General features: G+C 71.9%; 181 protein-coding genes, 2 pseudogenes and 1 riboswitch (2 of these 184 cut by a window edge). Of the genes and pseudogenes, 88 read left to right on the top strand and 95 right to left on the bottom strand.

The window, feature by feature from the left end; translation table 11 throughout:
- Both F4562_RS27835 and F4562_RS27830 read left to right on the top strand, forming a co-directional pair.
- On the top strand, positions 1–806 hold the 3' portion of the coding sequence (locus tag F4562_RS27835) for a class I SAM-dependent methyltransferase (RefSeq protein WP_184541496.1). Its footprint begins 16 nt before the window's first position; the window shows 806 of its 822 coding nt (coding positions 17–822); its start codon lies beyond the left edge, outside the window; it ends in the stop codon at positions 804–806.
- 333 nt (positions 807–1,139) lie between these two features.
- Positions 1,140–3,434, top strand: coding sequence for a hypothetical protein (locus tag F4562_RS27830; protein ID WP_184541497.1), 2,295 nt, complete (start codon positions 1,140–1,142; stop codon positions 3,432–3,434).
- Positions 3,435–3,497: 63 nt separating this feature from the next.
- Here the strand turns inward: F4562_RS27830 and F4562_RS27825 are convergent, their stop codons facing one another.
- Complete coding sequence (locus tag F4562_RS27825) at positions 3,498–4,373, bottom strand: sulfotransferase family protein (protein ID WP_184541498.1); 876 nt, start codon at positions 4,371–4,373, stop codon at positions 3,498–3,500.
- A gap of 545 nt (positions 4,374–4,918) precedes the next feature.
- On the opposite strand from F4562_RS27825, the gene F4562_RS27820 reads away from it, so the two are divergent.
- The 3 genes from F4562_RS27820 (at position 4,919) to F4562_RS27810 (ending at position 8,806) form a co-directional block, all read left to right on the top strand.
- On the top strand, positions 4,919–5,983 hold the full coding sequence (locus F4562_RS27820; protein WP_184541499.1) for a glycosyltransferase: 1,065 nt from the start codon (positions 4,919–4,921) through the stop codon (positions 5,981–5,983).
- Between the two features lie 185 nt (positions 5,984–6,168).
- Positions 6,169–7,332 carry a glycosyltransferase gene (locus F4562_RS27815; RefSeq protein ID WP_184541500.1) on the top strand — a complete coding sequence of 388 codons (1,164 nt, stop codon included), beginning with the start codon at positions 6,169–6,171 and terminating at the stop codon, positions 7,330–7,332.
- 217 nt (positions 7,333–7,549) lie between these two features.
- Positions 7,550–8,806 (top strand): lipopolysaccharide biosynthesis protein, encoded by a 1,257-nt coding sequence (locus F4562_RS27810; protein WP_184541501.1) that lies wholly within the window; start codon positions 7,550–7,552, stop codon positions 8,804–8,806.
- On the opposite strand, the gene F4562_RS27805 is transcribed toward F4562_RS27810, so the two are convergent.
- Positions 8,778–10,073, bottom strand: coding sequence for a hypothetical protein (locus F4562_RS27805; RefSeq protein ID WP_184541502.1), 1,296 nt, complete (start codon positions 10,071–10,073; stop codon positions 8,778–8,780). The genes F4562_RS27810 and F4562_RS27805 overlap by 29 nt on opposite strands.
- A gap of 415 nt (positions 10,074–10,488) precedes the next feature.
- Here F4562_RS27805 and F4562_RS27800 point away from each other — a divergent pair, with 415 nt between their 5' ends.
- The 5 genes from F4562_RS27800 to F4562_RS27780 are packed head-to-tail and all read left to right on the top strand — an operon-like array spanning position 10,489 to position 16,101.
- Complete coding sequence (locus F4562_RS27800) at positions 10,489–11,670, top strand: glycosyltransferase (RefSeq protein ID WP_184541503.1); 1,182 nt, start codon at positions 10,489–10,491, stop codon at positions 11,668–11,670.
- Complete coding sequence (locus F4562_RS27795; protein ID WP_184541504.1) at positions 11,667–12,632, top strand: NAD-dependent epimerase/dehydratase family protein; 966 nt, start codon at positions 11,667–11,669, stop codon at positions 12,630–12,632. Before F4562_RS27800 ends, F4562_RS27795 begins: the two co-directional genes overlap by 4 nt.
- 58 nt (positions 12,633–12,690) lie before the next feature.
- On the top strand, positions 12,691–13,680 hold the full coding sequence (locus tag F4562_RS27790; protein WP_184541505.1) for an NAD-dependent epimerase/dehydratase family protein: 990 nt from the start codon (positions 12,691–12,693) through the stop codon (positions 13,678–13,680).
- On the top strand, positions 13,677–14,714 hold the full coding sequence (locus F4562_RS27785; RefSeq protein WP_184541506.1) for a glycosyltransferase family 4 protein: 1,038 nt from the start codon (positions 13,677–13,679) through the stop codon (positions 14,712–14,714). The genes F4562_RS27790 and F4562_RS27785 overlap by 4 nt, the downstream gene beginning before the upstream one ends.
- A 4-nt stretch (positions 14,715–14,718) precedes the next feature.
- Complete coding sequence (locus F4562_RS27780; protein WP_184541507.1) at positions 14,719–16,101, top strand: tyrosine-protein kinase domain-containing protein; 1,383 nt, start codon at positions 14,719–14,721, stop codon at positions 16,099–16,101.
- Here F4562_RS27780 and F4562_RS27775 read toward each other — a convergent pair.
- From F4562_RS27775 to F4562_RS27765, 3 genes are all read right to left on the bottom strand, one after another.
- Positions 16,079–16,837 (bottom strand): arsenate reductase/protein-tyrosine-phosphatase family protein, encoded by a 759-nt coding sequence (locus F4562_RS27775; protein ID WP_184541508.1) that lies wholly within the window; start codon positions 16,835–16,837, stop codon positions 16,079–16,081. The two genes, F4562_RS27780 and F4562_RS27775, sit on opposite strands and share 23 nt — an antisense overlap.
- A 139-nt stretch (positions 16,838–16,976) precedes the next feature.
- A complete protein-coding gene (locus F4562_RS27770; protein ID WP_184854797.1) occupies positions 16,977–18,737 on the bottom strand; it encodes a DUF4012 domain-containing protein in 1,761 nt (586 codons plus the stop codon).
- Positions 18,738–18,769: 32 nt separating this feature from the next.
- Positions 18,770–19,780 carry a methyl-accepting chemotaxis protein gene (locus F4562_RS27765; protein ID WP_184541510.1) on the bottom strand — a complete coding sequence of 337 codons (1,011 nt, stop codon included), beginning with the start codon at positions 19,778–19,780 and terminating at the stop codon, positions 18,770–18,772.
- A 383-nt stretch (positions 19,781–20,163) separates the two neighbouring features.
- Between F4562_RS27765 and F4562_RS27760 the strand changes: the two genes are divergently transcribed.
- The gene (locus F4562_RS27760) at positions 20,164–20,916 is read left to right on the top strand and encodes an SDR family NAD(P)-dependent oxidoreductase (protein ID WP_184541511.1); all 753 of its coding nucleotides are present in this window, start codon (positions 20,164–20,166) and stop codon (positions 20,914–20,916) included.
- 331 nt (positions 20,917–21,247) lie between these two features.
- Here the strand turns inward: F4562_RS27760 and F4562_RS27755 are convergent, their stop codons facing one another.
- The gene (locus tag F4562_RS27755) at positions 21,248–22,465 is read right to left on the bottom strand and encodes an ABC transporter ATP-binding protein (RefSeq protein ID WP_184541512.1); all 1,218 of its coding nucleotides are present in this window, start codon (positions 22,463–22,465) and stop codon (positions 21,248–21,250) included.
- 177 nt (positions 22,466–22,642) lie between these two features.
- Here F4562_RS27755 and F4562_RS27750 point away from each other — a divergent pair, with 177 nt between their 5' ends.
- Complete coding sequence (locus F4562_RS27750) at positions 22,643–23,641, top strand: LacI family DNA-binding transcriptional regulator (protein WP_184541513.1); 999 nt, start codon at positions 22,643–22,645, stop codon at positions 23,639–23,641.
- On the opposite strand, the gene F4562_RS27745 is transcribed toward F4562_RS27750, so the two are convergent.
- Positions 23,613–24,098, bottom strand: coding sequence for a glutathione peroxidase (locus F4562_RS27745; protein WP_184541514.1), 486 nt, complete (start codon positions 24,096–24,098; stop codon positions 23,613–23,615). The two genes, F4562_RS27750 and F4562_RS27745, sit on opposite strands and share 29 nt — an antisense overlap.
- A 221-nt stretch (positions 24,099–24,319) precedes the next feature.
- Between F4562_RS27745 and F4562_RS27740 the strand changes: the two genes are divergently transcribed.
- The gene (locus F4562_RS27740; protein ID WP_184541515.1) at positions 24,320–24,712 is read left to right on the top strand and encodes an aggregation-promoting factor C-terminal-like domain-containing protein; all 393 of its coding nucleotides are present in this window, start codon (positions 24,320–24,322) and stop codon (positions 24,710–24,712) included.
- 326 nt (positions 24,713–25,038) lie between these two features.
- Positions 25,039–25,533: an aggregation-promoting factor C-terminal-like domain-containing protein gene (locus F4562_RS27735; RefSeq protein ID WP_184541516.1), complete on the top strand. Its 495-nt coding sequence runs from the start codon at positions 25,039–25,041 to the stop codon at positions 25,531–25,533.
- Positions 25,534–25,678: 145 nt separating this feature from the next.
- Here F4562_RS27735 and F4562_RS27730 read toward each other — a convergent pair whose 3' ends face one another.
- Positions 25,679–26,305, bottom strand: coding sequence for a TetR/AcrR family transcriptional regulator (locus tag F4562_RS27730; protein ID WP_184541517.1), 627 nt, complete (start codon positions 26,303–26,305; stop codon positions 25,679–25,681).
- Between the two features lie 94 nt (positions 26,306–26,399).
- On the opposite strand from F4562_RS27730, the gene F4562_RS27725 reads away from it, so the two are divergent.
- On the top strand, positions 26,400–27,515 hold the full coding sequence (locus F4562_RS27725) for a ferritin-like domain-containing protein (protein ID WP_184541518.1): 1,116 nt from the start codon (positions 26,400–26,402) through the stop codon (positions 27,513–27,515).
- A gap of 128 nt (positions 27,516–27,643) precedes the next feature.
- Here the strand turns inward: F4562_RS27725 and F4562_RS27720 are convergent, their stop codons facing one another.
- Genes F4562_RS27720 through F4562_RS27710 form a run of 3 tightly spaced genes read right to left on the bottom strand, consistent with a single transcriptional unit; the run spans position 27,644 to position 28,762 of the window.
- The gene (locus tag F4562_RS27720) at positions 27,644–27,967 is read right to left on the bottom strand and encodes a DUF202 domain-containing protein (RefSeq protein ID WP_184541519.1); all 324 of its coding nucleotides are present in this window, start codon (positions 27,965–27,967) and stop codon (positions 27,644–27,646) included.
- Positions 27,964–28,305 (bottom strand): YidH family protein, encoded by a 342-nt coding sequence (locus F4562_RS27715; RefSeq protein ID WP_184541520.1) that lies wholly within the window; start codon positions 28,303–28,305, stop codon positions 27,964–27,966. The genes F4562_RS27720 and F4562_RS27715 overlap by 4 nt, the downstream gene beginning before the upstream one ends.
- A gap of 55 nt (positions 28,306–28,360) precedes the next feature.
- The gene (locus F4562_RS27710) at positions 28,361–28,762 is read right to left on the bottom strand and encodes a DUF8711 family protein (protein ID WP_184541521.1); all 402 of its coding nucleotides are present in this window, start codon (positions 28,760–28,762) and stop codon (positions 28,361–28,363) included.
- Between the two features lie 130 nt (positions 28,763–28,892).
- Here F4562_RS27710 and F4562_RS27705 point away from each other — a divergent pair, with 130 nt between their 5' ends.
- Positions 28,893–29,150 carry a ubiquitin carboxyl-terminal hydrolase 14 gene (locus F4562_RS27705; RefSeq protein WP_184541522.1) on the top strand — a complete coding sequence of 86 codons (258 nt, stop codon included), beginning with the start codon at positions 28,893–28,895 and terminating at the stop codon, positions 29,148–29,150.
- A 149-nt stretch (positions 29,151–29,299) separates the two neighbouring features.
- On the opposite strand, the gene F4562_RS27700 is transcribed toward F4562_RS27705, so the two are convergent.
- Positions 29,300–29,761, bottom strand: a complete 462-nt coding sequence (locus F4562_RS27700) for a winged helix-turn-helix transcriptional regulator (RefSeq protein ID WP_184541523.1) — start codon at positions 29,759–29,761, stop codon at positions 29,300–29,302.
- Positions 29,762–29,892: 131 nt separating this feature from the next.
- Here F4562_RS27700 and F4562_RS27695 point away from each other — a divergent pair, with 131 nt between their 5' ends.
- Complete coding sequence (locus F4562_RS27695) at positions 29,893–30,765, top strand: aldo/keto reductase family oxidoreductase (protein WP_184541524.1); 873 nt, start codon at positions 29,893–29,895, stop codon at positions 30,763–30,765.
- A gap of 309 nt (positions 30,766–31,074) precedes the next feature.
- Here F4562_RS27695 and F4562_RS27690 read toward each other — a convergent pair whose 3' ends face one another.
- Complete coding sequence (locus F4562_RS27690) at positions 31,075–32,658, bottom strand: Na+/H+ antiporter (protein ID WP_184541525.1); 1,584 nt, start codon at positions 32,656–32,658, stop codon at positions 31,075–31,077.
- Between the two features lie 200 nt (positions 32,659–32,858).
- Complete coding sequence (locus F4562_RS27685) at positions 32,859–34,268, bottom strand: hypothetical protein (RefSeq protein ID WP_184541526.1); 1,410 nt, start codon at positions 34,266–34,268, stop codon at positions 32,859–32,861.
- Between the two features lie 263 nt (positions 34,269–34,531).
- Between F4562_RS27685 and F4562_RS27680 the strand changes: the two genes are divergently transcribed.
- Positions 34,532–36,640: an ATP-dependent DNA helicase gene (locus tag F4562_RS27680; protein WP_184541527.1), complete on the top strand. Its 2,109-nt coding sequence runs from the start codon at positions 34,532–34,534 to the stop codon at positions 36,638–36,640.
- A 37-nt stretch (positions 36,641–36,677) separates the two neighbouring features.
- On the opposite strand, the gene aroQ is transcribed toward F4562_RS27680, so the two are convergent.
- The 5 genes from aroQ to F4562_RS36005 all read right to left on the bottom strand — a co-directional run bounded on the left by aroQ (position 36,678) and on the right by F4562_RS36005 (position 40,920).
- Positions 36,678–37,115, bottom strand: coding sequence for a type II 3-dehydroquinate dehydratase (gene aroQ, locus F4562_RS27675; RefSeq protein ID WP_184541528.1), 438 nt, complete (start codon positions 37,113–37,115; stop codon positions 36,678–36,680).
- Between the two features lie 79 nt (positions 37,116–37,194).
- Complete coding sequence (gene aroB / locus F4562_RS27670) at positions 37,195–38,271, bottom strand: 3-dehydroquinate synthase (RefSeq protein WP_184541529.1); 1,077 nt, start codon at positions 38,269–38,271, stop codon at positions 37,195–37,197.
- Positions 38,268–38,771 carry a shikimate kinase gene (locus F4562_RS27665; protein WP_184541530.1) on the bottom strand — a complete coding sequence of 168 codons (504 nt, stop codon included), beginning with the start codon at positions 38,769–38,771 and terminating at the stop codon, positions 38,268–38,270. The genes aroB and F4562_RS27665 overlap by 4 nt, the downstream gene beginning before the upstream one ends.
- 29 nt (positions 38,772–38,800) lie before the next feature.
- Positions 38,801–39,979: a chorismate synthase gene (gene aroC, locus F4562_RS27660; protein ID WP_221206932.1), complete on the bottom strand. Its 1,179-nt coding sequence runs from the start codon at positions 39,977–39,979 to the stop codon at positions 38,801–38,803.
- A gap of 71 nt (positions 39,980–40,050) precedes the next feature.
- The gene (locus F4562_RS36005) at positions 40,051–40,920 is read right to left on the bottom strand and encodes a prepilin peptidase (RefSeq protein WP_184541531.1); all 870 of its coding nucleotides are present in this window, start codon (positions 40,918–40,920) and stop codon (positions 40,051–40,053) included.
- Between the two features lie 289 nt (positions 40,921–41,209).
- Here F4562_RS36005 and F4562_RS27650 point away from each other — a divergent pair, with 289 nt between their 5' ends.
- Together F4562_RS27650 and F4562_RS27645 are read left to right on the top strand one after the other, a co-directional pair.
- The gene (locus F4562_RS27650) at positions 41,210–42,202 is read left to right on the top strand and encodes a hypothetical protein (RefSeq protein WP_184541532.1); all 993 of its coding nucleotides are present in this window, start codon (positions 41,210–41,212) and stop codon (positions 42,200–42,202) included.
- Positions 42,181–43,200, top strand: coding sequence for a cation:proton antiporter (locus F4562_RS27645; RefSeq protein WP_184541533.1), 1,020 nt, complete (start codon positions 42,181–42,183; stop codon positions 43,198–43,200). Before F4562_RS27650 ends, F4562_RS27645 begins: the two co-directional genes overlap by 22 nt.
- On the opposite strand, the gene F4562_RS27640 is transcribed toward F4562_RS27645, so the two are convergent.
- From F4562_RS27640 to F4562_RS27630, 3 genes are all read right to left on the bottom strand, one after another.
- On the bottom strand, positions 43,121–43,675 hold the full coding sequence (locus F4562_RS27640; RefSeq protein ID WP_184541534.1) for an SseB family protein: 555 nt from the start codon (positions 43,673–43,675) through the stop codon (positions 43,121–43,123). The two genes, F4562_RS27645 and F4562_RS27640, sit on opposite strands and share 80 nt — an antisense overlap.
- Positions 43,676–43,763: 88 nt before the next feature.
- Entirely contained in the window at positions 43,764–44,855 is a 1,092-nt protein-coding gene (gene bar, locus F4562_RS27635) for a barbiturase (RefSeq protein ID WP_184541535.1), read from the bottom strand.
- Between the two features lie 26 nt (positions 44,856–44,881).
- The gene (locus F4562_RS27630) at positions 44,882–45,790 is read right to left on the bottom strand and encodes a carbamate kinase (protein WP_311733994.1); all 909 of its coding nucleotides are present in this window, start codon (positions 45,788–45,790) and stop codon (positions 44,882–44,884) included.
- A gap of 338 nt (positions 45,791–46,128) precedes the next feature.
- On the opposite strand from F4562_RS27630, the gene F4562_RS27625 reads away from it, so the two are divergent.
- The gene (locus F4562_RS27625; RefSeq protein ID WP_246473580.1) at positions 46,129–47,031 is read left to right on the top strand and encodes a cation diffusion facilitator family transporter; all 903 of its coding nucleotides are present in this window, start codon (positions 46,129–46,131) and stop codon (positions 47,029–47,031) included.
- A 128-nt stretch (positions 47,032–47,159) separates the two neighbouring features.
- Here F4562_RS27625 and F4562_RS27620 read toward each other — a convergent pair whose 3' ends face one another.
- Positions 47,160–47,720, bottom strand: a complete 561-nt coding sequence (locus tag F4562_RS27620; protein ID WP_184541537.1) for a TetR/AcrR family transcriptional regulator — start codon at positions 47,718–47,720, stop codon at positions 47,160–47,162.
- Between the two features lie 81 nt (positions 47,721–47,801).
- On the opposite strand from F4562_RS27620, the gene F4562_RS27615 reads away from it, so the two are divergent.
- Positions 47,802–49,361, top strand: a complete 1,560-nt coding sequence (locus F4562_RS27615) for an MDR family MFS transporter (RefSeq protein WP_184541538.1) — start codon at positions 47,802–47,804, stop codon at positions 49,359–49,361.
- Between the two features lie 15 nt (positions 49,362–49,376).
- Here F4562_RS27615 and F4562_RS27610 read toward each other — a convergent pair whose 3' ends face one another.
- The 6 genes from F4562_RS27610 to F4562_RS35350 all read right to left on the bottom strand — a co-directional run bounded on the left by F4562_RS27610 (position 49,377) and on the right by F4562_RS35350 (position 54,493).
- On the bottom strand, positions 49,377–49,916 hold the full coding sequence (locus F4562_RS27610; RefSeq protein ID WP_184541539.1) for an O-acetyl-ADP-ribose deacetylase: 540 nt from the start codon (positions 49,914–49,916) through the stop codon (positions 49,377–49,379).
- A gap of 191 nt (positions 49,917–50,107) precedes the next feature.
- A complete protein-coding gene (locus F4562_RS27605; protein ID WP_184541540.1) occupies positions 50,108–51,322 on the bottom strand; it encodes an MFS transporter in 1,215 nt (404 codons plus the stop codon).
- 344 nt (positions 51,323–51,666) lie between these two features.
- Positions 51,667–52,104: a hypothetical protein gene (locus F4562_RS27600; protein WP_184541541.1), complete on the bottom strand. Its 438-nt coding sequence runs from the start codon at positions 52,102–52,104 to the stop codon at positions 51,667–51,669.
- Positions 52,101–52,991, bottom strand: a complete 891-nt coding sequence (gene hisG / locus F4562_RS27595) for an ATP phosphoribosyltransferase (RefSeq protein ID WP_184541542.1) — start codon at positions 52,989–52,991, stop codon at positions 52,101–52,103. The genes F4562_RS27600 and hisG overlap by 4 nt, the downstream gene beginning before the upstream one ends.
- Before the next feature lie 46 nt (positions 52,992–53,037).
- On the bottom strand, positions 53,038–53,751 hold the full coding sequence (locus F4562_RS27590) for an SDR family oxidoreductase (RefSeq protein ID WP_184541543.1): 714 nt from the start codon (positions 53,749–53,751) through the stop codon (positions 53,038–53,040).
- Entirely contained in the window at positions 53,738–54,493 is a 756-nt protein-coding gene (locus tag F4562_RS35350; RefSeq protein WP_221522791.1) for a phosphoribosylaminoimidazolesuccinocarboxamide synthase, read from the bottom strand. Before F4562_RS35350 ends, F4562_RS27590 begins: the two co-directional genes overlap by 14 nt.
- 125 nt (positions 54,494–54,618) lie before the next feature.
- Here F4562_RS35350 and F4562_RS27580 point away from each other — a divergent pair, with 125 nt between their 5' ends.
- From F4562_RS27580 to F4562_RS27560, 5 genes are read left to right on the top strand one after another with little or no spacing between them, the layout of a single operon-like run.
- A complete protein-coding gene (locus F4562_RS27580) occupies positions 54,619–55,932 on the top strand; it encodes an aminotransferase class III-fold pyridoxal phosphate-dependent enzyme (RefSeq protein WP_311733995.1) in 1,314 nt (437 codons plus the stop codon).
- A complete protein-coding gene (locus tag F4562_RS27575) occupies positions 55,925–56,989 on the top strand; it encodes a Gfo/Idh/MocA family protein (RefSeq protein WP_184541545.1) in 1,065 nt (354 codons plus the stop codon). Before F4562_RS27580 ends, F4562_RS27575 begins: the two co-directional genes overlap by 8 nt.
- A gap of 18 nt (positions 56,990–57,007) precedes the next feature.
- Positions 57,008–58,786: an ABC transporter ATP-binding protein gene (locus F4562_RS27570; RefSeq protein ID WP_184541546.1), complete on the top strand. Its 1,779-nt coding sequence runs from the start codon at positions 57,008–57,010 to the stop codon at positions 58,784–58,786.
- A 36-nt stretch (positions 58,787–58,822) separates the two neighbouring features.
- Positions 58,823–60,601: an ABC transporter ATP-binding protein gene (locus tag F4562_RS27565; protein WP_221206935.1), complete on the top strand. Its 1,779-nt coding sequence runs from the start codon at positions 58,823–58,825 to the stop codon at positions 60,599–60,601.
- On the top strand, positions 60,598–61,197 hold the full coding sequence (locus F4562_RS27560) for an NUDIX hydrolase (protein ID WP_184541547.1): 600 nt from the start codon (positions 60,598–60,600) through the stop codon (positions 61,195–61,197). The genes F4562_RS27565 and F4562_RS27560 overlap by 4 nt, the downstream gene beginning before the upstream one ends.
- A gap of 14 nt (positions 61,198–61,211) precedes the next feature.
- Here the strand turns inward: F4562_RS27560 and F4562_RS27555 are convergent, their stop codons facing one another.
- The 9 genes from F4562_RS27555 to F4562_RS27515 all read right to left on the bottom strand — a co-directional run bounded on the left by F4562_RS27555 (position 61,212) and on the right by F4562_RS27515 (position 72,360).
- Positions 61,212–62,279, bottom strand: a complete 1,068-nt coding sequence (locus tag F4562_RS27555; RefSeq protein WP_184541548.1) for a nucleoside hydrolase — start codon at positions 62,277–62,279, stop codon at positions 61,212–61,214.
- Positions 62,276–63,277: a PfkB family carbohydrate kinase gene (locus F4562_RS27550; protein ID WP_184541549.1), complete on the bottom strand. Its 1,002-nt coding sequence runs from the start codon at positions 63,275–63,277 to the stop codon at positions 62,276–62,278. Before F4562_RS27550 ends, F4562_RS27555 begins: the two co-directional genes overlap by 4 nt.
- A complete protein-coding gene (locus F4562_RS27545; RefSeq protein ID WP_184541550.1) occupies positions 63,253–64,164 on the bottom strand; it encodes a 6-phosphogluconolactonase in 912 nt (303 codons plus the stop codon). The genes F4562_RS27550 and F4562_RS27545 overlap by 25 nt, the downstream gene beginning before the upstream one ends.
- An 11-nt stretch (positions 64,165–64,175) precedes the next feature.
- Positions 64,176–66,326 (bottom strand): N,N-dimethylformamidase beta subunit family domain-containing protein, encoded by a 2,151-nt coding sequence (locus F4562_RS27540; protein ID WP_184541551.1) that lies wholly within the window; start codon positions 66,324–66,326, stop codon positions 64,176–64,178.
- A gap of 4 nt (positions 66,327–66,330) precedes the next feature.
- Positions 66,331–67,614 carry an ABC transporter permease gene (locus F4562_RS27535; protein WP_184541552.1) on the bottom strand — a complete coding sequence of 428 codons (1,284 nt, stop codon included), beginning with the start codon at positions 67,612–67,614 and terminating at the stop codon, positions 66,331–66,333.
- Complete coding sequence (locus F4562_RS27530) at positions 67,611–68,741, bottom strand: ABC transporter permease (RefSeq protein ID WP_184541553.1); 1,131 nt, start codon at positions 68,739–68,741, stop codon at positions 67,611–67,613. The genes F4562_RS27535 and F4562_RS27530 overlap by 4 nt, the downstream gene beginning before the upstream one ends.
- Positions 68,738–70,285 (bottom strand): ABC transporter ATP-binding protein, encoded by a 1,548-nt coding sequence (locus tag F4562_RS27525; protein WP_184541554.1) that lies wholly within the window; start codon positions 70,283–70,285, stop codon positions 68,738–68,740. The genes F4562_RS27530 and F4562_RS27525 overlap by 4 nt, the downstream gene beginning before the upstream one ends.
- A 51-nt stretch (positions 70,286–70,336) precedes the next feature.
- The gene (locus tag F4562_RS27520; RefSeq protein WP_184541555.1) at positions 70,337–71,386 is read right to left on the bottom strand and encodes a BMP family lipoprotein; all 1,050 of its coding nucleotides are present in this window, start codon (positions 71,384–71,386) and stop codon (positions 70,337–70,339) included.
- A gap of 182 nt (positions 71,387–71,568) precedes the next feature.
- Positions 71,569–72,360, bottom strand: coding sequence for an HAD family hydrolase (locus F4562_RS27515; protein ID WP_184541556.1), 792 nt, complete (start codon positions 72,358–72,360; stop codon positions 71,569–71,571).
- 618 nt (positions 72,361–72,978) lie between these two features.
- Between F4562_RS27515 and priA the strand changes: the two genes are divergently transcribed.
- From priA to F4562_RS27500, 3 genes are all read left to right on the top strand, one after another.
- Positions 72,979–73,746, top strand: coding sequence for a bifunctional 1-(5-phosphoribosyl)-5-((5-phosphoribosylamino)methylideneamino)imidazole-4-carboxamide isomerase/phosphoribosylanthranilate isomerase PriA (priA, locus tag F4562_RS27510; RefSeq protein ID WP_184541557.1), 768 nt, complete (start codon positions 72,979–72,981; stop codon positions 73,744–73,746).
- A 356-nt stretch (positions 73,747–74,102) separates the two neighbouring features.
- Positions 74,103–74,843, top strand: a complete 741-nt coding sequence (locus tag F4562_RS36000; RefSeq protein WP_184541558.1) for a response regulator transcription factor — start codon at positions 74,103–74,105, stop codon at positions 74,841–74,843.
- 195 nt (positions 74,844–75,038) lie between these two features.
- Positions 75,039–75,896, top strand: a complete 858-nt coding sequence (locus tag F4562_RS27500) for an isopenicillin N synthase family oxygenase (RefSeq protein WP_184541559.1) — start codon at positions 75,039–75,041, stop codon at positions 75,894–75,896.
- A gap of 144 nt (positions 75,897–76,040) precedes the next feature.
- On the opposite strand, the gene F4562_RS27495 is transcribed toward F4562_RS27500, so the two are convergent.
- The gene (locus tag F4562_RS27495; RefSeq protein WP_184541560.1) at positions 76,041–77,216 is read right to left on the bottom strand and encodes a pyridoxal phosphate-dependent aminotransferase; all 1,176 of its coding nucleotides are present in this window, start codon (positions 77,214–77,216) and stop codon (positions 76,041–76,043) included.
- Positions 77,217–77,385: 169 nt separating this feature from the next.
- Between F4562_RS27495 and F4562_RS27490 the strand changes: the two genes are divergently transcribed.
- Together F4562_RS27490 and F4562_RS36480 are read left to right on the top strand one after the other, a co-directional pair.
- On the top strand, positions 77,386–80,610 hold the full coding sequence (locus F4562_RS27490; protein WP_184541807.1) for a DEAD/DEAH box helicase: 3,225 nt from the start codon (positions 77,386–77,388) through the stop codon (positions 80,608–80,610).
- A gap of 46 nt (positions 80,611–80,656) precedes the next feature.
- Positions 80,657–81,502 (top strand): SWIM zinc finger family protein, encoded by an 846-nt coding sequence (locus F4562_RS36480; protein WP_184541561.1) that lies wholly within the window; start codon positions 80,657–80,659, stop codon positions 81,500–81,502.
- A gap of 249 nt (positions 81,503–81,751) precedes the next feature.
- Here F4562_RS36480 and ahpD read toward each other — a convergent pair whose 3' ends face one another.
- On the bottom strand, positions 81,752–82,288 hold the full coding sequence (gene ahpD / locus F4562_RS27480; protein ID WP_184541562.1) for an alkylhydroperoxidase, AhpD family: 537 nt from the start codon (positions 82,286–82,288) through the stop codon (positions 81,752–81,754).
- Positions 82,288–82,842 carry a peroxiredoxin gene (locus tag F4562_RS27475; protein WP_184541563.1) on the bottom strand — a complete coding sequence of 185 codons (555 nt, stop codon included), beginning with the start codon at positions 82,840–82,842 and terminating at the stop codon, positions 82,288–82,290. Before F4562_RS27475 ends, ahpD begins: the two co-directional genes overlap by 1 nt.
- 96 nt (positions 82,843–82,938) lie before the next feature.
- On the opposite strand from F4562_RS27475, the gene F4562_RS27470 reads away from it, so the two are divergent.
- From F4562_RS27470 to F4562_RS27450, 5 genes are all read left to right on the top strand, one after another.
- Positions 82,939–83,949: a LysR substrate-binding domain-containing protein gene (locus F4562_RS27470; RefSeq protein ID WP_184541564.1), complete on the top strand. Its 1,011-nt coding sequence runs from the start codon at positions 82,939–82,941 to the stop codon at positions 83,947–83,949.
- A gap of 234 nt (positions 83,950–84,183) precedes the next feature.
- The gene (locus tag F4562_RS35995; protein ID WP_281402958.1) at positions 84,184–85,134 is read left to right on the top strand and encodes a DUF418 domain-containing protein; all 951 of its coding nucleotides are present in this window, start codon (positions 84,184–84,186) and stop codon (positions 85,132–85,134) included.
- A complete protein-coding gene (locus F4562_RS27460; RefSeq protein WP_184541566.1) occupies positions 85,131–85,931 on the top strand; it encodes a carbon-nitrogen hydrolase family protein in 801 nt (266 codons plus the stop codon). The genes F4562_RS35995 and F4562_RS27460 overlap by 4 nt, the downstream gene beginning before the upstream one ends.
- A 10-nt stretch (positions 85,932–85,941) precedes the next feature.
- Positions 85,942–86,403: a hypothetical protein gene (locus F4562_RS27455; RefSeq protein ID WP_311733996.1), complete on the top strand. Its 462-nt coding sequence runs from the start codon at positions 85,942–85,944 to the stop codon at positions 86,401–86,403.
- The gene (locus F4562_RS27450) at positions 86,400–86,831 is read left to right on the top strand and encodes a hypothetical protein (RefSeq protein WP_184541567.1); all 432 of its coding nucleotides are present in this window, start codon (positions 86,400–86,402) and stop codon (positions 86,829–86,831) included. The genes F4562_RS27455 and F4562_RS27450 overlap by 4 nt, the downstream gene beginning before the upstream one ends.
- 98 nt (positions 86,832–86,929) lie before the next feature.
- On the opposite strand, the gene F4562_RS27445 is transcribed toward F4562_RS27450, so the two are convergent.
- Positions 86,930–88,426 (bottom strand): carboxyl transferase domain-containing protein, encoded by a 1,497-nt coding sequence (locus tag F4562_RS27445; RefSeq protein WP_184541568.1) that lies wholly within the window; start codon positions 88,424–88,426, stop codon positions 86,930–86,932.
- 121 nt (positions 88,427–88,547) lie between these two features.
- Entirely contained in the window at positions 88,548–89,723 is a 1,176-nt protein-coding gene (locus F4562_RS27440) for a CaiB/BaiF CoA transferase family protein (protein ID WP_184541569.1), read from the bottom strand.
- A 462-nt stretch (positions 89,724–90,185) separates the two neighbouring features.
- On the opposite strand from F4562_RS27440, the gene F4562_RS27435 reads away from it, so the two are divergent.
- Positions 90,186–91,166, top strand: a complete 981-nt coding sequence (locus F4562_RS27435) for a hypothetical protein (protein WP_184541570.1) — start codon at positions 90,186–90,188, stop codon at positions 91,164–91,166.
- A gap of 28 nt (positions 91,167–91,194) precedes the next feature.
- Here F4562_RS27435 and F4562_RS27430 read toward each other — a convergent pair whose 3' ends face one another.
- The 4 genes from F4562_RS27430 to F4562_RS35985 all read right to left on the bottom strand — a co-directional run bounded on the left by F4562_RS27430 (position 91,195) and on the right by F4562_RS35985 (position 97,586).
- On the bottom strand, positions 91,195–95,247 hold the full coding sequence (locus F4562_RS27430; RefSeq protein WP_184541571.1) for an nSTAND1 domain-containing NTPase: 4,053 nt from the start codon (positions 95,245–95,247) through the stop codon (positions 91,195–91,197).
- 330 nt (positions 95,248–95,577) lie between these two features.
- On the bottom strand, positions 95,578–96,381 hold the full coding sequence (locus F4562_RS27425) for a tetratricopeptide repeat protein (protein ID WP_184541572.1): 804 nt from the start codon (positions 96,379–96,381) through the stop codon (positions 95,578–95,580).
- 439 nt (positions 96,382–96,820) lie between these two features.
- Positions 96,821–96,952, bottom strand: coding sequence for a hypothetical protein (locus F4562_RS35990; protein ID WP_260315951.1), 132 nt, complete (start codon positions 96,950–96,952; stop codon positions 96,821–96,823).
- Positions 96,953–97,193: 241 nt separating this feature from the next.
- On the bottom strand, positions 97,194–97,586 hold the full coding sequence (locus F4562_RS35985) for a peptidase inhibitor family I36 protein (RefSeq protein WP_184541811.1): 393 nt from the start codon (positions 97,584–97,586) through the stop codon (positions 97,194–97,196).
- A 352-nt stretch (positions 97,587–97,938) separates the two neighbouring features.
- On the opposite strand from F4562_RS35985, the gene F4562_RS27415 reads away from it, so the two are divergent.
- Both F4562_RS27415 and F4562_RS27410 read left to right on the top strand, forming a co-directional pair.
- Positions 97,939–98,805 (top strand): SDR family oxidoreductase, encoded by an 867-nt coding sequence (locus F4562_RS27415; protein WP_221206942.1) that lies wholly within the window; start codon positions 97,939–97,941, stop codon positions 98,803–98,805.
- A gap of 97 nt (positions 98,806–98,902) precedes the next feature.
- Positions 98,903–99,406: an NUDIX hydrolase gene (locus tag F4562_RS27410; protein ID WP_184541573.1), complete on the top strand. Its 504-nt coding sequence runs from the start codon at positions 98,903–98,905 to the stop codon at positions 99,404–99,406.
- Positions 99,407–99,566: 160 nt separating this feature from the next.
- Here the strand turns inward: F4562_RS27410 and F4562_RS35325 are convergent, their stop codons facing one another.
- Together F4562_RS35325 and F4562_RS35320 are read right to left on the bottom strand one after the other, a co-directional pair.
- Entirely contained in the window at positions 99,567–100,613 is a 1,047-nt protein-coding gene (locus F4562_RS35325) for a glycoside hydrolase family 5 protein (protein WP_375782471.1), read from the bottom strand.
- Positions 100,587–101,189 (bottom strand): annotated as a pseudogene (locus tag F4562_RS35320) (cellulose binding domain-containing protein); the annotation flags it as partial. The pseudogene F4562_RS35320 and the gene F4562_RS35325, both read right to left, overlap by 27 nt.
- Before the next feature lie 230 nt (positions 101,190–101,419).
- Between F4562_RS35320 and F4562_RS27400 the strand changes: the two are divergent.
- Positions 101,420–102,376 carry a glycerophosphodiester phosphodiesterase gene (locus F4562_RS27400; protein ID WP_246473579.1) on the top strand — a complete coding sequence of 319 codons (957 nt, stop codon included), beginning with the start codon at positions 101,420–101,422 and terminating at the stop codon, positions 102,374–102,376.
- Positions 102,377–102,457: 81 nt separating this feature from the next.
- Here the strand turns inward: F4562_RS27400 and F4562_RS27395 are convergent, their stop codons facing one another.
- From F4562_RS27395 to F4562_RS27385, 3 genes are all read right to left on the bottom strand, one after another.
- Complete coding sequence (locus F4562_RS27395; RefSeq protein ID WP_311733997.1) at positions 102,458–104,458, bottom strand: hydantoinase B/oxoprolinase family protein; 2,001 nt, start codon at positions 104,456–104,458, stop codon at positions 102,458–102,460.
- Positions 104,451–106,730 (bottom strand): hydantoinase/oxoprolinase family protein, encoded by a 2,280-nt coding sequence (locus F4562_RS27390; protein WP_184541575.1) that lies wholly within the window; start codon positions 106,728–106,730, stop codon positions 104,451–104,453. Before F4562_RS27390 ends, F4562_RS27395 begins: the two co-directional genes overlap by 8 nt.
- Positions 106,731–106,989: 259 nt before the next feature.
- Positions 106,990–107,460: a hypothetical protein gene (locus F4562_RS27385; protein ID WP_184541576.1), complete on the bottom strand. Its 471-nt coding sequence runs from the start codon at positions 107,458–107,460 to the stop codon at positions 106,990–106,992.
- Positions 107,461–107,609: 149 nt separating this feature from the next.
- Here F4562_RS27385 and F4562_RS27380 point away from each other — a divergent pair, with 149 nt between their 5' ends.
- Together F4562_RS27380 and F4562_RS27375 are read left to right on the top strand one after the other, a co-directional pair.
- A complete protein-coding gene (locus F4562_RS27380) occupies positions 107,610–108,257 on the top strand; it encodes a thymidine kinase (protein WP_311733998.1) in 648 nt (215 codons plus the stop codon).
- A 113-nt stretch (positions 108,258–108,370) separates the two neighbouring features.
- Positions 108,371–108,706 (top strand): helix-turn-helix domain-containing protein, encoded by a 336-nt coding sequence (locus F4562_RS27375; protein WP_184541577.1) that lies wholly within the window; start codon positions 108,371–108,373, stop codon positions 108,704–108,706.
- Between the two features lie 120 nt (positions 108,707–108,826).
- Here F4562_RS27375 and F4562_RS27370 read toward each other — a convergent pair whose 3' ends face one another.
- The 3 genes and pseudogenes from F4562_RS27370 to F4562_RS27360 form a co-directional block, all read right to left on the bottom strand.
- Complete coding sequence (locus tag F4562_RS27370; RefSeq protein WP_184541578.1) at positions 108,827–109,543, bottom strand: DsbA family oxidoreductase; 717 nt, start codon at positions 109,541–109,543, stop codon at positions 108,827–108,829.
- Positions 109,544–109,722: 179 nt separating this feature from the next.
- A complete protein-coding gene (locus tag F4562_RS27365) occupies positions 109,723–110,313 on the bottom strand; it encodes a GNAT family N-acetyltransferase (protein WP_184541579.1) in 591 nt (196 codons plus the stop codon).
- A gap of 181 nt (positions 110,314–110,494) precedes the next feature.
- Positions 110,495–111,601 (bottom strand): annotated as a pseudogene (locus F4562_RS27360) (NsdA family TPR-like regulatory protein); the annotation flags it as partial.
- Between the two features lie 50 nt (positions 111,602–111,651).
- Between F4562_RS27360 and F4562_RS27355 the strand changes: the two are divergent.
- Positions 111,652–112,197, top strand: a complete 546-nt coding sequence (locus F4562_RS27355) for a helix-turn-helix domain-containing protein (RefSeq protein ID WP_184541581.1) — start codon at positions 111,652–111,654, stop codon at positions 112,195–112,197.
- Positions 112,198–112,441: 244 nt separating this feature from the next.
- Entirely contained in the window at positions 112,442–112,726 is a 285-nt protein-coding gene (locus F4562_RS27350) for a transposase (RefSeq protein ID WP_311733999.1), read from the top strand.
- A gap of 517 nt (positions 112,727–113,243) precedes the next feature.
- Here F4562_RS27350 and F4562_RS27345 read toward each other — a convergent pair.
- The 5 genes from F4562_RS27345 to F4562_RS27325 all read right to left on the bottom strand — a co-directional run bounded on the left by F4562_RS27345 (position 113,244) and on the right by F4562_RS27325 (position 125,282).
- Entirely contained in the window at positions 113,244–113,624 is a 381-nt protein-coding gene (locus tag F4562_RS27345) for a hypothetical protein (protein WP_184541582.1), read from the bottom strand.
- A gap of 124 nt (positions 113,625–113,748) precedes the next feature.
- Positions 113,749–121,029 (bottom strand): LamG-like jellyroll fold domain-containing protein, encoded by a 7,281-nt coding sequence (locus F4562_RS27340; RefSeq protein ID WP_184541583.1) that lies wholly within the window; start codon positions 121,027–121,029, stop codon positions 113,749–113,751.
- Positions 121,030–121,985: 956 nt separating this feature from the next.
- Entirely contained in the window at positions 121,986–122,885 is a 900-nt protein-coding gene (locus F4562_RS27335; RefSeq protein ID WP_184541584.1) for a hypothetical protein, read from the bottom strand.
- 201 nt (positions 122,886–123,086) lie between these two features.
- Positions 123,087–123,881 carry an SRPBCC domain-containing protein gene (locus tag F4562_RS27330; protein ID WP_184541585.1) on the bottom strand — a complete coding sequence of 265 codons (795 nt, stop codon included), beginning with the start codon at positions 123,879–123,881 and terminating at the stop codon, positions 123,087–123,089.
- A 342-nt stretch (positions 123,882–124,223) separates the two neighbouring features.
- On the bottom strand, positions 124,224–125,282 hold the full coding sequence (locus F4562_RS27325; protein WP_184541821.1) for a fatty acid desaturase family protein: 1,059 nt from the start codon (positions 125,280–125,282) through the stop codon (positions 124,224–124,226).
- Between the two features lie 470 nt (positions 125,283–125,752).
- On the opposite strand from F4562_RS27325, the gene F4562_RS27320 reads away from it, so the two are divergent.
- On the top strand, positions 125,753–126,649 hold the full coding sequence (locus F4562_RS27320; RefSeq protein ID WP_184541586.1) for a polysaccharide deacetylase family protein: 897 nt from the start codon (positions 125,753–125,755) through the stop codon (positions 126,647–126,649).
- Between the two features lie 216 nt (positions 126,650–126,865).
- On the opposite strand, the gene F4562_RS27315 is transcribed toward F4562_RS27320, so the two are convergent.
- The gene (locus tag F4562_RS27315; protein ID WP_184541587.1) at positions 126,866–127,375 is read right to left on the bottom strand and encodes a hypothetical protein; all 510 of its coding nucleotides are present in this window, start codon (positions 127,373–127,375) and stop codon (positions 126,866–126,868) included.
- Between the two features lie 593 nt (positions 127,376–127,968).
- On the opposite strand from F4562_RS27315, the gene F4562_RS27310 reads away from it, so the two are divergent.
- The 4 genes from F4562_RS27310 to F4562_RS27295 all read left to right on the top strand — a co-directional run bounded on the left by F4562_RS27310 (position 127,969) and on the right by F4562_RS27295 (position 140,999).
- Positions 127,969–129,483, top strand: coding sequence for a cytochrome ubiquinol oxidase subunit I (locus F4562_RS27310; protein ID WP_184541588.1), 1,515 nt, complete (start codon positions 127,969–127,971; stop codon positions 129,481–129,483).
- Between the two features lie 12 nt (positions 129,484–129,495).
- Positions 129,496–130,437: a cytochrome d ubiquinol oxidase subunit II gene (gene cydB, locus F4562_RS27305; RefSeq protein WP_184541589.1), complete on the top strand. Its 942-nt coding sequence runs from the start codon at positions 129,496–129,498 to the stop codon at positions 130,435–130,437.
- Positions 130,438–130,598: 161 nt separating this feature from the next.
- Positions 130,599–133,961: an ATP-binding protein gene (locus F4562_RS27300; RefSeq protein WP_184541590.1), complete on the top strand. Its 3,363-nt coding sequence runs from the start codon at positions 130,599–130,601 to the stop codon at positions 133,959–133,961.
- A 558-nt stretch (positions 133,962–134,519) separates the two neighbouring features.
- The gene (locus tag F4562_RS27295; protein ID WP_184541591.1) at positions 134,520–140,999 is read left to right on the top strand and encodes a PKD domain-containing protein; all 6,480 of its coding nucleotides are present in this window, start codon (positions 134,520–134,522) and stop codon (positions 140,997–140,999) included.
- A 235-nt stretch (positions 141,000–141,234) separates the two neighbouring features.
- Here F4562_RS27295 and cutA read toward each other — a convergent pair whose 3' ends face one another.
- The 6 genes from cutA to F4562_RS27265 form a co-directional block, all read right to left on the bottom strand.
- Entirely contained in the window at positions 141,235–143,625 is a 2,391-nt protein-coding gene (gene cutA, locus F4562_RS27290; RefSeq protein WP_184541592.1) for an aerobic carbon-monoxide dehydrogenase large subunit, read from the bottom strand.
- A 28-nt stretch (positions 143,626–143,653) separates the two neighbouring features.
- Positions 143,654–144,130: a (2Fe-2S)-binding protein gene (locus tag F4562_RS27285; protein WP_184541593.1), complete on the bottom strand. Its 477-nt coding sequence runs from the start codon at positions 144,128–144,130 to the stop codon at positions 143,654–143,656.
- Positions 144,123–144,992 (bottom strand): FAD binding domain-containing protein, encoded by an 870-nt coding sequence (locus tag F4562_RS27280; RefSeq protein WP_184541594.1) that lies wholly within the window; start codon positions 144,990–144,992, stop codon positions 144,123–144,125. The genes F4562_RS27285 and F4562_RS27280 overlap by 8 nt, the downstream gene beginning before the upstream one ends.
- Positions 144,989–146,371, bottom strand: a complete 1,383-nt coding sequence (locus F4562_RS27275) for a uracil-xanthine permease family protein (protein ID WP_184541595.1) — start codon at positions 146,369–146,371, stop codon at positions 144,989–144,991. The genes F4562_RS27280 and F4562_RS27275 overlap by 4 nt, the downstream gene beginning before the upstream one ends.
- A 197-nt stretch (positions 146,372–146,568) precedes the next feature.
- Positions 146,569–146,784, bottom strand: a complete 216-nt coding sequence (locus F4562_RS27270; RefSeq protein WP_184541596.1) for an RNA-binding S4 domain-containing protein — start codon at positions 146,782–146,784, stop codon at positions 146,569–146,571.
- A 9-nt stretch (positions 146,785–146,793) separates the two neighbouring features.
- Positions 146,794–148,356, bottom strand: a complete 1,563-nt coding sequence (locus F4562_RS27265; RefSeq protein ID WP_184541597.1) for a PucR family transcriptional regulator — start codon at positions 148,354–148,356, stop codon at positions 146,794–146,796.
- A gap of 181 nt (positions 148,357–148,537) precedes the next feature.
- Between F4562_RS27265 and F4562_RS27260 the strand changes: the two genes are divergently transcribed.
- From F4562_RS27260 to F4562_RS27245, 4 genes are all read left to right on the top strand, one after another.
- Positions 148,538–149,431, top strand: coding sequence for an oxamate carbamoyltransferase subunit AllH family protein (locus F4562_RS27260; protein WP_184541598.1), 894 nt, complete (start codon positions 148,538–148,540; stop codon positions 149,429–149,431).
- On the top strand, positions 149,421–150,998 hold the full coding sequence (locus tag F4562_RS27255; RefSeq protein WP_246473578.1) for an AllF/FdrA family protein: 1,578 nt from the start codon (positions 149,421–149,423) through the stop codon (positions 150,996–150,998). The genes F4562_RS27260 and F4562_RS27255 overlap by 11 nt, the downstream gene beginning before the upstream one ends.
- A 70-nt stretch (positions 150,999–151,068) precedes the next feature.
- Complete coding sequence (locus F4562_RS27250) at positions 151,069–152,466, top strand: YlbE family protein (protein ID WP_221206947.1); 1,398 nt, start codon at positions 151,069–151,071, stop codon at positions 152,464–152,466.
- Between the two features lie 231 nt (positions 152,467–152,697).
- Positions 152,698–154,875, top strand: coding sequence for a serine/threonine-protein kinase (locus tag F4562_RS27245; RefSeq protein ID WP_184541599.1), 2,178 nt, complete (start codon positions 152,698–152,700; stop codon positions 154,873–154,875).
- Between the two features lie 66 nt (positions 154,876–154,941).
- Here F4562_RS27245 and F4562_RS27240 read toward each other — a convergent pair whose 3' ends face one another.
- The 3 genes from F4562_RS27240 to F4562_RS27230 form a co-directional block, all read right to left on the bottom strand.
- Positions 154,942–156,537: a bifunctional 3'-5' exonuclease/DNA polymerase gene (locus tag F4562_RS27240; protein ID WP_221206948.1), complete on the bottom strand. Its 1,596-nt coding sequence runs from the start codon at positions 156,535–156,537 to the stop codon at positions 154,942–154,944.
- A gap of 36 nt (positions 156,538–156,573) precedes the next feature.
- On the bottom strand, positions 156,574–158,094 hold the full coding sequence (locus tag F4562_RS27235) for a metallophosphoesterase family protein (RefSeq protein WP_184541601.1): 1,521 nt from the start codon (positions 158,092–158,094) through the stop codon (positions 156,574–156,576).
- A gap of 209 nt (positions 158,095–158,303) precedes the next feature.
- Positions 158,304–159,881, bottom strand: coding sequence for an FAD-binding oxidoreductase (locus tag F4562_RS27230; RefSeq protein ID WP_184541826.1), 1,578 nt, complete (start codon positions 159,879–159,881; stop codon positions 158,304–158,306).
- 46 nt (positions 159,882–159,927) lie between these two features.
- Here F4562_RS27230 and F4562_RS27225 point away from each other — a divergent pair, with 46 nt between their 5' ends.
- From F4562_RS27225 to F4562_RS27210, 4 genes are all read left to right on the top strand, one after another.
- Positions 159,928–160,494, top strand: coding sequence for a TetR/AcrR family transcriptional regulator (locus F4562_RS27225; protein ID WP_184541602.1), 567 nt, complete (start codon positions 159,928–159,930; stop codon positions 160,492–160,494).
- Entirely contained in the window at positions 160,485–161,996 is a 1,512-nt protein-coding gene (locus F4562_RS27220) for a glycerol-3-phosphate dehydrogenase/oxidase (protein WP_184541603.1), read from the top strand. Before F4562_RS27225 ends, F4562_RS27220 begins: the two co-directional genes overlap by 10 nt.
- 306 nt (positions 161,997–162,302) lie before the next feature.
- The gene (locus F4562_RS27215; protein WP_311734000.1) at positions 162,303–163,250 is read left to right on the top strand and encodes a ferredoxin family protein; all 948 of its coding nucleotides are present in this window, start codon (positions 162,303–162,305) and stop codon (positions 163,248–163,250) included.
- A gap of 104 nt (positions 163,251–163,354) precedes the next feature.
- Positions 163,355–163,669, top strand: coding sequence for a WhiB family transcriptional regulator (locus F4562_RS27210; RefSeq protein ID WP_012893126.1), 315 nt, complete (start codon positions 163,355–163,357; stop codon positions 163,667–163,669).
- A 135-nt stretch (positions 163,670–163,804) separates the two neighbouring features.
- On the opposite strand, the gene rsgA is transcribed toward F4562_RS27210, so the two are convergent.
- The 4 genes from rsgA to F4562_RS27190 form a co-directional block, all read right to left on the bottom strand.
- Positions 163,805–164,926, bottom strand: coding sequence for a ribosome small subunit-dependent GTPase A (gene rsgA / locus F4562_RS27205; protein ID WP_184541604.1), 1,122 nt, complete (start codon positions 164,924–164,926; stop codon positions 163,805–163,807).
- A 254-nt stretch (positions 164,927–165,180) separates the two neighbouring features.
- Positions 165,181–166,437, bottom strand: a complete 1,257-nt coding sequence (gene glyA, locus F4562_RS27200; RefSeq protein ID WP_184541605.1) for a serine hydroxymethyltransferase — start codon at positions 166,435–166,437, stop codon at positions 165,181–165,183.
- Between the two features lie 32 nt (positions 166,438–166,469).
- A riboswitch (ZMP/ZTP riboswitch) is annotated at positions 166,470–166,553 on the bottom strand.
- On the bottom strand, positions 166,546–167,580 hold the full coding sequence (locus F4562_RS27195; protein ID WP_246473577.1) for a YihY/virulence factor BrkB family protein: 1,035 nt from the start codon (positions 167,578–167,580) through the stop codon (positions 166,546–166,548). Its footprint overlaps the riboswitch before it by 8 nt.
- Before the next feature lie 77 nt (positions 167,581–167,657).
- Positions 167,658–168,056 (bottom strand): YccF domain-containing protein, encoded by a 399-nt coding sequence (locus F4562_RS27190; protein WP_184541607.1) that lies wholly within the window; start codon positions 168,054–168,056, stop codon positions 167,658–167,660.
- 221 nt (positions 168,057–168,277) lie between these two features.
- On the opposite strand from F4562_RS27190, the gene F4562_RS35980 reads away from it, so the two are divergent.
- The 5 genes from F4562_RS35980 (at position 168,278) to F4562_RS27170 (ending at position 172,377) form a co-directional block, all read left to right on the top strand.
- Positions 168,278–168,403: a hypothetical protein gene (locus tag F4562_RS35980; RefSeq protein WP_260315954.1), complete on the top strand. Its 126-nt coding sequence runs from the start codon at positions 168,278–168,280 to the stop codon at positions 168,401–168,403.
- 506 nt (positions 168,404–168,909) lie between these two features.
- Positions 168,910–170,592 carry a nitrite/sulfite reductase gene (locus F4562_RS27185; RefSeq protein WP_184541608.1) on the top strand — a complete coding sequence of 561 codons (1,683 nt, stop codon included), beginning with the start codon at positions 168,910–168,912 and terminating at the stop codon, positions 170,590–170,592.
- Between the two features lie 58 nt (positions 170,593–170,650).
- Complete coding sequence (locus tag F4562_RS27180; protein ID WP_184541609.1) at positions 170,651–170,794, top strand: Insertion element protein; 144 nt, start codon at positions 170,651–170,653, stop codon at positions 170,792–170,794.
- 90 nt (positions 170,795–170,884) lie between these two features.
- On the top strand, positions 170,885–171,613 hold the full coding sequence (locus F4562_RS27175; protein WP_184541610.1) for a phosphoadenylyl-sulfate reductase: 729 nt from the start codon (positions 170,885–170,887) through the stop codon (positions 171,611–171,613).
- Entirely contained in the window at positions 171,595–172,377 is a 783-nt protein-coding gene (locus F4562_RS27170) for a sirohydrochlorin chelatase (protein WP_184541611.1), read from the top strand. Before F4562_RS27175 ends, F4562_RS27170 begins: the two co-directional genes overlap by 19 nt.
- A gap of 76 nt (positions 172,378–172,453) precedes the next feature.
- Here F4562_RS27170 and F4562_RS27165 read toward each other — a convergent pair whose 3' ends face one another.
- Positions 172,454–173,353 carry a DUF1707 SHOCT-like domain-containing protein gene (locus F4562_RS27165; RefSeq protein ID WP_184541612.1) on the bottom strand — a complete coding sequence of 300 codons (900 nt, stop codon included), beginning with the start codon at positions 173,351–173,353 and terminating at the stop codon, positions 172,454–172,456.
- Positions 173,354–173,520: 167 nt separating this feature from the next.
- On the opposite strand from F4562_RS27165, the gene F4562_RS27160 reads away from it, so the two are divergent.
- The 8 genes from F4562_RS27160 to msrB all read left to right on the top strand — a co-directional run bounded on the left by F4562_RS27160 (position 173,521) and on the right by msrB (position 183,571).
- A complete protein-coding gene (locus F4562_RS27160; RefSeq protein WP_184541613.1) occupies positions 173,521–174,972 on the top strand; it encodes an ankyrin repeat domain-containing protein in 1,452 nt (483 codons plus the stop codon).
- 263 nt (positions 174,973–175,235) lie between these two features.
- Positions 175,236–176,858: an isovaleryl-CoA dehydrogenase gene (locus F4562_RS27155; RefSeq protein ID WP_311734001.1), complete on the top strand. Its 1,623-nt coding sequence runs from the start codon at positions 175,236–175,238 to the stop codon at positions 176,856–176,858.
- 92 nt (positions 176,859–176,950) lie between these two features.
- Positions 176,951–177,379 carry an OsmC family protein gene (locus F4562_RS27150; protein WP_184541615.1) on the top strand — a complete coding sequence of 143 codons (429 nt, stop codon included), beginning with the start codon at positions 176,951–176,953 and terminating at the stop codon, positions 177,377–177,379.
- A 192-nt stretch (positions 177,380–177,571) separates the two neighbouring features.
- Positions 177,572–179,692 carry a glycogen debranching protein GlgX gene (gene glgX / locus F4562_RS27145; RefSeq protein WP_184541616.1) on the top strand — a complete coding sequence of 707 codons (2,121 nt, stop codon included), beginning with the start codon at positions 177,572–177,574 and terminating at the stop codon, positions 179,690–179,692.
- 219 nt (positions 179,693–179,911) lie between these two features.
- Positions 179,912–180,730: a pyrimidine reductase family protein gene (locus tag F4562_RS27140; protein WP_184541618.1), complete on the top strand. Its 819-nt coding sequence runs from the start codon at positions 179,912–179,914 to the stop codon at positions 180,728–180,730.
- A gap of 145 nt (positions 180,731–180,875) precedes the next feature.
- Positions 180,876–181,247: a hypothetical protein gene (locus F4562_RS27135; RefSeq protein WP_184541620.1), complete on the top strand. Its 372-nt coding sequence runs from the start codon at positions 180,876–180,878 to the stop codon at positions 181,245–181,247.
- 80 nt (positions 181,248–181,327) lie between these two features.
- Entirely contained in the window at positions 181,328–182,767 is a 1,440-nt protein-coding gene (locus F4562_RS27130; RefSeq protein ID WP_184541622.1) for an aldehyde dehydrogenase family protein, read from the top strand.
- Between the two features lie 402 nt (positions 182,768–183,169).
- Positions 183,170–183,571 (top strand): peptide-methionine (R)-S-oxide reductase MsrB, encoded by a 402-nt coding sequence (msrB, locus tag F4562_RS27125; protein ID WP_184541624.1) that lies wholly within the window; start codon positions 183,170–183,172, stop codon positions 183,569–183,571.
- A 325-nt stretch (positions 183,572–183,896) separates the two neighbouring features.
- Here the strand turns inward: msrB and F4562_RS27120 are convergent, their stop codons facing one another.
- The 3 genes from F4562_RS27120 to hemG form a co-directional block, all read right to left on the bottom strand.
- A complete protein-coding gene (locus F4562_RS27120) occupies positions 183,897–184,646 on the bottom strand; it encodes a hypothetical protein (protein WP_184541626.1) in 750 nt (249 codons plus the stop codon).
- 175 nt (positions 184,647–184,821) lie between these two features.
- Positions 184,822–185,523, bottom strand: coding sequence for a hydrogen peroxide-dependent heme synthase (gene hemQ, locus F4562_RS27115; protein ID WP_184541628.1), 702 nt, complete (start codon positions 185,521–185,523; stop codon positions 184,822–184,824).
- 2 nt (positions 185,524–185,525) lie between these two features.
- Positions 185,526–186,968: a protoporphyrinogen oxidase gene (gene hemG, locus F4562_RS27110; protein WP_184541630.1), complete on the bottom strand. Its 1,443-nt coding sequence runs from the start codon at positions 186,966–186,968 to the stop codon at positions 185,526–185,528.
- A gap of 163 nt (positions 186,969–187,131) precedes the next feature.
- Here hemG and F4562_RS27105 point away from each other — a divergent pair, with 163 nt between their 5' ends.
- Complete coding sequence (locus F4562_RS27105) at positions 187,132–188,241, top strand: DUF4349 domain-containing protein (RefSeq protein WP_184541632.1); 1,110 nt, start codon at positions 187,132–187,134, stop codon at positions 188,239–188,241.
- Positions 188,242–188,431: 190 nt separating this feature from the next.
- On the opposite strand, the gene hemE is transcribed toward F4562_RS27105, so the two are convergent.
- Positions 188,432–189,469, bottom strand: coding sequence for a uroporphyrinogen decarboxylase (gene hemE, locus F4562_RS27100; protein WP_184541634.1), 1,038 nt, complete (start codon positions 189,467–189,469; stop codon positions 188,432–188,434).
- Positions 189,470–190,189: 720 nt separating this feature from the next.
- Here hemE and F4562_RS27095 point away from each other — a divergent pair.
- From F4562_RS27095 to F4562_RS27075, 5 genes are all read left to right on the top strand, one after another.
- A complete protein-coding gene (locus F4562_RS27095; RefSeq protein WP_184541637.1) occupies positions 190,190–190,786 on the top strand; it encodes a DUF3000 domain-containing protein in 597 nt (198 codons plus the stop codon).
- Positions 190,783–192,009 (top strand): HRDC domain-containing protein, encoded by a 1,227-nt coding sequence (locus F4562_RS27090; RefSeq protein WP_184541639.1) that lies wholly within the window; start codon positions 190,783–190,785, stop codon positions 192,007–192,009. Before F4562_RS27095 ends, F4562_RS27090 begins: the two co-directional genes overlap by 4 nt.
- 436 nt (positions 192,010–192,445) lie before the next feature.
- The gene (locus F4562_RS27085) at positions 192,446–193,267 is read left to right on the top strand and encodes a hypothetical protein (protein ID WP_184541641.1); all 822 of its coding nucleotides are present in this window, start codon (positions 192,446–192,448) and stop codon (positions 193,265–193,267) included.
- 74 nt (positions 193,268–193,341) lie between these two features.
- Positions 193,342–194,031, top strand: coding sequence for an RNA polymerase sigma factor (locus F4562_RS27080; RefSeq protein WP_221206950.1), 690 nt, complete (start codon positions 193,342–193,344; stop codon positions 194,029–194,031).
- Positions 194,015–194,770: a hypothetical protein gene (locus F4562_RS27075; RefSeq protein WP_184541643.1), complete on the top strand. Its 756-nt coding sequence runs from the start codon at positions 194,015–194,017 to the stop codon at positions 194,768–194,770. Before F4562_RS27080 ends, F4562_RS27075 begins: the two co-directional genes overlap by 17 nt.
- Before the next feature lie 75 nt (positions 194,771–194,845).
- Here the strand turns inward: F4562_RS27075 and F4562_RS27070 are convergent, their stop codons facing one another.
- Complete coding sequence (locus F4562_RS27070; RefSeq protein ID WP_184541645.1) at positions 194,846–195,676, bottom strand: CPBP family intramembrane glutamic endopeptidase; 831 nt, start codon at positions 195,674–195,676, stop codon at positions 194,846–194,848.
- Positions 195,677–195,791: 115 nt separating this feature from the next.
- Here F4562_RS27070 and F4562_RS27065 point away from each other — a divergent pair, with 115 nt between their 5' ends.
- Together F4562_RS27065 and F4562_RS27060 are read left to right on the top strand one after the other, a co-directional pair.
- Positions 195,792–197,759 (top strand): sensor histidine kinase, encoded by a 1,968-nt coding sequence (locus F4562_RS27065; RefSeq protein WP_184541647.1) that lies wholly within the window; start codon positions 195,792–195,794, stop codon positions 197,757–197,759.
- Positions 197,756–198,391 carry a response regulator gene (locus F4562_RS27060; protein ID WP_311734002.1) on the top strand — a complete coding sequence of 212 codons (636 nt, stop codon included), beginning with the start codon at positions 197,756–197,758 and terminating at the stop codon, positions 198,389–198,391. The genes F4562_RS27065 and F4562_RS27060 overlap by 4 nt, the downstream gene beginning before the upstream one ends.
- Before the next feature lie 16 nt (positions 198,392–198,407).
- Here the strand turns inward: F4562_RS27060 and F4562_RS27055 are convergent, their stop codons facing one another.
- Entirely contained in the window at positions 198,408–198,899 is a 492-nt protein-coding gene (locus tag F4562_RS27055; protein WP_246473576.1) for an ATP-binding protein, read from the bottom strand.
- A gap of 437 nt (positions 198,900–199,336) precedes the next feature.
- Between F4562_RS27055 and F4562_RS27050 the strand changes: the two genes are divergently transcribed.
- The 3 genes from F4562_RS27050 to F4562_RS27040 are packed head-to-tail and all read left to right on the top strand — an operon-like array spanning position 199,337 to position 202,439.
- Positions 199,337–200,479, top strand: coding sequence for a Gfo/Idh/MocA family protein (locus F4562_RS27050; RefSeq protein ID WP_184541651.1), 1,143 nt, complete (start codon positions 199,337–199,339; stop codon positions 200,477–200,479).
- Entirely contained in the window at positions 200,476–201,609 is a 1,134-nt protein-coding gene (locus F4562_RS27045; RefSeq protein ID WP_184541653.1) for a dihydrodipicolinate synthase family protein, read from the top strand. Before F4562_RS27050 ends, F4562_RS27045 begins: the two co-directional genes overlap by 4 nt.
- Entirely contained in the window at positions 201,606–202,439 is an 834-nt protein-coding gene (locus F4562_RS27040) for a sugar phosphate isomerase/epimerase family protein (RefSeq protein WP_184541655.1), read from the top strand. Before F4562_RS27045 ends, F4562_RS27040 begins: the two co-directional genes overlap by 4 nt.
- 218 nt (positions 202,440–202,657) lie before the next feature.
- On the opposite strand, the gene F4562_RS27035 is transcribed toward F4562_RS27040, so the two are convergent.
- Entirely contained in the window at positions 202,658–203,650 is a 993-nt protein-coding gene (locus F4562_RS27035; protein WP_184541657.1) for a LacI family DNA-binding transcriptional regulator, read from the bottom strand.
- 202 nt (positions 203,651–203,852) lie between these two features.
- On the opposite strand from F4562_RS27035, the gene F4562_RS27030 reads away from it, so the two are divergent.
- Positions 203,853–205,052, top strand: a complete 1,200-nt coding sequence (locus F4562_RS27030; protein WP_184541661.1) for a thiolase family protein — start codon at positions 203,853–203,855, stop codon at positions 205,050–205,052.
- Positions 205,049–207,121 carry a 3-hydroxyacyl-CoA dehydrogenase NAD-binding domain-containing protein gene (locus F4562_RS27025; protein WP_184541663.1) on the top strand — a complete coding sequence of 691 codons (2,073 nt, stop codon included), beginning with the start codon at positions 205,049–205,051 and terminating at the stop codon, positions 207,119–207,121. Before F4562_RS27030 ends, F4562_RS27025 begins: the two co-directional genes overlap by 4 nt.
- A 69-nt stretch (positions 207,122–207,190) precedes the next feature.
- On the opposite strand, the gene F4562_RS27020 is transcribed toward F4562_RS27025, so the two are convergent.
- Both F4562_RS27020 and dxs read right to left on the bottom strand, forming a co-directional pair.
- The gene (locus F4562_RS27020; protein WP_184541665.1) at positions 207,191–208,657 is read right to left on the bottom strand and encodes an amino acid permease; all 1,467 of its coding nucleotides are present in this window, start codon (positions 208,655–208,657) and stop codon (positions 207,191–207,193) included.
- 301 nt (positions 208,658–208,958) lie between these two features.
- Entirely contained in the window at positions 208,959–210,878 is a 1,920-nt protein-coding gene (gene dxs, locus F4562_RS27015; protein WP_184541667.1) for a 1-deoxy-D-xylulose-5-phosphate synthase, read from the bottom strand.
- A gap of 428 nt (positions 210,879–211,306) precedes the next feature.
- Here dxs and F4562_RS27010 point away from each other — a divergent pair, with 428 nt between their 5' ends.
- Both F4562_RS27010 and F4562_RS27005 read left to right on the top strand, forming a co-directional pair.
- Positions 211,307–211,891 (top strand): neutral zinc metallopeptidase, encoded by a 585-nt coding sequence (locus F4562_RS27010; RefSeq protein WP_184541669.1) that lies wholly within the window; start codon positions 211,307–211,309, stop codon positions 211,889–211,891.
- Between the two features lie 151 nt (positions 211,892–212,042).
- Positions 212,043–212,822, top strand: coding sequence for a neutral zinc metallopeptidase (locus tag F4562_RS27005; RefSeq protein ID WP_184541671.1), 780 nt, complete (start codon positions 212,043–212,045; stop codon positions 212,820–212,822).
- Positions 212,823–213,052: 230 nt separating this feature from the next.
- Here F4562_RS27005 and F4562_RS27000 read toward each other — a convergent pair whose 3' ends face one another.
- The 6 genes from F4562_RS27000 to F4562_RS26975 form a co-directional block, all read right to left on the bottom strand.
- Entirely contained in the window at positions 213,053–214,261 is a 1,209-nt protein-coding gene (locus tag F4562_RS27000) for an ROK family transcriptional regulator (RefSeq protein WP_184541673.1), read from the bottom strand.
- Between the two features lie 35 nt (positions 214,262–214,296).
- Positions 214,297–215,547 carry a sugar ABC transporter permease gene (locus F4562_RS26995; protein WP_184541675.1) on the bottom strand — a complete coding sequence of 417 codons (1,251 nt, stop codon included), beginning with the start codon at positions 215,545–215,547 and terminating at the stop codon, positions 214,297–214,299.
- The gene (locus tag F4562_RS26990) at positions 215,544–216,308 is read right to left on the bottom strand and encodes an ATP-binding cassette domain-containing protein (RefSeq protein ID WP_221206954.1); all 765 of its coding nucleotides are present in this window, start codon (positions 216,306–216,308) and stop codon (positions 215,544–215,546) included. The genes F4562_RS26995 and F4562_RS26990 overlap by 4 nt, the downstream gene beginning before the upstream one ends.
- Positions 216,309–216,547: 239 nt before the next feature.
- Complete coding sequence (locus F4562_RS26985) at positions 216,548–217,660, bottom strand: sugar ABC transporter substrate-binding protein (RefSeq protein WP_184541677.1); 1,113 nt, start codon at positions 217,658–217,660, stop codon at positions 216,548–216,550.
- Between the two features lie 515 nt (positions 217,661–218,175).
- Positions 218,176–220,947 (bottom strand): aconitate hydratase AcnA, encoded by a 2,772-nt coding sequence (gene acnA / locus F4562_RS26980; protein ID WP_184541679.1) that lies wholly within the window; start codon positions 220,945–220,947, stop codon positions 218,176–218,178.
- A 181-nt stretch (positions 220,948–221,128) separates the two neighbouring features.
- Positions 221,129–221,866, bottom strand: coding sequence for a metal-dependent hydrolase (locus F4562_RS26975; protein WP_184541681.1), 738 nt, complete (start codon positions 221,864–221,866; stop codon positions 221,129–221,131).
- 938 nt (positions 221,867–222,804) lie between these two features.
- Between F4562_RS26975 and F4562_RS26970 the strand changes: the two genes are divergently transcribed.
- Together F4562_RS26970 and F4562_RS26965 are read left to right on the top strand one after the other, a co-directional pair.
- The gene (locus tag F4562_RS26970) at positions 222,805–223,593 is read left to right on the top strand and encodes a PadR family transcriptional regulator (protein WP_184541683.1); all 789 of its coding nucleotides are present in this window, start codon (positions 222,805–222,807) and stop codon (positions 223,591–223,593) included.
- Between the two features lie 7 nt (positions 223,594–223,600).
- Positions 223,601–224,215, top strand: coding sequence for a DUF1707 SHOCT-like domain-containing protein (locus F4562_RS26965; protein WP_184541685.1), 615 nt, complete (start codon positions 223,601–223,603; stop codon positions 224,213–224,215).
- 151 nt (positions 224,216–224,366) lie between these two features.
- Here the strand turns inward: F4562_RS26965 and mug are convergent, their stop codons facing one another.
- From mug to F4562_RS26940, 5 genes are all read right to left on the bottom strand, one after another.
- Positions 224,367–224,930 (bottom strand): G/U mismatch-specific DNA glycosylase, encoded by a 564-nt coding sequence (gene mug / locus F4562_RS26960; RefSeq protein WP_184541687.1) that lies wholly within the window; start codon positions 224,928–224,930, stop codon positions 224,367–224,369.
- A 9-nt stretch (positions 224,931–224,939) separates the two neighbouring features.
- On the bottom strand, positions 224,940–226,349 hold the full coding sequence (locus tag F4562_RS26955) for a sugar porter family MFS transporter (protein ID WP_184541689.1): 1,410 nt from the start codon (positions 226,347–226,349) through the stop codon (positions 224,940–224,942).
- A gap of 75 nt (positions 226,350–226,424) precedes the next feature.
- The gene (locus tag F4562_RS26950) at positions 226,425–227,591 is read right to left on the bottom strand and encodes a VLRF1 family aeRF1-type release factor (protein WP_184541691.1); all 1,167 of its coding nucleotides are present in this window, start codon (positions 227,589–227,591) and stop codon (positions 226,425–226,427) included.
- 108 nt (positions 227,592–227,699) lie between these two features.
- Positions 227,700–230,300 carry a polynucleotide kinase-phosphatase gene (locus F4562_RS26945; RefSeq protein ID WP_184541693.1) on the bottom strand — a complete coding sequence of 867 codons (2,601 nt, stop codon included), beginning with the start codon at positions 230,298–230,300 and terminating at the stop codon, positions 227,700–227,702.
- On the bottom strand, positions 230,293–230,686 hold the end of the coding sequence (locus tag F4562_RS26940; protein WP_184541695.1) for a 3' terminal RNA ribose 2'-O-methyltransferase Hen1. The gene runs 1,247 nt beyond the window's last position; 394 of the gene's 1,641 nt are visible here — the last part of the coding sequence; its start codon lies off the right edge, out of view; it ends in the stop codon at positions 230,293–230,295. The genes F4562_RS26945 and F4562_RS26940 overlap by 8 nt, the downstream gene beginning before the upstream one ends.

Below are 230,686 nucleotides of genomic sequence, written 5' to 3'. Positions count from 1 at the left end.
CACTGCCGCCCATGAGCGTCTCCGTCGTCGTCCGCAACAGCGTGCGGCCCGGCTACCTGCCGGTCATGGCGCGCAAGGCCCTGCGGCGGCTCCGCGCCGGGTACGGGCGGGAGACGAGGGCGGCCACCGCGTGGGCGGCGAGCCGGGCCGAGGACCTGCACGCGTGGGGGGAGCGCGTCGATGAGGCCCTGTGGCGGGAGAGCGTGGAGTTCGCGCGGTCGCTCGCCGCGTCGGCGCGGCCCCGAGTGGAGGAGCTCCGGGCGTCCGGCGTCGACCTGGGCGGCCCGGCCGGGATCGAGCTGCTGTACCTGCTGACGCGGGTCCTGCGGCCGGCGACCGCGCTGGAGACCGGCGTGGCCGCCGGCTGGTCCACCGCGGCCGTCCTCGCCGCGATACGGACGAACGGGAGCGGCCGCCTGCACTCCAGCGACTTCCCGTTCTTCCGCATCCCCGACCCCGAGCGGTACATCGGCTACGTCGTGCCCGAGGAGCTGAAGGAGCCGTGGACCCTGCGCACCAGGGGTGACCGGCGCAACCTGGAGGAGATCCTGCTCCCGGGGACCGAGGTGGACCTGGTCCACTACGACTCCGACAAGAGCCGCCAGGGCAGGGAGTTCTTCATCCGCAGGACGGCGCCGCACCTGACCTGCGGCCACGTCTTCGTCATGGACGACATCCAGGACGACCTGGTCTTCCGGGAGTACGCGGAGCGGCAGCCGCACTTCCGGGTCTTCGAGTACCAGGGCAAGTACGTCGGTGTCACCGGGCCGGGCCTCCGCCTGGCCGAGGAGGCGGGCGGCGGGTGACCCCGGAGGGTGGACCCCGGAGGGTGCGACCGCCCGGTCCCGCCCGTCATGCGTGTCCTGCCGTGCTCTCCCGTGCTCTCCCGTGCTCTCCCGTGCTCTCCCGTGCCGCCCGCACCCGCTCACCGCCCGGCCCCCGTCATCGGGGCCGGCCGGGCGGTCGCCCCGCGTGCCCGCAACGCCCGTACCACCCGTGACAAGGCCCCGCAAAGGACTGGCAAGAAGATCACCGCCACGGTACGTCAACACCCGTGCGCGGCCCTCCCGGTCGTCAGGCTTGCGGCCATGGCCGAAGCTCCGCCCTCTCCGCATTCCGCGCCGAGCCCCCTCGCATCCGTGCGGGGGGCTCCGCCGGACGGGCTCCCGTCCCGGGAAGCCCCCTCCACCCACCCGGTCCGGGGACGCCTCGTCCGGTGGCTGCCCGCGGCGTCCGTCGCCGCCCTCACCGTGCCGGTGCTGCTCCGTTACGGCGTCTCGCCCAGGGACCTCGCCCTCTTCTGCGCTCACCTCGCCCTGGGGGTCGCACTGCCCGGGGTGCTGCTGGTCAGAGCCCTGTACGGTCGCGCGCGGACACCCGCCGAGGAGATCGCGCTCGGCGTGGTCACCGGCTACGCCCTGGAGGTGTTCGCCTACGTCGCGGCCCGCGCCGCCGGGGCACCGTTGCTCGTCACCGCGTGGCCGGTCGCCACCTACGCCGTGTTCCTGGCGGTCCCGCGGCTGCGCCGGCACTGGCGGAGCCAGACGCACCGCCTGCCCTCGGACCGGGCACCGGCATGGTGGCCGTGGGCGATCGCGCTGGTCGTCGCCTACCTCGTGGTGTGGAGCGCCGTCAACTTCTTCCGGACCCAGGCCCTGACCTGGCCCGCGCTGGGGACGTCGTTCGTCGACGTACCGTTCCACCTGGCGCTGGTGGGCGAGCTGCGCCACCACGTGCCGCCCACCGTGCCGACGGTCGCCGGGGAGCCCCTGGTCTACCACTGGTTCGTCTACGCGCACCTGGCGGCGGTGAGCTGGACGACCGGGGTGGAGCCGCTGGTGCTGCTGCTGCGCCTGGGCGTGCTGCCCATGCTGGCCGCGCTCGCCGTCCTGCTCGCCGCGGCGGGCAGGCGCGTCACGGGCTCGTGGCCGGGAGCACTGATCGGCCTGGTGAGCACGGTCCTGGTCACCGCCCCCAACCTCTTCCTCGGCACGGTGCCGGGGGTGTTCACCTGGAAGACCGTCCAGTCGTGGTCGAGCCCGACGCAGACCTTCGGCGCGATGTTCTTCGCGGCGATCGTCGTGGTCCTCCTCGACCTCCTCGACCGGCGGCGGCGCGGCTGGCACGTCTGGCTGCTGCTGGGGGTCCTCCTGGTGGCGGTCATGGGCGCCAAGGCCACCTATCTGCCGCTGCTCACCGCCGGCCTGGTGGCGGTGGCCGCGGTCCAGGGGTTGTGGTGGCTGCGTCCGCCGAAGGCCGCGCTCGGCGCGCTCGCGATGACCGCGGCGTGCCTGGTCTTCGCCCAGGTCGTGCTCTTCGGCGGTGCCCGGCAGGGGATCGTCGTCGACCCGTTGTCCATCATGCGGGAGAGCTTCACCCACCTGACCGGCGTGACCGGCGAGGTGCCGGCGACGGCGGCGCTCGGCGTCACCCTGCTGTGCCTGCTGTGCGCCGCGATCACCTGGTGCGGCGTCCTCGGGCTGCCCAGCCGCCCGCGGACGCTGCTGCGGCCCGGGGTGCTGCTCGCGCTCGGCATGGGCGTGGCGGGCCTGGGAGCCGCGCTGCTGCTGGGCCACCCCCACCTTTCGCAGGGCTACTTCCTTCAGGCGCCTCATCCCTACCTGGCGATGGCGGCGGCCGGCGGGCTGGTCGCGGTGGTGCGACGGGCCCGGGTGCCGCTGCGCGCGGTGGCGGGCGCGGTGGTCGCCGGGGTGGTGGCCGTCTACCTGATCCGGGTGCTGTGCGGCGTCGCGGTTCCCCTGGAGCCCGGCCGGTCGAGCATCGCGCTGTACCTGCCGTACCTGGCGCTGGCCGCCGTCGTCGCGCTGGCCGTCGTCGCGCTGCGCGCCGCGGGCCAGAACGGGCTGCGGACCTGGGCTCTGGTGGTCTGCCTGGTCACGGCCGCCGGCACGCCGGCCGCCTGGGCCACCCGCGTGCTGCCCGGCACCTACCGGCTGCCCACGGGGCAGGTGCAGGACGCGAACGGGACGCCGCCCGCCGAGGCGGTCCCCGCGGGCGCCCTGGCCGCAGGGCGGTGGCTGCGCGCCAACTCCGGCCCGGACGACCTGGTCGCCACGAACCTGCACTGCCGCCTGGGGTACACCGACCCGTGCGACGGCCGCGAGTTCTGGGTGGCGGCGCTGACCGAGAGGCGCGTGCTCGTCGAGAGCTGGACCTACACGGCGGCGAACATGGACAGCTGGCGGACCGGCCAGGTGGCGGAGAACCTGCCGTTCTGGGATCCCGAACGGCTCCGGGCGAACGACACGGTGTTCCGGGCACCCTCGGCCGAGGCGGTGCGGCGGCTACGGGACGACCACGGGGTGCGCTGGCTGTTCGTGAACGAGCGCCTGGCGGGCACGAGCCCGGACCTGGGTGCCTTCGCGACGCTCGGCTACCGTTCCGGCGACTGCGCCGTCTACCGGTTGCGCTGACCCGCCGGACGCCCATGACGGCCCGGGGCCCGGCCTCCCGGTGGAGACCGGGCCCCGGCGGCGTCAGAGGCCGTAGCCGTACCTGTGCAGGTGACCGATGAGGGAACGGTTCAGCAGCGCGAGCTGGCCGGGGGTGAGGTCCTTGCGGAACGCCTCGGCGCGTCCCTCGGAGAACGTCCGGCGGGCCAGGTCACGCTCGAAGTCGGCGGTCCAGGCGAGCCCGAGGAAGTCCAGGATCACGTCCATGTGCTTGCGCGGGTTGGTCAGCAGGTCCTCGTAGCGCACCTCCAGCCAGTGGTCGTCCGGGACCGCCGCCCGCGCGACCTCGTAGGCGTCCATCATGATCTTCCAGCCGATCCCGGCCAGGTGCGCCAGGCACCGCCCGCCGTCGTCCCATTCCTGCGCGTAGTGGTCGGGCAGCGGGCCGAACCGCCAGCCCGCCGGTCCGAGGTGCCCGCGCCACCAGGGCATCTGGTTCAGCGAGTTGGCCACCGCTCGCCCGTCCCGCACGATGTGCACGAACCTGGCCTCGGGGAAGACCTCGCGCAGGAAGGCCGCGCGCGGCCAGCCGGTGAACTTGTGGGTGAAGTGCCGCTGTTCCCCGGCCGCCCGCCTGTCGAAGAACCTCCTCAGCCGCGCCGCCAGCCACGGGGTGGCGTCCGCGGCGGTCAGGTCCCGGAAGGGGTCGGTGATCACGGGAGAGACCTCGCGGCTGAGCGCCGCGTACGCCTCCGAGGGCCCGAAGCGCGTGCCGTTCCTCGTCGCCAGACCCGGCGGGACCCGGCGGTAGATCGCGCCGGCGTTCCGGCGCACCGGGCCCGGAGTCAGCGGCCAGCGGTTGTCCAGGCCGGAGACGAACCCCACGTGCGGGTGGCGGGCGAGCACCTCGTAGACGAGCGTCGAGCCACAGCGTCCGGTTCCGATGAGAAAGCTGCGCACACAGCCTCCTTACTGAAGATAAGACGAAACACCTGGAGATATACCGACATAGAACTCCAGTTCGAGTGAGTCGAGCCGGGTATCACAGCGTGTTCGGTCAGGATTGGTTGAGATCGACGGTAAGGCCAACGGTGACATTGGTGTTGGAGGCCGGGCACGGGCCGTGTCGCCCCGCCGCGGGTGCCGACCCGGCCCACCGGTAATGCCAGGGGCACGAGTGCACAATGTCTTGTGTCCACGGTCTTGCGGCTCCGGAGCGCCGCCACCGCTGCGGGCTTCCGGCTCGCGATGATGACGCGGATGAACATGAGAATTCTGCTCACGCCGGGAGCATCCGCACGGCCGTCGGCCGCGCGCCGCGGGATGCGCGCAGGTGCCGCCCGTGCCCTGCCGCCGGCCGGCGGGGGACGACGCCTGCGCGGAGGCGCGCCGTGACCACCGCCAGCCCGGGGAACACCGCGAGCCCAGAGAGCACCGGGAACACCGGAAGCACCGGAAGCACCGGAAGCACCGGAAGCACCGGAAGCAGGCTGCACGTCTGTGAAGTGATCAAGACGCTGGACGTCGGAGGCGCGGAGGTCCTGCTCGTCGAGCGGCTACTGGCCGCGCCTCCCGGAGCCAAGCGCTACACGGTCGTGTGCATGCGCTCGTCCACCGACGGGCTCGTGCGACGGCTGCGGCAGGCGGGCATAGCCGTCGTCGACCTCACCGCGTGCCCGCCCGCGCTCCGCCTCCCGTCGCTCGTGCGGGTCGTCAGGCGGCTCCGGCCCGACGTCCTCAACGTCCACTCCCCTCTCCCCGCGTCGTTGCTGCGGCCGGTGTCGCGGTTCTGGAGGCCCCGGCCCGCGCTGGTCTCCACCGTGCACAACGTGCGCTACCGGGTGCCCACGATGCTGCTCGACCGTTCCACCGCGTGGCTGGACGCCCGGACCGTGGCCGTGTCGCCGCAGGTCGCCCGCGCCTTCACCGGCCGGGGCACCCGCGGCCTGGCCACCCGGATCCACGGTGTCGACGTCGCGCGGCAGCGTCTGCTGGCCGCGGAGCCGGAGCGGATCAGGCGAGAATGGAACGTTCCCGACTCGGCCTTCCTCATCGTGCACGTGGCCAACTTCCGCCCGCAGAAGAACCACGCCCTGCTCGTCGAGGCGGCGGCCAGGGTGGTCCGCGACGACCCGCGCGCCGTGTTCCTGCTCGCCGGGTCCGGTCCCCTGCACGACGAGACGGCGCGCCGCGTCGCGGCCCTGCGGTCGGACGCCGTGCGCTTCCTCGGGAGCGTGCCGGACGCGGCACGCCTGATCGCCTCCGCCGACCTCCTGGTGCTCAGCTCCTCCTACGAGGGGTTGCCCGTCGTCGTCATGGAGGCGCTCGCCGCGGGCGTGCCGGTGGTGTCCACCGCCGTCGGCGGGGTGCCGGATCTGGTCGAGGACGGCCGGAACGGCCTGCTGACCACACCCGGCGACGCCGGCGCGCTCGCCGAGGGCATCCTGCGCGCGATGCGGCCCGAGGTCCATGAACGCCTGCGCCGGGGAGCCCGGGACGGGGCGGACCTGGTGGACATCGGCCGGACGGCGGCGTGGTTCGACAGCCTGTACGACGAGATCTGCCCGTAGCCGGTCTCCGGACCCGATGACCGGCCTTCGGACCCGGTGACCGGATCTCCAGAAGCGGTGGCCGGTCTTCGGACGCCGAGCCGACGAGGCGTCGCCTCGCCGGCTCGGTGTCCGGCACACGCCGCACGGCGGGCACCCTCGGTAAGATCACGAAAGCGGAAGGTGGGAACGTGGAAGGTTCCGCCATGGTGACGAGAGACCCCGCCCGGGTCCGGCGCGTCGCCTTTCTCATCGGGCACCTGGGGATGGGCGGCACCCAGCGGCAACTGTCCCTGCTCGCACGGACGCTGCGCGGCAGAGGTGTCGAGGTCCACGTGCTGCTCCTGTCGCGGGGCGGGCCGCACGAGGCGGAACTGCGCGCCGCCGGGGTCGAGGTCCACCTTCTCGACTTCGCCCGTCGGCCGTCGCGCCTGCGGACGGCGGCCGGGAACGCGCGCGCCTTCGCACGCCTCGTCGGCCTTTTGCGGCGCCTGCGGCCCGACGTGCTGCACGCCTTCCTGCGCGAGGGGTACCTGCTCGGTGTGCCCGCCGCCCGGCTGGCCGGGGTTCCGGCCGTGGTGGCGGGGCGGCGCAACCAGAGCCGGCTGGAACGGCGGCGCCGGGTGCTCCTGCCTCTGGACAGGACCGTGACCCTGCTCACCGACCACGTCACCGTCAACGCGGCGGCGCTGGCACGGGACGCCCACGCGACCGACGGCGTGCCGGACCGCAAGCTGAGCGTGATCTACAACGCCCTCCCCGCCTCGGCGTTCGACCCGGCCGAACCGGCGCGGATCGACACCGCACTCCCCGTGGTGGTGTGCGTCGCACGCCTGAGCCCGGAGAAGGGGCACCGCGTCCTCGTCGAGGCCGCCGCCGGCCTCCTCCGGAGGGGGCGGCCGTGCACGTTCGTGCTCGTCGGCGACGGCCCGGAACGCGCCGCTCTGGAGAGGCTGGCGGGCGACTCCGGGGCGGACGTCCGCTTCGCGGGTGCCCGGACCGACGTCGGGGCGTTCCTCGCCCGCGCGGACGTGGTGGTCCTGGCCTCCCTGTCCGAGGGACTGAGCAACGCGGTCATGGAGGCGATGGCCGCGGGCCGGCCCATCGTCGCCACCTCGGTCGGCGGCACCGCGGAACTCCTGGAGGGCCGCGGGGTGCTCGTCCCCGCCTCGGACCCGCACGCCCTGGCCGACGGGATCGCCCGGTTGCTGGACGATCCCGGCCTCGCCGCGGCCCTGGGGGACGCGGCGTCCGCCTGGACGCGGAAGAACCTCGGCCTGGACGTCATGGTCGACGAGCACCTCACCCTGTACGGCCGGCTCGTGGCGGCCCGCCGCTCCCCGCGCGCGGAGGACCGCCGTGCTCGGTAACCGTGACGGCGAGGCCCCGGCGCCCGCGGCATACGCCCCGGTTCCACCTCCGGAGGCCGCGGCGGGCTTCCCCGTTCCTCCCCCTCCGCAACCCGCGGCGGAGCCGGAGCAGGCCCCGGAGCCGGGATCCGCCGCGAGACCGCCGGGACCCGCCGCGGAGCCGGTATCGGCGGACGCACCGGGAGAACGGTCCGCGGCGAGCGTGGTCGCCAGGAGCGTGGCGAGCCGGACGGCCCGGCTGCTGCTCGCGACGGTGACGGGCCTGCTGATCGCGCGCATCCTCCAGCCCGAGGGGCGGGGAACCTACGCGGTCATCGCGACCGCGGCGTCGATGGCCATGGTCCTGGGGCACCTCTCCGTCGAGAGGTCGCAGATCGCGCTGTGGGCGGACCCGGCTCGGCGTCGTGCCCTCGCCTCGAACAGCCTGGTGCTCGGTCTCGTCCTGGGTGCGCTGACCGCGCTGGCCGGGGTCGCGATGACGGTCCTCGGCCTCCTTCCCACCGCCTCCCCGCTGATGGTCCTGGCGCTGCTCGCCGTCCCGTTCGGCGTCGCGGCCATCAACCTCAACGGCATCGCGCTGCTGCGTTCGCAGGCGGACGTCGTCAACCGCGGCGCGCTGGCCGCCGCGGCGACCCAGTGCCTGCCCCTGCTGGTGCTCATCGCGCTCGGCGACCTCACGGTGACGGGCGTCGTGGTGTGCTGGACGGTCTCCATCACCGTCCCGTTCCTTCTCCTGCTGTGGGCGTTGCGTCCGCTGTCTCCGCGCTGCGAGCTCCGGCTCGCGCGCCGGCAGCTGGCCATCGGCGGCCGATACCACGCCGGACGGGTGGCCTTCCACTTCCTGACGACCGTCGACATCCTGCTCCTCGACGTCCTGGACTCCGCGGCGGCGGCCGGGATCTACACGGTCGCCGTCACGGTGCTGGCACTGACCCGCATCCCGGCCGACGCGATCGCGCAGGTCGCGCTCCCCCGCCAGGCCTGCGCCGACACGCGCGACGCGGAGCGGGTCACGGTCCGCACGCTCCGCCTCAACCTCCTCGTCTCCTCGGTCCTCATCGGAACGCTCGCCGCCGCCTCCCCCGTGCTGGTCCCGCTGGTCTACGGGGACTCCTTCACCGGCAGCGTCGTCCCCCTGCTGGTGCTGGCTCCGGGGGCGGTCGCGTTCGCCATGATCCGGCTGGTCGAGCAGCACCTGGTACGGCTTGAGCGGCCGATCGCCATGACCGCGATCGCGGTCGGCGCGCTGGCCGCGAACGTCCTGCTCAACCTGGCGCTGATCCCCCGCTGGGGTGCGGCGGGCGCCTCCCTGGCGTCCACCGTGACCTACATCCCGATGGCCGTCCTGGAGATCGCCTGGTTCGCCCGCTCGGCGGGGATGCCGATGCGGGCGTTCCTGCCGCGCGCCGGGGACGTGCGCCTGGTGGCGGCGCGGCTGGCGACTCTCAAGGCGCGGCGGCGGCCGGGGCGGTGACGGGGGTGCCCGGGGCGGGGGTGCCCGGGGCGGGGGTGCCGGGGGCGGTGACGGCGGGCTGCCCGGCGAACCGGCGGGCGCCGCGCCGCGCGCCGGTCCACCCGACCGCGGCGAGCAGGCTGACGACCAGCACGATCGGAATGCGCTGACGGAAGATCAGGCCGATGTTCGCCATGGTCGTCGCGTAGGCGACCGTGCTCGGCACGATGAACAGCAGTAGGAGCAGCAGCATCCGCCGGTCGTGCCGCCACAGCCGCCGGGCGCCGACCACCGCCCAGTAGAAGAGGAAGTACAGCAGCAGCACCTCGATCTTGCCGAGCTGGAGCGTCGTGCTGCCGGGCGTCCAGGGGAACGGGGAGAGCAGGGTGTAGAGGATCTTGGGCCCGAGCCGGCTCCAGGGGTTGCCGCCGTCGTCGAAGAGCACACCCGACTCCCCCTCGGCGTTGGAGACGCGGACGTTGCTCGCCTGCCCGCGCTCCAGCTCCTCCTGCATGGTCGCGATGGGTCCGCTGCTCAGCGTGTCGTCGAGCTGGACCGCGGCGGCCGTCAGCAGTACGAGGGAGAAGACCACGAGGCGCAGGGACACCGCGCGGTTCGGCTTGATCACCCCGAAGAGCAGCGGCAGCGCGCACATGAACACCATGTAGGGACGCACGTACCACAGTGCCCAGAGCAGCGGGACGAGCGCGAGCACCTTGCGGACGTCGAAGCGCTGCGCGTTCGAGGCGGCCAGCCACAGGCAGATCAGGACGAGGAAGGCGTTGAAACCGTCCTTGAACGTGTCGGAGGTGTGCACGAGCAGCGTGGGGAGGAACGCGGTGAACACCAGCAGCCGCAGGGCCGACCGCTCGTCGGCGCCCACGAGGCGGGCGAACTTGTACAGCACCGTGCACAGCCCGCAGGCGAGGAGCGCGACGACCGCGGCGCAGGCCAGCGGGGCCGGGCCGCCGCACAGGTAGACGACGAGCGCGAAGACGTGGCACGGGCCGGCCGCCGAGTAGAGGGACGGGATCTCCTCCGCGGTGACGAACCCGAACCCCTCGCTCCGCCAGTAGGCCACGATCTCCAGGGCTCTCAGCTCATAGGCGAAATTGTCTCCGCCGTAATCGATGACGCCGCCGCGCAACAGCAGGACGTGCACCACCAGCCGGGCTGCGAACGCGAGGACGAGCACCGGGAGGACCCGCCATGTCAACCGCGTCTCGAAGCTCGCGTGAACAAGCAGAATGAGAATGAGCGCCGATACGGCGACGACGACGTACTCCATGGAATTTCACCTTAGTAGGCTGCGCCACCGCGGAAATCCGCAGCTCTCCAGATGCCTCACGGTGAGACTTTCACACGGCGCGAACATCGACACGATACACGCCACCACCAGGCAGGATGGCAAACGAACCCGGCGTGTCCCCCGAAACGCCCGGTAGCGGCACGCTATTTTTCGGCAATCCGGTGAATAAATACCGCCGAAAGCCGCATCTACCGCAGATAACACCTTCGACTGGGAAATCTCCCCCGCGCCGGCCGGGTGCGCCGCACCGGCCGGAGACGCGGACTCCTCAACTGGATCATGTGAAGGTAGGAATAGGGGAAAACATTCCGCCATCGCCGTAGCGATAGCCGCGAACGGAATGGGCGCGGGCTACCTTCTCCGACGTGACCAGGCCATCACCGAGGAGCCCGTAATGAAACCGGACAGCCGGATACGTGTCATGGAGATCATCGCGCGCATGAACGTCGGCGGTCCCGCCACCCAGGTCCTGGGGCTGCGCGAGGGGCTCAACCCGGAGGAGTTCGACCACCGCCTCTACACCGGCTACGTCGACGACGGCGAGGGCGACCACCTCCGGCTGCACGAGGCGGAGACCCGGGTGCACCGGGTACCGGGGCTCGGCCGGTCGATCAGGCTCGGTGACGACTACCACGCGCTCTTCTGGCTGATCCGCGCCATGCGGGCGTTCCGCCCGCACATCGTGCACACCCGTACCGCCAAGGCGGGCGCCCTGGGCCGGGTCGCCGCCCGCCTGTCCGGCGTCGGCGCGGCGCGCGTGCACGTCTTCCACGGTCACCTCCTGCACGGATACTTCTCCCCCGCCAAACGCGGGCTCTACGTGCGCTCGGAACGGCTCCTGGCCTCCATGTCGGACCGGCTGGTGACCGTGGGCTCCCAGGTCAGGGACGAACTGCTCCAGGCGGGGATCGGCCGCCCCCCGCAGTACGTGGTGATACCGCCCGGGGTCCGGCTCGGGCCGATCCCCACCAGGCAGGAGGCCCGCGCCACGCTGGGACTGCCGCAGGACGCCCCCGTCGTGGCGTACGTGGGCCGCCTCACCCGAGTGAAACGGCCCGACCGGTTCCTCACCGTGGCCGGCTCGGTGATCAGGCAGGTCCCCGGATGCCGGTTCGTCGTGTGCGGACGCGGCGAGCTGGAACAGCAGGTCCAGCGGGACATCGAGGGTGCCCGCGACTCCTTCCACCTGGTCGGCTGGCGCAAGGACGTGGAGACGGTCTACGCCGCCGCCGACATGGTCCTGCTGACCTCCGACAACGAGGGCACCCCCCTCACGCTCATCGAGGCGGGGATGGCGGGCACCCCGGTCGTCGCCACGCGCGTGGGCAGCGTCGCCGAGGTCGTCCGGGACGGGCAGACCGGCCTGCTGGCGGCGCCCGACCCGGGCGAGCTGGCCATGCACGTCATCCGCATGCTGTCCGAACCCGACCTCGCCCGCCGGATGGGCACGCTGGCCCGCGACTGGACGACGCACGCGTTCGGCGTGGAACGTCTCGTCTCCGACACCGAGCACCTCTACCGGTCGCTGCGCGGGACCCCCGGGCGGCACCCCGTCACGAAGGAGAACCCCCGATGAGAGTGCTCGTGACCGGCGGCGCCGGGTTCATCGGCGCGCACACCTGCCGGGCACTGGCCGCCCGGCCCGAGGTCGGGCACATCACCGTGCTGGACGACCTGAGCAGCGGGAGCCTCGCCAACCTCGACGGTGTCGAGGCCGAGGTCGTGACGGGCAGCATCCTGGACCGGGACCTGCTGACGGACCTCGTGGCGGGCGTCACGCACGTGATCCACCTGGCCGCCCGGCCGTCGGTGCCCCGCTCGCTCCTCGACCCGATGGCCTCGCACTCCGTCAACGCCACCGGCTCCCTCAACGTGCTGGAGGCGTGCCGCGCGGGCAGGCCGCACCTGATCCTCGCCTCCTCCTCGTCGGTCTACGGCGACCGGCCGGAACAGCACAAGCATGAGGAGCTGCCGACCCGGCCGCTCAGTCCGTACGGGGCCGGCAAGCTGGCCATGGAGGCCTACGCCCTGGCCTACGCGCACAGCTTCGGGCTGCCGGTGCTGCCGTTCCGCTTCTTCAACGTCTACGGCCCGCTCCAGGCCGCCGGTCACGCGTACGCGGCCGTGATCCCGGCGTTCGTCTCGGCGGCCCTGCGCGGTGAGCCGGTGCCGCTGCACGGCGACGGGCACCAGGCGCGGGACTTCACCTACGTGGAGTCCGTGACCCAGGTCCTCGTCGACGCGGCCGTCCGCCGGGTGACGAGCATGAGCCCGGTGAACCTGGCGTTCGGCACCCGTGTCTCCCTGCGGCACGTGATGGAGGTCCTGTCCGCGGTTCTCGGGCGGCCGGTCGAGTCGGTCACCCTGCCACCGCGGGCGGGCGACATCCACCAGTCGCAGGCCTCCCCCCACCTGCTTCACGAGCTGTTCCCCGGCGTGCGTCCCGTCCCCCTGGAGGAGGGGATCCGCGCGACGGTGACCTGGTTCGAGAAGACGTCGGCCTCCGCCGTCGACGCGGGGCTCGGCGCGCACGCATGAGCCACCGCCCTCCTCCCGGCACCGGATATCTCCACAAGTACGCGACGAGGAGAAAGCCTTGAGCTTGCCATCGACCACCAAATACCTGATCACGGGCGGCAGTGGGTTCATCGGGTCGCACCTGTCCGATGCCCTGCTGGCGCGTGGCGACTCCGTCGTCGTGCTGGACAACCTCTCGACGGGGCGGCTGGAGAACCTGCGTCCCCACCCGAACCTCCGTTTCGTGCACGGTTCGGTCCTCGACGAGCTCATGGTCGACGAACTGGTCCACCAGTGCGACGTGGTCATCCACCTCGCGGCGGCGGTCGGCGTCAAGCTGATCGTCGAGCAGCCGCTGCGGTCGCTGACGACCAACATCCGCGGATCGGAGATCGTCATCGAGGCCGCGCACCGGTACCGCAAGAAGATCCTGATCACCAGCACGAGCGAGATCTACGGCAAGAACTCCTCCGACGCGCTGTGCGAGAACTCCGACCGCATCCTCGGCAGCCCGGCCGTGGTCCGCTGGGCCTACAGCACCTCCAAAGCCGTCGACGAGATCCTCGCCAACGCCTACCACAAGGAGCGCGGCCTGCCGACGATCATCGTGCGGCTGTTCAACACCGTGGGCCCGCGGCAGAGCTCGACCTACGGCATGGTCATCCCGACCCTCGTCCGGCAGGCCCTGTCGGCCATGCCTCTGACGGTGTTCGGCGACGGCACCCAGACCCGCTGCTTCGCGCACGTCGCGGACGTCGTCGACGCGCTGCTGCGGCTGCTGGACAACGAGGCGGCCGTCGGTCACACCTTCAACATCGGCTCCGCCGACGAGGTGAGCATCATGGAGCTGGCCAAGCTCATCATCGAGTTCACCGGGTCCACCTCCGGGATCGACCTCGTCCCCTACTCCGAGGCCTACGAGCAGGGGTTCGAGGACATGACCCGGCGGGTCCCCGACACCACGAAGCTCCGCGCGCTGACCGGCTGGACCCCGCGGCGCACCCTCGACGAGATCCTCACCGAGATCATCGGTGAGGCCACCGGCGACACGGCGGCGTCCATCCGGTGAGCGGGACGATCGCCCTCGCCGCGGGGGCGGCGTGCGCGCTCAGCGCCACAGCGGTCGTGCCGTTGCGGCGCCTGGCGCTGCGCTGGGACCTCACCGACCGTCCCGGGGGGCACAAGGCTCACGCCCGCCCGACCCCGTACCTGGGCGGCATCGCCATCACGGTGGGCACGGTCGTGCCCACCGTGGCCGTGCTCGGCTTCGCCGACCCGCAGCTCACCGCGATCCTCCTGGCCGCCACGGCGATCTCGCTGCTCGGGCTGATCGACGACATCGCACCCCTGCCGGCGGTCACCCGGCTGGTCGTGGAGGCGGTGGTGGCCTGCGGGGTGGTGCTGTCCGGGGTGCACGTGACCGTGACGGCGACCTGGCTGGACGGTCTGCTCACCGTGGTGTGGATCGTCGTGATGACGAACTCCTTCAACCTGCTCGACAACATGGACGGTGCCCTCGGCAGCGTGACCACGGTCAGCGCCGCCCTCCTCGCGGTGACCGCCGCCGTGCAGGACCGCCCGGAGCTGGCGATGCTGCTGTGCGCGCTCGCCTGCGCCGGTCTCGGCTTCCTGCCGCACAACTGGGCGCCGGCGCGCATCTTCATGGGCGACTCCGGGTCCCTGTTCATCGGGTTCACGCTCGCCTGCTCGGCCGTCGTCCTGGTCGTCGGACGCGACCCCGACACGGTGGCCGCCGGGCTGCTGCTGCCCACCTTCGTCGCGACCTTCGACACCTTCACGGTGTTCCTCACCCGCGCGCTGGCCGGGCGTTCCCCCCTGCGGGGAGGCACCGACCACGTGTCGCACCGCCTGCGCAGCATGGGCATGGGCACCCGGCTGGTCGCCACGGCGCTGGGGGCGATCGCCGCCCTCACCTGCGCTCTGTGGCTGGTGACGACGCTGGGCGGGGTGTCGCCCGTCACCGCGGTGGTCGCGGCCGGCGTGGTCGCCGTCGTCCTGGTCAGCCTGCTGCGCGGTGCGCGCGTCCACTCGCCGGCCCGGCCTCCCCATGCTCCTCAGAGAATCCGCGAAAGGCGGCGTTGACCCAGTGGATCTGCTCTACTACGTACGGCTCATGCGGAGGAACTGGCCGTTCCTCCTCCTGTCGCTGGTCCTAGGGGTGGGCACGGCGCTCACGGTCACGGCCAACACTCCGCCGAAGTACATCGCGACGATCTCCATGCTGGTCTCCGGCCACGACCGGGAGGGCAGCCTCTCCACCGCATACCAGGCGGGAATGCTGTCGGCGCAGCGGGTGCACTCGTACGCGAACCTGCTCTCCAGCCGCCGTGTGGTCAGCCAGATCACCCACCCCGGCGACGTGGGTCGCGTCCAGGCGAACATCACCGCCGAGGCGGTGCCCGGCACCGTGCTCCTGCGTGCCACGGTCACCGACCCCGACCCCCGGCGGGCCGCCGACCTGGCCAACGCGCTGGGAGCGCGGTTCGCCGAGCTGATCAACCAGATCGAACGGCCCACCCCCGCCAGCCGCCCCACCGTGAAGGTCACGGTGGTGGACCAGGCATCGGTGCCCGGGGCGCCGATCAGCCCACGGCCCGTGGTCAACCTCCTGATGGGCGTGCTGATCGCGCTGCTGTCGGCCATGGCCGCCATCGTCGTCCGTGACCGCCTGGACACGACCGTCAAGTCGTCCGAGACGCTGCACCACGCCTCCGGCAGCTCCACCCTGGGCATCATCTGCTACGAGCGGGACGCCAAGCGTCACCCGTTGATCCTGCGCAGCCGCGGCCGGTCGTCCCGGGCCGAGGCGTTCCGCTCGCTCCGCACCAACCTGCAGTTCGTCGGCGTCGACCGCAAACCCAGGTCGCTCGTGGTGACCAGTTGCCTGCCGGGCGAGGGCAAGTCTTCGACCTCCGCCAACCTGGCGATCACCCTCGCCCAGGCGGGCCGGCGGGTCATCCTGGTGGACGGCGACCTGCGCCGCCCGAGCATCCCGGGCTACCTGGGCATCGAGGGCGGGACGGGCCTGACGGACGTGCTGATCGACCGGGCCCGGCTGGAGGACGTCATCCAGATCTGGGGCGACCCGGAGGTGGCGGTCCTGCCGAGCGGCCAGATCCCGCCGAACCCGAGCGAACTGCTCGGGTCGGACGGGATGCGTCAGGTGCTCGACCGGCTGAGCTCGGCGTACGACATGGTGATCATCGACGCGCCGCCGCTGCTGCCGGTCACCGACGCCGCGACGCTCGCCGTGATCTGCGACGGCGCTCTGCTGGTGGCCCGGCACGGCAAGACCAGGCGCGAGCACATCGCCCACGCCGCCCAGATGCTGGCCTCGATCAACGCCCGGGTGGTGGGCACCGTGCTGAACTTCGCCCCGAGCCGCGGCGGCAGGTACTACGGATACGGATACGGATACGGCTACGGCTACGAGGCCGAGACCGAGGTCAAGACGCCGGCGGGTGTCTGAGCAACCGGAGCGGAACGGCCAGTGACCGCGTGATCCTCCGTCCCGCCGCCCGGTAGGCCAGCCAGGAGCCCCCGTACGGGTCGGCGATGTCGGGCCTGGCGACCCGGACCAGCCCGCGCAGCGCCCGCGCCTGGCCGACCAGCGCGCGGGCCCGCAGCGCGGGATCCGGGTGGCCGGGAACGCCGGCCGGCGGCACCGCCTCCGCCAGCGCACCGAACTCGGCGATGGTGAAGACCCTCCCCGCGGCGGCGAGATGCAGGTCCACCGCCCGCGCGCGGTGCTCACAGGTGGCCGTCAGCACCAGGTCGGCGGCGGCCACCAGCTCCGGGGTCAGCGGGCGGGAGCCGAACCCGGCCGGATCCCCGCCGAGCCGCGCCAGCACCCGCCGGGCACCCTCGGCCATCTCCAACCCCGGCTCGGCCTGGGTGCCCGCACTGATCACCTGGACCGCCGGGCACGGCCCGAGCGCCGCGCGGGTCATCCGCTCGGCCAGCGGGGAACGGCAGATGTTGCCGGTGCACACGAACAGGATCCGGAACCGCGCGCCGTCACCGGGCTCCACCGCCGGAGCGCGGCCATCAGATTCCGCCGCCGGAACGCCGTCATCCGACTCCACCGCCGGAACGCGGCCATCCGACTCCACCGCCGGAACGCCGTCATCCGACTCCACCGCCGGGAGAGCCCGCCAGCAGCGTGTCCCGCATTCCTCGTGCCCGCTCTCGATCCCCATGGTCATCTCGCCCCTCCAGCGTGGAACCCCCCGGTTCGGCTCGGGGAGGAAACGTGTGACGCTAGACCGCCCACCGCCGGCCGCCGCCCCCGACACGCCGTCCTTTACGCATTGAGGTGCTCGGCCGGCTTCACCGGGGGTGCCGTCAGGGGACGCCTGCGGGACGCACCGGCACGGGGCAGCCGCCCCGGTCCTCGGTGATCCGGGTCCGCTGCGGCCGGACGAGCGGCTGCACCGGCACCAGCGGGGGCTGCGCCGAGGCGGGCTCGACGAGATCGAGTTCCAGCGTCCTCGACTGGCGCGGGGCGAACTCCAGCAGCGCCGAGTAGACCGGGCGGGACCGCTCGGTCTCCCGCATGACCGGCACCGGCTTGCCGTCCAGCCGCGCCTCGGTCAGCGTGGCCCCCATCCCGCCGTACAGCGAGACCCACAGCAGGTTCGACCCGGGGACGTGCGGGCGTTTCGGTGAGTCGAGCCGGCCGGTGACGTAGGAGGGCAGGTCGCCGCGCGGGACGGCGTTGGTGAGCCGGATCCGGACGTTCGTGGTGCGCCGGCCGTCCCGGCAGGGGCCCAGCCGGTAGTCGACGGAGCGCTCCAGGTAGTAGTCGAGCTTGCCGCCGGCGGAGTTGTTGACGACCAGGGCGGCGAAGGGCCCCGGCCGCTGCGGCAGCACGCCGGCGGCGGGGGTGCGCGCCAGGCGCCGCTGCTCGGCCCCGTGACGGCTCCAGACCTGGATCCGCCGCTCCCCCACCATGTGTCCCAGCGCCGGCAGCAGCCTGGCGGGGTCGGTGAACGAGGCGGGCAGCGCCTCGGCGACGGCTCCGGCGACCCGGAGCAGGAACCGCTTGCGCGCCGCGGGGTCGGTGTAGCGGGCGTACGCCTCACGCTCGGTGAGATCGACGACGTTGGCCGGGGTCACCTTCTCCCCGCCGGGGAGCGTGACGGGGCCGATGATCTTCAGCAGGTGGGCCAGGCCCACCGGGTCGGTGGCGAGCGCTCCGTCGAGGCGGCGGCCGTGCTGCCGTTCCCACAGCCGGGTCCAGGTGGCCGCCGCGTACGGGAAGTGCGGGGAGAGGTTGGAGATGGAGAGCATCCTGGTGGCGCTCGCCCCGTAACGCTCGCGGTAGGCGGTGCCGTGGTCGACGACGGGGACGGGACTGTTGGTCAGTCCGTTGTTGACCGAGAGCCGCTCGATGCTGATCCGGCCCCGGTCGGCCTTCAGGATGCCGAAGGCGCCGACCAGGCCCCCGGTGCCCCGCGCCTCGGCGTTGGTCTGGAAGGCCAGGAAGTAGCGGCGCGGGCCGTCGCGGCCGAGCATGGGGGGCAGCAGGGCCGCGGTGTCCGCCGCGTCGCGGACCAGGTCGCGCAGCCGGCCGATCTCGGCCAGCGCGGTGCCCCGCGCCTCGTCCACCTGCCGCACACCGGTGACGGCGGGGGTGGCGGCCAGGCGGGAGTCCGCCCGCCGGAGCCGGGTGGCGGCCTCGTCCAGGGCCGGGGCGGCGGCGTCGAGCGCGGCCAGCTGCCGTCCCATGTCGACCAAGGAGGGCGTGGAGATCGTCATGAGGGGGGTGCCGGCCCGCTGCACGCCGGAGAACGCCTCGGTCAGCTCGGCGGCGGCCCACGCCAGGCCGCGTACGGTGGTGGCCGCGTCCCCCACCACCGGGGTGTGGGCCAGCACCCACCAGTCCGGCCCCTCGGTGAGGCGCCGGGCCTCGGCGGCGTGCCGCCGGGCCTCGGCCAGCACGGGGGAAACGGGACTCAGGTCACCGGCGGCCACCGCGGCGCGCAACTGGACCAGCGCGGCCCTGGTGGCGTCGAGGTGGTCACGCACCCGCAGGCCGAGATGGGCCGACCAGCCCCCGGCCACCACCAGGGCGGCGGGGGCCAGCAGGCCGGCGACGACCACTCGGCGTCGTCTCCTGTTCGTCACTTATCCGATCACTCCGTACCGGCGGACCGGCGGCGCCGCGCGAGGGCCAGCGCACCCGCGGTGCCCGCGAGCAGCAGACCGCCGCCGAGGGTCGCCGCGAACGTCACCGGGGCACCCGTGAACGGCAGTTCCTCGGCCACCGGTCCCGGGCCGGGCCCGCAGTCGAAGCAGTCGTCGAAGCAGTCGTCCTCGCAGTCGTCGAAGTCGTCGAAGTCGACCGGGAAGACATGCTTGTCCTTCTTGCCGTGGTCGTCCCTCCCGTTGCCGTTGCCGTTGCCGTGGTCATCGTCGTCGTCCAGCCGCGCGACCTCCAAGGCGAGTTCCTCGGCCTCCCTGGAGATCGCCTCGGCCTTGGTGGCGATCCGCGCCGCCTCGGTGGCGACCCGCGCCGCCTTGGTGGCGATGCCCACGGCGACCGGGTCGACGCCCTGGGCCAGCGAGATGATCTCCTCGGCCTCGGTGACGATGTCCTCGGCCCTGACGATGATCCGCTCGGCCTCGGCGGTGATCCGCATGGCCTCGTCGGCGATCTCCTCCGCCCTGTCGGCGAGCTTCCTGACCTCGGGGTCGATCGTCCCGGCGGCGGATCGCACCGTGCCGGTGGCCACCCGCGCCGCGTCGGAGGCGGTCCGCGCGGCGGCGCGGCCGGCTCCCCGGGTGGCGGACGCGGTCCGCGCGGCGGCCGGGTCGATCTCCTCGGCGCCGGAGGCGACCCGCGCGCCGATGAGGTCGACCTCGGTGAGGAGCGCGGCCTCGTCGGCGACCTCCTGTGCCTCCTCCAGGATGTTCTCGGCCTCCTCCAGGATGTCCACGGCCTCGTCGTAAACCTCTTCCGCGGCGTCGGCGATCGCCAGAGCCTCGACCAGATAATCCGGCAGCGGCGGATAAAGCGGCGAATTCCCGGCGAGCACCGGTGCCGACAGATGGGTCGCGGCGAGCACCGTTCCGGTGGATCCGAGCGTCAGTCCGCCTCCGGCCGTCACCGCGAGGAGAATAGATATTAAGTGTTTTCTGGCCATTTACGAGCTCCCTGTGGCGATGATTTAGGCCATAGGACAAGACGCTTGGAACACAAGCGACATGTCTCCGGAACCCGTTATATTTGCCATCCGGAAATAACGGTCTGCCCGGCTCGCCCCCCTTGCCGAACGATCATCGGTTGTTTTCCGATCACTGACGCTCCCCCGGACGGCACGCCCGGCTGGAGAGCAGCGGGTCGCGGGCGGCCGGCAGCCCGCCCGGAGAGCGGGACGCGGACGACCGGAAGTCCTCGCGGTGCCGTGGGAACCGGCGACGGAACGCGGCCGCAACTCCTCGGGCCGCCACGGGAACCGGTGACGGAACGACGCGCGGCGCCGGACGCACGTCCGCGGCGGGTCCGCGTTCTCTCTAAACTTCAGGCATGCCAACCGCATTGATCACTGGGGCGACGGCCGGTCTCGGCGCCGCCTTCGCCCGCCGCCTGGCCGCGGACGGGTTCTCCCTGGTCCTGGTCGCCCGCGACGCCGAGCGCCTCGCCTCGGCCGCCGAGGAACTGCGCCTGCGTTACGGGGTGAGCAGCGAGGTGCTCCCGGCCGACCTGGCGACCGACGAGGGGTTGCAGAAGGTCGAGGCACGGCTCCGCGAGGGTGTCGACCTGCTGGTGAACAACGCCGGGTTCGGCCACCCCGGTTCCTTCCTCGACGTCCCGGTGGAGGAGGAGCTGCGGATGCTCAAGCTCCACTGCGAGGCGGTGCTGCGCCTCACCCTGGCCGCACTGCCCGGGATGAAGGCCCGTGACCGAGGCGCGGTGGTCAACGTGGCGTCGGTGGCGGCGTTCCTCGCCGGCGGCACCTACAGCGCCTCCAAGGCGTGGGTGGTCAACTTCAGCGAGTCCGCGGCCTCCGAGCTGACCGGCAGCCGGGTGCGGGTGATGGCCCTGTGCCCCGGGTTCGTGCGGACCGAGTTCCACCGGCGCGCCTCGATAGACACCTCGGGCATCCCCGACTTCCTGTGGCTGTCGGCGGACGACGTGGTCCGTGAGGCCATGCGCGACCTGGCCCGCGGCAGGCGGGTGAGCGTCCCCGACCTGCGCTACAAGGTCATCTCGGCGGTCGCGAGGCTGGTCCCGCCGAACCTGGCCGGGCAGGTCAGCCGGCGCATCGGCCGCCGCTGACCACTCCCGCGCGGGCGGGAGCGGGCCCGCAGGTCCCGGAGAGCCCGCACGGATCCGCGGGGCCCGCAGAGCCCGCACGGGCCCGCGGGCCCCAGGGAATCCACGCGGGCCCACGGGCCCCGGAGAGCCCGCACAGATCCGCGGATCCGCAGGGCCGCGAGGGCACGTGCGAACGGACACGAGGGGGCAAGCGGGCCGTTACCTGCCCGCCGGGGTAGGTGGTACGGGATACGGGAAGGGCCCGCGCCACGGGAGGGGGTCGTGGCGCGGGCCCTTGCCGGTCTTACCGAGGGGGCCAGGGGGCGGGCCCTTCGCGGGCCCGCACGGCCGGTCAGGCCGGGGTGAGCGACTCGTGGCCGATCGCCGCACCCGAGACCGGGTCGAAGAAGTGCAGGTTGTGCGTGTCGACGACCAGCTCGATGTTCTGGCCCGGGCGGACGTGGCTGCGGGAGTTGACGCGGGCGGTCCACAGCGACTTGTCACCGACCAGCGGGAGGGTCGCCTCCTCGTCGTCGCCGGCGTCGGCGGCGGCCACGGTGTCCTGGTGCTGGACCGGCGGGGCGTCGATGAGGAAGAGGACGTTGATCTCCGAGCCCAGCTCCTCCGTCACCTCGGCGCGGACCTGCAGGCGGGACCAGCCGCCGGTGGAGCCGTTGGCCGCCGCGGAGTCCTCGAAGTCGGAGGGGCGGATGCCCAGGATGATCTTCTTGCCGAAGTACTGGTCCAGGCCGCGCTTCTCGGCGAAGGTCGAGTCGGGGACCGGGAGGCGGAAGCCCGCGAAGGACACAGCCGCACCGCCGTCGCGCACCAGCTCGGCGTTGACGAAGTTCATCGACGGGGAGCCCATGAAGCCGGCGACGAAGAGGTTGACCGGCTTGTCGAAGAGGTTCTGCGGGGTGTCGACCTGCTGGAGGAGACCGTCGCGCAGCACGCAGACGCGGTCGCCGAGGGTCATGGCCTCGACCTGGTCGTGGGTGACGTAGACGGTGGTCACACCGAGACGCTCGTGCAGGGTGTTGAGCGAGGCGCGCATGGAGACGCGGAGCTTGGCGTCCAGGTTGGACAGCGGCTCGTCCATGAGGAACGCCTGCGGCTCGCGGACGATGGCGCGGCCCATGGCGACACGCTGGCGCTGACCACCGGAGAGGGCGGCGGGCTTGCGCTTGAGGTACTGCTCCAGGCCGAGCATCTTGGCGGCCTCGTTGACCCGCTTGGAGATCTCCGCCTTGGGCATCTTGCGGAGCTTCAGGCCGAAGGCGAGGTTCTCCTCGACGGTCATGTGCGGGTAGAGCGCGTAGTTCTGGAAGACCATGGCGATGTCACGGTCCTTCGGGGGCAGGTGGTTGACCACCCGGCCGCCGATGGAGATCTCGCCGCCGCTGATGTCCTCCAGGCCGGCGATCATGCGCAGGGCGGTGGACTTACCACAACCGGAGGGACCCACCAGGACCATGAACTCGCCGTCCTTGATCTCAAGGTTCAGGCTGTTCACGGCCTTCACGCCGCCCGCGTAGATCTTGTCGACGTTGCTGAGAACGATGGATGCCATGCACAGTCCTTGTCGCCTCGGGCCAACCCCGCGTTCACCCGAATGTGGATACGTTTTCATGCATCTCACCGGAAGCGGACATGCATGTCAAGAGGTCATCTGATATCCGCTTTTCAGCGGGGGAACGTTACGACTCCGCGCTGGATCAGAAGCGGAACACATGATGGAATCGTTTCCATGAACATGCGTCGTACGACGATCAAGGACGTCGCGGAGGCCGCGGGCGTGGGGGTCGCCACGGTGTCACGGGTTCTGTCCGGCGGCTCGGCGAGCCCCGCGACCAGGGAGCGGGTGCTGACCGTCGCGGCCCAGCTCGACTACCGGCCCAGCGCGCTCGGCCGCAACCTGCGCCAGCGGCGCTCGGGCGGAATCGGGCTGCTGCTGCCCGACATCACCGACTCCTTCTACGGCCGCCTGGCCGACGGCGTGCTCGCCTGCGCGCGTTCGGCGGGCGAGCCGGTGATCCTGGGCACCACCGGCGACGACCCCGAACGCGAGGCCGAGATGATCGGAACCCTCCTGGAGCAGGGGGTCGACCGGGTGGTCGCGGTCCCGTCCGGAGACGGGGAGATCTGGGCCCCGACCCTGCGCACCGGGCTCACCATGGCCTTCGCGCACCGCCTCCCGGCCGGCCGCACGGACGTACCGGCGGTGCTGGCCGACGACCGCGCCGGGGTGCGCACCGCGGTCGACTACCTGACGGGCCTGGGGCACCGCCGCATCGCCTACCTGGGCGGCCCCGGGCAGGGGCAGCGGCTCTCGGTCTTCCGCGAGGCGCTGGGCTCCCTGGTGGACGAGGATCTGATCGTGGTCGCGCGGGGCAGCCGCGACTCCGCCTACGCCGCCGCGGCAGGGCTCTTCCAGCACCGGCCCGACGTCACCGCGGTGCTCGCCGGGGGCAACCTGCTGGGCGAGGCCGCGGTGCTCGCGGCCCGGGAGCTGGACCTGCGCATCCCCAGGGACCTGTCTCTGATCATGTTCGACGACGTGCCCTGGGCCGAGCTGTGCTCCCCGCCGCTGACGGTGATCGCCCAGCCCGCGCGGGACATCGGCTACCGCGCGGCCGAGCTCGTGCTGCGGACCGGCGGCCGACGCCCGCGCGGCGCGCTGCTGCCCACCGAACTGATCGTCAGGGGCAGCTGTGCGGCTAGAGGGACTTCTCGATCGCCTCGGTGACGGCGGGGTCGCCGGGCTCCACACGCGGCCGGAAGCGGGCCAGAACCTCGCCGTCGCGCGCGAGGAGGAACTTCTCGAAGTTCCACTCGACGTCGCCCGCCTTGCCCTCGGCGTCCGGCGTGCGGGTGAGCTCGGCGTAGAGCGGGTGCCGGCCGTCGCCGTTGACCTCGATCTTCTCCAGCAGCGGGAAGTCGACACCGTAGGTGGTGGAGCAGAACTCCTGGATCTCCTCGGCGGTTCCGGGCTCCTGGCCGTAGAACTGGTTGCAGGGGACGCCGACGACGGTGAAGCCCCGCTCGCCGTAGGTGCGCTGGAGCTGGACCAGGCCCTCGTACTGCGGGGTGAGACCACACCTGGAGGCGACGTTCACCACGAGGACCGACTTGTCTCCGGCCAGCTCCGCCAGGGTGGTCGGCGCGCCGGCGAGAGTGCTGATGGCGATATCACGGATTCCCATGCTGCGCACCCTAATCCATTTGTCACATTTGAGAGTTATGACGTCCAGAAGATGAAATGTGACCGACGCCACGGCTGAGACGGCGGCCCCCTCACCAGCACCTTGATCTTTTCCTCACACGTCCCCTGACAAGGTCATTGACAAACCCTGTCGACTGGCCCGCCCGCGAACCACGAGGCATCGTGACGACGTCCCTCAACCCCCAAGGCACAGGGAGTCTCATGTCGACGCTACGCCGCACGGGTGCGCTGGTGATCACTTCGGTCCTCGCCCTCGGCACCACCGCCACGGTCGCGCAGGCGGCCACGGCGGAAGCGGGCAGCAAGGCCGTCGCGAGGTCGATGGTGTCCGCGCACGGCTGGAGCACGAAACAGTTCGGCTGCCTCAGCAGGCTCTGGACCAAGGAGAGCAACTGGAACCACCGCGCGCGCAACCGCAGCTCGGGGGCCTACGGCATCCCGCAGGCGCTGCCCGCAGGCAAGATGGCCAGCGCCGGCCGCGACTGGCGCACCAACCCCCGGACCCAGATCAGATGGGGCCTGGGATACATCAAGGAACGCTACGGCTCGCCCTGCCGGGCGTGGGCACACTCCCGGTCACGGGGCTGGTACTGATCCCAAACTCCATGCCGGGGTGATTTTCCCCCCGGCCCCGCGCATCGGTGAACCCGTCCCGGTCAGCGGCCCCCCGTCGAACCACCCGTGGATCCCGAAGTTCGGGCAAACACCTTTCCTCCGCGTGTCCCGTTCGCCGTTCGGCGCTCCCTCCGCGTACTAGAAAGCGGCGTAGAGAGATCGCCGCGGTGTCTCATGCCGGAAACAGGCCGGCGAGACCGCGCGGGCGTTCCCCGTCCGAGCCACGGACGCCGGATCGTCGAGCACGCGAGGGCGTCTTCGCACCTCGCGCGCCTCCCGCACGCGGCCCGAGGACAGGGATCCACGTGAACAGAAACCGCGTTCTGCGCAACACCGCCGCCACCATGGTCGCAGCGTCCGCGATGGTCGGGTCGTCTGCGGTGAGCCAGGCCGAGGGCCTCGTCGGGCCGTCCACGGAGGGGACGGCGACGACGGTGCACCGCGCGACCTGGGTCACCACGGCCAAGCCCAGGGTGCGGCGGGTCGCGAAGACCGCAAAGGGCAGGAACAAGGCGATCGCGTACCGCCTCGTCTCCCGCCGAGCATGGTCGCAGAACCAGTTCCGCTGCCTGGACAGTCTCTGGACCAGGGAGAGCGACTGGAACCACCGCGCGTACAACCGGCTGTCGGGGGCCTACGGCATCCCGCAGGCGCTGCCCGGCTCGAAGATGCGGGGCAGCGGCGGAGACTGGCGGTACAACCCGGTCACGCAGATCCACTGGGGTCTGCGTTACATCAAGAGCCGTTACGGTTCGCCGTGCGGCGCGTGGGGTCACTTCCAGTCGAGCAACTGGTACTGACCGAGGGAGAGCGTCCAGGGGAAGGGAGCGCTCTCCCGGCGCCCGGGGCCACCGCCCCGGGCGCCACCCCTCCCCCGCCTTCGCCCGCCCGTCCCCACCGGAGACACCGGAGACACCGGGATCCGCCCTGCCCGGCGCGCGGACGTCAGCTCTTGAGCCGGACGGCCATCGCCTGGATGAGCAGTTCCAGGCCGTAGCGGAACTCCGCTTCGTGGTCGCAGTTCCCCAGCATCGGCCTCAGTTCGCTGACCCGCGGGAACAGCAGCGGATCGACGTCGCCGGTGACGGAGTCGCGCACGGGAGCGAACGTCGGGGTCACCCCGACCTCCCGCAGCAGCGAACCCACGATGTAGGCGATGAACATGCGCAGGACCCGCACCGCCTCCTCGCCGTCGAACCCCGCACCGCGCAACGTGTCGAGTGCCCGCTCCACCGGGAGCAGTCCGGCGGTCGACCGGAGCTGGCGGCTGACCACCACCATGGTGCACCGGGGGTAGTGGTGGGCGATCTGGCGGAAGGCGAGCGCCTGCATCCGCACCCGGTCGGTCCAGTCGGCGTCCGGGTCGTCGGCGAACTCGATCTGGGAGAGCACGCTCTCGGCCACCGCGTCCAGCAGGACCGCCTTGCTGGGCACGTGGTTGTACAGCGACATCACTCCCACGCCCAGGGCCGCCGCGATCGCGCGCATGGATACCGCGTCGACGCCCTCCCGCTCGATCAGGTCGATGGCGACGGCGACGATACGGGGACGGGAGAGCGGTGCTGCAGGCATGTCACCCATTCTCCCCTCGCCGGATCCGTTGACGTACGTACACTGTACGTGACACGCTCGCGAGGTACGTACGATGTACGTCTCTGGAGGCCGCATGTCGACTCACGAGCTCTACACCATCCCCGCCGAACTCTCCACCTGGGACGTCGAGGCGGCCGGAGCCGCCCGGTTCACCTGGGAGTACGACGACGGCAGAGACCGGATGCTCGCCCTGTACCAGAAGGGCAAGGACCGGCAGTGGGACTCCGTCAAGCGCATCGACTGGGACCTGGAGGTCGACCCCTACGACGTGCTCGGCACCCCCGACACCGTCATCGCCATCCACGGCAGCCCACTGTGGGAGCGGATGGACGACGAGCAGCGCAAGCAGGTGCGGCTGCACAACGCCGCCTGGCAGTTCTCCCAGTTCCTGCACGGCGAGCAGGGTGCGATGATCTGCTCGGCCCGGATTGTGGAGTCGGTCCCCGAACTCGACGCCAAGTTCTACGCCGCCACCCAGACCATGGACGAGGCCCGGCACGCCGAGACCTACGCCCGTTTCCTCCAGGAGAAGGTGGGCCTGGCCTACCCCATCAACCAGCACCTCAAAGCACTGCTCGACAGCACACTGAGCGACTCCCGCTGGGACATGCCCTACCTCGGCATGCAGGTGCTCATCGAGGGTCTCGCGCTGGCCGCCTTCGGCGTGATGCGCGACATCACCACCAAACCGCTGCCCAAGCAGATCCTCGCCTACGTCATGCAGGACGAGGCCCGGCACGTGGCCTTCGGCCGGATGGCGCTGCGCGACTACTACCGCCAGCTCAGCGAGAGCGAGCTGCGCGAGCGCGAGGACTTCGTCATCGAGGGCTGCTACCTGATGCGCGACCGGCTGCGCGGCCGGGAGACCTGGGAGGCGATCGGCCTGAACCGGGCCGAGGTCGCCCAGGCCATGGAATGCGTCGACCGCTCCGAGTACCTGCGGGTCTTCCGTTCCCTGCTGTTCAGCCGCATCGTCCCCTGCGTCAAGGACATCGGCCTGTGGAGCCCCCGCCTGCAGCAGGCCTACGCGGACATGGGCGTGCTGGAGATGGCCGGGCAGAGCCTGGAGGCGCTGATGCGGCAGGACGAGGAGATCGCCGAGCGGCTCGACGCCGAGCGCTTCGCGCGCGAGGAGGCCGAGCGCCGCGACGAGGTCGCCGAGACGATCGCCTCCGGCACCGGCTCGTAGCCGCCGCGTCCCCGGGCGGCGACCGCCGGACCCCGGCCCGGGGAGCTCCTCAGCGGCTCAGCACGAAGGCGGCTCAACGGCTCGGCACGAGGCTCCCCAGCGGCTCGACGGCTCGGCACGAAGGCTCCTCAGCGGCTCAGCACGAAGGCGGCGGCCCCGGCGACCACGGTGAGGGTGCCGAGCCAGGCGACGAGGGCGTCGGCCCGGTCGTCGAGCGGCCGGCCGCCGTGCAGGGCCTCCTGGGCACGACGGTAGCGGGCGCCCGTGTGGGTCAGCAGGAGCGCGCCGCAGAAGGCCGCGGGGGCGAAGAGCACGGCGGCGATCACGGGCGTCCCGGCGCGCAGGGTGGTGCCCGCGCCGCCCAGGGCGGTCACGGCGAGCAGGGCGGCGGTGCGGACCCAGGCGAGCCGGGTGCGCTCGCTCTGCAGGCCCTCGTCCCACAACCGGGTCATCGCGACAGCAGGATGAGCATCAGGGCGAGCACGGCCACCGCCGCGACGCCGTAGCCGAGCAGGGGCGCGATGGCCGGGGGCGGGAGCGGCGCGGAGCGGCGCAGCGCCTGCTGGACGCGGCGCCAGCGGGGATAGGCCATCGCCGCCGACAACGCCGACAGCGCGACCAGGACGACGGCGAGGAGGGTCCGCATCCAGGGTACGAAGACGTCGGCGGAGACGGCGGCCATGGCGACGCCACCCGCGCTCAGCGCGAGCGACGTACTCAGCCATGTCAGGTAGGTGCGTTCGTTGGCGAGGGTGAACCGGGGGTCCGGTTCCCGGTCGGCGGTCTCCATGGGAATCACGCTATTTCAGCGACATTCCCCATCGAGAACCCGGGATTTCCGCAGATCAGCCGCACGCGTTGGTCAGTTGTTCGACCCACTTCACCGAGTCGGCGGCGACCTTCTGCGCGGCGTCGACGGCGCTGTTGGCATCGTCGACGGTGAAGCCCTCCAGAGTCTTGGAGATGCCCTCGGCGGCGTCGCGGAGCGAGGTGTCGGCGGCCTTGTCCGCCACGTCGCCGAGCTTGGCGGCTCCGTCGTTGAGCGCCTTCTCCATCGCGGCGGGGTCGTTGAGCAGCCCCGAGACCTTCGACACCGTCTCGGTGACGATACCGGCGGCCTGCACGCACTGCTGGGCCTGGTCGATGCCCTGGCTCACCTCCTGGAACTCCGAGCAGCCGGTGGTGATGAGGACAGCGGCCAGCGTCGAGGCGGCGAGGGCGGGGATTCGTCGCGTAAGGGGTCGCATGCTTCGACACTAGCCAACGGAACGGGCCGTGGCGCGTTCGTGGCGAACCGTGATCCAGCGGCGGAGGCGGTCGTCACCCGCGGCGGCTCCCCGGCATACCATCGCAGGAACTCGAACAAGGGGGGAAACCATGAAGATCTGTCAGCACCTGCAGCAGGCCGTCGACATGCCGGCGAACACACCGCAGGGGTGCGAGGAATGCCTGGCGTCGGGCAGCCGTTGGGTCCACCTGCGCAAATGCCTGTCCTGCGGGCACGTCGGCTGCTGCGACTCCTCACCGAACAAGCACGCCACCGCCCACTACAAGGAGGGCGGCCACCCCGTCATCGCCTCGTTCGAGCCGGGTGAGGACTGGCGATGGTGCTACGTGGACAGCGTCATCGGCTGAACCGCTGAGAAAGCGCCGGATCACCGGGCATCGGTCAGGGAGGTGTCGTAGGCGGGGTCGCAGGCGGGGTCGCAGGCGCACATGCCGGTGATCCTTGTGAAGCCGCACTCCGCAAGGATCACCACCCGGGGGCTGCGGAACGAAGCCGATCAACTACCCGGCGCTTTCTCGGCCACGCGGGCGTCGTAGGTCTCGCGGTGGGCGAGTACATCGTCCATATGCACCTCGGCCCAGGCCTTGAGGCCCCGCATCATCTCGTACAGCGACAGGCCGAGATCGGTCAGCTCGTAGAAGACGGTGACGGGCACGGTCGGCACCACGGTGCGGGTCACCAGGCCGTCGCGCTCCAGCGAGCGCAGCGTCTGAGTGAGCATCTTCTGGCTGACGCCGGCCAGCAGGCGGGCCAACTCCGAGTAGCGCATCGCCCGGGGCTCGCCGGCGCAGTCGGTGCCCGGCTGATGCGCGCTGTCACTGCCAAGCGCGGCAAGGATCAGCGTGACCCATTTGTTGGAGATCCGGTCGAGCAGCTTGCGGCTGGGGCATGCCTCCACGAAGGCGTTGTACCCCACCCTGGCCTGTTCCTTCTGCTGGGCCGCCGTCACCGTCACCATCTGCCGCTCCTCTCACCTGCGAGTGCCTTACGCACTGTGAAGTGCCTTCTTCCCATTGGGAAGTTACATCCCGAGGATGGGGTAACGCGCTATCGAGCACCACCCTCTGGCTCAACGCGAAAGGCGAAGTAATGAGCACGTCCCCCGCCTCGCTTCCCGGCGGCACCTGGCCCCTGGGTGACCTGACCGTCACCCGGTTCGGCTATGGAGCCATGCAGCTCGCCGGCCCCTGGGTCATGGGCCCGCCCGCCGATCACGACGGCGCACTCGCCGTCCTGCGCGAGGCCGTCAACCTCGGCATCACCCACATCGACACCGCCGACGCCTACGGGCCGCACATCACCAACCAGCTGATCCGCGAAGCGCTGCACCCGTACTCCGACTCGCTGCACATCGTGACCAAGGTCGGCGCGGTCCGGGACGAGCAGGGAGGCTGGCCCCCGGCCCGCAGGCCCGAAGACCTGCGCCGGGCCGTCCACCGCAATCTGGAGAACCTCGGCCTCGAGACGCTGGACGTGGTCAACCTCCGGCTCGGCGACGCCCAGGGCCCCCAGCCCGGCTCGCTCGCCGAGGCGTTCGAGACGCTCGTCGAACTCCGGCAGCAGGGTCTGATCCGGCACCTCGGCGTGAGCAACGCGACGGCGGAGCAGGTCGCCGAGGCGCGCTCGATCGCCCCGATCGTGTGCGTGCAGAACATGTACAACCTCGCCCACCGCCAGGACGACGACCTGGTGGACGAGCTCGCCGAGCAGGGCATCGCCTACGTGCCGTTCTTCCCGCTCGGTGGCTTCAGCCCGCTGCAGTCGTCGGCGCTCACGGCCGTGGCCTCCCGGCTGGACGCGACGCCGATGTCGGTCGCCCTGGCCTGGCTGCTGCAGAGGTCGCCGAACATCCTGTTGATCCCCGGCACCTCGTCGGTGGCGCACCTTCGCGAGAACGTCGCAGGCGCGGGACTCTCGCTCTCCGACGAGGATCTCACCGAACTGGACGAGATCGGCCGATGACAGCCCGGATGACGCGTTCCGCTTCCGGGTCGGCGGTGCCCGGACCGGACCACAGCGCATTCGACGATCCGGCACGATCCATGGCCGCGACTCACGCTTCCCCGCGGCCGGACTGACGACGATCAGGGCGGAAGTCACATAGCCGACGACCCCTGTTCGGGACAGTGAGAGGCCCTACGCAGCGTAGTGCCCTCTCGGCTCGTTCTCTCCCCCGGGCCTCGGCCGGGTCTCGGCCGGGTCTCCCCCGGGCCTCGGCCGGGTCTCCCCCGGGTCTCGGCCGAGTCTCGGGGCGGGCATCCGGAGCCGGTGTCAGTCGCGCTCCAGGATGGCCTCCTCGAAGTCGAGATCCTGGACGACCCGGCGAAGCACCTCGTCGTCGATGCGCCGCTCGTCGCGGAGCCGGACGAACACCTCGCGCTCGGCCGCGAGCATCTCCCTGCGGAGCCGCCGGTAGACGGTGCTCGGCGTCTCCTCGCCCTCCTGCCCGGTGCCGCCGCCCAGGCGTTCCCACGCGCCGAGGGTGCGCCGCTCCGACTTCGCCCTGAGCTGGTCGACGACCTCCTGGTGGGTCTCCCCCACCCCGGCGGCGACGAGTTCCTCCAGCCGGGCGAGCGCGGCCGAGGCCGCCGCCTGCTGGGCGGCGGCCTCGGCCAGGTTGTCGCCGTAGATCTCCTGCTCGTTGGAGACCCGCAGCCTGCGGATCAGAGCCGGGAACGTCAGCCCCTGCACGAGGAGGGTGCCGATCACCACCGCGAAGGTGAGGAAGAGCAGCGTGTCGCGGCCGGGGAAGCCCTCCGGGATGGCGAACGCCGCGGCGAGCGAGACCACGCCGCGCATGCCCGCCCAGCTCACGATCGCCACGTTCTGCCAGGACGGGGGATGCGGCTCGCGCCTGCGGACCCTGCCGGACAGGATCCGCGGCAGGTAGATGCTGGGCACGACCCAGACGATCCGGGAGGCCACCGCGGCGGCGAAGACGGCCAGCGCCATCCCGCCGAGCCGCCACGGGTCGGCCCCGCCGAGGTTCCGCATGATCGGCCACATCTGCAGGCCGATCAGCACGAAGACGATCGACTCCAGGAAGAAGCCGAAGACCCGCCAGACCGCGTCGGACAGCAACCGGGTGCCGAAGGCCGCCCTGGGCATGAGATGACCGATGGACAGGCCGACGATCACGACGGCCACCACGCCGGAGACGTGCACGCTCTCCGCCGCGAGGTAGACCGCGAACGGGATGAGCAGCATGACGGTGTTCTCGACGAGCGCGTCGCGCAGCATCCGCAGCACCCGGGTGAGGATCCAGGTGAGCGCGACGCCCACCACCACGCCGCCGGCCGCCGACCGGAGGAACTCGACGCCCGCCGCGGACCAGCTCACCCCCTCGCCCAGTGCGGCGGCGACGGCCACCCGGTAGACGGTGAGCGCGGTCGCGTCGTTGAACAGGCTCTCCCCCACCAGGATCGCGACCACCTTGCGGGGCAGGCCGAGCCTGCGGGCCACCGCGACGGCGGCGACCGCGTCGGGCGGCGCCACGATCGCCCCCAGGGCGAACGCGGCGGCCAGCGGCAGGTCGGGCATGAGCAGGTGGGCGACCCCGCCGATGACCAGCGTGGTGAACAGCACCAGGCCGACCGAGAGCAGCGCGACCGGCCTGCTGACGTCCTTCAGCCGCAGGTAGGAGCTTTCGATCGCGGCCGCGTAGAGCAGCGGGGGCAGGAAGACGAGCAGGACCAGCTCGGCGTCGAGCTGGTAGTCGGGGACCACGGGCGACAGCACCAGGCCGGCGAGCACCAGCAGCAGCGGGACCGGCCATCCCCGCTGCCGGGCGACCGCCGCCACCGCGATCGCCATGACCGGCACGAGGAGCATTTGCAGCACCGTCGACTGGTCCATCTCACCCCCCCGTCAGCGGAGGTCAGCCTACGGGACGCCGAGCACCGCCCACGCACCGGCGGCGTGTGGTGCGGCCGTGGTCCCCGACGCACCGGTCGTGGTCCTCGACGCGGCCCGGCTGTGGTCCCCGACGGCCGCCCACGCGGCCGGCGGGGCTGCGGCGGCAACCGGTCGCGGGGCCGTCACCGGTCACGAGGACGTCACCAGTCGCGGCGGTCGTCCCGTTCGTCGCGACGGCGGTCGTCGTAGCGCTGCTCGTCATAGCGCTGCTCGTCGTAACGCTGCTCGGGACGGGGCCGTTCGCCGGTGGAATGCGGCGGCTCCTGGACGTAGGGGCGGTGCATCCGCTGTTCGGGGCCGGGCTGGGCCGGCTGGCCGAACAGTCCCAGCGGGTCGGACGGATCGACCTCCTGCTGGTAGCCGCCCTGTGGGCCGTACAGGTCACGCAGGTCGGCCGGATGACCGGGCGGGTGACCGGCCGGATGGGACGGCGGCTGCGGCGGGACGGCCTGCTGACCGCCGAAGGCGTAGGGACCGGGCTGGGCGGGCGCCGGGTAACCGCCGCCGTAGGGATCCTGCGGGGACGCGTAGGGATCCTGCTGGGGAGAGGCGTAACCGGGCTGGTGCTGCTGGTGTTGCTGTTGCTGCTGGGCGGCGAAGCCGTACGGGTCGGTCGAGGTCGGCGGGGCGGGCTGCCCGTACGGGTCGGGGCGGGGCTGGTGAGCGGGGGGCGGGAACTGCTCGGCGTGCGGTGCGAACGGGTCGACCGGCTGCTGCCGGACGACCGGAGGCGCGAACGGGTCGACCGGCTGCTGTGGCGCGACGCCGTACCGGTCGGCGGGCTCCTGCGGCGGGGCGGTCATCCCGTACCGGTCGCCGGGCTGCTGCGGGGCGGTCATCCCGTACGGGTCGGGCTGCCGGTCACCGTACGGGGCGGGCTGCCGGTCGGGCGGGTAGTGGTCGCCGGGGAGCTGGTAGGCCGGCTCCCCGGAACCGGCGGCCATCGGCTCGACGGGCTGCGACTGCCCGTAGGGCAGCGCGTCGTTCACGATCATGTTCTCCCGCGGCACGGCGTCGCCGGACCCGTAGAGCGGTCCGGTCCGGTCCTGCGGGCGGTCGGGGGACGGAGCGCTCCCCCGCGCGACGAGCACATCGTTCGGGCCGACGACGGGGACCGGGCGGGACTCCTCCGGCGACGGTCCGGGACGGGGAACCGGCTCGGCGTACTGCGCGGAGTCGGGGTACTGCGCCGGCTGGGGAATCTGGGGGGACTCGGGGTACCGGGGGGACTCGGCGTAGTCCTCGGGACGCGGCCTGGCGTACTGACCGGTTCCGGGGTACTCACCGTAGGTCTGGTGCTCGGCGTGGGCGGGCTGCTCGCCCACCTCGTCGTCGTACTGCCCGCCGGCCTCGACGAAGCCCTCGTCGAGGGTGTCCACCAGGCGTCCCACATCACTCATGGGCATACGAAAACTGGCGGTGCACATCTCGCCACGCCACAGGCTCAGCACCAGAGTGCCCTCGTGCCAGGTGACCCGGAGCACCCGCTCCTGGCCGCGCTCGTCAAAGAACACCTCGCCGAATGACGGCAACGGGACAACTTCCGACATGGAGGACATAGTGCTTTAACCAGCCTTTATTCGTCCACTCAACCTCGGGAAACCCTACCGAACCCGTCTCTCCGTCCCCATCTTCCGCCCTGATGACACCAGAAGGGTAGATCTTCTTTGACCTTTCGGGGATTCGCCGACCGGTGGTCGAGCCAGTCTGCCATGACGGGGGAACCCCGGGTTCCGGAATGCGGGTATGCGTCCGCCCGGCGACTCCCCGGAGCAGCCCCGGTTGTCGGGCCGAACGGGTACGGTTGGCTGTCGTGCCGACCGACTCCATCGCCTCATCCCATGACGTCTCCCCCACGGTGGACATCCCACCGGTGGAGGACCTGCTGAGCACCGCCGTCCAGGCGGTGGGCGGGGTCGAGCGCCCCGGGCAGATCACCATGGCGCGAGCCGTGCAACGGGCGATCGACTCGGGCGAGCACCTGGCCGTGCAGGCAGGCACCGGCACCGGCAAGTCGCTGGCCTACCTGATCCCGTCGATCCGGCACGCGATGACCGCCGGGAGCGCCGTGGTCGTCTCCACCGCCACGATCGCGCTCCAGCGCCAGCTCGTCGACCGCGACCTGCCCCGCCTGGCCGGGGCCCTGGCCCCCAAGCTGCCGCACGAGCCCACGTTCGCGATCCTCAAGGGCCGCCGCAACTACCTGTGCCGCTACAAGGCGAGCGCCGGCTGGCCCGACGAGGAGCAGGACCAGCTCTTCGACCCCCGCGAGACCAGCGCGACCGGGCGGATGGTCCAGCGCATCCAGGAGTGGGCCGACGAGACCGAGACGGGCGACCGCGACGAGCTCGTCCCCGGCGTCAACGAGCAGGCGTGGCGGCAGTTCTCGGTGAGCTCCCGGGAGTGCCTGGGAGCCACCCGCTGCCCCAACGGCACCGAGTGCTTCGCCGAGCTGGCCCGCGCCCGCGCCGGCGAGTCGGACGTGGTGGTGACCAACCACGCGCTGCTCGCGATCGACGCGATGGAGGACCTGCCGCTGCTGCCCGAGCACGAGGTGGTGGTCGTCGACGAGGCCCACGAACTGGTCGACCGGGTCACCTCGGTGGTCAGCGGCGAACTGTCGGAGACCATGGTGTCGCTGGCCGTGCGCCGGGTCGGCAAGCTGATCGAACAACACCTCGCCGACCGGCTCCTGGAGGCCGGGGAGGACCTGAAGGCGCTGCTCGCCGCCGCCCCCGCCGGCCGCCTGGACGACCTGCCCCAGGTGCTCGGGCTGACCCTGACGCTGATCCGCGACTCGGCGTGGGCGTGCGTCACCGCCCTCGGCCCGCGCAACGCCGACAAGGACGACCCGGAGGCGGCGGGGCTGCGCAAGGCCGCCTTCACCGCGCTGGACGAGGTCCACGACACCGCGCAGCGCATGCTCGACGCCTTCGGCCACGCCTCGGAGATCGACCGGGCCGAGGTGGTCTGGCTGGAGGCCGGAACCGACCGACGTCCTGCGGTGCTGCGGGTGGCGCCGCTGACCGTGGCAGGCATGCTCCGCGACAAGCTCTTCGGCGACCGCACGGTCATCCTGACCTCGGCCACGCTCGCCCTGGGCGGCGCCTTCGACGGCCTGGCCCGCCAGTGGGGGCTGGGAGCCGCGGGCACGAACGGCACGGACGACGCGAACGTCACGGACACCCCGGGAGAGACCGGAGACGGCGAGGGCCGCGCCGGGAAACCGAAGAAACAGGGTGCCAGGAGCCGGACCGGCTGGACCGGCCTCGACGTCGGCTCCCCCTTCGACCACCCCCGCAGCGGCATCCTCTACATCGCCAAGCACCTGCCGCAGCCTGGCCGCGACGGCCTGCCCGAGGCGTACCTGGAGGAGATCACCGAGCTGATCGAGGCCGCCGGCGGACGCACCCTCGGCCTGTTCTCCTCAATGCGGGCGGCCAGGGCCGCCACCGACGCCCTGCGCGACCGGCTGAGCGTGCCGCTGCTCTGCCAGGGCGACGACTCCACGATGCTGCTGGTCAAGCAGTTCGCCGAGGACGAGCCGACGTGCCTGTTCGGCACCCTGTCGCTGTGGCAGGGCGTCGACGTGCCCGGCCCCTCGCTGCGGCTGGTCATCATCGACCGCATCCCCTTCCCCCGCCCCGACGACCCGCTCAGCTCCGCCCGCCAGCGCCATGTCACCGCCAAGGGCGGCAACGGCTTCATGGCGGTCGCCGCCACCCACGCCGCGCTGCTCCTGGCCCAGGGGGCGGGCCGGTTGCTGCGCAGCCAGCACGACAAGGGCGTGGTGGCGGTGCTCGACCCCAGGCTGGCGACCGCCCGCTACGCGGGGTTCCTGCGCGACTCGCTGCCGCCCTTCTGGCCCACCCACGACCCGGCCAAGGTCCGCAGTGCCCTGCGGCGGCTCGGCGACGGGTAGGCGGGTACGCCCCCGGCGGTGCGGGCTCGCCGGCCGGTCACTCGGCGAGGCTGTCGGCGATGGCCCGCAGCGCCAGCACGTACGACCGCAGGCCGAAGCCGGCGATCGTACCGGTCGCCACGGAGGCGACCACCGAGGTGTGCCGGAACTCCTCCCGGGCGGCCGGGTTGGAGATGTGCACCTCGACGAGAGGCGCGGTGCGCTGGGCGACGGCGTCCCGCAGCGCGTAGGAGTAGTGGGTGAACGCCGCGGGGTTCAGCACCACCGGGATCCTGCCGTCGGCCGCCTCGTGCAGCCAGCCCAGCATCTCGGCCTCGTCGTCGGTCTGCCGGACGTCGACCGAGAGACCGAGCTCCCGGCCGGCGTCCCGGCAGAGCGCGCTCAGGTCGGCGAAGCTCTCCGCGCCGTAGACGTCCGGTTCGCGGGTGCCCAGCCGTGACAGGTTCGGGCCGTTGAGCACGTAGACGGATTTCATCGGGTCGATCACCGCTCCTCGATGGCCGCGCCGGTCGCGCGGCCGACGTTCCCGGTCCGCGGCCCGGCCGGAGCCGGGCTCAACGGGCGATCTCCTGGTAGGCCGCCGCCAGGAGCTCCTCCGGCGGGTCGACCAGCGGGGAGACCCTCGCCAGGTCGTCCAGCAGGACGAAGCGGAGCTTGGCGCCACGGCTCTTCTTGTCCAGGCGCATGTGGTTGCGGAGCTGCGGCCAGACCTCACGCCGGTAGGAGGTCGGCAGCCCGACCGAGGTCAGGATGGACCGGGTCCGCGCCACGAGGTCGGGGCCGATCCGGCCGGCCAGACGGGACAGCTCCGCCGCGTAGACCATGCCGATGGCGACGGCCTCGCCGTGGCGCATCCGATACTCCTCCACGCGCTCGATGGCGTGGGCCAGGGTGTGGCCGTAGTTGAGGATCTCCCGCAGGCCGCCCTCGCGCAGGTCGGCGCCGACGACGTCGGCCTTGATCTGGACCTTCCGCTCGATCAGCTCGCGGGTGTGCCGGCCCTCGGGCCGGGTGGCACCCTCCGGGTCGTCCTCGATGAGCGCGAGGATCCGCGGGTCGGCGATGAAACCACCCTTGATGACCTCGGCGAGACCGCCGACGTAGTCTTCGCGCGGCACCGAGACCAGCGTGGCCAGGTCGCACAGCACCCCCGCCGGGGGGTGGAAGGAACCGACGAGGTTCTTGCCCTCGGGGGTGTTGATGCCGGTCTTGCCGCCCACCGCGGCGTCGACCATGCCGAGCAGGGTGGTCGGCACCTGCACGACCTTGACGCCGCGCAGCCAGGTGGCGGCGGCGAACCCGGCCAGGTCGGTGGTGGCCCCGCCGCCGACGCCCACCACGGCGTCGGAACGGGTGACCCCGGCGCGGCCGAGCGCCGACCAGAGACCGGCGAGCACCTCCACCGTCTTGGCCCGCTCGGCGTCGGGCACCGGCAGCGGCACGACCTCGTACCCGGCCGCCTCGATCGCGCCGCAGACCGGGCGGGCGATCTCCGGCAGGCTCTCCGGGTGGACCACCGCGACGGTGCGGACCCCGGCGCCGAGCAGGCCGGGCAGCTCACCGAGCACGCCGGTGCCGATCACCACGTCGTACGGGCTCTCGCCGCCGACCTTGATCCTGGAGACGGTCACGGCAGCAGACCTCCCATGATCTCGTCGACGACCTCTTCGGGCTTGCGGTCGTCGGTGGCGACGACCTGTCCGGCCAGGCCCTCGTAGAGGGGACGGCGGGCGTCCATCAGCTTCTTGAGCTGACTGCGCGGGTTCAGCACGAGCAGCGGCCGGGCCGAGGCCAGGCCCACCCGCTGGACCGCCTGGGACAGGCCCACCTCCAGGTAGACCACCCGGTGCCCGGCCAGCAGCTCCCGGGTGGCCTCGGCGAGGATCGCGCCGCCGCCGAGGGACAGCACGCCCTCGTGCTCGGCCAGCGCCAGCCGGACGGCCTCGGCCTCCAGCGCGCGGAAGGTCTCCTCGCCGTCCTCGATGAAGATGTCGCTCACGGACTTGCCCGCGGCACGCTCCACGTCGGCGTCGGTGTCGCGGAAGGGGACGCCGAGACGGCCGGCCAGGAGCTGGCCGACGGTCGACTTGCCCGACCCCGGAGGGCCGATCAACACCACTCGGGGGGCCACGCCGCCTCCTCCGCCGGTCTCGGAGCCAGTCACTTGATCACCATCGAGGAGAGGTAGCCGGACAGGTTGCGGGCGACCTCCTCGACGGAGTCGCCGCCGAACTTCTCCACCGCCGCGTCGGCCAGGACGAGCGCGACCATCGCCTCGGCGACGATCGCGGCGGCCGGGACCGCGCACACGTCGGAGCGCTCGTGGTGGGCCTTGGCGGCCTCACCGGTCAGCACGTCGACGGTGGCCAGCGCCCGGGGGACGGTGGAGATCGGCTTCATCGCGGCGCTGACGCGCAGCGGCTCGCCGTTGGTCATGCCGCCCTCGACGCCGCCCGCCCGGTTGGTGATCCGGCGGACGCCGTCGGCGGTGTTCTCGATCTCGTCGTGCGCGCGGGAGCCGGGCCGGCGGGCCGTCTCGAAGCCGTCGCCGACGGCGACGCCCTTGATCGCCTGGATGCCCATCAGGCCGGCGGCGAGGCGGGCGTCGAGGCGGCGGTCCCAGTGGGTGTAGCTGCCCAGGCCCGGCGGCAGGCCGTAGGCGACCACCTCGACGACGCCGCCGAGGGTGTCGCCGTCCTTGTGGGCCTTGTCGATCTCGGCGACCATCGCGGCGCTGCCGGCCGGGTCGGCGCAGCGCACCGGATCGGCGTCGATCGCCTCCAGGTCGCCGGGGCCCGGCAGGACGCCCCGGTCGGCCGTCGCCTCGCCGATCGAGACGACGTGGCTGACGATGTCGACGCCGAGAGCCTGCTTGAGGAAGCTGCGGGCCACCTGGCCGAGCGCGACCCGGGCGGCGGTCTCACGGGCACTGGCCCGGTCGAGCACCGGCCGGGCGTCGTCGAAGCCGTACTTCTGCATGCCCGCCAGGTCCGCGTGGCCGGGGCGGGGGCGTGAGCGCGGCGCGTTGCGCGCCTGCCCCTCCAGCACGGCCGGGTCGACCGGGTCGGCCGCCATGACGGTCTCCCACTTGGGCCACTCGGTGTTGCCCACCCGGATGGCGACGGGGCTGCCGAGCGTGCGGCCGTGGCGTACGCCGCCCACGACGGTGACGACGTCCTGCTCGAACTTCATCCGGGCGCCGCGGCCGTATCCGAGGCGGCGTCTGGCCAGTGCCCTGTCGATGTCGGCCGTGGTCACCTCCACCCCGGCGGGCAGGCCTTCCAGGATCGCGACGAGCTCGGGGCCGTGGGACTCTCCGGCGGTCAACCAGCGCAACATGGTGACAAGTCTTCCACGTGTCGCTCACTGGAATGACCTCGGCTCACTGGGTGAGACGACGGGGGAGGCCGTCAGAGCGCGCCGAGCACGGCGGCCAGGGCGCCCGCGGCCATGGAGGGGCCGAAGGGGATCTCGCTCTTGCGTCCCGCCCGGCGCAGGGCCATCAGGACGGCCCCGTGGAGGGCTCCGGCCAGCAGGCCGAGGAAGGCGCCGGTGACCAGGACGTCCCAGCCCAGCCAGCCGAGCGCGGTGCCCAGGCCGCCGGCGAACTTGACGTCGCCCAGCCCCATGCCCGCCGGGTTGACCAGGAACAGCACCAGGTAGAAACCCGCCAGCGCGACGCCGCCCAGCCCGGCGCCGAGCAGGTCGCCCGGCCGGCCGTCCACCGCGGCCGACACCGCGAGCGGGGCCGCGGTCCCCAGGCAGGCGGCCAGGGTGAGCCGGTCGGGCAACCGGTGCGTGGCGGCGTCGACGAAGGACAGCGCGACCGCGACCACCGCCAGCCACCCGAAGGCGAGCAGTTCGGTGGCCCGGCCCAGCGGCGTGCCGCCCGCCCCCGCGGGGAGGCCGGGCCACGCCGCCCGCAGCGCGAGGGCGGCCAGCACCAGGGCGGTGACCGCCTCCACGGCCCCGGCGGGGGGCCGGCCCCACCGGGGCGGTTCCGGTGAGGGCCCGTCGGCTCCTCCGGCCCCGGCTCCCTCCCCGGTGGTCCCTCCGCCCCCGCTCCCGTCCGCCCTCCCGGCCCTGCCGACGGCTTTTCCGGTCCTCTCGGCTTCCCTGGCGCCGTGGGCTTGCCCGGCGTTCCCGGCCCCGTGGGCTTGCCCGGCGTTCCCGGCGCCACCCGCCGCGGAGTGGCGGGCCACCACGCCGCGTGTCCAGAGGCCGATCGCCGCCCCGGCCACCCCGGCCGCGGCGCACGCCAGGGCCGTCGCGGCGCTCACGGGACGACCGGAAGGCGCAGGAGGCGCGGGTGCCGCACGAGGGGGGCGGGGCGGGGGGCGTACTCGCTCACGGAGCGACCATAACCTTCCGGGGTCCCGCGCACCGGGGATCCCGGCGCTCCCGTCCCCGGCGGGACGCCGGTGGGCCCGGTCGGCGGGGTGCCGGGACGCCGGCCCGGTGGGCCCGTCCCCGGGCGGCCGGTCGGCAGGGGTGACCCGACGGGTGATTGACGGACCTGGAATGATCAAAGAGGCTGAAACCACCCCTATCCCCGGAGGGCCGGAGCGCTTGAACACCGACCGTTTCAGCAAGCTGCCCGCGGTGATCGCATCGTTCGTCCTCCTGCCCGTGCTGCTGGAGATCCTCGCCTGGTACATCGAGGGCGAGGAGTACGACGTCGCCCGCGCGGTCACCGTCATCTCGGTCATCGCGACGCTGGCCCTCGTCGCCACGGTGCTCGGCCGGATCAGGGCCAGGCTGCCGGTGCTGATGGTGGTCGCGCTGACCGTGACCGCCGCGGGCGAGGGCGTGCTGGGGTTCGTCGCGGCGTTCGGCCCGGTGCTCTGGGACGGCGGGGTGCCGGGCGAGGTGCACGGGCTGGTCACCGCGGGGGTCAGCGCCTTCGCCGTCGCCACGGGCGCCTACCTGCTCTTCCAGTACAGCCGGGGTCTCTACCTGCCGCACCTGGACGCCGGGGCGAGCCAGCCGCCCACCGCGACCAAGCGCCGGGTGATCGGCGAGTCGGAGATCCTGATCCGCACCATGCCGGACATCGGCCCCTCGGTGGAGAAGGCGCTCGCCAGCTGCGTCTCCATGGTCGACCAGGACGACCTGCACTTCGTGGCCTACTACGCCGACCAGCGGTGCTGCTTCTACACCGACGTGCTCGACGACGCCGATCTGGCGCACTTCTTCCACGACACCGACCAGGAGAAGCGCCGTGACCTCTACCTCAAGGCGGGCAGCCAGCTCAACTGGCTCACCGGGCGGCTCAACCGGCAGCTGCGGCAGGTCGAGGGCGGTGCCCTCATCCGCACCGTCCTGGACGTGGAACGCGGGGCCCTGTACTTCTACTGGATCGACGAGACCCGTTACCTGATCGGCGTGACGCTCGACCAGCGCAAGGTGGGCGTCGCCGACGACAAGATGGCCCAACTCGTGGACATGATCCGCGGCCATTTCTCCCTTCCGCCGCTCAACCAGCGGGAACGGCCCTCGAAACCCGGGGGTCACCTGCGATCCGTACCCAGAGGTGAACGTTGGCCCGAATCGGGCTCCTGATCGTCGTCGTCGGGCTGGGCTGGCTCGCCGCCGAACTCGGCGAACTGCGGAACCTGGAGGACTCGGGCGCCTACGTGCTGTTCAGCGGCCTGCTGCTGGCGATCGGACTGTACGGCAGCACGCACGGCATCGACCGCGCCGAGGCCAGGGAGCACTCCCGGCTGATCGTGCTCGCGGTCACCGTCGGGGTGCTGCTCAAGGCGGCGTTCATCGCCGGGGTCGTCTACCTCGTCTCGGGCGACCCGCGGTCACTGATCATGGCGGTGGTGGTCGCCCAGATCGACCCGCTCTCGGTCGCCGGCGTGATGCGGGACGACCGGCTCTCCGACCGGGCCAAGACGATCCTCGGCGCGTGGTCGTCCTTCGACGACCCGGTGACGATCGTCCTGGCGGTGTACGCGGCGGCGCTGGCGCGCGACTCGGGGGCGGGCGGTCTGTCGGCCGCCTACCTGGCCGACCTGGGGTTGAACGCGCTGTTCGCGGGGGTGGTCTACCTGGTCTGGCGGCTGGTGCGCAACGCCCCGCCGGTGCTGACCTACCTGGCGGCGGCCGGCGCGGTCGCGTCGGCGGCGTGGAGCTCCCTCATGCTGGGCCTGGCCACCGCCGGACTGTACCTGCGGCTGCCGGACGCGCGCTGGCTGAGCCGCACGGTGAGCGCGGCGTTCGCGTTGTCGGCGTTCCTGATGGGCCTGCTGCTCGTCGGGGGGACGAACCTGGCCATGGGGGTGCTGCTCGGGCTGGCCGCGTTCGCCTCGCAGATGGTCGCCGCGCTGGTGCTCACCCGCGGCCTGCCGGTGATCGACCGGGTCCACCTGGGCCTGGCGCAGCAGAACGGGGTCACGGCGGTGATCCTCGCGCTGGTCTTCGAGCGGGACTTCGGCGGGTTCGTCGCCGTGATCGCCCCGGCGATCCTGACCGTCAACCTCGTCCACGCGATGGCCAACCGAACCGCCGACGCCTGGGGGCCTCGGCGGCCTGTTCCATCCGTGCCACGGTGACGTCGGGGCCGAGCCGGTCGAGGGTGCCGGACTCGACCGCGGCGAGGGCCCGCAGGAAGGCCCCCTCGATCACGAACGGGACCGGACCGGCCACGTCGACCACCACGGCGGCGGCGTTCTCCTGCACCGCCGCCTGACACACCTGCAGGGTGGTGGCCTGGATGGGCCGGGCGTCGGGCCGCCAGAGCCGCAGCGACTCCACCCCGGTGAAGGCGGGCACCGCCTCGCGTCCGTCGGCGCCGACGAGCTTCGGGAGAGCCATCTCGCTCTCCTTCTCCTGCCGCAGCCCGTGCGCGCCGACCTCCGACTCCTTCAGCAGGGCGACCACCGGGACGAGCAGCCTGGCCCCGCTCAGCGCGGCGACCACCTCGCCGGTCTGCGCCGTCCCGGCGGCGAAGGCCGCGAGCGCGGACGACACGGAGGCGGCGACGGAGCCGTCGTCGTCGGGGACCAGGGGCTGCGGAATACTGGGCACGAACCGGGAGCCTACCCGCGGTGAGGGCCGGGGGTCTCCTCGGCCCGGCGGCGGCCCCGCCGGGAGGCGTTCACCGACGTCCCCGCCGTCAGCCCAGGTCGGCGATGGCGGCCACCGGGCCGCCCCCGCTGGGGCCCTGGTGGACCGCGGCGACCGAGACGAACACGGCCGGGTCGCCGGTGACGCTGGCCGCGACGCCGCCGACGGTGGCCTTGATCTGCCGGTGCCAGTGCACGTCGGAGTCGTCCAGCATGATGTTGCGCCGGCCCCGGACCCGGCCCGACGGGTCGGCCTCGCACTTCATGAAGACGTTGACCAGCCGCCCGCCCAGATCGGACGGGTGCGGGCGCTCCGGCAGCTCGATGCCGCTGGAGCGGATGGCCTCCCAGATGCCGTCGGCGTCCAGGGCGTCCTTCATGACCGAGTGGCCGATCCGGTAGCGTCCGCCGACCCCGCGGACGTTGCCGACGACCACGATCTGGGCCCGGTCCAGTTCGACGCCGGAGGAGCACGAGGCCACGGAGGAGTAGAGCGACAGGTCCCGGTGGATCTGGTCGGCGGTGGGCGTCTCGATCTCGCCGAGCGCGACGGCGATGCCGAGCGCGGTGGTGGAGTTGGAGATGTCCATCGACGGGCCGGTGTCCTCGATCACCACGTCCTTGCCGCGCGACTTGGCGTCGTTGATGGTGGCCAGGGTGAGCAGCGGGGTCTTGGTCTGCACGTAGTGGACGTCGGCCGGGTCGTCGATCCCCGCGATCTTCATCGCCTCGCGGACCCCGGCGGCGACCTTCTCCACCATGGCCGGGCGGCCGATGTCCTCGGGGAGGATGACCTCGCTCATCGCGATGCCGACCGTCAGCCGGGGCTCGTCGCTCGGCGGGGCGTCGGCCGTGGTCGCGAAGATCGTGGCGTGCGGGCTGAGCACCCCGTCGGTGCCGCCGGACCACACCAGCGGCACGCTCTCCGGCGAGGGGTGTCCCCTCTCGGCGAGCACCTCGCGGAAGGCCCGGTCGGCCAGGATCCGGGTGTAGTCGTTCACGCCGCCGTTGCCCTCGGTCTTGCCGATCACCGCGAGGACCCGGTGCGCCTCGATCACGCCGTCGTCGATGAGCCGGGCCAGCCCGGAGGCGTCGGTCACGCTCTCGATGGGCACCTTGCGCACTTCAATCGGTTCCGGCATCGCTGCCACCTCTCAGTCGGGTCTCTTCACTTTCGCACCACGGTGCCGGTCTCCCCGGTGAGCGCCGCTCCGATGTCCTCCAGAGAGGTGATCACCGACCGGTCACCGCCCCGTTCGACGAAGCGCAGCGCGGCTTCGACCTTCGGGCCCATGCTGCCCCCGGCGAAGTGGCCGGCGGCGTGCAGCACCCGCAGTTCGGCGGTGGTGACACGGCCCAGGGGACGAGCCGAGGGCGTGCCGAACCCCACCACGGCGTGGGGCACGTCGGTGGCGATGACCAGGACCGTGGTACGCACGGCGCGGGCCAGCGCCGCGGCGGCGAGGTCCTTGTCGATCACCGCTTCGACGCCGGTCAGCCGCCCGGCGGCGTCACGCGCGACCGGCACCCCGCCGCCCCCGGCTGCCACGACGGTGAAGCCGGCGTCGATGAGCGCGGTCACCGCGGGTGCGTCGAGGATCTCCAGCGGCTCCGGGGAGGCGACCACCCGGCGCCAGCCCCGGTCGTAGCGGCGCCAGGTCTGGCCGAGCCGTTCGAAGCGGCGGGCCTCGGCCTCGCCGAAGTAGCGGCCGATCGGCTTGACCGGGTCCGCGAAGGCGGGGTCGGTGGGATCGACGAGCGTGCGGGTGACCACCACGGCGGCCCGGTCGCCGAGCGCGTTGAGGATGAGGGTGCCGATCGTGGCCTGGGTCTGTGCCCCGCACCAGTCAAGCGGCACCGGGGGCACGACGTCCGCGGCGAGCTGGTTCTTCAGCAGCAGGTTGCCGACCTGGGGTCCGTTGCCGTGGGTGAGGGTCACCCGGTGGCCTTCGGCGACGAGCGCGGCGACGTGCCGCATGGCGCCTTCGACCGCGCGCCGCTGCTCGTCCGGCGAGGCGCTCCCGTCGGGCCCGGTCATCGCGTTGCCGCCCAGCGCGATCAGCACTCGTTCCCCCACAGGGCGACGCTAACGGCCCGCGGGTCGGGTCTCATGGGCACTCCCTGCCCAAGGGGCGCCCGCTCTTCGGCAGAACTCACCGATCCCGGCCCCGCTTCCGGCGGGAGGCCCCGCGGGGGCCCGTGTAGGGTCCCACGCCGTGAAGCCCGCCGGACGGGTCCCACACCGGGAGACCCCGCGTGGGCGGGCCTCGCACGGGCAACTCCCGCATGAGCGGGCCTCGCATGGGCAACTCCCGCACGGGCGGGCCTCGCGTGAGCGGGCCGGATCTTGCCCCGCCCTGCTCCCGTGCTTAATATATGAGCAAATGTTCAGATGTCCCTAGAATGGATCTTGCGATGGGTCACGGGCACGGTCACGGGCACGGCCACGGCGCGAACGCCGACCGCCGTCACCTGACGGCGGCGCTCATCCTGCTGGTGGGTTTCATGGCGGCCGAGGTCGTCGTCGGCGTCATCGCCAACTCCATCGCGCTGATCTCCGACGCCGGGCACATGCTGACCGACGCCGCGGCCATCGCCCTGGCACTGGTCGCGATGAGCCTGGCCGCCCGGCCCGCCCGGGGCGCCTACACCTTCGGCTGGAAGCGCGCCGAGATCATCTCGGCGGCGGTCAACGGGCTGACGTTCGTGGGGCTCGTCGTCTACTTCGTCTACGAGGGCGTCCGGCGGCTCGTCGAACCGCCCGAGGTCCAGGGTGTCCTCGTCCTCGTCACGGCCCTGGCCGGGGTCGCGGTGAACGCGGGCGCCGCGTGGCTCATCGCCAGGGCCGACCGGAGCAGCCTCAACGTCGAGGGCGCCTTCCAGCACATCCTCAACGACATGTACGCCTTCATCGCGACCGCGGTCGCGGGAGCGGTCGTCTGGCTCACCGGCTGGAGCCGGGCCGACGCGATCGCCGCCCTGGTCGTCGCGGCGCTGATGGCCAAGGCCGCCTACGACCTGCTGCGCGACTCCGGACGCATCCTGTTCGAGGCGGCGCCCGCCGGGGCGAACCCGGCCGAGGTGAACGCCGCGATCGCCGCCCATCCCGGCGTGACCGGCGTCGAGGACCTGCACGTGTGGACGGTGACCAGCGGCTTCCCCGCACTGTCCGCGCACGTGACCGTCACGCCCGGCGGCGACTGCCACCGGGTCCGCCGCGAGCTCGCCGACCTGCTGCGCGAGCGGTTCCGGATCGAGCACACCACGTTGCAGGTCGACCACGTCCCCGGCACCGCCTGCCGCATCGCCGCCTCCTGAGGCACACCCCGGGTCATTGCGGGGCACACCGCCCCCGAACCTCCGGGGCACACCGAGGCGCACCGCGGGCCACACCTCCGGGACGCCCGAGGCGGGTCCGGCGGGACGCCCGAGGCGGGTCCGGCGGGTCACGCTCTCAAACACGCCTCGAAGACCGTCTCCAGGCGGGCGACCACGACTTCGCGGCCGGGGACCGCCACGCCGTCGGCCCCGTACAGCTGGCGCAGCGTACCGCTGCCGGTGATGAGGGCGGTGGCGACCGCCGCCCGGAAGACGGCGTCCGGACCGGGCAGCCGCGCGGCCAGCGGCTCCAGGATGGCCGAGCTGACCCGGTCGCGGATGATCTCGTGGATCTCCGGGCAGCTCGACGAGCTGATCAGCGCGGCCATCACCGGGCTCGCCCGCTCCGAGCTGAGCCGGTCGGCGACGTACTCGGCCAGGCGGCGGGACAGTTCCTCCGGCGGGCCGTCCAGGATGCCGGGGAAGCGGCCCTGCGCCGCGAGCACCTCGGCGAACAGCTCGCGCTTGCTGCCGAAGTAGCGGTTGATCAGCGCGACGTTGGCGCCGGCCTCCGCGGCGATCAGCCGCATGGTGACCTGGTCGTAGCCCAGTTCGGCGAACAGGTCACGGGCGGCGTCCAGGATGCGCCGCCTGGTGCCCTCCCTGTCGCGCTGCCGTGTCTCGTCCACCTGCGTGATCCTTCCAGATTTGACGAGTAAACAAGCGTCTACTAAATTCATGTGCATCGTACATGCATTGGGGGATGGTTCATGCTGACCGAACAACAGGCCCAGGCCGAGGCCGCACCGCGTTTCACCCACAGACAGGTGCTGGAGATCCTGGCCGGCCTGATGCTCGCCATGCTCACGTCGATGATCTCGACGTCCGTGGTGGGAACCGCGCTGCCGACGATCGTCGGCACGCTCGGCGGTCAGGACCAGCTGGCCTGGGTGGCCAGCGCGACCCTGCTCACGATGACCGCCTCCACGCCGATCTGGGGCAAGCTCTCCGACCTCTACGGCCGCAAGCTCATGTTCCAGGTCTCCCTGGTCCTCTTCGCGGTCGCCTCCGTCGCCGCGGGCTTCGCGCAGGACATGGGCCAGCTCATCGCGGCCAGGGCGGTGCAGGGCATCGGCGCCGGCGGCCTCGCCGCGCTGCCGCAGATCATCCTCGGTGACGTGGTCGAGCCCCGCGAGCGCGGCCGGTACTCCGGCTACATGGGCGCCGTCTTCGGCGTCTCGACCGTGACCGGCCCGCTGCTCGGCGGGTTCATCGTGGACAACATGTCCTGGCGATGGACGTTCTGGATCTGTGTGCCGCTGGCCGTGGTGGCGTTCGCCGTCATCCAGAAGGTGCTGAGGCTGCCGTTCGTCCGCCGCGACGCCAGGGTCGACTGGTGGGGTGCGACCTTCATCACCGGCGGCACCACCGCCCTGATGCTGCTGCTGTCCCTCGGCGGCAAGGAGTTCGACTGGAACTCCCCGTGGACCTACGGCCTGGGGGCGGCCAGCCTGGCGATGCTCGGCCTCTCCGTGCTCGCCGAGCGCCGGGCCGCCGACCCGATCCTGCCCCCGCACCTGTTCCGCAACCGGACCTTCGTGCTCACCAGCCTCGCCTCCCTGCTGGTCGGCGCGGCGATGTTCGGCGCGCTGATGTTCCTGCCGCAGTACCTGCAGATCGTCAAGGGCATGAGCCCCACCGGCTCCGGCCTGATGACCCTGCCCCTGGTGATGGCCCTCCTCGTCTCCTCGATCATGATCGGCCGGTTCGTCAGCAGGACCGGCCGGTGGAAGGTCTTCCCGGTCGCGGGCATGCTGCTGGTCGCCCTCGGGCTCTTCCTGCTCTCCCGGCTGCACGTCGACAGCTCGCTGCTGGTCGTCGCCCTCGACAACGCGGTGCTCGGCGTCGGGCTCGGCGCCTCGATGCAGATCCTGATCCTGGCCGCGCAGAACGCCGTGGGCCGCACGGACCTCGCCTCGGTCACCTCCGGCGTGACGTTCTTCCGCTCCCTGGGCGGCGCGGTGGGCGTGGCGGCCTTCGGCGCGATCCTGTCCAACCGGCTCACCACCGAGCTGGTCTCCCTGGCCAGGGCGGCGAAGCTGCCGCTGACCGGCGGCTCCGTTCCCAGCCTCGGCTCTCCCGAGGCCATCCACCGGCTTCCCGCGCCGGTCCTGGAGATCATCCTTGAGGCGTTCACCCGGGCGATGAGCGCGGTCTTCCTGGTGGGCGTGCCGATCGCCGTGCTCGGCGCGGTGGCCGCCCTGCTGCTCAAGGAGATCCCGCTCCGCTCGGCCCAGGCCGCGGCCGCACCGGCGCCCGTCTCGAAGTAGGACCGCGGAGACGGTTCAGCGGCACTCCCCGCCCGCACCGGCCTCCCCGTGGAGTACCTGCTCGAAGGCGGTGTACGCCTCCTGGCCGAACAGGACGAACCGCACGTCCTCCACCCGGGTGGTGGGGGACGTGCGGACGGTGGTGATCGCGATCCGAGCGGCGTCGCCGATCGGCCAGCCGAAGATCCCCGCCGACACGGCGGGGAAGGCGACGCTGGCGGCGCCGAGCTCGTCGGCGACCCGCAGCGACTCCCGGAAGCACGAGGCCAGCAGCTCCGAGCGGTCCTCGGCGGTGGAGTGGACGGGACCGACCGTGTGGATGACCCAGCGGGCCGGCAGCTCCCCCGCCGTGGTCGCCACCGCCTGGCCGGTCGGCAGCCCGCGCCCGTAACGGGAGGCCCGCAGCTCGCGGCAGGCCGCCAGGATCGCCGGGCCGCCGCGCCGGTGGATCGCCCCGTCGACCCCGCCGCCGCCGAGGAGCGAGGAGTTGGCGGCGTTGACGACCGCGTCCACCTCCTGCAGGGTGATGTCCCCCTGAACCAGGCTGATTCTCATGCGCTTGCGACCTTTCACGACAGGTGGCCCCTTCGCATCGAGTCTGGCCCCTGGCCGACCGCGGCACGGACACCGGGCGGCGACCCGTCGCGTCACATGGCGTGGATGGAGGATCGGGGACGACATCTCCGGTCTCCACCAGGGGGATGGCGGGCCGCACGGCGGCCGGGGCCGTCACATGGCCGGGGCCGTCACATGGCCGGCGGGCGGGGCGTCCGCGCGCCGGCCAGCAGCAACGAGCCGACGGCGGCGAGGATCCCGAGGGCGATGACCGGCACGAGGGCCCGGTAGCCGACCCCGGCCACCAGGCCGAACAGCGGGGGGCCGAGCAGCGATCCGAGGCTGCCCGCCTGGGCGACCAGGCCGTTGCCGACGTCGGCGTGGTCGAGGCGCTCCAGCACCAGGGGGAGCGCGGCGAAGACGAGGGCCCCCAGGAACCCGTTCCCCATGGAGATGACCCCCGCCCCGGCCAGCACGACGGCCGCCGAACCGTCGCCGCCGTACACCAACCAGGCGGCCGGCACGACGAGGAGCCCGAACAGCGCCAGGACGCCGACCGGCGTGCCCCGGCGCAGCAGCACTCCCACGGCCAGGCCCCCGAGTACACCGAGCAGCGAGATCACCGAGGTCATCGCGCCCGCGGCGACGGCCGAACGCCCGTGTTGCTCGATGAGGAGGGTGGGCAGGAGCACGACCACCGGAATGGTCACCAACGCGGCCAGGCAGAAGGACGCGGCGAGCGCCGCCGGGCGTGTCAGCTCCCTCAGCCGGGGGACGGGCCCGGCCACCGCCTGCCGCTCCGCTGCGCGCGGCAGGCTCATCCGGGCGGCCAGCGCCGTCACGAGCGTCAGTCCGGCGATCAGCCCGATCCAGCCGCGCCAGCCCAGAGCGGAGCCGATCGCACCCCCGGCCAGTGTGCTGGCCCCGAGACCCACCGGGACGAACGTGGCCCAGATCGACAAGGCCGTCCCGCGGTCCCGTTCGCGGGCGAGACGGAGGATCAGCGCCGGGCAGGCGATGGTGACCAGGACGTATCCGACGCCTTCGACGAACCGTGCGGCCAGCAGCCAGGTGAAGTCACCCGTCGCCACGCTGGCCGCGCTCGCCGCCGCGATCAGGACCAGGCCGGTGACCAGTGACCTCTCCGCGCCGAAGCGGCGGACCAGGTATCCGGCGGGCAGGCCGGCGGCGGCTCCCACGCCCACGACCGCCGAGATCACCCAGCCCAGCTGTGACAGCGAGAGCCCGAGCTGGGCCGCCACCGCCGGGCCGACCGAGGCGAACTTGCCGAGGCTCATCGCCGCGACGACCCCGCCGAGGTAGACGACGGCGATCGCCCCCCATGGCGAGCGGTGTCCGGCCTCCCCGCTCGGCTGCGATCTGTCCAGCGTTCGCCGGGAGGTCATGGGCTCTCCTTCGCACGGTGTTCACGGTGGACGGCCAGGCGGGTGGCCGGATGCGCGTTTCCGGTCGCGGGGCGGCCGGCTCCCCGGGCGACCGGGGGCTTGCTCGTCCGTTCACTTAATCAGGCGGCGGCGCGCGGTGCCAGGATCTTCCGCGGATTGAATCGATCATCGTCGTACCGGGTTCCGGAGACCCGCTCGCACCGCCGCCGCCCAGGCTCCGGAAGCCCCGCGCGGTCGGCCCGGTTCCGGTGACCTCACGCGGTCGGCCCGGTTCCGGCGGCCCCGCGCGGCCGGCCCGGCTCCGGCTGTCTCATGCGGCCGGCCGGCTCCGGCGGCCTCGTGCCTCAGCCCGGTTCTCCTTCCGGCGCCGGCAGGTGTGCCCGGATGGCCGTGAGCCGCTCGCCGGCGAAGGAGAAGCGCACGATCGCGGGCCGGCGGTGCCGGTGCGCGCGGCGGCCGTCCTGGACGTGGATCCACAGCCACGCCGCGTCCAGGTCCAGGGCGACGGGACCGGAACCGGGTACGGGGTCCGGTGCGGGCCGGGGAGGGGCCGCGTACCGGCGCAGCCGGGTCAGCAGGCCCGAGGGCAGTCCGATGACGTCGACGTCGAGCACCCGGGAACGGTCGTCCAGGTCCACGACCAGCAGGGCGTGGACCACCGCGTGGACGGGTTCGTCAGGAGAGGAGCGGCCCAGGCGCAGTTCGAGCGTGCCCGAGGAAACCCGCCAGCCGGTCCCCGCCGGGGAGACGAGCCGGTCGTCCGCGGAACGGATCAGCATCATGCCGGGGAGGGGTTCGAGGCGAGGATGCCGATGCCCGACTCGGTGACGTCGAGGGCTCCCGCCGACAGCAGGACGTCGACCGTCTGCGGGAGGTCCCTTCTCGGCAGCACTCCCTGAAGGACGACGATGTTCTCGTCCGTCAGGCCCGTCCCGGCCCGCCACGACTGTCCGGGCATGGCGCGGGCCACCTCGGTCAGGTGCTCGGCCGAGGTGCGGACCGTCAGCAGGACGTGGGCGGGGCCGACCCAGGCGGCCTGCAGCAGCCGGGCGACGTTCCGGATCACTCCGCGCTTGCCCTTGTCGGCGTAGGCGGCCGGGTTGGCGACCAGTTGCGCGCCGCAGGTCCGGATCGTCTCGATGATCCGCAGGTTGTTCTGCCGGAGCGAGTGCCCCGTCTCCACGACGTCCACCAGCGCGTCGGCCAACTCCGGGATCTTGGCCTCGGTCGCGCCGTAGGAGACGATCACCTCGGCCCGCCGTCCGGCGGTCTGGAAGAACCGGCGGCCGATGTTCGGATACTCGGTGGCCACACGGACACCGTCGTCGAGGTCGCCCACCCCGGTGGCGAGGTGGTCGGCCGGCACCGCCAGCACCAGCCGCCACGGCTTCTCGGTGTTCCTGGAGTAGTCGAAGGACTCCACCACCTCGACCTTGGCCCCGGTCTCCTCCACCCAGTCGGCGCCGGTCAGCCCCAGGTCGAACGATCCGCTCTCGACCACCAGCGGGATCTCCCGCGGCTTGTAGAACGCCACCCGCGTCATCCCGGCGTAGTCGATCGTGCCCCGGTAGGAGCGCTCCGAGGAGCGTCGTACGTCGAGTCCCGCGGCCGCGAAGAGTTGCAGGGCCCGCCGCTCCAGCGATCCCTTCGGCAGTGCGAGGGAGATCATGATTCCTCCTTGCAGGCGTGGACGAGCAGGTCTCCCCGGTGACCGGCTACACGTGCAGCAACCGGTCGATGCCGGTGACGGGTGGCTCGGCCAGGTCGGCGGGACGTACCTCGATCTCCCCCACGACGAGGTCCCCCGGCAGGGAGTCGACGATGGTGCCCACGCAGCGGGCGATCGACCGGGTGCTCATCTTGTGCGGTGACTCGTCGCCGTCCAGGTTGGCGATGGCGCCCGGTGAGACGAGGCAGGCGCGGACTCCGTTGCGCCGTTCCTCCAGCAGCAGCGTCTCGACCAGCGCCTTCAGCCCGGCCTTGGTGGCGCTGTAGGCGGCGCCGCCCTCGAAGTAGCGGGTTCCGGCGTGGCTGCCCATCGCGACGAAGATGCCGCGGCGCTCCCGCAGCGCCGGCAGGACGGCCTTGACGAGGTGGAAGCCGGCGCTGAGGTTGATCGAGAGCAACCGCTCCCAGTCCGCCTCGCTCAGTTCCGCTATCGGGTCGAGGACCCGGTCGACCGCGTTGGACACGCAGACGTCGAGATGCCCCGCCTCGTCGAGCACCCGGGCGACCGCCGTTCTGATCTGCGCCGGGTCGGCCAGGTCGCACCGGCGTTCGCCGAGCCAGTCGTCCCCCGCCAGGGAGCGGTTCAGGGAGAAGATGCGGTAGCCGCGGTCGCGCAGGTCCTCGGCGATGGCCCTGCCGCTGCCGCGGTTGGTGCCGGTGATCAGGGCGACCCGGTCGTCACTGCCGTCACTGGATGACATCGAGGATGCGGCTCCACTGGTTGACGATCTCATCGCCCGCGACGCCGTCCCGGAACAGGTCTTTGTCCAGGGGGGATCCGTCCTGGTGCCGTAACCGCATGCAGTCTTGGGAGATCTCGGAGATGACGGTCAGCTCGCCGTCGTCGGCCTGCCCGAAGATCAGGCAGAAATCCCACACCTCCACCGGGCTCAACCACTCCCGCAGCACGTCGTTCACGGCGAGAGCGCGTTCGCGCATGGCCTCCACGGGCAGCCCGAGAGCCCTGAGGTAGTCCTCGCCGATCGGCTGGTCCTCCGGATCGCACCGGTAGTCGAATTTCACGACCGGGCGCGGCAGGAGAGCGCCGTCCTCGAACAGGCCGGGATATTTCCGCGTGGTCGATCCGGTGGCCCTGTTCTTCACGATGACTTCGAACGGCGGAGCGGGGCGGTAGTCGGCGAGATAGAAATCCGCGGAGATCCGTTCCCTGAATGCGCAGGGCACACCCGCGGCGGCGAGCCGGGCGGCGGCTTTCTCGTAGAAATCGAGGCGCAGGGGCCCGGTGCGCTCGACGAGCTCGTCGCGTTCGTAGGTGAAACTGCGCAGGCTCGGGATTATCTGCACCAGGCACTGCCCGCCGGGGAGAAGCCACAGACGCTTACTACGACCGACGATGTCCGGATCTGCGGTTTTGGCCCTATCTAGAACCGAAATTCCCTGCCCAGCGGGGTAATCCACATCGCCTCCATAATTGGCGCTCACGCCTCATATCGGCCATCCCCCCGCCAAAGGCCTCACACACCTTCATACGCCACTAACCGACCTGTCAAGATGTTGATGACCGTATGGATGACAGTTGACGATCCCATAACCTCAATGTAGCGTCTGTGAACTTAAGTGGCGGACCACGCAATAGCAGGTCAGCGAGGAGGACACCCTTGTCACACTCGGAGCGGATAGCCCACTCTAAGATCACCAAAAAGTTCAAATCCGCAGGACGTCAGCTTCTATTCTCGCGCGGCAGCAAAGGCGAGGTTTCGGACACGAACGGTGTCACGTACCTCGACTTCGTCATGGGATATGGGCCGGTGATAATCGGCCACTCCGACGACCTATTCAACGAGACACTGTGCGGCTACCTGTCCAACGGCGTGATGATGCCGGGCTACACGGCTTTCCACCAGGAGTACCTGGAACGGCTGCTCGGCGACCGGCCCGGAGAGCGCGGCGCCTTCTTCAAGACCGCCTCCGAGGCCGTCACCGCGGCATTCCGGCTGGCCGCAATGCGCACCGGACGGCTGGGGGTCGTGCGCAGCGGCTACATCGGCTGGCACGACGCGCAGATCGCCAACTCCCTGAAGTGGCACGAGCCGCTGCACTCCCCGCTGCGCGAGAAGCTCCGCTACACCGACGCGATGCGCGGGATCGGCGAGTCCGAGCCGGTGGCCAACTGGGTCGACCTGCGCCTGGAGTCCCTCGCCGAACTGCTGGAGCGGCACCGCGGGCGGCTGGGCTGCTTCGTCTTCGACGCCTACCTCGCCTCGTTCACCACGCCGGAGGTGCTGCGGCAGGCCGTCGCCATGTGCCGCGACGCCGGCCTGCTCACCGTCTTCGACGAGACCAAGACCGGAGGGCGGATCTCACCGCTCGGCTACGACCACGACAACGGCCTCGGCTCCGACCTCGTGGTGATCGGCAAGGCGCTGGCCAACGGGGCGCCGCTGAGCCTCCTGGTGGGTGAGGCGGAGCTGCTCGCCCACGCGGAGCGGGCCCGGCTCAGCGGCACGTTCTCCAAGGAGATGATCGCCGTGTACGCCGCCCTGGCGACCCGGGACATCCTGGAGAAGCCCGCCGGGGACGCGCCGGACGGCTGGACCGAGATCGGCAGGATCGGCACCGAGGTGGCGGCCGTCTTCTCCGCGGCCGCCGAGGACGCCGGGGTCTCCTCCCTGGTCGGCGCCCGGCCGGTGCTCGGCGGCGGAATGTTCGAGCTGGTGTACCACGACGAGGGCCTCCTCGGCGACAAGGAGCGGCGTGAGGCGCTGCTCGCCGCCTTCGCCGCCGCCGGCATCCTCCTGCTCGAAGGACACCCCTCCTTCGTGTGCCTCGCGCACCGCGAGATCGACTGGAGCGCGTTCCGCGACCGGGCCCGCCTGGCCTTCGAACAGTGGACCGCCTCGACGGGAGCAGACCGTGACTGACCTCGTACGGCTCGCCCTGGTCGGCTGCGGCCGCCAGATGCGGCAGAACCTCTTCCCCTTCTTACAGCGCATCCGCGGCCACCAGGTCGTCGCCTGCGTCGACCCGGACCTGTCGCTGGCCCGGGAGATCCAGGCGCTGACGGCCGACGCGGTCTGCGCCGACTCCATCGACGCCCTCGACCTCGGGACGGTGGACGCGGCGGTGCTCGCCGTCCCGCCCGAGCCGTCCTACGAGCTCACCCGGCGCCTGGTGGAACGCGGCATCGACTGCTTCGTGGAGAAGCCCGCCGGGCCGTCCACCGCCGCGCTGGAGGACCTGAACCGGGTGGTGCACGACAGCGGCCGCCACGTCCAGGTCGGATTCAACTTCCGCTACGCGGAGACCCTCCAGCGCCTGCACGAGCTGACCCGGGCCGTCCGCGCCACCCCCTGCTCGGTGACCATCGACTTCTACAGCCGTCACCCCTCGGCCCCCCAGTGGGGCGTGGACACGACCCTGGAGGCGTGGATCCGCCACAACAGCGTGCACGCGCTCGACCTGGCCCGCTGGTTCACGCCCTCCCCGGTCGCCCAGGTCGACGCGCACGTCATCCCCGGCGAGCCCGACCGCTTCCAGGTGAACCTGTTCCTGCGCCACCGCGACGGCTCGCTCTCCACGCTGCGGATGGGCAACCACGTCAAGCGCTTCCTGGTGGGCGTGAGCGTGCAGGGCACCGACGGCAGCCGCTACACCGCCCCCTCGCTCGAACGGGTGACCCTCGACCTGTCCGCCGGCGTGCCGCTCGGTCAGGAACTGCACAGCACGCGCAACCTCGACGACGGCTGGGCACGCAGCGGGTTCGGGCCCGAGCTGACCGCCTTCGTGGAATCCTGCCGCAGGGCACCGGCCGCCCGGCTCACCGGCGACCCCTCCCCCGCGCCGGAGGTGCCGTCCGTCGCCGACGCCCTCGCGGCGTCGGCGCTCTGCGACCGGACGATGGCCCAGCTGTCCGCCACCGGCGGGAACGGCTTCGCGGCCCTGGCGCACCCGATGCCGGCCTCCGCGCAGGCCGGCTAGGTGACACGGGAGACACCGGTGCGATCGGGGAGACTCAAGGCCGGGGGGACACGACCGGAGCCGGACCCCGCCGCGGGCCCGCCGGTCGCGTCCCCCGATGTGCGGGCGTGGATATTCCGGCATCTGCGCCGGCACCGGCCGCTGCTGCTGCTGTTCACCGTCACGGCGGTCGCGGCGAACCTCTGCTCCACCCTCGTCCCCCTCCAGGTCGGCACGGCGTTCGCCGAGGCCACCGGCTCCAGTCCCGACCTCGCGGCGGTCGCGGGGGCGGCGGTCGCGGTGGGCCTGCTGGCGGCCGGCCGGTTCGCCGCCGACCTGCTGTCCAGCGGCTCGATGGAGATCGTCGCCCAGCGGGTCAAACGGGACGCGCGCGACGACCTGTACCGCAGCCTGCTGGCCAAGCGCCTGTCCTTCCACGACCAGCAGCGCATCGGGGACATCCTGGCACGCGCCATCAACGACGCCAGGCTCGTCGACTACATGCTCAGCCCGGGGGTCGCCACCGCGTTCAACGGCGTCCTGGCCCTGCTCGTCCCCATCCTGTTCATCGCCTCCCTGCACACCCAGCTGCTGCTGGCCCCCGGCGTGATGGTCGTCGTGTTCGCGTTCGCGCTCCGCCACCACCTGCGGCGGCTGCACCCGCTGACGATGCGTGCCCGGGAGAGGTTCGCGGACCTCAACGAGCGCTTCTCCACGACCCTCGCCGGCATCTCCACCGTGAAGGCCGCCACCCAGGAGGAGCACGAGCGGCGCGCCTTCACCGCCGCCGCCGCGGCCTACCGGGACGCCTACGTCAGACGCGGGCAGGCACAGGCCGTCTACCTGCCCGCGCTGAGCTTCGCGCTCGCGATGGCGGTCGGCGCCGTCCACTCCCTCCACCTGTACGACCGGGGCGACCTCACCCTCGCCCAGGTGGTGACCTACCTCGGCTGGCTGCTGCTGTTCGCGCAACCGGTCACCATGTCCGAGCAGGCCGTCCCGGTCATCCAGGAGGGTTTCGTCGCCGCGGCCCGGATGCAGCAGATCACCGGGGGCGACCCGGGCGAGCGGGAGGACACCCGGGGCACGTCGGCGCCCGTCGAAGGCGCGATCACCTTCGACCGGGTCTCCTTCCGCTACGACGGCAAGGAGGTCCTGCGGGACGTCTCCTTCCACGTGCCCGCCGGCCGGACCCTCGCCGTCGTCGGCCCCACGGGCAGCGGGAAGAGCACGCTCACCAAGCTCGTCAACCGCATGTACGACGCCACCGGAGGGCGGGTGCTGATCGACGGCCGGGACGTACGCGACTGGGAGCCGGGTGCGCTGCGCCGCCAGATCGGCCACGTGGACCAGGAGACCTTCCTGTTCTCCAAGAGCGTGCTGGACAACATCGCGTTCGGCGCGCCGGACGGGGCCGGGTACGAGGACGTGCTGCGCGCCGCCAAGCAGGCGTGCGCGGACGACTTCGTGCAGGCGATGGAACACGGCTACGACACGGTCCTCAACGAGGGGGGGACGACGCTGTCCGGCGGCCAGCGGCAGCGCCTGGCCATCGCCAGGGCCCTGCTCACCGACCCCCGCATCCTCACGCTGGACGACGCGACGAGCGCGGTCGACGCCCAGACCGAGACGGCCATCGCCGAGGCGATCGACCGGGTGACCGCCGGCCGCACCACGGTGCTGATCTCGCACCGCCCCGGCCGGATCCGGCGCGCCGACATGATCCTGCTGCTGGACGCGGGCCGCGTCGTCGACCTGGGGACGCACGAGGAACTGATCGGACGCTGCGCCTTGTACAGGGAGATCTACAGTGAATGACATCCCGCGGGACACCGCGGCGGATCGGCGGCCGCGGTGAGCGAACTGTTCGCGGGCCTGCACGCCGACGAGTACGACCGCACCTACGGCAACCGCCGGCTGGTGGCCAGGATCCTCCGCTACCTGCGGGAACGACGCGGCGCCATGCTCGGCTCCGCCGCGCTCGTCGTGGGAGCCGCGCTGCTGACCGCCGCGGTGCCGGTCGTCATCTCCCGGGTGATCGACCAGGTGGGGGGCGGAACCGGGCTGGGCCTGCGGCTCAGCCTCTTCGTCGTCGTGGCCGCGGTGCTCGCCTGGGTGATGAACTGGGTGCGCCAGGCCGTCACCGCGCGACTGGTGGGCGACGTGGTGTACCGGTTGCAGTGCGACGCCGCCGACGCGGCCCTCGCCAAGGACGTCGCCTTCTACGACGGGAACTCGGCCGGTCAGGTGATGAGCCGGGTCACCGGCGACACCGAGGGGTTCAGCTCGGTGATGACCCTCACCCTCAACCTGCTCAGCCAGGTCTTCCTGGTGCTGCTGCTCGGCGGGGTGGTGTTCTGGATCGACGTCGACCTCGGCCTGATCATCCTGGCGACGCTGCCGATCCTGCTCGGCGTGGCCCTGGCGTTCCGCAGGGTCGCCAGGACGGCGGCGGCGGGCACCCGGCGGGTGATGGCCAGGGTCAACGCCAACGTGCACGAGTCGATGCTGGGCATCTCGGTCGCCAAGAGCTTCGGCCGGGAGAAGGCCGTGTACCGCGACTTCGACGAGGTCAACCGGTTGTCGTACGCCGTCTACATCAGGCAGGGCCTGATCTACGCGGTGATCCTCCCGGTGCTGACGATGCTGGCCGGCCTGGCCACCGCGGTCGTGCTGTACCAGGGCGGGCGTTTCGCGGTGCTCGGCAGGCTCTCCCCCGGCGAGTGGTACTTCGCCATCCAGGCGTTCGGGATGCTGTGGCAGCCGGTCACCCAGGCGGCGTCGTTCTGGAGCCTCTTCCAGCAGGGGCTCGCCGCCAGTGAGCGGGTGTTCGCGCTGATCGACAGCGAGCACGCCATCGTCCAGCACGGCGACGAGCCCGTGACCCGGCTGGACGGCGAGATCGAGGCGCGCGGCCTGGTCTTCCGCTACGGCACCGGGGCCACCGTGTTCGACGGCCTCGATCTGCGGATCGCCGCACGGGAGACGGTGGCGATCGTCGGGCACACCGGGGGCGGCAAGTCCACGCTGGCCAAGCTGATCGCCCGTGCCTACGAGTTCCAGGGGGGTGAGCTGCTGATCGACGGCCGCGACATTCGTTCGCTCGACCTGCGGGGGTACCGCCGACGCGTCGGGGTCGTCCCGCAGCACCCGTTCCTCTTCGCGGGCACGCTCGCGGAGAACATCGCCTACGGCAGGCCCGGCGCGGGGCACGCGGACGTCGAGCGCGCCATCGAGAGGATCGGGCACCGGGTCTGGTCCCGGAGCATGCCGCTGTCCCTGCACGACCGCCTGACCTCCGGCGGTCAGGGGGTGTCGGTCGGGCAGCGGCAGCTCATCGCCCTCGCCCGGATGTTCCTCCAGGAACCGGACATCGTCCTGCTGGACGAGCCGACGGCCAGCGTCGACCCGCTGACCGAGCGGGGCATCCAGGACGCGCTGTTCCGGCTGTTCGAGGGCCGTACCGTGCTGGTGATCGCCCACCGGCTGTCGACGATCCGGCGGGCCGACCGCGTCCTGGTGCTCCGCGAGGGTGTGATCGCCGAGGACGGTGGCTTCGACGAGTTGCTGCGCCGCGGCGGCGCGTTCGCCGCCCTGTACGCGACCTACTACGCCCACCAGCGGTCGGCATGAGCGGCGGGCCGGTGAGCGCGGGCAGCGGGGGCAGTGGGGACACCGGGGGCACCGGGGGCATCGGGGATGCCGTCGGCTGCGCTCCGCATCCACGGGAGTTCGCGCGGATACAGCGGGAGGCGTCGGCGGCGGGGGCCCGGTGCGTGGTGGGCGCCGTCCTGGTCAACCCGCTCGGCGAGGTGTTCCTGCAACGGCGGGCACCCCACGTGCGGCTCTTCCCCGGGTGCTGGGACATCGTCGGCGGGCACGTCGAGGAGGGGGAGACCCTGTGCGTGGCGCTCGCCCGGGAGATTGCGGAGGAGACGGGATGGCGCCTGGTCCGGGTGGACGGCGTGGTGGACGTCTTCGACTGGGGCGGCGGTGACGGAGGGGACGGCGCGCGCAGACGCGAGATCGACGTGCTCGCCACGGTCACCGGTGACCTAACCCGGCCCCGGATCGAGCGGGACAAGTTCGTCGAGGCGCGCTGGCTGGACGCCGCCGGGCTCCGCCGCCTGGCGGACTCCTCCACCGGTGACACCGGCATGATCGACCTCGCGCTCCGGGGCCTCGCCATGCGCGCTCCCGGCGGCTCCGCGGCGCCTCCCCCTCGCTGACCGCCTCCCCTTCCCTAACCGCCGCGCTCGCCCGCCGGGCCGACGTCCGCCCGCCGGGCCGGGGATGCCTGACGCCCGCCCGGGGTGGGCACCGGGGTGGGCCCCGGGGTGAGCATGGTGAGCAGGTGCCGGTGGAAGCGGCCGGAGTCGACCGTGCGGGCGCATCTGACGGCACGCCCGCCGGAGCGCCGGACGACGCGTCCCTGGCTCTCCCCCCGGGTGATCACGTCGCAGTGCACCGTCTCGAAGGTGCAGATGCCGGGCTCGGCGAGGTAGGAGGTGGTGAGGCTGTCCCAGCAGCAGTAGGGCAGGCTCGTGGTCTCCAGGGTGCCGAACGTCAGCGCGAGGAGCGATCCGGCGAGGTCGCTGACGGGGTGGCCGTAGTGGCGGCCGAAGGCACGGGCGAGGTCGGGGGTCACCGGCACGCGGTCGGTCACGTCCAGGGGGAACATCGTGATGGGGACGGCCGCGTCGAAGACGCGCCTGACGGCGCCGGGGTCCCAGAAGACGTTCCATTCCGCGGTGCCGTCGTGACCCGGTTGGTTGACGTTGCCGGTGACGTCGAGGGCACCGCCCATGAACACCACCTCCTCGATGCGGGACTCGATCCGCGGGTGGTCGTCGAGGCACCGGGCGAGATTGGTCAGCGGACCGGTGGCGAGCACGGTGACCGGGGCCGGGGCCCGCATCAGCCAGGTGGCGAGCTGTTCGTGCGCCGCAGGCCGGTCCGCGCGGGTGGTGTCGTGGTCCTTCTGGTTGAGCACGGGCAGCGCGTCCACCCGCAGGGCGTCGATCCGCCAGGCGAGGGGGAACGGGTTGCGTCCGGGCAGCACGCCCGCGGCCGTCGGCACGTCCCTGCCCACCAGGTCGAGGATCTTGCGGGTGGCCGACAGGGCCGGTTCCAGGAGGCAGTCGGCCGGGGTGACGGCGACTCCCCGCAGGTCGACGTGGTCGTACCGGGTCAGCAGGAGGAGGGACAGCAGGTCGTCCGGCGCGCCGTCGTGGTCGAACACGACCCGGCGGCGGCGCGGAGCGGCGCCGGTCACGTCCCCGTACGCCGGGGTGGGATCTCGCCGTGTCACCCGGGTCTCCCCCGCTCGGACGGACCGCGCAGCGGGGCGATGCCGAGCTCCGAGGCGGACGGGTAGCTGGGAGCGCAGAAGCGGCGCGTGACCGAGACGGCCGCCACCCGGCAGGCGAGCCGGACTCCCTGCGCCAGGCTCGCGCCGCCGCGGAGGGCGGCCGCCAGGGCACCGGTGAAGGCGTCGCCCGCGCCGGTCGTGTCCACGGCGTCCACCCGGGGTGCGCCGACCAGCGTGGTGCCGTGGTCGTCGGTGATCTCGGCGCCGCGTTCCCCACAGGTGACGATCACGGTGCGTCCCCTGGTTCCGAGGCGCAGCAGTTCCACCGGGGAGAGGCCGGCGGTGCTCCCCCGCCCCGGCCCCGCCCGCCCGGTGCGGGCGCCGGTCGCGCCGGTGGTCAGCGCGGACAGCTCGCCCTCGTTGAGCACCAGTACGTCGGCCCGGCCGAGCAGTTCCTCCCCGGTGTCGCCGAGGAACGGTCCGGGCGGGCTGGGGTTGAGCACGACGCGCGCGCCGGGCGGGGCCGCGGCCGCCGCCGCGGACGAGGTCGCCACGGGGATCTCCCCCTGGAGCACGAGCACCGAACCATCCGGCAGGCCGGCGGCCGTGGCGGCCGCCCGGGAGACGGGGAGCAGGTTCGCGGCCCCCGGCCACGTCATGACGATCTGCCGGCCGTGCCTGTCGACGTAGACGAAACTGCGTCCGGTCGGGACGCCGTCGGCCGTGGCGCAGTCGCCGACCTCGACGCCGTCGGCCCGTAGCGCGGCCAGCGCCGCCGGTCCGTCGGCGTCGTCTCCCAGGCAGCCGACGAAGCGGGTGGGGGCTCCCAGCCGGGCGGAGGCGACCGCCACGTTCGCCGCCTTGCCGCCGTGCGCGGTGGCGTAGTCGCAGGCGTCGACGCTTTCACCGGTCGCCGGCAGGTGGTCGCCGAACATGTAGAGATCCAGGGTGTAGGCGCCGACGGCGAGCACGGTCACGAGTCGAGCCCCAGTGCGCACGGTGCGATGCTGTCGGCGTCCACGGTGACGTGCACATTGGGGTGCCGGTGCGCCAGGGTGACCGGAAGCGTGACGTCGGGTTCGGTGGTGAGCAGGAGGACCCGCACGATGTAGCGTTTCCAGGCACCCCCGTCGGTGATGAGGTGCAGCCTGCGGGCGGAGAGGATCTCCGACATCCCCACGGTGACGGCCATCCGCGGGATGGCCTGGGTGTAGCCGCCGGTCACCCGGTGGGAGTGGGCCACGATCGTGTCCTCCAGCAGGGGGACGATCCGCGTGGTGGAGGCGGCGAACTCCTCGACGCCGTAGTGGTGCCAGCGGGTCGTCGGCGGTTCGTTGAAGGCCAGGTGCCCTCGGTAGCCGAAGCCCGCGAAGCAGGTGTCGGCTCCTCCTTCCCGCCGCAGGCGTTCGGCGTAGGCGTCGGGGTCGAACACGTCGGGGTAGACGACGTTCCCGGGGTCGGGCCTCAGGTCCGGGTCGAGCAGCCGGTAGAGGTTGCGGTCGCAGTAGCCGCGGAAGCTGAAGGGGTGGGACGGGTCCACGGGCCGGCCCTGCCAGTCGAGGAACTCGTCCATGTGGAAGGCGAACGCGTCGGCCCAGCTGATCCGCTCCTGGTTGCAGATGCGCGCGAGGATGGGGTACTGCGCCTTGGGGCCGACGGGGAGGATCCAGCGGGTGGGTTCCCCGCGCAGGTTGTTCTCCCGCAGTTCGTCGGCCATCTCCCGGGCCAGGTGGTGATAGAGCGCGCTGGTGTCCGGGTGCACGGTGAGAGGGTGGCGGGCTATCGCCGCGAGGGCTTCCGCGGGCATGGACAGATGCTCGTCGGTGAGGTCCCCGCAGGTGCGGGGATAGGGGTGGTCGTCGCGCGGTGCGCCGGCGGTGGCCATGTCACTCCTCGTCACGGGGCGTCGGGCAACAGGAATCGGGACAGGACGTTTCGGGTGACGCGCCTGACGTCACCGTCGCGGCAGGCGAGGCTGGCGACCCAGTTGATGGATCCGACCGAGAACACCGCGCCGCCGTTGCCGAGCCGGCGCAGGGTCATGTCGGCGCGGACGGTGTCCCCGCCCGGTGAGGAGTCCTCCGCGGCGGCCAGGTAGTGGTGGCTGTGCGCGCCCGCGGACGTCGCGAGCAGCAGGGTGCCGGGCGGGGTGCCGAGCTCCGGTGCGGCGCGGTCGATCTCGTCTCCGGCGGCGCCGCCGAGCGCGAGCCCGTAGCGGCCCACGGTGTCCGTCTCGACACCGGCGAAGACCCAGGCCGCCTCGTCACGGCGGCTGTCGGGCAGGCGGGTGTAGCCGGGTGCCGGGCCCCAGCCCTGGGCGGCGAAGCCGACGCCGAGGAGCTCCTGCGGCGGGAGGCCCCGGTGGCGCCAGAGTCCGCCGGGCTCGCCGGTGGAGGTGAGGACGTCCTCACCGGGCTCGTTGTCCCACCAGTCACCGGTGCCGCGGCGGCGGACCTCGATGGCGTTCGGGTGGCGGGGATCGACGCCGGTCACCCAGTAGAATCCGTTGCCGCCCAGGTACATCAGCCGCCCGCCGCCGGACACGTACGCGCTGACGGCCTCGCGCTCCGGCGCGCTGACGTACTCGGGGTGGCTGCCGGTCAGGACGACGCGGTAGCCCGCGAGCAGGCCGGCTCCGCCCGCGTGCACGTCCTCGTCCGCGAGGACGTCGAAGGCGAACCCCTCCGAGCGCAGCCAGCGCAGCAGCAGGATGTCGGCGGAGAAGTGCCGCGGCGCCCCGGTCATCCACCAACGGTAGTCGGCGGTGTGGTTCAGTACGGGGCGACGCCCCGAGGAATGGTGGACGGCGCCGCCCTCCAGCCTGCTGTCGTACAGGGACAGGCCGAGCTCCCGGTGCTCGTTGAGGTAGACGTCCGTCGGGGAGAGCGTGATCCGGCGGGTGGTCACCCGCGAGTAGTCCCCGAAGTACTCGGCCTCACTGGACTGGCGGTGGTTGGCGTAGGCCAGGTAGGTGAAGGTGGGCAGGATCACCGCGATCGGGCGGGACGCCGGCCCGCGACGCCGGTCCGGGGGGCGGACGATCAGCGGGACGACGAAGGACTGGCTCCGGGTGCGCAGGCGGATGCCCAGCACGGTGGAGGCCGTCTCGTCGGGGACGGTCAGCGCGCACGTCTCCGGCCAGCGCGCGTCGTCGAGGTCCTCGGGACTCAGCTGGACGGCGGTGCGGGCGGCGGGGCCCCCGGCGTCGCCGCCGGGACCGATCAGCCCCATCAGCGGCCGGTTGACGGCGCGGGCGTGATGGCCGTCGCCGCCGATGTCGGGGACGAGGGGGGCTCCCGGGTCGGCGGAGGCGTCCCACAGGGCCACGACGTCCCCGCCGACGTGCTCGACCAGGTCGCCTCCCGTGGTCAGGTCGAGCAGGGGTGCGCATCCGGTCGCGGTGAGCAGGCTCCTGGTCAGCATGGGCAGGGCGACGCGTCCGGCGTACCGGTCGCCGTGGCCGGGGCCCGCTCCGATCCGCAGCGTCCCGGTCGCGGGCGGCGGCGGCAGGTCCGCACCGTGTGCGCCGGCCCCCGCCACGCCGCCGTCCCGCACCCCGCCGCCGGCGGCGGCGGTCAGGTGGACGGTGGTCGTGGCCGGTGTCGCCTCCCAGGCCGCCACGAGCAGGGACCATGCCCCCGGCCGGGCGGCGGAGGGCACCCGGACGCGTACCCGGCCCGGGAGCGTGCCGACGGTCACCTCGGCTCCCCCCTGCTCGTCCAGGACGAGGAGCAGCCGCCAGCTCCGGGTGCCCAGTTCCGCCACGACCTGGCGCGCGCCGAGGTGGTGGGGACGCACCCATAGGGCGATGCTTCCCGTGGCCGGTATCGGCACCGAGGGTGCCTCCAGGTGGGAACCGGTCTGCACGGGTCGTGGTTCGACGGGGACGGACGAGGCCGGGGTGAGGACGGTTTCCCGGACGAGATCCACGAGGTCGACGGTCGCGGTTCCGGGTGGGCCGCCGGCGTGCAGGGTCACCCGCTGTCCGGGGGAGGCGGACCAGCGGTCGGCGTACGCCATCAGGCGGGCTTCCTGCTCGGCTGTCATGTGCTCAGCTGTCTCCTCGTCGGTAGGGGATGCCGACGTAGGCCGGCATGCGGAGCCGTTGGGCGATCGTGACCAGCACCAGGAGGGTGGTGAGGTAGGGCGTGGCGTAGATGAGCTGGGTGGGGATCGAGTCGGTGGTCTGGAAGACCGCCAGGGCGATCGCGCCCAGCAGTGCCAGGGCCGCGGCCAGCCGGGGGCGCCGGCGCAGGACGACGATCGCCGCCGTCCACAGCAGCACGGCGGCCAGGAGCAGCAGCGTGTGCATGGCGGCCGCCTGACGTAGTTGCAGGGCGTCGGCGTACCCGAACAGCAGGGCTCCGCCGGCCGTTCCGGTCGGCCGCCAGTTGCCGAAGATCATGGCCGCGAGCCCGATGAAGCCCCGGCCACCGGTCTGCCCCTCCCGGTAGACGTTGGAGGAGACGGTGACCAGGTAGGCCCCGGCGAGTCCGGCGAGCCCGCCGGACACCAGCACCCCGCAGTACCTCATCAGGTGGACCCGGACCCCGAGTGAGTCCGCCGCGGCGGGATGCTCGCCGGCGGAGCGCAGGCGCAGCCCGAAGGCGGTGTGCCAGAGCACCAGGACGCTGCCCAGGATCAGCGCGACGGCGAGCAGGGTGAACCAGGAGACCTCGTGGAGCAGTCCCCGCAGGATGCCGCTGACGTCGGAGATGAGGAACCAGCGGCTCTGTTCGAGTTGTCCGAGTATGTCCGGCGTGCCCCAGCCGCCCGCCAGGAGCGGCACGCTGACCGTGCCGATCACGCCCTTGACGGGAGGTGACTGGGTGGCCCCCGCTCCGGGCAGGTCGCTGAAGGCGATGACGGACAGGAAGCGCGCCACTCCCACCGCCAGGATGTTGATGGCGATGCCGCAGACCGCCTGGTCCACCCCGAAGGTCACCGTGACGACGGCGTGGAGCAGGCCCGCGGCGACGCCGCCCAGCACACCGGCCAGCACACCGGCCCAGACGCCGTGCGTGTAGCCGGCCCAGGCCCCGCACACGGTCCCGATGATCATCATGCCTTCGATGCCGAGGTTGGCGACGCCCGCGCGCTCACTCCACAGGCCGCTCAGACCGGCGAGCCCGATGGGGACCGCCAGACGGAGCGCGGTGCTCACGACGCCGGATCCGGTGAGCGCCTCGGTTCCGCCGAAGGTCCTGATCGCCGACATCGCGAGCAGGACGACGACCGCGGCCGGCACCCAGACCCGGGGCCGCCGGGCCCACCGGGACCACCGGCGCCGCGGGAGTCGCGGGAGTCGCGGGAGTCGCGGGATCGTCGCGCTCATGCGGCGGGTCCCGCCGGTTCGGAGGCGGCCGGGGACGTCCCCTCGCGCACGAGCCGGGCGGTGCGCCTGCGCTCCATGCGGCGCACCACCTCGTGGGCGACCACGACGCTGATCACGATGACGCCTTGCATGATCGTGACGATCTCCTTGGGGATGCCCTGGATGTCCAGGATCAGTGCCGAACGCTCCAGGAAGCCGAAGAGCAGGGCGGACAGCGCGATGCCGAGGGGGGTGTTGCGGCCGAGCAGGGCGACGGCGATTCCGGTGAATCCCGCGCCGGAGGGGAAGTCCATGCCGTAGCGGTAGGTGTTCCCCAGCAGGTCCGGCAGCCCGGCCAGCCCGGCCAGCCCACCGGAGACGAGCATGGTGATGAGGATCATGCGGCGCGGGTCGATGCCGTGAGCGCGCGCCGCCGTCGGATTCAGCCCGCTGATCTTCAGGTCGTGGCCGTACAGCGTGCGGGTGAGCACCCAGTGCACGACCACGCCGAAGACGACCGCCCCCAGTGCGGCCCCGCCGAGGTGCACGCCTGCGGGGAGCGGGAGCCCGAAGAGGGCCGGCAGGCCGTCGAGTACGGGCAGGCGTGCCGACGGTGGCAGCTCGGGTGTGGAGCCGGTGACGCTGTCGGCCGCGAACACCTCGGCCAGCAGGTAGGCGATGACGGCGGTGGCGACGTAGTTCAGCAGGAGCGTGGACAGCACCTCGGAGACTCCGCGCCATGTCCGCAGCACGGCGGCGATGCCGGCCCACACGGCGCCGGTGAGCATGGCGACCAGGCACACGACGGTGAGGTGCAGCGGGCCGGGCAGGTCGACGGCCGCGCCGGCCGCCGCGGCGAGCAGCGCCGCGATGCGGTACTGGCCCTCGACCCCGATGTTGAACAGGTTCATCCGGAAGGCGACGGCCACGGCGAGACCGGCGAAGAAGTAGATGGTCGACCGGTTGACCGCGGAGACGAGCGAGTCCGGCCGGAGCCCGAACTCCAGCATGGTCAGGTAGGTCCGCCCCGGCGAGGCGCCCACCGCGGCGAGCAGCGCCGCGGTGACCGTGAGGGCGATCAGCAGTGCGAGCGCCGGGACGGCGAGCGTGCCCGGCACTCCCCGGCCCGGTGCCCGCGCGGGTCTCATCGGACCTCCACCGCCGGGTCGGCGGGCTCCGTCTCGGTTCCCGTCATCAGCCGGCCGAGGCGCTGCGGGGTCAGCTCCCCGGCGGGGACGGCGGCGCTCAGTCTTCCGCGCAGCATGACCTGCACCCGGTCGCTCAGGCCGAGCACCTCGTCGAGGTCGGCGCTGACCAGCAGGACCGCCAGGCCGCCGTCCCTGGCGTCGCGCAGCAGCTCCCAGATGACGGCCTGGGCGCCGACGTCCACGCCGCGGGTGGGGTGGGCGGCCAGCAGCACCGCGGGCCGGCCGCCGAGCTCTCTGCCGACGACCAGCTTCTGCTGGTTGCCTCCCGACAGCGCGGCGGCGGGTACGTCGGGAGACGGCGCCTTGACGCCGAGCCGGGCGATGAGCTCACCGGTGACGTCCCGGGCCGCCTTCCGGTCGACCCGCCACCGGCTGCGGCGTCGCAGTTCCCCGCTGCCGAGCATGATGTTCTCCCACAGTGTCGCGGGCAGCGCCAGCGCCTGGCGGTGGCGGTCCTCCGGGATGCACGCCAGCCCCAACCGCCGGCGGTGACGCGTGTCGAGGCGGGTCGCGTCCCGGCCCGTGATGTGCACCGAGCCCGCCGAGGTCCCGCGGATTCCCATGATCGCTTCGATGAGCTCGGACTGTCCGTTGCCCTCGACTCCCGCGATGCCCAGGATCTCCCCCCGGGCCACCTCCAGGGTCGCCTCCGTGACGGCGTCGGTCCTCAGGCCGCGCAGCCGCAGGGCGACCTGCCCGCCCCCGGTGCGGTCGCGGGTCGCGGGCGCCGGCAGCTCGCCTCCGATGATGAGCCGGGAGACGAGGCGGGAGTCGGCCTCGGAGGTGGCGAAGTCCCCCACCGAGGTGCCGGCGCGGATGACCGTGATGTGGTCGGAGACGGCGAGCACCTCGTCGAGCTTGTGGGAGATGAAGATGACGGCCAGTCCCCGCTCGCGCAGTCCGGCGAGACTTTCGAACAGGGCCCGCACCTCGTCGGGCACCAGCACCGCGGTGGGCTCGTCGAAGATCAGGACGCGGGCGCCCCGGTACAGGACCTTGAGGATCTCGACCCGCTGCCGCTGGCCCACGCCCAGCCGCTCGACGGTGACGTCGGGATCGACGTCGAGACCGTAACGCTCGCTCACCTCCCGCAGGACCCGTCTGCTCGAGCGGCGGTCGAGCAGGCCCCACCGTGACGTCTCCGCTCCGAGGATCACGTTCTCCAGGACGGTCAGGTTCTCGGCGAGCATGAAGTGCTGGTGGACCATCCCGATGCCGGCCGCGATGGCGTCGGCGGGTGAACGCAGCCGGGCCGGTTCGCCGTTCAGCAGGATCTCGCCGCCGTCGGGCTGCTCCTCTCCGTACAGGATCCGCATGAGCGTCGATTTGCCGGCCCCGTTCTCCCCCACCACAGCGTGGATCTGACCCGGGTGGACGACGAGGTTCATGTCGCGGTTGGCGACGACGCCCGGGTAGCGCTTGCTGATGTGGCGGAGCTCGACGAGCGGAGGTCGCCCGGGTTCGGAAGTGGCGTGAGGGGACATCGGGCCTCCAGAATCGCCCCGGTGGCTGTGCCGCCGACGCACGTGGACCGGCTAGGGGACGGCGGGCACGGTGATCCGGCCGGAGATGATCTGTTTGCGGATCTCCTCCAGGCGCGGCGCTATGTCGCTGATGCCACCGCCGCTCGTGGCGTAGGCCACCCCTTCCTCCTTGAGCCCGAATTCGCGCAGCCCGTAGACCGCCTTGCCGGCCGCCGCCTCCTGGATGACGCGCAGCACCGCGACGTCGAGTTCCTTGGTGGCGCTGGTGAGGATCACGTCGGCCAGCTCCGGGTCGACCGTCTTGCGCTGGTCCACGTCGACCCCGATCGCCCACTTGCCCGCCGCTTTGGCCGCCTGGAAGACGCCGAGCCCGGAGGCGCCGGCGGCGTGATAGACGATGTCGGCGCCGCTGTCGTACATCCCGCGGGCCGCTTCCTGGGCCTTGTCCGGGGAGGAGAATCCACTGAAGTCGGGCGGCTGGGTGATGAACACGCTGGAGAGGTGGATCTTGGGGTTGATCTTCCGGGCACCGGCCGCGTATCCGGCCAGGAAGCTCTCCTGGGGCGGCGTCTGCACGCCGCCGATGAAACCGATCCGCCCGGTGGCCGACTTGAGGGCCGCCGCCGCTCCGACCAGGTAGCTCGCCTCCTCCTCCCTGAACGCCACGTTGGTGACGTTGGGCAGCTTCACCGTCGCGTCGTCGATGATGACGAACTGGGTGCGGGGGAAGGCCGGCGCGACCTTCGTCAGGGGCTGGGCGTAGAAGAAGCCGACGGCCAGGACGGGGTTGTGGCCCGTCTCCGCGAGCAGTCGCAGGACCTCCTCCAGGTCCGACCCGGCCGCGTTGGGGCTGAGTTCCTTGACCGGCACGCCCAGCTCCGCCTTCGCCCGGTCCACTCCGGCCCCCACGGAGTCGTTGAAGGACTTGTCGCCGCGCCCGCCGCGGCTGTAGGCCACTCCGACGGCGATCTTCGAAGCGGCGGCGCCGTCCTTGCCGGAGGCCGGGCCCGCGGCGGCGCCGTTCCCCGTGGTCGTGCAGGCCGTGAGCGAACACAGCAGCAAGCAGATGGCGAGTAGTCGAGCGGCGGACGGTCGGGGCATGGCGCACCTCTCAGATCGAACGCCCGCGTCTGGCACGGGCCCGGGGCCTACCTCCGCAGGCCGAGTCATCACCGGTCGGGTCTCGGTTCCAGCGGCACCCGTGGCGAACACTGTTCAGGCAGGCATCGACACTCCTCGGGCAGGTGCCGGGACACGTGGCCCGCCGGATCGGCGGGCACCGGTCAGTGGTGTCCGGTCAGTCGCTCCAGCCACGCGGCGACGCCGTCGTCGTCGTTGGACGCCGTCACCTCGTCGGCCGAGGCGAGCACCGCCGGATGGGCGTTCGCGACGGCCACCGCCGTACCCGCCCAGGTCAGCATGGGAAGGTCGTTCGGCATGTCGCCGAACGCGATCACGTCGTCGCCGGCGAACCCGAGTCGCCCCGCCATCACCTCCAGGGCGGCCGCCTTGGTGACGCCGGCGCGCATCACCTCGCAGAACACGTCCGCCGAGATGGTGACCTCGCATCCGGCGAGGATCCGGCGCACGCCCTCGTAGTAGTGGCGGGCGGTCCCCTCCAGTTGCACCATGAGCTTGCCGACGTTGTGCCGGTCGATCGCCTCCTCCAGTCGCGGCACCCGCCGCGCGCTGCGCGACAGGGCCGGGGGCAGTTCGAAGGAGTCCTCCAGCACCAGCTCCAGCCGGCACTCCGCCCCCAGCCGGACGCCCGGGAGCCGGCCGCGCAGGACCGCCAGCGCCTCCGCGACGTGCGTCTCGGCCAGCGGGTGGTAGTCGACCACCTCGTCCCGGACGAAGTCGAAGGTGATGGAGCCGTTCCCGCAGACCGCTACGGTCTCGTTGCCGAGCGCCACGGCCACGTGCCGGGTGTCACGAACCGGTCGCGCCGTCGCGATGGCGAAGACGTGCCCCGCGCTCCGCGCGCGGTGCACCGCCACGCGGGTGCGTTCCGACACCAGGCCGGAGGAGTTCAGCAGCGTCCCGTCGAGGTCGCACACGATCATCCGGCGTTTCACGACGTGCCGTCTCCTTCGTGGTCGGCGCGACGGGGACTGGAGATGACCGCGACGGGCGGGGCCGCGCCTGCCACCGGATCGGGGGCACGGCGGGGGCCGCGCACCGGCGGGTGCCTCACGCCCGGTCGCCCCGGGCACGCCCGCGCACCGGATCTTCCCCCGCGTCGGGGGGGAGGCCACGGTTTCCGCAGGGCGGGGGCCGGAAGACCGGCGCGTACGCGCGAAAGGGGAACCAGACCATGGCGACGTCTTGTGAGGCGGATGTCCGAATGTGGAGCCCGTGACCGTGGAACGGCACCATTCCTCCCCTGCGGGACAACGTGGACCGTCTTTCCCGGTCGGCGCTTGGGCAAGCGTCCCAGCGCCGGGAGTGCGGCACAAGTAAACCATGGGGGTAGCCGGAAGTTCACTTTACACAATCACCTGGAGTCGCATAATGAAGTGATTTCTCCGCCGATCGCCGGATCAACGCTTACTTCGTCACCGGAAATGTGCAACGGCGATTCCGCATGCGCCACGGGACCTGGCCGGCCGCCGCGGGGAGACGTCACCCGCACGAGGGCCGCGCCTGCCCACGCGGTCACGGCCGACCCCGCCGACGAGCCTCCGAGGTGCCGAATGCCGACCCAGCGCCTGACCCTGCTTCCCGCCGTCGACGTCCGGGACGGCCAGGCCGTCCGCCTCGTACGCGGCGAGTCCGGGTCCGAGACCTGGTACGGCGACCCGCTCGCCGCGGCGCTCGCCTGGCAGCGCGCGGGGGCCGAGTGGATACACCTGGTCGACCTCGACGCCGCCTTCGGCACCGGGACCAACAGGGAAGTGATCACGCAGGTGGTCGGGGCCCTCGACGTCAGGACCGAACTGTGCGGCGGCCTCCGCGACGACGACGCCGTGGCCGCGGCCCTGGCCACCGGCTGCACCCGGGTGGTCCTGGGCACGGGCGCCCTGGAGAGCCCCGGGTGGGTCGCGGACGTCATCGCCCGGCACGGCGATCGGGTCGCCGTCGAGCTGAGCGTCCGCGGCACCACCCTGCGCAGCCACGGCTGGACCCGGGACGCCGGCGAGCTCTACGAGACCCTGGCCCGGCTGGACTCGGCGGGGTGCGCACGGTACGTCGTCACCGACATCACCAGGGACGGCACCCTGCGGGGGCCCAACCTGGAACTGCTGGAGAACGTCTGCGCCGCCACCCGCGGCCCCGTCGTGGCCTCCGGTGGGGTGTCCTGCCTCGACGACCTCCGCGCCGTCGCCTCGCTGGCGCCCCTGGGGGTCGAGGGAGCCGTCGTGGGGAAGGCGCTCTACGCCGGGAACTTCACCCTGCGGGAGGCGTTGGACGCCGTGGGCGGCCCTGATCCGCGGCCGCGGGTGCCCGCCGAAAAAGGGTGATCAATCGACAGGCCCCGCGGAATCGGAACCGTTCTCACACATTGAATCGGCGGGTTGACGGGGCACCCGCGGTTGGATAGCTTGACCGGGCATACTTGATATACGTATATTGCATCGACCCGCATGTTTATGGCGGACCAAAACTGGAATTGTGCACCGCCCGCCGACGGGGAATCGGCGGATGGTGGGGGCACAGACGTCAGGCGACCGCCGCCCGGGATCGATGCGCGAAGCGCCGTCGCACGGATCAGCGCATGTCGCATTCCCTCGACGACGCCCGCACCACTTCTCCCTGCCCGGCCGCGGAATGCGTTGTTCGAGGGTCCAGTAGAGAGGGTCATGTGATGGATATCAGCGTGACGAAGGCCAGAAATCCGTTTCCGGCCCCTCCTTCCAGCCGGCGGCCCGGAGACAACGGCTCGCAGCGCTCGGAGCTGTCCGTCTTCTGGCTCGCCGAGGACGACATCTCCTATCACGGGCTCCCCCCGCTTCTCATGAAAGTGCCGAATGTGGGCAGGGCCGCGGTCGGGCAGAACGCGGCGGAGGCCAGGGCCCTGCTGGAGGAAGAGGATTTCGACCTGGCGGTGATACCGCTCACCGCGTTACCGGAGATTATGGGCGGCGGCCCCCTGCGGGCTTTCCCGAAGACATTGGCCACGATAAGGGAACAGGACGTGGAGGTCGTCTCGTCCCTGGGCCGGAGATACGGCGTGGACGGATATCTCCTGCGGGACGAGATCAACGTCGTGGGGCTGTCCGACGCCTTCGAGCAGGTGTTCCGCGGCGACGTGCCCGCCCCGTCCGGTGTGGCGCGCGGGCCGGTGACCGGCGCGGGAGACGCGTCCGGCCCCGCCGCGCACCCGATCAGAAGGCTGACCGAGCGCGAGCGCACCGTGCTGGCCCTGCTGCGGCGCGGGATGAGCAACCACCAGATCGCCCGGGCCATGGGGATAACCATCCACGGCGTCAAACGTCACGTCTCGAACCTGCTGGTGAAGTTCGACTGCTCCAACCGGACGGAGGTGGCCCTGGTCGCGGAGCGGCTGGGAATGGACTCCCCCTCCCGGAGTCGGCGTGCCGTACGGCGGGTGACGTAAGAACCCGTAATAAACGCCGCCGCGCACCGGGAATGATTCCTCCGAAATCATGTCGTGACTCCTTGACTGCATCAACGGAAGAGATAGCCTGCGGACAAGGATCGCCGACGAAAAAATGGAGTTACATTGGAAGTCCCCCCGATGGAACTGAGCGGTCGCGTTCCCATCATAAGAATCCAGGAACTCGAGGCGGACATGCAATCCGCCACCGAGGCCATCAGGTCCCAGCTGACCGGATGGGGTTTCATGGCCGCGGAGGTCCCCGGCATCGGCCGACGCGTCGAGAACATGATGAACGAATTCGCGTCGGCCTGCGCGTCGACCGAGCCGAGCCTGGCCGATTACAAGCACTCGTCCGTGCCGCAGCTGTCCGTCGGCGGCACGCACGGGTTCTTCCCGTACAACTCGGAGGTTCCCCGCCTGGCCAAGGGCGTGCCCGACCCCAAGGAGTTCATTCACGTGAGCGGGGCGATGATCGCCGATCAACCGCCCGGCGCGGGGGACGTCCTGCGTGCCTTCCCGGAGTTCGGGGCCTCCGCCACCGAGGTGTTCGACATCGCCTTCACGCTCATCTCACTCTTCGGCGAGGTCGTCCGCGGCATGATGCCGGACGGTACGCCGGCGCTGGATCTCTCCCGCGACGCCACCAACCTGCGGGTGATCCACTACAGGGACGTGGGCGACCGCCAGGTGCTGGCGCACGAGCACTCGGGGATCCAGATGCTCGGTCTCCAGCTTCCCCCCTCCGACCAGGGCCTGCAGTACATCCTGCATGACGGCACCTGGGTCGAGCCGGTGATCGCCAAGACCGACGTGGTCCTGTGCAACATAGGACGGATGCTGTCGAGCGCCTCCGACGGGCGATTCCGGCCGTCGACGCACCGCGTGCACACCAAGCCCATGCCTGCCGGCTACAAGCGCCTGTCGTCGGTGCTGTTCGCCTATCCGCCGCACAAGGCCCAGCAGTGGAAGATGGTGGACGGCGAGCTGACGATGATCAACGAGACGTGGGGCGACTTCATCGAGAACAGGTTCCAGGGCCTGGGGAAGTGACCGCCGCAGGGCCGACCGGCCGCCGACGCCCCCGCCGATGTCCCCGCCGGCGCCTCGCGGGAGACGCCAGGGTGCCTTCGCGTGGCCGGGCGGCGCGTACGCCCGGCCTGCGGGCTCACCCCGCCCCGGCAGGACCGGAACGGGTCAGGAGCCGGCGCCGCCGAGGCGGGTCAGGCGCCGCACCGCCTCATCGATGACCTCGTCCTTCTTGCAGAAGGCGAACCGGACGAAGTGGCTCCCGCGTTCGGGGCGGGCGTAGAAGACCTGGGTGGGGATGGCGACCACGCCCGCCAGGGACGGCAGCTCACGGGTCAGGGCGAGGCCGTCGGCGAAGCCGAGCGGCCGGATGTCGGTCTGCACGAAGTACGTGCCCTCGGGGCGGTGGACCTCGAAGCCCGCCGCGGCCAGCCCGGCCGTCAACCGGTCGCGCTTGGCCTCCAGGTCCGCGCGGAGGGCGGAGACCCAGTCGAGCTCGTGGCGCAGGCCGTGCGCGGCGGCGAGCTGCCAGGGGGCGGCGGCGGTGAAGGTGAGGAACTGCTTGACGGTCTGGACTGCGCGGACGAACCCGGGCGGGCCGCAGACCCAGCCGGTCTTCCAGCCGGTGACCGAGAAGGTCTTGCCCGCCGAGGAGATCATCACGGTGCGCTCGCGCATGCCGGGCAGCGTGGCCAGTGGGACGTGCTCGACGCCGTCGAAGGTGAGGTGCTCGTAGACCTCGTCGGTCACCGCGACCAGGTCGCGCTCCCGGCACAGCGTGGCGATCTCCTCCAGCTCGGTGCGGGTGAAGACCGTGCCGGTGGGGTTGTGCGGGGAGTTCACCAGGATCGCCCGGGTGCGCGGCCCGGCGGCGGCGCGCAGCTCGGCCGGGTCGAAGGTGAAGCGGCCCCCCACCGGACGCAGGGTGACCGGGCGGAGCACCGCCCCGGAGAGGGCGACGGAGGCGGCGTAGGAGTCGTAGTACGGCTCGAAGGCGATCACCTCGTCGCCGGGCTCGCACAACGCGAGGATCGTCGCCGCGATGGCCTCGGTGGCGCCGACGGTGACGAGCACCTCGCCGTCGGGGTCGTAGTCGAGGCCGTAGTGGGCCTTGCGGTGCTCGGCGACCGCCTGGCGCAGCTCGGGGACGCCGGGGCCGGGCGGGTACTGGTTGCGGCCGTCGCGGATCGCCGACACCGCGCGTTCCAGCATCGCGGCGGGCCCGTCGGTGTCGGGGAATCCCTGCCCCAGGTTGATGGAGCCCGTCCGCACCGCCAGCGCCGACATCTCGGCGAAGATCGTCGTTCCGAACCCGCGCATCCGCGCCACCAGAGGATCGCTCACGCGCTCCAGCGTAGTCGGCGCGCCGCCGGCGGCCACGCGCCGATCGCGGACACCCCGTCCCGGCCCGGGTGGCGCCGGGTGAGAGCGTCGCCGCCCCGGTCCGCTCCGTGTCCGGCGGCTGTTACGGTTTTCGGAGGCGTGACCAGGGGCGTGGCGAGGAGGCGTGACGGTGCTGGTGGTCCACGGGGCCTGGGCGGGTGACGGGCTGGCGGTCTGGGCGGAGGATCCGGCCGGTCCGACCGCGAGCACCTCCCGGGCGAAGGTCCGCCCGCACCCGTTCGCGGCTCCGGCCCCGGCCGTCCTCGACGCTCTCGCGCTGTGGGGGGACGCCGCCGCCGCGGCCGCGGGCAAGGCCGTCACCGAGGAGATCACCCTGCTCCTGCCCGGCTCGGCCCGGGGCCCGCTGCCCTCCCCCGAGTCCGGTCTGGACGTCACCGCGCGGCAGCCGAGGATCGGTTCCTGGCGGGTGCCCGCCCTGCTGGTCGAGCCGGGTGCGGCGCTGGGCCTGCTCGGCCACGTCGGCGCTCCGGACCGCCTCCCCGCGCGGACGTACGAGGCTCCCGGGTCTCCCGCCGGCTCCGGTGCCCCTCCCCCGGAGGCGTACGAACCAGATGAGGTCTTCCCGGAGGCGTACGAACCCGGTGAGTCCCAGCAAGGAGATCCGCGCACGCCGACCCCGGGGGAGTCCCTGCGGTATCTCGCCGTCGTCGCCGGGTACGCCCGTGACCTGGTCCGCCGGGGCCGGGTGCTGCCCCAGCTCGTCGCCGAGAACGGCGGGTACGCGGCGCGGTGGCGTCCGGTGCTGACCGGCCCCTACGCCGCCCGCTTCCGCGAGCTCGCCGCCGCGATGCCCCCGGTCTGCCGGGCCGTCGCCGAGGAGCGGCCCTCGGCCCACGTGCTGATCGAGGCCCTGGCCTGCCTGTCCGACGCGGCGGTGCGGCGTGCGCTCCCCGAACGCCTGCTCGGCGGGCACCGGCCGGGGACGCGCAGCCCCCTCGCCGACCGCTGGACGGTCGCCCTCACCGGGGAGAACGCGGCCCTTCCCGGGCTGACCCGGACGGCGGCCGACGAACTGACCGGGCCGCTGCAGGAGTGGTTCAGGTCGGCGCACCGGCTCGACGGGCCGGTCAGGGTCTGTTTCCGGCTGACCGAGCCCGCCGACGACCCCGCCGACGATCCCGGCGCCGCACCGGCCGCCGACCTCGTCGCGGAGTACGGCGGGCCCCCGGCGCCGCCGCGGGACGACGATCCCCGCTGGCGGGTGGAGTTCGCCGTCCAGTCATCGGAGGATCCGAGCCTCTACCTGCCCGCGCCGCTCGTCTGGGCGGGCGAGACCGCCCCCGGGCTTCCCGGCCGGCTCGACGAGGCGCTGCTGGCGGACCTCGGCCGGGCGGCCCGGCTCTACCCCGAGGTGGAGAGGGCGTTGCGCGGCCCCCGGCCGGCGGAGCTCGTCCTCGACACGGCGGGGGCGTTCGCGTTCCTCCGCCACGCCGCCCCGCTCCTGCAGGCGGCCGGGTTCGGCGTGCAGCTTCCCGCCTGGGCCGGCCGGACGAGGCTCGGGCTCAAGCTCACGGCCCGCTCGCAGCCGACCGGTCCCGGCGCCGCCGCCGACCAGGGGTTCGGGCTGCACCAGCTGGTGGACTTCCGCATGGACCTGGCGATCGGCGACGAGACGATCAGTGAGGAGGAGCTGGCCGAGCTGGCCAGGCTCAAGGTGCCGCTGGTCCGGGTGCGGGGCCGCTGGGTCGAGCTGGACGACCGCCAGCTCGGCGCCGCCCTGAAGGCGGTCGAGCGGCGCCGGTCGGGCGAGATGACGGTCGGTGAGCTGATCCGGGAGGTCGTCCACGGCGGCGACGAGGAACTGCCGGTCGTCGGGGTGGAGGCCGACGGGCTCCTCGGCGACCTGCTGTCCGGGGAGGCCGACCGCCGCCTCGAACCGATCACGACCCCCGCCGGTTTCCACGGCGTGCTCCGGCCGTACCAGGAGCGCGGGCTCTCCTGGCTCGCCTTCATGTCGAAGGTCGGGCTCGGCGGCATCCTCGCCGACGACATGGGCCTGGGCAAGACCGCGCAGACCCTCTCGCTGCTGCTCGACGAGCGCGCGGCGGGCGACCGGCCGGGGCCGACGCTGCTGGTGTGCCCGATGTCCCTGCTCAGCAACTGGCAGAAGGAGGCCGCCAGGTTCGCCCCGTCGCTGGACGTCTACCTGCACCACGGCGGCTCCCGGCTGCGCGGCGAGGAGCTGGACCGGCGGGTGGAGCGGGCGGACGTCGTCCTCACCACGTACGGCACCGCCCTGCGGGACCGGGAGGTGCTGGCCGCTCTCACCTGGGCGAGGGTCGTCTGCGACGAGGCGCAGGCCATCAAGAACAGCGTCGCCCGGCAGGCGCAGGCCGTACGGTCGCTTCCGGCCCGGAGCAGGTTCGCGCTGACGGGCACGCCGGTGGAGAACCACCTGGCGGAGCTCTGGTCGCTGATGGAGTTCTGCAACCCCGGCCTGCTCGGCCCGGCCAGGCGGTTCCGGGAGCGGTACCAGGAGCCGATCGAGCGGCACGGCGACGAGGCGGCGACCGCCGCGCTCAGGCGCGCCACCGGGCCGTTCGTGCTGCGGCGCCTCAAGACCGACAAGACGATCATCTCCGACCTGCCGGACAAGATGGAGATGAAGGTCTGGTGCACCCTCACCCCCGAGCAGGCGAGCCTCTACCAGGCCGTGGTCGAGGACATGATGAACAAGATCGCGGGCAGCGACGGCATCGAGCGGCGCGGCAACGTGCTCGCGACGATGACGAAGCTCAAGCAGGTCTGCAACCACCCCGCGCACCTGCTCAAGGACGGCTCGCGGCTGGCCGGCCGGTCAGGGAAGCTCGCCCGGCTGGAGGAACTGGCCGAGGAGATCATCAGCGAGGGTGACAAGGCCCTGGTGTTCACCCAGTACGCCGAGTTCGGCACGCTGCTCCAGCCGTACCTCGCGGCGCGGCTGGAACGCCCGGTGCTCTGGCTGCACGGGGGGCTGCCGAAGAGGCAGCGTGACGCGCTGGTGGAACGGTTCCAGCACGACGACGAGCCGATGCTGTTCCTGCTCTCGCTCAAGGCCGCGGGCACCGGGCTCAACCTGACCGGCGCCAACCACGTCGTCCACGTGGACCGGTGGTGGAACCCCGCCGTGGAGAACCAGGCGACCGACCGGGCGTTCCGGATCGGCCAGACCAGGAACGTCCAGGTCAGGAAGTTCATCTGTGTCGGCACCCTGGAGGAGCGGATCGACGAGATGATCGAACGCAAGCAGGCGCTCGCCGAGAGCGTCACCGGCACCGGCGAAGACTGGATCACCGGCCTGTCCACCGACCGGCTGCGTGAGCTGTTCCGGCTGGGGCCGGAGGCCGTCTCGTGACCGGGCTGGCCGGGACGCGTCCCGCTACGCCGCAGGAGGGGGCGTCGTGAGCAGGCAGGGATGGTTCGAGCCCTCCCGGCCGATCCGGGTCGAAGGCGGCCTCCGGGTGCGCAGCAGGCGCGGCTCCATCGGCGAGCGGTGGTGGTCGCGCCGGTTCATCGACATCCTCGAGGGCGTCTGCGACGCCGGAAGGCTCGGCCGGGGTCGCTCGTACGCGCGCTCCGGCCAGGTCCTCGACCTGGAGATCGGTCCGGGGCTGGTCACCGCGCGGGTCCAGGGGTCCAGGCGCACCCCGTACCGGGTCAGGGTGGAGATCGAGGCCTACGACGCCGGCCGGTGGCGCGAGCTCGCCGGCGCGCTCGCCGCGCAGGCCGTGCACCGCGCGAAGCTGCTCGCCGGGGAGATGCCCCCGGAGATCGAGGACGTCTTCGACGGGCGCGGGCTGCCGCTCTTCCCCGACCGGTACGGCCTGGAGATGGACTGCTCGTGCCCCGACTGGGGCTTCCCCTGCAAGCACCTGTCGGCCGTGCTGTACGTGCTGGCCGAGCGGTTCGACGACGACCCGTTCCTGGTGCTGGCCTGGCGGGGCATCGCCAGGGACGCGCTGCTCGACGCCCTGCGCGAGACGGCCGGCGGCACCTCCGGCGGGGACGGCCCGGCCCGGCCCGGCCTGTTCGACGTGGCCGACGAGCCGTTCGCCGACCGGTTGGCCGACTTCTACCGTCCGGGTGCCTCACCGGCCCGGCTCCGCGACCGGATGGCGCTGCCCGACACGCCGTCCGACCTGCTGCTGCGCGTCCTGGACGCGCCGCCGGTCAAGGCGCGGCACATCCCGCTCCTCGACCTGCTGCGGCCCGCCTACCGGAACCTGGCGCGGGACGACGAATCCTGAGCCCGGAACCCGGAGACCGGAACCCGGAGACCGGAACGGAACCGGGAAAGGACCGGCCCCGGAAGCCGGAGCGGACCCGGAAACCGGACCGGAACCCTGACCGGCCCCAGAACCCGGGACAGCCCCGGAACCCTGACCGGCCCCGGAGACCGTCCCGGAAAGCGGAACGGGCCCGGGGCCCGGTTCCGGCCGCGGGAGGCCGGATCCTCCTGCGGCCGGAACCCGGGACCCCGGGCCCGGGTGCGGCGATCAGACCGAGGCCAGGGCCGCCTCGGAGTCGAGGACCGTCGCGACGGCGTTGACGACCGCCGCGATCTTGATCCCTTCCTGGATCTGCTCGCGGGGCATGCCCGCCTGGCGCAGCACCTGCTCGTGCGACTCCAGGCACCGGCCGCAGCCGCCGATCGCGGAGACCGCCAGCGACCACAGCTCGAAGTCCGTCTTGTCGACGCCGGGGTTCCCGATGATCGACATGCGGAGCTTGGCGGGCATGGTCGCGTACGTCTCGTCACCGATCAGGTGCATGGACCGGTAGTAGACGTTGTTCATCGCCATGATCGCCGCGGCGGCGCGGGCCGCCTTGAACGCCTCGGCCGACAGGATGCCGGCCGCCTCGGCGGAGATCTCGGTGATCACCCAGGGCGACTTGGTGGCCGTCGCGCAGGCGAGCAGCGTCCCCCACAGCTGCTGCTCGCTCAGCGAGGAGGTCGTGATCAGCGACCCCAGGTTGAGCTTGATGTCCTTCGCGAAGTCGGGAAGGGCACCCTTGAGGTTGTCGATCGACATCAGGCGCCGGCCAGCAACTGCTGGGCGTCCAGGCCCGCCTCGCCCTTGTTCCAGTTGCACGGGCAGAGCTCGTCCGACTGGAGCGCGTCGAGGACCCGCAGCACCTCCTTGACGTTGCGTCCGACCGAACCCGCGGTCACCATCGTGAACTGGATCTCGTTGTTCGGGTCGACGATGAAGGTGGCGCGCTGGGCGACGCCGTCCTTGCCGAGGATGCCGAGCTCCTCGCAGAGCTCCCGCTTGACGTCCGACAGCATCGGGAAGGGCAGGTCACGCAGGTCGGGGTGGTTCTTGCGCCAGGCGTGGTGGACGAACTCGGAGTCGACCGAGAAACCCAGCACCTGGGCGTCGCGGTCGGCGAACTCCTCGTTCAGCCGGCCGAACTCGGCGATCTCGGTGGGGCACACGAAAGTGAAGTCCTTCGGCCAGGCGAAGTAGACCTTCCACTTGCCCTCGTAGGACTTGTGGTTGATCTCCGCGAAGGCCTTGTCCGCGTCCAGGTCGACACAGGCGGTCAGTTCGAACTCGGGAAACTGGTCACCGACGGTGAGCAAGTCCGGAACTCCTTTCGGGAGGACGTCGTTGTCGGGCCCCACTCTCTCGCATCTACCATTGATCCGCTAAATCGATCGGACAGACGACTCTGAGAGGTGTTTCCTATCAGTGATCCCGCACCCACCCTCGCCCAGCTGCGCGCCTTCCTCGCGGTGGCCGAGCACCTGCACTTCCGGGAGGCGGCCCACTCACTCCGGATGAGCCAGTCGGCACTGTCGAGCGCGGTGTCGGCACTGGAGGAGACCCTGCACACACGGTTACTGGAACGCACCACCAGGAAGGTGCTGCTGACCCCTACGGGCGAGCAGGTGGCCGTCCACGCCGCGCGGGTGCTCAAGGCGGTGGACGACCTGATGGGCGAGGCGGCGCACAGCCGGGAGCCGTTCAGCACCCCGGTCCACTTGGGGGTGATCCCCACGGTGGCGCCGTACGTGCTGCCGGTGCTGCTGCCGATGTTCGGGCAGGCGTTCCCGCTGCTCAAGCTCACCGTGCACGAGGCGAAGACCGAGACGATCGTGGAAGAGCTGCGCGAGGGCCGGCTGGACATGGTGCTGCTGGCGCTGCCGACCGAGACGACCGGCCTGGTGGAGGTGCCTCTCTACCACGAGGACTTCCTGCTCGCCGTCCCGCAGGACCACGCGCTGGCGCGGCAGAGCGGCCCGCTGGCCCGCGACGTGCTCAAGGACCTGGACATCGTCCTGCTCAACCAGGGGCACTGCCTGCGGGAACAGGCGATGGACATCTGCCGCGAGGTCGGCGCGCGGGCCACCGCGGCGACCTACGCGACCAGTCTGCCGACCCTGGTCCACCTGGTCGCGGGCGGCCTCGGGGTGACCCTGATCCCGGAGTCGGCGGTGCCGGTGGAGACGGGCAAGCACGCCCGGCTGGCGCTGCGCCGCTTCCGGGCCCCGGCGCCGGGCCGGACCATCGGGCTCGCCTACCGGGCGAGTTCCGGGAGGGCCGCGGAGTACCGCCGGCTGGCCGAGGCCGTTCACGCCGCCGTGGCCGGCCGGGGCCTTCCCGTCCGCATGGCCGCCCGGCCCGGCACGGACGGAGACGGCACCTCCCCGCCGCCCGGCAGCCCGGTCACCGCCCCGGCCCGCTGACCGGCGGCGGCGTCCGACGACCGGCGCGGCCCGCACCGGCGGTGATCGGCGGCGATCGGCGGGCCGGGGCGGGCACGGGCCACCGGGTCCGGGCCACCGGGTCCGGTTTGCCGGGAAGGCCACGGGTCCGGGGCGCCGGGTCCGGGTCGCCGGAAGGACCTTCCGGGTCGGCTCGCCGAAAGAGGCCGTGCCCAGCGGTGCGGGACCCACCCGATGGTGGTACGTCTAGTTCCCATGACCCGAAGACTTCACGAGCTCGACGCGCTCCGGGGTTTCGCGCTGTGCGGGATCATGCTGGTCAACACCTGGCAGCACACGCAGCGGCACGCGCCACGCGCCGAGCGCGGCGCCGTCGACTGGGTCGTCGAGAACCTGATGCAGGGCAGGTTCTACCCGATCTTCTCCTTCCTGTTCGGGCTGAGCTTCGTGCTGTTCCTGAGGTCGGCGGCCGAGCGGACCGCAGGCCCCCGGGTGGTGCTGCTGCGCAGGCTGGCGGTGCTGGCGCTCCTCGGGCTGGCGCACCACGTCGTCAACCCGGGCGAGGTCCTCCTGCCGTACGCGATCTTCGGGGTGCTGGTCCTGCTACCCGGTTCCTACCTGCCCCGGTTCCCCGTGGCGGTACTGGGGGTGGTCCTGATCGCGTGGGCGGTGAGCCAGGCGGGCGGGACACTCCTCATCCCCGGCCTGTTCGCGCTGGGGATGGCGCTGATGGAGTACGCCCCCTCCGGGCGGCTGCTGGCGCCGGTGTTCCTGGTCAGCGCGGCGCTGGGGGCCGCGTTCACCTGGCTGTGGGTCCGCGGCATGAGCGACCTGGCCCTCCCCCTCCACCCGGGGACCTACGCGGTCGCCGGGCTGACCTGCGCCACCGCCTACGCCACCGGGCTGCTGCTCCTGCTGCGGACCCGGCTGCGCGGGCCATTGCTGGGAGCGCTGAGCCCGTTGGGGCGGATGGCGCTGACCAACTACCTGATGAGCACCCCGATCATCCTGCTCGCCCTGCCGCTGCTCACCGCGGACCCGGCCCGGGGCGGCGTGGTGGTGCTCTCCGCCGCCGTGCTGGCGTTCCAGATCGTGTTCAGCCGGGTGTGGCTGGCGAGGTTCAGGTACGGCCCGCTGGAATGGGCGTGGCGGAGTCTCACATGGATGGAACGCGTACCGAACCGGCGGGTAGGGTCACACCCGTGACACACATCGCCCTGTGCCAGATCCCCGTCTCGGAGGACCCCGCCGTCAACCTCGGGCGTGCCCGCGAGGCCGTCGCGTCGGCCGCCGCGGCGGGCGCCGGGCTGGCCATCCTCCCGGAGGCCACGCTCACCCGGTACGGCAAGCGGATCACCCACCTCGCCGAACCGCTGGACGGGCCCTTCGTCAGCGGGCTGGCCGAGGCGGCGCGGACGCACGGCCTGGCGGTGATCGCCGGCACCTTCGAGCCCGGCGGGGACGACGGCAGGGTCCGCAACACCGCGGTCGCCATCGGCCCGTCGGGGACGATCGAGGCGACCTACCGGAAGATCCACCTGTTCGACTCCTTCGGCGCCCGCGAGTCGGAGCTGGTCGAGCCGGGCGACACGCCGACGGTGGTGGAGCTGGCCGGCCTGCGGGTGGGCCTGGTCACCTGCTACGACATCCGTTTCCCCGAGCTGGCCCGGGCCCTGGTCGACCGAGGGGCCGAGGTGTTCGCGGTGATCGCCGCGTGGGGGGCGGGGCCGATGAAGGAGGAGCACTGGGCGACCCTGGTGCGGGCCCGGGCGATCGAGAACACCACCTGGGTCGCCGCGGTGGGCCAGGCACCCGACCCGGAGTTCCGCGACGGCTTCGGGATCGGCCGGAGCATGCTGGTCGACCCCATGGGAACGGTCCGCGCCGACCTCGGCCCGGCAGCCGCCGTCCAGACGGTCGAGATCGACCCTCAGATCACGATTGCCACCCGGAATGCCCTACCCTGCCTGGAACACCGGCGGCTCCGGGCCGGCGGATCGTAAAATGCCGACCGTGAGTGAGGCACCCGGGCGGAGAACGCAGATGCAGAAGGTCATCCCACCTCGACTGCTCGTGCCCTATCTGGCCGGCAGGCGCACGGTGATCTCGGGATACGTCTACCGGGTTCAAGACTGTTCCCGGCTGACCACCCCGGCGCTGCTCTTCGCCGGCCTCGACCTGGGGTTCGAGGGCTCGGAACTGACCGCCGCGGTCCCGGAGATCTATCTGATGCGCTGGTTCGCCCGTGACATAGACGCCTATGTCGTCCCGTACGGCCCGCACATGGGCGGCGACTGGAACGACTCACCGCCCTTCGCCGGGAACGGCTTCACCACCTCGCGCGAGCATGTCGTGCCGCAGTTCCACACCGCACCCATACCGATACCCGCCGGGGCCGAGATCTTCCACGTGACCGCGGGCGGGGAGCGCCCGTTCGGCCGCTACGACGGGCTGAGCTGGCGGCCCGCCTCATGAGCGCCGAGATCGAGCCGGTGGCCTCCGGGTTCGCCGCCCACCACGCCGGCCGCACGTACGCCGCCGCGCTCGGCCCGGGGCTCTGCGACGTGGTGCTGTTCAGCGAGGAGCCCCGGGAGGGCTTCGAGGCGGCCGCGGGCTACTGGCGGGCGGTCGTCGCCCGCGAGGACCTCGACTGGCTGGTGCTGGTCCGCACGGTCGGCGCGTTCGGCGGCGAACCGTGCCTGATCCTCGACGTCTCCGAGGAGAACGGCGAGGAGAGCCTGCACATCGCCTACACCGGGCACAGCGGGACGAAGGCCGAGGCCCTGGGCTACTGGATGGTCGACCACGGCGCCTACGAGGTCGTCGTCCCCCGTGACGAGGTGATGTCCATCCGCGTCGAGCGCGTCCCCGTCCCCCTCACCCCGGCGGGCTCCGAGCCGTAACACCGGCGCGGAGCCCGTCCGGGTGTGCCCGCGGCCCCACCCCGGGCTCGCCCCGCCGGTGCGCCGGCGGTACCCGGCCGGGCCGCCGCGGGAGCCGCTCAGCCCGCGCCGAGTCCTCGGTAGCGGGCGAGCCGGGCGGCGAGGCGATCGGCGGGCGGCTGCCCGAGCAGTACGGCGAGCTCGTACTCCAGGGTGCGGGACACCCGGCGGCAGAACGCCTCCGGCTCGTAGGCCGCGTCGGGCGACTCGGGGATGATCCGGTCCACGATCCCGTCCCGCCGCAGGTCGGTCGATTTCACGCCCTGGGCCGCGGCGATCTCCGGGGCGAAGTCGACGCTCCGGTAGAGCAGTGCCGAGGCCCCCTCCGGGGGGAGCGGCGACAGCCAGCCGTGCTGCGCGCAGAGCACCCGGTCGGCGGGGAGCAGCGCGAGGGCACCGCCTCCGGCTCCCTCGCCCAGCAGCAGGCAGACGGTCGGCGCGTCGAGCGTCACCAGGTCGGCCAGGCACCGGGCGATCTCGGCGGCGAGACCGCCCTCCTCCGCCGCCTTCGACAGCGCGGCCCCGGCGGTGTCGATCACGGTGACCAGCGGCAACCGCAGCTCGGAGGCCAGGCGCATGCCGCGCCGGGCGACCCGGAGCCCCGCCGGGCCGAATGGGGCCACCACCCGCCGGCGGCTGCGGTCGTGGCCGAGTACGACGGCGGGAACCTCGCCGAACCTGGCGAGCGCGAGGAGCAGACCGGGGTCGTTCTCTCCCTCGCCGGTGCCGTTGAGCGGGGTGACGTCGCGGGCGGCCAGCTTGAGCAGCGCCCGCACGCCCGGACGGTCGTCACGGCGGGAGCGGGTGATGGCGTCCCAGGCATGGATCTGCGGGATCTCCTCCTCCGGTTCCGGGCCGGGGTCCAGCCCTTCGCGCGGAGCGCAGAGCACGTCGAGCACCCCGACGGCGACCTGCCGGGCCTCCTCCGCCGACACCACGGCGTCGACCAGGCCGTGGGCGAAGAGGTTCTCGGCCACCTGCACGCCCTCGGGGAACGGGTAGCCGTGCAGCGACTCGAACACCCTCGGCCCGAGGAACCCGATCAGCGCGCCCGGCTCGGCGGCGGTGACGTGCCCGAGCGACCCCCAGGAGGCGAAGACCCCGCCGGTGGTGGGATGGCGCAGGTAGACGACGTACGGCAGCCCCGCGGCCCGGTGCGCGGCCACCGCGGCGGTGATCTTCACCATCTGGGTGAAGGCCACGGCGCCCTCCTGCATCCGGGTGCCACCGGAGGCGGGGGCGGCCAGCAGCGGGAGCCGCTCGGCGGTGGCCCGCTCCACGGCGGCGGTGAGCCGCTCGGCCGCGGCCACTCCGATCGACCCGGCCAGGAAGGAGAACTCGCAGACGACGACGGCCACCCGGCGCCCGCCGAGGAGCCCCTCACCGGTGATCACCGACTCGTCGTACCCGGTCTTGGCCCGGACCGCGGCCAGTTCCTCGGCGTAGCCGGAGCCGGGCGGGGCGGGGTCGGCGGGCGGTGTGTCCCAGGACCGCCACGTGCCGGGGTCGAGGAAGGTGTCGATCAGCGTGCGCGCGCCGGGCCGCGCGGGGCTCATCCCCGCTCTCCCGGAGCGGACGTCACGGCGGTGTGCCATAAAGGCGTCGCAGCGCACGGAGCGGACGTCACGGCGGTGTGCCATAAAGGCGTCGCAGCGCACGGCGGAACAGGCGCGGCGGTCACCGCTCCTGCTCCTGCTCCTGCTCCTGCTCCTGCAGCCAGGCGAGCACCTCGTCGTCGTGCTCGCCGAGCCCCGGAGGGGGGGCGTGGCGCATCGGCGGGTCGCCGTCGAAACGCAGCGGCGGCCCGGGAAGCTCGATGGTGCCGAGCACGGGGTGCTCGACCTCGACGAGCAGGCCCTGGGAGCGGGTCTGCTCCCAGGCGTACACCTCGTCGATGGACCTGATGGCCCCGGCGGGCACACCCGCCTCGCCGAGTGCGGCCAGCCAGTGGGCCCTGTCGTGCCGGGCGAGCGCCCGCTCCATGTCGGCGATCAGCTCGTCCCGGTGCGCGAACCTCTCCCGGTTCGTCGCGTACTCAGCGGTGTCGGGATCGATGCCGAGCAGGGCGGCGACCTTCCGCCACTGCCCGTCGTTGGCCACCGCAATCTGGATCATGCCGTCGGCGCAGCGGAAGGCGCCGTAGGGGGCGATGGAGGCGTGATGGTTGCCGCCCGCCCTGGGCACCTGGCCGCCGACCGTCCACGCGGTGCCGTGGTAGGAGTGCACACCGGTCACCGCGGCCAGCAGCGACGTCCGCACGACCTTGCCCCGCCCGGTGCGCTCGCGCTCGTACAGGGCGGCGACGACACCGTACGCGCCGTGGATGCCGGCCAGCAGGTCGGCGATCGAGGCACCCACCCGGTACGGCTCGTCCGGGGACGGGCCGGTCAGGCTCATCAGACCGGCCTCGCCCTGGGCGATCTGGTCGTAACCGGGCCTGCCGCCCTCTGGCCCGTCGTGACCGAACCCGGTGATCGACAGGATGACTAGGCGGGGGTTGAGCTCGTGCAGCCGCTCGACGGGGAAACCCAGCCGGTCCAGGACCCCGGTGCGGAAGTTCTCGATGAGCACGTCGCTCTGGCGCACCAGGCGCTCGATCAACGTCCTGCCCTCGGCGGACTTCAGGTCGACGGCGATCGACCGCTTGTTGCGGTTGGCCGCCAGGAAGTAGGTGGAGATGTCGTGGCCGGGACCGACGAACGGCGGCCCCCAGCCCCGCGACTCGTCACCCCCGGCGGGATGCTCCACCTTGATCACTCGCGCGCCCAGGTCGCCGAGCATCTGCGCGGCGTGCGGGCCGGCGAGCGCGCGGGAGAGGTCGAGGACGACGATGTCGCCGAGAGCTCCCTGCAAGATCAACCTCCAGTGCGTGGTGGCCGAGCCTATTCGAAGCGGGGCCGCAAAGGCATGCCCGCCTCCGGCCGGCCGCGGGACCGCTTGGCCCGGTGTCCGGATGGGAGGAAATCCCATGATCCCCCATACGGGCCCCCGGTAGGACAGCCGGGGGTGACATCCCGCAACCGCATCGGTCGCGATCCCCGCCCGGAAACCACGACGCCCGCGTACTCCGGCCGGGAAACCGCGACGCCCGCGCGTTCCCGGCCGGGAAACCACGGTGGCCGCGTGTTCCCGGCCGGGAAACCACGGTGGCCGTCCGCCGGGATTGAGATGGTGACGGCCGGTTTCCCGGCCCTTCTCCCCCGGAGGCGACGGGAAACCCCTCCCGCCGCCCTGTCCGTCGGCACGACGATCCACCTGCCGGCCCCACCGCCGCATCCGGCGGCGCGGGCACGAAGACAGAAGTGAGGACGCGACATGCCGTCGAACCGCCTGACCGCGCTCTGCCTGACGGCCCTGCTGGCCGGAGGCCAGGCGCAGGCCGCCCCGCCGGACCCGCCCGCCGCGCTGCCCGGCGGCTCCAACTACGTCGCCTACCGGCTCGACGGCTGTGCCCGCGAGCCCTACGGCGTGGTGAACGGCTACGACGACGCCCCGGAAGTGATCGCGGACCAGCTCGCGGCCATGTCGCGTGCCGGACAGCGGCGGCTGCGGATCGGGATCTTCCACCACCGCGGCCCCGACTCGGGGACGGTGATGGACTCCACCGGCGGCGACCTTTCCCCGCGCAACCGGAGCAACCTGGCCGCTCTGCTCGCCGCGGTCAGGGCGGCCGGCTTCGCCGAGGTCCTGGTCGCCTTCTTCCCTCAGGACTCCAACCACCCGCTCCGCTGGACCCGGTTCGACGAGGCCCTGTACCGGGAGAACCGCGACCTGATCCGCAGGGTGCGGGCGATCGTCGCCGCCGCGGGCCTGCCCTACCGCATCGACCTGCTGAACGAGGGGGCTCCGGCCACCGGGCAAGACCTCCTGCGCCGGTACGCCACCCGGCTCTGGGCCGACTACACCGGCGCGTACGGCACCGCGGACACCGTCGGGTTCTCCCTCTCGGTGTGGGTCGCCGACCGGGTGAGCCGGCTGCCGGCCGTCTACGGCGGCAACCCGCCGCCGGTGTTCGACGTCCACCTGTACGGGGACGACTGGAACGGTGAGGAATACCGCCAGTTCCTGGACGCCCACGCCGCGATGGAGCGGCTCGGCTACCACCAGCCCTGGATCATCGGCGAGGCGTACCACAATGATCCGGTCGCGGCGGCGGGCATCCGCCGGGCGATCACCGAGACCCGCCGCGAGGTGCGCTATCTCACCCAGTGGCCGCTGAGCCGGGCCCGCCGCTGCACGGATGTGGACATCGCACCCCCCACCGCCTACGAGGCGTACTCGTCGGCCGGGTTCTGATCCGTCCCGGTCCCGGGTCCGGGACGGATCAGGAGGACGGCGCCGGGCAGGGAGGCCGGTACGCCGGGCCGGGAAAGTGACGCTCCCATTCGGACCGGGTGATACCGGGGTGCGCGAGCGCGCAGATCCGGGCGGCGACGCGCTCGGCGTCGGGGTCCCACAACCGGATCGTGCGGTCGGCGCTCGCCGTGGCCAGGGTACCGCCACCGGGGTTGAAGGCGGCCACCCGGACGGCGTCCGTGTGCCCGGTGAGCTGGGCCAGCGGCTCGGGGGCACGGAGGTCGGCCAGATCCCACAACCGGACGGTCCGGTCGTCACCCGCGGTGGCGAGGGTGCCACCACCGGGGCCGAACGCCACCGAGCTGACGCCGGCGCGGTGCCCGGTGAGGGTGGAGATCACGTTCGGGCGGTGGGGGCGGGTCAGGTCCCACAGCCGCGCGGTCTGGTCGAAGCTCGCGCTGGCCAGGGTGCGGCCGTCCGGGCTGAACGCGACCGAGTAGACGGCGCTGGTGTGCCCCTCCAGAGTGAAGGTCGGCACGGGGTGACGCGGGTCGGCGAGGCTCCACAGGCGCACCGTGTTGTCGAAACCCCCGCTGGCGAGCATGCGGCCGTCCGGACTGAACGCCACCGAGTAGACGGCGTTCCCGTGCCCGGGAAGCTCCGCGGTCAGCACGGGACGGCGGGGGTCGGCGAGGCTCCACAGGCGCACCGTGTTGTCGAAACCCGCGCCGGCGAGCATGCGGCCCGCGAACGCCACGGTGCGGACCCTGGCGGTGGGCTCGGTGAGAGTGGGGAGGCCGACGGGGGCCTTCGGGTCGGACACGTCCCACAGCCGCACGGTCTCGTCCTCGCCGCCGGCCGCCAGGATCCGCCCGTCGGAGCTGAACGCCACGGCGTGGTAGGTGCCGGTCGGGCCGGTGGGGGCTCCCAGCGGTGTGGGACGGTAGAGGTCGGTCACGTCCCACAGCCGCACCTTCCGGTCGTCCCCGGCCGTGGCCAGGATCCTCCCGTCGGGGGTGAACGCGGCGGCGCGGGCGGCACCGGTGTGTCCTCTCGCGATCGGGCCCGAGACGTCCCAGAGCCGTGTCGTGTGGTCCCAGCTGCCGGTGGCCAGGACGCGGCCGTCCGGGCTGAACGCGGCCGATCCCACCGTGTTGCTGTGACCGTTGAGCGCCGTGGCCGGACGGGGGTTCGCCGGGTCGTCCAGGGCCCATACGACGGCGGTGTGGTCCCAGCCTCCGGTGACGAGCGACCGCCCGTCCGGGGCGAACGCCACCGTGACGACCGGACCGGTGTGGGCGTCACGCAGGACGGCGAGGGAGCGCGGGCTCCCCGGCCGGGAGAGGTCCCACAGCCGTGCCGTGCGGTCGTCGCTCCCCGTTGCCAGGGTACGGCCGTCGGGACTGAACACCACCGCCCAGATGTCCTCGTCGTGACCGGTGAGGCTGTCCAGGAAGCGCGGACGGCGCGGGTCGGAGACGTCCCACAGCCGGGCGGTGTTGTCGTCGCCGGTGCTGACCAGGAGCCGGTCGTCCGGGCTCAGCGCCACCCCGCGGACGACGCCGACGTGACCGGTCAGGGTGGCGAGCGGACGCGGGCGGCGGGGGTCGGAGACGTCCCACAGCCGTGTCGTGCGGTCGTCACCGGCGGTGGCGACCGTGCGGCCATCGGAGCTGAACGCCACCGACCAGACAGGGAGGGGCCGGCCGGCGAAGACGGCCAGCGGCCGGGGCCGGCGCCGGTCGGAGACGTCCCATAGCCGGACGGAGCCGTCGAACCCGGCGGTGACCAGTTTCCGCCCGTCACCGCTCAGCGCGACCGATTCGACGTCGGCCCCGTCGCCCGCGAACGCGACCGGCTCGCGTGGCCGATGCGGGTTCGTGACGTCCCACAGCCGGACGCCGTCGTCACCGGCGGTGACGAGCGTGCGCCCGTCAGGGCTGAAGACCACCTTGTTGACGTCGTCGCCACCGGTCAACCGGTTGGCGTAGGGCGCGGTGAAGGCGGTGAGCAGGCTACCGCGTGCCTCGTCCGTGGGAGAGAGACGGTAGGAGGCCAGGCTGAGCTGCGCGGCCAGTGCCGGGTCGGCGGTCCGGAGACCGGTGGCCTCGACGGCGATCCGCTGGGACAGCGTGACGTCGCGTTGCCGTGTGGCGGTCTGCCGGGTGTGCATGGCGAAGACGCCGGTGGCGGTGGCCAGTACCAGCAGGACGGTGAGCGTGACCACCAGGTGACGCAGGCGGCGGGCGCGGCGGCGGACCGCGGCCCGCTCGGCGGCGCGCGCGGCCAAGCCGGCGTCCAGGAAGCGCCGTTCCATGGCCGTCAGCGCGGCGTCACCGCCGGCGGCCCAGTCGTGCGCCGTCTGCAGGCGGGTGCCGCGGTACAGCAAGGATGGGTCGCGGCCCTCACGCTCCCACTCGTGCGCCGCCTCCGACAACTGCCGGTGGGTGCGCAGGCCGACGCGGTCGGCGTGGATCCACTCGCGCAGGCGCGGCCAAGCCCGCAACAGGGCCTCGTGGGCGAGCCGGACATGGTCGGCGTCCGCGGTGAGCAGGCGCGCGGCGGTGAAGGAAGCGATCACCTCGGCGGTGGCCTCCACCGGGAAATGGGTCTCGGGCAGCTGCCGGACGTCGACCGGGCGGCGGGTCTCGGCGTTGTCCTCCCCCACGCACACCATCCGCAGCAGCAGCCGGCGGGCGATCTCCCGGCGGTGTGCGTCCAGCCGGGAGAAGACGTGTTCGGCCGTGGCGGCCACCGCGCCGCCGATCCCGCCGGTCAGCCGGTAGCCCTCCACGGTCAGGACGTCGCCCCTCCGGTGCTGCCAGGTGGTCAGGAGCGCGTGCGACAGCAGCGGCAGCGTGCCGGGCTCATGCGCCGGGCCCGCCCCGGATCCGTCCAGCTCCGGCGGCACCCCCATGTCACGCAGCAGCAGCTCCACCAGGCCGGGTTCCAAGGTCAGACCGGCCGCGCGGGCGGGACCGGTGATGACCTCGCGCAGCTCGGGCAGGGTCATCGGCCCCAGCGGCAGCTGCCCGTCGCGCAGGCTCGCCACCAGGTCGGGGTAGGACAGACAGTGACCGTAGAAGTCGGCGCGCACCCCGAGCACGACCAGTGCCGCCGGCCCCCGGGCGGGGTCGCCGGCCGGGAGACGAGCGGCCAGGGCGTGCACCGCGGTGAGGAAGACACGCCGTTCGGCCTGGTCGCCGCAGAGGGTGAAGATCTCCTCCAGCTGGTCCACGACCAGCACCAGCCGCCGCTCCGTGCCGGGGACGCGGCCCCGGCCCCCTGAGCCGCCCGGACCGTTCGCGTGGTCCGGGCCACCCGCACCGGGCGGGCCGCTCATCTGGTTCGGACCACCCGCACCGTTCGCGTGGTCCTGTGCCTTTCGCAGGCCGTTCGGCACGTGCGACGCCGTCCGCGGGCCGTTCAGCGCGGCCCGGACACGGGCGGCGAACACGGCGGGGTCCTCGGCGAGCGCTCGGCCCAGAACCTGCGCGGCGAGCCCGACGGCCGCACCGACCCGGGCCAGCAGCTCGTCGACCGGACGCTCACCGGGGGTGAACAGGATCGCAGGCCACGTACGGGAGCCCACCGCGGGTAACGCCCCGCGACGGACCGCGGGCAGCAACCCCGCCCGCAACAGGGACGACTTCCCCGCCCCCGAGGGGGCGACCACCACCAGCGGACCCCGCCCTCGGATGTGCTCGGCCAGCCACCCCACCAGCACCCCGATCGCGCGTTCCCGGCCGAAGAACCAGCGCGAGTCTTCCGGCTCGTAGGCGCTCAGCCCTCGGTACGGACACGCCTCGGCCACCCGCGCGACCAGCTCCGCCAGCTCACCGCCGGTCTCCAGCGCCTCGTCACACCGGTGCGCCACTCCGGGCGTCAGCGTCTTCTCATCGGTCTCTATCTTGCTGAGGTAGCCCTTGCTGTAGTGCGTCAGCCGGGACAGCTCGTTGAGGGAGAGCCCGCGCTCCAGCCGCAGCCGCCGCAACCTGGCTCCCGGACCGCTGGCGGGCCCCGTCTGCGGCACCCCGACCCGGGCTCCGCCGTCCGCCCCCTGGGACGCCCCCTGGGACACTGCGCTCGGATCGTCCGGCCTCTCCCGTCGCACCCGTGTGCCCCTCTCACCGATCCGCAGTGAATCCGATCGGTTACGGAGTGTATTAGTGGGTGCGCGCCGGTGAATCGCGATGTGTGGAAACGGAGAAGGGATTCCGGTATCGAATCGGCCGGGTCACCTGACTGAGCCGAGCCGCCGGCCGGGCCGAGTCCCGGGTCGCCCGTTGGCTGCGGTGATACAGCCGGAGCCCGCCCGGGGTCCAGGTCCGGGTCCAGGGCCGGTTCCAGGTCCAGGTCCAGGTCCGGCTCCAGGTCCAGGTCCAGGTCCAGGTCCGGCTCCGGCGAACTCTCACCGGGATCTCGCCTCCACCAGTGCGGACAGGCGCCTCACCTCAGGATGGCCGGAGTCGAGGGTGAGGCGCTTGATGCGCAGGGCGTCCCGGTAGCGCCGTCCCGCCTCCTCGGTGCGGCCTTGGAGATCGTCCAGGTACGCCAGGTTCACCTGGCACACCGCCACCTCGTAGTGGTCGGCTCCCAGGCGCTCGCGGAAGATGTCCATGGCCCGCCGCAGCGCCTTCTCCGCCTCGGCGTGCCGCCCCTGGTCGGTGAGCACCGCACCGAGCACGGCCAGATCCGCCGCGACGTGGTCATGGTGAGGGCCGGACACCCTCTGCCGGATCTCGATCGCGGCCCGCGCGTGGGCCTCTCCACCGGAGTCGCCGCGGGCGTGCGCGAGTCCCGCGAGATTGTGCAGGGCGTCGGCGCGCAGCGGATGATCGTCCCCGTGCCGCTCCAGACAGGCCAGCGCCTGCCGGTAGTACGTCTCGGCCTCACCGTACCGGCCGGTCTCCTTGCACAGCACGCCCAAGGCCAGCCGCACGGTCGCGCCGCGCTCGTGGTCCGTGGCGCTCACCAACGCGAGCGCGCGACGCAGGTGCGCCTCGGCCGTGATGTATCGGGCCTGCCTCCGCTCGATGTCGCCCATCCGGATCAACGCGTCGGCGAGCGATCCGTCGCGTCCCGGCTCGGGAGACGCGGGGCCCAGGAGCTCCGCCGCCCTGCGGGCGCACTCGTGCGCCTCCGCGTGGCGCGTGAGCCCGTGCCAGAGCGACGCCAGCGCCACCAGGAGCGTCGCGTGCCCGGCGAGATCCACCTGACGCGCCGTTTCGGTCGCCCGCCTCGCCCATCGCTCGCTTTCGGCGTACCACCCGCGGCTACGGCAGTAGACACCCCGCAGAAGACACCGCCGGATCACCCCGATCCGATGACGGCGGACGAGCCGGTCAATCATCGCTGAGGCGGAGGTCGCGGTGGCCTCTCCGGTCTGTGCCCTCCATGGTGACGGCCGGGAAGCCGGGACCGGTCATGCCGGCAGCCGACATACGCAGGTAATTGAACTTTCGCATGGTTTTTCCGCTCCGGGACGCGACCGTCCCTGCCTCGTCCCAGAATTCGCGGTTCGCCGGAAGCCGCCGGGCGGCCGAACCCGCACCGCCGGCACGGTGTCCCGGGCACCGGCGTCGACCGGGGTCGACGCCGGTGCCCTCACCGGACGGTCACTGGACCCCGTCCGGCGGCGGGAGACGAGCCGCTCAGTCGTCGCCGAAGGACGGCTCGCAGTGGTTGGCGACGCGCAGAGCCTCCGCCGTGCCGGTCAGCAGCACGGAGAAGGCAGGGACGGCCAGCACGAGCACCGCCGCGTACAGACGCTTGAACTTTCGCATGACTGCTCCTTGTCCGTGAACGAGATGCCCTCATTGTCACTGTGAGGACTTGTGATCCACTTGAGGCCCGTTTCCAGGGAACGCTCCGGAGTCGGTGAAGCGGCTCCCACGAGGACGTATCCATCGGGACCGGGGAGAAAGACATTTGTCGTTGACTTGACGACACTTGACACCGGACGAGGGCACCTTGACGGGCTCCCTCGCAGGGCCGCGCCGCTTCTCCGCACCGCGCAGCACCGGATCAGCACTCGCCCCGCCGCAGGGAGCTGAAGGTGTTGTCCCAGTCGCCGTAGACGTCGCTGGACCGACGCGGGTACTCGGGCAGGTGATCACCGGTGTAGCCGTGGCCGTCGTAGACGCACCAGGTGTCGTCGGTGTTGTTGAACAGGCTCGACGCCCGGTCGTTCAGCCTCTGCCGTCCGAGGTCGGGGGATCCGTGACGGAAACTGGCCATCCAGCCGGTGCCGCCGGGACCGTCGAACAGGCAGAAGTGGTTCTCCGGGCAGCGGCCGAAACCGGCCGGGACGGTACCGGCGCCGGCCCGGGTGTCGGGCCGGCTCTGAGCCTGGGACCGGACATGGCCTGAGCCTGGGCCCGGGTGTCGGGCCGGCTCTGGGCGTGGGCCTCGGTCCAGGCCCCGGCGGCCGTGAGGCCCGCGGCGAGGGTGAGGCTGAGAACGGTGGCCGTAAGAGTGATCGCGGCCTGTTCCCCGAGTCGGTGTCGGTTCACTTCGGGTCCTCCTGTGGGGTCACACCACCGGACGCGGTGGCGGGTTCGACAGGTGGATCGTCAGGTCGCCCGGCGGGCGGGCAGAAGGGGTTTCCCGTCCTCTCCGGAGAAAGGCGACGGGAAACTCCATGCGTTCGGCCGGACTCGGAACGTGACGGACTCACTGTCCCGGCTCCCCGGCGGACGAAGGCCGAAGCGGCCCCCGAACACCCTCGTCGTGGTGAATGGCCTGCTCATCGCGGGGTAGGGCGGGCGGTATGTCACAGGAACCCATCAGCGGCCAGCAGCCGCCCCAGACTCAGCCCTATCCCGGCACCACCGGGGAGATGACCCCCGAGCCCCACGACGAGATGCGGGGATACGTCGGCCGCGACCTCCTGGCGGGCCGGAAGGCACTGATCACCGGAGGCGACTCCGGCATCGGCCGGGCGGTGGCGGTGGCCTTCGCCAAGGAGGGTGCCGACGTGGCCGTCGCCTACCTGTCCGAGCACGAGGACGCCGAGCACACCAAGGAACTCGTCGAGAAAGAGGGGAGGCGGTGCCTGCTGCTCCCCGGTGACCTGGCCGACCCCGGGCACTGCCGGGAGATCGTCGAGGCGACCGTCTCCGCGTTCGGCGGGCTCGACCTGCTGGTCAACAACGTGGCGACGCAGTCTCCGGTCGACTCCCCCGAGGAGTTGTCCGACGAGCAGTGGGAGCGGACCTTCGCGGTCAACATCGACAGCTACTTCCGGGTGACCAGGGCAGCGCTCGCGCACATGCCCCGGGGCTCCGCCATCGTCAACACCTCCTCGATCAACGGGTTGCGCGGCAACAAGAGCCTGATCGACTATGCGGCGACGAAAGGCGCGATCAACGCCCTGACCTATTCGCTGGCGCAGGCCCTCGTCGACCGGGGCATCCGGGTCAACGCGGTGGCGCCGGGACCGGTCTGGACGCCGTTGATCCCCGCCACCTTCCCGGCAGAGAAGGTGGCGAAGTTCGGTCAGCAGGTGCCGATGGAGCGTGCCGCGCATCCGGACGAGATCGCGCCGTCCTACGTCTTCTTCGCGGCCGAGAGGCTGTCGTCCTACTACACCGGGGAGATCCTCGCCCCGATCGGCGGCGAGACCCTGCCGGGCTGAGCGGAACCGCGCGGAGCCGGGCTGAGCGGAACCGCGCGCGGAGCCGGGTGGGAGAGCGAAGAACGGGAGCGGTCGGCGCGTGAAGGGGAGACACCGGATGAGCCCACTCGCGGTCGACGACGCCGGGAACGAACTCGTCGCCTTCCATCGCCTCCCCGAGGAATCCCCGCCCGGCGGCGCCCCGCTCCCCCTCTCCCTGGTCGTCCTGTGGTCCCGCGGCCGGCTGCTCCTGGTGTTCAACCGTTACCGCCAGGTGTGGGAACTGCCCGGCGGGATGATCGATCCGGGTGAGACGCCCCGCCTGGCCGCCGTACGGGAACTGCACGAGGAGACCGGCCTGCGCGTCCCAGGGCTGTCCTTCTCCGGGTACGCGGAGTACGTCCTCGGGACCGAGCAGCGCAGGGAGTACGCGGCCGTGTACCTCGCCGGCGACACCGGCCTTCGTGGCACGTTCACCGCCGGCGACGAGATCGGAGACGTCGCGTGGTGGCACGGGCAGGAGCTCCCCGGCCGGACCCAGGTCCTCGACACCAGGCTGGCCGTACTGGCCCGGCCGGAGCCCGGACCCGCCGCGAGCACGCCCCCCGGCCCGCCCGGTTGAGCCATTCCTGTCCGGTTGAGACGTCACTGGCCGGTTGGGTGACCCTCACCCGGTCGAGCCCTCTGCTTGGTCGCCCCCGCCCTGCCGAACCCTTCGTCCGGTCGAGCCGCCCCTGTCCGGGAAGGGAGGCCGGGTCCCCGCGCCGGCCTCCCCGCCGGGGTCAGAAGTCGTCGGCGGTGCGGATCCGGTCGCGGATCCAGACCCCGGCCTCCTTCAGCCGGCCGGTGCCGGTCCAGGGGCCGCCGGCGTCGCACGTACCGGTGGTGAAGACCGCGCCGGAGCGGTGGTCGTCGGAGAAGTTCCAGTTCACCCAGCTGATCTTCTTGTTCGCCATGAGGTCGAGGTACTGCTGGGACCGGGTGAAGTCGTTGGTGCCCTCACCCGCCGAGTTCTGCGTGCCGAACTCGGTGACGAACATCGGGATGCGGTCGGCCGCGCGGGACAGCGCGTTGAGGTACTTGCCGTCGTGCGTGGCCGCGTAGAAGTGGAAGGTGTACATGATGTTGGAGGCGTTGACCGGGTTGCCGACGACCTCGGTTTCCGTGGCGCCGTCGGACACGCCGAGCGAGGACCAGGCACGGGTGCCGACCAGCACGATTCCGTCGGGGTCCTGGGCACGGATCACCGGGATGACCTGCTCGGCGTAGCTCTTGATCGTGCTCCAGCTCACGTGGTTCGGCTCGTTGGCGATCTCGTAGAGGACGTTCGGCCGGGAGGCGTGCCGCTGGGCGATCTCGGCGAAGAAGGTCTTGGCCCGGCTGAGGTTGTGGTTGGGGTCGCCGGGGTCGAGCATGTGCCAGTCGACGATGACGTACATGCCGCGCGCGCTGACCTGCTCGATGAGCGAGTGCATGAGGTCGGTGAACGCCCGCGGGTTCGTCTCGTAGCCGCCTTCCTGGATGTACATGGACAGGCGGACCACGTCGGCCTTCCAGTCGGTCGCCAGCGCGTCCAGCGAGCCGCCGGTGACGCACTGCGGGTACCACTGCAGGCCGTGGGTGCTCATGCCGCGCAGCTGGATCTGCTTGCCGTTCTTGTTGCACAGCTTGGTGCCGCAGACGTGCAGCTGTCCGTTGGCCGCGACGGGCGTGCCGCCCCCGCCGTCGCCCGCCTGGGTCCTCACGGTGACGGACGCGCTCCTGGCCGACTCGTTGCCCGAGGCGTCGCGGGCGGTGACGGTGTAGGTGTGGCTCGTCGAGGCGGCCAGCCCCGTGATCGTGGCGGTGGTGCCGGTCACGGTGGCGACCACGGTGGAGCCCTCGCGCACCCGGTAGTCCTTGACCGTGCCGCTGTCGTCGGTCGAGGGGTTCCACGCCAGGCTGATCGAGCCGGACGTGGCGCCGGTGCTCCGTAGGTTGGACGGCACGCTCGGCGGCGTGGTGTCGCCGGGGTTCTGCCCACCGCCGCATGAGGCCCCGTTGAGCGTGCAGCCGGTCGGCGAGCCCGAGCCGGAGGCGGTGAACCCGAAGGTGGTGCTGGCGCCGGGCGCCAGGGTGCCGTTGTACTCACGGTTCCTGAACGTGTACCGGTTGCCGCTGCCGGTCATCAGGGCGTCCCAGTAGGCCCCGGGGGTGGTCCCGGAGGGAAGGTCGAAGACGACCGTCCAGCCGTTCAGCGTCGTGGTCCCGGTGTTCTTGATCGTGTACTGGCCGGTGTAGCCGCTGCCCCAGTCCTGCGTCTTGACGAACGTCGCGGTGTCGGCGTGGGCCGCCGACGGGACGAGCAGGGCGAGCAGCAGGGTCAACAGCCCGGTCAGTATCAGGGCTGGGGTGGTGCGCCGCATCATCGCTCCTTGCGGGGGATAAGGGGGTCACGTCAGGCGCTTATTAGGAAAGTTTCCTAACATAAAACGTGACGTTAGGTCGTGACCGTCGACCGCACAAGGCCCAAATCTCCGCGACGGCAGCGTGATGCTCACCTGTCCGGCATCGACGGGTTACTCATTCATCAACGCGATGTCGCGAAGGGATGTCAGCTTCGGATCGCAGGTGCCTCCCAGATCCGAGGAGACCCATGTTCCGCCGACTCGGCCTCATCCTCGCGACCACGTTGACGACCCTGATGACGCTCCTGACGATCCCCCCGGCCACCGCTCCCGCCGCGGCCTCCGCGCCGCCTTCGCGGATCACCACGCCGCCTTCGCGGGTCACCGCGCCGCCTCCGGGAATCGCCGCACCGTCGCGGCTCGCCGCGCCACCCTTGCGACTCGCCGCGCCGCCGGCGGTCCTCAACGTCGCTCACCGCGGGGCGTCCGCGTATGCCCCGGAGAACACCGTCGCGGCCTTCGAGCTGGCACGCGAGCAGCGCGCCGACATGTTCGAACTCGACGTCCAGCAGACGAAGGATCACAAATTGGTCCTGATGCACGACACGACGCTGGCCCGTACCACCGACGTCGAACGGCTCTTCCCGGACCGGGCACCCTGGCGGGTCGGCGATCTCACCCTCGCGGAGATCCGGAGGCTGGACGCCGGTTCGTGGTTCTCCCCGGAGTACGAGGGCGAACCGGTGCCCACCCTCGGGGAGGCGCTGCGCGCGATGGACGGCAGCGGGCTCGGCCTGCTCCTGGAGGTCAAGGCGCCGCACCTGTACCCGGGGATCGAGGGCCGCGTCGCCGCCGAGCTGCGGCGCAACGCCTCGTGGCTGCGACCCGGCCGGCTCGTGGTGCAGTCGTTCGACTGGAACTCGATGCGCAGGTTCCACCGGGTCATGCCCCGGGTCCCGGTCGGCCTGCTCGGCACTCCGGCCGCCGCGCGACTGCCGGAACTGGCGAGGTTCGCCAGCCAGATCAACCCGCCGTACCGGGACCTCACCGCGGAGTACGTCCGGCGCGTCCACAGCCACCGCATGGACGTCCTCGCCTGGACCGTGGACGACCCGGCGACCATGCGCCGCTTGATCTCCTACCGGGTGGACGGCATCATCACCAACCGTCCCGGCACGCTGCGCGCGCTCCTCTCCCCTGAATGACCGCCGCCCGCCGGGCCGTGGGAGGGCGATCACGACCGGGAGACGGCGGTACGGGAGCGCGATCACGACCGGGACGGCACGTCAGCGGCGGTCCACCTCCGCGTACGGCAGCCCGCCCGACAGCGACGGGAAGCCCGGCCCCCGGTCGAAGAACGGGGCGTCGCCGGGCGCCGCGGCCCGCAGCCCGGCGCGGAGCCGGGCGGTGGCCTCGGCGTCCACCTGCGGTTCGTCCGCCGGGCCGAAGTCCGCCAGGCCGGAGTCCGCCAGGCCGGAGTCCGCCGGGCCGAAGTCCGCCGGGCCGCACAGCACCACCCCGTAGTCGTCGCGGGCACCCCCGGCGGAGACCTTGCCGTCGCGGACGTCGGCCGCCACCAGCTCCGGGTCGCGCTCCAGCGGGTCGCCCCACCCGCCGCCGCCGGTGGTCCGCACCCGGATGACCTCGCCCGCGCGGACCGGGGAGTCGTCCACCAGCCCCTCCATCGGGCGGCCCTCGATCTCCACGGTGAACGGCCGCCCGGCCCGGCCGCCGTTCACCCCCCAGCAGGACAGGATCGAACGGTCGGCGATGGACATGAACGAGGCGTCGCGGAGCATCCGCAGGTGCTTGTCGTAGCCGAGGCCGCCCCGGTAGAGGCCGGGGCCGCCGGAGTCGCGGGCCAGGCCGAGCCGCTCCACCCGGAACGGCCAGCGGGACTCGGCGAACTCCACCGGGATGTTCCGCGAGTCGGGCACCACGTGGATGGTGTCCTCCCCGTCGGCGTACCAGCGTCCGCCCGAGCCGCCGCCGAGGACCTCCCGCATCAGGTACGGGTTGCCGTCGGCGTCGGTGCCGTAGACGCCGGTGTAGCGGATCGTCTCCTGGTCGGCGGGCATCCGGCCGCCGGTCGCCTTGGCCAGCACCCCGGCCAGCACGCCCAGTAGCCGCAGGATGACGAACGTGCGGGCGTTGGTCGGCGCCGGGAAGATCGGGGTGAGCAGGGTGCCCTTCTCCGGGAACCGCATCTCGATCAGCGGGACGACGCCCTCGTTGACGTCGAGCTCGGCCATCCGCTCCGGGGTGTCGGCCAGGTTCCGCAGGATCGGCGCCAGCCACTTCTTCAGGAACACCCCGTCGGCGTAGTCGCCCGCGTGGTTGATCGGTCCCTTGGCCTGCGGCGAGGTGCCGGTGAAGTCGATGACCAGCGGCGCCGGGGCCGAGTGGTCGACGGTGAGGGTGATCCGCTGCGTGTGCAGGCGGGGTTCGTCCACGCCGTCGTGCTCGGCGTAGTCCTCCCACACGTGCGTGCCCTCGGGGATCTTCGCCAGCAGCTCCCTGCGGAACGTCTCGGTGGTCTTGGAGATGATCGCGTCGAAGCACGCCTCGACCGCCGCGCGGCCGTAGCGGTCGAACAGCTCCCCCAGCCGCCGGGCGCCCATCAGGCACGCCGAGCACTCGGCGTCCAGGTCTCCGGCGAGCGAGTCGGGCATCCGCGAGTTGCGGGTCATGATGGTGAGCGCGGCCCGGTTGGGCACCCCCTCGTCCCACAGCTTGATCGGCGGGACCATCAGGCCCTCCTCGAACACGCTGCGCGCGTGACTGGGCATCGACCCGGGAACCGCCCCGCCGATGTCGTCGTGGTGCCCGAACGCCTGCACGAAGGCGACCACCTCGCCGCCGTGGAAGACCGGGACGGTCACGCACAGGTCCGGCAGGTGCCCGATGCCGCCCTCGGAGAGGTAGACGTCGTTGTGGAAGAACACGTCGCCGGGCTTCATCTCCGTGATCGGGAAGTCCCGCACGATCGGCTGGACCAGCGCCGAGTACGACCGGCCGGTCAGCTTGCGCAGCCGCACGTCGTGGATGCCCGCCCGGAAGTCGTGCGCGTCGCGGATCATCGGCGACCGGGCGGTCCGCGCGATGGCCGTCTCGACCTCCTTCTCCACCGAGGAGAGCGTCCCCTCGACGATCTCCACCAGCACCGGGTCGGCGGTGACCGTCCCCTCAGCCGTGTTCGTCCAGCCCGCCGTGTTCGTCCCGCCCGCCGTGTTCGTCCCGCCCGCCCTTTTCATCCCGCCCGCCGCGTTCGTCCCGCCGTCACGCACGGCGCACCTCCAGGTTCCCGAACTCGTCCATGGTCGCCGTGAAGCCGGGGTGGACCGGCAGCGTGGAACCGTACTCCTCCACGACCGCCGGGCCGTCGATCCGCGCTCCGGCGGACAGGTCGGCGCGGCGATGGACGGGCGCCCGGCCCCACCCGTCGTAGCAGACCTCGCGGAACCCGGCGGGCTCCGGCCGTCCCGTGCCGTGCGGCCTGCGCGCGACGGCCGGGCGGGTGATCGGGCCGATGCCGGAGACCCGCAGGTTGACCCACTCGACGCCGTGCCGGGGGTCGTCGCGGTAGCCGTACCCGTAGAGCTTGTGGTGCTCGATGTGGAAGCGGTCGAGCACCTCCGCCCTCCACGCCTCGTCCGGCGGACCGGCCGGTGCGGGCACCCGCACCTCGTACGCCTGCCCGTAGTAGCGCAGGTCGGCGCTGCGCGCGTAGACGTGCGCCTCGGCGGGGAACCCCTCCCGGTCCAGGGCCGCCGCCGCCTGCTCCTCCAGGTCGCCGAAGATCTCCGCCGCGGCCTCCGGGGACAGGTCGCGGGTGACGAAGGTACGCACGTAGTCGTTCTTGACGTCCACGGTGAGCAGCCCGAACGCCGAGACGTTGCCCGGGTCCGGCGGGACGATCACCGACGGAAGGCCGAGGATGTCGATCAACCGGCAGACCAGCAGCGGCCCCGAGCCGCCGAAGGCCACCATCGGGAAGTCGCGCACGTCCAGGCCGCGCTTGACGGTGATCTGGCGGATCGCGTTCGACTGGTTGAACGCGCTGATCTCCAGGATGCCCGTGGCGGTCCGCTCCGGGGTCAGCCCCAGCTTGCCCGCCAGCGCCTCGATGCCGTGCCGGGCGGCCTCCGCGTCGAGCGGGATCTCCCCGCCGAGCAGGTGCGGCGGGACCCGCCCGAGGAAGACGTGCGCGTCGGTGACCGTCACCTCGGTGCCGCCGCGGCCGTAGCAGAGCGGCCCCGGATCCGCCCCGGCCGAGCGGGGCCCGACCTTGAGCGTGCCCTCGGGGGAGATCCACGCGATCGACCCGCCGCCCGCCCCCACGGTCACGATGTCGATCATCGGGATCTTGCACGGGTAGCGGCCGATGCTGCCCTCGGTGGTCAGCGACGGCTCCCCGTCGACCACCACGGCCACGTCGGTGGAGGTGCCGCCGCCGTCCAGGGTGATCACCGACGGGTGCCCGGCGGTGGCCGCGATCAGCGCGGCGCCGAGCGCTCCCGCCGCCGGGCCGGACAGCACGGTGGTGATCGGCTGGTGCACCACCTCGGCCGCCGACAGCACGCCGCCGTTGCTCTTCATCACGGAGAACGGCAACCTGCCGCTCCCGCCCGCCCCCGCGGCGGCGGGCTCCGCGGCGGTCCCGCCCGCCCCCACGGCGGCGGGCTCCTCGGCGCTTCCGGTCGTCCCCGAGGCGGCGGCCTCCTCGGCGCTTCCGGTCGCGTGCGCAGCGGCCGCCTTCTCCGGCCGGCCCGTGACCTCCGCCCGGCCCGCCGCCTCCACCGCCCGGCCCACGACCTCCAGGCGTTCGGCCAGGTTGGCGATGTAGCGGCGCATGGTCGGCTTGACCGCGGCGTCCACCAGCGTGGTGACCGACCGCTCGTACTCGCGGTACTCGCGCAGCACGTCACTGGAGATCGACACGACGGCGTCGGGGTGCTCGCGCTCGATGACCTCGCGCATCCGCACCTCGTGCGCCGGGTTCGCGTACGAGTGCAGGAAGCACACGCCGATCGCGATGATCCCGCGCTCCCGGAACCACCTGGCCGCCGCCACCGCCTGCTCCTCGTCGAACGGCCGCACCTCGGCGCCGGTGTGGTCCAGGCGCCCGCCGACGGTCCTGATCCGGTGCACCGGGACGATCCGGGGCGGTTTCACCCAGAAGTAGGAGTTGCCGTAGCCGTCCGGAACACTCTGCCGGGCGATCTCCAGGACGAACTCGAAGCCCTCGGTGGTGACGAAGCCCAGGTCGGCGATGCGGTCTTCGAGGAGCTGGTTCGTGGCGACCGTGGTGCCGTGCACGACGGCCGACACGGCCTCCATGCCGACGTCCTCTGGGCCGACATCCTGTGGGCCGCTCCCCCCGCCCCGCGACCGGGCCGCCTTCCGCAGGACCTTCCGCACCCCCTCCATGAACCCGTCGGCCGGGTTGGCGGGTGTGGAAGGGGTCTTGGTCGTGGTGATCTCACCGGTCTGCTCGTCCACCACGACCACGTCGGTGAACGTGCCCCCGGTGTCGACCCCGATACGGACGCTACGCATGCCACCGTGTCTACCCAGTTCTGGCATGTCCGCAAATCGGCGGACCCTGCCGAAGCTGGGCAGGGTCCTTGGGCAGTGTTACCGGGCCTCAGCGGCGACGGGCCGGGGCCCGGAGGGTGCGGCATGGCCTGCGGCGGCGGGCGGAGGTTTCGGAGGTGCGGTCCGGTCGCCGGCGACGGTCAGGGGCCTCAGGGCGTCACCTCTCCCCCGCCGGAGCCGGACGGGGCCGGACGGGGCCTCGGGGCTGCCGCCGATTCCTCTAGCGGTTGCGGCGGGGGCCCATGGTGGTGTTGATCACCGAGTCGGCGTCGTGCGCGTGCACCTTGGCGGCGAGGCGGATGGCCACCTCGTTCGCGCGGCGCAGCTCGGCCTCGACCCGGTCCTTGCCGGACTGGCCCACCTGAACCCCGAAGTAGGCGCCGATGATGGCGCCGGCGACGCCGACGAGCCCGGCGAACGGCGCGGCCGTGTCACCGTTGCGCAGCGCGATCACCACGAACGCCACCAGGATGACCACGAGCCCGGTCAGGACGACGAAGAACCCGTACCGCCAACGGGCCGCCTCCGCCTGCGCGGCGACGGTCTCGTCCTCGCTCATCATCGCCGCGAGCGCGGAGGGCATCTCGGCCCCGTCACCGGACACCGGGGCCGGAGAGGACCCCGACACCGGGATGACGGACGTGATGGCGGGGGCCTTGTTGTTCGGGGCGGAGGTCTTGGTGGTCGTCACAGGTTCTCCCACATTTCTCTAGGTCAGCAGGAATCTCCCACGCTTTGCGTGAACAAGCCAAGTCAGCGTATGTCAGCACGGGATAGCCCACCTTTACCTGCGTACCGCCTGCCCAAACCCTCCCATCGGACCCACTAGGCTGACCGTCCGTGACCGAACTGCCCGTGATCGAACCGTCCGCCCTCTCCGCCGTGCCCACCGGCACCCGCGACGGGGTGCTGCGCTTCTACTTCGGCCCGATGGACTGCGGCAAGTCCACCCTGGCCCTGCAGATGAACTACAACCACGGCCGCCAGGGCAGGCGCGGCCTGGTGCTGACCAAGCACGACCGTTCCGGCGGCCCCCAGGTCACCAGCCGGATCGGTCTGGGCAGCGAGGCCGTCGAGGTGCACGACGACCTCGACCTGGTCGCCCTGGTCCGCGGGCACGCCCCCGTCGACTACGTCATCTGCGACGAGGCGTGCTTCTACACCGTCGAGCAGATCGAGCAGCTCGCCGACCTCACCGACGACCACGGCATCGACGTCTACGCCTTCGGCCTGGCCTCCGACTTCCGCTCCCAGATGTTCCCCGCCGCCCAGCGCCTGTTCGAGCTGGCCGACGAGATCAACCGCCTCCAGGTCGAGGTCCTGTGCTGGTGCGGCCGGCCCGGCCGCCTCAACGCCCGGATCGTCGGCGGCAGGATGGTCCGCACCGGAGAACAGGTCGTCATCGGCGACACCGGCCACGCCCCCGTCCGCTACCAGGTCCTCTGCCGCCGCCACCACCGCTCCGGCGACCTGGGCCCGTCCGACTGATCCTTTCCGTGACCACTGACAGGACGACGAGCCGGGCGCCCACACCGGGAAGCCGACACCTACCATCGCCAGCCAGTCCCACCCGCTGCAACCACCGCCGAGGAGACGGGCTGATGACGAATTTCCCCAAGTGGTCGGACATCCGCGCTGACATCGTCGACCGCTCCGGCGGCGAGGAGGCCGTCGCCGAGGCCCGTCGCCGCAACCAGGCCTACATCGACGGTCACCGACTCGCCGAACGACGTAAGGAACGCGGCCTGTCGCAGACAGACCTGGCTGAGCTCATGGGCGTCACCAAAAGCCGTGTGTCCCAGATCGAACGCGGCGAGGTGTCCACCATCGAGGCCGTCGCCCGCTACGTCCAAGCTCTGGGTGGCCAGATTCAGGTGTCGGCCGTCTTCGGCGACGATCTCTACATCCTGCGCGGTACCGACACCCACGCCGCATAGAGCAATCCTGTGGGCCACTCCCGGAACAGGATCGACCGGAGTCCGCCACCCTCCCAGGTGCGACTCCGGCGATCCGCCTGATGCGACCGGCGATCGAATGCCGTCAGCCGGCCAAAGCCGTCAAACCGCGCAGTACCCCTCGTCATCACAGACGTCCGCTCCGTCCCGCACGTCTCGTGCCTCCGTCGCGGCCTTGACCGCCCGGGCGGCCGGGGACTGCCCGGTACGCTCGGCGACCTCCTCCAGCGCCGCGAGTAGGGTGTCCTCCGGCTGGGCACCGGAGACGGCGAACTGGCCCTCGAACAGGAACAGCGGCACCGCGGAGACCCCGAGCGCCCGCCCGCGCGCCAGTTCCTCCCGCACCGCGGCAGCGCCGTCCTCCCCGTCGAGGTCGGCCTTCACCCCGATCCGGTCGGCGAGCCCGGCCAGGACCTCACGCGAACCGATGTCGAGCCCGTCGGTGAAGTGCGCACGAAACAGCCCGTACAACGCCTCCTCCCCCTTGCCCTGCTCCACCGCGAGCTGGATGAGCCGGTGCGCGTCGAAGGTGTTGGCCTGGATCGCGTGGTCGAAGTCGAGCGCCAGCCCGTCCTCCGCCGCGGCCCCGCTCACCCTGGCGAACATCTGCGCCGCCCGCTCGGCCCCGCCGAACTTCCCGGCCGCCCAGTCGCGGGTGAGCTCCCCGTTCGACTCCGCGTCCGGCGCGAGCTGGAACGGCCGGAACTCGACCTCCACCTCACCGCCCTTGGCCCGGTAGCGCTCCACGGCGCGGGCGAAGCGGGTGTGCCCGATGTAGCACCAGGGGCAGACGACGTCTGAGTAGATTTCAACCTTCACGTCACGCTGCAACCGGCTCCGGGACCGGCTGATTCCGCGGGACCGCCCTTTTCGCGAGCGCGGGTGCCGATGCGGGTATGCGGGTGCGGGTGCGGGTACACGGACGCGGACCGAGTGCGGGTGTGCGGACACGGGTGCATGAGCGCGGACACGGGTGCGGGTGCGGGTGCGCGGACGCGTCATGCGGGCGGAAGGGCAGCGGCCTCCCATTCGGCCTTCGTCAGCGCGTACTCCACCTCGCCGTGCTCGTCACCCGGGATCGGCTCCGGGAAGTCGTCGTGGAAGGTGCGGACGTACCGCAGACCGGCCTTCTCCATCACCCGCCGGGAGGCGGCGTTGACCGTCATCGTCTCGGCGTACACCCGCTCCACGCCCGCCCCCGTGAACCCCTTGCGGATCAGCGCCCGCGACCCCTCGGTGGCGTATCCCCTGCCCCAGGCCGAACGGCGCAGCCGGTAGCCCAGCTCGATCCCCTCGCGAACGGTGCCGTCGGCACGCGTTCCCACCGGGTTGGGCCGGAAGAGGAACCAGCCGAGGAACCCCCCGGTCGCCTTCTCCACCGCCACCCAGTAGCCGTAACCGTCGTAGCGCTCGTAGAAGGCCGTCCACCGTGGGATGACCTCGTCACGCACCACCTCACGGGGCGTCGGCCTGCCACCGGTGAGATACCGCATCACCTCGGGGTCGCCGTCCAGCGCGACGAGATCGTCCAGGTCGTCTTCCGTCACCCGGCGCAGCACGAGCCGGTCGGTCTCCAGGAATACCCGCATCGGCACATCCTCGCCGGTGCCTCCTGAGGAGGGCAACGAGATCACCGTGGACGACGACCTGTCTCTCGGATACCGGCGTCGAGCGTTTTCCGATGCGCGTCGCCGGACCTCCCGCTCGGGAACGACGCGATCCCCGCCGACGCGGCTCCTGGGCCGGCGAAGGCGGAGACGGGGGTGCAGCTCACGCGTCGGCCGAGGCGTTCTCCTCCCGCTCCATGCTGTGAGCCAACTCGTCCGCCAGACCGCCCAGGCCGTGCGTGCGGGCACCGGCCACCATCATCCGGAGGTCATCGGACACGCGCCGGGAACGGACACCCGCCGCGTCCCGCACGGCCCGGCGCGCCTCGCGTTCACCGGCCTCCCGGTCCCCGGCGCGCATGTGCAGGACGGCGAGGCGCGTACGGCAACGCAACCCGGTTCGCGTCCGGCCGCCCTCAAGCCTGGCCAGAGCCGACGACAGGCGTTCCCGTGCCCGGGTGTCCTCGTCGAGGGCGAACAGCGCCAGGCCCAGGGCACTGTCGTGGTGCCCGGGAGAGACCGTGATGCGCCGGGCCCATTCCGGGGAGGACGCCGGTCGCGGTCTGTTCAGCGCCTCCTCGGCGAGCTCCACATGTCGCAGCCCCGCCTGCCGGTCGTGGGCCGCGGCGCAGTGCCGGGCGGCGACGGCGTGCAGGTTGGCACGCTCCGTGAAGCTGATCCGCTCATCACCCAGCGCCAGCCGGAGGATCTCCACGCCTTCCGAGGGGCGGCCCGCGTCGGTGACGACGGTGGACAGGTCGAGCATGACGTGGGCACGCAGGTCCCTGTCGGCGCCGCGCGCGGAGTTGTCCAGAGCCAGGGTGAGCACCCTGGTGGCGTTGGCGGTGTCACCCGCGTCGTAGACCGCCCAGCCGAGGCGGTCGGCCAGCAGCCCGATGGCCGACGACAGGCGTTCGCGAACCTGCGGGATCATCGGCCGCTCCAGCAGCTCGACGGCCCAGCTGAGGGAGCCGCGGGCCATCGCCGCCGCCATGATGCCGCCGTGGGCCAGGTCCATCCGGGTGTAGAGGTCGGCGGCGGCTTCGACCGCCTGGACTTCGGCGAGACCGACACGGGCCGGATCTTCGCCGTTCAGACCGTCCAGAAGCCGGGCGATCGGCTCCAACGCGGCCGACCCCACAGATGCCGCCGCGATGATTCCTAGAACGCTTCTACGTTTCATATCTTCCACATTGTCCGGTAAGAGGGATTCCCTGTCCGTTGCCGCAACATGCGCACCCAACGCCTCTGAGCCTGAAAGACCGGTGTTACGGCGGAGGCGCCGGGCGGTGGCTTACGGCGATCGGTTATCCCGGAGGTATGAGGTATGCCGAGGGCGGCGGGCTGACCGCCGCAGAACGCGTCCGGCGGGAGCAGTTGCGTTTCGCGGCCGCGGACCTGTTCGCGCAAGGAGTGTCGGCGCCGGAGGTGGCGCGGCGGTTTCGGGTGAGCCGGATGTCGGCCAACCGCTGGTACCGCGCCTGGCAGGCCGGCGGACCGGAGGCGCTGGCCTCCAAGGGGCCGGGCGGGGAGAAGTGCCGGTTGGACGAGCGGCGCCTGCAGCGGCTGCGGGCCGAGTTGGAGCGCGGTCCGGCCGCGCACGGATACCTCGAGGACCAGCGCTGGACGCCGGCCCGGGTCGCCGACCTGATCGCGGTCTTGTTCCGCGTCCGCTACACCCTGCGCGGGGTGTCGTATCTGCTGCACCGCCTCGGCTGGAGTCCGCAGATTCCCGTGCGGCGGGCCGTTGAGCGCGGCGAGGGGGTGATCGAGTCGTGGATCACCGAGGAATGGCCGGTGGTAAAAAGGCGGCGCTCGACCTGGGCGCCTGGCTGTGCTGGGAAGACGAGGCCGGGCAGAGTCTGAGGCCGCCCCGGGCGACCACCTGGGCGCCGCGCGGCCGCACTGCGGTGGTGACGGTGACCGGCAAGGGGTACGGGCGGGTGGCGCTGGCCGGGCTGGTGTGCGTCAAGCCGGGTGAGCGTGCCCGGCTGATGTATCGGGTCCTGATCCGGCGTGGGCAGCCGGGTGTGGGGTCAAGGGCTTCAGCCCTGCGCGGTTCACGGCGCTGCTGGATGCCGCTCATGCCCGGCTCGGTGGCGCGCCGCTCGTGCTGGTGTGGGACAACGACCGCCGGCGCCTGTCACGGGCGATGCGCACCGCGATCGAGGCCCGCCCTTGGCTGACGGTCTTCCAGCTGCCCGCCTACGCCCCGGAGCTGAACCCTGCCGAAGGGGTGTGGTCGGTCCTCAAACGCGGCTTGGCCAACCTCGCTCCCCATGACACCGACCAGCTCACCATGCTGATCAAGACCAAACTCAAACGGAGGCAGTATCGTCCCGTGCTGCTCGACGGCTTCATCGCCCAGACCGGCCTCATCCTCAAACCGCCGTAACCTCAGCCTTTCAAACTCAGCTGCAACCACGGTCGCGCACGCCATCAGTGCCAGTACCGAGGTCAGGCCGTGCAGCCGTCCCCATGGTGAACGCGGGTCGCAAACCCGCGCGAAGTGTTCTATCAGGACCAGCCGGGCTGGTGAATCCCCTTGTGTTTCCCCAAGCCGCGCGCTCACCAGCAATGATGGCGTAATGGGCACGGTTCCTCTTCAGGTAAGGCGGCTTTAGACATCTCCGATCCCGGGAAGCCACGCCTTTCCGTATGCAGCTGTTTAATGTTTCCTGACCTACAGGGCCGTAGATCCGCAGACGAATCCACTCAAAACATCACCTCGCTGGGACCCTGAGTGGAACCTCGCCCGCCCAGCGCGACATCCGGTTGATTGCGCTGACTAGATTACAAAAACAAACCATAGCCGAATGCTTCAGCCAGCTACATGAAGATCGTAAAACATCGAGGCTAGACATAGTGGACAGCAGCGGAATTCCATAAATACAAGAAGATCCACGCCATTGTTAGACCTGATAGACATGAACAAAAATAAGCGATTCCGACTCAACCTTCCCCCTCTCAATTGCCCTCCCTATCTCTTCCGGATACGTCTCGACTTTAATTGGATCAAATTCATTGATACTTAAGTGCACATCTTTCCATACGGTTGACTCCATTATTAACCACTTTGGAGACCTCTGTGAAATTTCCCTCCACCCCCTCTTACCTAGAAGATGTTTAGCCTTTCCGAGCGCCTCCTTACTGTTATCACCTCCAACATCTATTACAAGAATATTCTCAACTTCAGTCACCCTCTCCCAAGTGCCCTCGCTAGTTGCCTCTCCTAATACTTCACCAATTTTACGCACATCATTGACGGCAGCGGGATCGGCTTGCCGTATCACAGGAAAAAGTCCACATCCCGCGACAAAGAAAGAGAAACCAAAGAGAGTCACGAAAATTTTGAGGGCATGACTGAGTGGTCGCAAAGCTCCAACTCCAACCAAAGTCGTTTCCAGGCACCACAACTTATGGTACACGCGCGGTCCTGCAGCGCTTGTACCCACCCACGCCCGGTGAGAGAGCATAATTTGCACAGGCCCAGAATTCTTCAGGAACCCCGGCTAGCAATACGTTTTCTAGAAACCGCTCACGCTTTTTTGCTGTTTCCCCGTTCTTATTATCAAGGACGCCCGTCTCCTTCCACTTCTGATACTGTCTCATTTCAAATTTTCCGTTCTTTATCCATACCCCGGAACACCCACAGTAAGCGACAGCAGCCTCCCTATCATTAATGCGGTGCACATGACCACTTGGCAAGACATACCATACGTTCTCCTTTAGATGCTCCATCCATGCGGCAGCCAGGAAAATAGACCTACGCCTATGTTTTTCATCCATTAGGATGTCAGCAATATCACCAGTGGACGCTTTACCCCAGTCCCTCTCGTGCGAGTAATTCTTAATCAGCATCGCTCGCGCTTTATACACCTCTAACTGAACTATACCAAGAGACGCACCTTCTTTTTCAAAAAGAAGTGAAGCCTTATCATTTTTATGCGACTTTTCCTGATTCTTGTGCCAGATACTTTCATAGATAATTACGGCCAAAAGAACATCTCTGTTAATTTTAAACTCAACCGCGGCATCGTTGATGTCCCTCCAATATTTGAGGACATTATAATAAAGACCGTAATTTGGGAATTTTACCGGCTTTTTTGAATAGGATGCAAAGTAGGTCGCAGAACCGTCCGCTTTAACCTTCACTCTTTTTGGGTCTAGGCTATTTAGCCCTCCGGACATTGCCCATATCCCAGCCAATTCAGTCGCGCCGAGTTCTGGACTCCAGCGCCTAACATAGGCCATTCGTTCTTTTTCAGATGCTTCCCAGTAATTTACTTGGTCAATCTCCCTGCCGTTTTCCATGACTCCGATCCTGATGGCTTCGTCACGGTCGAACAACGGGAACCTCGTCCACTCTCCGAAATATTCGTTATACCATTCGCGGTCCGCGTCGCTCGTCCCGTTGAACACTAGATCTGAGACGTAGCCCCCCCATGCGTCGTACGGCTGGCCCGGGACGACCTCCGGCGGGGTCCAGTCCCAGCTCGAACTCCGCGACGCCATGGAGCCGGTCCAGTCATACGACTGCCAGCCTGTGCCCCCGCTCGCGCCGGTCTGGGAGCCGCCGGTGTTGATCACCGTGCTGTGCCCGGTGGGGTCGGCGCCAGTGAGCGGGCCGGCGTTCCCGTAGGTGTAACGGTTGGCCTGGACCGACGGGTCAGGGTTGAGGGTGGCGGTGTCGCGGGAGGTAAAGGCACCGGTGCCTGGCTGGTACCAGCGGGCGTGCATGTTGACCTTGCCGGTGTCCGGGTCGGTGTACTCGCCCTGATAGCCCAATGCGCGCCGGGTGCCGGAGCGGTGGGTGACCTGGCCGAACGGGTCGTAGGCGGTCGAGTCGACCAGGGCGGTGCCGGAGAAGGTGGCGACCACGTCACCGTGCAGGTCGGTCATCGTGGCCAGCGCCGGCCCGGTGCCCTCCTGCAGGCTGAGCAGGCCGCCGGACGGGTCGCGGCCGTACTTGGCCTGGACGGCGCCGGTGGAGTCGGTGATGGTGGCGATGTCGTTGGTCAGGCCGGAGTAGACGAACCGCTGCTGGTCGGCTCCCTTGGTGCGGGAGGTCATCCGGCCCAGCGCATCGTAGCCGTAGGCGGTCTCGCCGTCGGTGATGAGCCGGTCGAAGGCGTCGAAGACCAGGGTGCGGGTGGTGCCGGCCTTGGTCTCGGTGGCGAGGGTGCCGCGGGGGGTGTAGCTGTAGTCGGTCCCGTCGCCGGAGAGCAGCCGGTTGCGCTCGTCGTAGACGAACGTCGCATTCCCGGACTTGGTGCGGTTGCCGGAGGCGTCCCATTCGTAGGCGGTGATGGCGCCGCCGGGGGCGGTCCAGGAGGTCAGGCGCCCGGCGTGGTCGTAGCCGTAGGTGTTGGCCCCGGCGCCGGCGGTGCCGGTGGTGGTCTTGGTGGTGAGGTTGTCGTCCTTGTCCCACCCATAGGTGATCTTCGACAGTTCGGCGCCGGAGCTGCTCTTCACGGTGTGGGAGGTCAGCCGGTCCACCGCGTCGTAGCCGTAGGACTGGGTGTTCACCGGGTTGGCCGAGGTCTTGCTGGTCAGCCGGTCGGCCTTGTCGTAGCCGTAGGTCCAGGTGCGGCCGGTCACCGGGTCGCCGGCGGTCTGCAACCGGCCGGCGTTGTCCCAGGTGTAGGTGGCGGTGCCGGTGGGATCCACGCGCTGGGTGGGGTTGCCCCGGGTGTCGTAGGCGTAGGTGGCGACCTGGTTGGTGGCCTTGGAGACCTTGGTCAGCAGGCTGCGGTCGTTGTAGTCCAGGGTGTAGTCGCCGATCGCGGTCATCCGGCCCGCGGCGTCGTAGGTGACATTCCGCTCCGGGGTGGCGACCGAGGTTCCGGTGCCGGTCTCCTTGGTGACCCGGCCCGCGGGGTCGAAGACGCGGTCGATGCGGACCCCGCCGGGTTGCAGGGTGGCCACCGCGTTGCCGGCGGCGTCGTAGACGGCCGTCCAGGTGCGGTCGGCCACATTCGGGTGGGCGGTGGTGGAGGGTTCGACGACCGTCTCGACCAGGCCGAGGGTGTTGTAGGTGGTCCAGGTGGCGTTGCCGCGGCCGTCGGTGAGGCGGGTGCGCGCGCCGCTGGCGTCGTAGCCGAACGTGGTGGTGATCGTCTTGTCGGCGGCGACCGGTTCGATCAGCGAGGTCAACCGGCCGGCGGCGTCGAACGTCCGCCGGGTGACGTGCCCCTCGCCGGAGGTGGAGCTGGTGGGGTTGCCGGCCGGGTCGTAGCCGAAGCCGAGGGTGCGCACGACCGTGCCGGCTTTGGCGCGGTCCGTGACGCCGATCTTACGGCCGGCCAGGTCGTATTCGATCTCGGTGGCGTTGCCCTCGGCGTCGGTCAGTTTGGTCTGCCGGCCGAGCAGGTCGTAGGCGACGGAGGAGGCGTTGAGGTTGGGATCGGTGACGGCGGTGACCTGCCCGGCGGCGTTGACCGTGTAGCCGGTTTCCTTGTTGGCCGGGTCGACGCTCTTGGTGAGGTTGCCCGCCTGGTCGTAGCTCAGTTTGGTGATGAGCGCCGCGGTGGTGGGCTTGCGCTCGATCACCGTGGAGGTGACCTTCCGGCCCAGGTCGTCGTAGGTCGCCTCGGTGCGGGCGCCGGTGGGGTCGACGACCGCGCGCTGCTCGCCCAGCAGGTCGTACTCCGATACCCAGATGCCGCCCGGCCCGGACGGGCCCGGTTCGGTGACCCGGACCGGGCGGCCCAGCGCGTCGTACTCGGTGGTGGTGACGTGGTTGCGCGGGTCGGTGACCGTGGTCTGCCGGCCGGCCTTGTCGTAGCCGAAGCTGACCTTGGGGGTGACCGCGCTGCCGCCCGGCGGGGTGTAGGCGGGGGAGGTGGTCGCGGTCAGCCGCCCGGCCTTGTCGAACGTCGAGACGACCGTGCGGCCCTCGGCGTCGACCGTGTGAGTCGCCAGCCCGGCGGTGTCGTAACCATGCTTCATCGTGGGCCGGCCGTCGGCGGCGGACCCGTTCTTCTCGATTGTCACCTGGGGGGCCTTGGTCTCCACCAGCCGGCCGGCGACGTCGTAGCGCATGGTGGTGGTGAAGTCGGCGGCGGTGGCACCGGAGGCGTTGCCTCGCGGGTCGGTGGTCGCGGTGACCAAACCCCGGTCGTCGTAGACGCTGGTGGTGACCAGGTCGTCATCACCGTTCTCCACGGTTTGGCGGGTCGGCAGGTTCAGCGCGTTGTAGGCGTAGACCGTGGACTCGGTGCGGGTGCCGCTTGCGCCGGTGAAGGTCTTCTTGGTGACGTTGCCGGCCGCGTCGTACTCGAAAGCGGTCTTGCGCTTGAGCGCGGCCGGGTCGAACGTGCTGGACGTCAGGCGGCCGGCGGCGTCGTAGACGTGCTCGACGGTGACCTTCTTGTCGCCGCCGGTGACCTGCTTGGTCGGGTTGCCCGCCGCGTCGTAGAGGTTGTCCTGCAGCACCACGTCGGCCGGGGTGGTCGAGCCGTTGAGGCGGGCGCCCTTGGCGGTCACCTGCGACAGCCGGTTGTCGGCGAAGTAGGTGTAGGAGGTCGTGCGGCCCAGCGCGTCGACCTTGCCGGCCAGGCGCCCACCGGGGTCGTAGGCGTTGGACTCCAGCACCACGTCCTTCGCGGGCTCCGGGGCGACCGGGCTGCCGGTCCAGTTCTTCAGCGTCGTGGTGTACGGCTCGCCGCGCTTGGTGTAGGCGTAGGTGAGGACAGTGCCCATCGGGTCGGTCGTGGACGCGCGGGCGCCGGTGTGGTCCCAGACGGTTTTGGTCACCCCGTTCTCCGGGTCGGTGACCGTCTCGGCCCGGCCGTGGGTGTCGTAGGTGTAGACGGTTTTGCGCTCGGGGTCGCCGCCGGTCAGGTCGGTGAGGGTCTCGGTGAGCCTGTTGCCGTCCGGGTCGTAGGTGAAGGTGGTCTTGGCGGTGTGGGTGACACCGGTGACCTCGTTCTTCACCCCCGGCGCCGTCTGGGTGAGCACCTGGCCGAGGCCGTTGTAGGTGACGGTGGTGGTGACCCCGTCGGGGTGGGCCTCGGAGATCTGCGTGCTGGAGATCACCCGGCCCACCGCGTCATGGGTAAACGTGGTCTTCAGCCCGGACGGGCTGGTCTGCTCGGCCACGTCCCCGGCCGCGGTGTGCCGGTAGGTGGTCTCGTTGTTCCTGGGGTCCTTCTGCGATTTCACCAGCCCGGCCGGGACGGTCCCGCCGCCGACCGCCGCCTCGGTGCCGTCGGTGTAGGTGTAGGTCGTCGACCGGCCGCTGGGGAAGTCTGAAGTGGCCGGGGTGGTCTCCTTGAGCGTCTCCCCGTGCTGGCTGTACTCCCACTTGGTCGCGTAGGTGTTGTCAGTGGCGCTGGACGAACGCGCGTCCCGTGAGGCGATCGGCCGGTCGTTGCGGGGGTCGAACTGGTTGTCCTTGTTCAGGTAGTACTCGTGGTGGTCGAGCTGGCAGCTGCTCGACGTCCGGCACCGCCGCGTCCCGAGGAGGTTGCCGCGTTTGTCGTGGAAGCGCTCCGTCACGACCCCGTTCGGGTCGGTGATCTTGCCGAGGAAGCCACCGGTGTCGTACTCGTACGTGGTGACCTTGAGGAGCTGGTCGCTCTGGCTGACCAGACGGTAGCCACGCCACGCGTCGTAGACGGACGTCAGTTTCTCGTTGCGCGGGTCCGTGACGGTGACCGTGGACTTCCCGGTCGCGCGGTCGTAGACGGGAGCGCCGATCTGCCATGTGCCGCCGTGCGCGTCGGTGTGCGTCTTGAGTCGTTCGGTCGCCGGGTCGTAGACGTTGACGGCCCATACCCGACTGGACGGGAGTGTGACCTTCGTCAGCTTGTTCGGGGCCTCGACCCGGGCGGCGAAGTGCGCCGCCACCTCGGCCTGGGTCAGCGGCCGGTCGTAGACCGCCAGTTCGTCGTAGACTCCCGCCAGGCCGCCGCCGATCTGGGTGGTGTCCCGCACGTCCTTCTGCACCGGCTGGGTGAGCGTTCCGACGGGAGCACCGTCCAGGTACAGGGTCTGCTTGTCTCCGGCGATGGTGAAGGCCACGTGGTGCCACGCGCCGTCGTTCACCGCGGCGGGCGAGACGATGGGCGACGTGGTCGGCCGCAGGGAGGCGCGGAGCTTGCCGTCGGCGCCCACCTGCAGGACCTGGTCCAAAGTGCTGCTCCACTGCCCCGCCGAGACGATCCGGCCCGTCCCGGTGCTCTTGAACCACAGTTCCAGCGATCCCTGCTGGTACAGGCGCGGTATGAGGCTCGCGGGCAGTTCGATCTTGCCGGAGGCGCTCAGTTCGACCGCGGTGTCGGTGCTGCCGGCCAGCGCTCCCGGGCGGCCCAGGGTCGCACCGGAGTAGGAGGCCGAACCGGCGCCCCAGCCCAGGTCGGCGGTGCTGCTGCCGGAGGCGTCACCCAGCCGCCAGTAGCCGAACGGGTCGGCGTCCTGGACCGCGCTGCGGTACAGCGACCCGGCGCCGTACTCGTAGATGGTGCACGCGGTCGCCGGCGCGCAGACCTTGGTCAGGCGGTCACCGGTGTAGGTGTAGGTCCAGGTCAGCGGAGTTCCGTCCACCGCGTCGGTGGACACGCTGGTGACGTGCGCGCCGGTCCAGGTGAACGAGAGGGACCTGCCTCCGCTCCCGGTGACCTCGCTCAGCTTGCCGTCGGTCCCGTAGGTCAGCTCCTGGCTGCGGCCGCGGCTGTCGGTCGCCTTCAGCAGCCGTCCCTGCGCGTCGAAGACGTACGACGTGGACGACTTGTCCATCAGTCGCCAGCCACCGCCGTCGATCTTGGCCAGCGTGGCGTACATGCCCGGCGGTGGTTGGAAGGTGCCGTCCTTCTTGTCGGCGAAGCGCACCGTGTGCCCGTCCGGGTAGGTCACCAGGAGCGCCTCGAAGCCCCGGATACTCTCCGGGACAATGCGCATGTCGAAGCGGGTCGACCAGCCCGCGCCGAACACACCGTCCCGTCGCGGGTCCATGCTGTTGTAGGAGCGCACCACCGACAGGGGCAACCCTGCGGATTTGACCACGGCGTCGGTGAAGGCGGTCGTGTAGTTACCGGTGGCCTGGTGGAACTCCTGGCCGTCGACCCCCCGGGCCGACAGGTTCGAGGTGATCGTGGGCTGACGCACTCCGACGGTGAAGGAACGCGTCGACGAGTACGCCCCCTGCCCGCCGATCGTGGAGGCGTCGCTGGCGTACACCCGCCACCAGTACTCCCTGCCCCAGGTCAGCAGGCCCTCCGGGAGAGTCCACCGGCCGGACAGTCCGCAACAGTCGTCGAAGCTCTCACAGTTGCCCGACATGGACGGTGAGTCACAGACTTCGAAATCGAAGCCGACGACGCCACCGGGCCACGACGTCGCCGTCGCGGACAGCGTCGGCTGCAACGTCATCACCAGCGCCTTGTCGGCGGGGCTGAGAGAGGTGACCGTCGGGGCCGGCGGCGGCGGACACGCTCCCCGATCCGCCCACACCCACGAGAAGTCATTCTCCGGCGGCGTCGTGTTGGCCCATCCCGCGATGTCCTGCAGCGCCTCCCAGATCCGGCCGGCCGAGGCGAGGCGGTCGCCCTTCTTGACGGAATAGTTCGCCTGCCACGGTGAAACGCCCCCGCACGGGGCCGTCGCCAGTGCCTGGGCCGACGTCCTGGCCTGCTCCTGCTTTTTCTTCTTCGACGAGGAGGGGGCCGTTGTTTTGGCGGGCGTCGGATTCTTCACGAACCGGCCCTCGAGTGGCAGCGCCTTCTTCGGCGGATCGACGTCGGGAGACGAGGATTTCTCCTGCACCGCCGTCGATGTCTGCTTCGTTTCCACAAGTGAGGGAAGACCAGCCGCCGTTCCGGTCAATTGCACCGGGGTCGACCCGTTCCAGGCGGCGGTAACAGGGGCGGCGGTATTCGCCTCAGCCACCGCTGCTCCAGCCGGCAGACCCAGAAGACCGGGAATCAGCACTGCCAGGGTGGCGATGCTCATACCGGTCAAGGAACGAGACGAACGAGCCCACGACAATAACCGGCGCATACGCCGTCAACCTCCGACCACGTCCATGCGGAAGCCAAGGGCTCCCGCATCACCCCAGTCCGTTGAAGAGCCCAGCCGGGGCGGGGATCGACGGTGCGGAGCACATCAGCGCAAACAAACGATCAGAAATTACCCATAGATCATCTAATGCCGCAAGATCTACATAAGGGAGAAATAAAGAACACTTAAGACAGGTTTAGAAAATCGACCTACTGTGCGTGTACACGCCCAGATTCTTTGGGTTACCGAATCCCTCAAGCCGACCGTCACCGAGTGAAAACATGTGATCACCCACAGCTTTCATTCGTCGTTTCATTTCTTCACTCTTCTGAGGAATCCCAGGCCGCAGGGCACAGGAGATGTTCACGCGTGGCATACGGAACCGATAAGGGCTTTTCGGTCGTCAACCGATGAAGTGCGGGAGGCACCGCTCCCTCCGGCGCACGACGATGCTGAAACGTGATGGAAAGAGCACGGCCGGATCGCCGAGCGGTCCCAGGAAACTCAGGGCGGACACCCTGTGGCACCCGCCTCACGCAGGCAGTCCCCACCGGCGCTCCTCACCGGAAAGCCGACAGCCGGACACGCTGACAAGCCGACAGCTGGACGACCGGAGGCGGCCGAGACCCGGTGGTCGCACTGACCGAACCCGGTCAGGCCCCGGCGGCGATCTCCTCCAGGCGGATGGCCAGTTGCTCCGGTTCGTCGTCGACCAGCGCCGACACCGCGCGCCACCAGGCGAACCACTCGCCGCTGCGCCACATCCAGTCGATCCGCTCGATGGCGGCGACCACGTCTCCCCTGGTCCGCCAGGCCGGGCCGACCCGGTCGGCGGAGGCGCCGTGGCGCAGGGCCCAGGCGTGCAGGACGGCGGCGGCCCGGTCGTCGACCGGTTGCCCGTACGGGTCGGGGTGCTCGTCCAGGCGGTGCGGGCCGAGGCCGGCGGCGACGCCCCAGCTCCACTGGGCCTCGGCCGGGCGGGAGTAACGCAGCGAGTCGAAGTCGAGGTTGGAGCCGAGGCCGCCGTCCGGGCGGCGCAGGACGACCGCGTCGAGCCGTCCGCCCGCGTCGAAGGAGACCACGATCCGCTGTCCCGGCACGGCGTCGCCGGGCAGCCTGACCCGGTCCTCCGCCTGCCAGGAGTTGAGGTCGGTGAACGCGTACGGGCGGCCCCAGATCGCGTCGGCCACGTCGTCGGCGATCCAGGCGGCGAGCATCTCCAGGACGGTCAGGTCGGTCCACGGGTCGACCGCGGTCGAGTCGCGGAGCACCTCGTCCGGCGCGGGCAGCTTGCCGCCGCGCTCGCGGCGCCACCACTCCTCCCCCAGCTCGCGGGTGCCGACCAGCAGCCCGGCCAGCGCGGCGAGCTCGGTGGACCTGCGGGTGAGGGGGGCGGCGCGGGCGAACTCGACGCAGCGGGCGACGCGGTCGGCGCCCAGCGTCCCGGACGCCTCGCGCAGCAGGAGGGCGGCGCCGGGACGCTCCTCGCCCAGCAGGTCATGGATCAGTCGTCTGGCTTCGGTCCGGGCGTCTTCGGCACGTGCCTCGCGCATACCGACACCGTACGTCGGAAGATCCTCCCGCGCGAGAGCCGGTGGAGCGAGACAGCCGGTGACCGAGAGGGCCGGTCACCGGGAGAGCCGGACGGCCATCGCCTCCCGGCGCGGCCTCGGCCCGCCAGATGGCGACCGGACCGCCTCCGGTGCGACCGGACCACCTCCGCTGCGGACGGCCCGGACGGCCGGACGGCCCGGTCAGCGTCTTCTGGTGCGGCCGAGCAGCCAGCCGATCACTGCGCTGCCGAGCGCGATCCCGGCGCCCATCCCGAACGCGGCCAGCAGCGACCACGGGGGGACGCCGGTCTTGGGCGGCGGGGCGGGGCGTTCGAAGACCTGCGCGGCCCCGGCCGGCCGGGTCGCGACCGGGCCGGTGACCGCGGCGGGCACGGTGGCCGCCGGTCCGCCCAGGGTGGCGTACTCCGGCCCGCCCGGCGCCGCGTGCCCGGTGGTAGTCACCGGTTCGCCCGGCGCGGCCCCCGCGGGTGTCCGCGTGCCGGGAACGGGAGCGGCGGGAACAGGAGTCTCACCGGGGAGGGCCCCGCCGGAGACGTCTCCGGAGACGAGATGCTTCTCCACGGCGGTGAAGAACTCACCCGCCGTCCTCTTCGCCACCGAGGTGAGCATGCGCTGCCCGACGCCGCCGATCATGCCGCCGACCACCGCCTCGGCGTCGTAGTCGACGCGGGTGCCGTCCTCGACCTCGCTGAGGCGGACCTCCACGGTGGCGTCCACGGTTCCTGGCGCCCCCTGGCCCCGGGCTCTGAGCACGAACCGCTGCGGCGCCTCGGGCTCGGCCAGCGACACCTCGCCCTGATAGACGCCCTTGATCGAGGCGACCCCGGCGGTGACGGTCATCCGGTAGGTGTCGGGGCCCGTCTCCTCCAGGCGTTCGCACCCCGGGATCGTCCGTACGAGCACGGCCGGGTCGTGGAGCGCCGACCACACGCGGTCTCTGTCGATGCCGAGCACGGCACTGCCTGCGAGCTTCACACCAAGCACATTAGGCGATCACCCGGCGGAGGGATAAGAGCAACATCTGCCCGCCGGGGCGGGCCGCCGTTGTCAGGGCGGCCCGTCGTCGACCGGCCGGGGACACCGGCCACCCGAGAGCACCGGTTTTTCACCATCGGAAACACCGCACAACCGGCCGGGGACACCGGCCACCCGAGAGCACCGGACCGGCCGGGCACATCGTCCCCGGCCGAAGGCGCCGACGCCCGTACGCCACCGGACCGGCCGGGGCGTCCGGCCGATCGACATGCCGGACCCACCAGACCTGGCCGATCGACATGCCGGACCCACCAGACCCGCCGGGGCCTCCGGCCGGGCGGATCAGCCGGAGGCGCCGACTCGGGCACGCAGGGGGGCGCCGACCTCGTGCAGGTGGCGCAGGGCCTGGGCGTAGGAGTCGACGAGCCCGGACTCCAGGTAGGCGACGCCCAGTTCCTCGCAGTACGCCCGGACGATCGGCTGGGCCCGGCGCAGGTTCGGCATCGGCATGCTCGGGAAGAGGTGGTGCTCGATCTGGTAGTTGAGCCCGCCCAGCACCACGTCGAGCACCTTCCCGCCGCGTACGTTGCGCGAGGTCAGCACCTGGCGGCGCAGGAAGTCGAGCTTCTCCTCGCCCCGCAGCGTCGGCATGCCCTTGTGGTTCGGCGCGAAGGTGCAGCCCAGGTAGACGCCGAAGACCGCCTGGTGCAGCAGGAGGAAGGCCACGGCCTTGCCGGGTGACAGGACCGTGAACAGGGCCCCCAGATACAGGACGGCGTGCGTGGCCAGCAGCGCCGCCTCCACCCCGCGGTGTTTGATCACTGGGCGGGTCAGCGCGCGGACGCTGGAGACGTGAAGGTTGAACCCCTCCAGTGTGAGCAGCGGGAAGAACAGGAAGGCCTGCCGCCGGCCGATGAACCTGGCCAGCCCGCTGCTCTCCGCGGCCTGCTCACGCGACCAGAGCAGGAAGTCCGGCGAGACGTCCGGGTCGTGGTCCTCGTGGTTGGGGTTGGCGTGGTGGCGGGTGTGCTTGTCCATCCACCAGCCGTAGCTCATGCCGATGGCGAGGTTGCCCGCCAGCATGCCCGCGATCTCGCTGGGGCGGCGCGAGCGGAAGACCTGGCGGTGGGCCAGGTCGTGGGCGAGAAGCCCGATCTGGGCGAACACCACGGCGAGGAGGACGGCGACCGCCAGTTGGTACCACGAGTCGCCGACGGCGAGGAAGGCCGCCCAGCCGCCGACGAAGGCGATCACCACGAGCGAGGACCGCACGATGTAGTGGCCGGGACGCCGCTCCAGCAGCCCCGCCTTCGTGATCTGGCGTGACAGGCGGGCGAAATCACTGCCCCGCGGGCCGTCCCCGGCTGCTGCGGGGGAACTGGTGGCGGCTGTCGCTGTCAAGTCGGGCACGACTCTCCTCGGATGGGGTGGATCACGTTGGGTCCTGGCAGGCCGCCGGCACGCTGGATCCGAACCGGATGGATGAGCTGACTTTCCCAGGATCTCGTGTTCGCCGTAGTGAGGAACCCCTGTCTCCACCCCGTTTCCCGGTGGGGCCACCCCTACCTCGTCACCTCCGCACACCGATGATCGTCACCCCCGCCACCGGCCCCGCCCCCCTCCGCACACCAGCTCCGTCGCCTCCGCACACCGGCTCCGTCGCCTCCGCACACCGGCCCCATCCCCCGCGCACCGGCCCCACCCCCCTCCGCACACCAGCTCCGTCGCCTCCGCACACCGGCCCCATCCCCCGCGCACCGGCCCCACCCCCCTCCGCGCACCGGCCCCCCTGACACCAGCCCTGTCACCCCTCCGCACGCCGATGATCGTCGCGTCGGGCGGACCGGCCGTTGGTGGCAGGATGGTCGCCCATGGCATCGGTGATCACCTGGACGACCAGAGCGGCGGCTGCGATCACAGCGCTGGTGGTGAGCGCGGGGTGTGCCGCGGCGGGAGACAGCGGGCCGGACGGCGGGCCCGGGCCGGGCGGGGACGCCGCGAAGCCGGGAGCCTCGGCCGGCGCCTCCGGCTCGGGCAAGGGACGCGGCGACCGGACCGGTCCGGCGGGCCCACCGGGAGTGGTGCCGCGAGCGGGTGAGGTGAGGAGGATCCCCCGCCCCGCCGACGGCCTGCCACCGGTGATCAGTTCCATTCCCACCGAGCGGAAGGTCGTCTTCCTGACCATCGACGACGGCTGGGAGCAGGACCCCGGTTTCGTGGCGCAGGTCCGCGACCGGCGGATCCCCATCGCGGCCTTCGTCACCCGGGACGCGGTGGAGGCCAGAGGTGCGAGCGACCCGACCGCCCAGGGAGGCAGGTTCCTGGGCGCCGGTAAGTGGGACTACGTGCGGGAGCTGCGCGAGGCGGGTGCGACGATCGAGAACCACACCCTGACCCATCCCAACCTGCCGCTGCTCGGTTACGAGGGGCAGAAGGCCGAGATCTGCGGCACCTCCACGCTGATCCGCCGGCGCGTCGGGACGACGCCGACCCTGTTCCGCCCGCCGTTCGGCAACCAGAACAGCCTCACCCGCAAGGCCGCGAAGGCGTGCGGCATCGAGGCGCTCCTGCTGTGGACGGCGACCGTGCAGCCGGGTGGGAAGATCGCCTACCAGGTGCCCGACAAGAAGCTCCGTCCCGGGGACGTGCTGCTGCTGCACTTCCGCCCGAACCTCTCACGGGACTTCCGCATCCTCGTCAACAAGATCAAGCGACGGGGATTCGAGCTCGGCAACCTCGACGCCTACCTGAAGGCCGCGCTGCGCTGACCCTCTCCCCGCCTCGGCGAGCGCCGCGGCTCTCCTCCCTGCGAGCGGTCAGGCGAGCGGCCAGGCGAGCGCCCCCCGCTCCCCACCCGGCGAGCACTCCGGCCAACACCCCGATGCCCCACCCGCCGAACGCCCCGGACAGCGTGAACGGCCCGTCCCCCCCCGGGCCGGGCCGTTCAGCGTGTCCACCGCCTGTCTACGGAACCATCCGTAGGGTCACTCGCTCTCAGCGGTGTACAGGTACTCCCAGTCGCCGCACCTGGTCGGGTAGGAGCTGTGCAGGCCGATCTGGCAGACCTTGACGCGGAGGCCGTCGACCTTGTGCTTGCTGAAGGTGAAGTGCTTGGCCCCCCCGGCGCCGCAGTACTTGTAGGACTTGCCGTCGTACCACTTGCCGTGGTGGTCGCCGAAGTGGTGAGCCTCGAACTTCACGTACGCGCACTTGCCGCCCTGGCCGTACGTGCGGTGGTCGAGGTCGTACAGCTTGCCCTTGACGTCGACCCGGTTCCACTTCTGGTGGTGGCCCCAGTCGACGCCGACCCAGCCGCGGGCCTTGGCCTTGTAGTTGCGGGAGTGGTAGGCGCCCCAGTTCTCGCTGTAGTCGTAACCGGACGCGGAGGTCGCGGCGGACGCGGTCGCGGCGGCGGACGCGGTGGCCGGCGTGGCGAGCACGACGGCGCCGAGGGCGGCGGTGGCCAGAAGGCCGGTGGCCAGTCTCTTGATCATGATTTCTCCTTGAGCCCCCCGGACCGGCTCCGTACCGGCTCCCCCCTGGGGCTGGTTCATTGATAAGGCGCCGCGCTTGCAACCCCCCTTACTGCTACTTGCCCCTTTCCTTACCAATCGCTTACAGAGCAGCTCAGATGAGGTAAAAACCCGTTAGGCCGGATATCTCGGATGACCACCGGTTCTCCCCCCACCCGGCCGGCGGTGTCCACCGCCCGGCGTACCCGTGAATCCCCCATGCGACGGACGCCCGCCGGGTGCCCCCTCGGCCACCATGGAGCCATGCACCCCGAGGTGGACGCCGGAGCACCGGTTCGCCGGACCACCGGACACGGACACGGCGGTATCGGGGTGCGTGTTCCCTCACCGGGGACGCCGCGGAGAGATTCGCGGGTACCGCAGGGGAGAAGGAAGCAGGCGCCGCGGGCCCAAGGGGACGATCTTGGTCCGGTAGAGAAGTGCGGTCTCGCACCGGACCATGTGACAAAGATCGCAGTAGTCCGCGGCGCCCATCCTCCCCGTTGCTCTACAAGTCGTAGTACTACTAGAGGTAGCACTACAGAACGTAGAGCTTAGAGAGCCGCGAGGGGAAGATGGACGCACTGGATCTGGCGCGGTGGCAGTTCGGGATCACCACCGTTTACCACTTTCTGTTCGTACCCCTGACGATCGGCCTCGGCGTCTTCGTGGCGGGTCTGCAGACCGCGTGGCACCGCACCGGCAAGGAGCACTACCTGCGGCTCACCAAGTTCTTCGGGAAGCTCTTCCTGATCAACTTCGCCATGGGCGTGGTGACCGGCATCGTGCAGGAGTTCCAGTTCGGGATGAACTGGAGCGAGTACTCGATCTTCGTCGGTGACGTCTTCGGTGCTCCGCTCGCCCTGGAGGCTCTGCTCGCGTTCTTCCTGGAGTCGACCTTCATCGGGCTGTGGATCTTCGGCTGGGACAAGCTGCCCAAGCGCGTCCACCTGGCCACCATCTGGATCGCGGTCATCGGGTCCAACCTGTCGGCGTACTTCATCCTCGCCGCCAACGCCTGGATGAAGCACCCGGTCGGCTACGAGGTGGTCGACGGCCGGGCCCGGATGACGGACCTGTGGGCGGTGCTCACCAACTCCACCGCGCTCGCCCAGGTGCCGCACGTGATCGCGGGGTCGTTCGTGGTCGCCGGCGGGTTCGTACTGGCGGTCTGCGGCTACAACATCATGCGCGAGCGCCGGGCCCACCCCGGTGAAACCACCCCGCACGGGACACACGAGGCACACGGCACGCGCGGGACCACCTCGCGTGCGCTCCTCCCCGGGGGCACCGGCCCGGCACGGCGCGACGGCGCGGGCATCTGGCGCACCCCGATGCGGGCCGCGCTGCTCATGACGGCGATCGCCGGGGCACTGGTCGCGGGCACCGGAGACCTGTCGGCCAAGCTGCTGCACGAGCAGCAGCCGATGAAGCTCGCCGCCGCCGAGGGGCTGGAGCGCGACACGGCCGGGGCCCCGTTCTCCCCCGTCCCGGGGGTGGAGGTGCCCATGCTGCTCAGCTTCCTGGCCACCAACGACCCGAACGCGGTGATCCAGGGCACCGAGGACCTGCAGGCCCGCTTCGAGAAGCAGTTCGGCCCCGGCGACTACCGGCCGAACCTGCCGGTGGTCTTCTGGTCCTTCCGCGTGATGATCGTCTTCGGCCTGTCCACGGTGGGCCTGTCGGTCCTCGGCCTCTGGCTGACCCGCGGGCGCCGCCGCGACCCACGCCCGCCGCGGGAGGTCCCGGACTGGTTCGCCCGGATCTGCCTGCCGGCGCTGCCGCTGCCGCCCCTGGCGATGATCGCCGGATGGCTGCTCAGCGAGGTCGGACGGCAGCCGTGGACCGTCCAGGGCGAGCTGCTCACCGCCGCGAGCGTCTCCCCCGGGGTCAGCCTCACCGAGGTGGCCGTCTCCCTGGCGGTCTTCACCGCGCTGTACGGCGCGCTCGCGCTGGCCGAGGTCGTGCTGCTGGTCCGCTACGTCAAGGCGGGCCCCGAGCCCACCCCCGTGGTGCCCGTCCCGTCGCCGCCGTCGCCCCGCGACAGCCGGGACGACGACGCCCGGCTCCAGCCGACCCTGATGTACTAGGAGGCGGGAACGATGGAACTGACCACCTTCTGGTTCGCGGTCATCGCGTTCCTCTGGACGGGCTACTTCGTGCTGGAGGGCTTCGACTTCGGTGTGGGCATGCTGGTGCCGGTGCTGTCGCGGAGCGAGGCCGAGCGCAAGCAGGTCCTCGGCACGATCGGCCCGGTCTGGGACGGCAACGAGGTCTGGCTGATCACCGCCGTCGGCGCGATGTTCGCCGCCTTCCCCGCCTGGTACGCCGGGCTGCTCAGCGAGTTCTACCTGCCGGTGATGCTGGTCCTGGTCGGGCTCATCGTCCGCGGCGTCGGCCTGGAGTGGCGCGGCAAGGTGCAGCACTCCTCCGACCGCGCGTGGTGCGACACCGGTGTCCTGGTCGGCAGCGCGCTGCCCGCCTTCCTGTGGGGTGCCGTCTTCGCCGACCTGCTGCGCAACAGCGCGACGGCCGCGCTGGCCGGAGGGGTCTTCTCACTGTCGCTGTGCCTGCTGCACGGGGCGGTCTTCGTCGCGCTCAAGACGACGGGCCCGGTGCGCGCTCGGGCCCGCCGCGCCGCGCTGATCGCCGCCGTGGTGGCGGTGCCCTCGGCGGTGGTGGTCCTGTCCGGCATCCCCGCCTCCGGCGGGTCCGCCGCAGGTCAGAGCGGCGCCGTGTGGGTGTGGGCGTGCGCGCTGACCTCGGTGGCGGCCCTGGCCGCCGGGGTCGCGCTGACCTGGCGCGGCCGGGACGGCTGGGCGTTCGCGGCGACCGCCTCGTCCATCGTGCTCGCCTCCGCCGCCCTGTTCGGGGCCCTGTGGCCCGCCCCGTTCCCCGGCCTCACCGTCGCCGAGGCCGCCTCCGGCCCGTACACCCTCGGCGTGCTGACCTGGATCGGCCTGATCGCGCTGCCGTTCGTGCTGGGTTACCAGGCGTGGTCGTACTGGGTCTTCCGCAAGCGCCTGACCGCCGGCGCCTCCTGACCCCCCGGGGCCGGAGAAGTCCACGACGCCGGGCCCCGCGACCCGCCCTCCCACAAGCCGGGACAAGCCAATGACAAGAAGGGCTCGCTACCCTCGGATCCCATGCGGAAAGATGCACCGTGGTGTCCCGGCGGGCAGCCTCCGGCCCATCGGCGGCACAGGTGAGATTCCAGGTCCTGGGCTCGGTGGGGGTCTACGACGACGACGGAACCCCCGTGGACCTGCGCGGACCGCGTCAGCGCGCGGTGCTCGCCCGGCTCCTGATCGCACAGGGGGCCGTGGTCTCCACGGACACCCTCATCGAGGACCTGTACGACGGGTCGCCGCCGGCGAGTGCGTTGTCGACGTTGCAGTCGTACATGTCCAATCTGCGCCGGGTGATCGAGCCCGAGCGCGTCCGGCACGCCCCGCCGCAGGTGCTCATCGGGCGGCAGCCCGGCTACCTGCTCGCCGCCGCGGACGTCGACGCGCTCGAATTCGCCGAACTGGTCAACCGCTCGGAGTTCCGGTCGCCCGACGAGGCGCTGGCGTCCCTGGACAGGGCACTGCGGCTCTGGCGCGGCGTGCCGTACGGCGAGTTCGCCGACAGGACGTGGGCCGTCACGGAGGTCCACCGGCTCGGTGAGCTGCGTCTGGTCGCCGTCGAGCGGCGTGCCCAGGCGCTGCTGGACCTCGGCCGCCCGCAGCCCGTGATCAACGAGCTGGAGGTGGAGACGCTCGATCACCCGCTGCGTGAGCGGCTGTGGTGCCTGCTCGCCCTGGCGCTGTACCGCACCGGGCGCCAGGCCGACGCGCTGGCCGTGCTGCGCCGGGCCCGGGAGGTGCTCGCCGAGCAGCTCGGCCTCGACCCCGGTCCCGAACTGCGGGCCCTGGAGGAGGACATCCTCCGGCAGGTCGAGTCGCTGGACCCGGTGCGCGCCACCGCGGTGCTCCTGGCCGCGGCGCCGTCCGCGCAGCGGCGGGTCGTCCTCGGCCGGGAGCGGCAGTTCGCGGCGCTGCAGTCGCTGCTCGACAGGGGCGGCACGGCCGTCGCCGCGGTGACCGGTGAGGCCGGTATCGGCAAGACGTTCCTGCTTGAGGCGTTCCGCGACCACTGCGCCGACCTCGGCTACCTCGTGCTGTGGGGAAGCTGCCACGACATCCATGGCGCACCCCCGCTGTGGCCGTGGTTCCAGGTGCTGGGGGCGCTCGCCCAGCACCACCCGCCGCCCGACAGGCCGGCGCTGGCCGGCCTGCTCGACGACGAGAAACCTTCCGGCTCGACCGAGGCGGCGCGGCTGCGCCGGAACCAGGCCGTCGCCGAATGGCTGATCACGGCCGCGAGGACCCAGCCGCTGGTCGTCGTCCTGGACGACCTGCACTGGGCCGACCCGGCCTCGCTCGAACTGCTCAAAGACGTGATCATGCTGACCGGCAGGCCGGCGGGGAACGCCACCCTCAAGATCGTCACGGCGTTCCGGGACACGGCGTTCCAGGGCACCGCGTTCCGGGGCACGGCGGCGCACGCCCCCGTCCCGGACGGCGGGTGCGGCCTGTCCGCGGACGACATGCTGGCCCGCCTCGTCCCCTACGATCTGCATCCCATCCGCCTCCGCGGCCTCGACGCGGACGCCGTGCGGTCCATCGCGGCGAACATGGGAGCGGAGGTGGACGAACCCACCGCCCTGCGGCTGGCCGACCGTACCGGCGGCAACCCGTACTTCGTGCGGGAGAGCGTCCGCCTGCTCGCCGAGGGCCGCCCGCTGTCCGAGGTGCCCGACGCGGTGGTGAAGGTGATCCGCCAGCGGATCGGCGCGCTCGCCCCGCAGGTCGGGGAGGTGCTCGGGATCGCCGCCGTGATCGGCCGGGACTTCGACCCCGGGATCGTCGCGGAGGTCTGCCAGAGCGAGGTCTACGGCCCGCTGGACCAGGCGGCCCAGGCCGGGCTGATCGTTCCGCACGCCGGCCGGATGGTCTTCACCCACGACCTGGTCTGCGAGACCCTCATCCGCGACATCCCGCCGCTGCGCAAGGCGATCATCCACCGCGACGTGATGGCCGCCCTGTCCCGCCGGCCGGGTATCGACGTGGCCGTCATCGCCCACCACGCGGTCGAGGCCGGCCACGCCGCGTACGGCGAGGCGGTGCGCTGGGCCCGCGCCGCGGCCGAACAGGCGAGCCTGCGCCTGGCCTACGACGAGGCGGCCATGTGGTGGAGCCGGGCGATCGCCGCGCACGGCGCCTCCGCCGGCGACGCGACCGACCACCTGGAGCTGCTGCTGCGACACGTCCAGGCTCTGCTGGAGTCGGGAGACGCGATCGGCGCGAGGTGGGCCCGGGGGGAGGCCATCCGCGCCGCCGACCGCGCCGGAGCCGGACCCGAGTCGACCGCCCGGGCGCTCACCGCCCTCGACGCCCCCTCGATCTGGACGCTGCGCAACCCGTACGAGCCGGTGGATCTGCGGCTCGTGCACCGCTTCGAGTCGGCGCTGCGCGAGCTGCCCGACACCGACGGCCCCGAGCGGGCCCGCCTGCTCGGGGGCCTGGCCCAGGAGCTGTACGACGGGACGGACGATCCGCATCGCGCCGCCCTGTCGTCCGAGGCGATCGACATGGCCCGCCGGCTGGGCGACCCCCGCCTGCTGCTGCAGATGCTCAACGCGCGATACCTGTCGCTTCCGGCGTTCGCGGCGCACGCCACCGAACCGCTGGAGATCGCCGCCGAGATGCTCGAGACGGCCGTGCGCGCCGAGGAGCCGGGGTTCGAGCTGCTCGCACAGATGATCTTCAGTCACCACCGGATGGAGATGTTCGACCTGGCGGGTGCGGACCGGGCCGCCGCCCGCTGCGACGCCATGCTGGAGCGGCTGCCGCTGCCCTGGCCCCGTTTCCAGCACACCGTGTGGCAGGCCAACCGGCTGGTTCTGGCCGGCCGGTTCGACGACGCCGAAGCCCGCTACGACGAGGCCGAACGCCAGGCCGAACGGATCGGCATGTGGCACGCCGGCGCGGTGGTGACCGCCGGGCGTATCTTCCTGCGTTACCACCGCGGCACCCTGGCCGGGGCCGGGACGCTCGTCAACGTGATCGCCGGCATCCACCCCTCCGCCGACCGTGATCTGCGGGTCCTGCTGCTGTGCGAGCAGGGCCGGGCCGGGGAGGCGCGCGAGCTGGTGTCCGACGGCTGGCCCCCGCGGGTGCGGGACTGGTCGTGGCTGACCATGACCTGCCTGCAGGGTGCGGCCCAGGCGGCCGTCGGCGACGTGACGGCCTGCCGGGTCACCTACGCCGAACTGCTGCCCTACAGCGGATACATCTCGGTCAGCTCCGCCGTGGCCACATTGGGGCCCGTCGACTGGTTCCTGGCTCGGCTCGCCTCGGCCACGGGCCACCATGACGCCGCCGCCAGGCACCTCGCCACGCTGGCCCGCCTGGCGGACCGCAACGGGCTCCCCTGGTGGCGTGACCGTGCCGAGGTCGCGGCACGGGCGCTGCCGACACGCCCGTGCGACCGGCGACAGGAGTGGTACGCGAACGTCCGGTGACCCGCGCCAAGCCTCCGGCTCGCGGCGTCAAACGGGAATCAGCCTTCCCAAGCGGATCAAGCCGCCCACAAGGACAGTTTGCCACCATGAGTGACAATTCACTTTATCTACTACTAAAAGCCTTATAGCTCCCAAAGGTCTCACCAGCACCCCCATATTGTGCGTTCGCATCGGCGCCGCGCCGGAGCAGGAATGCTCCAGCGCGCAGAGGACGCCCTGAACCGTCTCCGCCGAGCTGCGCACCCCCGAGAAAAAAGCGAACAACCCAGCCGAAGATCCGCCGGTCCCGCGGGGCGTACCCCTGCCCTCACGCGGGGACGGCCGGACACGGAACCCCTCATCCCGCGGACGCGCGAAACGGGAAGAGGGGGCCGAGTCCCCGTGAAGCCGAGCCCGAAGGCCTCTGCCCGCCGCCAGGAAGATCCCTGACCCCGAACGGGCACGCCGACGCCGGCCATACCCGTGCGCGCGGCCGAAAGCCCGCGCTTAGAGCCACCTCATACCCACCTGTCTTTCCGTACCGCGCCTGATCGCGGTCCCAGTTTCGGAGAGTCCCCCTTGACCTGGCTACTCAGTCGTGCCCTCGCGGGACGGATAGCGTTCACCGCACTCGCCGCGGTACTCAGCCCCCTCGCCCTGCCCGCACCCGCGACCGCCGCCCCCACCCCGACACCGTCCCCGAAGAGCGAGGCGGCGCCCGCCGACTCCGGGGCCACGCTCGTCGATCTCGGTTTCCTCAACACCTCCGGCGGCGACGTCGGAGGGATCAACAGCAAGGGCGAGGTCGCGGGGAACGTCGCGAAGGAACCCGGCAAAGCCGCGAGAGCCGTCCTGTTCACCGGCGGATCCTTCACGGACGTCCACGCGGCCTTCGGCCCCGACATCACCTACAGCAGGGCCTGGGACGTCAACGACGACGGCACGGTGGTCGGCACCGTCGACGGCAGCCGCTCCTTCCTCTTCGAGAAGGGCAAGGCGACCCTGATCGAGCCGAAACTGGCCAGGGCCGTCAACAACAAGGGCCAGGTCGTGGGCGACGCCCGGATCCGTAATGCCGACGGCTCGATCCTGAAGCTCCAGGCGTTCGAGGGCCAGCACCTGGAGGCCTATTCGCTGAACGACTCCGGGGCGGTCGTCGGCGGCGCCGACATGAACCCCGACAAGACCATAAAGGACTACCGCGCCTTCCGCACCAGACCCGGCGAACCCATCGACGTCAACCGGGACCGCCTGGAGTACATGGGCTCCACCCTGGCCAACGACATCAACGACCACGGGCAGGTCGCCGGCTACGGGACCGACGCGGGCGGCGGCTACGTCCCCCTCATCTGGGACGAGAACGGCCGGTTCCGGGAGATGGCGACCCCGCACGGCGGGATGGTGGACGCGATCAACAACGCCGGCACCGGGGTGGGGAGGATGTACTCCAGTGACGGCTGGCTCCACGCCGCCCTGTTCGAGAACGGTGTCGGGACCTACCTGCGCGACCTGGTGCCGCACGCGGGCTGGACCCTGAAGAAGGCCACCGACATCAACGACCTCGGTCAGATCACCGGTGTCGGCTCGCCCCCCGGGTCGACCGCCGACCACGCCTTCCTCATCCAGCTGGGAAGCACCCCCGTCATCACCTCGATGACCCTCCAGACGCAGCTCTACCCCTTCTCGGAGTGGGAGGACGTGACGTCGGCGGGCGCGACGGTCGACGGCAACCCGGTGCGCGTCACCGTCTCGATGTTCAACCCCGGCAGCCACCCCGTGGCCGCGCAGCTCCAGCTGACCGAATCGAGCACCGACGTCCCCGTCCCCCTGCCCGGCGGGAAGATCGACAAGGTCCTCGCCCCACGCGAGACCGTCACGGAACAGGTGACCTGGGACACCGCGGGCTTCGCCTGGCGTAAGGACTGGCCGAACAGAAAACCCTCCGTGGAGGCGAAGCTCGTCGTCGGCGACGCCGTCCAGGCCAGCCGCCGCGAGTCCCTGACGATCCGGCCGAAGCCCGTGGTCCTGGTGCACGGCTACAACAGCGACGCGCAGGCGTGGAAGAACTACCGGCAATTCCTCGAGTACACGGGCGGGTATCTGAGGGGGTACGCGGTCGGTGACGGGCAGGTGCCCGGCACGCTCAACACCGGCAGCCTGACCAACCCGATCCCGCCCACCCTGACCATCGAGCAGAACGCCGAGCAGGAGGCGCTCTACATCGAGGGTGTCCGCAAGCAGACCGGCGCCTTCCACGTCGACGTGGTCGCCCACTCCATGGGCGGGCTGATCACCCGGCAGTACATCCAGACCCGGATGCCGAACGCGCCGGACGGCAGGCCGGTGGTCAACCGGATGCTCCAGATGGGCACCCCGAACCGGGGATCGCCCTGCGCGGACATGGCCCTGGACCTGGCACTGTGGTTGAAGATCCCCGTCCCCTGGCCGGCCACGCAGCAGCTGACCGTGCCGTACGTGAGTGAGGTCTTCAACCCGAAGGTCACCGACCTCAAGGGCGTCACGGCCTCCAACCTCGTCGGCGTGGGCCAGGGCGTGCCCTGCTACACCCTCGAAGACGGCGACGGAGTCGTCCCGGAGTCCAGCGCGCAGTTCACCTACACCGACATCCCCTACACCCAGGTCCCGCACACCGAGATGACCGACTCGGAAAAGGACTACGCCTCCTACGTCAAGCCGCGACTGGGCTCGCTGCTGGTCGACACCGGCAACCCGGGCGGGGAGCCGGCGCGCAAGGACGCCGCCGCACGGCCAAGCGAGAAGGCCGCCACGCGACCCGGCCGGAAGACCGCCGCGCGGCCCGGCCGGAAGACCGCAGCCGAGGCCGCGGCGGAAACCGGCCCCGGGACGGCCTCGACGTTCGCCACCCCCTCGGCCACGGTGGAGGCGGGCAAGACGGCGACCGTGCCGCTGGACGTCCCGCAGGGCACCGGATTCGGCGTCACCGGCGCGCTGCCGTCGACCGTCGGCCTGCTGCTGCGCGACCCGGCCGGGCAACCGGCCGCCTCCTACACCGCGGGCAGCGCGAGCGCCAAGCAGCCCTTCCAGGGGCTGAGCGTTCCCACCCCGACCGCGGGAGCGTGGAAGCTGGAGATCACCAACACCGGCACCGCGCCGGTCACCGCGGCCCTGGCCGCCTGGATCACCGGCAACCCGGTGACCGCGACGGCGAAGGCCCGCCAGGCGTCGGAGGACGGCACGGCGCAGGTGACGGCCACCGTCGCCGACGACGGCGAACCGGTCACCGGCGCGACCGTGAAGGCGATCCTGATCGCCGAGGACGCCACCCGCCACGAGCTGACCCTCAAGGACGACGGGAACAGCGACGACGGCGCCGCCGGCGACGGCACGTACGGCGCCACGACCGGCCCGCTCGCCGACGGCGTGTACAGCGTCGCCGTCAAGGCCGACACCACCAAGGGCACACGCACCGCACGCGACGCCGTCACGATCCGGAAGGTCGACACCCGCGAGTTCGAGCTGAAGCTGTCGGCCACGCCGGGCGGGTCGGTGACCGCGTCCCCGGCACAGGAGAAGTACCGGGCCGGGACGAAGGTGACGCTGACCGCGACCCCTGAGGAGGGGCGGATCCCGATCGGGTGGGTGATCGACGGCAAGGAGCGGGGGGCAGGTGCGCTGACCGTCGTCATGGACGGCGAGCACTCGGTGCAGGCCCGGTTCGGCACTTACGCGGTGACCGAGATCGGCACTTTGCCCGGCTACGACGTGGAGAAGACCAAGGCGGTCGCGCTGAACGACCGCGGCCAGGTCGCCGCCACGGTGAAGAGCGACAAGCCCGTGGACGGGCGGCCTGTCACACGCGCACGGGCTGTGCGCTGGCAGGCCGGTGAGGTCACCGACCTGGGCGGCCTGCCGTGCGAGGGCTCCGGTGACGCTCACTGCAACTCGGCTGCCACCGGGATCAACGAGGCCGGTGACGTCTCCGGCTGGTCCAACACATGGGTGGACGGCGCTCTCAGGCAACACGCCGTGGTCTACCGCGATGGTTCGGTCACCGACCTGCAGCCGGCATCCCTCCCGTCGGACACCGACAGCGCGGCCGTGGACCTGAACGACGACGATCAGGTGTTCGGCTGGATGGACCAGGACGGCACCGGCTTCTCCCACGCGATGTGGAACCAGGGGAAGGTGACGCGGATATCCGACCCGAAGCAGTTCATGGCCCGCGATGAGCTGGCCGGCCGCATCAACGCTCGGGGCGCCGTCGCCGGCGCCTACGACAAGGGACTGGACGCCGGCGGTGTCCCCACCGGCGAGGACCCGGCCGTCTACCAGGACGGCGTGACCACGAAACTCGAGATCCCGAAGTGCCTGCACACCAGCGGCACCGCACTCGACATCAACGACACCGGCCTGGTGGTCGGCGAGGGGAACTGCCGCACGGACGATACGAACAGCAGCTGGAGCAGGCACGCCTACACCTGGCAGGACGGCCGGCGCACCGATCTCGGTGAGGGCAGGGCGAGCGCCGTCAACGACCACGGCCTGGTGGCCGGCTTGACCGGCCCGCCGCACGCCCCCGTGCCGGCCCTGTGGCTGGACGGCCGGCACTACGAGCTGGAGGACCTGCTTCCCCGTCCGGCGTGTGACATCACCACGTGGATCAAGCCCTGCATGACGCTGACCTCGCTGCTCGACGTCAACTCCTCCGGCCAGATCCTGGCCCAGGGGTTCATCTACGACGACGCCGTGCACGGCGGTATCAAGGAGGAGCGGTCCTTCCTGCTGACGCCCACCACCGCGCAGGCCGATCTGGAGGTCACGCACACCGTCTCCAAGGCCAAGCCCTGGCCGGGTGCGACCGTCACCTGGACGGCCACCGCCACCAACCACGGCCCCGACCCAGCGACCGGTGTCCGGCTCGACGTGGTCGTCCCGCCCGCCGCCGGGGAGGCGGTGTGTGAGACCTCGCAGGGGACGTGCTCCGAGCACGGCGCCTCGCACCAGGGCGTGATCGGTTCGCTGGCTGCGGGTGCGACGGCCACCGTCACGGTGACCGCGACCATTCCGGCCGGTACCGCCGACGGCACCGGGCTCACGTCCGAGGCCAAGGTCTCCACCCTCGAGGGGGGCGACCCCAAGCCTGGTAACAACACCGCGCAGGTCACCGCCACGGTCAAGCACTCACTGGACAAGACCGCGATCAACTGGGCCGACCCGGTCCGGGCCGGGGCGACCAGCAAGTACCCGATGGAGGTGACGCTGACCAACCGCTCGGGGGAGGACATGCCCCTCACTGACATCAAGACCGAGGGCCCGTTCACGCAGACCAACGCCTGCCCCGCGAAGCTCGGACCGGGTGAGGTGTGCACGGTGCAGCTGTGGTTCGCCCCGACCCGGGTGGGGCCGGCCGGCGGCAAGCTGACCTTCACCACCGGCGGCACCGCCCCCTCCCACACCGTGACCCTCACCGGTCAGGGCATCGAGGCCAACGCCGAACCGGTGGTCGAGCTCCCGGCCGCCCCGCTGCGGGGCACGGTGGGCGAGCCGTTCACCCTGACGGTGAAGTTCACCGACACCGACGCCGCCGACACCCACACCGCGTCGGTGGAGTGGGGCGACGGCTCTTCGGACAAGGGACAGGTGACGCAGGCGGCCGGTGGCGGAACCGTCACGGCGACCAGGACCTTCGACAAGCCGGTGGACGAGGGATACGCCCTGGTGGAGGTGAAGGACAGCAAGGGCGACACCGGCTGGAAGTCCGTGCCCTACGTCATCAAGGAGGCGACACCCGGCACCGCACCCGTGGTGATCACCGGACCCGACGTCGAAGTGACCGTCGGCGAGACCCTCCGCCGCGTCGTGTCCTTCGCCGACCCCGACTCCACCTCCTGGACGGCGACCGTCGACTACGGCGACGGCACCAGCCCGGCACCGATCACCCCCGACGGCAAGGAGATCACTCTGGAACACCGGTGGGCCGCCGCCGGGAAGTACTCCGTCATCGTGACCGTGCGAGACGACGGCGGCCTGCAGACCACCGCCGCCTTCTCCGTCACCGTCCTGCCCGCGGAGACCCCGAACCAGGCCCCCCAGGTGAAACTGACCGGACCCGGCGACGTCACCGAGGGCACTGCTTGGAGTGGTGAGGCGTCCTTCACCGACCCCGACACCGGAACCTGGACGGCGACCGCCGACTACGGCGACGGGCCGGAACCGCTGCCTCTGGACGGCAAGCGGCTGAAGCTGGAGCACACCTTCACCGACAACGGCGACCGCACCGTCACCGTGACGGTCACCGACGACAAGGGGGCGACGGGCACGGCCGAGCTCGCGGTCCGCGTCGCCAACGCGGCACCCCGGGTCTCCCTCGACGAACCGGCCGCCGCCGCGGTCGTCGCCGTGGGCACCCCGCTCACCCTGAGCGCGTCCTTCACCGACCCCGGCGTCTCCGACACCCACACCGCCGTCTGGACCGTCGGCACCCAGCAGGTGACCGGGGCGGTGACCGGACGCGACGGCAAGGGCACCGCCACCAGCCCGCACGTGTTCACCAGGGCCGGCCGTTATCCGATCTCGGTGACGGTGACCGACGACGACGGCACCGCCACCGTCGCCGACACCGTCGGTGGCGAGAAGGCCTACGTGCTCGTCTACGACCCGGCCGGCTCACTGGTCGGCGCCGGCGCGGTGGCCTCGCCCGCCGGCTCCTGCCGGCTGACCGCCGCCTGCGGCAAGGCGGGCTCCGCTGCCTTCGTCGTCACCGCCTCCTACCCGCGCAAGGCCACCGCACCCACCGGTGGACTGCGCTACGACGCCTCGGGGTTCAAGCTGCGCGACACCTCCTACACGGTGCTCACCGCCGCGGGCGGCACGGCGGTCCTGCGCGGCGAGGGTCGGGTCAACGGCACCGTGGACGTCACCTTCGAGGTCACCGCCGTCGACTCCGGCAAGCCGCTCGGCCGCGACCGGCTCCGGCTCCGGGTCTGGCGCAAGGACGGCGAGCTGGTCTACGACAACCAGCCGACCGGCTCGGCCCCGTCCGTGACCGGCGTCGTCCGGGTCAGCGGCCGCGACTGAGGGTTCCGCGGGCTCCCGTCCATCCGGGCGGGAGCCCGCGGGCATCCACCCGCGTGAACCACCCGTCCGGCCCGCTCCGTGAAAGGAGCGGGCCGTTCGCATACGGCGGTCACCTGGCCCGTGCGGGCAGTGGCCGCAGCCTGACTGCGTGAAAAGGAGCGGGCCGTTCGCGTACGGCGGTCAGCCCACGGCGGTCAGCCCACGGCGGCCGTCACCCGCGGACGCCACCGCGGGTTCAGCCCGCGGCGCGGCGCAGGTCGAACAGTTCCGACGGGGAGATCGGCATCCGGTCGATCACGAGGCCCTCGGCGTCCTCGATCGCCGAGGCGATCACCGCGGAGACCGGGATGACGCCCGCCTCGCCCGCACCCTTGATGCCCAGGGGGTTGAGCGGGGACGGGGTCTGCAGGTGCGCGGTCTCGACGGCGGGCACCTCGGTGGCGTACGGCATCAGGAAGTCCATGAACGAGGCGTTCAGCAACTGGCCGTGGCCGTCGTAGACCATCCGCTCGTACAGGGCGCCGCCGACGCCCTGGGCCACCCCACCGTGGATCTGCCCTTCCACGATCATGGGGTTGATCAGGTTGCCGCAGTCGTGGACGACGGCGTAGCGCAGGATGCGGATCTCCGCGGTCAGCGGGTCGGTCTCCACGATCGCCGCGTGCATGCCGGAGGCGAACGTCGAACGGATCGGCGAGTAGTAGTCGCGGCCCTCCAGCCCCGGCTCCTCCCCCGGGGCCACCGGCGGCCGGTCGAAGGAGGAACCCGCCCCGGCGAACTGGGTCGCTCTGGCCGCCTCCTCGTCGAAGGCGTAACGCAGCGGATTGGACAGCACCGCCACGGTCGCCAGCGGGATCGACGCCCCCGGGGCGCCCACCACCCGCACCTCGCCGTCGACGATCTCCAGGTCGCGGGGGTCGGCCTCCAGCGCGTCGGCGGCGACGCGCAGGGCCTTGTCGCGGACCTTCCGGCACGCCAGGGCGATGGCGTTGCCGCTCATCACCGCGGCCCGGGAGGCGAACGTGCCGACCGCGTAGCCGAACCTGCGGGTGTCACCGGTGACGACGGAGATCCGCTCCAGCGGCACGCCGAGCTCGGTGGCGGCGATCTGCGCGAACACGGTCTCGTGGCCCTGGCCCTGCGAGGTGAGCCCGGTGGAGACGTGCACCCGGCCGTCGGAGGTGACCTGGACGTGGCCGCCCTCGTAAGGGCCGACGCCGGTGCCCTCCACGTAGCAGCCGACGCCGATGCCGATCGTGCGGCCCTCGGCGGCGGCCCGGGCCTTCTCCTCGGGGAAGGAGTCCCAGCCGATCATCTCCTTGAGCATCCGCAGCGACTCGGGGTAGTCGCCGCTGTCGTAGATCAGCGGCCGGCCGTCCTGGAAGATCAGGCCCTGGTCGTAGGGGAACTCGTCGGGCTGGATGAAGTTGGCCGCCCGCACCGCGGTGCGGTCGAGCCCGAGGTGGCGGGCGATGTGGTCCATCGTCCGCTCCATGCAGAAGACCGCCTGCGGGCGGCCGGCACCCCGGTACGGGGTGACCTGCACGGTGTTGGTGTAGATCGAGGAGAACTCGACCCGGTACGCCCCGATCTTGTAGGGGCCGAGGAGCTGGGTGGAGGTGATGATCGGCACGATGATCCCGTACGGCGTGTAGGCGCCGTGGTCGTGCAGGATGTTCACGTCCAGCCCCAGGACGCGGCCGTCGCCGTCGAAGCCGACTCGGACGAACTGCACCTGGGCCCGCTCGTGGGCGGAGGATGTGAAGTGCTCGCGCCGGTCCTCGGTCCACTTGACCTCCCGGCCGAGCGTCATCGCCGCCCACGGGACGAGGATCTCCTCCGGCCACGGGTGCACGATCTTCACGCCGAACCCGCCGCCCACGTCCGGGGCGATCACCTCGACCTTGGGCAGCGGCAGCCCGAGCTTGGCCGCGATGGCCATGCGGACGCTGGTGGAGGTCTGGGTGCTGGAGTGGACGCGCAGGGAGCGGTCGTCGGCGTCCCAGCGGGCGTGCACGCCACGCCCCTCCAGCGGCATGGACGCGCTGCGCTCGATGTCGAGCCGGAAGGCCAGGGTGTGCGGGGCGGACTCGATGATCTCGCGTACCGCCCGCCCGGACGCCGAGGGCACCTCCTGCACCAGGTGCGCGCCGACGTTGCCCGGCACGTCGGCGTGGACGAGCTGGGCCGACTGCGTGGCCTCCTCCACGCCGACCACCGGTTTGAGGATCTCGTAGTCGACCCGGATGAGGTCGCAGGCGTCCTCGGCGAGGTAACGGTCGCGGGCGACGACCATCACGACGGGCTCGCCGACGTGCCGGACGATCTCCCGGGCGAGCGGGTGGGCGGTGCGGCCGTGGGTCAGCGCGGGGTGCGGGATGAGCAGCGGCAGCGGCTGGGCGAGCGCACCCGGCAGGTCCTCCCAGGTGTAGATCGCCAACAGCCCGTCGACGTCGATCGCGGCCGAGACGTCGATGTCGCGGATGCGGGCGTGGGCGTGCGGGGAGCGGACGAACGCCGCCGCCAGGGCCCCGGCCCCCAGGTCGTCGAGGTAGAGCCCGCGTCCGGTCAGCAGCCGCGGATCCTCGCGGCGCCGGACCGGCTCGCCGAACAGTTTCGTGGTCATGCCCGCCTCACCTGCCCCGCCCGCCCGCTCACCGGTCCTCCGCCATGATCTCGGCGGCGCGGTGGACGGATTTGACGATGTTCTGGTAGCCCGTGCAGCGGCACAGGTTGCCGGAGACGCCCTCCAGCACCTCCTCCTCCGTCGGCGCCGGGTTCTGGCGCAGCAGCGCGGTCACCGTGCACAGGAAACCGGGTGTGCAGAAGCCGCACTGCAGGCCGTGGCACTCGGCGAAGGCCCGCTGCACCGGCGAGAGCGTGCCGTCGGGGGCGGCGAGCCCCTCCACGGTGGTGATCTCGTGCCCGTCGGCGCCGACCGCGAAGACCAGGCAGGAGCGGACGGGCTCGCCGTCCAGCAGCACCGTGCAGCAGCCGCAGACGCCGTGCTCGCAACCGACGTGGGTGCCGGTCAGCCCGAGGTCGTGGCGGAGGCAGTCGGACAGCAGTCGCCGCCCCGGCACGGCGACCTGCTGGACGACCCCGTTGACGGTCAGCGTGATCTCATGCATCGGCTGCCTCCCTGGCGGCGTCGCGGAGCGCCTGCTCGGCGAGGACTCCGGCGAGATGCCGCCGGTACGCGGCGGTCGCGTGGATGTCGGCCTCCGGCTCGACCCGTTCCCACACGGCCTGCGCCGCCGCGGCCCAGTCGGCCGCGGCGGCGGGCCGGTGACCGGCGGCCTCGGTGACGTCGACGATCACCGGGACGGGGCCGAGGCTCACGCACGCCACCGCGGCCCCGGTGACCCGCAGGTCGTCGTCGAGGCCGACCAGGGCCGCGATCCCGGCCAGGGCGTAGTCGCCGTGCCGCCGGGCGACCTCGCGGAAGGCGGTGCCCGAGCGCGGGGGCAGGGCGGGGAAGAACGCGGAGACGGCCAGTTCGCCCGGCTCGATCGCCGACTCCAGCGGGCCGGTGAAGAAGGCGGCGGCCGGGACGTCGCGGACGGCGCCGGGCCGCGCCAGCCGCACCGAGCCGCCCAGCAGGGCGAGCACGGCGGGCAGTTCGGCGGCCGGGTCGGCGTGGGCGAGGCTGCCGACCACGGTGCCGCGGTTACGGATCACCGGGTGGGCGACCAGGCGGAGCGCCCGGCGCAGCAGCGGCTGGACGGCGGCCACCCGCTCGGAGCGCTCCACCTGGGCGTGCCTGGCCAGGGCACCGACCCGGACGCCGCCGGGCTCCACGTCGAGGTCCGCCAGGCCGGGCAGGCGGTTGATGTCGACGAGGTGCCCGGGGGCGGCCAGTCGCATGTTGAGCATCGGGATGAGGCTCTGCCCGCCGGCGAGCACCTTGCCGTGCTCCCCGACCTCCGCGAGGGTGTCGAGCGCCTCGCCGAGCGAGCGGGGAGCGTGGTAGTCGAACGGGGGTGGCTTCAACTGGTGGCCTCTCGTCGCGTCTCCGGCGCCTGCGGGCCGGCCCCGTCGTTCCGGCCGCCGGCGATGGCCCGGAGCACGTGGTAGCCCACCACTACCACGATGGTGCCCAGCGCGATGCCCTCAAGCGTGAACTCCCCGCTGATCATGTGCTTGACCGGGCCGATGGCGAGGATGATGCCCGCCCCGATCGGGACCAGGTTGACCGGGTCGGAGAAGTCGACCCGGTTCTCGATCCAGATCTTCGCGCCGAGCAGGCCGATCATGCCGTACAGGATGACGGTGATGCCGCCGAGCACGCCGCCCGGCGTGGCGGCGACCAGCGCGCCGAACTTGGGGCACAGGCCGAACAGGATCGCGATGATCGCGGCGATGTAGTAGGCGGCGGTCGAGTAGACGCGGGTGGCGGCCATGACGCCGATGTTCTCGGCATAGGTGGTGGTCGGGGAGCCGCCGAAGGAACTGGCGAGCGCGGTGGCGACGCCGTCACCGGCGACGGCCCGGCCGATGTACGGGTCGACGTCGGTACGGGTCATCTCGCCGACGGCCTTGACATGCCCGATGTTCTCGGCGACCAGCGCGATCACGGCCGGGAGCACCAGCAGGACGGCGGAGAACCTCACGTCGGGGAAGTGCATGTCGGGCAGGCCGATCCAGTCGGCCTGGGCCACCGCGTCGAAGTTCACCCGCGGACGCGGCGCGAGCGCGGCGCCCGCGGCGTCGTAGGGGGTGACGGGCCCGAACACCCGGTCGGCCCCCCAGGAGAGGAGGAAGCCGATGACCAGCCCGAGCAGGATGCCGATCCGGCCGACGAAACCCTTGAAGAGCACGATGATGACGAAGGTGACGCTCATCGTGATCAGCGCGATCCACCGGTCCTGCGGCCAGTAGACGTCGGCGACGACGTACGCCAGGCCGAAGCCGATCAGCATGACGACCGCGCCGGTGACGACGGGCGGGAAGATCCGGTGGATGATCTGCACACCGAGGAAGTGGATCGCCGCGCCGACGAGCGCGAGGACGAGCCCGGCGACGAGGATGGCCCCGGTGACGATCGCGTCGACGGCGGGCGTGTCACCGCCGAACAGGGCCCGGATGGCGAGCACGCCGCCCACGAAGGACGCGCTGGTCCCCAGGTAGCTGGGGACCCTCCCCTTCACGATGAGCAGGAACAGGATCGTCCCGATGCCGGAGAACATGATGGCGACGTTGGGGTCGAGCCCCATCACCAGGGGGAAGACGAACGTCGCGCCGAACATGGCCACGACGTGCTGCGCGCCGAAACCGACCATGCGTGGCCAGGAGAGCCGCTCGTCCGGTCTGACGACCTCCCCCGGGGCCAGGGTCTTGCCGTCGCCGTGTTTCGTCCAACCTGGAACCATCGAGCCCCACCTTTCACCGGGCCGTCGGTCGGTGGCCACCCCGCGGGCATCCCTCCGGCGAGTCCACTCAACTACCGTTGCGGGCACATTAGGACTGATGTCATACCCGTACATCGTCATGATCTGCCAAATCTGAGTGGCCGATCAGCCGACGCGTTGCGCACGCCGCCGCCGCGTCCCCGGTGAGGCGCGGGCCGCTACCCGGCTGTCACGTGGATCTCGAAGCCGTGGCCGGAGACGACCTGGCCGTCACGGATCTTGCAGGTCTTGCGGAGCTCCACCCGGCCGTCCACCAGCACCTCGCCGCCGGAGATGAGGAGCTTGGCCTGGCCGCCCGTCTCGGTCACGCCGCAGTACTTGAGCAGGTCGCAGAGCGGGATGTATTCGGTCTCCAGCTCGAAGGTCTCGTTCACGCCCCGAGTCTAGATCCCGCGCATCCGCAGGACGTGAAGGGCCAGGGTCAGGTTCAGCCGGAGGTGGGCGTCCTCGGTGAAGCCGCCGAGCAGGCGCTCCAGTTTGCCGATCCGGTAGCGCAGCGTGTTGTAGTGGAAGTGCAGCCGCCGCGCCGTCTCCGCGACGTTGAGGTTGGTCTCCAGCAGCACCTGAAGGGTGCGGCGCAGGTCGGCGTTCTCCGCGTCGTCGTCGGAGGCGAGCGGGCCGAGGGTCTCGCGGACGAAGGCGTGCAGCTCGGCCGTGTCGTTCACCAGCGACAGCAGGCGGTAGACGCCGAGCTGGTCGAAGTGGGCGACCGCGCCGTGGCCGTGGAGCTGGCGGCCCACCCTGGCCGCCTTCAGCGCCTGGCCGTACGCCTCCGGCAGCGCCTCCGCCCCGAGCGCGGTGCGGCTCGCCCCGGTGGAGAAGGTGGCGGGCAGGCAGTCGGCGAACGCGGCGGCGGCGTCCCTGGCCAGCCGGGTCGCGTCGACGGAGGCGTCCACGACGGCGACGACCTCGTGGGAGAACCCGGCCACCGCCCCGCGTGGGTCGTGGCGGCGCATCGCGGCGGTCCAGCAGGCGACCAGGCGATCCTGTGCGGCCCGCTCGTCGCCCTCCGGGTCGAGTTCGGCCACCAGCACCGTGACCGGGCGCTGCAGGTCCCAGCCGAACGCCCGGGCCCGTGAGGCGACCCGTTCGGAGCCGCCCGCCCGGCCGGTGAGCACGTCGCGCAGGAAGTCGGCGCGGTACTTGCTCTCGACCGCGTTGACCGCCTCCTGCCGGGTCACCACCAGCGCGGCGACCGTGGCGGCGCGTTCCAGGATGCCGACGTCGCCGTCGCCGATCGAGCCGACGGGGCCGCAGGCGACGATCCGGCCGTGGTGGTGGCCGCCCGCGACCACGGGCACCGAGGTGCGGCTCTCCTCGGCGGCGCCGCACAACGTGGGCAGGTGCTCGGCGGGGCCGGCGGCGGCCAGCACCTGCCCGGTGCCGTCCAGCACGGCCACGGCCACGCCGAGGAGCCCGGCGACCTCGGCCGTCACCTCGCGCAGCCCGCCTCCGGCGAGCACGACCTGCACCAGCGCCCGGTGCGCCTCCTCGGCCCTGGCCAGCGCGGCGGCCTGGCGGTTGAGGATGTCGGTCAGCACCTGGTTGAGGATGTCGTCGAAGCCGACGTCGTCGGGGAGCTGGATGAGCGGGAAGCCGAGCCGGTCGGCCTGCTCCACCATCTCCTCGGGCAGCTCGTCCAGGTAGCGGCCGAGTTTGACGGCCAGCGCGGCCAGCCCCCGCTCGTCGAGGTCGGCCACCAGCCGGCCGAGCGACTGCGGGGTGTTGCGCAGCGGGTAGCCGGTGGTCAGGAGCAGCTCGTTCGGTTTGACCCAGGCGAGGACGTCGGGCACCTCCATCACGTTGAGCCGCTGCACGATGCGGTCCAGCCCCCGCCCGCCCGCGATCAGCCGGGCTCCCGCGAGCGTCGAGACACCGAGGACCTCGCCGACGGCGACGCCGTGGATGATCGTGCCGGTACTCGCCGGACGCACGGGAGGCTCCATGAGGCGATTGTTACCGATAGACCCGTCTGGCAGGAAGAGCCAACCTTTGGGCTGACTGTTGGCATCTTTCTCCGTACGGCCTCGTCCGCCCCCGTTCTACCGTCGCCTCAATGGATGGGGGATTCGTGAGCGAGCGCATCGAGCGGATGAGCGGGGAGAACGCCTTCGTACGGGGGCGTCCATGACCGTCGGGACGCGGCCCGGTCCACAGCGGCACGCGGACGCGCGGACGCACGGCGCCGGCGCGGCCAGCACCGCGCTCCGTCCGATGCTGGAGGCGCCGCGCCGGCCCGCCCGGGTGCTCGCGGCCTTCCCCGCCGGGGTCTACCTGGAGGTCCGCACCGAGCTGGAACCCCAGGTGGTCGCGGTGGTCAGCGGGAAGGCCACCCGGCTGCCCAACGCCATGGTCGTCGCCGGCCCGATGCCGCGGGCCGAGCTGGGCGCCGAGGCGTACGTGGGCGACGGCTCGATCGACATCGGGCGGCTCAGCCTGCGGGCCCACCGGTGGTGGGACCCCGCCCCGCCGCTCGGCCCGGTGCCGGCGGCACGGCTGGCCCGCGCGCTGCCCGCACTGGCCGGGCTGTGCGACCGCTCGCCGCGGCGTCCCGGGCTGGAGGGCAACGGCGCCGTCGCCCTGCTGGCCCGGGGGTGCGCGGAGGGATCGCTGCTCAGGAGCGTGACGGCCGCCGAACAGCTCGTCGGCCTGGGCCCCGGACTCACCCCGAGCGGTGACGACGTGCTCGCCGGGCTGCTGGTGGCGCTGCGCCACCTGGGCACCGCGGCGGGGGCGGGCGGAGCCGTCTGGCTCGCCGACTGGCTGGCCGCCGCGGTCACCTTCGACGTGCGCGGCAGGACCACCCCCATCTCGGCGGCGCTGCTGCACTGCGCCGCCCGGGGCGAGGCCAGCGGCGAGGTGCTGGCCGTACTGCGCGGGCTGGCCGGACAACAACCCCTGGAGCCCGCGCTGCACCGCCTGCTGAGCCTGGGCCACACCTCCGGTGCCGACCTGGCCTGGGGGGTGCGGATCGGGCTGGCCGCCGTGATCGACGTGGAGGGCAGGACAGTTGAGCACTGATGTGGTCCGGGTACGCACGGGCGTCTACCACGACTCGGTGAGCCTGATGCGGATCAGCCGGGCGGCCGGCGCGCTGCCCGGGGTGCAGGTCGCGGTGGTGGCGATGGCCACCGAGCTCAACCTCGGCGTCGCCGCCGAGCTGGGCTTCGACCTGCCCGCGGCCGGCCCGGCGGACCTGCTGATCGCGTTGCGCGGCGACGGACCGGACGAGTTGGAGGCCGCCTCCGCCGAACTGGACCGGTTGCTGGCCGGCCTCGCCGGGGGGACACCGGCCGGGCCCGCAGCCGAGCGACCCCCGCGCACCGTACGCGCCGCCGCGCGCGACCGTGGCGGCGCCGGGGCCACCGGGGCGGCGGTGGTCCTGGTCTCGGTGCCCGGCCCGTACGCGTTCGCCGAGGCGCTGGACGCGGTCGAGGCGGGGCTGTCGGTGATGGTGTTCAGCGACAACGTGCCGGTGGAGCAGGAGGTGCTGCTCAAGAGGCGCGCCGCCGAACGCGACGTGCTGGTCATGGGCCCCGACTGCGGCACCGCGGTGATCGGCGGCGCGGGACTGGGGTTCGCCAACGTGCTGCGGCCCGGCCCGGTCGGGGTGGTGGCCGCCTCCGGCACGGGCGCCCAGCAGGTGACCTGCCTGCTGGACCTGGCCGGCGTCGGGGTCGGCCAGGTGCTCGGCGTGGGCGGCCGGGACCTGTCGGCGGAGGTGGGCGGGCTGTCCACCCTGCGCGCCTTGCGGGCCCTGGACGCCGATCCGGGCACCGAGCTGATCCTTCTGGTCTCCAAGCCTCCCGCCCCGGAGGTCGCGCGGGTCGTCGAGGAGGCCGTCGCGGGCCTGGGAACACCGGTGGTGACGGCCCTGCTCGGCCCGGACGGGGACGACCTGACCACCGCCGCCGAGGCCGTGCTGCGCAGGCTGGGCACCCCGGTCCCCGAGTGGCCGTCCTGGCCCGCCGCGGGCGTCGCGGCCACCGGTCCCGGCGACACGGCCTCCGCCAGTGCGACCTCCGACAGTGCGACCTCCGACAGTGCGGTCTCCGCCGGCGCGGGTGACGGCGTGACGCCGGGCGGCACGGGCGGCACCGGCGGCGCTGCGGCCCCGGCGGTTCCGGCGGCCCCGGCGGTTCCGGCGGCCCCGGCGGGGAGGCTGCGGGGGATCTACGCGGGCGGGACGCTGTGCACCGAGGCCCGGCTCGTCGCCGGGACCGGCGAGTTCACCGACTTCGGCGACGACGCCTACACGCGCGGCCGGGCACACCCGATGATCGACCCGACGCTGCGCCTGGAGGCGCTGGCCGCGGTGCCGGCCGGTGACGTCGCGCTGCTCGACGTGGTGCTCGGCCACGGCGCCGACCCCGACCCCGCGGCGCGTCTCGCCCCGGAGATCGCCTCGGCCCGCGCCAGGGGCGTCACGGTGGTCGTCGCACTGGTCGGCACCGAGGGCGACCCGCAGGGGCTGCACGCCCAGGCGCGGGCTCTGCAGGCGGCGGGCGCCGCGGTGTTCGCCTCCAACGCGCGGGCCGCCGCGTACGCGGCGCGCGTCGCCCCGGCCGGTACCGCGACCCCTCGATGAACCGTTCCCGCAGGTCCGGGGCCTGCGTTCGCCCGGCGGAACGCCACCGCCCTCAGCCCAGGAGTGCTCGTTGACGCTGTCCATGCTCTCCGGAGAACCGGAAGTGATCACGGTCGGGGCCGACGTGCTCGGTGAGGCGCTGGACGCGCAGGCCGTCCCGCGGGTGCGGGTGGACTGGCGTCCGCCGATGCCCGGCACCGAGACGGACCTGGCCCGGGTTCTCGCCGACCCGCGCCGGGCCGGCGCCAACGAGACCGCCGTGGGACGCCTGCTGTCCGCCCGGCCCCACCTTGTCGGGGTACGGCCCGCGAGCGAGGTGCTCGACCTGCCGGAGGGCACCTTCCTGCACGCGGGGCCGCCGATCGAGTGGGAGCGGGCGTCCGGCCCGCTGCGGGGTGCGCTGGTCGGGGCGATGCTGCTGGAAGGGCTGGCCGCGGACGCCGAGGAGGCCGAACGGCTGCTGGCCGCCGGGCGGGCCCGGCTGGACTCCTGTCACCACCACCGGACCGTGGGGCCGATGGCGGGTGTGGTCACACCGTCGATGTGGATGTTCGAGGTCCACGACGCCGAGCATGGCGGCACCGCGTACTGCTCGCTCAACGAGGGCCTGGGCAAGGTGCTGCGCTACGGCGCCTACGGTCCCGAGGTGCTCGAACGCCTGCGCTGGATGGGCGAGGTGCTCGGCCCGGTGCTGCGCGCGACGCTGGAGCGGAGCGGGCCGCTGGACCTGCGGGCGCTGATCGCGCAGGCCCTGCAGATGGGTGACGAGCTGCACAACCGCAACCGGGCGGCCACCTCGCTGATGGCGCGCGAGCTCGCCCCGTCGATCGTGGAGACCGCACCCGGCCACGCCGCCGAGGTCCTGCGTTTCGTCAACGGCAACGACCACTTCTTCCTCAACGCGGGCATGGCCGCGTGCAAGGTCAGCGCGGACGCCGCCAGGGGCGTCCCGGGCTCCACCCTGGTGGTGGCGATGGCGCGCAACGGCACGGACTTCGGCGTCCAGGTCTCCGGCCTGGGCGACCGCTGGTTCACCGGCCCGGCGGGGGTGCCGGACGGGCTCTACCTCGGCGCGTACGGGCCCGAGGACGCCAACCCGGACATCGGCGACTCCACCATCACCGAGACGGCGGGCCTGGGCGGTTTCGCGATGGCCGCGGCTCCGGCGATCGTCCGGTTCGTGGGCGGCGACGTGGCGGAGGCGACGGCGGCGACCCGGTCGATGTACGAGATCACCCTGGCCGAGCACCCGGCCTACCAGATCCCCGCGCTCGGCTTCCGGGGCACTCCGGTGGGCGTCGACGTCACGCTGGTCGCCAGGACGGGCCTGCTGCCCACGGTGAACACCGGCATCGCGGGACGGGTCGCGGGCACCGGGCAGGTCGGCGCGGGTCTGGTCAGCCCGCCCGCCTCGGCGTTCACCGCGGCGCTGGCCGCGCTGGCCGAAGCGGCCGGAGACGCGGGATGAATCGTTTCGGCGATCTTTTACCATAAGGTCGGGTGAAGTCCGCCACTTCCCGTGAACCGCCCCATCAGGCGACGTCAGAGCGGGAACGGCGGCCCGTGGCCGCAGGGGAGGCCCCGGTGACAAATAGCACCGTCGCCCCTTTTCCCCCTATGCCAACTTCCATTACCGAATGCCATCCCGATATCGTGGCGAACCGCGCAAATAAGGGTTGGTTATAGGGAACGGGGTACGATGGCCGATCGCTTGCTCGGGAATACCCCCTACGGCTTCGGGAGCGGGGACGCCGCCGGAGCGACACCGGAGGGCAAGGGCAGGCTGGTGGGACGGCGTTACCGCCTGGTGTCGCCGGTGGGCCGGGGCGGGATGGGCATGGTGTGGCACGCCCACGACGTCCTGCTCGACCGGGACGTGGCGATCAAGGAGCTGATCCTCCCCTACGGGCTGGACCAGGCGAGCACGCGGATCGCGCACCAGCGGATGCTGCGCGAGGCCCGCTCGGCGGCCCGGCTCAGTCATCCCGGCATCGTCACCGTGCACGACGTGGTCGAGGAGGACGGCCGGCCCTGGATCGTGATGGAGCTGGTCCGCGCCTGGTCGCTGGAGCAGGCGGTCCAGCGGAACGGTCCGCTGCCGGTGGTCCAGGCCGCCGAGATCGGCGTGCGGGTGCTCGACGCGCTGCGCCACGCGCACGCCGCCGGGATCCTGCACCGTGACATCAAGCCGGGCAACGTACTGCTGACCTCCGACCGGGTGGTCCTCACCGACTTCGGCATCGCCGCGGTGGAGGGCAACGTCACGATCACCCAGACCGGTCTGCTGATGGGCTCCCCCGCCTACATCCCCCCGGAGCGGCTGTCCGGCGGGCAGTTCACGTCGGCGTCCGACCTGTGGTCCTTCGGCGCCACCCTGTACGCGGCGGTCGAGGGCCGGGCCCCGTACGACGGGGCCGACCCGGTGGCCGTGCTCGGCGCGATCCTCACCCAGCAGCCCGCCCGGCCGTCGCGGGCGGGTGCGCTGACCACCGTCATCGAGGGCCTGCTCCGCAAGGACCCCGCCGACCGGATGAGCGCCGCCCAGGTGGCGGAACTGCTGGAGCAGGTGCTGCGCAGCCACGGCTCGGGCACGCCGAACCGGCCGCCCGCCCCTCCCCCGGTTCCGCTTCCCGGCGGCTCCGTGCCGTTACACCTGATGCCCCCGCTGGAGGTCACGCCGGGGGCGGTGCCCTCCCGGATCGTCGAGACGCCCTCCGGCCCGGTCCGGGTCCCGAACGACTTCCCGGACGAGCCGCGGGCCCCCGGTGACACACCCGCCGGGACGCCGGGCGGACGGGCCGTGAACGTGCCGGTCCCGCCGTGGCGCCTCCCGTCGGCCGAAGGCCCGCCGTCCGGCCCGAACGGCGGCCACCAGCGCGGCTACGACGCGTTGCGCGTCCCCACGGCCGGTCTGAGCGGTGGCCCGCTCGCCGCGCCGGCCGCCCTGAGCGGCGACCCGTTCGCCCCGCCGGCCGCTTTCCCGTTCGATCCGCCCGCCGGCTTCCCCGGGGAGTCGCCCGATGGAGCGGTCCCGGGCCGGCCGATCGGCGGAGGCGGGACGGCCCTGCCCGCTTCCTCCCCGCAGTCCCGGACCGGCGGGGACATGCGGCAGGCCGCACACGAGCCGGGCCTCGCCGCCGCGTCCGCTACCGGGCCCGCCACGGGGCCCGCCGCCGCGCACACCACTGGGCCCGCCACAGGACCCGCCGAACCCCCGTCCCCGGGCCGCAGGAGCACCCGGCGCCGGGCCACCGGCGCCCGGACCCGCGACGGCCGCCCCGACCCCCGGCTCCTGGCGCTCGGCGGAGGCGGCGTGCTGGCCGTCGTGGCCGCCGTGCTGTTCGTCCTGCTGCCCGGCGGTGCCCACGACCCGGCGGTCGGAGCGGGGGCCGCCGTGGCGGCGCCCGCCCCCGCCGACGAGCCCGAGCGCTCCGAGGAGACCGGTGAGGTCCCGGCGGGCTTCGTGCTGCGGACCTCGGGCGGTGTGTCGGCCGCGGTGCCCGATGACTGGACGGTGAAGCGGACCGGCAGGACCAGTGTGGTCTTCTCCGGGCCGAAGAACAGCGGGCAGCGGATCTCGGTGGTCGAGGTGCCGGTCACCGACCCGATGGCCGGGATCGCCAAGGCCGACAGGAAGGGCCTCGACGGCTACTCCGAGATCGAGGTGATACCGGTGGACTACCGGAACTGGAAGGCCGCCGACTGGGAGTACACCTACGACCAGGCCAACGGGGTTCCCGTGCACGCCTTGACGCGCTACGTCGCCGTCAACGGCCAGACCGCCTACCTGATCACGTTGCGGGCCCAGGACCTCGACTGGGGGAAGATCACCGACGTGCGGGAGACCTTCTTCGCCACCTTCGCCTCCGCCCAGTGACGGCCGCGGGAGACCGCCTCCGCCCGGCCCGGTGAGGAGCCGGCCGGTCCGCCGGCCGGCCGGGGGTCACTTGGCGTCGGCGTAGCAGCGCACCGGGACGGCCTGCATGGGGAAGCGCACCCGGGTCTGCCCGAACAACAGCCTGGTCGCCTCCTCCGCGGCCTCGCCGACCGCCGCGACCACCTCACCGGCCAGCTCGGCCGGGCAGTGCACCATGACCTCGTCGTGCTGGAAGAACACCAGCCTGGCCGGGTCGGGGAGCAGCCCGCGCAGCACGGCCATCAACGCGAGTGCCCACTCGGCGGCGGTGGCCTGGACCACGAAGTTGCGGGTGAACCGGCCGCGGTCGCGGGCCGCCCGGCTTCCGTCCGGCCCGGAGACCAGCTCCCGCCAGCGGGCCGAGGGCGGTGGGCTGGTGCGGCCCAGCCAGGAGCGGACCACCCGGCCCTCCTCCCCCGCCCGCGCGGCGTCCTCGACGAACTGGTAGGCGGCGGGGAAGCGCTGGCGCATGACGGCCAGCAGCTTGGGTGCGTCGCCGCTGGTGCCGCCGTACATCGCCGACAGCATCGCGATCTTGGCGTGGTCGCGTTCACCGCCGAACGCCTGGGCCAGCGCCTGATACAGGTCGATCTCCCCGGCGGCCCTGGCCAGGCCGACGTCCTGGGCCATGGCCGCCAGCACCCGGGGTTCGAGCTGGGCGGCGTCGGCGACGACGAGGGTCCAGCCCTCGTCGGCCACCACGACCCTGCGCATCACCTTGGGGATCTGCAGGGCACCGCCGCCACTGGTGGCCCACCTGCCCGACACGACGCCGCCCACGACGTACTCGGGGCGGAAGCGGTGGCCGCGGACCCACTGGTCGGCCCAGGCCCACCCGTGGAAGCTGTGGATCCTGGCCAGCTCCTTGTAGGCGAGCAGCGGGGCGACACCCGGATGGTCGACCCGTTTGATGTCGTGGGCCCTGGTGGAGGCGACCGGGACGCCGGCCGCCCTGAACACCCTGGTGATCTGCTGCGGGGAGTCGGGGTTGAACGTTGTGCCGAAGGCCGCGCAGACCTGGTCGGCCAGCGCCTGGAGCTTGGCCGGTCGCATGCCGTGCACCGGCCGTGGACCGAGCAGGCCGGTCAGCAGTTCGTCGTGGACGTCCTCGCGCCAGGGCATGCCCTCGTGGGCCATCTCGGCGGCGATCAGTGCCCCGGCCGACTCCGCGGCGACCAGCAGCCGGAACCGCCGCGGGTCGGCGGTGGCCTCGACACGCCGAAGCTGGTCGGCGTGGACCTCCGCGACCAGGCCGGCGTCGGGCGGCGAAGGCTCCTCCTCGAAGAGGGTGGCCTGCCGCACCCGGGGGTCGTGCCGGTCCTGCGGCACGGGGAGGCCGTGCAGCCGGGCGTGGGCGGCCTGGGCCGACCGGGGCTCGTCGTGGCGCCCCTCGTAGCCGAGCAGCAGGGCCTCGGTCAGCGCGAGGTCGTGACAGCGGCCCAGCCGGACCCCCGCGCCGAGCAGGGCCGGATAGACCTCCCGGGTGTCGGCCCAGACCCAGCGCGGGCGGGCCGCCTCCAGGGTGCGCACGGCGGCGGCCAGGTCGGCCACGGCCCTGGCCGGCTCGCCGTCGGCCTGCAGCACGCCCCCGCCGCCGGGGCCGGCCGCGACTGCCACGTTCATGCGTCCCAGCCTGCCACGCCGAACCGACATTTCCGCTCAGGAGAGCGAGATGACGACCTCGTCCTCGATCGGGGGTTCGATTTCCTGGGGAAGGCAGCCGGTTGCGGCGTGACAGCGGATCCGCAGGGTGCCGGGCGTGACGGAGACGTGCAGGAAGCTCTTGAAGAACGGCGGGGTGTCCCAGTCGGACAGCTCCGACAGGTAGCGGTGGAAGGTCCGGCCCACCGGGAGCCGGAACGGCATCGGCCAGCCACCGAGGAGCCGCGCCGCCCAGCGCATCCGCCGGGTGACCGGCACGGGCGGGATGTCGCGGACCGGGGTGTTGCCGATCCGGCGGGACATCAGCGCCGCGCTCTCGGCGGGCGTCAGGTACAGCCAGCGCATGCGCAACCGCTCGCTGTAGAGCCTGCTGTAGAACGACAGCGAGTCGCCGCGGAGCGGGTAGCACCGGTAGTCGTCCTCGTGCACCCCGCCCACCGTGACCCTGGGGATGGTGTGGGTGGCGTGCATGAAGGCCCCGGAGCCGCCCGCGACGATGTAGTGGATCGTCCGGTCGCCGACCCGGACCGGGAAACGCTGGTAGTTGTGCACGTCGCCGCCGATGGCCGCGACGTAGTTGCAGGCGGGGTCGGTGACGATGTCGTCCACGGTGCCGCCCCCGGCCAGTTTCGACGGCTTGTACTCGTTGCGGGTGTAGATGGGTTTGCCGGTGACGAGCACCTTGGGCCGGGGGTCGCGGGAGACCTCGCGGAGCCAGTCGGTCTGCTCGCGGTCCAGGTCGCCCCGGATGCCTGTGTCGACGCCCACGACGAGCAGGCCCGGCGTCTCGATCGCCCAGTACGGGCCGGGCTGGACCGCCCGCTGCCCGGGCTTTCCCCGCCGCTCGCGCGCCCGTGCCAGGCGGGCCTCGTCGATCCTCTCCGGTCTGCGCCAGAGCAGCCCGCGCAGCCCGGAGGGCGAGAGCCTGAAGCCCTCCCGCACCGCCTCGAGCGCGGGCGCGTCGCAGAAGACGCGCATGAAGCCGCCCAGCCCGTCGTACCAGTCGTGGTTGCCGGGAACGGCGTAGATGGGGGCCGGGTAGTCCTGGTACGGGCGGAAGAACTTGTCCTCGTACTCGTTGCCGGAGCCGGTGGGATAGATCACGTCGCTGGCCACGACGGCGAAGGCGGTGCCCTCACCGACCTTGAGCATGCCCGGCACCACGGCGTACTGCGAGGCGTCGCCCTCGCCGGTGTCGCCGAGGACCAGGAAGGAGAACTCGGGGCCGGTCTCCACCGGGATCCGGAAGGACCCGTCGACGCCCCGGCTCCGCTGGGCGGCGACCCAGCGCGACCGGACCTGCCCGGACGGGTCGCCGAACAGGGCGGCGAGGATCTCGTTCCGGGAGCGCCAGAGCGTGCGCGGGTCGAGCCAGGAGAAGCTGGCGCGGTCGGGTCGCAGGTCCTTGAACGTGCCGATCTGCGAGCAGGACCAGCCCGCACCTTCCTCCGAGACTCGGGAGGAGACCCCGGATGAGACACCGTTCCCGCGCTCCGCGGTCTCGCCGACGTCGACCATGACCACATCTTTGCAATGATCTTAGGAAGACGCACCCGTCTCGGGGAAGCCGGGCTGCCCCGCCGCCGGAACCGGGAGCCCTGGCCGTCCGGTGGCCTGGACGGCCAGGGCCGGTGGACCGGACGGCCGGGGCGGGGCGTGGCGGGCCGTGGGGTGCCCGGGCCCGCGGGGAGCCGGTTCGAGTAGACGGCTCCGGGAGCGCCGCGCCTTCAGTTCCGCGGTGGGACCAGGACGCCCGGGTTGAGGATGCCGGCGGGGTCGAGGCGCTCCTTGACCCCGCGCAGGATCTCCACCCCCAGCTCCCCCACCTCGGCGGCGTACGCCTCCCGGTGGTCGCGTCCGACGCCGTGGTGGTGCGAGATCGTGCCGCCCGCCCGGAGGATCGCGTCGTTCACCGACCGTTTGGCCGCCGCCCACTGGGCGAGGGGGTCGTCGCTCTGCGCGGTGACGACCGTGAAGTAGAGCGAGGCACCGGTGCCGTACACGTGGGAGATGTGGCACATCACCAGCGGTGAGCCGAGCGAGTCGCGCAACGCCAGCCGTACGGCGTCGTAGAGCCGGGGCAGGCCGGACCAGAACCCGGCCGTCTCCAGCGTCTCCACGGTCGCGCCGGCGGCCAGGAGCGAGTCGCGCAGGTAAGGCGCGGAGTAGCGGCCCCGGGTCCACGACTCGCCGGGTTCCGGGCCGAGGGGGACGCCGCCGAGCTCCGCCAGCACGGCGGCGGCCCGCTCCCGGAGCTCGCGCGTCCGCGTGGCGGTGCCCTCGTACCCCGTGACGGCCAGGCAGCCCGTGTCCGAGGTCAGGACGCCGGCCCGGTCAGGCCTGGCCAGGCCGACCATCGTCTCCGTCTCGTCCGACAGGCGGAGCACCGTGGGCAGGGCGTCCTCCTGAGCGAGCCGCCGCAGCGCCGCCGAGCCCGCGGCGAACGACTCGAACCGCCAGCCCTCGTAGACCCGCTCCTGCGGGGCCCGCCGCACACGGAGCCGCAGGGAGGTGATCACTCCGAAGGCGCCTTCGGAGCCGAGGACCAGCTGGCGCAGGTCGGGCCCGGCGGCGGACCTGGGGGCCCGGCCGAGGTCGAGGGTGCCGCGCGGGGTGGCCACCGTCATGCCGACGACCATGTCGTCGAAGCGGCCGTACCCCGCCGAGGCCTGGCCGCTGGAGCGGGCGGCGGCGAACCCGCCGAGGGTGGCGTACTCGAACGACTGGGGGAAGTGGCCGAGGGTGAGACCGTGCCCGGCCAGGAGCCGTTCGGCCTGCGGGGCACGCAGCCCCGGCTCCAGTTCCGCGACCATCGAGTCGGTGTCGACCGCCACCAGCCGGTCGAGCCGGGCCAGGTCCAGCGCGACGACGCCGGCGAAGCCCCGGCGAGAGGCGACCAGGCCGCCGACCACCGAGGTGCCGCCGCCGAAGGGGACCACCGCGACCCGGTGGCCGGCGCAGACCCGCAGCACGTCCAGGACCTCCCGGTGGGAGCCGGGCAGCACCACGGCGTCGGGCGCGTCCGAGCCGTCTCCGGCGCGCATCCGCATCAGGTCGGGCGTGGACTTGCCCCGGGTGTGGCGGACGCGGGCCTCGTCGTCGGAGCGCACGTGACCGGTGCCGACGACGCCGCGCAGCTCGGCGAGGACGTGCTCGGGCAGGCTCGCGGCGGGCAACCGCACCTCACCGAGGCTCACGGCCGGGGTCTGCGGCGGGCGCACGCCCAGCATGTCGTGGAGCAGCGTGCGGACCGGTTCGGGGAGTTCGGCGGCCCTGGCCGGGTCTCCCCAGCCGGACCAGAGCATGGGTTCGGCGGTGCTCGTCGGAGTTTCCACCTCTACACTGTGACATATGCCGTCCACTCGTAACAATCCGCCCGATGAGGGTGTGGACCGCGTGCTCGACGCCGCCCGCGAGGTGGTCCTCGCCGTCGGGGTCAGGCGCGCCACGCTCACCGACGTGGCCCGCCGGGCGGGATTGTCGCGCATGACGATCTACCGCCGCTGGCCCGACGTACGCAGCCTCGTCACCGACCTGATGACCCGCGAGTGGGTGCGCGTCGCGGGACGCTTCGCCGACGAGGACCCGGTCACCGCGGCGGTGTCGGTGGTGCGGGAACTGCGCGACCACCCGCTCTGGCGGAAGATCGTCGAGGTCGACCCGGAGCTGCTGCTGCCCTACCTGCTCGACCGGCGCGGCTCCAGCCACGAGGCCATGCTCGCGCTGGTGGGGTCGGCGATCGCCCGGGGCCAGGAGCGCGGGACCGTACGCCCCGGCGACCCGGCGACCCTGGCCGGGGCGGTGCTGCTGACCGCCCAGTCGTTCCTGCTGTCCGGACGCACCATGCTCGGCCCCGCCACCCAGGACGACCTGGACGCGGAACTCGCCACGCTCCTGGAAAGGTACCTGTGCCCTTGAACTCCTCCCTCAACGCCGCCCGCCGCTCGCGGGAGCTGGCCGAGGTCCGCGACCTGGTGGTGGACGTGCTGGTGGTGGGGCTGGGCGCCACCGGCGCCGGAGCCGCGCTCGACGCCGCCTCCCGGGGCCTGACGGTCGCCGCGATCGACGCCCACGACCTGGCGTTCGGCACCTCCCGGTGGAGCTCCAAGATGATCCACGGCGGGCTGCGCTACCTGGCCAGGGGGCAGGTGGGGGTGGCCTACGAGAGCGCGGTGGAGCGCGGGATCCTGCTCGGCCGCACCGCGCCGCACCTGGTGCGGGCACAGCCGTACCTGCTGCCGCTGGGCCCGGCGGTCTCCCGCCGCCGGGAGGCGCTGGTGATGGCGGGCTACCGGATCGGCGACGGGCTGCGGGCGGCGGCGCGCACCCCCCGGCGCCTGCTGCCCGGCCCCGCGCGGATCCCCGCCGCGCGGGCACTGGCCCTGGCCGCGCCGCTGGACCGGCGGGGGCTGCGCGGCGCGCTGCTCTCCTGGGACGGGCGGCTGACCGACGACGCACGCCTGGTCGTCGCGCTGGCCAGGACCGCCGCGGCCCTGGGTGCGCGGGTGCTGACCCGCTGTCGTGCCCTGGAGGTGACCGGCGACGGGGCTCAGGTCCGGGACGAGCTCACCGGCGACTCCTTCGCGATCCGGGCCAGGACGGTGGTCAACGCCACCGGGGTCTGGGCCGCGGGCCTGCATCCGGGCGTCCGGATCCGTCCCTCCCGCGGCACGCACCTGGTCCTGCGGCCCCGGACGCTGCCGGGTCTGACGGCCGGGCTGCACGTGCCGATCCCCGGTGAGGGCAACCGGTTCGCCCTCGTACTCCCCCAGCCCGACGGCCGGATCTACGTGGGTCTCACCGACGAGCCGGTGGACGGCCCCGTCCCGGACGTGCCGCAGGCCCCGGAGCAGGACGTCACCTTCCTGCTCGGCGTCCTCAACTCGGTGCTGGAGACGCCGTTGCGGCGCGCGGACGTCGCCGGCGCGTACGCCGGGCTCCGGCCGCTCCTGGCCGCCGAGGGCCGTACCGCCGACCTGTCGAGGAAGCACGCGCTGCTCACCTCGCGCGACGGGGTGGTGACGGTGGTGGGCGGCAAACTGACCACCTACCGGCGGATGGCCGAGGAGGCGGTGGACCGGGCGGTGTCGGTCGGCGGGCTGGACGCGGGGCCCAGCCGTACGGCCCGCCTCCCCCTGGTCGGAGCCGCCGGCGCGGAGCGCGGAGCCCCCGACCGGCTGACGGGACGTTACGGGGGCGAGGCCGGCGCCGTGCGGGCGCTGATGGCCGCGGAGCCCTGGCTGGCCGAGCCGGGGCCCACCGGGGTGACGGGGGCCGAGCTGGTCTGGGCGGTCAGGCACGAAGGCGCGCTGGACGTGGACGACCTGCTCGACCGGCGGACCCGGATCGGCCTGGTCCCTGAGGACCGCGAGGCCGCGCTTCCCGCCGCCCGCGCCGCCCTGGACTACCGGCCGGCCTGACCCGCGTCACCCCCTGAGGTGCCGCCGCCCCGCCGCGCTTCCGCCCTCCGCGCTTCCGCCGCCCCACCGCCCGCCCTCCCGGGCGGCGCTCCGGTGGTTGACCCGTCCCCGCCCGGGAATCGACGGCGACAGACCGGGGACGCCGTGGTCAAGGGCCGTTCGGCCCTTGACCACGGCGGGTCGAACGGCTAGCCGCCCAAGATCAGAAAAGTTCAGCTATATACCCCGAATTTCCCATTTTTACTCCCGACGACAGAGGGAAGTAGCCATTAGGTTAGACTTACCTAAGTTGAAACAGGGGGGCAAGTGATCACGGGGAACGCGCCGACCGAACCGGCCGCACCGGCCAGAGGCTGCACGCACCCGGCGGGCTGCCACACCGGCGAGCTACCGGTCCACGCCAGCGCCACGGTCGGGGCCCGCTTCTGGCTCCTCGTCGAGCACTCCGGCCCCTGGGCCGCACGCCTGGAGGAATGCCGCCTCCCTGAGGAAATTCACATCCTCATCAAACGGGCTACCACACTCGGCATCCGGCCGCAGCTCATCCGCCGACCCGGGCACAGAAAGCCGGTGAACGGCGGCATCCACGTCATGGTCGCCGACTCCGCGGCCGCCGAGCCGTGGATGGCCGAGGGCGTCATCGCAGGTCCGGACGATCTTGACCTTGACAGCGTGGTGGCCGGAGTGGTCCCCGAGTCCTGCATACTTGTGAAGGAGCCGGTTTTCCTGGTCTGCACGCATGCCAAGCGCAACGCGTGCTGCGCCCGCATTGGGCTTCCCCTCGCCCGGTCGCTGGCCGAGATTCTGCCCGACAGAGTATGGGAAACGTCACATGTCGGCGGCGATCGATACGCCGCCAACCTCGTGTGCTTGCCACACGGGCTTTACTACGGCAGCATGTCTCAAGCTGCTGCGCTCGCGGCAGCAGATGCGTACCGGTCCGGTGAGGTCATCCTCGACCGTTTCCGGGGACGCGCAGGCATCCCTGAGCCACTGCAGGCTGCCGAGCATTTCGTCCGCATCCATACGGGCGAACTCTCGGTCGGCGGAGTGGCCGTGGAATCCTCCAGGTCGGACGGCGCCGTTACCGAGGCATTTGTGCGCGGTAATGGCGCTCGTTTTCGGGTAGTGGTTGAACCCATGACGTTGAAAACGCCATGTGGTATGGCTTGCGCCGAGACGATCACTACCTACCGGCTGGTCACGCTGGACAGGCTGACGCCTGTGCTGCACGCCACGTCCGCGCTGATCTGACCTGAGGGAACATCACGGCCAAGCCAGGCGTTGGACCCAGGGACGTCATAAACGTCCAACGCGGCATCAACCCGGATACCTTCTCACTATAAGGTGGTTTTCTCATGTCTCAGGTACGTCGGCAGACCGCCCGGCCTCGGCCCAGCTGGGGATGGCAGGATGACGCCGCGTGCCGGGGCGAGGACCTCGTGCTCTTCTTCGGTCCCGACGGCGAGCGTCAGCCCGAGCGTGACATCCGCGAGCGTAAGGCCAAGGCGATCTGTGCCCAGTGCCCCGTCCGCGCCGAGTGTCTTGACTACGCGCTCTCCCGTCCGGAGAAGTACGGCACCTGGGGCGGTCTGAACGAGGACGAGCGCGCCTCCGAGCGTCGCCGTCGCATGCGCCGCGCCGCGAGCGCCGGCATCAGCGCCGTCGCCTGAGCAAGTACCTCCACCCGGCTTTCCCCTCGCGTGTGATCTCGCGACGATCCCCTGCGGGATCACACGTCGTTCTGTCGGGGCCCGCCGGTGCGGCGCCTTGTCGGAGGCAGCCGCCCGGCGGGCACTTCTCACCCGTCAAGGCCGGTTACGACCGGCCTTCCGCATCTCCTTGTGGATGATCTTCCACTTGTTCTGCATCTCCTTGCGGAGCCGCGCGTCACTCCTGGACGCGATCCAGGCCGCCTCCCGCTGAAGCTTCCTCCAGCTCTCCAGCCGCCGCTCCGGAAGCGTGCCGTCCTCGATCGCGGCGAGCACCGCGCAGCCCGGCTCACCGTCGTGGCGGCAGTCGGCGAACCGGCACCTCTCCGCGAGCTCCTCCAGGTCGGCGAAGACCATGTCCACGCCGTCGTTCATGTCGTACAGACCGATGCGGCGGATCCCCGGCGTGTCGATGACGAGGCCCCCGCCCGCGAGCACGATGAGCTCACGGTGGACGGTGGTGTGGCGTCCCCGGCCGTCGCCGGCCCTGACCTGCTGGGTCTCCATCACCTCCACCCCGGCCAGCGCGTTGACGAGCGTGGACTTGCCGGCGCCCGAGGCGCCGAGCACCACCGCGGTCCGCGCACCCCGCAGGTAGCCCTGGACGACGTCGACCCCCTCCCCGCGGAGGGAGGAGATGGCGTGCGCGTCGACTCCCGGGGCGACGGCGGCGACCTCGCCCATCAGGAACTCCAGGCTTTCCTTGACGAGGTCGGCCTTGGTGACGAGCACCACGGGCTGAGCGCCGCTCTCCCAGGCCAGCGCGAGCAGCCGCTCGATCCGGCCGAGGTCGGCGGTGTCGGTGGCGTGCAGCGCGGGCTCGGCGACGAAGACGACGTCGACGTTGGCGGCGAGGACCTGCCCCTGCGAGTCGCCGGACAGGCCGCCCCTGGAGACCCTGGCGACTCCACCGCGTACGAACGCGGTACGCCGAGGAGCGAGCGCCTCCAGCTCGTAGCGGCCCTCGGCCAGCCTGCGGAGCCCGACCCAGTCACCCACGCAGGGCAGGGCCACCGGATCGGCCGCGGCCTCACGCCGCACCCTGGCACCGTAGTGGGCCCGGACCGGACCGGTGGCCGTCAGCACCTCGGCGGCGCCACGGTCGACGCGTGACACCCTGGCGGGCAGCAGGTCACCGGGGAGTTCGGCGGCGAAGTGGTCGTCCCAGCCGAGTGCGGCGAGAGAGGACGAAGAAGACGGAACGATTGACGAAGACAATTCGGATACACCCTTTGGGAAGCCGGGTGCCCCTGTCTCGAATCGCTAGGCGGGCACCCGGAGGTTGATGGACGGCATGATCAGAAACACAACCCGCATGCTTTCCACACCTCCTTCTGGCTCCGGGGCCACCCCATGATCGGGCGGCGTCCGTAGAACTTTATCGCACCCCCTCCCCGGGGACGCAAACCGTTTTCCGCCTCGCCCGGGCCCCTTCCCCGGGGCACGCCCGGGGAAGGGTCTGACCGATCAGCTCACAGGCCGGGGGCCGGGAAGTGGGTGGTGAGCTCCCTGACCTCGCCGTGCACCCGGGTGATGACGTGCTTGGCCTCGTCCTCGTCCTTGGCCAGCGCGGTGACGACCTGGTCGATCCAGGCGCCGATCTGCCGCATCTCGGCCACGCCCATGCCGCGGCTGGTCACGCCGGCGGTGCCGATGCGGATGCCGGACGGGTCGAACGGCTTGCGCGTGTCGAACGGCACGGTGTTGTAGTTGGTCTCCAGCCCGGCCTTGTCCAGGGCCTGCGCGGCGGGCTTGCCGCCGATGCCCTTGGGGGTCAGGTCGAGCAGGATGAGGTGGTTGTCGGTGCCGCCGGAGACGACGTCGAAGCCGCGGCCGACGAGCTCCTCGGCCAGCGCCTGGGCGTTCATGACGACCTGGCGGGCGTAGTCCTTGAAGTCGTCGGTGGCCGCCTCCTTCAGCGCCACCGCGATGGCCGCGGTGGTGTGGTTGTGCGGCCCGCCCTGCAGGCCGGGGAAGACGGCCTTGTTGAGCGCGACGGCGTGCTCGTCGGAGGAGGTCATCAGCATCGCGCCCCGGGGACCGCGCAGGGTCTTGTGGGTCGTGGTGGAGATGACGTCGGCGTGGCCGACCGGCGACGGGTGCGCGCCACCGGCCACCAGGCCGGCGATGTGCGCGATGTCGGCGGCGAGCACGGCCCCGACCTCACGGGCGATCTCGGCGAACGCCGGGAAGTCGATCGTGCGCGGGATCGCGGTGCCGCCACAGAAGATCAGCTTGGGCCGCTCGCGGAGGGCGATCTCACGGACCTCGTCCATGTCGACGCGGCCGGTGTCCTTGCGCACGCCGTAGCGGACCGGGTTGAACCACTTGCCGGTGGCCGACACCGACCAGCCGTGGGTCAGGTGGCCGCCGAACGGCAGGCCCATGCCCATGACGGTCTCACCCGGCTTGAGGAAGGCCATGTAGACGGCCAGGTTGGCGGGCGAGCCCGAGTAGGGCTGGACGTTGGCGTGCTCGACGCCGAACAGGGCCTTGGCCCGCTCGATGGCCAGGGTCTCGATCTGGTCGATGACCTGCTGGCCCTCGTAGTACCGCTTGCCCGGGTAGCCCTCGGAGTACTTGTTGGTGAGAACCGTGCCGGTGGCTTCCAGGACGGCCTTGGAGACGTAGTTCTCCGAGGCGATGAGCTTGACGGTGTCGGTCTGACGACGCTCCTCGGCCTTGATGAGCTCTGCGATCTGCGGATCGACACTGGAAAGAGCACTCATGCGCCTTCACTCCCCTGCCATCGTTGACATCGCGTGAAGACCCAGGCGCTCGGCCTTCTCGCTCTTCAGCTCCCCGGTGGTCTTTCCCACCCTATGCGCCAGTCGCGTTTAGACGATAGCGGACTGCCCGGCCCGACCGGCCCGACCTGCGCCGTCGACGGGCCACAGCCGGTCGACCTCGGCGTTGAGCGTGGCACCGATGAGCACGGCCAACGCGGTGATGTACAGCCACAGCAGCACCGCGATCGGCGCCGCGAGCGAACCGTAGATGGAGACCGGGGAGAACCACGCGGCCAGCACCGCCCGCAGCACCGCGGCGCAGACGATCCAGATGACGAGCGCGAGCACCGCACCGGGCAGCTCCCGCCACCAGCGCGTGCGCACCGGCACGCTCACGTGGTACAGCACCGTCAGGAAGAGCACCGAGCCGACGACCACCACGGGCCAGTAGAGGAGGTCCACCAGCGGCGCGTAGTCGGCCGGCAGCGCGTCCCGCAGCGCTCCCGGGCCGAGCACGAGCACGGGCATGACCACCAGGCCGATCAGCAGGCCCGCCAGGTAGAGCCCGAAGGACATCAGGCGGGTGCGGATGATGCCGCGCTCCTCACCGAGCCCGTACGCGACCGAGATGAGGTCGACGTAGACGAACAACGCCCGCGAGCCCGACCAGAGCGCGAGGAGGAAGCCCAGGGAGATCAGCGAGACCTGGTTCTCGGGTTTCAGCACGTCGTCGATGAGCGGGGTGACGACGGTGTCGACGGCGTTGTCGGTGAACAGCAGGTGGGCCTGGTCGTCGATCCAGATCCGGATGTCCTGCACCGTCTCCGGGCCGAACACCCGGGTGAGCTGGCCGAGGACGCCGATCAGGCCGAGCATGAACGGCGGCAGCGACAGCAGCGCGAAGAAGGCGGCCTCCCCGGCCAGGCCGGTGACGCGGTAGGTGATGCCCGCGTTGGTGGTGGCGGCGGTCAGCGCCCACAGGTCCGTGCCGCGGACCCAGGAGACGAGGGTACGGGCGCGGGCGCGGGTCCGGACGCCCGCCTCGCGGATCCGCGAGAGCCCGGAGCGCAGCCGGGCACGGCGTCCACGGGGTGGGCGCCTGCCTGGCCCTGGCCGCTGCGCCGGGGCATCAGTGGACGTCATGCCACACAACGGTATTCCTCACCGCGCTTGATCACGAGTCCGGCGGGCAACGATCGGATCTCGCCCGTCACCCGGGGCTACCTGCGATAAAACGCCTCGGGATCGTCCACGTCGACGATCCGCGCACCCAGCGGCAGCAGGGAGACCGGGATCAGTTTGAGGTTGGCGACACCGAGCGGGATGCCGATGATCGACACGAAGAGCGGGATCGCGGTCAGCACGTGCCCGGCGGCCAGCCACACCCCGGCCACCACGAACCAGACGACGTTGCCGATGGTCGACGGCACGCCCGCGTCGGGGTCGCGGACCACGGTCCGCCCGAAGGGCCACAGCGCGTAGGCCGCGATCCGGAACGAGGCGATGCCGAACGGGATGGTGACGACGAGGAGGCAGCAGACGACCCCCGCGAGGACGTACCCGATCGCCAGCCAGATTCCGGCGAGGACCAACCAGACGACGTTCAGGAGAGTACGCATTCTTCGAGGATCGCAAGGCGGGCGTGGGCCGCTCTACGGGGATGTCCCCTGAGAAATCCCCGAGCCCGGGGCCAGGGGAGTGCGGGAGACCCCCGAGCCCGGCACCGGGCGGGGCGGGAGATCCCCGGGCTCGGCGCCAAAGGGGTGGGAGATCCCCGGCTCCGCCGCGGAACGGCGTGGGAGATCCCCGGGCCGGCGCCGGGTGGGAGCAGAATGGAGACATGATCTGCGACGACTGCAAGCAGCGGCGGCACGACAAGTGCCGGGGCGGCTCGTGGTGCGACTGCCAGCACCAGCCGGTGCGCAAGCCACGCGAGTCGCCGCTCGACTGGCCGCGCCAGGGCTGATCGGGCGTCCGCCCGGCCACTCCGGCGGGCGGCGACCGCGTCGAAACCGGACCCGCGGGCGGCGACCGCGCCGGAACCGGTCCGGCTCCGGCGTCCGGTCCGCCGTGCCGCCAAGGCCCCGCCCCGGGGTCCTGCCCGCCGCGCCACGGGGGATCCGGACCGGTGTCCGGCCGGTGGCGCCGGGGATCCGGAGCCCGTCCCGCGTTCCACCGGCATGTCCAGATGGTGGACCGGACATTGGACATCTCGGGTCACCGAGGTATCGTCATGGACATGCCAGCGGACCCATTGCTCGTCGTGCGACGCCACGTCGACCTTCTGCGTGTCCGTAGTGCCATCTGTCGTGACGTCCGTTGACCGTCGCCCTCTGCTGATTTCGCCCAGCTCGGGCCCGTGACAGGCGTCCCCATCTGAACCGTTGGACCCCCCGCACTCGATGACGAGGCGGCAGGGCCGTCGCCTGCGCGTGTCCGGAAATCATTCCATCGAGCCACAAAGGACGCGCCATGACGACCCCGGCCAGGCCGGCGAGCCGCCACCACAAACGCCCGCGCGGCGAAGGTCAGTGGGCTCTCGGTTACCGCGAACCGCTGAACAAGAACGAAGAGAACAAGAAGAACGACGACGGGCTCAACGTCCGTCAGCGGATCATCGACATCTACTCCAAGAACGGCTTCGACTCCATCGACCCCGCCGACCTGCGCGGACGCATGCGCTGGTACGGCCTGTACACCCAGCGCAAGCCCGGGATCGACGGCGGCAAGACCGCCGTCCTCGACCCGGAGGAGCTCGACGACCGCTACTTCATGCTGCGGGTCAGGATCGACGGCGGCCGGCTCACCGTACGGCAGTTGCGTGTCATCGCGGAGATCTCCAACCTCTACGGCCGGGGCACCGCCGACGTCACCGACCGGCAGAACATCCAGCTCCACTGGATCGAGATCGAGGCCGTCCCCGACATCTGGGCACGGTTGGAGGCCGTGGGCCTGTCGACCACCGAGGCCTGCGGCGACACTCCGCGCGTCATCCTGGGCTGTCCGCTCGCCGGGATCGACGCCGACGAGGTCATCGACGGGACCGCCGGGATCCGCGAGATCCACGACACCTACATCGGCGACCCGGCCTACTCCAACCTGCCGCGCAAGTTCAAGGCCGCGGTGAGCGGCTGCCCGGCGCACTGCACGGTGCACGAGATCAACGACGTGGCGTTCGTGGGCGTCGTCAACGACAAGGGCGAGCGCGGTTTCGACCTGTGGGTGGGCGGCGGCCTGTCCACCAACCCGATGCTGGCCAAGCGGCTGGGCGTCTTCCTGACCCCGGAGCAGGTCGCCCCCGCCTACGGCGGCGTGATCGGCATCTTCCGCGACTACGGCTACCGCCGGCTGCGCCACCGCGCGCGGATCAAGTTCCTGGTCAACGACTGGGGCGTCGAGAGGTTCCGGGAGATCCTGGAGACCGAGTATCTCGGCTACGCCCTGCCCGACGGCCCCGCACCCGAACTGCCGCGCGGTGGCCGCCGCGACCACGTGGGCGTCTTCCCGCAGAAGGACGGCAACTTCTACGTCGGCTTCGCGCCGAAGGTCGGCCGCCTCGACGGTGACAAACTGCACCTGATCGCTGACATCGCCGAGCGGCACGGCTCCGACCGGGTGCACACCACGGTCGAGCAGAAGATGGTCATCCTCGACGTGGCGCCCGACCGGGTCGACAGCCTCGTCGCCGAGCTGGAGGCCAACGACCTGCGGGTCAACCCCTCCACCTTCCGCCGTCAGACCATGGCGTGCACCGGGATCGAGTTCTGCAAGCTGGCCATCGTCGAGACCAAGGCCACCGCGTCCGACCTGATCGACGAGCTGGAGCAGCGCCTGCCCGATTTCAAGCACCCGCTGACCATCAACGTCAACGGCTGCCCCAACTCCTGTGCCCGCATCCAGGTGGCCGACATCGGCCTGAAGGGCCAACTGGTCGTCGACGACGCGGGCGAGCAGGTGGAGGGCTTCCAGATCCACCTGGGCGGCTCACTGGGCGTCAACGCGGGGTTCGGCCGCAAGGTCCGCGGCCTGAAGACCACCGCCCAGGATCTCCCCGACTACGTGGAACGCGTGCTGCGCAACTTCGACAAGCAGAAGGACGAGGAGGAGACCTTCTCCGAGTGGGTCCAGCGCGCCGACGAGGCGGACCTCAAGTGAGCGGGCGGACCGGCCGGCACGACGCCGGCTCCCGGGCCCGCCGGGCGGGGAGGAGCCGATGAGCGAGCGAGCGGTCCCCTTCCACTGCCCCTACTGCGGCGATGAGGACCTCGAACCCTACGAGGGCGACGGCGGCTGGTACTGCCGGTCGTGCGCGCGCGCCTTCAGGCTGAAGTTTCTCGGAATCGGGGTGCGTTCGTGATCTCCGGCGCCTCCGAAGTGGTGAATGTGAACGCGTCGGCCGGCGAGGTGCGGGCGCCCCGCACGGCGAACGAGGAGTGGTGAGGGACCGATGACACTGGTGGACATCGAGGTCGGGCTGAAGCAGCAGCGTGACGCGTTCGACCTGCAGGACATCGTGGAGTCGGCCGCGCGCTTCCTGGAGGGAGCATCCGCCCGCGAGATCACCCGGTGGGCCGCGGCCACCTTCGGCGACCGACTCTGCCTGACCTCGTCGATGAGCGACGCGTTGCTGATCGACCTGGTCAGCCGGGTCAAGCCGGGGGTGGACGTGTTGTTCATCGACACCGGCTACCACTTCGCCGAGACGATCGGCACCCGTGACGCCGTGCGGCAGGTCTACGACGTGAACGTCATCGACGTCACGCCGTCCCGGACCGTCGCCGAGCAGGAGCGCGACCTGGGCCCGCGCCTGTTCGGGCGTAACCCCGACCTGTGCTGCTACCTGCGTAAGGTCGAGCCGCTCAACCGTGCCCTGGAGCCGTACCTGGCCTGGATCTCCGGCATCCGCCGCGACGAGGCCGTCACCCGCGCGGGTGTCAAGGTCGTCGAGTGGGACGCCAAGCGCCAGATGGTCAAGGTGAACCCGATCGCCGCCTGGACGCAGGACGACGTCGACAACTACATGGCCGACAACGGCGTGCTGATCAATCCGTTGCACTACGACGACTACCCCTCGATCGGCTGCGCTCCCTGCACCCGCCAGGTCGCGCCGGGAGAGGACCCGCGCAGCGGTCGCTGGGCGGGGATGGGCAAGACGGAATGCGGGCTGCACCTGTGAGGTGGCGTGCATCCGGCGCTCCCCCCGCGGTGCCGCTGATCGCGGTGGCGCACGGGTCCCGCGACCCGCGCGCCGCCGCGACGGTGGAGGACCTGCTCGACCTGGTACGGCGGCAGCGGCCCGACGTCCCGGTGCGCACCGCCTACCTGGACCACGCTCCCCCGACCCTCGCCATGGCGCTCTCCGGGGTCTCCGAGGCCGCGGTGCTGCCGCTGCTGCTCACCGAGGCCTACCACAGCCGGGTCGACATCCCCGGCGCGCTGGCCGAGGCGGCGTCCCGTCACCCGCGCCTGCGCGCGTACCGGGGCGCCACGCTCGGCCCGCATCCGCTGCTGGTCGCCGCGCTGGAGCGGCGGCTGGCCGAGGCGGGGGTGACCGCCGGTGACCCCGGCACCGCCGTGGTGCTGGTCTCGGCCGGTTCCAGTGACGCGCGGGCCAACGCGACCGTCTCCGGGATCGCCCACGGCTGGGCCGCTCGGCGCGGCTGGTGGTCGGTGACCGCCGCCTACGCCTCCGCCGCCGGTCCCACCCCGCAGGAGGCGGTGCTGCGGCTGCGGCGCTCCGGCGCCTCCCGGGTCGTGGTCGCGCCTTACCTGCTGGCGCCGGGCCACTTCGCCGACAAGATCCGCCGGGAGACCCTGGCGGCGGGCGCCGACGCCGTCTCCGACGTGCTGGGCGCCGCCCCGGAGCTGGCGACGGTGCTCCTGGAGCGTTACGGGCAGGCCGTCCACACGGGTTCCGGAGCCCGCTCCGCCACCGCCTGAGGATCCGCCCCGGAGACACGCGGAGCGATCAACGGAACGCGGGCGTCCCCTCGACCGGGCGGACGGCCCCGGCGGGTCAGCGCGCGGGCGGGTGCGGGGGCTGCGGCGCCGCAGGCGGCTCCGGGTGCCATCCGTGCGGGTGCCCGGCGTGCCCGCCGTACCCCGGGTCCGGGGCGTGCAGCGGCGGATGGCCGGGCTGCCCCTGGCCCGGAGCCCCGAGGTGACCGGGAGCCGGAGCGTGCAGCGGCGGGTGACCGAAGTGGCCGTCATCGAGGCCGGAGGTGTGGTACGGGTGCGGCGAGCCGGGCGGCAGTTGGTGCCTGGGCTCGCCGGTGAGCTCGCCGCGGATCTCCCGCCACTGCTCCCGCCAGGCGTCCCACGCCTTCTTGACGGGCTTGGCGCGCGAGTCGCCGATCACTTTGACGTCGCCCATCACCGCGTACGCCCGGACCCGGACGACCGGTGCGTTCGTTCCCGGAGGCGCCTCGACGACCTGGACCTTCTTGTCGCCCATGATGGCGACGCCCTCCAGCTCGACGTCCACGCCGTCCGGAACGATGATCTTCACGTCGCCCATGACGGAGGTGGCGACGATGTCGACCGTCCCGGAGCGGACCTCGGCCAGGCGCAGGTCCAGCGTGACGTCGCCCAGCACGGCGACGGCACCGATCGGCTTGTCGATCCGCCACTGGCCGCGCCGCTTGGAGTCGCCCAGCACGGCCACGAACCAGTTCCGCACCCGTCCGCCCCCGGGAGCGGGCTCCGGCGCGTGCGCGGCGACGACGGGCCCACCGGCGGGCGGCAGGTCCGCGGTGACCACGGCCAGCTCGGCCCGGGTCACGGCGCTGTAGGCCGCGCCGGTCCGTTCGGTCAGCTCGCCAAGGGTCAGCCGCCCCTCGACGGAGGCGACCCGCAGCCGCTCGACGACGGCCTCCCGCTCGGCGTCCGAGGCCCGCATCGCACCTGGATCGTTCATGTTTCACAACATATCGCGAGTTGTCCGGCCGGGGATCCTTCGTGAGGAGGAGGTGACAGTGAACAGACCGGAGGACTCGGGCCGTTCCGCGACCGCACGGCCGGGCCCCGCCCCCTCCGGGACGCCGACCCGCCGGGCCGAAGCCGCACGCCATATGATCCGGAGGCATGTACCGAGAACTCCTGGACGCGGTGGCGGCCGACGACGCCGAGCGGGTCGAGCGGCTGCTTCAGGGCGGGGCGGGCGCCGACCCCGACGGCGACGGCGGGTCCACGGCCCTGTATCTGGCGGCGACGCGGGGCCGCGCGCCGATCGTGCGCGCTCTGCTGGCCCACGGAGCGGATCCGAACCGGATCAGCGACGGCGAGGACGAGGGGCTGCCCCTGTGCGCCGCGGCGGCCTGGGAGCGCACCGAGGTCGTCGAGGCACTGCTGGCCGCCGGCGCCGACCCGTCCGGCCGGGAGGCGCACGGCTGGACACCGGCGCTGTGGGCCGCGGCCAACGGGCGGGCCACCGCGCTGCGCGCGCTGCTCGACGCCGGGGCGAGCCCCGAGGACACCACCGACGACGGTGACACCCCCCTCACCCTGGCCGCCCGGCGCGGCGCCCTGGGCGCCGTGACCGCGCTGCTGGAGCACGGGGCCGATCCCCTGCGGCCCGACGGCGACGGCGACACGCCGCTGGCCGTCGCCCACGACTGGCTCGGCACGCAACTGGAGAGCGCGCTGCTGGAGCAGCTGAGCGAGCAGGCGCCCGAGGGTTCCCAGTTCGTCGTGGGCCGCAGCAGGGCCGCGGACGGCACCGATCTGGTGACCGTCGCGGCCGTGGGCCCGGACGGCGACCGGGTGGCCGAGGTGCAGTGCCAGCGCGGGCACGCGGCCGTCGCCACCCTGCTGGAGGACGCCACCGGCGAGCGGCGGCCGTTCGACGAGCTCGTGGAGCGGGCGCTGCCGTACCGGGACGTCGACGAGGAGGCGGAGACCTGGTGGACGGTGGTGAGCTCGCTGAGCGGGCGTGGCGACGGGGAGACCTTCGACGCGGCGGCCCGGCTGTGCGTCAGCGAGGACCCGCGCAAACGGGAGTTCGCCGTGGACGTGCTCGCCCAGTTCGGTTTCACCGACGACGGCGAGAAGCCCTACCTGGAGGAGACGCTGCCGATCCTGCGGCGGATGGCGGCCACCGAGGGTGACGAGCGGGTGCTGCGCTCGGTGCTCGGCGCGCTCGGCCACCAGGGCGACTCACGGGCGCTGCCCGAGGTGCTGGAGATCATCACGGCCGAGGGCTGGACGCGCACCCAGGCCGACCCGGCCGCGCTGGCCGCCGTGCTGCCTCCGGGGCACGCCGAAGGGCTGGCGCTGCTCATCGCGATGACCGAGGACGCCGACGAGGAGGTGCGCGACTGGGCCACCATGGGCCTGGCGGGCCTGGCCGACGACGGTGAACGGATCCGCGACGCGCTGGCCGCGCGGCTCGACGACGCGGACCTGAACACGGTGGCCGAGGCCGCGCGCGGCCTGGCCGTCCGGGGTGACGAGCGTGCCCGCAGGGGTGTCGAGCGTGTGCTGGCCGAGAGCGACGAGGACGACGACTACATCCGCGACCTGGTCAAGGACCTCTGATCCCCCCTGTGTCCCGCTGTGTCCCGCCGTGCCCCAGGTACGGTTCCGGGTCGCGGGACCGGGGGCGGAAGCATGCCGGGCCGGGTGCCGGACCGGGCGGGACCGGGCAAGGCTGAGGGCGGGGCCGAGAGCGGGAACGGGCGGGCCGAGAGCGGGACCGGGCTGCGGGACCGGTGTGCGTCCGCGGGAAGAATGCTGAGATGAGTGGCAGGCCCCGGTCCCCGGGCCGGAGGAGTTCGTTCGGATTCATTCGGAGGCCGCACGTGACCCACGACGTCTTCAACCAGGCCGACCCGCTCGACGGCCACGACGTGTCCGCCGATCCCGCGCTCGCGGAGGGCGTGATCCACCAGGGTGCCGGCTGGGCCGCCGGGGAGCTGCACCGGCTCGGCGTCCTCGCCGGTTCGGCGCGGGCCCAGGAGTGGGGGCGGCTGGCGAACGAGCATCCGCCCGTGCTGCGCACCCACGACCGGTACGGCCGGCGGATCGACGAGGTGGAGTTCCATCCCGCCTGGCACGAGCTGATGACCGTCGCGGTGGAGAACGGCATGCACGCCACCCCTTGGGCGAGCGCCCGCCCGGGCGCTCACGTGGCCCGCGCCGCCAAGTTCTACGTCTGGAGCCAGGTCGAGGCCGGGCACGGCTGCCCGATCTCGATGACCTACGCCTCGGTGGCCGCGCTGCGGCACAGCCCGGCACTGGCCGCGGAGTGGGAGCCCCTGCTGAGCTCCCGGAGCTACGACTTCGGGCTGCGTCCGCCGCTGGGCAAGCGCGGGGTGCTCGCCGGGATGGCGATGACCGAGAAGCAGGGCGGTTCCGACGTCCGCGCCAACACCACGCGCGCCGAGCCGGCGGGCGACGGAAGCCATGTGCTGACCGGGCACAAGTGGTTCAACTCCGCCCCGATGTGCGACGCCTTCCTGGTGCTGGCCCAGGCGCCCGGCGGCCTGTCGTGTTTCCTGCTTCCCAGGGTCCTGCCGGACGGCACCCGCAATGCCGTGCACCTGATGCGGTTGAAGGACAAGCTGGGCAACAGGTCCAACGCCAGCGCCGAGGTGGAGTACCACGGCGCGACGGCCTGGCTGGTGGGCGAGGAGGGCCGCGGCGTGCGGACCATCCTGGAGATGGTCAACATGACACGGCTCGACTGCGTGATCGGCTCCGCGGCCGGCATGCGGTACGGGGTGACCCGGGCCGTCCACCACGCCCGCGGCCGCGGCGTGTTCGGCAGGAAGCTGGCCGACCAGCCGCTGATGCGCAACGTCCTGGCCGACCTGGTCCTGGAGTCGGAGGCCGCGACGGCGCTCATGACGCGGCTGGCCGGGGCGACCGACCGGGCTGTCGCCGGCGACCGGGCCGAGAGCGCGCTGCGCCGGGTCGCGCTGGCTGCCGCCAAGTACTGGGTCTGCAAACGGGCTCCGATGCACGCGGCGGAGGCGCTGGAGTGCCTGGGCGGCAACGGCTACGTCGAGGAGTCGCAGCTGCCCCGGCTGTTCCGCGAGTCGCCGCTGAACGGCATCTGGGAGGGCTCGGGGAACGTGGCGGCGCTGGACGTGCTGCGTGCCCTGGTCCGCGAGCCCGAGACGTCCGAGGCGTTCTTCGCGGAGGTCTCGCTCGCCGCGGGCGCCGACCGGCGCCTGGACGAGGCGGCCGACCGGCTGCGCAAGTCGCTGGGCGACCTCGCCGACGCCGAGCCCCGGGCCCGGCGGATCGCCGAGGACATGGCGCTGGTGCTGCAGGGCTCCCTCCTGGTGCGGCTGGCTCCCCCGGCCGTCGCGGACGCCTTCTGCGCCTCCCGCCTGTCAGGCGGGCCCGGCCGTGCCTTCGGCACCCTGCCCACGGGGTTGGACCTGGACGCGCTCGTCGCGCGCGGCACCCCCCGCTGAGGCCCGTCCGTGGCGCTCCGGGGACCGGCGGCGCGAGCCCGGAGAGTAGGGTCGTTCATGGTTGACCCTTCATGATCGAAAGGAAGATCGCCATGGCGACGACACGTACCGCGACGACCCAGTGGAAGGGTGCGCTCCTCGACGGGTCGGGCACCGTCTCCCTCGACTCCTCCGGCGTGGGCACGTTCGACGTGTCCTGGCCGTCCCGGGCGGAGCAGGCGAACGGCAAGACCTCGCCCGAGGAGCTCATCGCGGCCGCTCACTCCTCGTGCTTCTCGATGGCCCTGTCCCACGGGCTGGCCCAGGCCGGCACCCCGCCGCAGTCCGTCGAGACCAAGGCGGACGTGACCTTCCAGCCCGGCGAGGGCATCACCGGGATCGTCATCTCGGTGCGCGCCCAGGTCGACGGCCTGACCCCCGAGCAGTTCCAGGAGGCGGCCGAGAACGCCAAGGCCAACTGCCCGGTCAGCAAGGCCCTCGCGGGCACGACGATCAGCCTCAACGCCGAGCTGCTGAGCTGATCACGGTCCTGCGGTGATCACGCGTGTCCCGCCGGGCACGCGTGATCACATGCCGGTGACGGGTGCGGGGGCACGGGCCGGGTGTCCCCGGGGCTCTCGCGGGGTACCGGTATCCGGCTTTTAATACCACACTAAAGTGACAACAACGAGACACCCTGACAAGGGGGCCTGACTGGAGGAGAACAGCGGCACATGCGGGAAATCTGGCCGGGGGAGCCGTATCCCCTCGGTGGCACCTGGGACGGCGTGGGCACCAACTTCTCGCTGTTCTCGGAGGTCGCCGAGCGAGTCGAGCTCTGCCTCTTCGGAGACGACGGCGACGAGGAACGCCTCGACCTGACCGAGGTCGACGGATTCGTCTGGCACGGGTACGTCCCCGGTGTCATGCCCGGGCAGCGGTACGGCTACCGCGTGCACGGCCCGTACGACCCCTCCGCCGGGCAGCGGTGCAACCCCGCCAAACTGCTCCTCGACCCCTACGCCAAGGCCGTCGAGGGCGGGATCACCTGGAACGAGTCCCTGTTCTCCTACCGGTTCACCGACCCGGGCAGCCGCAACGACGACGACAGCGCGCGGTTCATGCCGAAGAACGTGGTGGTCAACCCGTTCTTCGAGTGGGGCGACGACCGGCTGCCGCGCACCCCGTACCACGAGACCGTGATCTACGAGGCGCATGTGCGCGGGCTGACCATGCGCCACCCCGCGGTCCCCGAGGAGAAACGCGGCACGTACGCGGGGCTGGCCCACCCGGCGGTCATCGAGCACCTGCTGAGCCTGGGCGTCACCGCGGTCGAGCTGATGCCGGTGCACCAGTTCGTGCCCGAGCACGCGATGGTGGCCCGGGGGCTGACGAACTACTGGGGTTACAACACGATCGCCTACCTGGCCCCGCACGGCGCCTACTCCGGTTCGGGGCAGCGCGGCGGGCAGGTGCAGGAGTTCAAGGCGATGGTGCGGGCGCTGCACGAGGCCGGGATCGAGGTCATCCTCGACGTGGTCTACAACCACACCGCCGAGGGCGACCACATGGGGCCCACGCTGAGCTTCCGCGGCATCGACAACACCGCCTACTACCGGCTGCACGACGGCGACCGGCGCTACTACCTCGACTACACCGGATGCGGCAACTCCCTCAACGTCCGCTCGCCGCACGCCCTGCAGCTCATCATGGACTCGCTGCGGTACTGGGTCCTGGAGATGCACGTGGACGGCTTCCGGTTCGACCTGGCCGCCGCCCTGGCCCGGGAACTGCACGACGTCGACCGGCTGAGCGCGTTCTTCGACCTGATCCAGCAGGACCCGGTGATCTCCCAGGTGAAGCTGATCGCCGAACCGTGGGACGTGGGCCCCGGCGGTTACCAGGTCGGCAACTTCCCCCCGCTCTGGACGGAGTGGAACGGCAAGTACCGCGACTGCGTCCGCGACTTCTGGCGCGGCAGCGGATCGGCGCTGCCGGAGTTCGCCTCCCGGCTGACCGGCTCCGCCGACCTGTACGCCGTCTCCGGCCGCCGCCCGGTGGCCTCGATCAACTTCGTCACCTGCCACGACGGGTTCACGCTGACCGACCTGGTCTCCTACGACCGCAAGCACAACGAGGGGAACGGGGAGAACAACCGCGACGGCACCGACGACAACCGGTCGTGGAACTGCGGGGCCGAGGGCCCGGTGGAGGATCCGCAGATCACCCGCCTGCGCCGGCGCCAGCGCCGTAACTTCCTGACCACGCTGTTCATCTCGCAGGGCGTGCCGATGCTGCTGGCCGGCGACGAGTTCGGCCGGACCCAGGGCGGCAACAACAACGCCTACTGCCAGGACAACGAGATCTCCTGGGTCGACTGGTCGCTGGCCAGGACCGAGGGTGACCTCCTCGACTTCGTCCGGGGCCTGTCGAAGCTGCGGCGCGAGCACCCCGTCTTCCAGCGGCGCCGTTTCTTCTACGGGCACCGGGCCGACGACGGCACCCGCGACATCGTCTGGCTGACCCCGGCCGGGGAGGAGATGCTGGCGGCCGACTGGCACACCGGCTACGCCAAGTCGCTGACCGTCTTCCTGAACGGCGACGCCATCACCGAGCCCGGCAGCCGCGGCGAGCCGATCGTGGACGACTCCTTCCTGCTGCTGATCAACGCCCACCACGAGGACATGTCCTTCACCCTGCCCGGGGCGAGATACGGCGGGTGCTGGCAGAACGTGCTGGACACCGCCGACGACCGGCCGTGGAAGGCGCTTCAGGAGGGGTCGTGGCCGGCCGGGGCGGTCGTCCCGGTCACCGGGCGCTCGATGCGCGTCCTCCGCTGCGCACGGGCCGTCTGACGCGATACGGCCGCACGAGGCGCGGGGCCGCCTGACCCGATACGGCCGACGAGGGCACGAGGCCGCCTGACGGGGCGACCGGATCGAGCACAGGGCCGCCTGACGGGGCATGAGCGGACGGAGCTCCCCGCCCCGTGGTCTCCGCGCTGTGTCCCCGCGCCGGGCTCACCCCGCCGAGTTGGGCGATCCGTCCGGTCTGCGCTGTGCCAAGGTGGGAGGATGCGCCTCATCCATTCCGAGAGCCACCCCGGGACCCGTTCCGAGACTCGATCCGAGATCCACCCTGGGCCCCAGCCCGAGACCCGGTCCGAGCCGTCGGCCGAGATCGACCTCGCCCGGCTCTACGCCTACCCGGCCGGCCCGTGCGTCCGGATCAACATGGTCGCCAGCGCCGACGGCGGCAGCTGGCTGGACGGCCTGTCGGGTGGGCTGTCGGGCAGGGGTGACCGGAAGGTCTTCGGCGTGCTGCGCGGGCTGGCCGACGTCGTGCTGGCCGGTGCGGCGACCGTGCGGGCCGAGGGGTACGGCCCGGCCCGGCCGCGGGAGTCGTGGCGGGCGCTGCGCGCGGGCCGCCCCGCGGCGCCTCCGGTGGCGGTGGTCACCCGGGGGCTCGACCTGGACCTGACCGGCCCGTTGTTCACCGAGACGGCGCCGGAGGCGCGGACGATCGTGGTCACCTGCGAGGCCGCTCCCCCCGAGCGGCGCGCCGAGGCCGCCCGGCACGCCGAGGTCGTGCTGGCCGGGGGCGACCGGGTGGATCCGGCGCTCGCGGTGAAGGAGCTCGCCGAGCGCGGCCTGACCAGGGTGTTGTGCGAGGGCGGCCCGAAGATCAACGCCCAGCTGGCCGCGGCGGGCCTGGTCGACGAGCTCTGCCTGACGGTGAGCCCCCTGCTGATCGGCGGAGACGCCGCGCGGGTCCTCGACGGCCCGTCCTCCCACACCCCGCTGCGCCTGGCTCACGTGCTGGAGGAGGAGGGCTTCCTGTTCCTGCGCTACGTCCGGCGGAGCGGCCCGCTGCGGGAGGACGGGGACGGCTGACGGCATTCGGCCGGCCGGGCCGGCGCCGTGCGTATCGAGGAGGGTGGACCGGAGCGGGCCTCACCGGGATGGTGTTGCGGCAGGTCCGGGTGTCCGCGAAGTCGTACGCATAGACAGATGCCCACAAAAACGATATATCTCGACCATGGAACGATCATTCTCCTCCGGCGACGACCTCCGCGCCTCCCTGGAGGCCCGCCGCGACCTCGGGCCCGAGTACGAAGACTCTCTCGTCGAGGGCTTCCTGGAGAAGGTGGACCACGAGCTCGACAGGCGGGTGGACGCACGGCTCGCCGCCCGCGCCGCCGCGGCGGCCCCCGCCGTCCGCCCGTCGGTGGAAGCCGGGCAACGGCTGGCGCTGGCGATCGTCTCCCTGTCACTGGGGGTGCCCGGGACGGTGGCGGTGTCCTACTCCGGCCTGGGCGACGCACTGCTCGGCCTCGTCATGGTGCTCATCTGGGTCGGCGTCATCGGCGTGAACGTGGCGTTCACCCTCGGCAGGCGCCGGTCGGGCTGAGCGGCCCGCACTTCCACTCCCACATCAAGCAAGCGTACGCTTGGTGAAGATATCGGTGCGGCCGACCGTGGGAGTGGCGAGTGGACGAGTACCGCAACCTGATCGGCGGCCGGCTGACGGCTGCGGCCGACGGCCGCACGCTGGACTCGGTCAACCCGGCCACCGGCGAGGTCTGGGCCCGCGTGCCGGCGAGCGGGAGGGCCGACGCCGAGGCCGCCGTCACGGCGGCGCGTGAGGCGTTCCCCGCCTGGTCGGCCCTGCCCGCGCTCGGCCGGGCGCGCTTCCTGCGCGCGGTCGCCGAGGTCTTCGCCGGGCACACCGAGGAACTGGCCAGGATCGAGACCCGCGACAACGGGCGCATCCTGCGCGACACCCTGCACCGGGACCTGCCCGGGATGACCCACCTGTGGCAGATCGCCGCCGGACAGGCACTCGACGCGGTCAAGGGCGAGACCGTGATCCTCGGCCCGACCAGCCTGGGCCTGACCCGGCGCGAGCCCTACGGCGTCGCGCTGTGCGTCATCCCGTGGAACTCCCCCGTCTCCACCTTCTCCGCCAAGGCGGCGTACGCGCTGGCGGCGGGGAACACGGTGATCGTCAAGCCCGCCGAGCAGGCGTGCGCCTCGGTGCTGCGGCTCGGCGAACTCCTGGCCGACGTGCTGCCGCCCGGCGTGCTCAACATCGTCAGCGGGCTCGGCGAGGAGGTCGGCGACCCGCTGGTCCGGCACCGCGGGGTCGACAAGATCAGCTTGACCGGCTCCACCCGGACCGGGCAGGCGATCACCCGGGCCTCGGCCGACCACCTCAAACCGCTGACGTTCGAACTCGGCGGCAAGTCGCCGAACATCGTGTTCTCCGACGCCGACCTGGACGCCGCGGCCCGAGGGGTGACGGTCGACTCGGTCTACACCGGCAACGCCGGGCAGGTCTGCGTGGCCGGGTCGCGCATCCTCATCCACCGGCCGGTCTGGGACGAGATGATCGAGCGGATCACCGGGATCGCCGCGCAGGTGCGTCCGGCCGACCCGCTCGACCTGGAGACCACGATGGGCCCGATCGTCTCGGCGGCGCAGTACGAGCGGGTCGTCTCCTATCTGGAGATCGCCGGCAAGGAGGGGGCCGAGCTGCTGTTCGGCGCCCGGACGGGCGCCGACGTGGTCCCGTCCCTGCCCGGCGGCTACTGGGTGGAGCCCACCCTCTACGCCACCTCCGACAACGGGCTGCGCGTCTGCCAGGAGGAGATCTTCGGCCCGGTCGCCGTGGCCATCCCCTTCGACACCGACGACGAGGCCCTGGCCATCGCCAACGACTCCCCCTACGGGCTCGCCGCGGGGGTGTGGACCCGCGACCTGGCCCGTGCCCACCGGTTCGTCGGCGCACTGCGGACCGGCACCGTCTGGGTCAACACCTTCCGGCAGATGCCCCCCGGGCTGCCGTTCGGCGGGGTCAAGGACTCCGGCTACGGTCACGACGCGGTGCTGGAGTACACCCGGGAGAAGGCCGCGATCATCCAGACCTGACCTCCGGCGGGCAGGGACCGGGCCGGCGGGCCCGTACCGGAACCGCCACGGCACGATCGAAGGGATGGGCCCGTACCGGAACCGCCACGGCGGGATCGACGGGATGGGTCCGTCCCGGAGCCGCCACGGCGGCGGGACCGGGCACTCGACGGGACGGACCACGTGGTCACCCGTCCCGCCCACCGGTTCCAGCGCTGGCGCGTCGCCCGGACGGTGGGGCGGCGGCCGGTCCGCAGAGCGCGAGACGGCCGGACGGATGCCCCCATCCCTCACGAGGAGGCGAAAAATCCTCCCCACTCTTGAAGACGCGGAAACCACCGCCGAAGGCTGCTTCCCCGCCAAGATTTTCCAGATGCGGGCGGGCTTCTCCCGGCCGCCACGCGACCGCATAGGCTGAGGGACATGGACAAGGTGGTAAAGAGCGACGCCGAATGGCGCGTCCAGCTCTCTCCCGAGGAGTTTCACGTGCTCCGGCAGGCCGGGACCGAGCGGCCCTTCACCGGGGAGTACGTCGACACCAAGACCGAGGGTGTCTACAGCTGCCGCGCCTGCGGCGCGGAACTGTTCCGATCCGACACCAAGTTCGACAGCCACTGCGGCTGGCCGAGCTTCTACGAACCGTCCAAGTCGGAGGCGGTGACCCTCATCGAGGACCGCTCGCTGGGCATGGTCCGCACCGAGGTCCGCTGCGCGACCTGCGACTCGCACCTCGGCCACGTGTTCCACGGCGAGGGGTACGGCACGCCCACCGACGACCGCTACTGCATCAACTCCGTCTCGCTGAGGCTGGAGCCCACCCGCTAGCCGTCGGGCCGCCCGGCGAGGCCCCGCATCCGGAGCGTCCGGTCCGCGGGGCCTCGCCGCGCCGGGCCGGGTCCGTGCCCGGCCGTGCCGCGCGGGAACCGGCGGACCCCTGACAGGCCGTCCCGGGGTTAACGGGTGCCCGGAGGGGGCAGAGCGACATCACACACTGCGCGCAAGAGAATTCGCAGCGTAGCCACCAAGGAGCCCCCGTGCATCTCCGTCACAGGTGGGAGATCGTCGAGACCATCGGCCGAGTGGTCACCCAGCGCTGCGTGGTCTGCGGCAAGACCAGGGTCCGGGTCGCCCCGGCGGCCCCCGGGGGGCGTCAGCCTCCGGGGGCGGGATGCGTGACCCTGCAGTCGGAGTCGTCCGGGCCGAGGACGTTGGCCAGGACCGGGTTGCCGTTCTCGCCGAACTCACCCTGGACGAACACCACCGGGCTTGGCGCACCCAACTCGTCGACGAGGTAGTCGAGGCCCGCCTCGCACAGCTTGATGGCCTGTTTGGAGTTGTCCGCCGACTCCGGCAGGTCCGTGTATATGCGGAGGTAGCCGCCGACCAGGCGGATGTCCTTGACCCGCTTCATCGCCTTGCGGTCCTCGAAGAAGGCGATCGCCCCCTCCTCGGTGTGCCGGGACCTTCCGGACGCCTCGGCCTCCCTGTCCTTCTTGCTCTTCTTCTTTTTGTTCTTCTTCTTGCTCTTCTCGCCGTCCTTCTCCTCGCCCCCGGACCCGTTCCCCGACGGCGTGCCCGAACCGGTCGCCCCGGCTCCCCCGGGAGCGGCCGTTCCCGCTTCCGGAGTGCCGGCCCTCTTGTCCAGGTCGGCGGCCACCACGGACCCGTCACCGGCGGCCGGCTGCGGCGGCGCCGCGAGTGCGGGGGCCTCGGAGACCGCCGCCCGGACCGGCGCACCCGCGGGCCGGTCGTCGCCCGGCAGCCACATGGCACCGCCCAGCACCCCGGCCACCAGCGCGGCGGCGCCTATCGAGACGTCGAGAGCCCGGAAACGGGACTTCTTCCTCCGGCGCCCCCGCGTCCGCCGCCCGGACCGTGCCAGACCTTCGCCCGTTTTCACCCTCGGCCTCACATAGACAGGTGATTTTCCCTGAGTATGGCAAAACCAAAGAGCCGGTAAAGAACCTTCGCCGGATTGTTGCGGACCCGCAGCCCCGGCCCGTGTGTCCGTGTGTCCGCGTACGCCCCGGGGCGCCGGGTCCGCCGCCGCGGAACGGTCCGCGACGGCGAGGGCGTCAGGGCAGCTCGGTGACCAGCTCGCCGAGCGGCTTGCGGACCCCCGTGTAGAAGGGGATCTCCTCACGGGTGTGCCGCCGGGCCTCGGCGCCACGCAGGGTCCGCATCAGGTCGACGATGCGGTGCAGCTCGTCGGCCTCGAACGCCAGCATCCACTCGTAGTCGTTCAACGCGAAGCAGGCGACCGTGTTGGCACGCACGTCGGGGTAGTCTCGGGCCATCATGCCGTGCTCGGCGAGCATGCGGCGGCGGTCGGCGTCGTCCAGCAGGTACCACTCCAGGGAGCGCACGAACGGGTAGACGCTCACGTACCGGCGCGGCTCCTCCTCGGCCAGGAAGGCCGGGATGTGCGACTTGTTGAACTCCGCCGGGCGGTGCAGCGCCATCACCGACCACACCGGCTCCGTCAGCCGGCCCAGACCCGTGCGGCGGAAGCGCGAGTAGGTCTCCTGCAGGTCCTCGGCCGTCGGCGCGTGCCACCAGAACATGAAGTCGGCGTCGGCCCGGAACCCGGCCACGTCGTACACGCCACGGGTGACCACGTCCTTCTCGGCCATCTGCGCCAGAAGATCCTCGACCTCGTCGGCGATGCCCTCGCGGTGCCCGGGCGAGCGCTCGCTCACCTTGAAGACCGACCACATCGTGTAGCGGATCACCTGGTTCAGATCACGTGCCTTGGGCCGTGACGTGCCGTCCGTCATGCTCACCCCTTTGTCAGCGAGTCGGCTTTACTCTGCCATTCTCCATCGGGGTCCAGGTGGTCCAGGATCCGGGTCGCCGCGGTGCGGGCGGTGGAGATGCAGGCGGGAATGCCGACCCCGTCGTAGGCGGCTCCGCACAGCGCCAGGCTGGGCTGGGAGGCGATCGCCGCGCGGATGCGGGCGACCCGGTTGAGGTGGCCCACCTCGTACTGCGGCAGGGAGCCGCCCCAGCGGGTCACCCGGGAGTCCCGGGGCAGCCCGCGCACGCCCATGACCTCGACCATCTCGGCCATCGCCAGGGCGACCAGCTCGGCGTCGTCGCGCTGGAGCACGGCCTCCTCACCGAGGCGGCCGATCGAGCAGCGCAGCACGACCAGTTCCGGGCCGGCCTCGGCCAGGTGCGGCCACTTGACCGAGCTGAACGTGACGGCCTTGATCGGTCGTCCGTCTACGGCGGGGACCAGGTAACCGCTGCCGTCCGGCGGGCGGGGGAACGCCTCACGGGGGTAGGCGAGGGTGACGACGGCCATGCTCGCGTACTCGATCCGGGCCAGCTCGGCGGCGGCCTGGGGCACCTCGCCGGCGAGCAGGCGGCCGGCCGCGGGCGCGGGAACGGCGACGACGACCGCGTCGGCCTCGACGACCTCCGGCGCGGGCACCGGCCCGGTCACCAGCCGCCAGCCGCCCTCGGTCCGGTGCAGTTCCCTGACCGTGACCCCGGTTCTGATCTCCGCGCCGGAGGCGGCGGCCACCGCCTCGGGCAGGCTGCCCATGCCGCGCCGGAGCGTGGCGAAGACGGGTCCGGCGTCCTTGGGCGCCTCGGCCGCCATCCGCCGGGCCGCGCCGAGCAGCGACCGCTCCGACCTGGCCGCGATGGCGATCCTCGGCATGGTCGCGTCCAGCGAGAGCCGCTCCACCACGCCCGCGTAGACGCCGCCGAGCAGCGGCTCGACGAGGCGGTCGACCACCTCGCCGCCCATCCTCGCGCGGATGTACGCGGCCACCGAGACGTCACCCCTGATGAGGGTGGCCGGCAGGATCTGGTCGAGCGGCACGCGGGCCAGGCCGCCCGGACTGAGGATGCCCGACCTGGCCAGCGCGGCGAGATCGGACGGCACGCCCATCACCTGCCCCTGCGGCAGGGGCCGCAGCGCGCCTCTGGACAGGATGGCCGCCCGGGTGGTGCCGGGGTCGCGCAGATCGTCGCCGAGACCCGCCATCCGGGCCAGTTCCCTGCCCTCGGGGCGCCGGGCGAGCATCGCCTCGGCCCCCGCGTCGACCGGGACGCCCGCCACCTCGGTGGCGTGGAGCTTGCCGCCGATCCGGGGGGCGCCGTCGAGAACGGTCACCCGGACGCGCTCGCCGCCCTGCCGCAGATACCACGCGGCCGCCAGTCCGGCGATGCCTCCCCCGACGACCACCACATGTGATCGTTTTCCTTCCATGACTCCTGACCGTACCGCCCTCCCGGCCCGGTCCGGCGACCCCACCCCCGGGACTCCCGTGATCCCGTGCCTCCCGGTGCCCCGGCCACCCGCCCCGGCCCCCGTGATTCGATCGTGACCGCCCGCGGCAAACCGTGCCGAGGCGGGCTCCGTCTTCAGATGCATGAGCAGATTCCGGTACGGTCCGCGCCTCGCGGCCACCCTGGTGGGCCTGACGCTGGCGGTGTCCGCGTGCGGGGGCGGGAGCAGCGGCGAGTCCGCCTCGTACTCGGGCGGAGCCCCGGCGCCCGCCGCCGACAGGCAGGCGCCGCGGCTGGCGGAGCCCTCCGCGGCGCCTGTCACGGCGCCCGGGTCGGACGGCGTCCCCGAGGCCGGTTCGGGCGGCGCCGGGCAGGTGAAGGTGGTCCCGCAGGACCGCTCGATCATCTACACCGCGGAGATGACGGTCCGGGCCCGGGACGTCGACGCGGCGGCGGCCCGGGCCCGGCAGCTCGTCACCGCCGCGGGCGGCCACCTGGCCTCGGAGAACTCGGACGCGTCCTCCGACGGCGAGGGGTACGCGACGCTGGTCTTCAAGATCCCTCCCGGTGACTACCCCGGCGTGCTGGACCGCCTGGGCAGGGATCTCGGCACGCGCGAGTCGCTGCGGCAGAACACCGAGGACGTCACCGAGGAGGTCGCCGACGTCGAGAGCCGCCTGAAGTCCGCCAGGGCCGCGCTGGACTCGCTACGGGCACTGCTGAAGAGGACCGGCACGATCAGCGAGGTCCTCAAGGTCGAACGGGAGATCGCCGACCGCGAGAGCGAGCTGGAGTCGTTGCAGGCCAGGCAGAAGAGCCTCGCCTCGCGCACGAGCATGGCGACGCTGACCCTGAACCTGGTGGGCCCAACGGCCAAGGTCGAGAAGGAGGACGACGGGCCGCCCGGATTCCTCGCCGGCGTGCGCGCGGGCTGGGAGGGTTTCCTCGACGCGGTGGCCTTCGGCCTGACGGTCGCGGGCCTGCTGGTGCCGTGGCTGATCGTGGTCGTCCCGGCCTGGTTGCTGCTGGTCGTCCTGCTGCGCCGCCGCAGGAGGAGGGCCGCCGCGCGCCGGGCCCACTCCGAGGGCTTCCTCCCGGCCGGGCCGCCGCGTGAGCCTTCCGGGGTGGAGCCCGTCACGGGGCGTCCCGCGGAGGGCACAGAGGGCACGGAGGGCACAGAAGGCACGGAGGACGCGAAGGACACGGAGGGCACGGAGGAGGATCGCTCCGGAGGGCGGTCCTCCACCGGCTGACCCCGGCGGGACCTCCCGTGGCGGGGTGCCCCCACGGGAGGCCGCCCACCCGGCCGTCACAGAAGCCACTCATGTCGCCGCGGGAGGTGGCCCGCCCGGATCATCGCGGACGGCCACCTGCCCGGATCGTCGCGGGAGGTGGCCCGCCCGTGCCGTCACGGGTCCCGGCCGGGGCCCGCGACGGCACGGGTCAGCGGGCGGAGGCCTCGTGGACGAAGTCGGTGAGGCGGGCGAGCTGGTCGGGGTCGGTGGCCGGCAGCACACCGTGGCCGAGGTTGAACACATGCCCCTCGGCCTTCGCGCCGCGGGCGAGGATGTCGGCGGCGCGGCGCTCGACGACCTCCCAGGGTGCGAGCAGCACCGCCGGGTCGAGGTTGCCCTGCAGCGCCTTGCCGGGGCCGACCCGGCGGGCCGCCTCGTCGAGCGGGACCCGCCAGTCGACGCCGACCACGTCGGCGCCCGCCTCGCCGAGCAGGCCGAGCAGTTCGCCGGTGCCGACGCCGAAGTGGATGCGCGGGGCGTTCAGGTCCGCCAGACCGGCGAAGATCCGGCTGGTGTAGGGCAGGACGAACTCCCGGTAGTCCTCGGGCGAGACGGCGCCCACCCAGGAGTCGAAGAGCTGCACGGCCGAGGCCCCGGCGGCGAGCTGGACCCGCAGGAAACCCAGGGTGATCTCGGTGAGCCGGTCCATGAGGGCGTGCCACAGGCCGGGCTCGCCGTACATCATGGCCTTGGTGTGGTCGTGGTTCTTGGAGGGGCCGCCCTCGATGAGGTACGACGCCAGGGTGAACGGCGCCCCCGCGAAGCCGATCAGGGGGGTCGCCCCCAGCTCCCCGGTCAGCGCCCGGACCGCCTCGGTGACGTAGGAGACGTCGTCCGGCTCCAGCGGACGCAGCGCACCGACCCCGGCGACGTCTCTGATCGGCGCGGCCACCACCGGGCCCACGCCGGGCTTGATGTCGAGGTCGACGCCGATCGCCCTGAGCGGGACCACGATGTCGCTGAAGAAGATGGCCGCGTCCACGCCGTACCGGCGGACCGGCTGCATCGTGATCTCCACGATCAGGTCGGGGGTGGCGCACGCGGTGAGCATCGGCACCCCGCCGCGCACGGCCCGGTACTCGGGCAGCGACCTGCCCGCCTGGCGCATGAACCACACCGGCGTGTGGGGGACGGGCCGGCCGCGGCAGGCACGCAGGAACGGGGAGTCGGCAAGCTCGGGAGTCACCCCCCCAGGGTGCCATGCCACCGGGCCGGTCCGCTCACCAAGGCCACCGACCAGCGCATTCGACCCGAAATCGCCAGTTATTACATGAGATAACGCATAAGAACACACAGGTACCGTCAACTGGAGATAAGGATGACGTATTACCGGTTTTGAGTGCTTCGTACGCTCAAATCCGAAGTTGACACGCACCGACTAACACCGTACGGCACCCGCAGATCATGTTTGCCGGTACAGTTCCTCCCATGGGCGAATCCGGCCCGGCCCCCGGCTGGTCCAAATCTTCGCCAAGTCACCGCGCGGCATCGATTCCGGCACCACTTTGGGGACACGCCGAGGACGCTGCGCGTAAATGTCGGCGCGACGTGCCAACGTCGGACCACGACCCGACGAAAGGCCCGTGCGATGCCCGCCATGTGGAGTTCACCCGAACGTCGCGGTGAGCGCCGTGCCTCCGGTGCCGGCGACCGGGTCCCCCACCGATCGGCCCGCCCCCGCGGCTCCCGGCCGGGCGACCGCCCCCGGTGCTCGCGCCGGCCCCTCACTCCGCGCGGGCACGTCTCGCCCCCGGAGGTCCCGGGGTTCCCGCCGCCCCCCGGCGAGGCCGTATCCGTCCCCCACACCTCGCCGACACCGGCCTGATTCGCCCCGATGGCTCCCGTTATGGCCCTTACACCTACCCCAGTGGTCCCCATGCGTTCACTTTCCACCTACGCTTCCGATATGACCCACGGTGACGTTCCACCCGTGCCCGCCGCCTTCCGGCGCGCGGTGGCCAGCATGCGTCCCGCGGAGGTCAGGCCGGAGATCGAACTGGAGGACATCCCGGCCCCCCAGCGCCTGGCCCCCCACTCGGCCGCCATCGGCGCGTCGGTCTACCGCGACGACGACGAACTCGCGGTCGGCCGCCTCATCGTGCTCTTCGACCCGGACGGCCAGCGCGGCTGGGAGGGCCAGTTCCGCCTCGTCGCGTACGTCCGGGCCGACATGGAGCCGGAGATCACCGAAGACCCGCTGCTCGGCCCTGTCGCCTGGAGCTGGCTCACCGAGTCGCTCGACGCGCACGGCGCCGGCTACACCGCCGCCGGAGGCACCGTCACCAGAGCGGTCTCCGAGGGCTTCGGCAACAAGGCCGAAGACCCGGTGACCACCGAGCTGGAACTGCGCGCCTCCTGGTCTCCGCTACAGGAAGACCTCTCCGGCCACGTCGCCGCCTGGTGCGATCTGATGTGCCTTGCCGCGGGCATGCCACTTCTGCCACCCGACGTGGCGGCACTGCCGCCGCGCCGTCGCGAGGATCCGGAGCCCTTCAGAACGTGACCGACGAGACGACCGTAGTTCCGCTGCTGGAACCCCGTGAGGGGATCCCGCCCGTCATCGAGGACCAGCAAGACCTCGCGCGCGTCGTGCGCGCCTTCGCCGGGGGCACCGGCCCCGTCGCCGTGGACGCCGAGCGCGCCTCCGGCTACCGCTACAGCGGCCGCGCCTACCTGGTCCAGTTGCGCCGCGCCGGCGCCGGCAGCGCCCTGATCGACCCGATCCGCTGCCCCGACCTGTCCGGGCTCGACACGGCCCTGGCCGACGCCGAGGTGGTGCTCCACGCCGCCTCCCAGGACCTGCCGTGCCTGGCCGAGCTGGGCTTCCACCCCCGGCGACTGTTCGACACCGAGCTGGCCGGCCGGCTGCTCGGCTACGAACGGGTCGGCCTCGGGATGATGGTGGAGAACGTCCTCGGGCTCAAGCTGGAGAAGGGTCACTCGGCCGCGGACTGGTCCACCCGCCCGCTGCCCGAAGACTGGCTGCGCTACGCCGCGCTGGACGTCGAGGTCCTGATCGAGCTGCGCGACATCCTCCACGAGGAGCTGAGGGCCACCGGCAAACTCGGCTGGGCACAGGAGGAGTTCGCCGCGGTGCTGGCCTACCGGTCGCCGGGGCCGCGCTCCGACCCGTGGCGGCGCACCTCCGGCATCCACAAGGTCCGCTCGCTGCGCGGGCTGGCGGTGGTCCGGGAGCTGTGGACGCTCCGCGACGAGCTCGCCCGCAGTTCCGACGTCGCCCCCGGCCGGGTGCTGCCCGACTCGGCGATCGTCGCCGCCGCCCTGGAGCTGCCCCGCACCACCAAGGCTCTCACCGACATCGCCCCCTTCACCGGCCGCAGCGCCCGGCGGCACCTGCGCGACTGGCTGGCCGCGATCGGCGCCGCGCGCTCGCTGCCCGACTCCGAGCTGCCGCAGCCCAGCGCGCAGGGCGACGGGCCCCCGCCCGCCAACCGGTGGATGGACCGCGACCCGGTCGCCGCCCGGCGGCTGGCCGCCGCCCGGGCCGTGGTGGCCGCGCTCGCCGACGAGCACCACATGCCGACGGAGAACCTGATCCAGCCGGACGCGATACGCCGTCTGACCTGGGAGCCCCCGGAGGTCGTCGACGACGGCACCGTGGCCGCCCGGCTGCGCGAGCTGGGTGCCCGCGAGTGGCAGATCGGCCTGACCGCGCATCCGATCGCCAAGGCCCTGCTCCGCCTGGAGACCAAGGGCGAGATCTGATCCCCGTCCCGGATCCTTCCCGCTGACGGAGCCACCTCCTTTACAAAGTAGATCATCCCATCGCGGCCCTCGACCGTACCCACCGCGGGGGCCGCGCGTCCCATGTCCGCGCCTGCGGCGCCCGGGGACCGGTGTCTCCCGGTGCCCCGGTGCCGCCGTCGTGAAGGCGGTGAACCGAATCGGTGCCCGCCCGCAACTCACCGGTCATGAGATTGTTCGGTCTTCGGCCGCGCGGGACACCCGGATCCCGGCCCCGGGCTCCCGTCCCTCCGCCCACCGTCACGTCGCCGGTGCACCCGCGCGGTGCCGCCCCCTCCGCGGGCGGCACCGCGCGGGTGCTCCCGGCGCCCGTCGAGACGGGAGCCCGGCCCGGCGCCGGCGCCGCGGCCCGTGACACGCCCGGTGACGCCGGGCACACCCCCGGAGGCGAGAAGGAATGATCGCGACCCTGCGCTACGAGTTCCTGATGCAGATCCGCCGCCCCGTGATGTGGATCGTCCACGCGCTGGTCTTCGCGGTGCTCCTGGGAGGCAGCCGGGCCTACCTCACGCTGGACATGGGCTTCGGCGACCCGGCCGATCCGAAGGCGGCGATGAGCACGCTGGCCGCCTACCTGATGTCGTTGATGCCGGTCGCCTACGGGTGCCTGCTCACCGACCGGCTCGTCCGCGACCGGCGGCTGCGCGTCGCCGCCGTCCTGGACACCACCCCGGCCGGCCGCACCGGCCGGCTGGCCGGCAAGTATCTGGGAGCGTGCGCGGCCACCGCGGTGCCGATCCTGATCGTCTACCTCGGGCGGGCCCTGGTCTACGCGGCCGCCGAGGAGAAACCGTCGGCGCTGGGCTGGGCGGCGGTGATCCTCGTGACGACCGTCCTGCCCGTCCTGCTGTTCACCGGGGCGCTCGCCCTGTCGGGCCCGCTGCTGATGGCGCCGATGCTCTTCCGCGTGCTGTTCGTCGTCTACTGGCTCACCTGCGTCATCACTCCTCGCGGCATGTTCCCGACCCCGTCCCGCTCGCTCCTGTCACCGGACGTCGACTACATGAGGTTCGGACTCTTCCAGCAGGAGGCGCTCAACGGCCGGCCGTACGATCCGAGCGAAGGCGCCGGCGGGCTGAGGACGTTCGCGAATCTGTTCGACTTCGCACGTCCCGTGGCCACTCCCGGCACCGCCCTGCTGTGGGCCGCTCTGATGCTCGCCTTCACCCTGGTCATGCTCACCCTGGTCCGGCTGCGCGCCACCCGCACGGAGCCCTGAGGTGCACAAGGGGTGGCGTCACCCGTGCGGGCCGCTGTGAACCCGCGGCCGGGGCGGACGCTACACACCCGGCGATGAACCGAAGAGCGAAGGCCACGACGTCAGGTCACCACGGCGGCGGGAGCATATGGCGGACAGGCACGCGGGCGCGGAAGAGAGACGACGGGAAGGCGCCCGCACCGGACACGCGGGCCCGTCCCGGGGGCGTCCCGGAGCGGGAGGGGCCGGCGTCCGGGGCACGGACGGACGACGCGCGCGTCATCGCCCGGATCGCCTGGGGAGACCCCCAGGCGCTGACGGAACTGTACGAACGCTACGCCAGGCCGCTGTTCGCGTTCCTGTACCGCCTGGCCGGGGACCGGGGCACGGCCGAGGAGATCCTGCAGGACACCCTGCTGGCCGTGTGGCGCTCCGCGCACACCTACCAGGGCCGCTCCACCGTCGGCACCTGGCTGTTCGGGGTGGCGCGCAGGCAGGCGCACAACCGCCTGCGCGCCACCCCGCCCCCGCTCGCGGCCGATCCGTTCGACCGGCCGGACCCCGCCCCCGGCCCCGAGGAGCTGGCCACGGGCGACGACCGGGTGCAGAAGGCGCTGGCACGACTGCCGCTGGCCCAGCGCGAGGTGGTCGTGCTCGCCTTCCTCGACGACCTGGGCCACCGGGAGATCGCCGAGGTGCTCGGCATCCCCGTCGGCACGGTGAAGAGCCGCCTCCACCATGCCCGTGCGACCCTCAGGGAGTGCATCGATGAACGACTGGCCTGAACTGCCGGGATTCCGGGACGGCATCCCGGATCCGCCCGGACCGGAGATCGTGCGGAGCGTCCTGGCGAGAGCGGCGCTGGACGGCGTGCGGGCACCGGCCGCGCCGAGGTGGTACCGGGCGTGGGCCCTGCTCGAGATGGAGGCACGCCTGCTGCGCACCGCGATCTGGGTGCTCTCCGCCCTGCTCACGGCCGCCGGCGCGATCGTCGTCACGATCGGGACCCAGACGGCGGAGGCCATGTTCGCCCTCGCCGCCCCCCTGGTCACCGCGGCCGGTGTCGCATGGGCCCACGGCTCGGAACAGGACGGGGCGTTCGAGATCGTGGCCGTCACCCCGACGTCGCCGCGCGTCATCATGCTGACCCGGATGACGCTGGTGTTCGGCTACAACCTGACCCTGGCCCTGCTCGCCTCGGCTGCGCTGGCCCTGCTGGGCAAGGTCCCCGCCGGGATGACGTCCCTGATCACGGCCTGGCTGGGGCCCATGGCGCTGCTCGCGGCGCTCACCCTGCTGCTCTCGGTCTGCTGGACCCCCAACGCCGCCGTAGGTGTCGCGACGTCGCTGTGGGGCGTCCGCGCGTTGTCGGTCCTCATGGACGACGTCGACATCGACCTGGACGGCCTCTGGACGACCAGCCCGGCCACCCTCGCCCTCGCCGCCGGCCTGACGCTCGCCGCGGTCGTCCTGACCGGCGGGGGTGAACCGATCCGGCGCGGGCGGGCGACCCCGTGGTGGTGAGGTCTCCCGCCGCCCGGCCCCGCGAGCCGTCCGGGGCCGGGCCCGGGGCCGGAACTCCGAGCCCGGTCCCGGAGGTCACCTCGCGCCGGCGGAGACCGGTGCGTCCTCTCCCCGGCCGGCCACCGGACCGCCCCGCCACAGACGCCAGGTCGCGAGCACGACCAGGACGGTGACCGACGCGGTGAGGGCGCCGCCCTCACCCACCAGCCAGGGCGATCCCCCGGAGGTCAGGGGCGTGAACACGTGGTAGAGCGACACGTTGAGCACGGCGTGGAACACCAGCACGGGCCAGATGCTCCCGGTGCGCAGCCGCAGCCACACCAGCGGGAAGGCCATCGCCACCGTGTCCACGGTGAACCACAGCACCGCGTACGCCACGGGCACGTCCGAGTCCACCGCGCCGGGCACGAAGAGCATCAGGGGGTAGTGGAAGGCCGACCAGGCCAGGCCGACGATCACAGCCGTCGCGGCGCGGCTGAAGGTCCTCGCCAGCCGCACGGCCAGCAGCGAGCTCCAACCGAGTTGCTCCCCCAGGGCCAGCAGCAGGAAGAACGCGAGGCCGGGCAGCCCCTGCAGTATCTCCCAGGCCGGAACGGGAGTGAACCGCGCGGCCCCGGTCAGCCACGCGACGGTGTGCCCCAGCCCGGCACAGAGCACGGGCAGGGCCAGGGCCAGGGCCAAGATCCGCCAGGGGGCCCGGCGGAAGCCCCAGTCGAGGCGGCGGGTGGTGATCAGCGCGGCGATCGCGGGGAGGAACGCCTGCCCGTACAGGGCGAGCTGGGCGGAGACCGGCGCCGATTCGATGTGGTTCACGTCCGCTCCCTGCGACACGGCGAGGGCGACGGTGGGGAGCACGAGCGCGGGCAGCGCGACGGCGAAGACGATGAGCTGGCGATCACTGGACATGGGGGCATCCCACACGCCCGGCGGTCCCGTCCGCGCGAGGCGGCGGTCCCGGTCCCGGCGGGACCGGGACCGGGGTCCCATTGCCCGCCGCTTCGAAGGGCCCCACCATGTTCGGGTGAGAAGCCGTTGGTGGCCGTGGACGATCCCGGTGCTGTGCTGCGTGGCGGTCGCGGCGGGCGTGGCGATGACCGTCCAGCGGCCCGTCGGGGACGTCGCCTATCTGGTGCTGGACGCCGTGGGGGGCGTCGCCTTCCCGCTGCCCGGCGCGCTCCTCGCCACCCGCAGGCCCCGTAACCCGCTCGGCTGGCTGTTCTGCCTGGCCGGCTCCGGGCTCGCCGCCCAGGCGCTGGCCGGCGGGTACGCGGTGCACGGCGGGATCCACGGCTGGGCGGGGACCGGCTGGGCCGCCTGGACGGCGAACTGGGTGTTCTTCCTCGGTTTCGGGCCCCTGTTCCTGCTGCCGATCCTGCTGCCGGACGGCCGCCCGCCGTCGCCGCGGTGGCGGCCCGCCGTGACTGCCCTGGTTCTGGCGCTGGCCGTGCTCCAGGTCCTGCTGATGTTCCGTGACCGCACCTGGTTGTGGGGGCGTGAGGAGCCCAGCCGTTTCGGCTTCATCCCCACGCCGTTCCTCACGGTCTCCACCGGGATCGTGATCAGTGCGCTGGCCGTCGCGGGGGTGGGTGCGCTGGCCGTGCGGATCCGGCGGGCCGAGGATCGCCGTCAGCTCCTGCCCGTGCTGGCCGCGGCGGTCGTCATCGCGCTGTCCACCGTCGTCACCTCGGTGTGGGCCGACCCCGTCTGGGCGTGGCTGGACGTGCTGACCCTGCCGCTGCTGCCGGTGGCCACCGCGGTCTCGATCCTCCGTTACCGGCTGTTCGACGTCGAGCTGCTGCTGCGCCGCACCTTCGTCTACGCCCTGGTCACCGCCCTGTTGCTGGGCGCCTATCTGGTCACGGTCGCCACGGTCCGCACCCTGCTCGGCTGGGGCGGCGACCTGCTCGCCACAGCGGTGGTCGCGGTGGCCTTCAGCCCGGCGCGCGCGGCGGTGCAACGGGCGGTGGGCCGCCTGCTGTTCGGCGACCGCGGGGATCCGGCCTCCGCGTTGTCGCAGCTCGGCCAGCGGCTGGAGGCGTCGGCCGAGCCGACCCGGCTGCTCGACGGGGCCGCCGAGACCGTGGCGCGCACGCTACGGCTGCCCTCGGTGGCCGTGCTCGCCGCGGACGGCACACCGGTGTCGGTCTTCGGCGGCGTCCCCGCGGAAGGGGCACGGCTGGCGCTGCAGAGCGGCGGACACGAGGAGGGCGAGTTGCGCGCCGCGTACCGGTCGCGGGGGGAGGAGCTGTCCCGAGCCGACCTCGCCGTGCTCGGCGACCTCGCCCGCCATCTGGCCGTCGCGCTGGCGGCGGTGCGGCTGGCCGGGGAGGTGCAGGAGTCCCGGGAGCGGCTGGTCCTCGCCCGGGAGGAGGAGCGGCGCAGACTCCGCCGTGACCTGCACGACGGTCTCGGGCCCGGTCTGGCGGCCATCGGCGTACGGCTCGACCTGATCGCGGCCGGCGCGCCCGCCGCGCTGCGCGAGCCGCTGGCGGAGGTCGGCGGGCTCACCCGGGAGCTCGTCGGCGACGTCCGCCGCATCGTGCACGACCTGCGTCCCTCGGCCCTGGACGAGCTCGGCCTGGACGGCGCACTGGAGGATCTCACCCTGGATCTCGACGGTGAGGCCGCGGTCTCCGTCGAGATCGGCCGGCCGCTTCCGGAGCTGCCCGCCGCGGTGGAGGTCGCGGCCTACCGGATCGCCCAGGAGGCCCTGACCAACGCCGTCAAGCACGCCGGGGCGTCCCGGATCGGGGTCGCGGTGAGCACCGCGGACGGAGACCTGGTCCTGCGGATCCACGACGACGGCCGGGGGCTGCCCGGCACCCTCGTCGAAGGCGTGGGATCATCCAGCATGCGTGAGCGCGCCGCGGAGCTCGGCGGCACGCTCACCAGGACGTCCGGCCCCGGTGGGGGCACGACCGTGGAGGCGGTGCTCCCGCTGGGGCGCCCCCTCCGCCCACGACCACCCCACGGGGAGGAGCCGACGTGAGCATCCGGGTGCTGGTGGTGGACGACCACCCGCTCTTCCGGCACGGACTGCGCGCGCTGCTGGAGCAGGTCGGCGGCACGCAGGTCGTCGGCGAGGCCGGAACCGGTGACGAGGCGGTCTCCCTGGCGCTCTCCCTCGACCCGGACGTGGTGCTGATGGACCTGGTGATGCCGGGCACCTCGGGGATCGAGGCGACCAGGCAGCTGATCGACCGGCGCCCCGAGCTGGGGGTGCTCGTGCTGACCATGAGCGAGGACGACGGCTCGGTCTTCGCCGCCCTGCGCGCGGGTGCCCGGGGGTATGTCCTCAAGGGCACCGGCGGCGGCGACCTGATCGCCGCCGTCCAGGCGGTGGCCCGGGGCGAGGCGGTGTACGGCCCGGCCGTGGCCCGCCGCATCCGGCGTTTCCTCACCGGCACGACGCAGGCGACGCCCTTCCCCGAGCTGACCCCGCGCGAGCGCGAGGTCCTCGACCTGCTGGCCTCCGGCCGGACCAACGCCGAGATCGCCAGGACGCTCTTCATCAGCCACAAGACCGTCAAGAACCACCTGACCTCGGTCTTCGCCAAGCTTCAGGTGGCGGATCGGGCACAGGCCATGCTCCGGGCCCGCCGCGCGGGCCTCGGCGACTGAGTCCGCGCGGCCGGTCTCACTGCGGGGTGACCTCGCGCGACAACGGCTGCGGCGTCTCGTCGGCGGGTGACTCCCGTACGGCGCGGGGCACGGTTCGGGGCACGGTTCGGGGCACGGTGCACCAGACGGTCCGGCCCAGCCCGCGCCCGTGCTCCCGGGTGCCCCACCGCCCCTCGGAGAGCCGGTCGACGATGAGCAGGCCGCGGCCGTCCTCGGCGGCGGCGGAGCGGTCACGCGGGATGTGCGGTGAGCTGGCGGCGGAACCGGGGTCGGAGACCTCGACAAGGACGGAGTCGGCGGTGAGGGTCACCGTCAGGCCGATCAGGTCGTCCACCGTGCCGTGGTCGGCGTGGTCGACGGCGTTGGCCACCAGCTCGGAGACCACCTGGACGACGTCCTCCACGAGGGGGTGATCCGGGCCGAGCCGTTCTCGCACCTCGCGGCGTGCCTGACCGACGGACCGGTGGGCACTGTCCAGAAACGTCTCTAGGAGCTTTTTCGGTTGCATGCCTGAAGCCCTCCACCGGGATTCCATGAACCGCAGCCTTGGCGCCTGCCCTGTCGAGAATGGCAGACGCCGGCTACCGCCGGTGGCGAACTCGGCACACGCTTGATACAGGGTTCCGTGTGCTTTCCACCCCCCGGGAAGGAAAAGGACATAACCACCGGAGGTCCGGCCGCCGGCGGCGGGGCGGCCCCCCCGGGTGGACAGGGAATCCACGGGATGAGCGGGGACGCCATGGCTGCGAACCGGGGCGGACGGCAGCCGTCACCGAATCCTCGCCGGGATCGCGCTTCCGGCGCCGCGATCCGTTCCGGTTTCCCCCGCAGGCGGCTCCGGCATTGACGTAGATCACACCTCTCCCCGGCGGCAGGTGCTTGCCGCAGGCGGGGCGGCTGCCGTACGGTGACCTGGAAAGCGCTTTCCATAGGAGGCTGGAGAAGATGTCCACCCGAAGCATCGGCGTTGTGATGAACGGTGTCACCGGCCGCATGGGCTACCGTCAGCACCTGGTCCGGTCGGTCCTGGCGATCAACGAGCAGGGCGGTGTGGCGCTGTCCGGCGGCGGCCGGGTGCTGCTCAAGCCGGTGCTGGTGGGCCGCAGCCCCGACAAACTCGCGAAGCTCTCCGCCGACCACGGCATCGCCGACTGGACGACCGACCTCGACGCCGCCCTCGCCGACGACGGCAACCTGATCTACTTCGACGCCCAGGTCACCCAGGCACGGGTGAAGGCCGTGCTCAAGGCGATCGAGGCGGGCAAGCACGTCTACGTGGAGAAGCCCACCGCCGAGACCTTCGAGGACGCGCGGGCGCTGGCCGCCGCCGCCACCGCCCGGGGGGTGAAGAACGGCGTGGTGCAGGACAAGCTGTTCCTGCCCGGCCTGCTCAAGCTCAAGCGCCTCGTCGACGGGGGTTTCTTCGGCCGCATCCTGTCGGTGCGCGGCGAGTTCGGCTACTGGGTCTTCGAGGGCGACTGGCAGGCCGCGCAACGGCCGTCGTGGAACTACCGCACCGAGGACGGCGGCGGCATCGTGCTCGACATGTTCCCGCACTGGGCGTACGTGCTGGAGAACCTGTTCGGCCGGGTCCGGTCGGTCTACGCCCAGACCGCCACCCACATCCCGGAGCGGGTGGACGAGCAGGGCCGGGCCTACCGCGCCACCGCCGACGACGCCGCCTACGGCGTGTTCGAGCTGGAGGGCGGGATCGTCGCGCAGATCAACTCCTCCTGGAGCGTCCGGGTGAACCGCGACGAGCTGGTGGAGTTCCAGGTGGACGGCACGCACGGCAGCGCCGTCGCGGGCCTGCGCGACTGCCGCGTCCAGCACCGCGCCACCACCCCTAAGCCGGTCTGGAACCCCGACCTGCCCGTCACCGCGCGCTTCCGCGACGCCTGGCAGGAGGTGCCGGACAACGAGGAGTTCGACAACGGGTTCAAGGTCCAGTGGGAGATGTTCGTCCGCCACGTGGCCGAGGACGCGTCCTTCCCGTACGACTTCGCCTCCGGCGCGCGCGGCGTCCGCCTGGCCGAGCTGGGCCTGCGCTCCTGTGCCGAGGGCCGCCGTCTGGTGGTGGAGCCGTGACGAGGATCGCGCTGCCGAGCGGCGAGTACACCCTGCGCGAGCCGGTGACCTGGGCCAGACCCGCCGGGCCCGCGACGAGCCGGATCGTCTACGCCGCCGCCCACGTGGTCGCCGACCCGCTCGGGGACAACGTCCCCGGCTCCCCCGCCGCCGTCGACTGGGACGCCACGCTGCGCTTCCGGCGCCACCTGTGGTCCCACGGGCTGCGGATCGCCGACGCCATGGACACCGCCCAGCGCAACATGGGCCTCGACTGGGCGGCCACCCGCGAGCTGGTGCAGCGCAGCGCCACCGAGGCCAAGGCGTTCGGCGACGCGGCGACGCTGGTGTCGTGCGGCGCCGGCACCGACCACGCGCCGCACGCCCGGACCCTGGACGAGGTCACGGCGGCCTACACCGAGCAGATCGAGACCGTCAGGAACGCCGGCGCGGGGGTCATCGTCATGGCCAGCCGGCAGCTCGCGGCGCTCGCGCGGGGCCCGGAGGACTACCACCGGGTCTACGGCGAGCTGCTGTCGCAGGTGGACCGGCCGGTGATCCTGCACTGGCTGGGCGAGATGTTCGACCCCAGCCTGGCCGGCTACTGGGGTTCGCGGGACGTGGCCGGGGCTACCGCGTCGTTCCTGGCGCTGATCCGCGACCACGCGCCGAAAGTCGACGGGGTCAAGGTCTCGCTGCTGGACGCCGAGCACGAGATCGGGCTGCGCGCGGCGCTGCCGGAGGGTGTCCGGCTCTACACCGGCGATGACTTCAACTACCCCTCGCTGATCAGGTCGGGCAGCCACGCGCTGCTGGGCATCTTCGACGCCATCGCCCCCGCCGCCGCGGCGGCCCTGGAGGCGCTCGACGCGGGCGACCTGGCACGGTACGACGAGATCCTGGAACCGACCGTCCCCCTCTCCCGGAAGATCTTCGAGGCGCCGACCTACAACTACAAGACCGGCATCGTCCTGCTGGCCTGGCTCAACGGCCACCAGGACGCCTTCGCCATGGTCAACGGTGCCCAGGCGGCCCGCTCGCTCCCCCATCTCGTCGAGGTCTTCCGGCTGGCCGACCGGGCCGGGCTGCTGACCGACCCGGAGCTGGCGGTCTCCCGGATGCGTGCCCTGCTGGCGGTGAACGGGCTGTGAGCCGTCTGTCGCTGAACCAGTGGACCACCAGGCGGTGGTCGGTGGCCGAGGCCGTCGACGGGTGCGTGCGGCACGGTGTCGAGGCCATCGGCCTGTGGCGGCAGGACGTCACCGCCCAGGGCCTCGCGGAGACCGTGAAGCTGGTCGCCGACGCGGGGCTGCGGGTGTCGTCGCTGTGCCGGGGCGGTTTCCTCACCTCCGGCGGCCGGCAGGCCCTGGACGACAATCGCAGGGCGATCGACGAGGCCGCGGAGCTGGGGGCCGCGTGCCTGGTCATGGTGGTCGGCGGGCTGCCCGGCGTGGTCCCCGGCGAGCCGCTGGGCACGATCTCCCGTGACCTGCCCGCCGCGCGGGAACGGGTCGCCGAGGCGCTGGCCGAGCTGGCCCCGTACGCGGGCGAGCGCGGGGTGCGGCTCGCGCTCGAACCGCTCCACCCGATGTACTGCGCCGACCGGGCCGTGCTGTCCACGCTCGGCCAGGCGCTGGACCTCGCCGAACCGCATCCTCCCGAGCAGGTCGGCGTCGTCGTCGACACCTTCCACGTGTGGTGGGACCCGCAGGTCATGGCGCAGATCGCCAGGGCCGCGGGCCGGATCGCGAGCTACCAGGTGTGCGACTTCCTCTCACCGCTCCCGGCGGACGTGTTGCTCGGCCGGGGCGTGATGGGCGACGGTGTGATCGACTTCGCGCCGCTGACCGGGGCGGTGGCCGAGGCGGGGTACACCGGGGACATCGAGGTGGAGATCTTCAACGCCGACGTGTGGGCGGCCGACCCCGACGAGGTGCTGGCCCTGGTCAAGGCCAGGTTCGGCGAGCTCGTCGGAGGCTGACACCGCGGGCGGGCCCGGCCGCGGGGAAACCTCCGGGGCCGGGATCTCTCCGGGACCGCTCCGGCCTGGGCTTCCCGGGACCGGCCCCGCCGCCAACCGGGCCCACCGTCAGCCAGGCCACCGTCAGCCGGCCCCGCCGCCAACCGGGCCCACCGTCAGCCAGGCCCGCCGTCGACCGAGCCACCGCCAGCCGGCCCCACCGTCGACCAGGCCCGCCGTCAGCCGAGAGCGCGGGTGCTCGCGCGCAGCACGACCTCGCCGGCCACCCCCTCGACCCTGGCCTCCTCGGCCGCGTCGAGGGCCAGCTCCAGCGCGCGGGCGCCCATGTCGGCGAGGGGGAGACGCACGGTGGACAGGGCGGGGACCAGGTCCCGCAGGGTGAAGATGTCGTCGAAGCCCGCCACCGAGACGTCCTCGGGCACCCGGATCCCCCGGTCGCGGAAGGCGGCGAGCGCACCCACCGCCATCACGTCGTTGACGGCGAAGACGCAGGTGACCCCGGAGACCCGGGTGGCCGCCCCGTAGCCGCCGTCGCGGTCGAAGGAGCCGTGCAGCACGAGCGGATCGGGCAGGCCCAGCCGGTGGAGCTCCTCGGTGAACCCGGCCACCCGGTCGCGGGCGGTGATCAGCCCTTCGGGGCCAGCGAGGATCGCGAAGCCGCGGTGCCCGAGCCCGGCCAGGGCACGGGCGAGCGCGGCGGCACCCTCGCGGTTGCCCGGCGCCACGGTGTCGACCCCGAGCATGTCCTGGCCGACGCACGCCACCCGGCCGCCGGTCTCGCGGTAGCGGTCGAGCTCCTCGCGGAGCCGGCGGGTCACCTGCGTGTCGGTGAGCCGGGACCCGGCCAGCAGTACGGCGCGGACCCGCTGCGCGTTCAGGGTCGAGACGTAGGCGATCTCCCGCTGGGGGTCGCGGTGCGTGGTACCGACCATGACCATCAGTCCCTGCCGCTCGGCGACGCGCATGGCGCCGTCGGCGATCGCGGCGAAGTACGGGTCGGTGAGGTCGTGCACCACCAGGCCGATCACGTTGCTGGCTCCGCGGGCGAGGGTCTGGGCGGCCACGTTGGTGCGGTAGCCCAGCTGGGCCGCGGCCACCTCCACCTTCTCCCGCAGGGAGGCGCCCACCTGCCGGGTGCTGCCGTTCAGCACCCGTGACGCCGTGGCGAGCGAGACGCCCGCGTGCCGGGCGACATCCTCAAGCGTGACCACCGACAACCTCCCGGAAAGCGTTTTCCAAGTCTGCCAGAGATGCGCGGCCCGCGCACCCCGGGCACACTCGGCCGGACGGGGGTCATGCCTGCACACGCCGCCGAGGACAACCTACTCGCCTCGCGGGGCCCGGACGCGTCACGTCTTGTTACCGGCGAGTAGCATATGTCGGGAAGCCACCCAGCAACGAGGAGCGAACCCCGTGCCTTCGTCTCGTGACGTCGTATTCGTCGACGGTGTGCGCACACCCTTCGGCAAGTCGGGCCCCAAGGGCCTGTACGCCGAGACCCGCGCCGACGACCTGGTGATCCGCGTCATCCGCGAACTGATGCGGCGTAATCCGAGCCTGCCTCCGGAGCGCGTCGACGAGGTGGCCATCGCGGCCACCACGCAGATCGGCGACCAGGGCCTGACCATCGGCCGTTCCGCGGCGGTACTGGCCGGGCTGCCCAAGAGCGTGCCCGGCTACGCGATCGACCGCATGTGCGCCGGCGCGATGACCGCGGTGACCACGGTCGCCGGCGGCATCGCCTTCGGCGCCTACGACGTCGCCATCGCCGGCGGCGTCGAGCACATGGGCCGCCACCCGATGGGCGAGGGCGTCGACCCCAACCCCCGTTTCCTGGCCGAGAAGCTCGTCGACGGCTCCGCCCTCGTGATGGGGATGACCGCGGAGAACCTGCACGACCGCTACCCGACGATCACCAAGGAGCGCGCGGACGCCTTCGCGGTGGCCTCCCAGGAGAAGGTCGCCAAGGCGTACGCCGACGGCAGGATCCAGCCCGACCTGGTCCCGATGGCCACCCGGTCGGCCGAGAAGGGCTGGGGCCTGGCCACGGTGGACGAGGCGCCGCGTCCCGGCACCACGCTCTCGGCGCTGGCCTCGCTGAAGACCCCGTTCCGCCCGCACGGCCGGGTCACCGCGGGCAACGCCTCCGGGATCAACGACGGGGCCACCGGCTGCATCGTGGCCGCCTCCGACGTCGCCGCGGAGCTGGGCCTGGCCCCCAAGATGCGCCTGGTCTCCTACGCGTTCGCGGGCGTCGACCCCGAGGTGATGGGCGTCGGGCCGATCCCCTCGACCGAGCGGGCGTTGCGCCTGGCGGGGCTCTCCGTCTCCGACATCGGGCTGTTCGAGATCAACGAGGCGTTCGCCGTGCAGGTGCTGGCCTTCCTGGAGCACTTCGGCATCGCCGACGACGACCCCAGGGTCAACCCGTACGGCGGCGCCATCGCCTTCGGCCACCCGCTGGCCTCCTCGGGGGTGCGCCTGATGACGCAGCTCGCCCGCGAGTTCGGCGAACGCCCCGACGTCCGCTACGGCGTCACCACGATGTGCGTCGGCATGGGCATGGGCGGAACGGTCATCTGGGAGAACCTCAGCTGGGAAGGTGCGAAGTGACGGACATCAGGGAAATCTTCCGCGACGAGGTCGTCACCCGGGCGACCGTCCGCGACGTCGAGCTGCCGTACGGCGCGGGCACCATGGCCCTGATCACGCTGGACAACGGCTTCGACCACACCAAGCCCTCCACGTTCGGCCCCGGCGGCCTCACCTCGCTGAAGGAGGCCCTCGACACGGTCGCAGGCCGGACGGACCTGGCGGCGGTGGGCGTCGTCGGCAAGCCGTTCATCTTCGCGGTCGGTGCCGATCTCAAGGGCGCCGCGCTCATCGCCGAGCGCGAGCAGGCGCTCCAGATCGGCAGGCTCGGTCACGACGTGTTCCGCCGCCTGGGCGAGCTGGACGTGCCGTCGTTCGCGTTCGTGAACGGCGCGGCCATGGGCGGCGGCCTGGAGGTCGCGCTGCACTGCACCTACCGGACCATCTCCTCCGGCGTGCCCGCGGTGGCGCTGCCGGAGTGCTTCCTCGGGCTGGTCCCCGGCTGGGGCGGCACCCAGCTGCTGCCCCGCCTGATCGGCCCGGCCGCCGCGATCAAGCTGATCGTGGAGAACCCGCTCGCGCAGAACCGCACGATCAAGGGCCCGGACGCCTTCGCGCTGGGCGTCGCCGACGCGATGTTCGAACCGGCCGACTTCCTGGAGGAGTCGCTGCGCTGGGCGGCCCGGGTGCTGCGCGGCGAGGTGACCGTCTCCCGCGCCGACCACACCGGCGTCGACTGGTCCACGACCGTCGCCGACGCCCGCGCGCTGGTCGACCTGAAGCTGCGCGGCGCCTCGCCCGCCCCGTACCGGGCGCTGGACCTGGTGGAGCTGGCCCGCACCGCCTCCCGCGACGAGGGGTTCGACGCCGAGGACCGGGCGCTGGCCGACCTCCTCATGGGCGACGAGCTCCGCGCCGGCCTGTACTCCTTCGACCTGGTGCAGCGCCGGGCCAAGAAGCCCGCCGGTGCCCCGGACGCCTCGCACGCCCGCAAGGTCACCAAGGTCGGCGTGGTCGGCGCGGGCCTGATGGCCTCGCAGATGGCGCTGCTGTTCGCCCGCCGCCTGGAGGTCCCGGTGGTGCTGACCGACCTCGACCGGGAGCGGCTCGACAAGGGCGTCGGATACGTGCACGCCGAGGTGGACAAGCTGCTGGCCAAGGGCCGTGTCTCCGCCGACCAGGCCAACCGGCTCAAGGCCCTGGTGACCGGCTCGCTCACCAAGGACGCCTTCTCGGACGCCGACTTCGTCATCGAGGCCGTCTTCGAGGACATGAAGGTCAAGAAGAAGGTCTTCGCGGAGGTGGAGGAGGTCGTCTCCGCCGAGTGCGTGCTGGCCACCAACACCTCCTCGCTGTCGGTGACCGAGATGGCGGCGGGCCTGCGGCACCCCGAGCGCGTGGTGGGCTTCCACTTCTTCAACCCGGTCGCGGTGATGCCGCTGCTGGAGATCGTCCGGGGGACGGAGACCGACGACGCCGCACTGGCCACCGCCTTCGCCGTCGGCCGGTCGCTGCGGAAGTCGTCGGTGCTGGTCAAGGACGCCCCCGCGTTCGTGGTGAACCGGCTCCTCACCCGGTTCATGGGCGAGGTGATCGGCGCCGTGGACGAGGGCACCCCGCTGGAGGTGGCCGACCACGCGCTGGACGGCCTCGGCCTGCCGATGACCCCGTTCGCGCTGCTGCAACTGGTCGGCCCGGCCGTGGCGCTGCACGTGGCCGAGACGCTGCACGAGGCGTTCCCGTCCCGCTACGGGGTGTCGGAGAACCTCGCCCGGCTGGTCGCGGCGGGCAAGCCCGGCGTCTACGCTCCCGACTTCTCGCTGGACCCGGAGGCGGTCGCCCTCTTCTCGGGCGGTACGTCCCCGTCGACGGCACAGGAGGTGCGGCTGCGGGCGCTGCGGGCCCTCGCCGAGGAGGTGCGCGTCATGCTCGACGAGGGTGTGGTCTCGGCGCCGCAGGACATCGACCTGTGCATGATCCTGGGGGCCGGCTGGCCGTTCCACCTGGGCGGCGTCACGCCGTACCTGGACCGGACCGGCGTCGCCGAACCGCGTTTCCTGTCGCCGGGCGTGGCCTCGGTGCCCGCCTGACGCCCTCCGGCGCCGCCTGACACGGACCCGCGTCCCGGTTCTCCTTCCCGGAGGGCCGGGGCGTCGGCGTCAGCTCCGCAGTACGCGCTCCGACAGCCTGCTGTGCCGGTAGCCGTACGCGAGGTAGATCACGACCCCGATGACCATCCACACCAGGAACCTGACCCACGTCTCCACCGGCAGGTTGAGCATCAGGTAGAGGCAGGCGAGCACCGACAGGACCGGCACCAGCGGCACCAGCGGGGTGCGGAAGGAACGCGGCAGGTCGGGCCGGGTGCGGCGCAGGATGACCACCGCGAGCGAGACGACCACGAACGCGAAGAGCGTGCCGATGTTCACCAGCTCGGCGATGGTGCTCAGCGGTACCAGCCCGGCCAGGAACGCGACCACGACGCCCATGATGATCGTGATGAGGTACGGGGTGCCGAACCGCGGGTGGACCTTGGCCAGCCGGCTCGGCAGCAGGTTGTCGCGGCACATCGCGAACATCACCCGTGACATGCCCAGCATCAGGATCATCACGACGGTCGTCAGCCCGGCCAGGGCACCGATGCTGATCAGCGACGCGGCCCAGGTCTGGCCCACCGCCTTGAACGCGTCGGCCAGCGGCGCCGCCTCGCTGAGCTGCCGGTAGGGCTGCATGCCGACGACGACCAGGGAGACGGCGACGTAGAGCAGGGTGCAGACGCCCAGCGAGGCGAGGATGCCGATCGGCAGGTCACGCTGCGGGTTCCTGGTCTCCTCGGCGGCGGTGGCCACCACGTCGAAGCCGATGTAGGCGAAGAACACGATCGCCGCGGCGCTGAAGATGCCCAGCACGCCGTACGCGACGGGGGTGACCCCGAACAGCACCTGGATCAGCGGGGCCGCCAGCCCCTCCACGGCGGGGGTGGGGGTGGAGGGCGGGATGAACGGCGAGTAGTTGGCGCCGTTGACGAAGAACAGCCCCGCCACGATGACCAGCAGGACCACCGCGACCTTGATCGTCACGATGATCAGGTTGACCCGGGAGGACAGCTTGATCCCCAGGACCAGGACCGCGGTGAGGAGCAGCACGATGAGCGCCGCGGGCAGGTTGAACGTCGCCCCCTCCCCGGCGATCGTGGCGGGCAGGGTGATCCCGAGGGACGTCAGCAGTGAGGTCAGGTAGCCCGACCAGCCGACCGCGACGACCGCGGCGCCGAGCATCATCTCCAGCATCAGGTCCCAGCCGATGATCCAGGCGGGGAACTCGCCGAGGGTGGCGAAGGCGAAGGTGTAGGCCGATCCCGCCACCGGCACGGTGGAGGCGAACTCCGCGTAGCAGAGCGCGGCCAGCGCGCAGACGATGCCCGCGATCACGAACGACAGCGCGACGGCCGGCCCGGCCGTCTCCCTGGCGACCCGGCCGGTGAGCACGAAGATCCCGGTGCCCACGATGACGCCGATGCCGAAGACGGTCAGGTCCGTCGCACTGAGGTCCTTGCGCAGCCGATGTTCGGGCGCCTCGGTGTCCAGGATCGACTGTTCCACGGACTTGACACGCAGAAAACCCATGGCCCCCCCTTTGACCGTCCCGCATCACCATCGTCGATGCATCAGGTCATGCCCACCGGATCACCGGACGAACGGCAAGAAAGGGGTCTTTCCCGAAAGTGCCGACCTTCTCCTCAATGGGTGCAGAACCGGCAAACGGCAGCGAGGAGACCGCCCGCCCGAGCCGGGCCCGGCGGCGGAGACGGACCGCCCCCGAGCGGACCCGGCCCGGACTCCCCACGGCCGACCTCCGGCCGGGCCCTTCACCAACGGCCGGTCCCTTCACGAGCGGACCCGGCCCGGCGAGGCGGGAGGCGAAGGGTCAGCGGGCGGGGTGGTTCTCCAGCACCGGGGAGCGCTTCGCGACCGCCTCGGTGATCTCACGGGCGATGTCCTGGGCGGTCAGACCGATGTCGCCGAGGATCTTCGCCCGCTTGGCGTGGTCGAGGAAACGCTGCGGGATGCCGTAGGTGCGGACCGGGACGTCGACGTCGGCGTCGCGCAGCATCCGGGCGACCGCGTCGCCGACGCCGCCCACCCGGCCGCCGTCCTCGACCACCACGACCAGCTTGTGCGCGCGGGCGGCCAGCACCAGGGCCTCGTCCAGGGGCTTGACCCAGCGCGGGTCGACCACCGTGGCCGAGATGCCCTGCGCGTCGAGCAGACCTGCGGCGTCCATGCAGATCTCGGCCATCGGGCCGACGGCCACGAGCAGCACGTCGGGGTCGCCGGCGCGCAGCACGTCCATCTCGCCGAGGCGGCCGACCGCCTCGATCTCCGGGCCCACCGGCCCCTTGGGGTAGCGCACGACGGTGGGACCGTCGTCGACCCGCACCGCCTCGGCCAGCAGTTCGCGCAGACGCGGCTCGTCACGCGGGACGGCGATGGACAGGCCGGGGACGACCTGCAGGATCGACAGGTCCCACATGCCGTTGTGGCTGGCGCCGTCGTCGCCGGTGACGCCGGCCCGGTCGAGCACGACCGTGACCGGGAGCCGGTGCAGGGCCACGTCCATGAGGAGCTGGTCGAAGGCCCGGTTGAGGAAGGTGGCGTAGACCGCCACCACCGGGTGCAGCCCGCCGAGGGCCAGGCCGGCGGCGCTGGTGAGGGCGTGCTGCTCGGCGATGCCCACGTCGTAGAGCCGGTCGGGGTACGCCTCGGCGAACGGGATCAGGCCGGTCGGGCCGAGCATCGCGGCGGTGATCGCCACGATGTCGCGGCGTTCGGCGGCCAGCCGGACGATCTCCTGGCTGAACACGTTCGTCCAGCCGTGCGGCTTGGGCTTCTCCTCGCCGGTCAGCGGGTCGAAGACGCCCGGCGAGTGGAAGCAGTCTTCGTCGTGGTTCTCGGCGGGCGAGTAGCCGAAGCCCTTCTTGGTGAGCACGTGCACGATGACCGGGCGGCGGAACGCCTGGGCCCTGCGCAGCGCACCCTCGACGGCCTGCTCGTCGTGGCCGTCGACCAGCCCGATGTACTTCAGGCCGAGGTCCTCGAACATCACCTGCGGGGCCAGGACGTCCTTGAGGCCCTTCTTGACCCCGTGCAGGGCGTCGTAGACGGGCGGGCCGACGAGCGGGACCCTGTTCAGGTTGTCCTTGACGAAGTCGAGCATGTCCTCGTAGCGCTGGGAGGCGCGCAACGAGGCCAGGTGGGAGGCGAGCCCGCCGATGGTGGGCGAGTAGGAGCGGCCGTTGTCGTTGACGACGATGACCAGCGGCAGGTCCTTCTGCGCCGCGATGTTGTTGAGCGCCTCCCAGGCCATGCCGCCGGTGAGCGCCCCGTCGCCGATCACCGCGACGACCGTGCGGTCGTCCTCGCCGCGCAGCCGGTACGCCTTGGCCAGGCCGTCGGCGTACGACAGCGCGGTGGAGGCGTGGGAGTTCTCGATGATGTCGTGCTCGGACTCGGCCTGGCTGGGGTAGCCGGACAGGCCCCCCTCCTGGCGGAGCGTGTCGAAGCGCCCGGCGCGGCCGGTGAGCATCTTGTGCACGTACGCCTGGTGGCCGGTGTCCCACAGGATGCGGTCGCGCGGGGAGTCGAAGACCCGGTGGATCGCGATCGTCAGCTCCACGACGCCCAGGTTGGGGCCGAGGTGCCCGCCGGTGCGGGCGGTGGAGCTGATGAGGAGGTCCCTGACCTCCGCGGCGAGCCGGGGCAGTTCGTCCGCACCCAGCAGCTTGAGATCCTGTGGCCCCTTGACCGACTCCAGAAGACTCCCAGGCTGCCCGGTCAGCTCGCTCACGGAATCATCCCCTCTGTTCAAGCACCGTCGCGTCGAGTCTAGTTCGGCTGGGCGGCGCTGCCGCCAGAGGAGGGGATTCTGCACGTTTTATCCCCACTTGCAATAACCTTTAGCGCACCATGAAAACACTCCCCCTTAGGCAACTCGCACCGCTTGTTGTTGCTCCGCTGCTGTTTGCCCTGGTCACGGGACTGGACGTCGCCAATGCCGCCGTCCCATCGGCCTGGTCAGCTCCGGTCGCGCAGCAGGGTGCCCCCGTTGCCGTCGCGACGCCCGCCGGGGGCACCGGCACCGCCGGGGCCCAGGCGCCCCCAGCCGGCCGCGCGGCGGCCACGGCAAGCCCGCTCTACCGCACCGGCACCCTGCCCGGCGTCACCTGCCAGGCCGGAGGGATCCGCGCGGGGAGCGCGGCCTCCTACCGGACCTTCATGACCCGGGTGACCCGCTGCCTGAACATCGCGTGGAAGGCCCAGTTCGGCAAGGCGAAGCTGGCCTTCGGCCAGCCGAGACTGCGTTTCTCCACCAGCAAGGTGAACACGCCCTGCGGGCGCTGGCCCAGCAGCGCGGGCGGCATGTACTGCTCCGCCAACCGCACCATCTACATCGGCGTGACGCGGCAGGTGCTCAAGAACCCCTACGCGGCCAACCACGCCCAGTTCATGGCCCATGAGTACGCACACCACGTGCAGCACCTCGCGGGCATCATGAAGTACTACGTCAACAGCACCTGGCGCGCCGGCACGGCCGGCAAGCTGGCCTTCTCCCGACGTCTGGAACTTCAGGCCGACTGCATGGGCGCCGCCTTCCTCCGCCAGATCTCCGGCAGCCTCCCGGTCGAGCAGGAGCAGTGGGACGGCATGGTCCGCTGGGTTCACGCCAACGGTCACAAGAACTGGCCGAAGAACGACCACGGAAAGGGCAGCAGCCAGGCCTACTGGATGGACCGCGGCTTCGACGCGGGGGCCCCGTCCGCCTGCAACACCTGGTCCGTCCCGGCGAACCGCGTCGCCTGACCCCGAAGGCCCATCCGGCCGGGCGGCTCCGCGCCGCCCGGCCGGATTCACCGGTTCCCGTCCGCGGCGCCGCTTCTCCCTATGGGAATGGTCTAAACCTAGTGACATACCAGCTTTACCCGATCTTTAATCTTCAATATGGTTAAGGATCATGCGTAAATCCCTCATAGTGCTGCTTTCCGGCATGCTGGCGGGCGTGGTCTTCGCCGGTACGACGGGAACGGCCACCGCTGAGCACCTGCGGCCGGCCCCCAAGGGCAAGGCCGCCCTGACCGCCAACCCGATCTACAAGACGGGCAAGCTGGAGCCGGACGCCTGCCAGGAGCAGCCGGTCTACAACGACGACCCGGAAACCGCCGAGATCTATCTCGACTTCGTCCTCGACTGCCTCAACGAGGCGTGGGGATACCAGTTCGGCAAAGCGAAGATGACCTTCTCCAAGCCGAAGTTCCTGGCCAGCACCCGCCCCGGCGCGCGGACCGGCTGCGGCACGTTCCCCAAGAACGCGCAGGCGATCTACTGCTCGCGGAACAACCAGATCACCTTCCACCTCAGCGAGGGCATCCTCGCCCAGGCGACCGAGCTGTTCCTGCTCCAGACGATGGCCCACGAGTACGGTCACCACGTCCAGGAGCTCTCCGGGATCCTCCCCGCCTACCGCTCCCAGAAGTACCGCAGCAACAAGGAGATCCTCGCCGCGACCCGCAAGATCGAACTCCAGGCCGAGTGCCTGAGCGGCGTCTTCCTCGGCAGCACCTGGCGCTCCCTGAACCGCCGCGAGTCGGACCTGGCCTACGTCGTGCGCGCCGCCCAGAGCACCTCCACCCACGGCAAGGCCGAGAACGTCGCCTACTGGGTGACCCGCGGCTTCCACCAGGAGGACCCCGGCGCCTGCAACACCTTCACCGCTCCCAAGTCGAAGGTCTCCTGACCTCCTCCCCTTCCGCGGTTCCGCTTTCCGGGAGCCATCCGTCCCCGCCCCACAGCCGGGCGACGGGTGGCCCCCTGTTGTTTTTCCGGGGTTCACCCGGCGTCTTCCCCGCAGGAGGCCCCGCCTGCACGGGCGGGCGGCCCGGCCTGCGCCGGCGGACTGTGCGGCCCGGCGGACTGTGCGGCCCGGCGGGGTGTGCGCTCCGAGCCGGTGGACGACACGTGACGACGTCAGGAACCCGCGCGAGCGAGAACCTCCAGGGGGTCGGCGAGGACCCGGGAGAAGGCCAGCTCCGCGGCGCCGACGAGGGTGGCCTCGTCGGCGAGGGCGGAGGTGCGCAGGCGCAGGTGCTCGCGGGAGGGGGGAAGGGCCTCGACGGCGAGACGGCTGCGGACCTGCGCCGCGGACCCCAGGTAGATCTCGCGGAGCATGCCTCCGAAGACGACCATCTCCGGGTTGAAGAGGTTGACGAGGTTGGCGACGCCCAGGCCCAGCCAGTCGCCGACGCGGTTGAGCGCGGCCTGGGCGACGACGTCGCCGCGGTCGGCCGCGTCGACCACGGCGCGCACGGCGTCCCGGCCGGCCTGGGAACCGAACCGGCCGGCGGCCTCCAGCAGGGCCCGCTCCCCCACCTCGGCCTCCAGGCAGCCGGAGGAGCCGCAGCTACAGGGGCGGCCCCGGTCAGGGTTGACGATCATGTGCCCGACCTCTCCGCCGAAGCCCATGTGGCCGCCGAGCAGCTGGCCGTTGACGATCACGCCGCCGCCCACGCCGACGTCCCCGTGCAGGTAGATGAGATCGCGGCAGCCGACGCCGACACCGCGGGTGTGCTCGGCGAGGGCGGCGAGGTTGGCGTCGTTGCCGACCGCGACCCGCAGGCCGAGGCCCAGCCGCCGGGTCATCTCCTCGGCGAACGGCACGTCGCCCACCGTGCCCATGTTGGGCCCGAACCTGACGACGCCGCCGCCGCGGTCGACTCCCCCGGAGAAGGCCGCCGCCGCCCCGACGCACACCGTGTCGGAGCGGGTCTTGCGATGCATCTGCCGGGCGAAGGCCGCGAGCTGGCCGACGACCTCCTCCGTGGAGAAGGGGTCTCGCCGCCGCACGGCGTCGCGGCGGTCCAGGATCGTGCCGCCCAGGCCGACGCGGGCGGCGACCAGGCGGTCGACGCCCACGTCGAAGGCGAACACGTAGACCCGCGCCGACTCCGGCCGCACCACCAGGGACGGGCGTCCGGCACGCCCGGTCTCCCTGGGGAGCTCCTCCCTGACCAGGCCGGCGGCGGTCAGGTCCGCGGTGAGGGCCATGATGGTGCTGCGGTTGAGCCCCAGCCGGTTGGTGAGCTCCGCGCGCGAGATGGGGCCGCCCAGATGGACGTGCCGGAGCAGGGCGCCGAGGTTGTGGCGCCTGATCTCCTCCTGGGAGGGGCCTGCCCGCATCGCGTGAGATTCCTTCGGTGGACTGGGGTCGCAGATCACCTTAGACCAGTGGCGGCCGCCCGTTTGCGCGACAGCGCGTCCACCATGGCGGCCAGCAGCAGGACCGATCCGGTCACCATGAACTTCACCCCGGAGCTGTAGCCCATCAGGCCCATCCCGTTCTCGATGACCGCGACCACGGCGCCGCCCAGGACCGCGTCCAGCACCCGCCCCTTGCCGCCGAACAGGCTGGTGCCGCCGATGACGGCGGCGCCGACCGCGTAGAGCAGCACGTTGCTGCCGCCGGTGTTGGGGTCGACGGAACTGGCACGGGACGCGGCGATGATGCCGCCGAGCGCGGCCATGGACGAGCAGATCGCGAAGGCGCTGATCTTCATCAGGTCGACGTTGATGCCCGCCCGGCGTGCGGCCTCGGCGTTGCCGCCGACGGCGTAGAGGTGGCGTCCGAACGCCGTGCGGCGGAGCACGAACGTCAGGACCAGCAGCAGCACCACGATGATCGGCACCACGATCGGCACACCCGCCAGCGAGACGACCGCGGCGTTGCGGCTGCGCTCCAGGTTGAGGATGTAGACCGCGAGCCCGCCCAGCAGCGCGAGGGCGCCCACCCGGACCGCGATCAACGAGACCGGGTCGGCGGTCAGGCCGCGGGCGGCGCGCTTGCGGGCGCGCAGCGACTGGAGTGCGGCGTAGGCGACGACCCCGGCGACCAGCAGACCCCAGCCGAGCACGGGCGGGAGGTTCTTGTTGGCGATCGCGAGGATCGTCTCGTCGCGGACGGCGATGATGGTGCCGCCCTTGACCAGCAGCAGGACCAGTCCCTGGAAGGCCAGGAAGGCGGCGAGCGTCACCACGAAGGACGGGATGCCCAGCTTGGCGACGATGGCGCCGAGCGTGGTGCCGATCACCACGCCGGTGAGGATGGCCGCCGCCACCGCCACGTACCAGGGGCTGCCCTGGTTGGTGAGCGCGATCGCCAGCACCGCGGCGCAGACGCCGCTGGCGAAGCCCGCCGACAGGTCGATCTCACCGAGGAGGAGCACGAAGACGAGACCCATGGCGATCACGGTGACCGCGGCGCCCTGGGTGAAGAGGTTGGCGAAGTTCCCGGCGGTGACGAAGGAGGGTCGCATGATCGCGAAGACCGTGCAGAGCACGACGAGGCCGAACACCGCGGGCAGCGCGCCCATGTCCCCGCCGCGGATCCGCTCGGCGTAGCCCCGGACGTTGGAGCTGATGGAGGGCGCCTCTTTCACGCCGCGCTTCGGGGAAATCGTGGCGGTCATACCGTGACTCCGTTGGTGAGGCCGAGGTCGCCGCTGCGGCCGGAGGTGATCAGTTCGACGACCTGTGCGTGGGTGACGTCGGAGGTCTTGACCTGGGCCGCCATCCGGCCGAGGTAGAGGGCGGCGATGCGGTCGGAGACGGCGAACACGTCGTTCATGTTGTGCGAGATCAGCACGACGGCCAGTCCCTGGTCGGCGAGGCGGCGGACGAGCTCCAGCACCTGTGCGGTCTGCGCGACGCCGAGCGCCGCGGTGGGCTCGTCGAGGATGACGACCTTGCTGTTCCAGAGGACGGCCTTGGCGATGGCCACGGTCTGCCGCTGGCCGCCGGAGAGGCTGGCGACGCGCTGGCGGATGGACTTGACGGTGCGGACCGACAGGCTCTCCAGGGTCTTGGCCGCCATCTCCTCCATGGTGTCCTCGTCGAGGACGATGCCGCGCCTGTGCTCGCGGCCGAGGAACATGTTCTGGACGATGTCGAGGTTGTCGCAGAGCGCGAGGTCCTGGTAGACGATCTCGATGCCCAGTTCGGCGGCGTCACGCGGGCTGCCGATCTGGACGGGCCTGCCGTCGAAGAGGTAGCCGCCGGAGTCGATCGGGTGGATGCCGCCGACGCACTTGACGAGGGTGGACTTGCCCGCGCCGTTGTCGCCGACCAGCGCGGTCACCTCCCCGGCGTAGGCGGAGAAGTCGACTCGGTGCAGAACCTGGACGGGACCGAAGCTCTTGTCGATCCCGCGGAGTTCCAGTACGGGGGTCATGGGGATGTGCTCCCTGTGTTCGTGCGCGCGGCGGAGCCGGCGCGGATCGGGCGCCTGCGGGCGGTGCCGGCCTCGCCGCCGGGAGGGCCGGGGGCCGGGAGCCGGTGGCGCCGGGTCCTACCCGGTGTGCCGCCTCCCGGCGGGGTCCGCCGGCCTTCCCGGGCGGGTGGGGGGACGCCGCCGCGATCGGGCGCGAGGGTGCGGCCGTGCCGGGACCGGACGGCCGCACCCTCCGCGCGTCACGAGATTCCGGCCTCGGTGCACTTGGCGGCGAACTCTCCGGTGCACAGGTCTTCCTTGGTCACGTAGCCGTCGGCGACGACGTCCTTGACCGTGTCGAAGAAGATGGCCTGCGGCTCCAGCAGGACGGCGGGCACGTCCGCGTTGCTCTCGGAGTCCTTGACCGTGCCGGTCGCCGTGGGCTTCTCGCCCTTGGCCAGCGCGATGGCCAGCTTGGCCGCCGCGTCAGCCTCCTTCTTGATCGCCTTGTAGACGGTCATGCACTGGTCGCCGGCGAGGATGTTCTGCAGGCCCTGCACGGTGGCGTCCTGGCCGGTGACCGGGACCTTGCCGTTGAGGTTGTTCTTCTTCAGCACCGTGATGGCAGCGTTGCCCAGGCCGTCGTTCGCGGCCAGCACACCCGCGATCTTCGGCTGCTCGGTCAGCATCTGCTCGAAGATCGTGCCCGCCTGGGCGTTGTCCCAGTCCGGCACCGACTGGTCCGGGCCCTTGACGTACTCACCGGCGTCGTACTTGGGCTTGAGCACGCTGTCGTAGCCGTTCTTGAACAGCGTGGCGTTGTTGTCGGTGGGTGAGCCGTTGAGCTCGGCGACGATCGGCTTGTCGGCCTTCTTGTCGGTCAGGCACTTGACCAGGCCCTCGCCCTGAAGGACGCCGACCTTGGTGTTGTCGAAGCTGACGTAGTAGGAGGCGCCGCCGTTGAGGGTGAGGCGGTCGTAGTCGATGGTGGCCACACCCTGGGCCTTGGCCTTGTCGAGCACGGCCTTGCCGGTGCCGCTGTCGAGGTTGACGATCATGAGGACGGTGGCCCCACTGGTGATCATCTGGTCGGCGATGGTCTGGAACTGGGTCTTGTCGCCCTGGGCGTTCTGGATGTCGTAGGCCACGCCCGCGGACTTGAACGCCTCCTCCAGATACTTGCGGTCCGCGGTCTCCCAGCGGGCGGAGGACTTGCTGTCGGGGAGGATGACGCCGATCTTGCCGGCCGCCTTGGTCTCGGCGGGGGCTCCGCCGCTCTGGGCGGAGGAGTCGCCGCTCTCGCCTCCGCAGGCGGCGAGGCCGAGGGTCATCGCCGCGGCGGCGGCGGTCATGCTGAGGATCCCCTTGCGCATGTGCACGGGTCCTTTCTTCGACAGAAGGTGGGGGGGCGGGATGTGCGGCATGCCGGACTCACCGGTACGGATCCGCCGGGTCGCGGCTCACCGTTCCGGTGAATGTTGTTTGCGGCAACGTATTCCGCGTCGGCCAGGAACACCAGACCCTCCAGACGGAAAGTTTGTTGTGGCCGGTAACAATCCAGAAACGCGTGCTTAACCCCGCGCTCCCCGCCTGGTCACGGCGCCGCCGCAGACCGCGGGACACCGTCGGCGTACCCCCGCCGGACGTGGACCAGAGGATGCGATGAGCCGATCAACGCATCATGGGATGAGTAACGTGAGCCCCGGGGACGTCCGGAAAACGGGAAAGCCGGGACCGGAGAGGCCGGAGCTCCGGAGACCGGGGGCACGGGAAGCCGGGGGCGGAGAACGCGAAACCGCCCGGCGGGTCTGGTGGCCCGCCGGGCGGTCGCGTTCTGGGGTGTCTCCCCCGATGCGGACGGGGCCCGCGTGCGGCCCCGTCCCCCTGCTCAGCTCTTGGCGAGCAGGGAGCGCAGGACGTACTGCATGATCCCTCCGTGGCGGTAGTAGTCCGCCTCACCGGGGGTGTCGATGCGTACGACGGCCTGGAATTCCTTCTCGCCCGCCCTGACCGTCACGGTCTGCGGGACGCCGCCGGAGTTGAGGGCCTCGACACCGGTGATGTCGAAGGTCTCCTCACCGGTCAGGCCCAGCGAGTCGGCGGTCTCCCCCTCGGGGAACTGCAGCGGCAGCACGCCCATGCCGATCAGGTTGGAGCGGTGGATGCGCTCGTACGACTCGGCGATGACCGCGCGGACGCCCAGCAGCGCCGTGCCCTTGGCCGCCCAGTCGCGCGAGGAGCCGGAACCGTACTCCTTGCCCGCCAGGACGACGAGCGGGACGCCCGCGGCCTGGTAGTTGACGGAGGCGTCGTAGATGAAGCTCTGCGGGCCGCCGTCGAGGGTGAAGTCGCGGGTGTAGCCGCCCTCCACACCGTCGAGCAGCAGGTTCTTCAGCCGGATGTTGGCGAAGGTGCCGCGGATCATCACCTCGTGGTTGCCGCGGCGCGAGCCGTAGGAGTTGAAGTCCCTGACCTCGACGCCGTTCTCGCGCAGGTACTCGGCGGCCGGGGTGCCGACCTTGATGGCCCCGGCGGGCGAGATGTGGTCGGTGGTGACCGAGTCGCCCAGCTTGGCGAGCACGCGGGCCCCGGCGATGTCGGAGACCGGCTGCGGGTCACGCGGCATGCCGTCGAAGTAGGGGGCCTTGCGCACGTAGGTCGAGGCCGGGTCCCACTCGAAGGTGTCGCCGGTCGGGATCGGCAGCGACTGCCAGGTCTCGTCGCCCTTGAAGACGTCGGCGTAGTCGCGCAGGAACATCTCCTGGTCGATGGAGGACGCGACCACCTCGGCGACCTCCTCCGGCGAGGGCCAGACGTCGGCGAGGAAGACCGGCTCGCCGTCCGCGCCGGTGCCCAGCGGCTCGGTGGCGAGGTCGATGTCCATGGTGCCGGCGAGGGCGTAGGCGACGACCAGCGGCGGCGAGGCCAGGTAGTTCATCTTGACGTCGGGGTTGATCCGGCCCTCGAAGTTGCGGTTGCCGGACAGCACCGCGGTCACGGCCAGGTCGTTCTCCTGGATCGCGGCGGAGATCTCCTCCTGCAGCGGGCCGGAGTTGCCGATGCAGGTGGTGCAGCCGTAGCCGACCAGGTTGAAACCGATCTTGTCGAGGTACGGCTGCAGGCCGGAGCGCTCGAAGTAGCCGGTCACGACCTGGGAGCCGGGGGCGAGGGAGGTCTTGACCCACGGCTTGCGGGTCAGGCCCTTCTCCACCGCGTTCCTGGCCAGCAGCGCGGCGCCGAGCATGACGTACGGGTTGGAGGTGTTGGTGCAGCTGGTGATCGCGGCGATGGTCACCACGCCGTGGTCGATCTCGAAGCTGGTGCCGTCGGCCAGCGTGACCGGGACCGGCCTGCGGGGCCGCTCCCCGTCGAGGCCGGCCGCGTGCGGCTTGTCGCCGTTGCCGTCGTGGGAGATCGCCGGCGAGTCGGAGGCGGGGAACGACTCGTCGGACGCCTCGTCGGCCGGGCCCTGCACGCTCGGCGCGTAGTCCTTGACGGCCGCGCGCCAGGCCCGCTTGGCGTCCGACAGCGCGATGCGGTCCTGCGGGCGCTTGGGGCCGGCGATGGACGGCACGACCGTGGCGAGGTCCAGCTCGATGTACTCGGAGAAGACCGGCTCCTCCGCCGACGGGTCCAGCCACAGCCCCTGGGCCTTGGCGTACGCCTCGACGAGCCGCACCTGCTCCTCGGAGCGGCCGGTCAGCCGCAGGTAGTCGACCGTCTGGCCGTCGATCGGGAAGATCGCACAGGTGGAGCCGAACTCGGGGCTCATGTTGCCGATCGTGGCGCGGTTGGCCAGCGGCACGCTGGACACGCCCTCGCCGTAGAACTCCACGAACTTGCCGACGACGCCGTGCTTGCGCAGCATCTCGGTGATGGTGAGCACGAGGTCGGTGGCGGTGGCGCCGGCGGGGAGCTTGCCGGTCAGCTTGAAGCCGACCACGCGCGGGATCAGCATGGAGATCGGCTGACCGAGCATCGCGGCCTCGGCCTCGATGCCGCCCACGCCCCAGCCGAGGACGCCGATGCCGTTCTCCATGGTGGTGTGGGAGTCGGTGCCGACACAGGTGTCCGGGTACGCCTTCCCGTCACGGATCATGACGACCCGGGCCAGGTGCTCGATGTTGACCTGGTGCACGATGCCGGTGCCCGGCGGGACGACCTTGAACTCGTCGAAGGCGGTCTGCCCCCAGCGCAGGAACTGGTAGCGCTCCCGGTTGCGCTCGTACTCGCGGTCGACGTTGCGCTGGAAGGAGTCGGGGCCGCCGAAGAAGTCGACGATGACGGAGTGGTCGATGACCATCTCCGCCGGGGCCAGCGGGTTGATCCTGGCCGGGTCGCCGCCGAGGTCGCGGACGGCCTCGCGCATGGTGGCCAGGTCCACCACGCAGGGGACGCCGGTGAAGTCCTGCATGATCACACGGGCCGGCGTGAACTGGATCTCCACGCTGGGCGCCGCGGCCGGGTCCCACTGGCCGAGCGCGCGGATGTGGTCGGCGGTGATGTTCGCGCCGTCCTCCGTGCGGAGCAGGTTCTCCAGCAGGATCTTCAGGCTGTACGGGAGACGCCCCGCCCCCTCCACGGCGTCCAGCCGGTAGATCTCGTATGCCGCGTCACCGACGCGGAGCGTGTCACGGCTGCCGAAGCTGTTCGCGGACACGGTTCGCCTCCCTCATCACCCTGATGTCTGGTGCGCCGGTACAGAAGGCGCAACTGAATCCTGCCGCACCGCCGAAGTGCCCGTACCTGTTAGGTATGCCTAACTCGGTGGTCATCCACGGTCGCAGCGGATGTCTCGATATCAAGATATCGTCACAGATATCTCGACATCAAGTTACCAATCAGTATGTCGGCAGTGGAGCGAGGCGGAAGTACAACAGGCCGAGCACCGCGATCGAGAGCACCGGGGCGAGGAACTTCTGCTCGAAGGCGCGGCCCGTCTTGATCCCGATCTTCCAGGGCAGCAGCCACTTCTGCTTCATCGGCCACAGCACCGGGCAGCCCTTCTCGGTGCAGCAGTCTCCGACGACATGGGTCAGACAGCCCACCGCGACCGCCATCCCGAGCCAGGCGTACCCCACGTGGTCACTGCGGAAGACCGCGAACAGCCCGACCGTCATGGCGACGTTCACCGCCGCCGAGGCGAGCTTCTTGCCGGGGATGCCGATCCCGATCGCCCGCAGGGCCAGGCCGATGAGCAGCACGACGAGGATGTCGCGGCCGATCGGGTAGGTGTTGGCCAGGTAGTGGGCGCCGAACCCGGCGGCCACGGCGAACAGCAGCGAGTGGGTGGCGTTGCGGTGACCTCCGCTGAGCCACGAGACGGCCTTGCTCAACGCCCAGGTGACCGGCCCGAACGTCTGCGCGATCGTCGCACTCGGGTGGTCGAGGTCGGGCAGCATCGCCGCCCCCGCGCAGATGAGGGTCCCGGCGACGAACTCGGCGGGAGTCAGCGCGTTGACCATGATCCCGGTCTGCACGAACTGGGACGACTCGGTGAGCAGCGGTAACGCGGCCAGGGTCGGCGCCACCCCCAGCCAGGCGATCGCCCCCGTCAACGCGTGCGTATGCCCCATCATTGCTCAAACACCACCATCAAGATCACCCCGGGAGACTGTACGGCAAAGAATCCTTCAGGCGGAGGACCACGTCATTTTGCGCCTTCGGCGTGTCGCGCGGGCGAAACCGCTTCCGCGCCGCACGGACGGACCCACCTCAGGCAATGAGCATCGATCGTCTTTTACCGATTTTAGATTCAGCCGGGATCGCCGGGGATGTACCTTGACCGCCACGCCCATCGACTCCCGTCACCCGCCACCCTCTCCACCTCCGGGTCGGCGGGCGGTGCGACCCGGCGGAAGACTCGCCGGGCGGAAGGGCGATCCCGGAGCCGGCGGGGTGGCACGTGAGGCCGGTGCCCGCGAGGCGAGGAAGCGGGACCGGCGGGCGGCGGGACCGGTGACGCGGAAGGCGAGGAAGAGGGACCGGCGAGAGCGGTGACGCGGGAGGCCGGAAAGCGGGAGCGGCGAGCGGCGGGAGCGGTGACGCGGAAGGCGGCTTCGGGGCGGAGCCGGGAGGCCCGGATCAGGAGGCCCGGAGGCGATGACGCGGCGCCGGAAAACGGGCGTGCCCGGGAAACGACAGACGGGACCGTTCCGCACCGAAAGCACCCCCCAGCCCTTCCGGCACGGAACGAATCCCGTCTATGTCATTTGTAACGCCCAGGTCTCGGTTCTTGTTCCAAAATCGCCAAAGAATTTGGTGATCTACCTCACTTCGGCGCTGAGCTGCGACGACATCACTCTCCGCTATGGCGTTCGGAGACGGTTCGCGGGGGCCCACGACACCGGAGGGCCCGGCCGAAGCGCAGGTGAGGCGGGTGGTCGCGACCGGATCGCCCCCCTCCCCCGCCCAGGCGCCCCCTCCCAACCGACCAGGGTTGTCATAAGAATATTCTCGATATATCTTTGAAGCATCTAGAGTGGTCGAAAGACGATCGTAAGACAGGAGACACGCCATGACATCGGCGGAAGCGATGCGCGGCCCGTGGGAGGGGTTCGACCCGCGGGAGATCCGGCGCGAGATGAAGAGAGCGGGCCGCGCGGCCTGGAGCCGCATGGCCGCCGGGTGGCACGAGCACCCCTGGGGTCCGGGGCCGCACGGTCCCCACGGCGACGAACCGCACCGGGGCGGCCCGCATGAGCACCGGCACCGCGGCCCCCGCGGCCCCTTCCCCACAGGTGCCTTCCCGTGGGACTTCGGCCGCTCCGGTCACGGCCGCCGCGGCCGCGGCGGAGGACCGTTCGGCGGAGGACCGTTCGGCGGGCCGCCGTTCGGGCGTGGCCGCAAGGCGAAGCGGGGTGACGTCCGCGCCGCGATCCTGGCGCTGCTCACCGAGGCGCCGCGCAACGGCTACCAGATCATCCAGGAGATCGAACGGCGCAGCGAGGGCGGCTGGAAGCCCAGCCCGGGGGCGGTCTACCCCGCGCTCCAGCAGCTCACCGACGAAGGGCTGGTCTCGTGCGAGGAGAGCGAGGGGCGTAAGACCTTCGACCTCACCGGGGCGGGCCGGGCCTACGTGGCCGACCACGCCGACGAGGTGCGTGCCCCGTGGGAGGAGATGACCCCCGACGTCGACGAGAGCACCTGGGAGCTGCTGGACCTCGCACGCCAGGCGGCGTCCGCCATGACCCAGATCCTGCAGACCGGTAGCGACGCGCAGATCCGTCAGGCCAGGCAGATCCTGGTCGAGACGCGCCGCAAGCTCTACCGGATCCTGGCCGACGGCGACCCCGGCGAGGAGTGATCCGACCATGACGCCGCGAAGCGACCGGCACCCCGCCCGAGATCGCCGGCACCACCGCTGGGAGGGCCCCTACGCCGGCTGGCACGGCCCGTTCGACGGGTGGGAGGGCCCGTTCCCCGCCCGGAGGGATCCGCACGCCGAACAGGAGAGCCCGCACGTCGGACCGGAGGATCTGCGGATCGGAGACGCCGAGCGCGAGGTGACCGTGACGGCCCTGCGTGAGCACTACGCGCAGGGCCGCCTGACCCGGGAGGAGCTCGACGAGCGCCTCGGCCTGGCCCTGTCCGCGCGGACGGGCCGCGACCTGGCCCTGGTCGGCGCCGACCTGCCGCGCCCGCACGACCACCGCGCGTACGACCGCCGCCCGCACCACCACGTGTGGGGTGTCCACGACCTCCGGGGCCGGAGCCGGCACGCGGTCCGGAACCGGACGGCACGCCGGGGCGGGCCGCCGTTCGCCCCCCTGCTCCTGCTGCTGGTGGTGGCGGGGGTGGCGGTCACCGGGTTCGGCGCGCTGAGGTTCCTCTTCCTCGCCTGGCTGGTGCTGGCGCTGGCGGGTCTGTTCCATCGCAGGCGGTGGCATGCCCACGACCGGCGGATCACCCCTCCGGGCGTGCGCTGAGCGCTCCCACGAGCAGGCGGCCCTACGGTAGAGCGGCCCCACGACCGGGCAGCCCTACAGCAGAACAGTCCCACGACCGGGCAGCCCTACGGCGGAGCGAACTCACGGCTGAACGGCCCTTACGACGGAACAGCCCTACGGCGGAGCGGCCCTACGACAGCGACTCCCTGAGCCGCCGCATCTCCGCCGCGATCCGGTCGAGGGTCCAGTGCGCGTTCAGGCCGCTGGGGTTGGGGAGCACCCACACCGCCGCCTCGCCGATCCGCGACTCCTGCGGCCCGATCGCGGCCTTCGGCCTGCCGAACGCCTGCCGGTAGGCGGTCACCCCCGCCACCGCCAGCACCTTCGGTCCCGCCTCGGCGACCAGCTTCACCAGCCGCTCCCCGCCCTCGCGCAGTTCCTCGGCCGACAGCTCGGCGGCCTGCGCGCTGGCTCGCCGCACCACGTTGGTGATGCCCAGCCCGTACGAGGGCAGCAGATGCTGCTCGGAGGGGGCCAGCAGCCGGGGGGTGAAGCCGGAGCGGTACAGCGCCGGCCAGAACCGGTTGCCCGGCCGGGCGAAGTGGCAGCCGGTGGCCGCCGAGTAGAGGCCCGGGTTGATGCCGCAGAACAGCACGTCCAGTGCGGGGCCGAGCACGTCGTCGACCGTGCGATCCCTGGCGGCCTCCAGTTCGGCCCTGCTCGGCGCCGCCGGCGCCCGATCTCGCGATGCCACGGGGCGAACCTAACCCATCTCCTCCAGCTTGCGTCCCTTGGTCTCCCGCACCTTGAACAACACGAAGACGAAGGAGAGCACCGCGAAGAAGGCGTAGCCGACGTAGGCGCCGGCCAGGCTCCACTCGCTGAGGGACGGGAACGAGACCGTGATCAGCCAGTTGGCCACCCACTGGGCGGCGGCCGCCACCGACAGGGCCGCGGCCCGGATCCGGTTGGGGAACATCTCTCCCAGCAGCACCCAGACGACCACACCCCACGACAGGGCGAAGAACAGTACGAAGACGTGCGCGGCGACCAGGGCGACCGTGCCCTGGGTCTCCGGCAGTCTGACGGCGTCCCCGCTCGGCACGGCGGCGCTGAACGCCCACGCGGCCACGCCCAGCGCGGCCGCCATTCCGGCGGAGCCGACCAGCAGCAGCGGCCTGCGTCCGATCCGGTCGACGAGCGCGATGGCGATGAACGTGCCGACGATGTTGATGATCGAGGTGGAGAAGCTGATCAGCAGCGAGTCGGACTGGTTGATGCCGACCGACTGCCACAGCGACGCCGAGTAGTAGAAGATGACGTTGATACCGACGAACTGCTGGAAGACCGAGAGCAGGACGCCGATCCAGACGATCGGCAGCAGCCCGAGGCTCCGGCCGCGCAGGTCGCGCAGGCTCGGCCGGCGCTCGCTGTGCAGCGACGCCTCGATCTCCGCCAGGCGCGCGTCCAGGTCCACGCTCCCGCCCTCGACCTCGGCGAGCACCTTGCGCGCCGCGGCGGACCTGCCGACCGCGACCAGGAAGCGCGGCGACTCGGGGATGATCGTCGCGAACATCAGGTAGAGCAGGGCGGGGACCAGGCAGGCGCCGAGCATCCACTGCCACGCCTCCAGGCCGAGCAGCTCGTTGTTGACGTCTCCCCCGGCGCGTTCCGCGATGGCGTAGTTGACCAGCTGCGAGACCGCGATGCCCAGGACGATCGCGAGCTGCTGGAAGGACCCCAGGCGTCCCCGGTAGGCGGGCGGCGCGACCTCCGCGATGTAGGCGGGGCCGATCACCGACGCCATGCCGATCCCCATGCCGGCGAGCACCCGCCAGAAGGCGAGGTCCCAGACCGAGAACGGCAGCGCCTGGCCGACGGAGCTGACCGCGAACAGGATCGCGGCCACCTGCATCGTCCGGGTGCGGCCCCACCGGTCGGCCACCCCTCCGGCGATCCACGCACCGGCCGCCGAGCCCAGCAGCGCGATCGCCACCACGACGCCGATCTCCACCGGGCCGACGCGGAAGTGTTTCTGGATACCGGTGACGGCCCCGTTGATGACCGCGCTGTCATAGCCGAAAAGGAAGCCGCCGATCGCCGCGGCGGCGGTGATGAAGACGACGTGCCCGATGTTCTCCCTGGTGGTCCCCGAAGGGGCGATGCCGGCCATGCCTGTCCTTTCCCCCGAAAGCACATCTGAGACGTCGATCTCCGAAATCACCTGGGCGGCGGCACCGCGACCGCCCTACCAGCGCAGAAGCGCGGCGACCCCGTCGAAGTCGGCGAGGGCGTCGGCCGCCTCGCCGGTCAGCACGGTGACCTCGGCGTCGGTGTCGAGGGCACGCTCGATCATCCGCTCGCCCATCACGGGCTCCGGGGTGAGTTCCCGCCCCGAGCCCGCCGGCGGGCTCTGCCCGTCGGCGTACAGCAGTCCGTCGCCGTCGCGGCGCCCGCTCCATTCGTACGACTCGGCCAGCAGCACGTTGGCCACCCGGCTCTCGTTGAGTGCGGCGAGCGTGTCGGCCAGGCCGAGCGCGCCGCGTCCGCCGGAGAGGGCCAGGTCTCTGGCACGGTCGGCCAGCCCGACGCCGCGCCTGGTCCTGGCCGCCGCGAGCTGCGGCTCCACATACTCGACGATCTTCGTCGGAGACTGCGAGTCGACCATCGCGTCGACCTGGATGACCTCGCCGCCCAGTTCCGCCGCCAGGATCTCGGTGAGCTGGACGTCCCCGGTCAGCACGAGGGCGGTCCACCCGCGGCTCTCGACGTGCTCGGCCAGCCGTGGCGCGGCCCCGCGCACCTGGCGGGCGAGACCCTCGTCGATCCGGCTCGCGACCTTGTCGCGGTGCCAGGCACCCTGGGAGGACGCCTCCGCGTGCTGGCCGGGTCCGCGCGTCTGCCCCAGGCCCTCGGCGCCGGTCTCGAAGCGCGTCGTACCGACCTCCCTGGCCAAGCCGTAGCGGTAGTCGACGACGCGCAGCCCGTCCTTGGACACGGCCGCCACGCCGGCGGGCGGCGCGGCCTCGACGGCGTTGACCAGCGGACGCACGCAGGCGGTGCGGTCCAGCGTGACGTGGTCGGGGAGCGGGAGCTGGAAGGTGAAGGTCCACACCTCCTCACTGCCGACCGGCGCGAACATCACCCGGCCGGGGCCGGACTCCGCGGGATTGAGCAGGTCCGGGAAGTATGGTTCGAGCCCTTCGAGCCGCTTGAGGATTGCTTTGCGCCGCGACCGGTCGGGATCAGCCGCGATCCGGTCCCGCAGGGCGGTCACCTCGTTGCGGAAACGGATCCGCCACGCGGGCCGGGATGAGGCGTCCTCCCGAGGGTTGGCCATCAGGTAGAACGACAACACCCCGAGATCATCCCGGATGGAGACGACATCACGCAGCGCCGCACGATCGAATTCCACCGTTTCCTCCCTGATCGTCAGGTCTTCAAAGCCTAAGGAAAACGGCAGACGCGGCCATCGTCACAATCTGGAAAATGCCTTCCCCCTTCACCTGTCTTTAGCGAAAAATCACAGACGCGGATCGACCGGTTCCGACTCCAGTGCCAGGACGGCGAAGACCGCCTCGTGCACCCGCCACAACGGCTCACCCGCGGCGAGCCTGGACAGCGCCTCCAGGCCGAGGGAGTGCTCGCGCAGCGCCAGCGAGCGCTTGCGTCCCAGGAACCTGGCACGCAGGACGTCCAGACTCTCGGTGTAGTCGGGCCCGTAGACGATCCGCAGATACTCGCGTCCGCGGACCTTGACCCCCGGCTGCACCCGGCTCGGACCGGCCGGCCGGTCCAGCGGCTTGACCACCATGCCCTCCCCGCCCGCGGCGGTCAGCTCCGACCACCAGGCGGTCGCCGCGTCCGTGGACTCCCGCGAGGCCAGGTCCGCGACCACATGCCGGGTGGACGCGAGCAGCGGGTCGTCGAGCCGGGCCAGCATGTCCAGGTGCCAGGAGTGCGGCTCGTCCACGGCGGTCGCCCTGCCCTCGCAGGCGAGGATCTGGAACGGCGCCACGCGCAGGCCGTCCAGCCCGGAGACCGGCCAGCAGTAACGCGCATACGCGTCCCGGAACCGGGCAGCGTTCTCCGAACGGCGGCGGACGCGATCCAGGAGATCGCCCACATCCAGCCCGCGTCCCGCCGCCGCCTCCAGCGCGGTAAGCGCCTCGGGCAACGCCGCGCGGGCCGCGGCCGACACCGAGGCGTACTGGCTGCGGACCAGCTGCTCCGCCTTGGCCGACCACGGCAACAGCTCGCAGTCGAGGACCAGCCAGTCGGAGCCCAGCTCGTCCATGAGCGGCGCGCAGGCCCGCCTGAGCCGGTCGACCAGCGCGGTGTCGTCGGGGAAGAACGGCCTTCCGGTACGGGTGTAGACGGCCCCGCAGCCGCCGTCGGCGACCCCGAACCTGCCGGCCGCCGCCCGCGCGTCCCTGGCGAGGACGACGACGGCCCGCGAACCCATGTGCTTCTCCTCGCACACGACCCGGGTGACCCCGGCTTCGGCGAACTCGGCGAACGCCTCGGCCGGATGCTCCAGGTAGCCGTCGAGCCGCGAGGTCTCCGGCGGCGCCATCGTCGGCGGCAGGTAGACCAGCCAGCGCGGGTCGACCGCGAACCGGCTCATGATCTCCAACGCGGCCGCCGCGTTCTCCTCTCTGATCTTGACGCTGCCGCCGCCGTGCCGGGTCTCGATGTACCGGGTGCCCCGCACGTCGTCGATGGAGAGCACACCGGGCTCACGGGGGCCGGACGCGAACGCGACGGGAGACCCGGCGCTGGAGGGGGATACAGGCGCGGACCCGGCGCCGGAGGACCCGGCCGCGGACCCGGCGCCGGACGGGGGTGCGGGGGGTGCGGCCAGCGGCCTCGACGGCTCGTACCAGACCCGCTCCGCCGGAACCGAGACGAGCTCGCGCTCCGGGTAGCGCAGCGCGGTGAGCCGGCCGCCGAAGACCGCTCCGGTGTCCAGGCAGATCGTGTTGTTGATCCACTCCGGCTCGGCGATGGGCGTGTGGCCGTAGACGACCATGGCCCTGCCCCGGTACTCCCGTGCCCACGGGTAGCGCACCGGCAGGCCGTACTCGTCGGTCTCGCCGGTGGTGTCACCGTACAGCGCGAAGGAACGCACCCGGTTCGAGGCTCGGCCGTGGTAGGCCTCCTTGAGCCCGGCGTGGGCGACGACGAGCCGGCCGCCGTCGAGCCGGTAGTGGCTGATCAGCCCGTCCATGAAGGCCAGGGCCGCCCGCCGGAACTCCTCCGGCTCGGCGGCGATCTGGTCCAGCGACTCCTGGAGCCCGTGGGCGACCCTGACCTTCCGGCCGTTGAGCGCGCGGGCCAGCTTCTGCTCGTGGTTGCCCGACACGCACAGCGCGGTGCCCGCCCCGACCATGCCCATGACCAGGCGGAGCACGCCCGGCGAGTCGGGGCCCCGGTCGACCAGGTCGCCGACGAACACCGCCGTCCTGCCCTCGGGGTGGACGGCGCCGGTGCCACCGGGGTCGATCCGCCAGCCCAGGGTGCGCAGCAGCGCCTCGAGCTCCGCGCGGCAGCCGTGCACGTCGCCGATGATGTCGAACGGCCCGGTCAGCTCGCGCCGGTCGGTCCACGCCTTCTCGGTGACGACGGTGGCGGCTTCGATCTCCTGCACGCCGCGCAGCACGTGAACCCGGCGGAAGCCGTCACGGGAGATCTTCGCCATGGACCGGCGCAGGTCCTTGCGCTGCCGGGTGACGACGTGCGCTCCGAAGTCGCGGTCCGGCCTGGTCGCGTTGCGGGCGACCGCCACCTCCTCGGGCACGTCCAGGACGATCGCGTCGGCCAGCACGTTGTGCGACTTCGCGAGCTCGATCAGCCGCTTGCGCGCCTCCCACTGCACGTTGGTGGCGTCCACGACGGTCAGCAGCCCGCGCCGCAACCGGGTGCCGACGATGTAGTTAAGCACGTCGAAGGCGTCGGGCGTGGCGGCCTGGTCGTTCTCGTCGTCGGCGACCAGGCCGCGGCAGAAGTCGGAGGAGATCACCTGCGTGGGGGCGAAGTGCCGACGAGCGAAGGTCGACTTGCCGCTGCCGGAGATCCCGACCAGCACGACGAGCGACATCTCCGGTACGGAGATCTCAGACATCCCCGCCTCCCTCGGTTACGAGACCGAACACGGCCATCTGGGTGGGTGGGCCCAACAGCGGGTCGTCATCGCCGACGGGCCGGAACGCGGCGCGGTAACCGTACTCGGCGCAGACCTTCGCCGCCCACGCCGCGAACTCGGCACGGGTCCACTCGAAGCGGTGGTCGGGGTGGCGCAGCCCCCGCAGGAACTCGTAGCGCACGTTGTACTCCGCGTTGGGAGTGGTGACGATCACGTGTCCCGGACGGGCGGTGCCGAAGACCACCCGCTCCAGCGCGGGCAGGCGCGGCGGGTCGACATGCTCGACGACCTCCATCAGCACCGCGGCGTCGTATCCGGCGAACCGGTCGTCGGTGTACGTCAGCGAGCCCTGGAACAGCTCCAGG

This window comes from Streptosporangium becharense (assembly GCF_014204985.1).
Lineage (GTDB): Bacteria > Actinomycetota > Actinomycetes > Streptosporangiales > Streptosporangiaceae > Streptosporangium > Streptosporangium becharense.
Note: the sequence above shows the minus strand (reverse complement) of the source record. Positions and strands in the feature narration are given on the sequence as shown.

Coding starts and splice junctions, on each gene's coding strand:
- F4562_RS27185 (WP_184541608.1), top strand. CDS start 168,910: ATGACGACCCCGGCCAGGCCGGCGAGCCGCCACCACAAACGCCCGCGC.
- F4562_RS27225 (WP_184541602.1), top strand. CDS start 159,928: ATGCCGTCCACTCGTAACAATCCGCCCGATGAGGGTGTGGACCGCGTG.
- F4562_RS27285 (WP_184541593.1), bottom strand. CDS start 144,130: ATGCATGAGATCACGCTGACCGTCAACGGGGTCGTCCAGCAGGTCGCC.
- F4562_RS27140 (WP_184541618.1), top strand. CDS start 179,912: ATGCGCCTCATCCATTCCGAGAGCCACCCCGGGACCCGTTCCGAGACT.
- F4562_RS27765 (WP_184541510.1), bottom strand. CDS start 19,780: ATGGCCAGAAAACACTTAATATCTATTCTCCTCGCGGTGACGGCCGGA.
- cydB (WP_184541589.1), top strand. CDS start 129,496: ATGGAACTGACCACCTTCTGGTTCGCGGTCATCGCGTTCCTCTGGACG.
- F4562_RS27415 (WP_221206942.1), top strand. CDS start 97,939: ATGTCACAGGAACCCATCAGCGGCCAGCAGCCGCCCCAGACTCAGCCC.
- F4562_RS27010 (WP_184541669.1), top strand. CDS start 211,307: ATGACCCGGGTGACCCGCTGCCTGAACATCGCGTGGAAGGCCCAGTTC.
- F4562_RS27695 (WP_184541524.1), top strand. CDS start 29,893: ATGAGCACGTCCCCCGCCTCGCTTCCCGGCGGCACCTGGCCCCTGGGT.
- F4562_RS27625 (WP_246473580.1), top strand. CDS start 46,129: ATGGGTCACGGGCACGGTCACGGGCACGGCCACGGCGCGAACGCCGAC.
- F4562_RS27095 (WP_184541637.1), top strand. CDS start 190,190: ATGACCCACGGTGACGTTCCACCCGTGCCCGCCGCCTTCCGGCGCGCG.
- F4562_RS26955 (WP_184541689.1), bottom strand. CDS start 226,349: ATGGCCGGCATCGCCCCTTCGGGGACCACCAGGGAGAACATCGGGCAC.
- F4562_RS27315 (WP_184541587.1), bottom strand. CDS start 127,375: ATGATCAAGAGACTGGCCACCGGCCTTCTGGCCACCGCCGCCCTCGGC.
- hisG (WP_184541542.1), bottom strand. CDS start 52,991: ATGATCTCCCTCGCACTGCCGAAGGGATCGCTGGAGCGGCGGGCCCTG.
- F4562_RS26965 (WP_184541685.1), top strand. CDS start 223,601: ATGACGCCGCGAAGCGACCGGCACCCCGCCCGAGATCGCCGGCACCAC.
- F4562_RS27685 (WP_184541526.1), bottom strand. CDS start 34,268: ATGTCGGAAGTTGTCCCGTTGCCGTCATTCGGCGAGGTGTTCTTTGAC.
- F4562_RS27320 (WP_184541586.1), top strand. CDS start 125,753: ATGGCATCGGTGATCACCTGGACGACCAGAGCGGCGGCTGCGATCACA.
- F4562_RS27160 (WP_184541613.1), top strand. CDS start 173,521: ATGTACCGAGAACTCCTGGACGCGGTGGCGGCCGACGACGCCGAGCGG.
- F4562_RS27170 (WP_184541611.1), top strand. CDS start 171,595: ATGCGGGCTGCACCTGTGAGGTGGCGTGCATCCGGCGCTCCCCCCGCG.
- F4562_RS27615 (WP_184541538.1), top strand. CDS start 47,802: ATGCTGACCGAACAACAGGCCCAGGCCGAGGCCGCACCGCGTTTCACC.
- F4562_RS35990 (WP_260315951.1), bottom strand. CDS start 96,952: ATGCGAAAGTTCAAGCGTCTGTACGCGGCGGTGCTCGTGCTGGCCGTC.
- F4562_RS27210 (WP_012893126.1), top strand. CDS start 163,355: ATGTCTCAGGTACGTCGGCAGACCGCCCGGCCTCGGCCCAGCTGGGGA.
- F4562_RS27375 (WP_184541577.1), top strand. CDS start 108,371: ATGACGAATTTCCCCAAGTGGTCGGACATCCGCGCTGACATCGTCGAC.
- F4562_RS27230 (WP_184541826.1), bottom strand. CDS start 159,881: ATGCTCTGGTCCGGCTGGGGAGACCCGGCCAGGGCCGCCGAACTCCCC.
- F4562_RS27240 (WP_221206948.1), bottom strand. CDS start 156,537: ATGAACGTGGCAGTCGCGGCCGGCCCCGGCGGCGGGGGCGTGCTGCAG.
- F4562_RS27540 (WP_184541551.1), bottom strand. CDS start 66,326: ATGACAGCCGAGCAGGAAGCCCGCCTGATGGCGTACGCCGACCGCTGG.
- glyA (WP_184541605.1), bottom strand. CDS start 166,437: ATGAGTGCTCTTTCCAGTGTCGATCCGCAGATCGCAGAGCTCATCAAG.
- F4562_RS27525 (WP_184541554.1), bottom strand. CDS start 70,285: ATGTCCCCTCACGCCACTTCCGAACCCGGGCGACCTCCGCTCGTCGAG.
- F4562_RS26995 (WP_184541675.1), bottom strand. CDS start 215,547: ATGACCGCCACGATTTCCCCGAAGCGCGGCGTGAAAGAGGCGCCCTCC.
- ahpD (WP_184541562.1), bottom strand. CDS start 82,288: ATGTCGATCGACAACCTCAAGGGTGCCCTTCCCGACTTCGCGAAGGAC.
- F4562_RS27410 (WP_184541573.1), top strand. CDS start 98,903: ATGAGCCCACTCGCGGTCGACGACGCCGGGAACGAACTCGTCGCCTTC.
- F4562_RS27195 (WP_246473577.1), bottom strand. CDS start 167,580: ATGACGTCCACTGATGCCCCGGCGCAGCGGCCAGGGCCAGGCAGGCGC.
- F4562_RS27755 (WP_184541512.1), bottom strand. CDS start 22,465: ATGGCATCCATCGTTCTCAGCAACGTCGACAAGATCTACGCGGGCGGC.
- F4562_RS27560 (WP_184541547.1), top strand. CDS start 60,598: ATGAGCGGCGGGCCGGTGAGCGCGGGCAGCGGGGGCAGTGGGGACACC.
- F4562_RS27335 (WP_184541584.1), bottom strand. CDS start 122,885: ATGCGCGAGGCACGTGCCGAAGACGCCCGGACCGAAGCCAGACGACTG.
- F4562_RS27725 (WP_184541518.1), top strand. CDS start 26,400: ATGTCGACTCACGAGCTCTACACCATCCCCGCCGAACTCTCCACCTGG.
- F4562_RS27080 (WP_221206950.1), top strand. CDS start 193,342: ATGAACCGAAGAGCGAAGGCCACGACGTCAGGTCACCACGGCGGCGGG.
- aroC (WP_221206932.1), bottom strand. CDS start 39,979: ATGTTGCGCTGGTTGACCGCCGGAGAGTCCCACGGCCCCGAGCTCGTC.
- hemG (WP_184541630.1), bottom strand. CDS start 186,968: ATGGAAGGAAAACGATCACATGTGGTGGTCGTCGGGGGAGGCATCGCC.
- F4562_RS27085 (WP_184541641.1), top strand. CDS start 192,446: ATGATCGCGACCCTGCGCTACGAGTTCCTGATGCAGATCCGCCGCCCC.
- F4562_RS27500 (WP_184541559.1), top strand. CDS start 75,039: ATGCAATCCGCCACCGAGGCCATCAGGTCCCAGCTGACCGGATGGGGT.
- F4562_RS27800 (WP_184541503.1), top strand. CDS start 10,489: ATGAAACCGGACAGCCGGATACGTGTCATGGAGATCATCGCGCGCATG.
- F4562_RS27050 (WP_184541651.1), top strand. CDS start 199,337: ATGTCCACCCGAAGCATCGGCGTTGTGATGAACGGTGTCACCGGCCGC.
- F4562_RS26975 (WP_184541681.1), bottom strand. CDS start 221,866: ATGATGGGGCATACGCACGCGTTGACGGGGGCGATCGCCTGGCTGGGG.
- aroQ (WP_184541528.1), bottom strand. CDS start 37,115: ATGAAATCCGTCTACGTGCTCAACGGCCCGAACCTGTCACGGCTGGGC.
- F4562_RS27265 (WP_184541597.1), bottom strand. CDS start 148,356: ATGGAGCCTCCCGTGCGTCCGGCGAGTACCGGCACGATCATCCACGGC.
- F4562_RS27105 (WP_184541632.1), top strand. CDS start 187,132: ATGAGCAGATTCCGGTACGGTCCGCGCCTCGCGGCCACCCTGGTGGGC.
- F4562_RS27715 (WP_184541520.1), bottom strand. CDS start 28,305: ATGGAGACCGCCGACCGGGAACCGGACCCCCGGTTCACCCTCGCCAAC.
- F4562_RS26985 (WP_184541677.1), bottom strand. CDS start 217,660: ATGCGCAAGGGGATCCTCAGCATGACCGCCGCCGCCGCGGCGATGACC.
- F4562_RS26990 (WP_221206954.1), bottom strand. CDS start 216,308: ATGACCCCCGTACTGGAACTCCGCGGGATCGACAAGAGCTTCGGTCCC.
- msrB (WP_184541624.1), top strand. CDS start 183,170: ATGGACAAGGTGGTAAAGAGCGACGCCGAATGGCGCGTCCAGCTCTCT.
- F4562_RS27190 (WP_184541607.1), bottom strand. CDS start 168,056: ATGCGTACTCTCCTGAACGTCGTCTGGTTGGTCCTCGCCGGAATCTGG.
- F4562_RS27700 (WP_184541523.1), bottom strand. CDS start 29,761: ATGGTGACGGTGACGGCGGCCCAGCAGAAGGAACAGGCCAGGGTGGGG.
- F4562_RS27520 (WP_184541555.1), bottom strand. CDS start 71,386: ATGCCCCGACCGTCCGCCGCTCGACTACTCGCCATCTGCTTGCTGCTG.
- F4562_RS35995 (WP_281402958.1), top strand. CDS start 84,184: ATGACCCGAAGACTTCACGAGCTCGACGCGCTCCGGGGTTTCGCGCTG.
- F4562_RS27180 (WP_184541609.1), top strand. CDS start 170,651: ATGAGCGAGCGAGCGGTCCCCTTCCACTGCCCCTACTGCGGCGATGAG.
- F4562_RS27610 (WP_184541539.1), bottom strand. CDS start 49,916: ATGAGAATCAGCCTGGTTCAGGGGGACATCACCCTGCAGGAGGTGGAC.
- F4562_RS27450 (WP_184541567.1), top strand. CDS start 86,400: ATGAGCGCCGAGATCGAGCCGGTGGCCTCCGGGTTCGCCGCCCACCAC.
- bar (WP_184541535.1), bottom strand. CDS start 44,855: ATGCCGGAACCGATTGAAGTGCGCAAGGTGCCCATCGAGAGCGTGACC.
- F4562_RS27390 (WP_184541575.1), bottom strand. CDS start 106,730: ATGCGTAGCGTCCGTATCGGGGTCGACACCGGGGGCACGTTCACCGAC.
- F4562_RS27730 (WP_184541517.1), bottom strand. CDS start 26,305: ATGCCTGCAGCACCGCTCTCCCGTCCCCGTATCGTCGCCGTCGCCATC.
- F4562_RS27175 (WP_184541610.1), top strand. CDS start 170,885: ATGACACTGGTGGACATCGAGGTCGGGCTGAAGCAGCAGCGTGACGCG.
- F4562_RS27055 (WP_246473576.1), bottom strand. CDS start 198,899: ATGCAACCGAAAAAGCTCCTAGAGACGTTTCTGGACAGTGCCCACCGG.
- F4562_RS27815 (WP_184541500.1), top strand. CDS start 6,169: ATGGTGACGAGAGACCCCGCCCGGGTCCGGCGCGTCGCCTTTCTCATC.
- F4562_RS27530 (WP_184541553.1), bottom strand. CDS start 68,741: ATGAGACCCGCGCGGGCACCGGGCCGGGGAGTGCCGGGCACGCTCGCC.
- glgX (WP_184541616.1), top strand. CDS start 177,572: ATGCGGGAAATCTGGCCGGGGGAGCCGTATCCCCTCGGTGGCACCTGG.
- F4562_RS27720 (WP_184541519.1), bottom strand. CDS start 27,967: ATGACCCGGTTGTGGGACGAGGGCCTGCAGAGCGAGCGCACCCGGCTC.
- F4562_RS27260 (WP_184541598.1), top strand. CDS start 148,538: ATGACCGTCGGGACGCGGCCCGGTCCACAGCGGCACGCGGACGCGCGG.
- F4562_RS27235 (WP_184541601.1), bottom strand. CDS start 158,094: ATGGTCGACGTCGGCGAGACCGCGGAGCGCGGGAACGGTGTCTCATCC.
- F4562_RS27775 (WP_184541508.1), bottom strand. CDS start 16,837: ATGACCATGGGGATCGAGAGCGGGCACGAGGAATGCGGGACACGCTGC.
- F4562_RS27590 (WP_184541543.1), bottom strand. CDS start 53,751: ATGTCATCCAGTGACGGCAGTGACGACCGGGTCGCCCTGATCACCGGC.
- F4562_RS27690 (WP_184541525.1), bottom strand. CDS start 32,658: ATGGACCAGTCGACGGTGCTGCAAATGCTCCTCGTGCCGGTCATGGCG.
- F4562_RS27535 (WP_184541552.1), bottom strand. CDS start 67,614: ATGAGCGCGACGATCCCGCGACTCCCGCGACTCCCGCGACTCCCGCGG.
- F4562_RS27400 (WP_246473579.1), top strand. CDS start 101,420: ATGTTCCGCCGACTCGGCCTCATCCTCGCGACCACGTTGACGACCCTG.
- priA (WP_184541557.1), top strand. CDS start 72,979: ATGCCGACCCAGCGCCTGACCCTGCTTCCCGCCGTCGACGTCCGGGAC.
- F4562_RS27705 (WP_184541522.1), top strand. CDS start 28,893: ATGAAGATCTGTCAGCACCTGCAGCAGGCCGTCGACATGCCGGCGAAC.
- hemQ (WP_184541628.1), bottom strand. CDS start 185,523: ATGACGGACGGCACGTCACGGCCCAAGGCACGTGATCTGAACCAGGTG.
- cutA (WP_184541592.1), bottom strand. CDS start 143,625: ATGACCACGAAACTGTTCGGCGAGCCGGTCCGGCGCCGCGAGGATCCG.
- F4562_RS27135 (WP_184541620.1), top strand. CDS start 180,876: ATGGAACGATCATTCTCCTCCGGCGACGACCTCCGCGCCTCCCTGGAG.
- F4562_RS27165 (WP_184541612.1), bottom strand. CDS start 173,353: ATGAACGATCCAGGTGCGATGCGGGCCTCGGACGCCGAGCGGGAGGCC.
- F4562_RS27245 (WP_184541599.1), top strand. CDS start 152,698: ATGGCCGATCGCTTGCTCGGGAATACCCCCTACGGCTTCGGGAGCGGG.
- F4562_RS27600 (WP_184541541.1), bottom strand. CDS start 52,104: ATGATGCTGATCCGTTCCGCGGACGACCGGCTCGTCTCCCCGGCGGGG.
- F4562_RS27070 (WP_184541645.1), bottom strand. CDS start 195,676: ATGTCCAGTGATCGCCAGCTCATCGTCTTCGCCGTCGCGCTGCCCGCG.
- F4562_RS27365 (WP_184541579.1), bottom strand. CDS start 110,313: ATGCGGGTATTCCTGGAGACCGACCGGCTCGTGCTGCGCCGGGTGACG.
- F4562_RS27445 (WP_184541568.1), bottom strand. CDS start 88,426: ATGAGCCCCGCGCGGCCCGGCGCGCGCACGCTGATCGACACCTTCCTC.
- F4562_RS35980 (WP_260315954.1), top strand. CDS start 168,278: ATGATCTGCGACGACTGCAAGCAGCGGCGGCACGACAAGTGCCGGGGC.
- F4562_RS27805 (WP_184541502.1), bottom strand. CDS start 10,073: ATGGAGTACGTCGTCGTCGCCGTATCGGCGCTCATTCTCATTCTGCTT.
- F4562_RS27710 (WP_184541521.1), bottom strand. CDS start 28,762: ATGCGACCCCTTACGCGACGAATCCCCGCCCTCGCCGCCTCGACGCTG.
- F4562_RS27000 (WP_184541673.1), bottom strand. CDS start 214,261: ATGCGGGCAGGCCCCTCCCAGGAGGAGATCAGGCGCCACAACCTCGGC.
- F4562_RS27005 (WP_184541671.1), top strand. CDS start 212,043: ATGCGTAAATCCCTCATAGTGCTGCTTTCCGGCATGCTGGCGGGCGTG.
- F4562_RS27075 (WP_184541643.1), top strand. CDS start 194,015: ATGAACGACTGGCCTGAACTGCCGGGATTCCGGGACGGCATCCCGGAT.
- F4562_RS26945 (WP_184541693.1), bottom strand. CDS start 230,300: ATGTCTGAGATCTCCGTACCGGAGATGTCGCTCGTCGTGCTGGTCGGG.
- F4562_RS27605 (WP_184541540.1), bottom strand. CDS start 51,322: ATGACCTCCCGGCGAACGCTGGACAGATCGCAGCCGAGCGGGGAGGCC.
- F4562_RS27545 (WP_184541550.1), bottom strand. CDS start 64,164: ATGGCCACCGCCGGCGCACCGCGCGACGACCACCCCTATCCCCGCACC.
- F4562_RS27355 (WP_184541581.1), top strand. CDS start 111,652: ATGAGGTATGCCGAGGGCGGCGGGCTGACCGCCGCAGAACGCGTCCGG.
- F4562_RS27435 (WP_184541570.1), top strand. CDS start 90,186: ATGCCGTCGAACCGCCTGACCGCGCTCTGCCTGACGGCCCTGCTGGCC.
- F4562_RS27020 (WP_184541665.1), bottom strand. CDS start 208,657: ATGGGTTTTCTGCGTGTCAAGTCCGTGGAACAGTCGATCCTGGACACC.
- F4562_RS27795 (WP_184541504.1), top strand. CDS start 11,667: ATGAGAGTGCTCGTGACCGGCGGCGCCGGGTTCATCGGCGCGCACACC.
- F4562_RS27760 (WP_184541511.1), top strand. CDS start 20,164: ATGCCAACCGCATTGATCACTGGGGCGACGGCCGGTCTCGGCGCCGCC.
- F4562_RS27310 (WP_184541588.1), top strand. CDS start 127,969: ATGGACGCACTGGATCTGGCGCGGTGGCAGTTCGGGATCACCACCGTT.
- F4562_RS27150 (WP_184541615.1), top strand. CDS start 176,951: ATGGCGACGACACGTACCGCGACGACCCAGTGGAAGGGTGCGCTCCTC.
- F4562_RS27750 (WP_184541513.1), top strand. CDS start 22,643: ATGAACATGCGTCGTACGACGATCAAGGACGTCGCGGAGGCCGCGGGC.
- F4562_RS27275 (WP_184541595.1), bottom strand. CDS start 146,371: ATGGTTCCAGGTTGGACGAAACACGGCGACGGCAAGACCCTGGCCCCG.
- F4562_RS27740 (WP_184541515.1), top strand. CDS start 24,320: ATGTCGACGCTACGCCGCACGGGTGCGCTGGTGATCACTTCGGTCCTC.
- F4562_RS27745 (WP_184541514.1), bottom strand. CDS start 24,098: ATGGGAATCCGTGATATCGCCATCAGCACTCTCGCCGGCGCGCCGACC.
- F4562_RS26970 (WP_184541683.1), top strand. CDS start 222,805: ATGACATCGGCGGAAGCGATGCGCGGCCCGTGGGAGGGGTTCGACCCG.